Origin of the sequence: Stenotrophomonas sp. TWI377 (assembly GCF_039674525.1) — a bacterium.
Taxonomy (GTDB): domain Bacteria; phylum Pseudomonadota; class Gammaproteobacteria; order Xanthomonadales; family Xanthomonadaceae; genus Stenotrophomonas.
The window spans coordinates 1-230,686 of record NZ_JBDJNT010000001.1; the positions used below are offsets into that span (position 1 = coordinate 1).

At 66.9% G+C, this 230,686-nt stretch carries 186 protein-coding genes and 3 pseudogenes (1 of these 189 cut by a window edge); 71 read left to right on the forward strand and 118 right to left on the reverse strand.

What is annotated here, in order from left to right; all coding sequences use genetic code 11:
- Nucleotides 1-82: 82 nt before the first annotated feature.
- Nucleotides 83-1,507, reverse strand: a complete 1,425-nt coding sequence (locus ABE546_RS00005) for an amino acid permease (RefSeq protein ID WP_313211775.1) — start codon at nt 1,505-1,507, stop codon at nt 83-85.
- A 69-nt stretch (nt 1,508-1,576) separates the two neighbouring features.
- Entirely contained in the window at nt 1,577-3,055 is a 1,479-nt protein-coding gene (locus tag ABE546_RS00010) for an amino acid permease (protein ID WP_346462689.1), read from the reverse strand.
- Nucleotides 3,056-3,240: 185 nt separating this feature from the next.
- Here ABE546_RS00010 and ABE546_RS00015 point away from each other — a divergent pair, with 185 nt between their 5' ends.
- Complete coding sequence (locus ABE546_RS00015) at nt 3,241-3,825, forward strand: NUDIX hydrolase (RefSeq protein ID WP_313212847.1); 585 nt, start codon at nt 3,241-3,243, stop codon at nt 3,823-3,825.
- A 126-nt stretch (nt 3,826-3,951) separates the two neighbouring features.
- Here ABE546_RS00015 and serA read toward each other — a convergent pair whose 3' ends face one another.
- Nucleotides 3,952-5,193, reverse strand: a complete 1,242-nt coding sequence (gene serA / locus ABE546_RS00020) for a phosphoglycerate dehydrogenase (RefSeq protein ID WP_346462194.1) — start codon at nt 5,191-5,193, stop codon at nt 3,952-3,954.
- Nucleotides 5,194-5,398: 205 nt separating this feature from the next.
- On the opposite strand from serA, the gene ABE546_RS00025 reads away from it, so the two are divergent.
- From ABE546_RS00025 to ABE546_RS00035, 3 genes are all read left to right on the forward strand, one after another.
- The gene (locus ABE546_RS00025) at nt 5,399-6,787 is read left to right on the forward strand and encodes an FAD-binding oxidoreductase (RefSeq protein WP_313218197.1); all 1,389 of its coding nucleotides are present in this window, start codon (nt 5,399-5,401) and stop codon (nt 6,785-6,787) included.
- 61 nt (nt 6,788-6,848) lie between these two features.
- Nucleotides 6,849-7,145, forward strand: a complete 297-nt coding sequence (locus ABE546_RS00030; RefSeq protein WP_272713931.1) for a DUF2388 domain-containing protein — start codon at nt 6,849-6,851, stop codon at nt 7,143-7,145.
- Entirely contained in the window at nt 7,145-8,962 is a 1,818-nt protein-coding gene (locus ABE546_RS00035) for a DUF4105 domain-containing protein (protein ID WP_346462195.1), read from the forward strand. Before ABE546_RS00030 ends, ABE546_RS00035 begins: the two co-directional genes overlap by 1 nt.
- Here the strand turns inward: ABE546_RS00035 and ABE546_RS00040 are convergent.
- Together ABE546_RS00040 and ABE546_RS00045 are read right to left on the reverse strand one after the other, a co-directional pair.
- Nucleotides 8,940-10,007 carry an ATP-binding protein gene (locus tag ABE546_RS00040; RefSeq protein WP_313212837.1) on the reverse strand — a complete coding sequence of 356 codons (1,068 nt, stop codon included), beginning with the start codon at nt 10,005-10,007 and terminating at the stop codon, nt 8,940-8,942. The two genes, ABE546_RS00035 and ABE546_RS00040, sit on opposite strands and share 23 nt — an antisense overlap.
- Complete coding sequence (locus ABE546_RS00045) at nt 10,007-10,756, reverse strand: response regulator (protein ID WP_313212835.1); 750 nt, start codon at nt 10,754-10,756, stop codon at nt 10,007-10,009. The genes ABE546_RS00040 and ABE546_RS00045 overlap by 1 nt, the downstream gene beginning before the upstream one ends.
- 222 nt (nt 10,757-10,978) lie before the next feature.
- Between ABE546_RS00045 and ABE546_RS00050 the strand changes: the two genes are divergently transcribed.
- Together ABE546_RS00050 and ABE546_RS00055 are read left to right on the forward strand one after the other, a co-directional pair.
- Nucleotides 10,979-11,374, forward strand: coding sequence for a nuclear transport factor 2 family protein (locus tag ABE546_RS00050; RefSeq protein WP_346462196.1), 396 nt, complete (start codon nt 10,979-10,981; stop codon nt 11,372-11,374).
- Nucleotides 11,375-11,477: 103 nt separating this feature from the next.
- A complete protein-coding gene (locus tag ABE546_RS00055) occupies nt 11,478-12,221 on the forward strand; it encodes an MliC family protein (protein ID WP_346462197.1) in 744 nt (247 codons plus the stop codon).
- 60 nt (nt 12,222-12,281) lie between these two features.
- Here ABE546_RS00055 and ABE546_RS00060 read toward each other — a convergent pair whose 3' ends face one another.
- From ABE546_RS00060 to ABE546_RS00090, 7 genes are all read right to left on the reverse strand, one after another.
- Nucleotides 12,282-12,743 carry a hypothetical protein gene (locus ABE546_RS00060; RefSeq protein WP_346462198.1) on the reverse strand — a complete coding sequence of 154 codons (462 nt, stop codon included), beginning with the start codon at nt 12,741-12,743 and terminating at the stop codon, nt 12,282-12,284.
- On the reverse strand, nt 12,733-13,299 hold the full coding sequence (gene yeiP, locus ABE546_RS00065) for an elongation factor P-like protein YeiP (RefSeq protein ID WP_121036675.1): 567 nt from the start codon (nt 13,297-13,299) through the stop codon (nt 12,733-12,735). The genes ABE546_RS00060 and yeiP overlap by 11 nt, the downstream gene beginning before the upstream one ends.
- A gap of 68 nt (nt 13,300-13,367) precedes the next feature.
- Entirely contained in the window at nt 13,368-14,138 is a 771-nt protein-coding gene (locus ABE546_RS00070; protein WP_102788428.1) for an SDR family NAD(P)-dependent oxidoreductase, read from the reverse strand.
- A 52-nt stretch (nt 14,139-14,190) separates the two neighbouring features.
- The gene (locus ABE546_RS00075) at nt 14,191-16,779 is read right to left on the reverse strand and encodes an EAL domain-containing protein (protein WP_346462199.1); all 2,589 of its coding nucleotides are present in this window, start codon (nt 16,777-16,779) and stop codon (nt 14,191-14,193) included.
- Nucleotides 16,776-17,669 (reverse strand): hydroxymethylglutaryl-CoA lyase, encoded by an 894-nt coding sequence (locus ABE546_RS00080; RefSeq protein WP_313212825.1) that lies wholly within the window; start codon nt 17,667-17,669, stop codon nt 16,776-16,778. The genes ABE546_RS00075 and ABE546_RS00080 overlap by 4 nt, the downstream gene beginning before the upstream one ends.
- Nucleotides 17,670-17,837: 168 nt before the next feature.
- Nucleotides 17,838-18,224, reverse strand: coding sequence for a VOC family protein (locus ABE546_RS00085; protein WP_346462200.1), 387 nt, complete (start codon nt 18,222-18,224; stop codon nt 17,838-17,840).
- Nucleotides 18,225-18,235: 11 nt separating this feature from the next.
- Nucleotides 18,236-19,024 carry an enoyl-CoA hydratase-related protein gene (locus tag ABE546_RS00090; RefSeq protein ID WP_313218210.1) on the reverse strand — a complete coding sequence of 263 codons (789 nt, stop codon included), beginning with the start codon at nt 19,022-19,024 and terminating at the stop codon, nt 18,236-18,238.
- 114 nt (nt 19,025-19,138) lie between these two features.
- On the opposite strand from ABE546_RS00090, the gene ABE546_RS00095 reads away from it, so the two are divergent.
- The 3 genes from ABE546_RS00095 to ABE546_RS00105 are packed head-to-tail and all read left to right on the forward strand — an operon-like array spanning nt 19,139 to nt 21,506.
- Entirely contained in the window at nt 19,139-19,396 is a 258-nt protein-coding gene (locus ABE546_RS00095; protein ID WP_313212722.1) for a FeoA family protein, read from the forward strand.
- Nucleotides 19,393-21,252, forward strand: a complete 1,860-nt coding sequence (locus tag ABE546_RS00100; protein WP_313212721.1) for a ferrous iron transporter B — start codon at nt 19,393-19,395, stop codon at nt 21,250-21,252. Before ABE546_RS00095 ends, ABE546_RS00100 begins: the two co-directional genes overlap by 4 nt.
- Nucleotides 21,252-21,506 carry a DUF6587 family protein gene (locus ABE546_RS00105; RefSeq protein WP_346462201.1) on the forward strand — a complete coding sequence of 85 codons (255 nt, stop codon included), beginning with the start codon at nt 21,252-21,254 and terminating at the stop codon, nt 21,504-21,506. Before ABE546_RS00100 ends, ABE546_RS00105 begins: the two co-directional genes overlap by 1 nt.
- A gap of 45 nt (nt 21,507-21,551) precedes the next feature.
- On the opposite strand, the gene ABE546_RS00110 is transcribed toward ABE546_RS00105, so the two are convergent.
- On the reverse strand, nt 21,552-22,133 hold the full coding sequence (locus tag ABE546_RS00110) for an NAD(P)H-dependent oxidoreductase (RefSeq protein ID WP_346462202.1): 582 nt from the start codon (nt 22,131-22,133) through the stop codon (nt 21,552-21,554).
- A 54-nt stretch (nt 22,134-22,187) separates the two neighbouring features.
- Nucleotides 22,188-22,589 carry a MerR family transcriptional regulator gene (locus ABE546_RS00115; RefSeq protein WP_313212718.1) on the reverse strand — a complete coding sequence of 134 codons (402 nt, stop codon included), beginning with the start codon at nt 22,587-22,589 and terminating at the stop codon, nt 22,188-22,190.
- Between the two features lie 192 nt (nt 22,590-22,781).
- Between ABE546_RS00115 and dapB the strand changes: the two genes are divergently transcribed.
- The 8 genes from dapB to ABE546_RS00155 all read left to right on the forward strand — a co-directional run bounded on the left by dapB (nt 22,782) and on the right by ABE546_RS00155 (nt 32,598).
- Entirely contained in the window at nt 22,782-23,519 is a 738-nt protein-coding gene (dapB, locus tag ABE546_RS00120; protein ID WP_313218216.1) for a 4-hydroxy-tetrahydrodipicolinate reductase, read from the forward strand.
- 241 nt (nt 23,520-23,760) lie between these two features.
- A complete protein-coding gene (carA, locus tag ABE546_RS00125) occupies nt 23,761-24,891 on the forward strand; it encodes a glutamine-hydrolyzing carbamoyl-phosphate synthase small subunit (RefSeq protein ID WP_313212716.1) in 1,131 nt (376 codons plus the stop codon).
- Nucleotides 24,891-25,445 carry a hypothetical protein gene (locus ABE546_RS00130; RefSeq protein ID WP_346462690.1) on the forward strand — a complete coding sequence of 185 codons (555 nt, stop codon included), beginning with the start codon at nt 24,891-24,893 and terminating at the stop codon, nt 25,443-25,445. The genes carA and ABE546_RS00130 overlap by 1 nt, the downstream gene beginning before the upstream one ends.
- Before the next feature lie 54 nt (nt 25,446-25,499).
- The gene (gene carB / locus ABE546_RS00135; protein ID WP_313218218.1) at nt 25,500-28,742 is read left to right on the forward strand and encodes a carbamoyl-phosphate synthase large subunit; all 3,243 of its coding nucleotides are present in this window, start codon (nt 25,500-25,502) and stop codon (nt 28,740-28,742) included.
- An 8-nt stretch (nt 28,743-28,750) separates the two neighbouring features.
- Complete coding sequence (gene greA, locus ABE546_RS00140; protein ID WP_026069738.1) at nt 28,751-29,215, forward strand: transcription elongation factor GreA; 465 nt, start codon at nt 28,751-28,753, stop codon at nt 29,213-29,215.
- Nucleotides 29,216-29,220: 5 nt separating this feature from the next.
- Nucleotides 29,221-30,141 (forward strand): phosphoglycerate mutase, encoded by a 921-nt coding sequence (locus ABE546_RS00145; protein ID WP_346462203.1) that lies wholly within the window; start codon nt 29,221-29,223, stop codon nt 30,139-30,141.
- Nucleotides 30,142-30,296: 155 nt separating this feature from the next.
- Entirely contained in the window at nt 30,297-31,961 is a 1,665-nt protein-coding gene (gene recJ / locus ABE546_RS00150) for a single-stranded-DNA-specific exonuclease RecJ (protein WP_346462691.1), read from the forward strand.
- Nucleotides 31,954-32,598 (forward strand): hypothetical protein, encoded by a 645-nt coding sequence (locus ABE546_RS00155; protein ID WP_346462204.1) that lies wholly within the window; start codon nt 31,954-31,956, stop codon nt 32,596-32,598. The genes recJ and ABE546_RS00155 overlap by 8 nt, the downstream gene beginning before the upstream one ends.
- A 39-nt stretch (nt 32,599-32,637) precedes the next feature.
- On the opposite strand, the gene ABE546_RS00160 is transcribed toward ABE546_RS00155, so the two are convergent.
- Entirely contained in the window at nt 32,638-33,687 is a 1,050-nt protein-coding gene (locus ABE546_RS00160; protein ID WP_346462205.1) for a DUF1176 domain-containing protein, read from the reverse strand.
- Nucleotides 33,688-33,835: 148 nt separating this feature from the next.
- Here ABE546_RS00160 and ABE546_RS00165 point away from each other — a divergent pair, with 148 nt between their 5' ends.
- A complete protein-coding gene (locus ABE546_RS00165; protein ID WP_346462206.1) occupies nt 33,836-36,715 on the forward strand; it encodes a VIT domain-containing protein in 2,880 nt (959 codons plus the stop codon).
- On the opposite strand, the gene ABE546_RS00170 is transcribed toward ABE546_RS00165, so the two are convergent.
- Nucleotides 36,654-37,667, reverse strand: coding sequence for a phosphatase PAP2 family protein (locus tag ABE546_RS00170; RefSeq protein WP_346462207.1), 1,014 nt, complete (start codon nt 37,665-37,667; stop codon nt 36,654-36,656). The genes ABE546_RS00165 and ABE546_RS00170 overlap by 62 nt on opposite strands.
- Nucleotides 37,668-37,857: 190 nt before the next feature.
- Between ABE546_RS00170 and ABE546_RS00175 the strand changes: the two genes are divergently transcribed.
- Nucleotides 37,858-38,727, forward strand: coding sequence for a LytTR family DNA-binding domain-containing protein (locus tag ABE546_RS00175; protein ID WP_346462208.1), 870 nt, complete (start codon nt 37,858-37,860; stop codon nt 38,725-38,727).
- Nucleotides 38,728-38,777: 50 nt separating this feature from the next.
- Here the strand turns inward: ABE546_RS00175 and ABE546_RS00180 are convergent, their stop codons facing one another.
- Complete coding sequence (locus ABE546_RS00180; RefSeq protein ID WP_313212485.1) at nt 38,778-39,527, reverse strand: M48 family metallopeptidase; 750 nt, start codon at nt 39,525-39,527, stop codon at nt 38,778-38,780.
- A gap of 204 nt (nt 39,528-39,731) precedes the next feature.
- Here ABE546_RS00180 and prfB point away from each other — a divergent pair.
- The 4 genes from prfB to ABE546_RS00200 all read left to right on the forward strand — a co-directional run bounded on the left by prfB (nt 39,732) and on the right by ABE546_RS00200 (nt 46,020).
- Nucleotides 39,732-40,857 (forward strand): peptide chain release factor 2 gene (gene prfB / locus ABE546_RS00185; protein ID WP_346462210.1). Its coding sequence is split into 2 segments (ribosomal slippage): nt 39,732-39,806 and nt 39,808-40,857, totalling 1,125 coding nucleotides; the frame shifts between segments, so codons are not numbered across the junction.
- Nucleotides 40,858-40,985: 128 nt separating this feature from the next.
- Nucleotides 40,986-42,503 carry a lysine--tRNA ligase gene (gene lysS, locus ABE546_RS00190; RefSeq protein WP_313218228.1) on the forward strand — a complete coding sequence of 506 codons (1,518 nt, stop codon included), beginning with the start codon at nt 40,986-40,988 and terminating at the stop codon, nt 42,501-42,503.
- Nucleotides 42,504-42,704: 201 nt separating this feature from the next.
- Entirely contained in the window at nt 42,705-43,844 is a 1,140-nt protein-coding gene (locus ABE546_RS00195) for a two-component system response regulator (RefSeq protein WP_313218230.1), read from the forward strand.
- 1 nt (nt 43,845) lies between these two features.
- Nucleotides 43,846-46,020: an ATP-binding protein gene (locus tag ABE546_RS00200; RefSeq protein ID WP_313212482.1), complete on the forward strand. Its 2,175-nt coding sequence runs from the start codon at nt 43,846-43,848 to the stop codon at nt 46,018-46,020.
- Between the two features lie 50 nt (nt 46,021-46,070).
- Here ABE546_RS00200 and ABE546_RS00205 read toward each other — a convergent pair whose 3' ends face one another.
- The 6 genes from ABE546_RS00205 to bamE form a co-directional block, all read right to left on the reverse strand.
- Nucleotides 46,071-46,940 (reverse strand): crotonase/enoyl-CoA hydratase family protein, encoded by an 870-nt coding sequence (locus ABE546_RS00205; RefSeq protein ID WP_313212481.1) that lies wholly within the window; start codon nt 46,938-46,940, stop codon nt 46,071-46,073.
- Nucleotides 46,941-47,098: 158 nt separating this feature from the next.
- Nucleotides 47,099-48,775 carry a long-chain fatty acid--CoA ligase gene (locus ABE546_RS00210; protein WP_121036701.1) on the reverse strand — a complete coding sequence of 559 codons (1,677 nt, stop codon included), beginning with the start codon at nt 48,773-48,775 and terminating at the stop codon, nt 47,099-47,101.
- Nucleotides 48,776-48,974: 199 nt separating this feature from the next.
- Nucleotides 48,975-49,640 carry a hypothetical protein gene (locus ABE546_RS00215; protein ID WP_346462211.1) on the reverse strand — a complete coding sequence of 222 codons (666 nt, stop codon included), beginning with the start codon at nt 49,638-49,640 and terminating at the stop codon, nt 48,975-48,977.
- Nucleotides 49,640-50,011: a type II toxin-antitoxin system prevent-host-death family antitoxin gene (locus tag ABE546_RS00220; protein ID WP_346462212.1), complete on the reverse strand. Its 372-nt coding sequence runs from the start codon at nt 50,009-50,011 to the stop codon at nt 49,640-49,642. The genes ABE546_RS00215 and ABE546_RS00220 overlap by 1 nt, the downstream gene beginning before the upstream one ends.
- A gap of 232 nt (nt 50,012-50,243) precedes the next feature.
- Nucleotides 50,244-53,000: an aconitate hydratase AcnA gene (gene acnA / locus ABE546_RS00225; protein WP_346462214.1), complete on the reverse strand. Its 2,757-nt coding sequence runs from the start codon at nt 52,998-53,000 to the stop codon at nt 50,244-50,246.
- 247 nt (nt 53,001-53,247) lie between these two features.
- The gene (gene bamE, locus ABE546_RS00230) at nt 53,248-53,625 is read right to left on the reverse strand and encodes an outer membrane protein assembly factor BamE (protein WP_346462216.1); all 378 of its coding nucleotides are present in this window, start codon (nt 53,623-53,625) and stop codon (nt 53,248-53,250) included.
- A 200-nt stretch (nt 53,626-53,825) separates the two neighbouring features.
- On the opposite strand from bamE, the gene ABE546_RS00235 reads away from it, so the two are divergent.
- Genes ABE546_RS00235 through acnB form a run of 3 tightly spaced genes read left to right on the forward strand, consistent with a single transcriptional unit; the run spans nt 53,826 to nt 57,091 of the window.
- Nucleotides 53,826-54,050, forward strand: coding sequence for an AbrB/MazE/SpoVT family DNA-binding domain-containing protein (locus ABE546_RS00235; protein WP_123729167.1), 225 nt, complete (start codon nt 53,826-53,828; stop codon nt 54,048-54,050).
- A 7-nt stretch (nt 54,051-54,057) separates the two neighbouring features.
- On the forward strand, nt 54,058-54,456 hold the full coding sequence (locus tag ABE546_RS00240) for a type II toxin-antitoxin system VapC family toxin (protein WP_313212487.1): 399 nt from the start codon (nt 54,058-54,060) through the stop codon (nt 54,454-54,456).
- A gap of 49 nt (nt 54,457-54,505) precedes the next feature.
- Nucleotides 54,506-57,091 (forward strand): bifunctional aconitate hydratase 2/2-methylisocitrate dehydratase, encoded by a 2,586-nt coding sequence (acnB, locus tag ABE546_RS00245; RefSeq protein ID WP_313212475.1) that lies wholly within the window; start codon nt 54,506-54,508, stop codon nt 57,089-57,091.
- Nucleotides 57,092-57,194: 103 nt separating this feature from the next.
- Here acnB and ABE546_RS00250 read toward each other — a convergent pair whose 3' ends face one another.
- Nucleotides 57,195-58,448, reverse strand: coding sequence for a LysR family transcriptional regulator (locus ABE546_RS00250; protein ID WP_346462217.1), 1,254 nt, complete (start codon nt 58,446-58,448; stop codon nt 57,195-57,197).
- A 101-nt stretch (nt 58,449-58,549) separates the two neighbouring features.
- Between ABE546_RS00250 and ABE546_RS00255 the strand changes: the two genes are divergently transcribed.
- The 6 genes from ABE546_RS00255 (at nt 58,550) to ABE546_RS00280 (ending at nt 64,930) form a co-directional block, all read left to right on the forward strand.
- Nucleotides 58,550-59,221 (forward strand): 4-carboxy-4-hydroxy-2-oxoadipate aldolase/oxaloacetate decarboxylase, encoded by a 672-nt coding sequence (locus tag ABE546_RS00255; protein ID WP_313212473.1) that lies wholly within the window; start codon nt 58,550-58,552, stop codon nt 59,219-59,221.
- The gene (locus ABE546_RS00260; protein ID WP_313212472.1) at nt 59,214-60,269 is read left to right on the forward strand and encodes a 4-oxalomesaconate tautomerase; all 1,056 of its coding nucleotides are present in this window, start codon (nt 59,214-59,216) and stop codon (nt 60,267-60,269) included. Before ABE546_RS00255 ends, ABE546_RS00260 begins: the two co-directional genes overlap by 8 nt.
- Before the next feature lie 42 nt (nt 60,270-60,311).
- Complete coding sequence (gene dctA, locus ABE546_RS00265; RefSeq protein ID WP_313218241.1) at nt 60,312-61,625, forward strand: C4-dicarboxylate transporter DctA; 1,314 nt, start codon at nt 60,312-60,314, stop codon at nt 61,623-61,625.
- Nucleotides 61,626-61,701: 76 nt separating this feature from the next.
- A complete protein-coding gene (locus ABE546_RS00270; protein WP_346462218.1) occupies nt 61,702-62,997 on the forward strand; it encodes a carbohydrate porin in 1,296 nt (431 codons plus the stop codon).
- Between the two features lie 23 nt (nt 62,998-63,020).
- The gene (locus ABE546_RS00275; RefSeq protein ID WP_313212469.1) at nt 63,021-64,043 is read left to right on the forward strand and encodes an amidohydrolase family protein; all 1,023 of its coding nucleotides are present in this window, start codon (nt 63,021-63,023) and stop codon (nt 64,041-64,043) included.
- Between the two features lie 11 nt (nt 64,044-64,054).
- Nucleotides 64,055-64,930, forward strand: a complete 876-nt coding sequence (locus tag ABE546_RS00280) for an amidohydrolase family protein (RefSeq protein ID WP_346462219.1) — start codon at nt 64,055-64,057, stop codon at nt 64,928-64,930.
- Between the two features lie 21 nt (nt 64,931-64,951).
- On the opposite strand, the gene ABE546_RS00285 is transcribed toward ABE546_RS00280, so the two are convergent.
- The 65 genes and pseudogenes from ABE546_RS00285 to ABE546_RS00605 all read right to left on the reverse strand — a co-directional run bounded on the left by ABE546_RS00285 (nt 64,952) and on the right by ABE546_RS00605 (nt 139,492).
- Nucleotides 64,952-66,022, reverse strand: coding sequence for a chemotaxis response regulator protein-glutamate methylesterase (locus tag ABE546_RS00285; protein WP_346462221.1), 1,071 nt, complete (start codon nt 66,020-66,022; stop codon nt 64,952-64,954).
- Entirely contained in the window at nt 66,019-66,615 is a 597-nt protein-coding gene (cheD, locus tag ABE546_RS00290) for a chemoreceptor glutamine deamidase CheD (protein WP_121036713.1), read from the reverse strand. The genes ABE546_RS00285 and cheD overlap by 4 nt, the downstream gene beginning before the upstream one ends.
- On the reverse strand, nt 66,612-67,472 hold the full coding sequence (locus ABE546_RS00295; RefSeq protein ID WP_346462222.1) for a CheR family methyltransferase: 861 nt from the start codon (nt 67,470-67,472) through the stop codon (nt 66,612-66,614). Before ABE546_RS00295 ends, cheD begins: the two co-directional genes overlap by 4 nt.
- A gap of 53 nt (nt 67,473-67,525) precedes the next feature.
- The gene (locus ABE546_RS00300) at nt 67,526-69,799 is read right to left on the reverse strand and encodes a methyl-accepting chemotaxis protein (RefSeq protein ID WP_346462224.1); all 2,274 of its coding nucleotides are present in this window, start codon (nt 69,797-69,799) and stop codon (nt 67,526-67,528) included.
- 180 nt (nt 69,800-69,979) lie between these two features.
- The gene (locus ABE546_RS00305; protein WP_313211888.1) at nt 69,980-72,340 is read right to left on the reverse strand and encodes a methyl-accepting chemotaxis protein; all 2,361 of its coding nucleotides are present in this window, start codon (nt 72,338-72,340) and stop codon (nt 69,980-69,982) included.
- A 96-nt stretch (nt 72,341-72,436) separates the two neighbouring features.
- Nucleotides 72,437-72,820: a hypothetical protein gene (locus ABE546_RS00310; protein ID WP_088435034.1), complete on the reverse strand. Its 384-nt coding sequence runs from the start codon at nt 72,818-72,820 to the stop codon at nt 72,437-72,439.
- 173 nt (nt 72,821-72,993) lie between these two features.
- Nucleotides 72,994-73,485 (reverse strand): chemotaxis protein CheW, encoded by a 492-nt coding sequence (locus ABE546_RS00315; protein ID WP_346462226.1) that lies wholly within the window; start codon nt 73,483-73,485, stop codon nt 72,994-72,996.
- Nucleotides 73,486-73,644: 159 nt separating this feature from the next.
- Nucleotides 73,645-74,424 (reverse strand): flagellar regulator YcgR PilZN domain-containing protein, encoded by a 780-nt coding sequence (locus ABE546_RS00320; protein ID WP_346462227.1) that lies wholly within the window; start codon nt 74,422-74,424, stop codon nt 73,645-73,647.
- 183 nt (nt 74,425-74,607) lie between these two features.
- The gene (locus tag ABE546_RS00325; RefSeq protein WP_346462228.1) at nt 74,608-76,851 is read right to left on the reverse strand and encodes a methyl-accepting chemotaxis protein; all 2,244 of its coding nucleotides are present in this window, start codon (nt 76,849-76,851) and stop codon (nt 74,608-74,610) included.
- Nucleotides 76,852-77,237: 386 nt separating this feature from the next.
- A complete protein-coding gene (locus ABE546_RS00330; RefSeq protein WP_313211879.1) occupies nt 77,238-79,214 on the reverse strand; it encodes a chemotaxis protein CheA in 1,977 nt (658 codons plus the stop codon).
- A gap of 45 nt (nt 79,215-79,259) precedes the next feature.
- The gene (locus tag ABE546_RS00335) at nt 79,260-79,625 is read right to left on the reverse strand and encodes a response regulator (protein ID WP_088435039.1); all 366 of its coding nucleotides are present in this window, start codon (nt 79,623-79,625) and stop codon (nt 79,260-79,262) included.
- Nucleotides 79,622-79,930 carry an STAS domain-containing protein gene (locus tag ABE546_RS00340; RefSeq protein WP_313211878.1) on the reverse strand — a complete coding sequence of 103 codons (309 nt, stop codon included), beginning with the start codon at nt 79,928-79,930 and terminating at the stop codon, nt 79,622-79,624. The genes ABE546_RS00335 and ABE546_RS00340 overlap by 4 nt, the downstream gene beginning before the upstream one ends.
- Nucleotides 79,931-80,000: 70 nt before the next feature.
- The gene (locus ABE546_RS00345; protein ID WP_346462230.1) at nt 80,001-81,158 is read right to left on the reverse strand and encodes a chemotaxis protein CheW; all 1,158 of its coding nucleotides are present in this window, start codon (nt 81,156-81,158) and stop codon (nt 80,001-80,003) included.
- On the reverse strand, nt 81,155-81,937 hold the full coding sequence (locus ABE546_RS00350) for a ParA family protein (RefSeq protein WP_313211876.1): 783 nt from the start codon (nt 81,935-81,937) through the stop codon (nt 81,155-81,157). Before ABE546_RS00350 ends, ABE546_RS00345 begins: the two co-directional genes overlap by 4 nt.
- Before the next feature lie 161 nt (nt 81,938-82,098).
- Nucleotides 82,099-82,944 (reverse strand): annotated as a pseudogene (gene motD / locus ABE546_RS00355) (flagellar motor protein MotD); the annotation flags it as partial.
- A 1-nt stretch (nt 82,945) separates the two neighbouring features.
- Complete coding sequence (locus ABE546_RS00360; RefSeq protein ID WP_346462232.1) at nt 82,946-83,686, reverse strand: flagellar motor protein; 741 nt, start codon at nt 83,684-83,686, stop codon at nt 82,946-82,948.
- Nucleotides 83,687-83,799: 113 nt separating this feature from the next.
- Entirely contained in the window at nt 83,800-85,623 is a 1,824-nt protein-coding gene (locus tag ABE546_RS00365; protein WP_313211875.1) for a chemotaxis protein CheA, read from the reverse strand.
- A 5-nt stretch (nt 85,624-85,628) separates the two neighbouring features.
- Nucleotides 85,629-86,243 carry a protein phosphatase CheZ gene (locus ABE546_RS00370; protein WP_346462234.1) on the reverse strand — a complete coding sequence of 205 codons (615 nt, stop codon included), beginning with the start codon at nt 86,241-86,243 and terminating at the stop codon, nt 85,629-85,631.
- A complete protein-coding gene (gene cheY, locus ABE546_RS00375; protein WP_019182908.1) occupies nt 86,243-86,635 on the reverse strand; it encodes a chemotaxis response regulator CheY in 393 nt (130 codons plus the stop codon). Before cheY ends, ABE546_RS00370 begins: the two co-directional genes overlap by 1 nt.
- 16 nt (nt 86,636-86,651) lie before the next feature.
- Nucleotides 86,652-87,398 (reverse strand): RNA polymerase sigma factor FliA, encoded by a 747-nt coding sequence (locus tag ABE546_RS00380; RefSeq protein ID WP_019182907.1) that lies wholly within the window; start codon nt 87,396-87,398, stop codon nt 86,652-86,654.
- Entirely contained in the window at nt 87,395-88,282 is an 888-nt protein-coding gene (locus ABE546_RS00385; protein WP_019182906.1) for a MinD/ParA family protein, read from the reverse strand. Before ABE546_RS00385 ends, ABE546_RS00380 begins: the two co-directional genes overlap by 4 nt.
- The gene (gene flhF / locus ABE546_RS00390) at nt 88,269-89,999 is read right to left on the reverse strand and encodes a flagellar biosynthesis protein FlhF (RefSeq protein WP_346462236.1); all 1,731 of its coding nucleotides are present in this window, start codon (nt 89,997-89,999) and stop codon (nt 88,269-88,271) included. The genes ABE546_RS00385 and flhF overlap by 14 nt, the downstream gene beginning before the upstream one ends.
- Nucleotides 90,000-90,148: 149 nt before the next feature.
- Complete coding sequence (flhA, locus tag ABE546_RS00395; protein WP_346462692.1) at nt 90,149-92,236, reverse strand: flagellar biosynthesis protein FlhA; 2,088 nt, start codon at nt 92,234-92,236, stop codon at nt 90,149-90,151.
- A gap of 17 nt (nt 92,237-92,253) precedes the next feature.
- Nucleotides 92,254-93,384: a flagellar biosynthesis protein FlhB gene (gene flhB, locus ABE546_RS00400; protein WP_346462237.1), complete on the reverse strand. Its 1,131-nt coding sequence runs from the start codon at nt 93,382-93,384 to the stop codon at nt 92,254-92,256.
- 54 nt (nt 93,385-93,438) lie between these two features.
- Nucleotides 93,439-94,800: a hypothetical protein gene (locus ABE546_RS00405; RefSeq protein WP_346462239.1), complete on the reverse strand. Its 1,362-nt coding sequence runs from the start codon at nt 94,798-94,800 to the stop codon at nt 93,439-93,441.
- On the reverse strand, nt 94,797-101,099 hold the full coding sequence (locus ABE546_RS00410; protein WP_346462240.1) for an AAA domain-containing protein: 6,303 nt from the start codon (nt 101,097-101,099) through the stop codon (nt 94,797-94,799). Before ABE546_RS00410 ends, ABE546_RS00405 begins: the two co-directional genes overlap by 4 nt.
- 4 nt (nt 101,100-101,103) lie before the next feature.
- The gene (locus ABE546_RS00415; RefSeq protein ID WP_080341543.1) at nt 101,104-101,763 is read right to left on the reverse strand and encodes a 4Fe-4S single cluster domain-containing protein; all 660 of its coding nucleotides are present in this window, start codon (nt 101,761-101,763) and stop codon (nt 101,104-101,106) included.
- On the reverse strand, nt 101,760-103,592 hold the full coding sequence (locus ABE546_RS00420; RefSeq protein WP_346462242.1) for an AAA family ATPase: 1,833 nt from the start codon (nt 103,590-103,592) through the stop codon (nt 101,760-101,762). Before ABE546_RS00420 ends, ABE546_RS00415 begins: the two co-directional genes overlap by 4 nt.
- A gap of 70 nt (nt 103,593-103,662) precedes the next feature.
- Complete coding sequence (locus ABE546_RS00425; protein ID WP_346462243.1) at nt 103,663-105,807, reverse strand: EAL domain-containing protein; 2,145 nt, start codon at nt 105,805-105,807, stop codon at nt 103,663-103,665.
- A gap of 179 nt (nt 105,808-105,986) precedes the next feature.
- Nucleotides 105,987-106,778, reverse strand: a complete 792-nt coding sequence (fliR, locus tag ABE546_RS00430) for a flagellar biosynthetic protein FliR (protein ID WP_346462244.1) — start codon at nt 106,776-106,778, stop codon at nt 105,987-105,989.
- A gap of 10 nt (nt 106,779-106,788) precedes the next feature.
- A complete protein-coding gene (locus tag ABE546_RS00435; RefSeq protein WP_019184809.1) occupies nt 106,789-107,058 on the reverse strand; it encodes a flagellar biosynthetic protein FliQ in 270 nt (89 codons plus the stop codon).
- Nucleotides 107,059-107,097: 39 nt separating this feature from the next.
- Nucleotides 107,098-107,880, reverse strand: coding sequence for a flagellar type III secretion system pore protein FliP (gene fliP, locus ABE546_RS00440; protein WP_121036736.1), 783 nt, complete (start codon nt 107,878-107,880; stop codon nt 107,098-107,100).
- Nucleotides 107,881-107,882: 2 nt separating this feature from the next.
- Complete coding sequence (gene fliO / locus ABE546_RS00445) at nt 107,883-108,284, reverse strand: flagellar biosynthetic protein FliO (protein WP_313211870.1); 402 nt, start codon at nt 108,282-108,284, stop codon at nt 107,883-107,885.
- Nucleotides 108,281-108,619 carry a flagellar motor switch protein FliN gene (gene fliN / locus ABE546_RS00450; protein WP_121036738.1) on the reverse strand — a complete coding sequence of 113 codons (339 nt, stop codon included), beginning with the start codon at nt 108,617-108,619 and terminating at the stop codon, nt 108,281-108,283. The genes fliO and fliN overlap by 4 nt, the downstream gene beginning before the upstream one ends.
- Nucleotides 108,616-109,623: a flagellar motor switch protein FliM gene (fliM, locus tag ABE546_RS00455; protein ID WP_313211869.1), complete on the reverse strand. Its 1,008-nt coding sequence runs from the start codon at nt 109,621-109,623 to the stop codon at nt 108,616-108,618. Before fliM ends, fliN begins: the two co-directional genes overlap by 4 nt.
- An 8-nt stretch (nt 109,624-109,631) precedes the next feature.
- On the reverse strand, nt 109,632-110,150 hold the full coding sequence (locus ABE546_RS00460; RefSeq protein ID WP_313211868.1) for a flagellar basal body-associated FliL family protein: 519 nt from the start codon (nt 110,148-110,150) through the stop codon (nt 109,632-109,634).
- Between the two features lie 114 nt (nt 110,151-110,264).
- A complete protein-coding gene (locus ABE546_RS00465) occupies nt 110,265-111,416 on the reverse strand; it encodes a flagellar hook-length control protein FliK (RefSeq protein ID WP_346462693.1) in 1,152 nt (383 codons plus the stop codon).
- Nucleotides 111,416-111,874: a flagellar export protein FliJ gene (gene fliJ, locus ABE546_RS00470; RefSeq protein ID WP_070471607.1), complete on the reverse strand. Its 459-nt coding sequence runs from the start codon at nt 111,872-111,874 to the stop codon at nt 111,416-111,418. Before fliJ ends, ABE546_RS00465 begins: the two co-directional genes overlap by 1 nt.
- 3 nt (nt 111,875-111,877) lie before the next feature.
- Complete coding sequence (locus ABE546_RS00475; protein WP_313218264.1) at nt 111,878-113,257, reverse strand: FliI/YscN family ATPase; 1,380 nt, start codon at nt 113,255-113,257, stop codon at nt 111,878-111,880.
- Nucleotides 113,254-113,889: a FliH/SctL family protein gene (locus ABE546_RS00480; RefSeq protein WP_088435059.1), complete on the reverse strand. Its 636-nt coding sequence runs from the start codon at nt 113,887-113,889 to the stop codon at nt 113,254-113,256. The genes ABE546_RS00475 and ABE546_RS00480 overlap by 4 nt, the downstream gene beginning before the upstream one ends.
- A complete protein-coding gene (gene fliG, locus ABE546_RS00485; RefSeq protein WP_026070041.1) occupies nt 113,886-114,872 on the reverse strand; it encodes a flagellar motor switch protein FliG in 987 nt (328 codons plus the stop codon). Before fliG ends, ABE546_RS00480 begins: the two co-directional genes overlap by 4 nt.
- A gap of 13 nt (nt 114,873-114,885) precedes the next feature.
- Nucleotides 114,886-116,526, reverse strand: coding sequence for a flagellar basal-body MS-ring/collar protein FliF (fliF, locus tag ABE546_RS00490; RefSeq protein ID WP_313218265.1), 1,641 nt, complete (start codon nt 116,524-116,526; stop codon nt 114,886-114,888).
- A 12-nt stretch (nt 116,527-116,538) separates the two neighbouring features.
- On the reverse strand, nt 116,539-116,901 hold the full coding sequence (gene fliE / locus ABE546_RS00495) for a flagellar hook-basal body complex protein FliE (protein ID WP_313211863.1): 363 nt from the start codon (nt 116,899-116,901) through the stop codon (nt 116,539-116,541).
- Between the two features lie 310 nt (nt 116,902-117,211).
- The gene (locus tag ABE546_RS00500; RefSeq protein WP_313211862.1) at nt 117,212-118,708 is read right to left on the reverse strand and encodes a sigma-54 dependent transcriptional regulator; all 1,497 of its coding nucleotides are present in this window, start codon (nt 118,706-118,708) and stop codon (nt 117,212-117,214) included.
- Nucleotides 118,705-119,082: a response regulator transcription factor gene (locus tag ABE546_RS00505; RefSeq protein ID WP_026070040.1), complete on the reverse strand. Its 378-nt coding sequence runs from the start codon at nt 119,080-119,082 to the stop codon at nt 118,705-118,707. The genes ABE546_RS00500 and ABE546_RS00505 overlap by 4 nt, the downstream gene beginning before the upstream one ends.
- 14 nt (nt 119,083-119,096) lie before the next feature.
- Nucleotides 119,097-120,509, reverse strand: coding sequence for an RNA polymerase factor sigma-54 (gene rpoN, locus ABE546_RS00510; protein WP_346462246.1), 1,413 nt, complete (start codon nt 120,507-120,509; stop codon nt 119,097-119,099).
- A gap of 263 nt (nt 120,510-120,772) precedes the next feature.
- Nucleotides 120,773-121,405: a response regulator transcription factor gene (locus ABE546_RS00515; protein ID WP_026070039.1), complete on the reverse strand. Its 633-nt coding sequence runs from the start codon at nt 121,403-121,405 to the stop codon at nt 120,773-120,775.
- 87 nt (nt 121,406-121,492) lie between these two features.
- Nucleotides 121,493-122,074: a PilZ domain-containing protein gene (locus tag ABE546_RS00520; RefSeq protein ID WP_346462248.1), complete on the reverse strand. Its 582-nt coding sequence runs from the start codon at nt 122,072-122,074 to the stop codon at nt 121,493-121,495.
- Complete coding sequence (locus tag ABE546_RS00525; RefSeq protein WP_346462249.1) at nt 122,071-122,367, reverse strand: hypothetical protein; 297 nt, start codon at nt 122,365-122,367, stop codon at nt 122,071-122,073. Before ABE546_RS00525 ends, ABE546_RS00520 begins: the two co-directional genes overlap by 4 nt.
- Nucleotides 122,364-122,780, reverse strand: coding sequence for a flagellar export chaperone FliS (fliS, locus tag ABE546_RS00530; RefSeq protein WP_121036752.1), 417 nt, complete (start codon nt 122,778-122,780; stop codon nt 122,364-122,366). The genes ABE546_RS00525 and fliS overlap by 4 nt, the downstream gene beginning before the upstream one ends.
- A gap of 128 nt (nt 122,781-122,908) precedes the next feature.
- Nucleotides 122,909-124,291, reverse strand: a complete 1,383-nt coding sequence (gene fliD / locus ABE546_RS00535; RefSeq protein WP_346462251.1) for a flagellar filament capping protein FliD — start codon at nt 124,289-124,291, stop codon at nt 122,909-122,911.
- Between the two features lie 453 nt (nt 124,292-124,744).
- Nucleotides 124,745-126,004, reverse strand: a complete 1,260-nt coding sequence (locus ABE546_RS00540) for a flagellin (protein ID WP_346462253.1) — start codon at nt 126,002-126,004, stop codon at nt 124,745-124,747.
- Nucleotides 126,005-126,076: 72 nt separating this feature from the next.
- Complete coding sequence (locus ABE546_RS00545; protein ID WP_346462255.1) at nt 126,077-127,324, reverse strand: flagellin; 1,248 nt, start codon at nt 127,322-127,324, stop codon at nt 126,077-126,079.
- Nucleotides 127,325-127,693: 369 nt separating this feature from the next.
- Nucleotides 127,694-128,896: a flagellar hook-associated protein FlgL gene (gene flgL, locus ABE546_RS00550; RefSeq protein WP_346462257.1), complete on the reverse strand. Its 1,203-nt coding sequence runs from the start codon at nt 128,894-128,896 to the stop codon at nt 127,694-127,696.
- Entirely contained in the window at nt 128,893-130,773 is a 1,881-nt protein-coding gene (gene flgK, locus ABE546_RS00555; RefSeq protein ID WP_346462259.1) for a flagellar hook-associated protein FlgK, read from the reverse strand. The genes flgL and flgK overlap by 4 nt, the downstream gene beginning before the upstream one ends.
- A gap of 8 nt (nt 130,774-130,781) precedes the next feature.
- On the reverse strand, nt 130,782-131,996 hold the full coding sequence (gene flgJ / locus ABE546_RS00560; RefSeq protein WP_346462261.1) for a flagellar assembly peptidoglycan hydrolase FlgJ: 1,215 nt from the start codon (nt 131,994-131,996) through the stop codon (nt 130,782-130,784).
- Between the two features lies 1 nt (nt 131,997).
- Nucleotides 131,998-133,113 (reverse strand): flagellar basal body P-ring protein FlgI, encoded by a 1,116-nt coding sequence (locus tag ABE546_RS00565; RefSeq protein ID WP_346462694.1) that lies wholly within the window; start codon nt 133,111-133,113, stop codon nt 131,998-132,000.
- A 106-nt stretch (nt 133,114-133,219) separates the two neighbouring features.
- Entirely contained in the window at nt 133,220-133,912 is a 693-nt protein-coding gene (gene flgH, locus ABE546_RS00570; protein WP_346462263.1) for a flagellar basal body L-ring protein FlgH, read from the reverse strand.
- A 22-nt stretch (nt 133,913-133,934) separates the two neighbouring features.
- Nucleotides 133,935-134,720, reverse strand: coding sequence for a flagellar basal-body rod protein FlgG (gene flgG, locus ABE546_RS00575; RefSeq protein ID WP_346462265.1), 786 nt, complete (start codon nt 134,718-134,720; stop codon nt 133,935-133,937).
- A 105-nt stretch (nt 134,721-134,825) separates the two neighbouring features.
- Nucleotides 134,826-135,581 (reverse strand): flagellar basal body rod protein FlgF, encoded by a 756-nt coding sequence (locus ABE546_RS00580; RefSeq protein WP_019184779.1) that lies wholly within the window; start codon nt 135,579-135,581, stop codon nt 134,826-134,828.
- A 32-nt stretch (nt 135,582-135,613) separates the two neighbouring features.
- The gene (gene flgE, locus ABE546_RS00585; RefSeq protein ID WP_070471591.1) at nt 135,614-136,837 is read right to left on the reverse strand and encodes a flagellar hook protein FlgE; all 1,224 of its coding nucleotides are present in this window, start codon (nt 136,835-136,837) and stop codon (nt 135,614-135,616) included.
- A 31-nt stretch (nt 136,838-136,868) separates the two neighbouring features.
- Nucleotides 136,869-137,555, reverse strand: coding sequence for a flagellar hook capping FlgD N-terminal domain-containing protein (locus ABE546_RS00590; protein ID WP_346462267.1), 687 nt, complete (start codon nt 137,553-137,555; stop codon nt 136,869-136,871).
- A gap of 26 nt (nt 137,556-137,581) precedes the next feature.
- Entirely contained in the window at nt 137,582-137,989 is a 408-nt protein-coding gene (gene flgC, locus ABE546_RS00595; RefSeq protein WP_019184776.1) for a flagellar basal body rod protein FlgC, read from the reverse strand.
- Nucleotides 137,990-137,992: 3 nt separating this feature from the next.
- Nucleotides 137,993-138,388: a flagellar basal body rod protein FlgB gene (flgB, locus tag ABE546_RS00600; protein ID WP_152150781.1), complete on the reverse strand. Its 396-nt coding sequence runs from the start codon at nt 138,386-138,388 to the stop codon at nt 137,993-137,995.
- Between the two features lie 159 nt (nt 138,389-138,547).
- A complete protein-coding gene (locus tag ABE546_RS00605; RefSeq protein WP_346462269.1) occupies nt 138,548-139,492 on the reverse strand; it encodes a chemotaxis protein in 945 nt (314 codons plus the stop codon).
- 105 nt (nt 139,493-139,597) lie between these two features.
- Here ABE546_RS00605 and flgA point away from each other — a divergent pair, with 105 nt between their 5' ends.
- From flgA to ABE546_RS00625, 4 genes are all read left to right on the forward strand, one after another.
- Nucleotides 139,598-140,245, forward strand: coding sequence for a flagellar basal body P-ring formation chaperone FlgA (gene flgA, locus ABE546_RS00610; RefSeq protein WP_346462271.1), 648 nt, complete (start codon nt 139,598-139,600; stop codon nt 140,243-140,245).
- A 109-nt stretch (nt 140,246-140,354) separates the two neighbouring features.
- Complete coding sequence (gene flgM / locus ABE546_RS00615; protein ID WP_313212294.1) at nt 140,355-140,657, forward strand: flagellar biosynthesis anti-sigma factor FlgM; 303 nt, start codon at nt 140,355-140,357, stop codon at nt 140,655-140,657.
- 2 nt (nt 140,658-140,659) lie between these two features.
- Nucleotides 140,660-140,992, forward strand: coding sequence for a hypothetical protein (locus ABE546_RS00620; RefSeq protein WP_026070037.1), 333 nt, complete (start codon nt 140,660-140,662; stop codon nt 140,990-140,992).
- 84 nt (nt 140,993-141,076) lie between these two features.
- Nucleotides 141,077-142,300 (forward strand): ATP-binding protein, encoded by a 1,224-nt coding sequence (locus ABE546_RS00625; protein WP_313212295.1) that lies wholly within the window; start codon nt 141,077-141,079, stop codon nt 142,298-142,300.
- A gap of 208 nt (nt 142,301-142,508) precedes the next feature.
- On the opposite strand, the gene ABE546_RS00630 is transcribed toward ABE546_RS00625, so the two are convergent.
- Both ABE546_RS00630 and ABE546_RS00635 read right to left on the reverse strand, forming a co-directional pair.
- Nucleotides 142,509-144,266 (reverse strand): EAL domain-containing protein, encoded by a 1,758-nt coding sequence (locus tag ABE546_RS00630; RefSeq protein WP_346462273.1) that lies wholly within the window; start codon nt 144,264-144,266, stop codon nt 142,509-142,511.
- Nucleotides 144,267-144,269: 3 nt separating this feature from the next.
- On the reverse strand, nt 144,270-146,375 hold the full coding sequence (locus ABE546_RS00635; protein WP_346462275.1) for a PAS domain S-box protein: 2,106 nt from the start codon (nt 146,373-146,375) through the stop codon (nt 144,270-144,272).
- A gap of 150 nt (nt 146,376-146,525) precedes the next feature.
- Between ABE546_RS00635 and ABE546_RS00640 the strand changes: the two genes are divergently transcribed.
- Complete coding sequence (locus tag ABE546_RS00640; RefSeq protein WP_346462276.1) at nt 146,526-149,312, forward strand: EAL domain-containing protein; 2,787 nt, start codon at nt 146,526-146,528, stop codon at nt 149,310-149,312.
- Between the two features lie 367 nt (nt 149,313-149,679).
- On the opposite strand, the gene ABE546_RS00645 is transcribed toward ABE546_RS00640, so the two are convergent.
- From ABE546_RS00645 to ABE546_RS00670, 6 genes are all read right to left on the reverse strand, one after another.
- On the reverse strand, nt 149,680-149,976 hold the full coding sequence (locus ABE546_RS00645; RefSeq protein WP_313212299.1) for a hypothetical protein: 297 nt from the start codon (nt 149,974-149,976) through the stop codon (nt 149,680-149,682).
- Between the two features lie 99 nt (nt 149,977-150,075).
- A complete protein-coding gene (locus ABE546_RS00650) occupies nt 150,076-151,266 on the reverse strand; it encodes a methyl-accepting chemotaxis protein (protein ID WP_121036770.1) in 1,191 nt (396 codons plus the stop codon).
- A gap of 146 nt (nt 151,267-151,412) precedes the next feature.
- Complete coding sequence (gene hflD / locus ABE546_RS00655) at nt 151,413-152,027, reverse strand: high frequency lysogenization protein HflD (protein ID WP_152150794.1); 615 nt, start codon at nt 152,025-152,027, stop codon at nt 151,413-151,415.
- Complete coding sequence (mnmA, locus tag ABE546_RS00660) at nt 152,024-153,163, reverse strand: tRNA 2-thiouridine(34) synthase MnmA (RefSeq protein WP_346462278.1); 1,140 nt, start codon at nt 153,161-153,163, stop codon at nt 152,024-152,026. Before mnmA ends, hflD begins: the two co-directional genes overlap by 4 nt.
- Nucleotides 153,160-153,621 (reverse strand): NUDIX hydrolase, encoded by a 462-nt coding sequence (locus ABE546_RS00665; RefSeq protein WP_313212301.1) that lies wholly within the window; start codon nt 153,619-153,621, stop codon nt 153,160-153,162. The genes mnmA and ABE546_RS00665 overlap by 4 nt, the downstream gene beginning before the upstream one ends.
- 1 nt (nt 153,622) lies before the next feature.
- Entirely contained in the window at nt 153,623-154,087 is a 465-nt protein-coding gene (locus tag ABE546_RS00670; protein ID WP_313212302.1) for a YbjN domain-containing protein, read from the reverse strand.
- Nucleotides 154,088-154,181: 94 nt separating this feature from the next.
- Between ABE546_RS00670 and clpS the strand changes: the two genes are divergently transcribed.
- Both clpS and clpA read left to right on the forward strand, forming a co-directional pair.
- Nucleotides 154,182-154,514, forward strand: a complete 333-nt coding sequence (gene clpS, locus ABE546_RS00675; protein WP_121036775.1) for an ATP-dependent Clp protease adapter ClpS — start codon at nt 154,182-154,184, stop codon at nt 154,512-154,514.
- 373 nt (nt 154,515-154,887) lie between these two features.
- The gene (gene clpA / locus ABE546_RS00680) at nt 154,888-157,167 is read left to right on the forward strand and encodes an ATP-dependent Clp protease ATP-binding subunit ClpA (protein WP_313212303.1); all 2,280 of its coding nucleotides are present in this window, start codon (nt 154,888-154,890) and stop codon (nt 157,165-157,167) included.
- 81 nt (nt 157,168-157,248) lie between these two features.
- Here clpA and ABE546_RS00685 read toward each other — a convergent pair whose 3' ends face one another.
- The 4 genes from ABE546_RS00685 to ABE546_RS00700 form a co-directional block, all read right to left on the reverse strand.
- The gene (locus tag ABE546_RS00685; RefSeq protein ID WP_070471582.1) at nt 157,249-157,611 is read right to left on the reverse strand and encodes a hypothetical protein; all 363 of its coding nucleotides are present in this window, start codon (nt 157,609-157,611) and stop codon (nt 157,249-157,251) included.
- Nucleotides 157,612-157,826: 215 nt separating this feature from the next.
- Entirely contained in the window at nt 157,827-158,045 is a 219-nt protein-coding gene (gene infA, locus ABE546_RS00690; RefSeq protein WP_005409596.1) for a translation initiation factor IF-1, read from the reverse strand.
- 86 nt (nt 158,046-158,131) lie between these two features.
- On the reverse strand, nt 158,132-158,881 hold the full coding sequence (aat, locus tag ABE546_RS00695; RefSeq protein WP_346462280.1) for a leucyl/phenylalanyl-tRNA--protein transferase: 750 nt from the start codon (nt 158,879-158,881) through the stop codon (nt 158,132-158,134).
- Entirely contained in the window at nt 158,878-160,005 is a 1,128-nt protein-coding gene (locus tag ABE546_RS00700; RefSeq protein WP_346462695.1) for a GNAT family N-acetyltransferase, read from the reverse strand. Before ABE546_RS00700 ends, aat begins: the two co-directional genes overlap by 4 nt.
- Before the next feature lie 400 nt (nt 160,006-160,405).
- Between ABE546_RS00700 and ABE546_RS00705 the strand changes: the two genes are divergently transcribed.
- Complete coding sequence (locus ABE546_RS00705) at nt 160,406-160,687, forward strand: hypothetical protein (protein WP_346462282.1); 282 nt, start codon at nt 160,406-160,408, stop codon at nt 160,685-160,687.
- Nucleotides 160,688-160,822: 135 nt separating this feature from the next.
- On the opposite strand, the gene trxB is transcribed toward ABE546_RS00705, so the two are convergent.
- A complete protein-coding gene (trxB, locus tag ABE546_RS00710) occupies nt 160,823-161,785 on the reverse strand; it encodes a thioredoxin-disulfide reductase (RefSeq protein ID WP_121036780.1) in 963 nt (320 codons plus the stop codon).
- 255 nt (nt 161,786-162,040) lie between these two features.
- Between trxB and ABE546_RS00715 the strand changes: the two genes are divergently transcribed.
- The 6 genes and pseudogenes from ABE546_RS00715 to ABE546_RS00740 all read left to right on the forward strand — a co-directional run bounded on the left by ABE546_RS00715 (nt 162,041) and on the right by ABE546_RS00740 (nt 169,380).
- On the forward strand, nt 162,041-164,398 hold the full coding sequence (locus ABE546_RS00715) for a DNA translocase FtsK (protein ID WP_121036781.1): 2,358 nt from the start codon (nt 162,041-162,043) through the stop codon (nt 164,396-164,398).
- 78 nt (nt 164,399-164,476) lie between these two features.
- Nucleotides 164,477-166,445 (forward strand): annotated as a pseudogene (locus ABE546_RS00720) (DUF3857 domain-containing protein).
- A gap of 107 nt (nt 166,446-166,552) precedes the next feature.
- Nucleotides 166,553-167,191, forward strand: a complete 639-nt coding sequence (gene lolA, locus ABE546_RS00725; protein WP_070471577.1) for an outer membrane lipoprotein chaperone LolA — start codon at nt 166,553-166,555, stop codon at nt 167,189-167,191.
- Nucleotides 167,192-167,312: 121 nt separating this feature from the next.
- Nucleotides 167,313-168,614: a replication-associated recombination protein A gene (locus ABE546_RS00730; RefSeq protein WP_313211037.1), complete on the forward strand. Its 1,302-nt coding sequence runs from the start codon at nt 167,313-167,315 to the stop codon at nt 168,612-168,614.
- The gene (gene crcB / locus ABE546_RS00735; RefSeq protein WP_313211036.1) at nt 168,614-169,012 is read left to right on the forward strand and encodes a fluoride efflux transporter CrcB; all 399 of its coding nucleotides are present in this window, start codon (nt 168,614-168,616) and stop codon (nt 169,010-169,012) included. The genes ABE546_RS00730 and crcB overlap by 1 nt, the downstream gene beginning before the upstream one ends.
- 95 nt (nt 169,013-169,107) lie before the next feature.
- Nucleotides 169,108-169,380 carry a hypothetical protein gene (locus tag ABE546_RS00740; protein WP_019184750.1) on the forward strand — a complete coding sequence of 91 codons (273 nt, stop codon included), beginning with the start codon at nt 169,108-169,110 and terminating at the stop codon, nt 169,378-169,380.
- Here ABE546_RS00740 and ABE546_RS00745 read toward each other — a convergent pair.
- Together ABE546_RS00745 and ABE546_RS00750 are read right to left on the reverse strand one after the other, a co-directional pair.
- Nucleotides 169,373-170,266, reverse strand: a complete 894-nt coding sequence (locus tag ABE546_RS00745) for a LysR substrate-binding domain-containing protein (RefSeq protein WP_313218297.1) — start codon at nt 170,264-170,266, stop codon at nt 169,373-169,375. The two genes, ABE546_RS00740 and ABE546_RS00745, sit on opposite strands and share 8 nt — an antisense overlap.
- A gap of 51 nt (nt 170,267-170,317) precedes the next feature.
- A complete protein-coding gene (locus tag ABE546_RS00750) occupies nt 170,318-171,355 on the reverse strand; it encodes a WYL domain-containing protein (RefSeq protein ID WP_346462284.1) in 1,038 nt (345 codons plus the stop codon).
- Nucleotides 171,356-171,427: 72 nt separating this feature from the next.
- On the opposite strand from ABE546_RS00750, the gene ABE546_RS00755 reads away from it, so the two are divergent.
- The gene (locus ABE546_RS00755) at nt 171,428-172,033 is read left to right on the forward strand and encodes a glutathione S-transferase family protein (RefSeq protein WP_346462285.1); all 606 of its coding nucleotides are present in this window, start codon (nt 171,428-171,430) and stop codon (nt 172,031-172,033) included.
- Between the two features lie 113 nt (nt 172,034-172,146).
- Nucleotides 172,147-173,592 carry an amidohydrolase family protein gene (locus ABE546_RS00760; RefSeq protein ID WP_346462287.1) on the forward strand — a complete coding sequence of 482 codons (1,446 nt, stop codon included), beginning with the start codon at nt 172,147-172,149 and terminating at the stop codon, nt 173,590-173,592.
- A gap of 170 nt (nt 173,593-173,762) precedes the next feature.
- Here ABE546_RS00760 and ABE546_RS00765 read toward each other — a convergent pair whose 3' ends face one another.
- Nucleotides 173,763-174,368, reverse strand: a complete 606-nt coding sequence (locus ABE546_RS00765; protein WP_346462289.1) for an NAD(P)H-dependent oxidoreductase — start codon at nt 174,366-174,368, stop codon at nt 173,763-173,765.
- A gap of 119 nt (nt 174,369-174,487) precedes the next feature.
- On the opposite strand from ABE546_RS00765, the gene ABE546_RS00770 reads away from it, so the two are divergent.
- The 7 genes from ABE546_RS00770 (at nt 174,488) to ABE546_RS00800 (ending at nt 181,409) form a co-directional block, all read left to right on the forward strand.
- The gene (locus tag ABE546_RS00770; RefSeq protein ID WP_313218302.1) at nt 174,488-175,048 is read left to right on the forward strand and encodes a TetR/AcrR family transcriptional regulator; all 561 of its coding nucleotides are present in this window, start codon (nt 174,488-174,490) and stop codon (nt 175,046-175,048) included.
- Nucleotides 175,049-175,075: 27 nt separating this feature from the next.
- Nucleotides 175,076-175,891, forward strand: a complete 816-nt coding sequence (locus tag ABE546_RS00775; protein WP_346462291.1) for a hypothetical protein — start codon at nt 175,076-175,078, stop codon at nt 175,889-175,891.
- Nucleotides 175,892-175,973: 82 nt separating this feature from the next.
- Nucleotides 175,974-176,981 (forward strand): alpha/beta hydrolase-fold protein, encoded by a 1,008-nt coding sequence (locus ABE546_RS00780; protein ID WP_346462293.1) that lies wholly within the window; start codon nt 175,974-175,976, stop codon nt 176,979-176,981.
- A gap of 122 nt (nt 176,982-177,103) precedes the next feature.
- Nucleotides 177,104-178,486, forward strand: a complete 1,383-nt coding sequence (locus ABE546_RS00785) for an ATP-binding protein (protein WP_313218306.1) — start codon at nt 177,104-177,106, stop codon at nt 178,484-178,486.
- Nucleotides 178,487-178,555: 69 nt separating this feature from the next.
- On the forward strand, nt 178,556-179,590 hold the full coding sequence (locus tag ABE546_RS00790; protein WP_313211026.1) for an ABC transporter substrate-binding protein: 1,035 nt from the start codon (nt 178,556-178,558) through the stop codon (nt 179,588-179,590).
- A 20-nt stretch (nt 179,591-179,610) separates the two neighbouring features.
- On the forward strand, nt 179,611-180,645 hold the full coding sequence (locus ABE546_RS00795; protein ID WP_313219192.1) for an iron ABC transporter permease: 1,035 nt from the start codon (nt 179,611-179,613) through the stop codon (nt 180,643-180,645).
- Nucleotides 180,642-181,409: a heme ABC transporter ATP-binding protein gene (locus ABE546_RS00800; RefSeq protein ID WP_313211025.1), complete on the forward strand. Its 768-nt coding sequence runs from the start codon at nt 180,642-180,644 to the stop codon at nt 181,407-181,409. The genes ABE546_RS00795 and ABE546_RS00800 overlap by 4 nt, the downstream gene beginning before the upstream one ends.
- Before the next feature lie 30 nt (nt 181,410-181,439).
- On the opposite strand, the gene ABE546_RS00805 is transcribed toward ABE546_RS00800, so the two are convergent.
- Nucleotides 181,440-183,638, reverse strand: coding sequence for a TonB-dependent siderophore receptor (locus ABE546_RS00805; protein WP_346462294.1), 2,199 nt, complete (start codon nt 183,636-183,638; stop codon nt 181,440-181,442).
- 567 nt (nt 183,639-184,205) lie between these two features.
- Between ABE546_RS00805 and fusA the strand changes: the two genes are divergently transcribed.
- From fusA to ABE546_RS00825, 4 genes are all read left to right on the forward strand, one after another.
- The gene (fusA, locus tag ABE546_RS00810) at nt 184,206-186,248 is read left to right on the forward strand and encodes an elongation factor G (RefSeq protein ID WP_346462296.1); all 2,043 of its coding nucleotides are present in this window, start codon (nt 184,206-184,208) and stop codon (nt 186,246-186,248) included.
- Between the two features lie 165 nt (nt 186,249-186,413).
- Nucleotides 186,414-187,340, forward strand: a complete 927-nt coding sequence (locus tag ABE546_RS00815; RefSeq protein ID WP_346462298.1) for a M14 family metallocarboxypeptidase — start codon at nt 186,414-186,416, stop codon at nt 187,338-187,340.
- A 110-nt stretch (nt 187,341-187,450) separates the two neighbouring features.
- On the forward strand, nt 187,451-188,008 hold the full coding sequence (locus ABE546_RS00820; RefSeq protein WP_346462299.1) for an ECF-type sigma factor: 558 nt from the start codon (nt 187,451-187,453) through the stop codon (nt 188,006-188,008).
- A 33-nt stretch (nt 188,009-188,041) separates the two neighbouring features.
- Entirely contained in the window at nt 188,042-190,795 is a 2,754-nt protein-coding gene (locus tag ABE546_RS00825; protein ID WP_346462301.1) for a serine/threonine-protein kinase, read from the forward strand.
- A gap of 13 nt (nt 190,796-190,808) precedes the next feature.
- Here the strand turns inward: ABE546_RS00825 and ABE546_RS00830 are convergent, their stop codons facing one another.
- Nucleotides 190,809-192,362: a thioredoxin family protein gene (locus ABE546_RS00830; RefSeq protein WP_346462303.1), complete on the reverse strand. Its 1,554-nt coding sequence runs from the start codon at nt 192,360-192,362 to the stop codon at nt 190,809-190,811.
- Nucleotides 192,363-192,668: 306 nt separating this feature from the next.
- On the opposite strand from ABE546_RS00830, the gene ABE546_RS00835 reads away from it, so the two are divergent.
- The gene (locus tag ABE546_RS00835; RefSeq protein WP_346462305.1) at nt 192,669-195,662 is read left to right on the forward strand and encodes a TonB-dependent receptor; all 2,994 of its coding nucleotides are present in this window, start codon (nt 192,669-192,671) and stop codon (nt 195,660-195,662) included.
- A 125-nt stretch (nt 195,663-195,787) separates the two neighbouring features.
- Entirely contained in the window at nt 195,788-196,438 is a 651-nt protein-coding gene (locus ABE546_RS00840; RefSeq protein WP_346462307.1) for a hypothetical protein, read from the forward strand.
- A 6-nt stretch (nt 196,439-196,444) separates the two neighbouring features.
- Here the strand turns inward: ABE546_RS00840 and ABE546_RS00845 are convergent, their stop codons facing one another.
- On the reverse strand, nt 196,445-197,842 hold the full coding sequence (locus ABE546_RS00845) for a sensor histidine kinase (RefSeq protein WP_346462309.1): 1,398 nt from the start codon (nt 197,840-197,842) through the stop codon (nt 196,445-196,447).
- Nucleotides 197,835-198,509 (reverse strand): response regulator, encoded by a 675-nt coding sequence (locus ABE546_RS00850; protein WP_152153215.1) that lies wholly within the window; start codon nt 198,507-198,509, stop codon nt 197,835-197,837. The genes ABE546_RS00845 and ABE546_RS00850 overlap by 8 nt, the downstream gene beginning before the upstream one ends.
- Nucleotides 198,510-198,571: 62 nt before the next feature.
- Here ABE546_RS00850 and ABE546_RS00855 point away from each other — a divergent pair, with 62 nt between their 5' ends.
- The 4 genes from ABE546_RS00855 to ABE546_RS00870 all read left to right on the forward strand — a co-directional run bounded on the left by ABE546_RS00855 (nt 198,572) and on the right by ABE546_RS00870 (nt 204,469).
- Entirely contained in the window at nt 198,572-199,831 is a 1,260-nt protein-coding gene (locus tag ABE546_RS00855) for a TolC family protein (protein WP_346462311.1), read from the forward strand.
- The gene (locus ABE546_RS00860) at nt 199,828-201,006 is read left to right on the forward strand and encodes an efflux RND transporter periplasmic adaptor subunit (RefSeq protein ID WP_346462313.1); all 1,179 of its coding nucleotides are present in this window, start codon (nt 199,828-199,830) and stop codon (nt 201,004-201,006) included. Before ABE546_RS00855 ends, ABE546_RS00860 begins: the two co-directional genes overlap by 4 nt.
- Nucleotides 201,003-204,107, forward strand: coding sequence for a CusA/CzcA family heavy metal efflux RND transporter (locus tag ABE546_RS00865; protein ID WP_346462315.1), 3,105 nt, complete (start codon nt 201,003-201,005; stop codon nt 204,105-204,107). Before ABE546_RS00860 ends, ABE546_RS00865 begins: the two co-directional genes overlap by 4 nt.
- A gap of 74 nt (nt 204,108-204,181) precedes the next feature.
- Nucleotides 204,182-204,469 carry a hypothetical protein gene (locus ABE546_RS00870; protein ID WP_313218331.1) on the forward strand — a complete coding sequence of 96 codons (288 nt, stop codon included), beginning with the start codon at nt 204,182-204,184 and terminating at the stop codon, nt 204,467-204,469.
- A gap of 8 nt (nt 204,470-204,477) precedes the next feature.
- Here ABE546_RS00870 and ABE546_RS00875 read toward each other — a convergent pair whose 3' ends face one another.
- Nucleotides 204,478-204,738 (reverse strand): hypothetical protein, encoded by a 261-nt coding sequence (locus tag ABE546_RS00875; protein WP_313218333.1) that lies wholly within the window; start codon nt 204,736-204,738, stop codon nt 204,478-204,480.
- Nucleotides 204,735-213,446 carry a glucoamylase family protein gene (locus ABE546_RS00880; protein ID WP_346462316.1) on the reverse strand — a complete coding sequence of 2,904 codons (8,712 nt, stop codon included), beginning with the start codon at nt 213,444-213,446 and terminating at the stop codon, nt 204,735-204,737. The genes ABE546_RS00875 and ABE546_RS00880 overlap by 4 nt, the downstream gene beginning before the upstream one ends.
- 415 nt (nt 213,447-213,861) lie before the next feature.
- On the opposite strand from ABE546_RS00880, the gene ABE546_RS00885 reads away from it, so the two are divergent.
- Nucleotides 213,862-214,485: a hypothetical protein gene (locus ABE546_RS00885; RefSeq protein ID WP_346462318.1), complete on the forward strand. Its 624-nt coding sequence runs from the start codon at nt 213,862-213,864 to the stop codon at nt 214,483-214,485.
- A gap of 1,759 nt (nt 214,486-216,244) precedes the next feature.
- Nucleotides 216,245-218,632 (forward strand): annotated as a pseudogene (locus tag ABE546_RS00890) (autotransporter outer membrane beta-barrel domain-containing protein).
- A gap of 195 nt (nt 218,633-218,827) precedes the next feature.
- On the opposite strand, the gene ABE546_RS00895 reads toward ABE546_RS00890, so the two are convergent.
- Complete coding sequence (locus ABE546_RS00895) at nt 218,828-219,475, reverse strand: hypothetical protein (RefSeq protein ID WP_346462320.1); 648 nt, start codon at nt 219,473-219,475, stop codon at nt 218,828-218,830.
- An 863-nt stretch (nt 219,476-220,338) separates the two neighbouring features.
- Between ABE546_RS00895 and ABE546_RS00900 the strand changes: the two genes are divergently transcribed.
- A complete protein-coding gene (locus ABE546_RS00900) occupies nt 220,339-220,491 on the forward strand; it encodes a hypothetical protein (protein WP_346462322.1) in 153 nt (50 codons plus the stop codon).
- A 193-nt stretch (nt 220,492-220,684) separates the two neighbouring features.
- Here the strand turns inward: ABE546_RS00900 and ABE546_RS00905 are convergent, their stop codons facing one another.
- The 4 genes from ABE546_RS00905 to ABE546_RS00920 all read right to left on the reverse strand — a co-directional run bounded on the left by ABE546_RS00905 (nt 220,685) and on the right by ABE546_RS00920 (nt 223,360).
- On the reverse strand, nt 220,685-221,242 hold the full coding sequence (locus tag ABE546_RS00905) for an isochorismatase family cysteine hydrolase (RefSeq protein WP_282261716.1): 558 nt from the start codon (nt 221,240-221,242) through the stop codon (nt 220,685-220,687).
- A gap of 15 nt (nt 221,243-221,257) precedes the next feature.
- Nucleotides 221,258-221,896, reverse strand: coding sequence for a DUF6766 family protein (locus tag ABE546_RS00910; protein ID WP_346462324.1), 639 nt, complete (start codon nt 221,894-221,896; stop codon nt 221,258-221,260).
- A 459-nt stretch (nt 221,897-222,355) separates the two neighbouring features.
- Nucleotides 222,356-222,853 (reverse strand): ferritin-like domain-containing protein, encoded by a 498-nt coding sequence (locus ABE546_RS00915; RefSeq protein WP_346462326.1) that lies wholly within the window; start codon nt 222,851-222,853, stop codon nt 222,356-222,358.
- A gap of 84 nt (nt 222,854-222,937) precedes the next feature.
- Nucleotides 222,938-223,360 (reverse strand): low affinity iron permease family protein, encoded by a 423-nt coding sequence (locus ABE546_RS00920; RefSeq protein ID WP_282261711.1) that lies wholly within the window; start codon nt 223,358-223,360, stop codon nt 222,938-222,940.
- A 1,159-nt stretch (nt 223,361-224,519) separates the two neighbouring features.
- Between ABE546_RS00920 and ABE546_RS00925 the strand changes: the two genes are divergently transcribed.
- Genes ABE546_RS00925 through ABE546_RS00935 form a run of 3 tightly spaced genes read left to right on the forward strand, consistent with a single transcriptional unit; the run spans nt 224,520 to nt 228,157 of the window.
- Nucleotides 224,520-224,696: a DUF3606 domain-containing protein gene (locus ABE546_RS00925; protein WP_282261709.1), complete on the forward strand. Its 177-nt coding sequence runs from the start codon at nt 224,520-224,522 to the stop codon at nt 224,694-224,696.
- Nucleotides 224,697-224,708: 12 nt separating this feature from the next.
- Nucleotides 224,709-227,306, forward strand: coding sequence for a DNA ligase D (gene ligD, locus ABE546_RS00930; RefSeq protein ID WP_282261707.1), 2,598 nt, complete (start codon nt 224,709-224,711; stop codon nt 227,304-227,306).
- A gap of 41 nt (nt 227,307-227,347) precedes the next feature.
- On the forward strand, nt 227,348-228,157 hold the full coding sequence (locus ABE546_RS00935; RefSeq protein WP_346462328.1) for an OBAP family protein: 810 nt from the start codon (nt 227,348-227,350) through the stop codon (nt 228,155-228,157).
- A gap of 538 nt (nt 228,158-228,695) precedes the next feature.
- Here ABE546_RS00935 and ABE546_RS00940 read toward each other — a convergent pair.
- Nucleotides 228,696-230,519, reverse strand: coding sequence for a glycoside hydrolase family 15 protein (locus ABE546_RS00940; RefSeq protein WP_346462330.1), 1,824 nt, complete (start codon nt 230,517-230,519; stop codon nt 228,696-228,698).
- A protein-coding gene (locus ABE546_RS00945) for an SDR family oxidoreductase (RefSeq protein WP_313218349.1) crosses the window boundary here: on the reverse strand, nt 230,516-230,686 show its 3' end. Its footprint extends 729 nt past the window's final position; the window shows 171 of its 900 coding nt (coding positions 730-900); its start codon lies off the right edge, out of view; its stop codon occupies nt 230,516-230,518. The genes ABE546_RS00940 and ABE546_RS00945 overlap by 4 nt, the downstream gene beginning before the upstream one ends.

Below are 230,686 nucleotides of genomic sequence, written 5' to 3' on the forward strand. Positions count from 1 at the left end.
GGGGGGGGCGGGGGCTGGCCGGGCGGGGGGCCGGCACCTGTGTGCTGCCGGGGGGTAAGGGGGCGCCCCCCCGGGCCCGCCACTACTTGCGCAGGCGGCTATGGCGATACCCATAACTGAAGTAGATCGCGAAACCGCCCAGCGTCCAGAAGCCCATGAGCATCCAGTTGTGCGCCGTCATCGCCGTCAGCAGCGCGATGCAGCTGAGCACGCCCAGGCTGCAGATCAGCCACGCCATCGGCATCCGGAACGGACGCGGCAGGTCCGGCTGGGTGCGGCGCAGGATCAGTACGCCCGCGCAGACCGCCGCGAACGCGATCAGCGTGCCCATCGAGGTCAGTTCACCGAGGACATCGAGCGGGAACACCGCCGCCAGCAGCGCGATGCCGATGCCGGTGATCACGGTGTTGATGTGGGGGGTGCGGTACTTGGGATGGATCTTGGTGAACAGCGGCGGCAGCAGCCCATCGCGGCCCATGATCATGAAGATGCGCGGCTGCGCGATCACCATCACCAGCACCACCGAGGACAGCCCGATCAGCGCGCCGATTTCCACGACCACGCGCAGCCAGCCCAGCTGCGGATGCGCCGCCACGGCGGTCACCACCGGCTCATCGGTCCCCAGCAGCTGGTACGGCACCAGTCCGGTCATCACTGCGGCCATGGCGATGTACAGCACGGTGCAGATCACCAGCGAGAGCATCATGCCGATCGGCATGTCGCGCTGCGGCTTGTGCGATTCCTGCGCGGCCACCGAGACCGCCTCGAAACCGATGTAGGCGAAGAACACCATCGCCGCACCGCGCAGCACGCCATCGAAGCCGTACTTGCCCGGGCCTTCGTTCTCCGGAATGAACGGGGTCCAGTTGGCCGGATCCACGTACTTCCAACCCACCACGATCACCAGCAGGATCAGCGCGGTCTTGAGCACCACCATCGCCATGTTCATGGCCGAGGATTTGCTGATGCCCACGTAGCACAGCCAGGTCAGCAGCAGTACCAGCACGGCGGCCGGGATGTTGGCGATGGCGCCGGTCGGGCGCAGCTGGCCATCCAGTGGCGCGCTGACCAGCGCGGCCGGGAGATGGATGTCGAAATGGCTGAGCAGACTCAGGAAATAGCCGGTCCAGCTGACCGCCACGGCGGAGGCGGAGACGCCATATTCGAGCACCAGCATCCAGCCGATGAACCAGGCCGAGAGCTCGCCGAAGGTGGCATAGGTATAGGTGTAGGCACTGCCGGAGACCGGCACCATCGCCGCGAATTCGGCGTAGGCCATCGCGCAGAACGCGCAGCAGATCGCGGCCAGCACGAACGACAGCATGATCGCCGGGCCGGCGTGGTTGGCCGCGGCCTGGCCGGTGATCACGAAGATGCCGCCGCCGATCACCGCACCGATGCCCAGCGCGGTCAGGCCCCAGGGGCCGAGGGTACGGCGCAGGCTCAGGCCGTTGGCGTCTTCATGGGCGGCGTGCGGATGCTTGGTGGCCCACAGTTGCTTGAACATGGTTTGGTTTTTCTTCTCAGGCGCGACGTATCAAACGACCGGGCCGGCACTGGGCCGGCCCGGCAGCACTCAGGCGTTCTTCTTGTTCAGCTTGCTGTGGCGGATGCCGTAGCCGAAGTAGATCAGGGTTCCCAGCAAGGTCCAGCCAACAAACAGGTGCCAATGCTCACGGAATGCCATGCCGAACAGCGTCAGGCATGCCAGCGCTCCCAGCGGGCAGATCAACCAGACAGCCGGCACGCGGAAGGGCCGCTCCAGTTCCGGGCGGGTATAGCGCAGTACCAGCACGCCCACGCAGACGGTGGCGAACGCGAGCAGCGTACCCATCGACACGAGTTCACCGAGGACATTGAGGGGCATCAGGCCGGCCAGCGCCGCTGCGATGACACCGACAATGATGGTGGCCACATACGGGGTCTTGAACCGGGCATGCACCTTGCCGAACAGCCTGGGCAGCAGCCCGTCGCGCGAAATCGTGTAGGCGATGCGGGTCTGGCCCATCATCATCACCAGCACCACGGAGGACAGGCCCGCGATGGCGCCCACTTCGACGAAGGTCTTCAGCCACGACAGCTGGGGATGGGCTTCCAGAGCGGTCACCACCGGCTTGGCGGTACCGAGCTGGGTGTAGGGCACCAAGCCAGTGAGTACAAGGCAGACGATCACGTAGATGATGGTGCAGATGGCCAGCGAACCGAGCAGGCCGATCGGCATGTTGCGCTGTGGATCCTTGGTTTCACCCGCGGCGGTGGACACCGCATCGAACCCGATGAACGCGAAGAAGACGATGGAACCCGCCCGAAGGACGCCGCTCCAGCCGAATTCACCGAACGTGCCCGTGTTTTCCGGAACGAACGGGGTCCAGTTGGCGGGATCGATGTACGCCACGCCGACGCCGATGAACAGGCAGATCACCGCGACCTTGATCGCGACGATGATTGCGTTGATGAACGTGGACTGGGTGATGCCGACGTAGAGCAGGCCGGTGACGGCCGCCACGATCAGAACGGCGGGGAGGTTGAACAGCTTGCCCGAGGAGACGAATTGCCCTGCCTCCCAAGCCACAGGAGCCGACGCTAACGCGTCCGGGAAGGGCAGGTGCAGGGTCGTTGTGATGAAGCTGATCAAGTATGCCGACCAGGCCACCGCGACAGATGCCGAAGCGAACAGATACTCCAGTACCAGGCACCAGCCGATGAACCAGGCCATGCCTTCGCCCAACGTGGCGTAGGAGTAGGAGTAGGCGCTCCCGGAGACCGGCATCATTGCCGCGAACTCCGCATAGCACAGACCGGCAAGGGCACAAGCGAGTCCGGCCGCAATGAAGGACAGGGTGACAGCAGGGCCGGCATGGAAGGCGGCCGCTTGGCCGGTCATGACGAAGATACCCGCACCGATCACCGCGCCAATACCCAGCAGGATCAGGTGTTTCGCTGTGAGGGTCCGCCTCAGTGTGGGCTCGCCGTCCAGGCTGCCTTCGATGGGCTCGCCGGCATCGACGTGCGGTGCCGGTGCGACCGGTTTGACCCTCAACAGAGACTTCAGCATGCAGTGCTTCCCTAAATGAACAAAGGTGAGGCGCGCGGTACATTGCCGCACGCCCTGATGGCGACTGGGCGCCCCAGCGGTGCGGGGCCCGCTGTACCTTAGCCAAAGCTGAAGCCGCTGTACAAGCACAATTGCAGCATGGCCGAGCGATAATCGGCCAAATCCGCACGATGCCTGCACCTGCCATGTCGCTGAACCCCGAATCCGTTGCCATTCCTGACGCCGCCCTGCGCAGTCAGCTTGATGCTTACGCTCGCCGGCACCCCGAGCACGCGGCATTGGCTGACGAATTCAGCACATTGCTGGATGATCCTGAAAACCCGTTCCTGCGCGAGCGCCTGGCCGGGCACTTCACCGGCAGCGCGTGGCTGGTGAGCGCCGACGGGCAGCGCGTGCTACTGACCCACCACCGCAAACTGGATCGCTGGCTGCAGTTGGGCGGCCACGCCGATGGCGAGCGCGATCTGGCCCAGGTGGCGCTGAAGGAGGCCGAGGAGGAATCCGGGCTGACCGCGCTGGTGCTGGAGGATGGCGAGTTGTTCGACATCGACAAGCACTGGATTCCCGAACGCAAGGACGTCCCGGGACATTGGCACTACGACGCCCGCTACGTCGTGCGGGCGCTGGGCAGTGAGCAGTTCGCGATCAGCGAGGAATCGCTGGCGTTGGCCTGGCGCGAGATCCGTGACGTGGCCAACGCGGCGATCGAGACCCCCGATGGGGATGACTCCCTCCCGCGCATGGCCAAGCGCTGGCTGGCGCGGCGATAGCGCATTCGCGCTTCCGCCCCGCGCCGTTGGCGCGCCCCCCTTGACTCAAGGGGGGCTCCACACCAGATGTATGGCGCCGTGGAGCCGCACCATCAACTGATGACGCACGTTGTCAGCGAAGCTGAATCAGTACAGCACGCGGGTGCGCAACGTGCCGGGGATGGCCGCCAGTTCGTCGCGCACCGCGCCGGCCTGGGCTTCGCTGGCGGTGATGTCGATCACCACGTAGCCGACCTTGGGGTCGGTACGCAGGAACTGGCCGTCGATGTTGACGTTGTGGCGCGAGAAGATCTCGTTGACCTTGGAGAGCACGCCCGGCACGTTCTGGTGGATGTGCAGCAGGCGCAGGCTCTCGGCGTGCTCGGGCAGGGTCACTTCCGGGAAGTTGACCGCCGACAGGGTGCTGCCGTTGTCGCTGTAGCGCACCAGTTTGGCCGCCACTTCCACGCCGATGTTGTCCTGCGCTTCCAGCGTGCTGCCGCCCACGTGGGGGGTCAGGATCACGTTGTCGTGGGCGGTGAGCGGGGAGACGAACGCATCGCCGTTGCCCTTGGGCTCGACCGGGAACACGTCCAGCGCCGCACCGCCCAGGTGGCCCGAGCGCAGCGCTGCATCCAGCGCGTCGATGTCGACCACGGTGCCGCGCGCGGCGTTGATCAGGTGCGCGCCGGGGCGCATCCGGGCCAGTTCATCGGCGCCGATCATCCATTGGGTGGCGGGTGTCTCGGGCACATGCACGGTGACGATGTCCGCACGTGCAAGCAGGTCGTCCAGGCTGATCGCCGCACGGGCATTGCCCAGCGACAGCTTGGTTTCCACGTCGTGGAAGATCACCTGCATGCCCATCGCCTCGGCCATCACGCCGACCTGGGTGCCGATGTGGCCATACCCGATGATGCCCAGCGTCTTGCCGCGCACCTCATGGCTGCCGGCGGCCGACTTGGACCAGCCGCCGCGATGGCATTCGGCGTTCTTCTGCGGGATGCCGCGGGTCAGCATGATCGCCTCGGCGATCACCAGCTCGGCCACGCTGCGGGTATTGGAGTAGGGCGCGTTGAACACCGGGATGCCGGCCAGTTCCGCTGCCTCCAGGTCCACCTGGTTGGTGCCGATGCAGAAGCAGCCGACCGCCATCAGGCGCTTGGCGTTGGCCAGCACGTCCGCGCTGAGCTGCGTGCGCGAGCGGATGCCCACGATATGCGCCTCTGAGATGCGCGCCTTCAGTTCATCTTCCGGCAGCGCCTTGCTGTGCAGTTCGATCTGCGAATAGCCGGCCGCGGTGAACACGTCGATCGCGGTCTGGCTGACCCCCTCGAGCAACAGTACGCGGATATCCTGCTTCGGGAACGAGGTCTTTTTCGGCGACATGGGCGGCGTGCGACGTGTGGCGGCGGGAGCCCTCAACTATGCCAGAAGCCGGCCGCGATGGTGCGGTGCGCCAATCGACGTTCAAACGGTTTCAGATGCACCTATTTGGGCGAGGCCGACGCGCCGCGAGAACAGCGCCCGCTACTGGACGCGGCCCGGAGGGGCTGGCAGGCTTGCGGGCTCCCCCGGCACCACCAGACGCCCCATGACCGATCCGCGCCTCGATTCGCTATTGCTCGCTTGCCCCGGGCTGCGCCTGAAGACCGATCCAGCCGATCTGGAGCACTACGGCCGCGATTGGACCCGGCGCTGGACCCCGGCACCGTTGGCGATCGCCTTGCCGGGCACGGTGGAGGAGGTGCAGGCGATCCTGCGCTGGGCGAGCGCCCAGGGCGTGGCCGTGGTGCCCTCCGGTGGCCGCACCGGCCTCTCCGGTGGCGCGGTGGCAGCGCACGGCGAGCTGGTGCTCAGCCTGGAGCGGATGAACAAGCCGCTGGCCTTCGATGCGGTCGACCGCACGCTGACCGTCCAGGCGGGCATGGCGCTGGAGGCGGTGCACAACGCGGCGCTCGAGCATGGCCTGATCTACCCGGTGGATTTCGCCGCGCGTGGTTCGTGCTCGATCGGCGGCAACATCGCCACCAATGCCGGTGGCATCCGCGTGATCCGCTACGGCAATACCCGCGAGTGGATCGCCGGCCTGAAGGTGGTGACGATGGCCGGTGAGCTGGTCGAGCTCAACAAGGGCCTGATCAAGAATTCCAGCGGCTATGACTTCCGCCAGCTGCTGATCGGCTCGGAAGGCACGCTCGGCGTGATCGTCGAAGCCACCTTGAAGCTCACCGATCCGCCGCCGGCCAGCAACGTGATGCTGCTGGCGCTGCCCTCGTTCGAGGTGTTGATGCAGGTATTCGCCGCCTTCCGCGAGCGGCTGCAGCTGCAGGCCTTCGAATTCTTCACCGACCGGGCGCTCGAGCACGTGCTGGCGCATGGCGCGCAGGCACCGTTCGACGAGGTCCATCCGTATTACGTGGTGACCGAATTCGCGGCCGGCGACGAGGCGCAGGAAGCCGCCGCGATGGCTGCCTTCGAAGACTGCATGGAGCACGGCTGGGTCAGCGATGGCGTGGTCAGCCAGAGCGATGCCCAGGCCGCGCAGCTGTGGCGCCTGCGCGAGGGCATCACCGAAGCGGTGGCGCGCTACAAGCCCTACAAGAACGATGTCTCGGTGCGGATTTCGGCGATGCCAGCCTTCCTCGCCGAAACCCAGGCGCTGATCGGGCAGGCGTACCCGCAGTTCGAAGTGGTCTGGTTCGGCCATATCGGCGACGGCAACCTGCATATCAACGTGCTCAAGCCGGACGAGACCGCCGACGCCGAGTTCCTGACCCAGTGCGAGCACGTCACCAAGCTGCTGGCCGGTGTGCTGGCCCGCTTTGACGGCAGCATCTCGGCTGAACACGGAATCGGGCTGGTCAAGAAGGGCTACCTGGACAGCACGCGCAGCGCGCCGGAAATCGCCCTGATGAAGGCGGTCAAACGTGCGTTTGATCCCCAAGCGCTGCTGAATCCCGGCAAGGTCTTTGACCTCTGAGACAAGACAGGATTTCACGCAGCCTATACGCTCTGTGTTTTCCACCGCGAACGACACTCCGATGATGCGTCCGATCCTGCTTGTTGCCGTGCTCGCCCTGCCGTTGTCGGCGATGGCCTCCAGTTTTGCCGGCAGCTCTGCCGGCTCCGCGTCCGGTGCGTCCTCGGCCGGTTCGTCCAGCTCGGGCGATGACAAGATCGTGCTTGATGCGCGCGATGATGCTGCCGCCTTCGTGGCCAGCGACGGTGCGATCCGTGGCGCCCGTCTGGAAGCGGCGCTGCTGCACCTGCGCGAGCAGGGTGTCGCGCAGCAGCAGGCCAGTGACATGGCGCTGGCCAGGACCCTGCTGGCCCGCTGATGCAGCCCTCTGGTCAGGTCCGCCGCTGGCGCTGGGCGGTCCTGATCGCGTGGCTTGCCGCGCCCTTCGCACAGGCGGCCCTGCAGCTGGAGCTGCAGCCGCAGGGATTGAACGCAGCGCAGATCGTGGCCGCCGAGCGTGTCCTGAAGCAGGTGCACACGCGCCTGCCGGCGGCGTGGCAGGCACGTTTCCAGCACCCGGTGCAGGTGCGCTGGTCGGACACGCTGCCCGCGCACGTGCATGGCCGGGCCCGCAACGGCACGATCACCCTGCAGCGCGCGTTGCTGGGCGCCGTGCAGGACGATCAACCGCTGCCACGCCCGCTCGAAGCCGCGCTGATCCATGAATTGACCCATGTGCTGGACCGTTCGCCGCAGGGTGGCTGGTCGCGCGATGCACGTCTTCGCGATCTGGCCGGCTGGCAGAGACGCCCGTGGAAGCTGGGTCGCACGGCGAACGCCTTCCGCGAGCGCAGTCCGGACGATTACGAACGCACGCGACCGGCCGAGTTCCTGGCGGTCAACGCCGAGCACCTCCTGCTCGATCCGGATTACGCCTGCCGCCGGCCGGCCGTCGCTGCGTGGTTTGCCGCGAACCTCGGGCCGAGCGACCAGGCCGTGGGATGCGACAGCCGCCTGCCGTTGATGCAGGCCGAAGAGGAGGTCGGCGCGGCGACGCTGCTCGAGCTGGATCCGGCCCGGATCTACGCGGTGGACTACCTGCTTGCCGAAGGCAATGACCAGCTGATGAGCCGCTGGGGCCACAGCATGCTGCGCCTGGTGATCTGCGCGCCGGGCCGGCCGCGTGGGCCGGCCTGCCGGATGGATCTGTCCCATCACCGCGTGCTGTCCTACCGTGCCTTCGTCGGCGATGTACAGATCTCCAGTTGGCGGGGGTTGACCGGCGCCTATCCTTCGCGCCTGTTCGTGCTGCCACTCAACCAGGTCATCAACGAATACACCCAGGTGGAACTGCGGGGGCTCTCCTCAGTGCCGTTGGCACTGGATCCGCCGGACATCGCCAGCCTGCTGGAGCGTGTCGCGCAGGTGCACTGGAGCTATGACGGGCGCTATCTGTTCGTCAGCAACAACTGCGCGGTGGAGACCGGCAAGCTGCTGCAGGAAGGCGTGCCACGGCTGGCGTCGCCGGGGTTGAACCGGCTCACGCCGCGCGGGCTGCTGACCCGCCTGGCGCGCCAGGGCGTGGCGGACGCCAGCGTGCTGGCCGATCGCGGGCAGGCGATGCGACAGGGCTACTACTTTGCCTCCGCCGAGGATCATTACCAGCAGTTGTTCGATGCGGCGCGCCAGCAGCTGCCGCTGGGCACGACATCGGTCGGCGAGTGGTTGCGGCAGCCGGCCAGCGAGCGTGCACGCTGGGTAGAGCAGGGTGATCTGCGCGCCACCGCCGCCCTGCTGTTGCTGGAACAGGCCGCCCTGCGTCGCGAAGAGCTGCGCGCACGCGACGTGTTGAAACGGCTGCTGGGCGATCCGGCCAGGGACGATGCGGCGGCGCGCGACGCGCTGCGCGCGTTGCTGGAGGACACCGGCCAGCTGATCAGCCCGGCGGCACTGGTGACGGGGGCCGGCTACGGGCTGCCTTCGGCGGACGAGCGGGTGCAGGCCAGCGAGGCGGCGGCGCGGCTCAGCGCACAGGGGGTGCCGGCCTGGCAGGCGTTGCAGCTGCAGCTCAAACACCGCCTGCCGCAGGCACAGCAACGCGAACTGGCCACGATCGACCACAATCTGGCCCGGCTGGGTGTGCGGATGCGCGAACTGGCCCGGCAGGACGGTGTTACTGCCGGGGCAGCTCGATGACGAAGCGCGCTCCGCCCAAGGTGCTGGCGCCGCAGGCGACGTGGCCGCCATGCGCATCGGCGATTGCCTTGACCACCGCCAGCCCCAGCCCGCTGCCACCCCGCTGACGCGAGCGCGAGCCGTCGCCGCGTAGGAAGGGATCGAAGATCTGCTCGCGCAGCGCCGCATCGATGCCGGGGCCTTCATCGTCGATGGCGATCTGCACATGGGTGGCGGTGTCGTGCACGGCAATGCGGACCCGGCCGGGCGTTGCATAGCGGCGCGCATTTTCCAACAGCGCCATCAGTGCCTGGCGTACCCGGGTCGGGTCGCAATGCGCGGGATGCTCCTCGCGGGAGGTCTCCAGTTCCAGCACGAAGCCGCTGCTGCGGAAACCCGGATCCACCAGGCTCATCACCGAGTGCACTTCCTGCACTACGTCATTGCGGGCACGGCGGACATCCAGGCGCGCGCTGTCGGCCAGGCTGAGCACGCGCAGGTCCTCGATCAGCCGCGACAGCCCCTCGACCTGCGCCAGCAGGCTGCGGAACTGGCCTTCGTCCGGCGCAAACACGCCTTCGGCCAGGCCCTGCAGCCGACCGCGCAGGATGGTGACCGGCGTGCGCAGTTCATGCGCGATCGCCGCGTGCCACATCACCCGGTCGGCCTCGATGTTCTGCAGCCGCCGCGCCATCGCGTTGAAGTCGTCCACCAGCAGCGCGACTTCGCCGAGCGAGCGGTCACTCACTGCCGCACGTGCGCCGAGATCGCCATCGGCCAGCCGGCCAATGCTGTCCACCACCGCGTTGAGCGGGGTCAGGATACGCTGGGACAGACGCACGGACGCGGCGACCGCCAGCGTCAACCCGATCAGGGTCACGCCGACCATCCAGACCAGTTCCGGGCCACTGGGCACCCAGCTGACCGGCTCGTCCACGCCGCCGGGATAGAAGGCCACCAGCACCGCGTACAGCAGGTAGGAGCTGAGGATCACCATCACGATGACCGCCAGCACCATCATCGACATCGACAGCACGATGTGCCGGCTCAGGCCCGAGCGGCGCATCAGTGGTCCGCCGCCAGCCGGTAGCCGACGCCGCGGACGCTGGCCGGGACATTGGCCAGGCCCACATCATCGAGTTTGCGGCGCAGCTTGCTGACGTGGCTGTCCACGGTGCGCTCCAGTGCTTCGCTTTCCGGCAGGCACTCGTGCATCAGTTCGCTGCGGCTGAAGATGCGCATCGGTGCCAGCGCCATGCAGTGCAGCAGCTTGTATTCGGTCAGGGTGAGCAGGAGCTCGTGACTGTAGCCATCGCCTTCGACATGCACCGTGTGGTGTTCCGGATCGATCACCAGGCTGCCCACGCGCAGGATCTCCGGCGCGCTCTGGCGCGGCGCATTCAAGGTCCGCCGCAGTACCGCACGCACCCGTGCGGCCACTTCCGCCGGGTTGAACGGTTTGACCACGTAGTCGTCCGCGCCCATCCGCAGGGCGGTGAGCTTGTCCAGGTCCTGGTCCAGCGCGGTCAGCATGATCACCGGCGTATCGCCGCGCTGGCGCAGGGTGTTGAGCACGGTCCAGCCGTCCATGCCCGGCATCTGCACGTCAAGCAGGACCAGGTCCGGCCGTGCGCTGCGGTGCAGGGCCAGGGCGTTCAGGCCATCCTGCGCGCGCAGCGTGCGCAGGCCCTCGCGGGCCAGGTAGGCCGCGACGATATCGGCGATCTCGGGTTCGTCCTCGACGATCAGGACCAGGGCGTTGAGCGAATGATCCCAGCGCGCGGTGGGGGCGCCGGGTGAATCGGAGGCGGGCATGCAGGGCAGGGCCGTAAGGTGCTTGAGCTCCATCGTATCTCCACACTTCCTCCATCGAAACCCCACCGAGGCCGCGCAGACTGCCGCCATCGTGATTTCGGCCGGTATCCCGGCAGCTGTGCTGCAGATGAAGAGCAAGAACAGGCATGCCGCCCCGCTGGCGGTGATCCAGGCGCTGCGCGCGCACAGCGAAGTGCCGCAGCGACGATGGCAGGTGCGCACATGAGCGCGGTACTGCAACCGGCACACGTCGAGGCGGCCGAGGCACGGCTGTGGGATGCGCTGATCCAGTGGCAGCCGCAGCAGCTGAGCGCACTGCTGTCACCGGCACTGTTCCTGACCGACCTCGACGGCCAGCGTCAGGATGCCTCCCCGTTGCTGGCGGGCTGGAACGCGCGGCGCATCCGCATCGCCGCGATCGAGCGGCAGCAGACCGAGCAGCTGGCCTGCGGCGCGATGGTGCTGGTCACCGGCGTGCTGCGCATCCACCTCGATGGCGAGCACGGCAGGCAGCTGCATGCGATGCGCCTGCTGCGGGTCTGGGCGCGCTGCACGGGCGCGCCGGGCGTCCATCTGCTCTCGCTGTGCATGCTGCCGGCGGCGCCGCGTCCGCACTGAACCGCGTGTTCAGCGATGCCTGCGAGGTCAGCATCGCTTCACCTGTTCCCACGGCGCGGCAGGTACGATCAAGTGTTGTCGACGTTATCGCAAGGAGTACCTCATGCGCGCATCTCCCTGGTTGTTGAGCCTGGCCATTACCGGCGCACTCGCCGCCTGCCAACCGGCCAGCCAGAGCAGCCCCGCCGCCAATGGCAGCGAAGCGCCGCCCCCGAGCGATGCCTCCACCACCGATGAGCGCAGCTATGCGTTCCGCTGTGGCGAGCATGAAGTGCATGCCACTTACCGCGGACAGGATTCGGCGACGGTGGTGGTCGATGACCGCACCTTCGCGATGTCCTCGCAGCCGGCGGCGTCGGGCGCGAAGTATGGCGATGGGCAGGGCAACGAATTCTGGACCAAGGGCACCGCCGACGGGATCCTGATCCTGAAGGGCGAGCCGGACCGTACCTGCACCGGCACCGGCGAACAGGGCGGCGAAGCACCGCCGGCCAATGCGACCACCAATGCGGCTGCGCAGGCCGATGCCGCAGGCGGATTCCGCGCGACCGGCAATGAGCCCGGCTGGCTGGCCCAGGTCGGGGCGGGTGCCACGCCGGCGCTGCACATCGAGATGGACTACGGCGAGCGCACGCTCGAGATTGCCAGCCCCACGCAGGGCCGTGACGGTTGGTCCGGTACCGCCGCCGATGGCACCCCGGTCAAGCTGACCTTCCAGCGTACGGTGTGCCAGGACGACATGAGCGGCCAGGCCTTCGGTGCCACGGCCATGCTCACGGTCGGCGCGCGCCAGTACCACGGCTGTGGTGATTTTGCCGGCGCGCCATCGTTGGCGGCCAAGCCCTGATCCAGCAAGCTCGGATCCCGTTGAAGGCACCGGATGCGCGCATGCGCGTCCGGTGAATCATCACATGCCGCGCGGGCAGGGGTTGGGCAGCGCCCGGCTGTCGGCATCCAGGATCAGCTCATTGCGGGTGCCCAGCAGCATCAGCTCGGTGTGCACCAGGCAGTTGTCGGCATGACGGTGCAGGAGCTGATTGAAGAGCCTGGCACGGTCGTCGCAGCTCTCGTGGATCGCGTACGCCAACTCGCGCGCACGGTCTTCGTCGTACGCTTCTTCGCCAGCGAAGTGCTGGCAGGCGCTTTCCCGCGCCAGGAAGGCCTGCACATCGCCGGGCATCGCGCAGTACATGCGGATGTCCTCGGCCACGAACACCTCCGCTGGCACGTCGCAACGCGCCCCGCTGGCGGTATCAGCCAACGTGGCAGGTGCGCGCGGGGTACCCGATGTCTCACGCTCCACTGCCCGCGGCGAGCACGCCGCGAGCAGCAGGAACAGGACGATCAGTGCGGACCGTTTAGTCGGCACGGCCGGCGAATTCACCGGTGGTGGTGTTGACCAGCACACGTTCGCCGTTGGCGATGTACTCCGGCACCATGATTTCGATGCCGGTGCTGAGCTTGGCCGGTTTCGGGCGCTTGGTGGCGGTGCCGCCCTTGAGCTCCGGCGGCGTCTCGACCACTTCCAGCACCACGCTGGTCGGCAACTGCACGCCCACCGGGGTTTCGTCGATCACCTGCACGTAGATGCCGGTCAGGCCATCGGTGATGTAGCCGGCGTCATCGCCGAGCACATCCGCATCGACCATGTACGGGGTGTAGTCCTCGTCATCCAGGAAGACGAAGGCGTCGCCATCCATGTACGAGTAGGTCGCCTGGCGGCGCAGCAGCTCGACTTCCGGCAGGTTGTCGTCGGCATCGAAGCTGGAATCGAGCTTGTTGCCGCCCGGCACGCTGTACATGATGAAACGGAAGCGGACATTGCCGCCGCGGCCCTGCGGGGAGCTGCGTTCGATGTCGCGGATCTGGTAGACGCCGTTGTTGAATTCGACGACGTTGCCTTTCTTGATGTCGCTGGCTTTCATGGGAATGAAGGTCGGTTCGTGGAGGTGGCGGGTGCCGGAACCGGGCACCCAGCGGGTTGCGTGCTCGCTTACTTCGGCGCCAGACGCACGGCGCCGTCAAGGCGGATGGTCTCGCCGTTGAGATAGGTGTTGCCCAGGATATAGGCGACCAGGCCGGCGAAATCTTCCGGCTTGCCCAGGCGCGGCGGGAACGGGATGGAGGCGGCCAGCGATTCCTGCACGGCCGGCGGCATGCCATCGACCATCGGGGTCCAGAAGATGCCCGGGGCGATGGTCATCACGCGGATGCCGAACCGCGACAGTTCGCGGGCCATCGGCAGCGTCATGCTGACCACGCCGCCCTTGGAGGCGGCATAGGCGGCCTGGCCGATCTGGCCTTCATAGGCCGCCACGCTGGCGGTGTTGATGATCACGCCGCGCTCGCCATCCTCGCCCGGGGTGTTGTGCTGCATGCGGTTGGCGGCGGCCTTGGCGACGTTGAAGCTGCCGACCAGGTTGACCATCACCGTGCCCTGGAAGTTGGCCAGCGGCATCGGCGCTTCCTTGCCAAGCACGCGGCCCGCGCCCAGGATGCCGGCGCAGTTGATCGCGGTGTTCAGCCCGCCCAGGAAGTCGCAGGCGGCATCGATCTGCGCGGCCACGGCGGCTTCGTCGCTGACATTGGTGCTGTAGTAGCGCGCGTTGGACTCGCCAAGCGCGGCCACGGCGGCCGCGCCCTTGTCGTCATTGAGATCGAACAGGGCCACCTTGGCGCCGTGGGCGACCAGGTGCTGGGCCACGGACAGGCCAAGGCCGGAAACACCGCCGGTGATGACGGCGCGGACAGAAGACAGCTGCATTGCACGATCCCGCTGGTTCAAGAACCGCCGATTCTAGCGGAAGCGGCCGCCATCACCGTTGTGCACTGCCCACGGCGACCTTGGCACGCAGCGCCAGCCGCCGGGCGAACTCGTCCGCCGCCAGCCCCGGCGCGAACAGGAAGCCCTGGCCGACCGAGACCCCCAGCGTGGTCAGGAACTGGCGCTGGGCCTCCGATTCGATGCCCTCGGCGACCAGCCCGAGGCCCAGGCTGCGCGCGATGCCGCAGACGGCCTCGCAGACCGCTACGTCCGAACGGTTGGTCGGCACGCCCTCCACGAACAGCTGGCTCAGCTTGAGGCCATGGATCGGCAGCCGGCGCAGATAGTTCAGCGCGCTGTAGCCTTCGCCGAAGTCGTCGATGGTCAACAGCACGCCCATCTCGCGCAGCTGCGCGAAGGTACGCAGGGTATCCGGGGCATCTTCGATCAAGACCCGCTCGGTGAACTCCAGCTCCAGTGCGCTGCCGGGCAGGTGGAATTCGTCCAGTACGGCGCGCACGTTCCGGGCCAGATCCTCGCCAACGAACTGCCGGTAGGACACATTGACCGCCACCCGCACGATGCCCAGCCCGTCGTCCTGCCACTGGCGCACCTGTCGGCAGGCCTCGCGCAGCACCCACAGGCCGATCCGGACGATGTCGCCGGTACTCTCGGCATGGCCGATGAAGATGTCCGGGCGCAGTTCGCCCAGCTGCGTGTTGCGCCAACGAATCAGCGCCTCGGCGGCGATCAGCTGGCCGCTGTGCAGGTTGACCTGCGGCTGGTAGACCAGGTGGAACTCGTCGTCGTCCAGCGCCCGGTGCAGCCGGCTCTCGATCTGCAGCCGATCATGCTGGCGCTGCGCCAGCGCGGGCGAGAACACCTGCCAGCCATTGCGGGTGCGCCGTTTGCAGTCGTACATGGCGATGTCCGCGTTCTGGATCAACTGCTGCGGGCGCAGCCCATCCTGCGGCGCACGCGCGATGCCGATGCTGGTGGTCACCGGGAATTCGTCGGCACCGAAGCGGAACGGGGTGCTGAACGCACGGGTGATCGCATCGGCCAGCCGTTCGGGCTGATCGGCCTGGTCGCGGGTATCGCAGACCACCAGGAACTCATCGCCGCCGAACCGGGCCAGCAGCCCCTCGGTACCGATCGCGGTGGCGATGCGGCGGGTGGCATCGATCAGCAGCTCATCGCCGGCGTTGTGGCCGAGCAGGTCGTTGACGATCTTGAAGCGGTCCAGATCGATGTACAGCACGGCCACCCGGCAATGGGTGGGGTTGGCCATGCGTGTGGCCAGGTCATTGAGCACCGCATCGCGGTTCATGATGCCGGTGAGCGGATCGGTGCGCGCCTGGATGCGCAGCGTCTCTTCGGCCTGCTTGCGCGCGGTGATGTCCTGCACGGTGCCAGCGATGCGGGCGGCATCGACATCACCGGCCTCGGCTTCGCCGATCATGCGCACCCAGAACGAGTGGCCGTCGCTGCGCTGGCCCTGCAGCTCCAGTTCGAAGGACACCTGCCGGTCGATCACCTCCAGCAGCGCCTGCTGCAGCAGCGCGCGATCATCCAGGCGCAGGCACTCCAGCAGCTCGGCCATGTCGTGCATCGGCAGGTTCTGGCCAAGGATGCGGGTCGCTTCGTCGGTGAGGTACAGGCGCTGCAGGCCGCGGTCCCACTCCCAGCCGCCGATGTGCGCCAGCGACTGCGCGCGGTCGAACAGGGTGTTGTTGCGCTTGAGCTCGGTGATGTCGCTGAACAGCCCGAACACGTGGTCCGGCGCATCGCGCCCGTTGCCGTACACCGGCACGTTGGTGGTGGAGATCCAGATCATCCGGCCGCGCGGGCGGTGGTAGAGGCCGACGATGGTGCTGCGCACGATGCGCCCGGTCTGCAGCGAGACACTGGCGGGCCATTGGTCGCGGGTGAGCGGGTGGCCGTGCTCGTCCACGCTGATCCAGTCCTCCGGCGCCAGCATCGCCTGCAGGCTGCCGCCATTGCCGGCGGTGCCCAGAATGCGGTGCGCGGCCGGGTTGGCCGAGACCACCCGCAACTGGCGGTCAAACAGGATCACGCCCTTGTCGATGGATTCCATCAGCAGCCGGTAACGCGATTCGGCCTGCCAGCGGCTGCTGAGGTCGCGCGCCACCGCCACGATGCAGTGCTCGCCCTGGTGCTCGAAGCCGGCCGAATGCACCTCCACCGGGAAGCGGCTGCCATCGCCGCGCATGTTGGTGACTTCGATGACGTAGGTCTCGCCCCGATGCAGGGCTTCCCAGACCGGGTCCAGGTGGTCGCCGGGCAGGTCCGGGTTCAACAGTTCGATCGGCTGGCCGACGATCTCCTCGCGGGGGCGCCCATAGGCACGCACGCCCGCCTTGTTGAGGTCCAGTACCACGCCGCGTTCGCTGAGGATACTGACCGGGTCGGGGACGGCATCGAACAAGGCGGCATAGCGACGCACGGCCAGCTGCCGCTCGTCCATCGCTTCCTGCAGGGCCTGCTGGACCTCCTTCAGCAGGCCGCGCAGGTCGCCCGGCGAGTGGGCCAGGGCGCGTTCCAGGGCAGCCAGCGCGTGGACGTGGGGGGTGAGGTGATCACCCACCGCAGCGTCCTTGCGCGGGCCGCCACTTTTCATGTCGCCGCCAGCGCCCTGCCGGTCTTGCTGCCGGTCTCGCGCCCCAGCCGTGCGGCCAGCCAGCGCCCGGTGGCGGCCAGCGCCGGCAGATCGATGCCGGTGCGCATGCCGATGCCATGCAGCATGTAGACCACGTCTTCGCTGGCGACGTTGCCGCTGGCGCCCTTGGCATACGGGCAGCCACCCGCGCCGGACACCGCCGAATCGACCACGCGCACGCCTTCTTCCAGGCAGGCATCGATGTTGGCCAGCGCCTGGCCATAGGTGTCATGGAAGTGCACGGCCAGCGCGGCCATCGGCAGTTCGCTGGCGACCGCGTTGAGCATCGCGCGTGCCTTGCGCGGCGTGCCGACGCCGATGGTGTCGCCGAGCGAGATTTCGTAACAGCCCATGTCATGCAGCGCGCGCGCGACACGGACCACCTCGCTCACCGCGACCTCGCCCTGGTAGGGGCAGCCGAGCACGGTGGACACATAGCCACGCACCTTGACCCCGTCGGCTTTGGCCCGCGCCAGGATGGGCGCGAAGCGCGCCAGCGACTCGTCGATGCCGGCATTGGTGTTGGTGCGGTTGAAGGTTTCCGAGGCAGCAGTGAACACCGCCACCTCCTGCACGCCCACCGCGCGTGCGCGGTCGTAACCCTGTTCGTTGGGCACCAGCACCGGGTAGTCGATGCCCGGGCGGCGCTCGATGCCGGTGTAGACCTCGGCGGCGTCGGCCAGTTGCGGCACCCAGCGCGGGCTGACGAAGCTGGTCGCCTCGATGGTGCGCAGGCCGGTCAGCGAGAGCTGGCGGATCAGTTCGATCTTGTCGGCGGTGGCCACCGGCTGGGCTTCGTTCTGCAGCCCGTCACGCGGGCCGACCTCGACGATGCGGACGAAGTCATCCATGTGCCAGCCCTCCGCGAACGGAGCGACGGACGACCAGCAGGGGGCGGGGCGGGGTAGAGATCACGGAGATTCCTGTCAGACGAAAGGCGGCCCACGTTCCCCGGCGGGCCACGAAAGGGGGATACGCGGGATGGGCGACAAAGCGGCCATCCCGCCGGCGATGGGCGGTCAGCCCGGGAGGTGGCAGACCGCTTCGATGTTGTTGCCATCCGGGTCAAGCACGAACGCCCCGTAATAGTGGGGGTGGTAATGCTCGCGGATGCCCGGGGCACCGTTGTCCGTGCCGCCGGCTGACAGTGCGGCGCGGTGGAAAGCGTCCACATCGGCCCGGCTGCCCGCGCTGAAGGCGACGTGCACGCCGCCATGGGCGCCCGGGGCGTTGCCGATCCAGAAGTCCGGCTTGCCGCTGCGGCCAAAGCCGGCATGGTCATGATCGCCGGTCTGCGCGGCCGAGACCTGCATCACCACCGAGATGCCCAGCGGGGCCAGGGCCTGCTGGAAGAACGACAGGCTGCGCGCGAAATCGCCGCAGCGGATGCCAACGTGGTCGAGCATGGTACGTCTCCTCAGTCCTGGGTGACCCAGTGCGGGGCACGCTTGTCCAGGAAGGCGCCGAGGCCTTCCTGACCTTCGGCCGAGACCCGCAGGCGGGCGATCAGGGCCGCGTTGTCGCGGTCGGTGGCGTCGCGGTCGCGGCCCAGTGCGACCCGTCGGACCAGCGCCTTGGCAGACGAAGCGGCCACCGGACCGGCCTTGTCGAGCAGGCCGAGCTGGCGCTGGACGGCCTCGTCGATCCGTTCAGGCTCGATCAGCTGGTGGACCAGGCCGATGCGCAGGGCGGTCTCGGCGTCGAAATGCTCGCCGGTGGCGAACCACCGCCGAGACTGGCGTGGGCCGATCGCGTCGATGACATAGGGCGAGATCACGGCGGGCAGCAGGCCCAGGCGGCTCTCGGTCAGGCCGAAGCGGGCGCTGGTGCTGGCGATGGCGATATCGCAGCAGGCCACCAGGCCGACCCCGCCACCGAAGGCGGCGCCCTGGACACGGGCGATGGTCGGCTTGGGCAGCTCATCCAGGGTCCGCATCAGGCGGGCCAGGGCGAGGGAGTCCTGGCGGTTGTCCTCCTCGCTGGCGGCGGCCATGCCACGCATCCACTGCATGTCCGCGCCCGCCGAGAACGAGGCGCCTTCGCCGGCCAGCACCACCGCCCGGACGTGGTCGTCGCGGCCGGCGGCCTCCAGGGCGGCCGTCAGCTGGGCGATCAACGAGGCGTCGAAAGCGTTGTGCAGGGCCGGGCGGTTCAGCCACAGGGTCAGCACCGAGGCGCTGCGTTCAATCCGTAGTGCATCACTCATGGGTCGGCTTGCTCCAGTACATGTACAGATCATAGCGGGCCATCGGTCACGGGCAATGGCGCGGCGCGTCGATGGTAGAATTGATAACCATTCCTATCATCGAGAAGGCGCTCCGTGACGTTGTCCGATCTGGCGCTGTACAGCTCCGCCGTGGTGGAGTCCGTGCAGGAAACACACGCAAACGATGCGATCGCCCGCCGACTGAAGGAGCTTGGCTTCGTCAAAGGGGAAGAGGTGCGTCTGGTCGCCCGTGGTCCAGTCGGCGCCGAGCCGCTGCTGGTGCAGGTAGGGTTCACGCGCTTCGCGCTGCGCCGCAGTGAAGCCGCCCGCATCGTGGTGACCGCGCTGCAGGCCCAGCAGGCCCGCGCATGAGTACCGCCAGCAACGCCCTGCGCATCGCCCTGGTCGGGAACCCGAACAGCGGCAAGACCGCGCTGTTCAACCAGCTCACCGGCAGCCGCCAGAAAGTGGCCAACTACACCGGCGTCACCGTTGAGCGCAAGGAAGGCCGCCTGCGTGCACCGTCCGGGCGCGAGTTCGCCGTGCTCGATCTGCCGGGCGCCTACAGCCTGCAGCCGGCCAGCCTGGACGAAGCCATCACCCGTGATCTGTGCCGGGGCTTCTACCCGGGCGAGGCCGCGCCGGACGTGCTGCTGTGCGTGATCGATGCGACCAACCTGCGCCTGCACCTGCGCTTCGCGCTGGAGCTGCGTGAGCTGGGCAAGCCGATGATCGTGGCGCTGAACATGGTCGACGCGGCGCAGCGCCGCGGCATCAAGATCGACGTGCAGGCGCTGGAACAGGCCCTGGGCGTGCCCGTGGTGGAGACCGTGGCCGTGCGCCGCAACGGCGCGGCCCAGCTGGTCGAGCGCCTGGATGCGATGGTGCCGCACCTGCAGGCCCCGGTGGTGGTGCCTGCCGCCGAGGCCGATTACCACGCCCAGGTGCGCGACATCCTGGCCGCTTCGGTGAGCATGCCGACACGTACGGCGAAGATCGACGACGCGCTGGATCGCTGGCTGCTGCATCCGGTGTTCGGTCTGCTGACCCTGGCCGTGGTGATGTTCCTGATCTTCCAGGCGGTGTATGCCTGGGCGACGCCGGTCATGGACCTGATCGAGGCCGGTACGGCGGCACTGGGCGGCTGGATCGGTGGCGCGCTGCCGGAAGGCCCGCTCAACAGCCTGCTTACCGACGGCATCATTGCCGGCGTGGGGGGCGTGATCGTGTTCCTGCCGCAGATCCTGATCCTGTTCGCCTTCATCCTGGCGTTGGAAGAATCCGGTTACCTGCCGCGCGCGGCTTTCCTGCTGGATCGCATGATGGCCGCGGCCGGTCTGTCCGGGCGCTCGTTCATCCCGTTGCTGTCCAGCTTCGCCTGCGCGGTGCCGGGCATCATGTCCACCCGCAGCATCCAGGACCCGCGCGACCGGCTCGCCACGATCCTGGTGGCCCCGCTGATGACCTGTTCGGCGCGCCTGCCGGTGTATGCGCTGCTGATCGGCGCGTTCATCCCGCAGAAGCAGATCTGGGGCGTCTTCAACCAGCAGGGCCTGGTCCTGTTCGGCCTGTACGCGGCCGGCATCCTCAGCGCGCTGCTGATGTCCTGGACGATGAAGAAGTGGCGCCGCGACAAGAGCGAGCATCCGTTGATGCTGGAACTGCCGTCCTACCGCATCCCGCACCCGCGCGATCTGGCGGTCGGGCTGTACGAGCGCGGCATGATCTTCCTCAAGCGTGTGGGCGGCATCATTCTGGCGCTGACCATCCTGCTGTGGGTACTGCTGTCGTTCCCGGGGGCGCCGGAGAACGCGACCATGCCGGCGATCGACTACAGCTTCGCCGGTCAGATCGGCCATGCCATGGCGGTGTTTTTCGCGCCGCTGGGCTTCAACTGGCAGATCTGCATCGCATTGATCCCGGGCCTGGCCGCGCGTGAAGTGGCGGTGGCCTCGCTGGCCACGGTGTACGCGCTGTCCGCCGCCGATGACGATGCCGCCAGCCAGGCGCTGACCCCGCTGATCAGCGACGGCTGGTCGCTGGCCACCGCGCTGTCGCTGCTGGTCTGGTACATCTACGCCCCGATGTGCATCTCCACGCTGGCCACGATCAAGCGTGAGACCAACTCGTGGAAGCAGATGGGCTTTGCCACGTTCTACCTGTTCGCGGCCGCCTACATCGCCTCGCTGATCACCTATCAGGTGACCGTGGCACTGGGCGGCGGCTGATGGAGACCGGCCTGCTGCTGCAGTACATCGTGATCGCGCTGGCCGTGCTGGTCAGCGCGTGGGTGGTGATGAAGAAGCAGTTCCCGGGTACCGTGCGCAAGGCACGCGGGGCGATCGCGCTGGGGCTGGTGAAACCGCACCGCGCCGCCTGGTTGCAGGCGCTGGGCCGCAGGATCGCGCCACCTGCCACGGGTGGCGGTGGTGCGTGTGGCGGCTGCGACAGTTGTGGGCCGACGCCGCCGAAGCAGCACTGAGGGGCGGGATCCACGCCTTGCGTGGATTCCCCTGCAGGAACACAGTCAGCGGCCCTGGTTGCCCAGTCGCTCCACCTGCCGCAACCAGGCCTCACGCTGCGCCAGCGTGGTGCTGCGCACCGGGCCAAATCCGCTGATCCTGACCGGCTTGATCCCGCAGAATTCCAGGATCGTGCGGCGGATCTGCTGATATCCCGGCATGCGGTACACCCAGCGGTAGTACCAGGGCGGGGTGTCCAGGGTAGTGATCACCCGCGCGCTGCGCCCACTGAGCAACCGGTCCCACCACACCGAATCCTGGCGATAGCGGAACGCGACGCCAGGCAGGAAGGCACGGTCAAAGAAGCCCTTCAACAGTGCCGGCATGCCGCCCCACCAGGTCGGGTAGACCAGCACCAGGTGGTTGCACTGGGCAATGGCGGCCATGATCTCCTGCAGGTCCGGCTCCAGCGGCTGGATCTGCCGGTAGCCATGGCGCAGGACAGGATCGAAATCGGCCTCGCCCAGGGCGAACAGGTGGACGCAGTGCCCGGCCGCCTGCGCGGCGTCCCGGTAGCGCTCGGCGATTGTGCCGCACAGGCTGTCACGGTCGGGGTGGCCAAGCAGGATGACGATGGAGCGGGACATGGGCGAACTCGCAGGAGGGGAGCGCAAGCCTGCGGTCTGCCCCATGGGGCAGAGTCAAGCGGCCCGGCAGTCGCCAGCAGCCATGCAGCTTTCCAGTGCGCCGGTATCCCCGTGGACGACGAGTTCGGCCACCTCATCGCGTAGAACGGTGAGTGCCTGGTCAAGCTGGTGGAGGCGCTCCATGTCTGCGCGTACCGCCAGTTGGCGCGTGACCAGCAGTGTCTGTACGCGTGGCCAATCGATGCCGCCATCGGCACGACGCAGGCAGGCCACGTCGGCAAGGCGGAACCCCAGCGTCAGCGCCTGGCGGATCAGCTGGACCAGGTGGAGATCCTGTTCGCTGTAGTCGCGGTAGCGATTGACCCGCGGGATCGGCGCCAGCAGGCCCCGTGCTTCATACAGGCGGATGGCCTTCTGGCTCGCGCCGCTGCGTCGGGCGATGTCGGAGATGCGCATGGATCAATCCCGCATCAGCCCGCCATGCACCGTCAGGTGATGACCGAGGTCGGGTGCGCTGCGGGTGACGGGAAGGCGCTGTTTCAAACGCTGCATGGAGAGGCTGCCAGAGACGGACCGGTCGGCCAGCGTAGCAAGCCGTGGGTGGTTTTCCTCTTGTACATCGTCGCTGCCACCCGCTAGCCTGCATGCATGACTACCACTCCCCTACGTTTGCTCATCCACGGTGCCTCCGGCCGCATGGGCCAGGCGCTGCTCCGCCTTGCCGCTGACAATCCCGCCCTGCAGGTGGTGGCCGCGGTGAACCGCCGCTCGCCGGCCCAGCGCGTGGTCGAGGGCGTGCCGCATTTCGCCAGCAGCGAGCTGGCTGGTGCCCCCCAGTTCGACGTCGCCATCGATTTCAGCCTGCCCGAGGGCTTCGATCCGGTGCTGGCGCTGTGCGTGGAGCGCGGTGCGGGCTTCGTGTCCGGCACCACCGGCATCAGTGAGGCGCAGCGCCAGGCACTGATCCAGGCGGCCGGCCGGATTCCACTGGTCTGGGCCTCCAACTTCAGCCTGGGCGTGGCGGTGCTGGACGAGCTGGTCGAGCGGGCTGCCGCTGCACTGGCTGGCTGGGACTGCGACATCGTCGAATCCCATCACACCCAGAAGAAGGACGCGCCCTCCGGCACGGCCCTGACCCTGGGCGCGGCGGCGGAGAAGGGCGGGGCGCACCCCCACTACGCCAGCCTGCGCGCCGGCGACATCGTGGGTGAGCATCTGGTCCAGTTCACCGGGCTGGGCGAGCGCATCGAGCTGACCCACCGTGCCACCAATCGGGACATTTTTGCCCGTGGGGCCCTGTTTGCGGCCCGCCAGCTGCCGGGCCGCGCGCCGGGCAGCTACCGGGTCCGGGATCTGCTGGATGGGGCCACGCCGCCCGCCGTCTGAATTGGGGGCCTCCGGGCAGGATGGGCGCGCGCCTGAACCGGCGCTGCGCCCTCCGTCGGCCTGAACAGGGCAATTGCACGCGGATACTGGCGTCGCACCCGGCTTGCCTTTACAATTCCCGCTCGCCGAATCACGACAGCCGGACCGGTCCAGAACCGCAGTCCGCGCTTTTTTGCAGCCGCTTTTTCGTGAAGCGCAGGCGTGACTTCGGCGACCCCTCGGTAGCCAAAGTGAGATTTCCGTGACCCAAGCCGCAATCCTCGTCCTCGAAGACGGCACCGTATTCGAGGGCGAATCCGTAGGCGCGCCCGGCCTGTCCGTTGGTGAGGTGGTGTTCAACACCGCCATGACCGGCTATCAGGAAGTGTTGACCGATCCTTCCTACGCCCGGCAGATGGTCACGCTGACCTACCCGCATATCGGCAACACCGGCATGACCGACCAGGACGATGAAGCGGCCAAGGTGTGGTCGGCCGGCCTGATCGTGCGCGATGTGCCGCGCCGCCCGAGCAACTGGCGCAGCCAGGTGTCGCTGCAGGATTGGCTGATCCAGCGCGGCGTGGTTGCCATCTCCGGTATCGATACCCGCAAGCTGACGCGCATCCTGCGCGAGCGCGGCGCCCAGAACGGTGCGCTGATGGCCGGCGAAGGCCTGAGCGTGGACACCGCGCTGGAAGCGGCACGCAAGTTCCCCGGCCTCAAGGGCATGGATCTGGCCAAAGTCGTCAGCACCGACAAGCGCTACACCTGGACCGAGGGCCAGCTGGATCTGGACAGCAATGCCTTCGTCAACGCCGCACCGCGTTTCAAGGTGGTGGCCTATGACTTCGGCGCCAAGCTGAACATCCTGCGCATGCTGGCCGAGCGCGGCTGCGAGCTGACGGTGGTGCCGGCGCAGACCCCGGCCGCCGAAGTGCTGGCGATGCATCCGGATGGCGTGTTCCTGTCCAACGGTCCGGGCGATCCGGAACCGTGCGATTACGCGATCGCCGCGATCAAGACCTTCCTCGAGAAGAAAGTGCCGGTCTTCGGCATCTGCCTGGGCCACCAGCTGCTGGCGCTGGCCTCCGGCGCGAAGACGGTCAAGATGGGCCATGGCCACCACGGCGCCAACCACCCGGTCCAGGATCTGGATGGCGGCCGCGTGATGATCACCTCGCAGAACCATGGCTTCGCGGTCGATGAGGCGTCGCTGCCGGCCAACCTGCGCGTGACCCACCGTTCGCTGTTCGATGGCACCAACCAGGGTATCGCCCGCACCGACGTGCCGGCGTTCTCGTTCCAGGGCCATCCGGAAGCCTCGCCGGGCCCGCACGACGTCGGCCCGCTGTTCGATCGCTTCGTGACCCTGATGGCCGAGGCCAAGGCGTGATGCGCAGCCCCGCGCTGCTGCTGTCGCTGTTGTGCCTCACCGGTGTGGCCCAGGCCGCGCCGGCCACGGATGCCGAGGTGCGGGCGGTGGTCCAGTCGCTGGGCCTGGGCACGCTGGGCACGGACATGGCCAAACTGATGGTCGAGAACGTGCCGGCGCTCAATGCGCTGCCCGAGACCGATCGCCAGTGCGCGTATGCGCCGATCAAGGGCCTGCTCGACGCGCAGTTCCGTCGCTCGGTGATCAGCGGCCTCGGCAACGACGGCGACCAGGTGATCGCGGAGTGGTCGCGCTTCCTGGGGACCCCGGGCGGCAAGAGCCTCGCCTCGGCCTTCGCCGGTGCCAATCCATCGACGATTGCCGCCAAGGCCAACGCCGACCTGAGTGAAAAGGAACGCGCCGACGTGGCGGCGTTTCTGACCAGCCCGGCCTACACCCGCTTCATCGCCACGCTCGACATCGAATCGGAGCTGCCCGACGACATCGGCGTGCAGCTGGCGAAAGGACTGCAGGACCAGTGCCGGATCGCGCTGAACCCCGACGATATTTCCTGATCGACAGCGTGCGATCACCCCCATCTGCCTCGCTGTCCAGACTTAGAGAAGACAATGCCCAAGCGCACTGACCTTAAAACCATCCTCATCATCGGTGCAGGCCCGATCGTCATCGGCCAGGCCTGTGAGTTCGACTACTCTGGCGCGCAGGCCTGCAAGGCACTGCGCGACGAGGGTTACCGCGTGGTGCTGGTCAACAGCAATCCGGCCACCATCATGACCGACCCGGAGATGGCCGACGCCGTCTACATCGAGCCGATCAACTGGCAGACGGTCGAGAAGATCATCGCCAAGGAAAAGCCCGACGCGCTGCTGCCGACCATGGGCGGCCAGACCGCGCTGAACTGCGCGCTGGACCTGGCCGACAACGGCGTGCTGGAGAAGTACAACGTCGAGCTGATCGGCGCCAAGCGCGATGCGATCCGCATGGCCGAAGACCGCGAGCTGTTCCGCGTGGCCATGGGTGAGATCGGCCTGGAGTGCCCGTCCGCTGCGGTCGCGCACACGCTGGAAGAAGCGATCGACATCCAGACCCGCGTCGGCTACCCGACCATCATCCGTCCCAGCTTCACCCTGGGCGGCAGCGGTGGCGGCATCGCCTACAACCGCGAAGAGCTGGTCGACATCGTCACCCGCGGCCTGGAACTGTCGCCGACCACCGAAGTGCTGGTGGAAGAGTCGGTGCTGGGCTGGAAGGAATTCGAGATGGAGGTGGTGCGCGACACCGCCGACAACTGCATCATCGTCTGCTCGATCGAGAACCTGGACCCGATGGGCGTGCACACCGGTGACTCGATCACCGTGGCCCCGGCCCAGACCCTGACCGACAAGGAATACCAGCGCCTGCGCGATGCTTCCATCGCCGTGCTGCGCAAGATCGGCGTGGATACCGGCGGTTCGAACGTGCAGTTCGGCATCAGCCCGACCACCGGCCGTGTGGTCGTGATCGAAATGAACCCGCGCGTGTCGCGTTCCTCGGCGCTGGCCTCCAAGGCCACCGGCTTCCCGATCGCCAAGGTCGCGGCCAAGCTGGCCGTGGGTTACACCCTGGACGAATTGAAGAATGAGATCACCGGCGGCCTGACCCCGGCCTCGTTCGAGCCGTCGATCGATTACGTCGTCACCAAGATCCCGCGCTTCGCCTTCGAGAAGTTCCCGGCGGCCGATGCGCGCCTGACCACCCAGATGAAGTCGGTGGGCGAGGTGATGGCGATGGGCCGCACCTTCCAGGAGTCGCTGCAGAAGGCGCTGCGTGGTCTCGAAACCGGCAAGATCGGCCTGGACCCGACCGGTCTGGACCTGTCCAACGAAGACGACATCACCACCATCAAGCGCGAGCTCAAGGCCCCGGGCCCGGAGCGCCTGTTCTTCGTGGGTGATGCGTTCCGCGCCGGTTTCAGCGTGGAAGAGGTGTTCGCGCTCTCGCACATCGACCCGTGGTTCCTGGACCAGATCGAAGAGATCATCCAGGCCGAAGCCGAGGTGGCCGCCGACGGCATCGACGCGCTGGATGCGGCACGTCTGCGCAAGCTCAAGCGCGCCGGTTTCTCCGATGCCCGCCTGGCCGAATTGACCGGCACCAACGAAGCGGCCGTGCGCGCGCTGCGTCGTGCCCACAAGGTGCGCCCGGTGTACAAGCGCGTGGATTCCTGCGCCGCCGAGTTCGCCACCAGCACCGCGTACCTGTACTCGACCTATGAGGACGAGTGCGAAGCGGCGCCGAGCAACCGCGACAAGATCATGATCCTGGGCGGCGGTCCGAACCGCATCGGCCAGGGCATCGAGTTCGACTACTGCTGCGTGCACGCCGCGCTGGCGCTGCGCGAGGATGGTTATGAAACCATCATGGTCAACTGCAACCCGGAAACCGTGTCCACCGATTACGACACCTCCGACCGCCTGTACTTTGAGCCGCTGACGCTGGAAGACGTGCTGGAGATCGTCGAGCTGGAACAGCCCAAGGGCGTGATCGTCCAGTACGGTGGCCAGACCCCGCTGAAGCTTGCGCGCGCGCTGGAAGCCAACGGTGTGCCGGTGATCGGCACCTCGCCGGACTCCATCGATCTGGCGGAAGACCGCGAGCGCTTCCAGCAGCTGGTCGACAAGCTCGGCCTGAAGCAGCCGCCGAACCGCATCGCCCGCAACGACCAGGAAGCCCTGCTGCTGGCGCGCGAGATCGGCTACCCGCTGGTGGTGCGCCCGAGCTACGTGCTGGGCGGCCGCGCGATGGAAATCGTCTACGGCGAATCCGACCTGGCCCGCTACGTGCGTGACGCGGTGAAGGTCTCCAACGATTCGCCCGTGCTGCTGGACCGCTTCCTGGACAACGCGGTGGAAGTGGACGTGGACATCATTGCCGACAAGGACGGCAACGTGCTGATCGGCGGCGTGATGGAGCACATCGAAGAAGCCGGCGTGCATTCGGGCGATTCGTCCTGCTCGCTGCCGCCGTACTCGCTGTCGGCCGAGACCCAGGCCGAGCTGCGTCGCCAGGTGGTGGAGCTGGCCAAGGCCCTGAACGTGGTCGGCCTGATGAACACCCAGTTCGCGATCCAGGCTGGCGAGAACGGCGAAGACATCGTCTACCTGCTGGAAGTGAACCCGCGTGCCTCGCGCACCGTGCCGTTCGTCTCCAAGGCCACCGGCATGCCGCTGGCCAAGATCGCCGCGCGCTGCATGGCCGGCAAGACGCTGGCCGAGCAGGGCGCGACCAAGGAAATCGTGCCGGGCTACTACTCGGTCAAGGAAGCGATCTTCCCGTTCGCCAAGTTCCAGGGCGTCGATCCGATCCTCGGGCCGGAGATGCGCTCCACCGGTGAGGTGATGGGCGTGGGCCGCAGCTTCAGCGCCGCCTTCGCGCGTGCGCAGGAAGCCGGTGGCATCAAGGCACCGCCGCTGGGCAAGGCCTTCGTTTCGGTCCGTGACCCGGACAAGAAGCGCGTGCTGCCGGTCGCCAAGGCACTGCTCGAGCGCGGCTACACCCTGGTGGCCACCCGTGGCACCGGCGCGTGGCTGCAGGAGCACGGCATGGCCTGCGAGATCGTCAACAAGGTGGTCGAAGGCCGTCCGCACATCGTCGATTCGATCAAGAACGGCGAGATCGTCTACATCGTCAACACGACCGAAGGTCGCGCGGCGATCAATGACTCCTTCTCGATCCGTCGCGAAGCGCTGCAGCATCGCGTGACCTATTCGACCACCATCGCCGGCGCCATGGCGCTGGTGCAATCACTGGAATTCCGCGGTACCGGCCCCGTCTGGTCGCTGCAGGAACTGCACAAGGAGTTGAACGCATGAGAGCACCGATCACCCTGAAGGGCGCGCAGCGTCTGCGCGAAGAGCTTGACCACCTGAAGTCGGTCAAGCGCCCGAAGGTCATCGCGGCAATCGCCGAGGCACGCGAGCACGGCGATCTCAAGGAGAACGCCGAGTATCACGCCGCGCGCGAGGAGCAGGGCTTCATCGAAGGCCGCATCAAGCAGCTGGAAGGTGAGCTGTCGCATGCCGAGATCATCGACATCACCAAGCTCAACGCCGGCAGCAAGGTGGTGTTCGGCGCCACCGTCGAGCTGTCGGACGTGGAAAGCGATGAAGAAAAGCGCTACCAGATCGTGGGTGACCTGGAAGCGGACATCAAGCTGGGCCTGATCGCGATCTCCTCGCCGCTGGCCCGTGCCTTGATCGGCAAGCTGGAAGGCGATGCGGTCACCATCGACGCACCGGCCGGCCAGCGCGAGTACGAAATCGTCAGCGTCCAGTACCTGGACTGACGGCGATGGCCACGGCGACGTTGTTGCTGCCGGCACGCAGCCGGTTTCCGGCGGCGCCGTTGCCCGATGACGTCGCCAAGGCGCTGGGGCGTGCGCAGCGCCGCAGCGCCGAGGCAGGCGAACGCGCCCAGCTGCGTCGGCATTTCCAGACGCAGCCGGACGCGTGGTCTGCCGCCGCCCTGACCCGCCAGCTGGATGTCGGCGATGCCGACGGGGCGGTGTGGCTGCGGGCCGATCCGGCCAACGTGGTGCCGGACATGCACGGTGCTCGCCTGATGGGGCACGGGGATACCCTGCGTCCCGATCTGGCCGATGTCATGCACCTGCTTCCGGCGTTGCAGCCGTTGTTTGCCGGGTTCGGTTTCGTGCTGGATGCCCCGGTGCCGTCACGCTGGTACCTGCGCCTGCCGCTAGGCACCACGCTGCCCGCGTTCGCCGAGCCTGATGAAGTGCTTGGCGATGATCTGTTTGCCCATCTGCCTGAAGGCGATGCGGGCCGCCGTTGGCGCGCCCTGTTGACCGAAGCGCAGGTGGTGTTGCACCAGCACGAGTGGAACCAGCAGCGCGTGGCCGACGGCAAACGTGCGATCAACTCGTTGTGGTTCTGGGGCGGCGGTGAGCTGCCGGAGCGCGTGACCACCGCGCATGCCCAGGTCCGCAGCCGCGATGCGCTGCTGCAGGCGCTGGCCAAGGCCGCGGGTCTGCAGGCCGATGGCGAGCAGACCGTGGATGCCCTGGTGGACCTGCGTCAGCTGCGTTCGCTGGAACAGTTGGGCAATGAGGCGATCCGCCCGTTGCTGGCGGCGATTGCTCGCGGGGAATTGAAGCGGCTGGTGCTGGATTTCGAGGACGGCGCCCGCGTGGAGATCGACAAGACCCAGCGCTGGCGGTTCTGGAAGAAGCCGGTGCAGTTGCACGACCTCTGAGTGCGACGATCGGCAGCCGGCCAGCGGCCGGCTCTACCCATGGCAGGGCGGTATCATGGTCACGCACGTCATCGATCGAGCCCGTTTTGACCCAGTCTGAAGCACCCCGTATCCAGCGCCGTCCTGCCGCCGCCGTCGGCGAGTGGCCGTCCTCCATGTTGCCGCTGCTGCAGCGCCTGTACGCCGCGCGCGGGGTGACCGATGCCGCGCAGGCCCAGCCGAAGCTGGCCCAGCTGCATGCGCCGGATCTGCTGGGCAGCATGCAGGCCGCGGTAGCGCTGCTGGCCGATGCGATCGCCACCAACGAACGCATCCTGATCGTCGGCGATTTCGACTGCGATGGCGCCACCGCCTGTGCGGTCGGGGTGCGCGGCCTGCGCATGCTCGGCGCGCGCGATGTGGTGCACGCGGTGCCCAACCGCATGCTGCATGGCTATGGGCTGTCGCCATCGCTGGTGGCCGAGCTGGCCCCGCTCAATCCGGGTCTGCTGGTCACGGTCGACCATGGCATCGCCTGCCACGCTGGCGTCAATGCGGCCAAGGCACTCGGCTGGAAGGTGCTGGTCACCGACCACCATCTGCCGGGCGAACATCTGCCGCCGGCCGATGCCATCGTCGACCCCAACATCAGCGGCGATGCCTTCCCGAGCAAGGCACTGGCCGGCGTCGGGGTGATCTTCTATGTATTGATGGCCCTGCGCCGCCACCTGCGCGAGCAGGGCGCGTTTGCCACGACGCCGGAACCGGATCTGCTGACCCTGCTGGACCTGGTCGCGGTCGGAACCGTCGCCGATCTGGTCGCGCTGGATGACAACAACCGCGCCCTGGTCTCGGCCGGCCTGCGCCGGCTGCGCAACGGGCAGGGCTGCGTGGGGCTGCAGGCGTTGATCGAGGCCAGCGGGCGTGACGCGTCGCGGCTGACCGGCAGTGACATCGGTTTCGCGCTCGGCCCACGTTTGAACGCGGCCGGCCGGCTGGAAGACATGGCGCTGGGCATCGAGCTGTTGCTCACCGAAGACCGTGCCCACGCGCGTGAGATCGCCACGACGCTGGAATCGATCAACACCGAGCGCCGCGCCGTCCAGCAGCTGATGACCGACGACGCCGAACTGGCGGTGTCGCGGGCGGTGCTCAGTGCCGAGGGCGTGCGCCCGGTCGCCGCCTGCCTGTTCGATGCCGAATGGCATCCCGGCGTGGTCGGGCTGGTGGCTTCCAAGATGAAGGATCGCCTGCACCGGCCGGTGATCGCGTTCGCACCTTCAGAGCCCGGCGGCGACTCGCTGCGTGGCTCGGCGCGCTCGATCCCCGGCTTCCATATCCGTGACGCGCTGGCCTTGGTCAACGCGGCGCACCCAGGCCTGATCGATAAATTCGGTGGCCACGCCATGGCCGCCGGCCTCAGTCTGCCGCACGCGCAGTTGGCCGCGTTCGAGCAGGCCTTCGTGGAGGTGGTGGAGCGCACGCTCGATCCGCTGTCGCTGCAGCAGCTGCTGCTGACCGATGGCGAGCTGTTGCCGCAGGAACTGGATTTCGCCCATGCCGAGGTGCTGCGCCTGGCCGGGCCGTGGGGGCAGGGCTTCCCCGAGCCACTGTTCGATGGTCACTTCCAGGTGGCGCGCTGGCAGGTGCTCAAAGAGAAGCACCTCAAGCTGAGCCTGCGCGTGCCGGGCCGCCCCGAGCCGGTCAGCGCCATCCACTTCAGCGGCTGGACGGGCAATGCGCCGGCCAACCACGTCCATATCGCCTACCGGCTGGTCAGCGATGACTACCGGGGCGGTGGCGCGATCCAGCTGATCGTGGAGCACTGCGCGGATGCCTGACCTGAGCCGCACCGCGCAGACCCACATGCGCCTGTCGCCTACCGAACGCTTCGATCTGCAGAGTCGCATCGTGCTGCAGGGTGACGAGACCGCACGCACCGAACTCTCCGCCCGCGAGGGCTTCGAATTCCCGGACCTGGAAGGCTCGCGCCAAAGTGTGGCGTGGCTGCTGCGGCAGGAACTGGCCGCACGGATCGAGGGCGGAGACGGCGCGTCCACCGGTCCGATCACCGTCGACGATGCGGTTGCCGCGGTGATGGCGCGGCTACGCCGGACCCGCTGCGTGGCCACGGCCTACCAGCCCTCGGACGACCCGGATGACTACCGGGATGCCGACGATCAGACCGGTACGCTGGCCTACACCTGCCACCTGCCCGATGCCGCCGCGTTGCGTCCCGCGCATGCAGCGCTGCGCGCGGCCCAGGACGGCCCGGATCGGCATCAGGCCGCGCAACGTCTGCTTGTCGCTTACGTCGAACACCTCTCCAGCGCACCGGACAGGCCTGTGCACGCACATCACGCCGTAGTCTCGCGCCCGTACTCGGCCGACCACGCCGTGATGCAGAGCATGGCGGTCATGGAGACGATCCTGCCCGCGCTGTTCCCGTTCGACGGCTGGGAAGACGGCGACGACTGAGCATCGCCGGGCCAACGGTGATCGCGTCGATCGAGTGGTTCATTCCTGCACCTTGGTCACCAGTGTCGGCATCTCCCAGGCGCCGCCAGCGGCGACCAGGCGGCACAGCCCGGTGCTGCTCTCTTCCGTCTTGACGAACTGCGTGCCGGTCCAGCCCCAGGTGGTGGAGTACCAGCAATCGCCAAGGCCACGGCCTTTGTGCGCCTCCTGGATGGTGTGCACCTCATCACCGACCGCTGCCGTGGTGACCAGCCGCGGCTGGTACGGCGCGCGGTCGTTGATCACCCAGTAGCCGTCACCGGTGTTGTACGCGCCGCGCCAGCAGCTCAGCGAGACCAGCAGTTTGTCGGCACTGAGCCGCTGCACCGTCAGCGCTTCGGGTTCCTCGCCGGGCGACACGCTGCCGCTGGGTCCCAGCGCTTCGCAATCGTCGGCTGAAGTCACTGCTGCGAGGGCGGCACGCAGCGCCGGCGATGCGGCCAGCGCGGTATCCGCCGGGCGGGTGGCCACCGGCTTGCCCAGCTGCACGACCGGCACCGGCAGTGCGGGCGGCACCGAGGATTCGGCGAGCGTGCCCTTGCGCATCAACGCGCCGGGTGTGCCAAGGCGACCCTGGAACGCATCCATCTTCAACAGCACGGCCGAGGCGCCCTGATCAGAGACCGTCCAGCGCGCGCCATCGTCGCCGATCAGCTCGATGCGGCTGTTGCGTGTCAGTGAGGCGAGCAGGGCAGCGAGCTGCTTGGCGGAAAAAGTAGCGGTGCCATCGGCGGCATCGAACTGCATCGGGCCCAGCGAAGTGCCGTTGATCTGCAGGCTGAGCCGCTGGGTGGCGGTGTTGTCGTCGTACTGGCCCAGCATCAGTTCGGCCTGCACCGGCTGGTCCGGCCCGCCGGCACGGGTGAGCAGGATCGAGACCGGGTCGCCGCCATTGTCATCGGCCTGGTAACCGGCGGCGCGACAGGTACGGGTGTTGTCGCAGGCCAGCGTCCAGTCGTGGTGGGTGAACGTCACGCCCTCGACGGGCGCGGCGGCGTAACCGGGCAGGGCGAGCCCCATCAACAGCGGGGCGGTCAACAACAGGCGCATGCGGCAACCTTGGTCCATCAATCCGTGGAGGGCGATCTTGGCCCAGCGCGGATGAGGCGTCCATGACCGGAACAGGCGATTGCCGCCGCTCAACCCCGTTCTCGTGCGCCGTGCGTTCAATGAGGTGTCATCGGATCAGGAGCGTCACATGGGACTCGCACTGCGCAGTATCGGTCTGCTTGCGCTGCTGTGCTGGCAGCTGCCCAGCGCCCACGCACAGGCGCGGCGTTTCCCGCCGCCACGGCCGCCGATCCTGCAGGTCGCTGGCGCCGAGGTGCCGGTGCGGCTGACCGAGGCCCGTATCGACAGCCGTGTCATGGCGGGGCTGGGTGAAACCACGATCGAGCTGACCTTCCACAATCCCAATGCGCGGGTGCTCGAAGGGCAGTTGGCGTTCCCGCTGGCTGGGGGCCAACAGGTGGCCGGGTTCGCACTGGATATCGATGGTGAGCTGCGCGACGCGGTGCCAGTCCCCAAGGCGCAGGGTCGCCAGGTGTTCGAGGCGATCGAGCGCCGCCAGGTTGACCCAGGGCTGCTGGAACAGACCGCCGGCAATCAGTTCCGGCTGCGGCTCTATCCCATCCCGGCGCGTGGTGAGCGTCGCGTCCGCCTGGTGCTGCGCGACAGCCTGCCGACCGTCCCGCAGGGCCTGCAGTGGTCACTGCCCGTGTTCTTCGCACGGCAGGCGGAGCGGGTAACGGTCCGGCTGGAGGCCAGCGGGACCGGCCAGCCGGTCGCCGTGGGCGTCAATCCCCTCGGGTTCACGTTGAAGACCGGCGCCTATGCGGCGCAGTGGCAAGGGCGGGGCGCGGATCTGCCGGCACACCTGCAGTGGAGCCTTCCGCTCGCGCGCAGCACTGACGTGGTCACTGGCCTGCATGAGGGGCAGCGCTATCTGCTGGCCAGCGTGCCGGTTCGGACCTCCACCGCTGCGCGTGTCCTGCCTCGGCGCATCGGCCTGCTCTGGGATGCATCGGGCTCGGCCGGCACACGCAACGGTGCAGCTGAACGCGCTGTGCTGGATCGCTACTTCCAGGCCCTCGGCACCGGCCAGGTCCAGTTGACCGTGCTGCGTGACCGCTGCGAAACGCCGCGGGAGTTCACCATCAACAAGGGCGATTGGTCAGCACTGCGCGAGTACCTGCGGGCGCTGCCCAACGATGGCGCCAGTGCACTGGGCGACTGGACGCCGAACCCTGCCATCGGCGAGTACCTGCTGGTCAGCGATGGCCTGGCCAACTACGGCAGTCAGACGCTGCCCACGCTGTCGCCCGATCAACGCCTGTATGCGCTGAGCAGCGCCGGTGCGAAGACCGACACACCGCGCCTGCGCGCCTGGACCAGCGCCCATCATGGCCAGCTGCTGCAGGTGAGCAGCGAGGCGGAGGTGCCAGGCGTGATGCCGCTGCTGCTCCAGCAGCCGGTCGAGGTTGCCGAGGTGCGGGCACGTGGCGTGGAGGACGTGAACGTGGATGCCTCCAGCGCAACGCAGGGTTGGATCCGCGTCACCGGCCGCGTGCTGCGTCCCGATGCGACGGTGCTGCTGTCTCTTCGCGGTGGCGGCAGCGATCCGCAGCCGATCACCCTCAGCGTCGCGAACGCACGTGGGGTGGAAGGCGGCCTGGTCGCCCACGCATGGGCGAATGCCCGGTTGGCCGCACTGGCGGCGGACCCGGCCGGGGCGCAGGCATCCAAGGCGTTGTCGCAGCAGTTCGGAGTGGTGACCGCCGATACCTCGCTGCTGGTTCTTGAAACGCTGGAGGACTACCTGCGTTACGGTATCCGTCCGCCTGCACCCTTGCGTGCGGCCTACGACCAGCGCCATGCAGTGACGGTGGCGGACCTGGCAAGCGAGCGGAAACGCCGCCGGGATGGCATCGCCCGCCAGTTCGCCGAACGCGAGCAGTGGTGGAATACCCGCTGGCCCAAGGATGCGCCACCGCGGCCCAAGCAGGAATCCCGATCCGTCGCCGCGCCAGTCGCCATGGCGATGGCCGCGCCACCGCCGGCACCTGCGGCGCCGATGGCGCTGGACCGTGTCGAGCTGACCGCCTCGGCGGTTGCCGATGAGGCAGAGGCCACTAGTGAACGTCGCGCCAAGTCGGCACCGAAGGCCAACAACGGGCAGATCACCCTGACCCTGGCACCGTGGGCACCGGATTCGGCCTATGCACGCCGCCTGCGCGATGCCACGCCGGCGCAGCTGTATCCGCTGTATCTGCAGGAGCGCGAACAGCACGCTGGCAGCAGCGCCTTCTATCTGGACGTGGCCGATCTGCTGCTGGCCAGCGGACAGCGTGACCTGGCCCTGCGCGTGCTCTCCAACCTGGCTGAGATGCAGCTGGAAAACCGCCACGTGCTGCGCGTACTCGGTTATCGCCTGATGCAGGCCAAGGCGCCGGCACTGGCCGTGCCGGTGTTCCGCCAAGTGCTGGCGATGGGCGAGGAGGAGCCGCAGAGTTTCCGTGACCTGGGCCTGGCGCTCGAAGCGGCCGGGCAGTACCAGGCGGCGGTGGCATCGCTGTATGAAGTGGTGGTGCGCCCGTGGGATGGCCGCTTCGACGGCATCTCGCTGATCGCGCTGGATGAACTGACCCGACTGATCGCACGCGAGCGCGTCGACGCCTCGGCCATCGATCCGCGCCTGCGCCGTGCGATGCCGCTGGACCTGCGCGTGGTGCTGAGCTGGGACAGCGACAACAGCGACATGGACCTGTGGGTCACCGATCCCAATGGCGAGCGCGCCTACTACGGCAACCGGCTGACCTACCAGGGCGGGCAGATGTCGCAGGACTTCACCGGCGGCTATGGCCCGGAGCAGTTCTCGTTGCGTGATGCCAAGCCGGGCACCTACAAGATCGAAGCGAACTACTTCGGGAGCCGCGAGCAATTGGTTACTGGCGCGACCACGTTGATGCTGCGCCTGAGCACCAAATGGGGCAGCCGCGACCAGCACGACCAGCAGGTCACGCTGCGGTTGAAGGACCGGGCAGAGACGGTGCTGGTGGGGGAGTTCGAGGTGAAGTGAGCGGCCAATACCCCGCCAAGGCGATGCCGCCGATGAAGATCGCCGCGTTGCCGATGGCGTTCAACACTACCTCCACCACCGCCGTGTCCGGCAGTGCCAGTGCAGTGGCAACCGCCTCCAGCACCGGGCTGATGACGAGATACAGCCCGATCACGGCGAGTACCCGCCCGATCCGCTGCCACGGCGTCTGCGGATCCACCGGCCAGCCGCGCCAGTGCAGGAAGGCGAAGACCAGCAGCAGCCCCAGATACCGCCCCGCGCTGTCTGGCGGGACGAACTGGGTCGTCAGCGCCGCTGCCGTCACGCCGACGCCGAGGGTGGCGAGGATGAGGTGGCGGGTTCGATTGCGGCGCGCGGGCGCTGGCAGGCACTGCCAGGCAAGCCAGCCCAAGGCCATCCCGACCAGCCAGCCGCCCAGCACATCGGACACGAAATGCCGCCCCAGGTACATCCGAGACAGCGCCATCAGTAACGGCCAGCCGATCAGCAGCGCGATTCGCCAGCCAGCACTGCGGATACCGAAGCACAGCACGAGAGCCGTCATCGCCGCTGTGGCTACGCCCACATGCCCGCTGATGAACCCATAGTCCGGATCCGGCTGCGCACGCAACGCTGCAATGGCTTCATCGGTCGGCAGCGACCAGAACGATCCGGCAGCACCATCGGCCACCATCGCATGGCCAGGGCGGCCCTTGTCCAGCACGTGGATGTCGACATCGCTGGGGCGGGGCAGGGCAGCACCCTGCTTGATCGCGTGCGTGGCCATCGACATCAGCAGTACCGCCATCATGATGCCCAACCCCGCGCGCAGACGTATCCCGAAGCTGCAGACCACGATCAACAGCACGTACGCCCACTCGTAGCCCAGCGTGCTGACGACGCGCATCAGCGGCAACATCCACGCCGCATCGAAGAACGACTGCAGCCACACATGCCAATGGGTCTGGAACATCCGTATTCCTCAGTGCCGGGCCACCGCCCGCGGGACCGGCAACGATACCGGCTGCCGGCGCAGTCCGAACAGTGGGCGCAACCAGCCGACGCCGCGCCAAGTGACGAATGGCGGTCGCCAGGGGACGGGTGGGGCGCACTACCATGGCCTGATGAGTCAGGCTGACGACCCTTTGCAAATGGACGATTCAATGGCGAACGGACGTGCCGCGCGATGGCGGCCGGGTGCGCGGATGCTGGTGTGGTCGGTGATCCTGCTGACTACCGCGGTGGCCAATGCGCTGGTGGAAGTGATGGATGCGGGCCGCCGTGGCGAAGACCTGGGCCTGTGGCAGCCGATGATCTGGGAGTTGAGCAGCGTCGCGATGATCCTGCTGACGTTGCCGGTCCTGTGGTGGGGCTGCCAGCGTTGGCCGCTGCACGCCGATACCTGGAAGCGACGGCTGCCGCTGTATCTGCTGGCCAGCGTGGCGTGGTCGGTGGTGCATGTGACCGGGATGATGGGGCTGCGCCATCTCGCCTATGCCGCGCTCGGCTTCCACTACCAGGACGATGCCACCTGGCCGGTACGCCTGATGTACGAGTACCTCAAGGATGTCCGTGCCTTCTTCAGCTTCGTGGCGATCGAGCACTTCTTCAGTTGGTTCGGGCGACGCCGGCAGGGCGAAGCGCATCTGCTGGCCGCGCCGGACGATGCGCCCCCGGTGGACGCGGTGGAGCGTCCGGAGCGGTTCCTGGTGCGCAAGCTGGGCCGCGACTTCCTGGTCGCCACCGGTGATATCGAGTACGCCCAGGCGGCGGGCAACTACGTCAATCTGCGGGTGCGCGGGCACGATTACCCGCTGCGCAGCACCATGGCGGCACTGGAAGAACGGTTGGATCCGGCCTTGTTCGTGCGTGCCCACCGCAGCTGGCTGGTGAACGTGCGGCACCTGGTCTCGATCGAGCCGCTGGAGGGGGGTGAGGCCCTGCTGCACATGGACGATGGCGGCCGGGTGCCGTGCAGCCGCCGGCAGCTGCCCTCATTCCGGCAGGCGCTGGCCGTGCAGGCACCGGCCTGACCTTGCCTGGCTGACCGGCACCCGGGCGGACCCGGGTGCCGGCAGGGCACTCAGCGCTTGCTGTCTTTCTTGATCATCGCGTCGATGCGCCCGGCGCGGGCTTCCGAGCCCGGGTGCGAGGACATCAGGCCGCCATCGCTGGACAGCTTGCGGAACATGCTGGCCAATGCGGCCGGGTCGTACTGGTGGCGCTTCATGAAGCGGTAGCCGTACTCGTCGGCAGCGCTCTCTTCCTTCTGCGAGAACTGCGCGTTGACGAAGCCTTCAGCCAGTTCGCCGAGCTGGCCCTGGGTCAGGGTGGCGACATTGGCATTGCCCGAGGCGGCCAGCGTGTCACGACCGGCCGAGGCCAGCAGCGCGGTGCGCATCTTGGTCTTGGAATGGCCCAGCTTGACGTGGCCGATCTCGTGACCGATCACGCCGCGCACTTCATCGTCCGAGGCCATGTCCATCAGGCCGGAGTACACGCGAACGCAGCCGTTGGCCATGGCCCAGGCGTTGACGTCTTCGGTCAGGTAGACCTTGAAGCTCAGGCTCATGCCGTCTTCATTGGCCAGGCCCTGGGTGATCTTGGCCAGACGCTGGGCATACGGGTTGTTGGCCGGGGCCACCTTGTTCTGCTGGTCCATGTAGACGCAGGCTTCGTCGGCGGCCTTGGCCACGTCCTGGTCGGACAGGGTCAACGCCTGGCCGGCCTTCAGGCCGGTGCTGGCCAGCTGCTTGAGGTCCAGGGCCGAGGCGGTGGTGGAAGCGGTCAGGCAGGCGAGAGCCAGCAGCAGGGCGGAGGATGACGTCCTCATCGGGGTAGTGCTCCATGTAGTGCGTTGGGGGACGCCGCGGGCAGGGGGCCGCGCAGCGGGGCGGAAGTCTACCGTCTGCCCGGGCGCCCGTGTTCAGCGATGTCGTTTTCCTGGCCGGAACAGGGCGATTCCCACCCCGGCCACCGCCGGAAAGCCCCGGATAGGCTATGATGGACAGTCTTTTCGCACGCATTAATCGCCGACATGATCGAGCTCAATCCTGTCCGCCAGCGCATCACCGATCTCACCGATCGCGTGCTCTCGCTCAGGGGGTATCTTTGACTACGACGCCAAGAAAGAGCGTCTGGAAGAAGTAACCCGGGAACTGGAAAACCCGGATATCTGGAACAACGCCGAGTACGCCCAGAATCTTGGCCGCGAACGCGCCAATCTGGACAAGACCGTCGGCGGCATCGCCACGATCCTCGACGGCCTGGCCGAGTCGGGCGAACTGCTGGAACTGGCCGAAAGCGAACAGGACGAAGAAACCGCCCTGGCCGTGGTCAGCGACCTGGACAAGTACCAGAAGCACGTGGAGCAGCTGGAGTTCCAGCGCATGTTCTCCGGGCAGATGGATACCGCGGCGGCCTTCGTCGACATCCAGGCCGGTGCCGGTGGTACCGAAGCCCAGGACTGGGCCGAGATCCTGCTGCGCATGTACCTGCGCTGGTGCGAATCGCGCGGCTGGAAGACCGAGCTGATGGAAGTGTCCGGTGGCGACGTCGCCGGCATCAAGTCGGCCACCCTGCGCGTGGAAGGCGATTACGCCTACGGCTGGTTGAAGACCGAAACCGGCGTGCACCGCCTGGTGCGCAAGTCGCCGTTCGATTCGGACAACCGCCGCCATACCAGCTTCACCTCGGTGTTCGTGTCGCCGGAAGTCGATGACAACATCGAAATCGACATCAACCCGGCCGACCTGCGCACGGACGTGTACCGGTCCTCCGGTGCCGGTGGTCAGCACGTCAACAAGACCGAATCGGCGGTGCGTATCACGCACATCCCGACCAACACGGTCGTGGCCTGCCAGACCGGCCGCAGCCAGCACCAGAACCGCGACAACGCGATGAAGATGCTGGCCGCCAAGCTGTACGAGCTGGAAATCCAGAAGCGCAACGCCGAGCGTGACGCGGTGGAAGCCACCAAGTCCGACATCGGCTGGGGCAGCCAGATCCGCAACTACGTGCTCGACCAGAGCCGTATCAAGGACCTGCGCACCGGCATCGAACGCTCCGATACGCAGAAGGTGCTGGATGGCGACCTCGACGAATTCGTCGAAGCCAGCCTGAAGTCCGGCCTGGCCGTGGGTGCCAAACGCACCGACGCCTGACCGTCGGGGCCGCCACGCGCGGCCCCGATCCGTTGTGCCCGGGCCGCGCCCGGTTTCGCAATCCGCCCCGACCATCGGCATGATGGCGGGGACCGCACCTCCCCCCCCGACATACATAGACCCACGCCATGAACGATCAGACCGCCGCGCCGCAGCCCCCCGTCGACGAGAACAGCCTCATCGCCGAGCGCCGCGCGAAACTGACCGCCCTGCGCGGGCAGGGCATTGCCTACCCGAACGATTTCCGCCGCGAGCATTTCGCCGGCACCCTGCAGGCCGAGTTCGCCGACGCCGAACAGTGGACCGCCGAAGCACTGGAAGCCAGTGACCGCCAGGTCAAGATGGCCGGCCGCCTGATGGCCAAGCGCGTGATGGGCAAGGCCAGCTTCGCCCAGATCCAGGACGAGTCCGGCCGCATCCAGCTGTTCCTGCAGGGCAGCACCCTGGGCGATGCCTACACGGCGTTCAAGGGCTGGGACGTGGGCGACATCATCGGCGTGGAAGGCGGGCTCACCCGCACCAAGACCGGCGAGCTGTCGGTCAAGGCCACCAGCATCCGCCTGCTGACCAAGTCGCTGCGCCCGCTGCCGGACAAGTGGCACGGCCTGGCCGACGTGGAGCAGCGCTACCGCCAGCGCTATGTGGACCTGATCGTGACCCCGGAGTCGCGCGAGGTGTTCATCAAGCGCTCGCGGATCATCCGCGCCATGCGCGCCTGGCTGGACAGCCGCGACTTCCTGGAAGTCGAAACGCCGATGATGCATTACATCCCCGGCGGCGCCACGGCCAAGCCGTTCACCACCCACCACAACGCGCTGGACCTGGATCTGTACCTGCGCGTGGCCCCGGAGCTGTACCTCAAGCGCCTGGTCGTGGGTGGGCTGGAGCGCGTGTACGAAATCAACCGCAACTTCCGCAATGAAGGCGTGAGTACCCGCCACAACCCGGAATTCACCATGATGGAGCTGTACGAGGCCTACGCCACGTACACCGAAGTGATGGACCTGACCGAAGGCGTGATCCGTGACGTGGCCAGCAAGGTGCTGGGCACCACCACGGTGGAGTGGGACGGCGCCACGATCGATCTGGCCCCGGCCTTCCGCCGCTGGCGCATGGATGAAGCCGTGCGCCACCACAACCCGGAAATCAGTGCGGCCGACTGTACCGACCGCGATGCGCTGGTCGCCCATTGCGAGCGCCTGAAGATCCGCATCAAGCCGTCCTACGGCTGGGGCAAGCTGCTGCTGGAGATCTTCGAAGCCACCGTCGAGCACACCCTGATCCAGCCGACCTTCATCACCGACCACCCGGTCGAGGTGTCCCCGCTGGCCCGGGCCAACGATGACCAGCCGGGCTATACCGACCGCTTCGAGCTGTTCATCAACGGCAAGGAGCTGGCCAACGGGTTCTCCGAGCTGAACGATCCGGAAGACCAGGCCGCCCGTTTCCAGGCCCAGGTCACGGCGAAGGAGGGCGGTGATGACGAAGCCATGCATTACGACGCCGATTACATCCGCGCGCTGGAGTACGGCATGGCGCCGACCGGCGGCCTGGGCATCGGCATCGACCGCCTGGTGATGCTGCTGACCGGCAGCAGCTCGATCCGTGACGTGCTGCTGTTCCCGTATATGCGTCCCGAAAACTGAGACCTGGGTCCGGACGTGCTTGGGGCACGTCCGGATGGGGGTTCCGCTCCCGTGGCCGCGCGAGTATGGTTTCTGCGTGGCCTTAGCAAGGTGCTATGGCGTGATGGCCACGGACCATGACGGGTTGCAGCGGGTGCTTACATTGGCATCACACTGTGACGACGATCATGAACTGGGGTGTTCATGACGGGAGGCGGACCCATGCAAGGTGCCAGTGTGCTGAGCGGCGGAGTATCCTCTCCGCAGCATGTTCCAGTGTGGTCAAGGAAGAAGGCAGAAGCAGCCTTGAATATTGTCATCGTTGACGACCAGACGTCCGCGCGAACCATGCTGCGCCATGTCATCGAAGACATCGCGCCGGAACTGTCCGTGCACGACTTCGGCGATCCACTGACGGCGCTCGCCTGGTGCGAGTCGCATGCCGTGGATCTGCTGCTGCTCGATTACCGCATGCCGGAGATGGATGGGCTGGAGTTCGCCCGCCGGTTCCGCCGCCTGCCCAAACACCGCGACATCCCCGTGATCCTGATCACCGTGGTCGGCGATGAGCCGATCCGTCAGGCCGCGCTGGAAGCGGGGGTGATCGATTTCCTGGTCAAGCCGATCCGCCCGCGCGAACTGCGCGCGCGCTGCTACAACCTGTTGCAGCTGCGCCAGCAGTCGGAGAACGTGAAGCAGCGCGCGCTCTCGCTGGAGCAGCGGCTGCTGGCCAGCATGCATGAGGTGGAAGAGCGCGAGCGTGAGACGCTTTCGCGCCTGGCGCGTGCGATCGAGTTCCGTGATGCCGGCACCAGCGCCTACCTGGAGCGCATGGCGCACGTGGCGGGCCTGATCGCCGAGCAGCTCGGGCTGCCGGAGGAAGAGGTCAAGCTGATCGAGATGGCCGCGCCCCTGCACGACATGGGCAAGATCGCCATTCCCGATGCCGTGCTGCTCAAGCAGGGCAAGCTGAGCGAAGAGGAGCAGGCGATCATGCGCCGGCACCCGCGCATCGGCTATGAACTGTTGAGTGGCAGCCAGAACCGTTTCATCCAGGTCGGTGCGCTGATCGCGCTGCGCCACCACGAGCGCTACGACGGCAGCGGCTACCCGGATGGGCTGGTCGGCGATGCCATTCCGCTGGAAGCGCGGATCGTGGCGGTGGCCGATGTGTTCGATGCCCTGATCTCACCCCGTCCGTACAAGGAAGCATGGACCATGGAAGCCACGCTGGCTTATCTGTACGCCCAGCGTGGCCGGTTGTTCGACCCGCGTTGCGTTGATGCCCTGCTGCGCGGCCGCCTCCAGCTTGATGAGATCTGCGCACAGCACTCCACTGCGTCATCCCGCCCGGGGATGTGATATGCGTCGTCTGTACCCGCGGCTGAAGCAACGTCTGGCGCAGCGCCCGGATACCGAGCACGGCCAGGCGATCGTGCGCATCGTGCTGATCACCCTGATCCTGCTGTACGTACTGATGCCGGGGCCGCGGCACGATCTGCCGCCGGCGCAGTACCACGGCGTGCTGGCGATCGTGCTGACCGGCCTGACGCTGTCGCTGGGGCTGTTCGGCTGGCTGCTGTGGCGGCCGGGGCGCTCGGACCCGCGCCGGGTGGCCGGCATGCTGGCCGATTACGGGCTGATTGCCGCCGGGATGGTGCAGATGGGCGAGCCGCTGGCCTGGGTCTACATCGTGGTGATGTGGGTGACGGTCGGCAACGGCATGCGCTATGGCAACAACTATCTCTATGTGGCCGTGGCGATGGCCATGGTCAGCTTCGGCAGCACCGCGCTGCTGACGCCGTACTGGGAACGCAATGCCCGGCTGGCGTTCGGGCTGTGGCTGGGCCTGGCCGCGGTGCCGCTGTATTTCTCCACGCTGCTGCGCCAGTTGACCCGGGCGATGGCCGAAGCGCGCCGTGCGAGCGAGGCCAAGAGCCGCTTCCTGGCCAACATGAGTCATGAATTCCGCACGCCGCTCAACGGGCTGTCGGGCATGACCGAGTTGCTGGCCACGACCAAGCTCGATGAAGAGCAGCGCGAGTGCGTCAATACCATCCAGGCCTCCTCGCGCAGTCTGCTGGCGCTGGTGGAAGAGGTGCTGGACATCTCCGCGATCGAAGCGGGCAAGCTGCGCGTGACCGCCGAAGACTTCGCCCTGACCGATGTCATCCAGGCGATCGGGCTGATCCTGCTGCCACAGGCCAAGGCCAAGCGGCTGGATTACCGGGTCAAGGTGGCCGACACCGTGCCGCCGTTGCTGCGCGGCGATCTGGGTCACCTGCGCCAGATCCTGCTCAACATCGCCGGCAACGCGGTCAAGTTCACCGACCATGGCCGGGTCGAGATCCGCGTCGCCGTGCTCAATGCCGAATCCGATGGCGGGGTGCGCCTGCGCTTTGACATCCTCGATACCGGCATCGGCGTCGCGCCGGAAATGCGCCCACGTCTGTTCGAAGCCTTCGAGCAGGCCGATGTCAGCATGGCCCGCCGGCACGAAGGCACCGGCCTGGGTACGACCATCGCCAAAGGCCTCGTCGAGGCAATGGGCGGTGACATCGGCTATGAAGAGAATCCGCCGCAGGGCAGTCATTTCTGGTTCGAGCTGCCGTTTGCGCCGCCGCGCGTGCCGTTGGGCACGGTCACCCCGGCCCTGGTCGGCGACGGGCTGCCGGACCGCAACGGCAATGTCATCGCCTTCGCCGATCCGTTCCTGCGCCACCGCGCGCGCGTGCGCAGCATGCACATCCTGGTCGCCGATGATCACGAGGCCAACCGGATGGTACTGCAGCGCCTGCTGCAGAAAGCCGGTCACAAGGTGCTGTGCGTCAACGGCGGCGAAGCGGTGCTGGATGCGATGGCCGAGAGCGATTTCGATGCCGCCATCGTCGATCTGCACATGCCCGGCATGAGTGGCCTGGACATGCTCAAGGAGCTGCGCGTGATGCAGGCCGGGGGCGGTCCGCGCACGCCGGTGCTGGTGCTCAGCGCCGATGTCACCCCAGAGGCGATCCAGCGCTGTACCCAGGCCGGTGCGCATACTTTCCTGGCCAAGCCAGTGGTGGCCGTGCGGCTGCTGGACGTGCTGGCCGACATCGCCTCCAACGGTCAGCTCAAGGCGAGCGCGCCGATCGTGCGCACCGCCACCGTGCTCGATGGGGTGCTCGATCCAGGCGTGCTGGACGAGTTGGCCTCGCTCGGCATGGGCGATGGCTTCGAACGCGAGTTCATCCGCCAATGCCTGGCCGATGCCGAGCAATGCGTCGGCGTCGCACTGGCCGACGGCGAGCGCGCCGACTGGGTGCATTTCCGTGAGCAGGCGCATGCGATCAAGGGCGTGGCCAGTAATCTGGGCCTGGTCCGCGTGGCGAACCGTGCGGGCGACCTGATGCGCATGGCCGATTGGCAGCTCAAGAGCGAATGGCGGCAGCGCGTGACCCTGCTGCAGGCGGGCATCAAGGAAGGCCGGCAGGCACTGGATGCGCGTGCGCAGCGCAAGGCGCAGGGGCAGGCCGACGACGGCGGCGACATGCGCTGAAAAAAAGCCCGGCGGCAGCCGGGCTTGAACAACACAGGGGAGGGGAGGACTCAGGCCACGTCGAGGGTGGCGCGGCGGGTCTGGGCCTTGATCAGGCGGTCCATGGTGCGCAGCGACTTGTCGCCCAGGGCGAGTGCGGAATCGACCCACACCTTGGTGATCTCCAGCAGTTCGTCATAGCGCACGGCCTGGGCCAGGTTGCGCGCGGCATTCATCGCCAGATACGAATGCGGAATGCGCTGGTGCTGGCGGATCAGATCTTCCACGGCCTTGACGCCGTGGCCCTTGGGCACCAGCACGTCGACCACGCCCATGGCATGCATCTCTTCGGAGGAGTACACGCGGCCGTCGAGGATGATCTTCTCGGCCAGCTGCGGTGCCACGCGCTTGCACAGGAACGAGTACGCGCCCATGCCCGGGAACAGGCCGAACAGCACCTCCGGCAGGCCCATGCCGCAGCCTTCTTCGGCCACGATGGTGTGGCAGGCCAGCGCCATCTCCAGGCCGCCGCCGAGCGCGTCGCCCTGGATCAGCGCGATCGAGCGCACGTCGCCACCGAAGCCGGTGTGCAGGTGGTGCACGCCTTCCACGCAGCGCTGTGCGTAGGTCAGCAGGCGGTCGCGGTTGCCCTCGCGGATCAGGCGGGTGAACAGGTCCAGATCGCCGCCCAGGTTGTAGGCGTTCGCATCGGAGGCGAGCACGAAATGCCGCAGCTTGCCGCTGTTGCGCTCGGCCGGGGTGCGGGTGATGGCGCTCATGAAATTCCACATTTCATCGAGCATGTCCTTCCGGCAGCACGGGCGGATGCCGCTGGCGGCATCGGCGTGCATGTACAGCCAATGGGCATCGTCGTTACCCGTGGTTTCGGTGCGGATGGTGGCGTAGCGGTGGTTGACGGGCAGCTTTTCAATGGTGCTCATGGCGATTTCCTCGGAGGCTGGCCCGCTGGGAGGACGGTGGGCGGCGGGCCTGACGGGTCCACACGCCGCGATCCTACACCCCCGGCATCTCACGCAATGCAAAAGGCCCCCGCCGTTGCCGGCAGGGGCCCTGTGAAGATGCAGCCGTTGGGGAACCGTTACGGCGCGGGTGTATCGCGCAGTTCGCGGCGCAGGATCTTGCCGACGTTGGTCTTCGGCAGCTCCTTGCGGAACTCCACGATGCGCGGATGCTTGTAACCGGTCAGGTTGGCACGCGCATGCTCCTTGACCATCTCGGCGGTGAGGTTGGGGTCCTTCTTGACGATGACCACCTTGACCACTTCGCCGGACTTCTCGTCGGGCACGCCGACCGCGGCGACTTCGAGCACGCCGGGCATCATCGCGATGACGTCTTCAACCTCGTTGGGATACACGTTGAAGCCGGACACCAGGATCATGTCCTTCTTGCGATCCACGATGTAGAAGAAGCCCTGCTCATCCATGCGCGCCATGTCGCCGGTGTGCAGCCAGCCCTCGGCATCGACCGCCTGTGCGGTGTCCTCCGGGCGCTGCCAGTAGCCCTTCATCACCTGCGGGCCCTTGATGCACAGCTCGCCCACTTCGCCGGCGGCCAGCGTCTTGCCGGCGTCATCCTTCACGCAGGCATCGGTGGACGGGATCGGCAGGCCGATCGCGCCGTTGTACTCGGCCAGGCTGAGCGGATTGATGCAGGCGGCCGGCGAGGTCTCGGTCAGGCCGTAGGCCTCGACCAGGGTCACGCCGGTGACCTTCTTCCAGCGCTCGGCGACGGCGCGCTGCACCGCCATGCCGCCACCCAGGGTGACCTTCAGCGAGGAGAAATCGATCTCGTCGAAGCCGGGGGTGTTGAGCAGGCCGTTGAACAGCGTGTTGACGCCGGTGATCGCGGTGAAACGGGTTGCCTTCAGCTCCTTGACGAAGCCCTTCATGTCGCGCGGGTTGGTGATCAGGTAATTGCAGCCACCGAACTTCATGAAGACCAGGCCGTTCGCCGTCAACGCGAAGATGTGGTACAGCGGCAGGGCGGTGATGATCACCTCCTTGCCCATCTCGATCCCCGAGGCGGAGATCCAGGCCGAGGCCTGCTGCATGTTGGCGACCAGGTTGCGGTTGGTCAGCATCGCGCCCTTGGCCACGCCGGTGGTGCCGCCGGTGTACTGCAGGAAGGCGACGTCGTCGTGATCGATCTCGACCTTGGGCAGGGTGTGGCGGCTGCCCAGCTTGAGCGCCTGGTTGAAGCGGATCGCACCGCGCAGGCTGTAGTTGGGCACCATCTTCTTGATGTACTTCAGCACGAAGTTCACCACGATGCCCTTGGCGCCGAGCATGTCGCCCAGGCCGGTGGTCACCACCTGCTTGATCGGGGTATCGGCGATGACCTGCTGCACGGTGTCGCAGAAGTTGTCGACCACCACCAGCACGGCCGCGCCGGAATCCACCAGCTGATGCTTGAGCTCGCGGGCGGTGTACAGCGGATTGACGTTGACCACGGTCAGGCCGGCACGCAGCACGCCGAAGGTCGCGATCGGGTACTGCAGGCAGTTGGGCATCATCAGGGCAACGCGGTCGCCCTTCTTGAGCTGCAGCTCACCGAGCAGGTAGGCGGCGAACTGTTCGACCAGTGCGTCCGTTTCCCCGTAGGTCAGAACCTTGCCGAAACTGGAGTAGGCGGGGCGGTCGCGGAACTTGGCCACCGAGGTGTCGAAGACGGCCGAGACCGAATGGAACTCGTTGACGTCGATCTCGGCGGGTACGCCTTTGGGATAACTCTGCAGCCAGGGTCGTTCCAGACTCATATTCCCCCTCCAGGAAACGTGGATGATGTGATGCGATGACGGAGAGTATCCGTCGTTTCATGCCTCGGCAGCATACCGTCCCGAATGGGAAACGCGAAGGGCCGGTGAAGAAAGGTGGACGCGGGGCAGCGGGGCAGGGTCGCGCCGACGATGGATGACGTTTGCAGCCGCATGTGTTCGCTCATCCGCCTATGCTCGCTCATCGCGGCGGCTCGCCAGCGCAGGCGTCGTGACACTGCAGTGCAGCTTCCAGCACCGGCACGGCCCAGTCGGGTGCCTGCCGCAATTGAGCGGCGTCATCGGCGGCGGGCCAGGTCAAACGGCCACCGTCCATCTGCAGCACAGGCTGCGGGTCGGCAACGGGCTGGCCAGGACCGGCCTCTGCACTGTTGTCGTACACCTGCAGCTGTGCCAGTGCTGGCAACAGGGTGATCAGGTTCTGCAGCGCCAACGGATAGCGGCGGTGGATGTCCGCATCGCTGATGGGGTGGCCACCGGCCGCAACGCATGCGCGCACCCGTGCGATGTGCTGCTCGGGAGAGGCCAGGCCGCAGTACCAGACCAGTACGTCATGCGTGGCGCATGCCTCGGCCAGGGTCGCGGCGATGGATTGTCCGCCCAGGGTGGTTTCGAAGGCGTGGTTGCGACGTTCGGCGATCGCGGCCTGCAATCGGGAGAAGCCTTCCTGCCACGCCTGACCATTGGCCTCGCGCTGGCTCATGCCCAGTCCGCGGCACAGCTGCCGGGCCCAGTCGTCCGGATCGAACCAGTCCAGCCCGGCCTCGCGGAGCAGGTGACCCCCGATGGAACTCTTGCCTGCGCCGTTGACCCCTGCCAGGACGAACAGGAAGGGGCGCGCCGCCATCAGTACCCGCTGCCTGCGACTACCTTGCCCTTGAGCCCTGCCGGCTTGCGCAGCAGCGCGCGCGCGTTGGTGCCCGCCGCAGCACTGTCCAGCACGGCAAGGCGATCATCGAAGCGCTGCCGCAGGTGCTGGAGGGCCGGGGTCTGCTCGCGCAGGGAGGCCAGATCACGCTGCAGCGATAGCACTTCGGCCTGCATGGCCTGGTATTGCTCGGCGGAGAGGATGACGGCCTGGGGCTCGTTGTGATTGGTCACCAGCACGGCCTGTTGTTCGCGGACGTCCTGCATGACCTTTCGCCAGTGCTCCTTCACCGTCGAGGCGGTGGTGCGGGTCAGCTCGGTGATCGGGTCGAACTTGAGCGCGTGCCGCATGCCGGTGGCTCCGTGACGGATGCCTCCAGCCTAGCTCATTGCATACGAAATGGGATAAATATGTGATTTATGAAATTTATGAAAAAGAAGATGGGGCGTTGGGACGCCTGTCCGGGGCACGCCCAAGACGCAGATTCGCGAGGATCCGGAAAGCAGCAAGGGGGCGTTGCGCCCCCTTGCTGTCAGGTCATCCCCTGGATGGAGACGGCGTACTTCGCCAAGTGGCTGACGCTTACTTCTTCCCCGCCAGCTGGCGCAGCACGTACTGCAGCAGGCCGCCGTGCTTGAAGTACTCCACTTCCTTCGGGGTCAGCAGCATCACATGGACCTCGAAGGTCTTCTTCGTGCCATCGGCCCGGGTCGCGGTGAGGGTGGCCGATTTGCTGGCGCCATCCTCCAGGCCGGTGATGTCGACCACCTCCGAGCCATCCAGGCCCAGGCTCTGTGCGTTCTCGCCGTTCTTGAACTGCAGCGGCAGCACGCCCATGCCAACCAGGTTGGAGCGGTGGATGCGCTCGAAACTCTCGGCGATCACCGCCTTGACGCCCAGCAGGTTGGTGCCCTTGGCCGCCCAGTCGCGGGAGGAGCCGGTGCCGTATTCCTTGCCGGCGAACACCACCAGCGGGACGCCCTCGGCCTTGTACTTGACGGCCGCGTCGTAGATCGCCAGCTTCTGCGGCTCGCCGCCGTCCTTCGGGAAGTACAGCGTGTTGCCGCCTTCTTCGCCGCCGAACATCAGGTTCTTGATCCGGATGTTGGCGAAGGTGCCGCGCACCATGACGTCATCGTTGCCGCGGCGACTGCCGTAGCTGTTGAAGTCAGCCGGCTGCACGCCACGCTCCTGCAGGAAGCGGCCCGCCGGGGAATCCTTCTTGATGTTGCCGGCCGGGGAGATGTGATCGGTGGTGATCGAGTCGCCGAACAGGCCCATCACACGCGCGCCATGCACATCCTCGATGTGGCCGACGTCCATCGTCATGCCGTCGAAGTAGGGCGGGTTCTTGATGTAGGTCGAGTTGCCATCCCACTCGTACAGATCGCCATCGGGCGACTGGATGGTGTTCCAGCGGGTGTCGCCCTTGAACACGTCGGCATAGTTCTTCTTGAACATCTCCGGCCCGATGGTCGCAGCGATCACGTCGCCGATTTCCTTGTTGCTCGGCCAGATATCGCGCAGATACACCGGCTGGCCATCGCTGCCCGTGCCCAGCGGCTCGGTGGTCAGGTCGATATCGGTGGTGCCGGCGATGGCGTAGGCGACGACCAGCGGCGGGCTGGCCAGGTAGTTCATTTTGACTTCCGGGTGCACGCGACCTTCGAAGTTGCGGTTGCCCGACAACACCGAGGCCACCACCAGGTCACCAGCGGCGATGCCCGCACTGACTTCGGTCGGCAGCGGGCCGGAGTTGCCGATGCAGGTGGTGCAGCCATAGCCGACCACGTAGAACCCGATCTTTTCCAGCTCGGTAAGCACACCGGCTTTTTCCAGGTAATCGGTGACCACGCGCGAGCCCGGGCCGAGCGAGGTCTTCACCCACGGCTTGCGGTCCAGCCCCTTGGCGGCCGCGTTGCGGGCGAGCAGGCCGGCACCGATCATCACCGCCGGGTTGGAGGTGTTGGTGCACGAGGTGATCGCGGCGATCACCACCGCGCCATCCTTCAGGCGGAATCTGTGACCCTCCAGCTCGACATCGCTGTAGCCCTTGGCCAGCTGTTCGTTGCCGACCGCCGCACCGCCGCCTTCGTTGACGAACTTGGAGACGTCATCGTTGCGCTTGTCGCGGTTGGTGGTCAGGCCGACCAGGTTCTCGCGGTAGTTCTGCTTGACGTCTTCCAGCAGCACGCGGTCCTGCGGGCGCTTGGGGCCGGCCAGCGACGGCTTGACCTCGCCCATGTCCAGTTCCAGCGTGGCGCTGTAGCTGGCGTGCGCGGTGTTGGCGTCGTGCCACAGGCCCTGGGCCTTGGCATAGGCTTCGACGAGATCGATCTGTGCTTCGCTGCGGCCGGACAGGCGCAGGTAGGTCAATGATTCTTCGTCGATCGGGAAGATGCCGCAGGTGGCGCCATATTCCGGTGCCATGTTGCCGATCGTGGCACGGTCGGCCAGCGGCAGGTGCTGCAGGCCCTCACCGAAGAACTCCACGAACTTGCCGACCACGCCGTGCTTGCGCAGCATCTGGGTGACGGTCAGCACCAGATCGGTGGCGGTGGCGCCTTCGGGCATGCGGCCGGTCAGCTTGAAGCCGACTACCTGCGGGATCAGCATCGAGGACGGCTGGCCGAGCATCGCGGCCTCGGCTTCGATACCGCCCACGCCCCAGCCGAGCACGCCGATGCCATTGATCATGGTGGTGTGGCTGTCGGTACCGAACACGGTGTCCGGGTACGCCACCGCCTTGCCATCCTTGTCCGCAGTCATGACGACGCGGGCCAGGTTTTCCAGGTTCACCTGGTGGACGATGCCGGTGTTGGGCGGCACCACCTTGAAATCATCGAAGGCCTTCTGGCCCCAGCGCAGGAAGCCATAGCGTTCCTGATTGCGCTGGAATTCGATCTTGCCGTTGAGATCCAGCGCGTCGGGCGTGCCGAACACATCGACCTGCACCGAGTGATCGATCACCAGCTCGGACGGAATCTGCGGATTGATCTGCTCCGGTCGACCGCCGAGCTTGACCACCGCATCGCGCATCGCGGCCAGATCGACGACGCAGGGCACGCCGGTGAAATCCTGCAGCACCACGCGCGCGGGCATGAAGGCGATCTCGATGTCGGGCTCGGCCTTGGGGTCCCACTGGGCCACGGCCTGGATGTGGTCCTTGCCGACGGTGACGCCACCATCCTCGTGCCGGAGCAGATTCTCCAGCAGGATCTTCATCGAATAGGGCAGGTGGGAAATGTCGAACGTCTGTCCGAGCTTGGGCAGGCTGAAGTAGTCGTAGGTGGTGCCGCCGACGTCCAGCTGGCTGCGGGTGGAGAACGAATCGCTCATTGCAGATGACTCCTTTGCTGATGGCTTGCAACGGCTGCGCCGGAACGCGCGCCTGCTTGCGGCTGCCGTCGGGCTCGCTGCGCCCGCCGATCCCTCGCAGTATGCGACAGCGGCCGGGGCGTGCCAGCCCTTGGGCTCAGGACGCAAGGTTACACAGGCATGTGTAGTGCCGATGTCATCGCCTGCATCCCGAATGCAGACGGGGCGCCATGAGCGCCCCGTCTGGAAGTAGCTCGGCCGCGGCCGCTTACTTGCCGTTGGCGGCGTCGATCAGGGGGTTGCCGGTCTTGCCCACCGCATTGGTCTTGGACTTGGCGGACAACACGCCGGTCTTGCCGAACTCGAACACGGTGGCTTCCTGGATGTTCTTGCCGAACGACTTGATCTTGACGAAGTCGTAGTACCAGACCTGTGTGTCGCCGAGCTGTTCGCGGCGGCTGGGGGCGCCGAAGGCGCCACGCACATCATCCTGGGTGGTTTTGCCCACTTCGGCGGCATCCAGTTGCTGCTGGGTGATCTCGGTGCCGGTGGTGTAGGCGCCAAACGGGTTGGCATGCGCCGATGGGGCAGCCAGGGCCAGCGGGGCGGCAATCAGCAGGGCAAAAGCGAGGGTGGTGGCGCGCATCGTGGGATGTCCTTGTCTATCGATGGGGGTGCGGGTCGCCAGGAGGGCGGCAAGCGTCCGGGTCCAGGCGGCAGCGGTTGCTGCTCGTTCAGTCTAGCCTTCTTGCCGGGCCCGGGACGCCCGAAAGGCGGGCGCCGCCTGGATTTGCCCCTGAACGTCAAAGTACGTACAATTTATACATACTTTTCGAGGCGTACCCCATGGAAGCTACTGTTGCTGAACGCGGACAGATCACGCTGCCCAAGGCCGTGCGTGACGCCCTGGGGCTGACCAAGGGCACCCAGTTGACCGTGGAGCTGGAAGGCGGCCGCATCATCCTGCGCAAGAGCGTGGACGATGCGATCTCCCGCGCCCGCGGCAAATTCGCACTGGATGGCTTCGAGTCGTCCGAGGCCGCCGTGAAGGCTGTCCGTGACGAAGACTGAGCCCGCGATGATCGCCGTCGATTCGCCGGTGCTGATCGAACTGCTCAGCAACGGCCCGCAGGCCGATGCCGTCGAGGCCTGCCTGCGCCAGAGCCTGGTCGGCGGGCGCGTGGTGGTCTGCGGCGCGACCTTGGCCGAGCTGTGCGCCTCGCTGCGCGGCGGCGCCGAAGTGCTCGAAGCGCTGGAGGAAATGGGTGTCCATTTCAACGCGCTGGAGGCCAAATCGGCCCTGCGCGCCGGCGAGATGCAGCGCCGCCACCGGCAGCGTGGCCAAGGCCGGCGCAGCCTGGACGACTTCATGGTGGGGGCCCATGCACTGCTGCAGTGCGATGGCCTGATCACCTGGAACGACACGTTTTACCGCGACTACTTCAAGGGCCTGAAGCTGATCGTGCCGCAAGCCTGAGCCCATTCTTTAAACCGCATTCTTTCAAAAGAATCACCCGGGAGTTGTCATGTTGGAAGCCTACCGCCACCACGTAGCCGAGCGCGCCGCGCTTGGCATCCCGCCGCTGCCGCTGAGCGCCCAGCAGACGGCCGACGTCATCGAACTGCTGAAGAACCCGCCCGCCGGCGAAGCAGAGTTCCTGCTGGACCTGCTGACCCACCGCGTGCCGGCCGGCGTCGATGACGCTGCCAAGGTCAAGGCCTCGTACCTGGCCGCGATCGCCCTGGGCAGCGAAGTCAATCCGCTGATCACGCGCGAGCGCGCCACCGAACTGCTGGGCACCATGCTCGGCGGTTACAACGTCGCCCCGCTGGTCCAGCTGCTGGACGACGCTGCCGTCGGTGCGATCGCCGCCGATGCGCTGAAAAACACCCTGCTGGTGTTCGATGCCTTCCACGACGTACAGGAAAAGGCCAAGGCCGGCAATGCCAACGCCCAGGGCGTGCTGCAGAGCTGGGCCGATGCGGAGTGGTTCACCAGCCGTCCGCAGGTGCCCGAAAGCCTGACCATCACCGTGCTCAAGGTGACCGGCGAAACCAACACCGATGACCTGTCGCCGGCCCCGGATGCCACCACCCGCCCGGACATCCCGCTGCACGCCCTGGCGATGCTGAAGAACAAGCGTGATGGCATCGAGCCGGAAGAAGACGGCAAGCGCGGCCCGGTCACGTTCATCGAATCGCTGAAGGACAAGGGTCACCTGGTCGCCTACGTGGGCGACGTGGTCGGCACCGGTTCCAGCCGCAAGTCGGCCACCAACTCGGTGCTGTGGTTCACCGGTGAAGATATTCCGTTCATCCCGAACAAGCGCTTCGGTGGCGTGTGCCTGGGTTCGAAGATCGCCCCGATCTTCTACAACACCATGGAAGACGCCGGCGCGCTGCCGATCGAACTCGACGTGTCGCAGATGAACATGGGCGATGTGATCGAGCTGCGTCCGTACGACGGCAAGGCCCTGAAGGACGGCGCGGTCATTGCCGAGTTCAAGGTCAAGTCCGATGTGCTGTTCGACGAAGTGCGCGCCGGTGGCCGCATTCCGCTGATCATCGGCCGCGGCCTGACCGCCAAGGCGCGTGAAGCGCTGGGCCTGGCCCCGACCGATCTGTTCCGCCTGCCGATGGACCCGCCGGATACCGGCAAGGGCTTCTCGCTGGCGCAGAAGATGGTCGGCCGCGCCTGTGGCCTGCCGGAAGGCCAGGGCATGCGCCCGGGCACCTACTGCGAACCGAAGATGACCTCGGTGGGCTCGCAGGACACCACCGGTCCGATGACCCGTGACGAACTGAAGGACCTGGCCTGCCTGGGCTTCTCGGCCGACCTGGTGATGCAGTCGTTCTGCCACACCGCCGCGTACCCGAAGCCGGTGGACGTCAAGACCCACCACACCCTGCCGGAGTTCATCTCCACCCGTGGCGGCATCTCGCTGCGCCCGGGCGACGGCGTGATCCACAGCTGGCTCAACCGCATGCTGCTGCCCGACACCGTCGGCACCGGTGGCGATTCGCACACCCGTTTCCCGGTGGGCATTTCGTTCCCGGCCGGCTCGGGCCTGGTCGCCTTTGCGGCGGCCACCGGCGTGATGCCGCTGGACATGCCCGAATCGGTGCTGGTGCGCTTCAAGGGCACGATGCAGCCGGGCGTGACCCTGCGTGACCTGGTCAACGCGATCCCGCTGTATGCGATCAAGTCCGGTCTGCTGACCGTGGCCAAGGCCGGCAAGAAGAACATCTTCTCCGGTCGCATCCTCGAGATCGAAGGTCTGCCGGAGCTGAAGGTCGAACAGGCGTTCGAACTGTCCGATGCCTCGGCCGAACGTTCGGCCGCCGGTTGCTCGGTGCACCTGAACAAGGAGCCGATCATCGAGTACCTCACCAGCAACATCACGCTGCTGAAGTGGATGATCGCCGAGGGTTACCAGGACGCCCGTTCGCTGGCGCGCCGCATCGAGAAGATGGAGGCCTGGCTGGCCAACCCGGAGCTGCTGGCCCCGGATGCCGACGCAGAGTACGCCGCCGTCATCGAGATCGACCTGGCCGACATCCACGAGCCGATCGTGGCCTGCCCGAACGATCCGGATGACGTCAAGACGCTGTCGGACGTGGCCGGCGCGGCCATCGATGAAGTCTTCATCGGTTCGTGCATGACCAACATCGGTCACTTCCGTGCGGCGGCCAAGCTGCTGGAAGGCAAGCGCGACATCCCGACCAAGCTGTGGGTGGCCCCGCCGACCAAGATGGATGCGTCGGAGCTGACCAAGGAAGGCCATTACGGCACCTTCGGCACCGCCGGCGCACGCATGGAAATGCCGGGCTGCTCGCTGTGCATGGGCAACCAGGCACAGGTGCGTGAGGGTGCGACGGTGTTCTCGACCTCGACCCGCAACTTCCCGAACCGTCTGGGCCGCAACTCCAACGTGTACCTGGGGTCGGCCGAACTGGCCGCGATCTGTTCGCGTCTGGGTCGCATCCCGACCAAGGAAGAGTACATGGCCGACATCGGTGTGCTGGATGCCAGCAGCAAGGACATCTACCGCTACATGAACTTCGACCAGATCGAGGATTATCAGGAAGTCGCCGGTACGGTGGCTGCCTGATCCGGTGCCGGGCGCTGCCCGGCCTCGGTAGCCATCGACCGTGGGTCGATGGATGAACACAAGAACCCCCGGTGAACGCCGGGGGTTTTTTCATGCGCGACGCTCAGGGTGTCGGAAACCGGAACGGCCAGGCCTCGTCGCCTGCATCGTTGCGTTCGGTACAGACCTGCCGGAACGTCTCCACGAACGCCTGCTGCAGCCGGGTAGGGTGCCAGTCAGCGCGGGTGGTCAGGCCGATACGGCGGCGCAGGTCATCGCCGGCCCGGCCGATCTCGCAGAGCAGGCCGGCCCGACGTTCGAACACGAACTGATCGCGCGACATCAGCGTGAGCCAGTCGTCTTCGAGCAGCAGGCCGCGGGTGATCAACACCGAACCACACTCGATGCGCAGCCGCGGGGGTTCGTGGCCATGCTGGCGGAACATCCGCTCCCAGCGCGCCCGGACCGGGGCCCCCGTCGCGGCGATCACCCAGGGGTAGTCGAGCAGCTGTGGAAAGTGGATCCCTTGGGTGGCAGCCAGTGGATGTCCGCTGCGCGCGACAATGACCGGGTCGTCGTCGAACAGTCCTTCCTGCGCGATGTCGCGTACCGGCAGCTTGTCGCGCATCGCGCCGATCAACAGGTCCAGGCTGCCTTCGCGCAGGTCACCGAGCAGCTCGGCGTAGGGGCCTTCGATCACGTTCACCGTCGCCCCCGGATGCGCGCGCGCAAAGCGGGCAAGCACCTGGGGCAACAGGATGGCCCGGGCCAACGGCATGACGCCGAGCGCGACCCGGCCGCCCTGTTGCGAGCGGAGTGAGGCAAGTTCATCGACGCCGGCGCTCAGCTCGGACAGCGCCAGGCGGACCAGACGGAGCATGCGTGTGGCCGCGGGAGTCGGCTGCACGGTTTTCCCGCGGCGCACCATCAACGGTGTCTCAATCACCTCGGCGAGCTCGTGCACCGCGCGATAGATGGCCGGTTGGGACACGCCCGCGCGGCTCGCCGCGAGCGTGAAGCTGCCGGCGGTATCCACTGCGGCCAAGGCGCGCAGCTGGCCCAAGGTGACCCGCCGCTCCACAGCGGGCATCGCCGGCAGGCGCTGGGCCCGGCGGGCCCCGCGGACACCGTGCGCGATGTAGGCAAGCGCGCGTTCGATCCGCGGCACCAGCAGCCCGGCCGCCTCGGTCGGCGACATGCCGCCGGGCTGGCGATCGAACAGCGGCGCGTCCAACTGTTTCTCCAGCCGCGCGATGGCCTGCGTCAACGCCGGCTGGGACAGATTCACGTGCGGTGCGGCCGCGCTGATGCCGCCGTGGTGGTAGACCGCGGCGAGGGCATGCAGATGCTTGAGGTTCAGGTCCAGAGGTGTGCTCATGGATCAACTATAACCAAACCCAATGGCTGTTTCGAAAAACGATCTTGAGGGGTTGGGCGGCGCAAGGACAGACTGCGCCATCGTCAACGAAGGATGGATGGATGTCCCGGGTAGTCTCTTCTATCGAACGCGCCGATGCGGCGGTGATCCAGGTGCTTGCGCAGGCCGGTGTTGCCACCGCGCATGAAGCGCAGGGCCGCAGCGGTCTGCTGCATCCGCGGCTGCGCCCGATCTATGGCGGTGGGCGCATCGCCGGTAGCGCGATCACCGTGTCGGTGCCGCCGGGCGACAACTGGATGATGCACGTGGCCATCGAGCAGCTCCGCGAGGGCGACGTGCTGGTGGTGGCGCCGACCAGCGACTGCACCGACGGCTACTTCGGCGATCTGCTGGCGACCTCGGCCCAGGTGCGTGGCTGCCGCGGGCTGGTGATCGATGCCGGCGTACGCGACGTGCGTGACCTCACCGCGATGGGCTTCCCGGTCTGGAGCCGCGCGATCCACGCGCAGGGCACGGTCAAGGAAACGCTGGGGTCGGTCAATGTGCCGGTGGTCTGTGGCGGGGCACTGGTCCGGCCGGGCGATGTGGTGATCGCCGACGACGACGGGGTCTGCATCGTGCCGCGTGCGGATGCGGCGCATGTGGCCCGCGAGGCACAGGCCCGCGAGGCCCGTGAAGCGGACAAGCGCGAACGGTTGGCCAAGGGCGAGCTGGGCCTGGACATCTACCAGATGCGCGAGCGCCTGGCGGCCAAGGGCCTGCGCTATGAGTAAGGCCGTGCGCGCGATGTGGATGCGCGGCGGCACCTCCAAGGGCGGGTTCTTTCTCGCTTCGGAGCTGCCGGCCGAGCCGGCCACGCGCGATGCCTTCCTGCTACGTGCGTTCGGCTCGCCCGATCCGCGCCAGATCGATGGCATGGGCGGCGCTGATCCGCTGACCTCCAAGGTCGCGGTCGTGGCGCCCTCCCGCCATGCGGATGCCGACGTGGACTATCTGTTCCTGCAGGTGTTCGTGGACCAGGCCGTGGTCAGCGATGCGCAGAACTGCGGCAACATGCTGGCCGCCGTCGGCCCGTTCGCCATCGAGCGTGGATTGGTTGCAGCCACGGGCGAGCAGACCGACGTACGCATCTTCATGTGCAACACCGGCACGCTCGCCTCGGCGACCGTGCAGACGCCGCAGGGCACGGTGGCGTATGACGGCCAGGCACGCATCGACGGCGTGCCCGGCAGCGCCGCCCCGGTTCCATTGGCGTTCGCCGACATCGCCGGCTCCAGCTGTGGCGCGCTGCTGCCGACCGGCCATGCTGTCGATGTCATCGACGGGGTGGAGACCACCCTGATCGACAACGGCATGCCGTGCGTCGTGCTGCGCGCCTCCGATGTGGGCATCACCGGCCATGAGGACCGCGCCACGCTGGACGCTGATGAGGCGCTCAAGGCCACGTTGGAGGCGATCCGCCTGCAGGCCGGCCCGCTGATGCGGTTGGGTGATGTCAGTGCCCAGTCCGTCCCCAAGATGATGCTGGTGGCGGCGCCTCGCGCAGGCGGGGCGATCAGCGTCCGTTCGTTCATTCCGCATCGCTGCCACGCCTCCATCGGGGTGCTTGGGGCAGTGACGGTCGCCACGGCCTGTCTGCTGCCAGATTCCCCCGCGCATGCCCTCGCGGCGCTGCCCGGCGGCCCGCATCAGACGCTGGAGATCGAGCACCCCAGTGGAAGCACCGCTGCCGTGCTGGATCTGGACGCGGCCGGGCAGGTGACCCGCGCCGCGGTACTGCGCACCGCGCGAAAGCTCTTCGACGGCGTGCTGTTCGACTGAATACGCACGACGTCCTTATTCTTGTGACCTGGGAGGGTTGATATGACCGTTGTAGAGAAGCGGCCGAGCCGCTTCGGCATTGTGGGCCAGCTCTGGTTCCAGGTGCTGGCAGGTACCGTGATCGGCGTGCTGTTGGGGTGGCTGCAGCCGGACATCGGCTCGGCGATGAAGCCCTTCGGCGACGCGTTCATCAAGCTGATCCGGATGATGATCGGTCCGATCATCTTCGTCACGGTGGTGCATGGCATCGCCGGCATGCGCGACATGCGCAGCGTGGGCCGCCTGGCCCTGAAATCGCTGATCTACTTCGAAGTCATCACGATCCTGGCGCTGATCGTGGGCCTGGTGGTGGTGGATGTCTGGAAGCCGGGCGCGGGGATGAACATCGACCCGGCCACCATCGACATGGCCAGCATCCAGGGCTACGTGCACAGCGCGCATGACCAGTCGATCGTGTCCTACATCATGGCGATCATCCCCAACACGCTGGTGAGCGCCTTCACCGAAGCGCACGTGCTGCAGGTGCTCTTCGTGGCGGTGCTGTTCGGTGTGGCGCTGGCCTCGATCGGCGAGCGCGGCGCGCCGGTGATGAAGGTGATCGAGTCCACCTCGGGCGCGCTGTTCAAGATCATCGGCTACATCATGTACTTCGCCCCGATCGGCGCCTTCGGTGCAATCGCCTTCACCGTTGGCCAGTTCGGTGCGGGCTCGCTGCTGTCGCTGGGCGAGCTGATCATCGAGTTCTTCGTGGTCTGTGGGCTGTTCACCGTGCTGGTGCTGGGCAGCGTGTGCTGGTGGACCGGTGCCAGCTTGTGGCGGCTGCTGGGCTACCTGCGCGATGAGATCGTCATCGTCGCGGCGACCACCTCCACCGAAACCGTCCTGCCGCGCCTGATCGAAAAAATGAAGAAGCTGGGCTGCGAGGAAGGTGTGGTGGGTTTCGTGATCCCGGCCGGCTACTCGTTCAACCTCGACGGCACCTGCCTGTACCTGACCACCGTCGCGCTGTTCCTGGCCCAGGCGACCAACACCGAGCTGACCGTCTGGCACCAGCTGGGCCTGATCGCGGTGCTGCTGCTGACCTCCAAGGGAGCGGCCGGTGTGGCCGGCGCGGCATTCGTGGTGCTGGCAGCGACGCTGGGCACCACCGGCACGATCCCGGTGGCGAGCATCGCGTTGATCCTGGGCATCCACCGGATCCTGGCAGAGGGCCTGACCTTCGTGAACCTGATCGGCAATGCGATCGCGGTGCTGGTCATCGCCAAGTGGGAAGGCAAGCTCGACGAGAAGGTGCTGGCCGAGCAGATCGGCACTCGGCGGCTGAGACGCCGCGTGCTGACTGCCGCCACCGTCTGATCCTGCCGCCGCGGCGCTGCCGCGGCCTCCCGACATCCATCCGTTGCGCGGCTGCGGCCGCGCACAGGAGGCGCTTGTGTCCCGTTTTCCCCGCAACACCCTTTGCCTGCTGGTGGCTGCCAGCCTGGCGGCGCCGGCGTTCGCCGCGTCCGCTTCACCCAAGGGCAGTCTGCCCGATGGCGTCGATCTCACGTTGGACCTGGTCGGCAACGTCGCCTCCAATCCGGTCGGTGGTGTCGAGCAGGGCACCCAAGGCTCGTACTGGGTGATGGCCCAGTCCAGGTTTGATCTGGACACGCTGTGGGGTATCCACAACACCGACGTCGATGCGCAGTGGGCCTGGTTCGCCGGCCGCAACCTGGCGCGCGAGAAAATCGGCAATTCGATCAGTGCCCAGCAGACCTGGCGGCCGGTGGCCGGCGGGCGCCTGACCCGGCTGACCCTGCGCCACCGCTTCGACAACGGCCTGAGCATCATTGCCGGTCGTGCCCCGGTGAACAGCTACTTCAACAGCTCCGCGCTCAACTGCGTGTTCATGAGCAACGCGATGTGCCTGACCCCGTATGGGGCGATCACCGATCTGGGCATCACTGCCTACCCGAACGCGTCCTGGGCCGGGATCGTGCGCTACGACGTGAATGACCGCTGGTATGCGCAGGCCGGTGCCTTCGACTACAACAACGCCTTGAACAAGGCCGGCAAGAACGGCCTGGACTTCTCGGTGGGCGAGGGTACCGGGACCATCACCGCGTATGAAGTCGGCTACCAGACCAGCTTCGCCAATGACCGTCTGCCGCGGACCTTTCGGCTGGGCATGTACCGCAACAGCGATGGTGGCAAGAGCTCCTACTACGATGCCAACGGCACCTCCGCAGCGCTGACCGGCAGGCCGACCGCGGTGCAGGACGGTGCGCGGTCGGGCGCGTATGCCATGGCCGATCAGACGGTCTGGCGGGGTACAGGCAAGCGCAACCTCGCGCTGTTTGCGCGCGCGTACGTGAACACGGGCAACGAAGCGCCGGTCGACACCTTCGTCTCGGCCGGCTTCGTCAAGACCGGCACCTTCGCCGGCCGCGAGCAGGACACGTTGGCGATGTTTGTCTCCAACACCCACTTCAGTGACGAACAGATCGACTTCCTGCGCGACCGGCGTACCCGCAATGGCGGCAACGGTGCGCCGCATGCGGACGAGATCATCGCCGAGCTCAGCTATGGCTGGGCCGTGCACAAGGGCATCCGCCTGATGCCCAACCTGCAGTACGTCATCAACCCCGATCCCCTCTACGCGCCTACCCGTACCACCGACATTCCCGATGCGCTGATTGTCGGGCTGCGCATGGACATCCACTTCGCCCAGCTGTTCGGCTGGTGATTGATCCCCCACGAGGCCCCTGCATGATCATCGATTGCCACGGTCATTACACGACCGCCCCCGCCAGCCACGACGCCTTCCGCAAACAGCAGATCGCGCATTACCACGACCCCTCGCTGCCGGCGCCGGTCTACCCGGAGATCAGCGATGCGGAGTTGCGCGAGAGCGTGGAGGCCAACCAGTTGCGCCTGCTGCGCGAGCGTGGTGCCGACATGACCATCTTCTCCCCGCGTGCCAGCACCATGGCCCATCACATCGGCGACGAACGGGTCAGCGCGGAATGGACACGCCGCTGCAACGACCTGATCGCCCGCGTGGTGGCGCTGTATCCGGAGACCTTCATCGGCGTGTGCCAGCTGCCGCAGTCGCCGGGCGTGCCGATCGCCCATTCGATCGCCGAGCTGGAGCGCTGCGTCAACGAGCTCGGCTTCGTGGGCTGCAACCTCAACCCGGACCCGTCCGGCGGCCACTGGACCGGCCTGCCGCTCACCGACAAGGCCTGGTATCCGTTCTTCGAGAAGATGGTGGAACTGGACGTTCCGGCGATGGTGCATGTCTCGGGCAGCTGCAACGCCAACTTCCATGCCACCGGCGCGCACTACCTCAACGCCGATACCACCGCGTTCATGCAGTTCCTGCAGGGCGACCTGTTCCGTGACTTCCCTGCGTTGCGTTTCATCATTCCGCACGGCGGCGGTGCGGTTCCCTATCACTGGGGGCGTTTCCGTGGCCTGGCCGACATGCTGGGCAAGCCGCCGCTGAACGAGCACGTCATGAAGAACGTGTTCTTCGATACCTGCGTCTATCATCAACCGGGCATTGATCTTCTTTTCAAGGTCATCGACATCGACAACATCCTGTTCGGTTCGGAAATGGTCGGCGCGGTCCGCGGCATCGATCCGGAAACGGGGCAGTTCTTCGACGACACGCTGCGGTATGTGAACGCGCTGGGCCTGTCCGAGAGCGATCGCCGTAAGGTGTGCGAAGGCAACGCGCGGCGGGTCTATCCGCGTCTGGATGCGCAGCTGAAGGCGAGGGGCCTGTGATGAGTGATTTCGTGAAAGACGCCGATTGGCTGGATTTCTGCCCCACACCGAGCGTGCCGCGCTTCGTGCCGCCCATGGGCGCCGTGGACGCGCATTGCCATGTCTTCGGGCCGGGCGACCGCTTCCCCTACGCACCCGAGCGCAAGTACACCCCATGCGACGCCGGCAAGGAACAGCTGTTCGCGCTGCGTGACCTGCTGGGATTCGAGCGCAGCGTGATCGTCCAGGCCACCTGCCATGGCGCCGACAACAGTGCCCTGGTCGATGCCCTGCGCAGTGCGGGCGGCCGCGCCCGTGGCGTGGCGACCGTGCGTGACAGCGTGACCGATGCTGAACTGCGTGAGCTGCACGCGGCGGGCGTGCGCGGGGTCCGCTTCAATTTCGTGAAGCGGCTGGTCGATCCCAAGCCGGATGCGTACTACCGCGCGATCATCGAGCGCATTGCGCCGCTGGGCTGGCACGTGGTGGTCTACTTCGAGGCGGCCGATCTGGCCGAGCGCTGGGACTTTTTCACCTCACTGCCGACCACCGTGGTGGTGGACCACATGGGCCGACCGGACGTGACCCAGCCCGTGGAAGGTCCGGCGTTCCAGCAGTTCGTGCGGCTGATGGATGAGCACGCCAATGTGTGGAGCAAGGTCAGCTGCCCGGAGCGCCTCTCGCGCAGTGGGCCGCCGCATTACGACGACGTGGTGCCGTTCGCGCGCCACCTGGTGGAGAGATTCCCGGACCGGGTCTTGTGGGGGACGGACTGGCCGCACCCCAATCTGACCTCGCACATGCCCGACGACGGTACGCTGGTGGACGTCATTCCGCGTATCGCAGTGACCGCGGATCTGCAGCGCAGGCTGCTGGTGGACAACCCGATGCGGCTGTACTGGGCGTAGGTGTCGACCGGCCCGCCGCCGCTAGCTGCGGGCCAACGCCATCAACCGCTCCGCAATCCGCTCCAGCGGCACCATTTCCTCGGCCGCGCCGATCCTCACCGCGCTGCCCGGCATGCCCCAGACCACGCTGGTGGCTTCATCCTGCACCAGGGTCGGGGCACCGGCGTTGCGAAGATCCAGCAAGCCGCGCGCACCATCGTCGCCCATACCGGTCAGGATCGCGCCGATGGCATTGGCGCCCGCGCTTTCGGCCACCGAGCGGAACAGCACGTCCACCGCCGGCTTGTGCCGGTTGATCGGCGGACCGTCGTCGATCCGGCACCGCCAGCGCGCACCGTCCCGGATCACGCGCAGGTGCTTGCCACCGGGCGGCAGGTAGGCATGGCCGGGCAGGACCGCTTCGCCGTCGGTGGCTTCGCGCACCGACATTGCCGAATGGCGGTCCAGGCGCTCGGCGAACGGGGTGCTGAACTGCGCCGGCAGGTGCTGGGTCATCACCACGGCCGGGGCATCGGCCGGCAGGCCTTCGAGCACCACGCGCAGGGCTTCGGTGCCCCCGGCGGAGGCGCCGATGGCGATCAGGCGGTCGGTGGTGCGGAACTGGATGGAGCGCGGTGTCGCCACCGGCGCCACGGCACCCAGGGTGATCCGCGGGGGATTGGGCCGGGACAGCGGGCGCACGCGCGAGCGCGCGGCCATCTTGACCTTGGCGATGATCTCGTCGGCGTAGCCCTGCAGGCCACGGGCGACATCCAGCTTCGGCTTGGAGACAAAGTCCACCGCGCCCAGCGCCAGCGCCTGCAGGGTGGTGTCGGCACCGCGCTCGGTGAGCGAGGAGATCATCACCACCGGCAGCGGATGCAGGCGCATCAGGTTTTCCAGGAAGGCCAGGCCATCCATCCGTGGCATTTCCACGTCCAGCGTGATCACGTCCGGCGCCAGGCGCTTGATCTTCTCGCGCGCCAGCAGGGGATCGGCAGCGGTGCCGACGACCTCGATGCCGGGATCGCTGGCGAGGATCTCGCTCAGCATCTGGCGGACGACCGCCGAGTCGTCGACGATCAGGACTTTGCAGGGCACGCCGTGGGTCATTCGAACAGCTCCACGCCACCGGTGACCGGGGCCTTGGACAGGCGGGCGCGCACGGCCGATTCGGTCGCGGCCACTTCAGCTTCATGGGCGTGCGGCAGGCGCTGCACCACCACGCGGCCGGTATCGGCGAAGAACCACACCTTGCGTGGATGGATGCCGCACAGGTCCTCGGCGATGATCGGAATGTGCTCGGCCTGCAGGTACTGGCGCACGAACTCGGCGTTGCGGGTGCCAACCGGGTTGCTGGTGAAGCCCTTGAGCACGTTGGCCCCGCCGAACACCTTGGCCTCCAGCCGCTTGCGGTGCGCGCCGCGCTTGAGCAGATCGTTGATCAGCAGTTCCATCGCGTAGCTGCCGTAGCGCGCGGGCGCGCCATCACCGACGTTGCCTTCGGGCAGCAGGAAATGGTTCATGCCACCGATCTTGAGCACCGGATCGCGCAGGCAGGCGGCCACGCAGGAGCCCAGCGTGGTGGTCAGTGCGGTGTTGTCATCCACGGCGAGGTACTGGGTCGGCAGCAGCTTGGCGGCGGTCACCTGGAAGCGGCTGTCGAAATAGCGCATCACCTCGTCGTTACGGATCGGCAGACTCATACCGGTGCTCCCGGCGCGCGCTTGTACAGCGTGCGGCCGCAGGGTTGGATCAGGTCGGCGGCGTGCAAGTAGTTCTCCGAGTGGCCGGTATAGAGCAGGCCGTCATCGCCCATGTGCTGGATGAGACGCGAGAGGATCCCGCGCTGGGTCGGTTTGTCGAAATAGATCATCACGTTGCGGCACAACAGGGCATCGAACGGGCCACCGACGTCGTAACGGCTGGCGAGCAGGTTGAGCGGACGGTAGTCGATGAGGTCACGCAGGGCTGGATTGACCCGGCAATGCCCTTCGTTGGGGCCGGTACCGCGCTGGAAGTAGCGCTTGCGGATCGCCGGATCCAGTCCGGCGACCCGGTCGATCGCGTACACGCCGCGGCTGGCGGTGGCCAGCACCTGGGTGTCCACGTCGGTCGCCAGGATGCGCACCGGCGGTTTGAGCGTGCCGAAGGTCTCGCAGGCCGTGATCGCCATCGAGTAGGGTTCTTCGCCGGTCGAGGCCGCGCACGACCACAGCTGCAGCGTGCCATGGCCGGCGCGAAGGCGCAGTTCCTCGGCGAGCTTCTCGAAGTGGTGAGGTTCGCGGAAGAACGCGGTGAGGTTGGTGGTCAGGGCGTTGGTGAACGCCTGCCATTCGTCACCGCCGTGGGCTTCGAGCTGGTCCAGGTAGTCGCTGAAGCTGCGCATGCCGAGCGCACGCAGCCGCCGCGACAGCCGTCCATAGACCATGTCGCGCTTGGCCGGGGCCAGCGAGATGCCGACGCGCTGGTAGATCAGCTCGCAGACGCGGCGGAAGTCACGGTCGGCGAACTCGAATTCGCGAGCGTTCGGTGAAGCGGCGTTGGCGGGGGGCGTGGACACGGGCGGACTCGCAGGGGAAGGGGATGCGGCGACCGGGTGATCGCCGCGGGCACTCAGAACTCTTGCCAGTTGCCGTCATCGGCCGGCGTGCTGCGCGCGGGACGCATCGGCGTGGCGGCACGCGGGGCCGCCGGCGTTGGGCGGCTGGCGGGACGCACCGGCGGCATCCCGGCAACCGCGCGGGCGGTGACCGCGCTGACGGCCTGCGCGACCTGGTCGTCCAGGCGGAAGATGGCCACGGCATGGGCCAGCTGGGTGGCCTGTTCTTCCATCGCGCGGGCGGCAGCCGTGGCTTCTTCCACCAGGGCGGCGTTCTGCTGGGTGGTCTCGTCCATCTGCACCACGGTCTGGTTGACCTGGTCGATGCCGGCGGACTGCTCCTGCGAGGCCGCCGAGATCTCGGCCATGATGTCGGTCACGCGCTGCACCGAGGCGACGATCTCGCCCATGGTCGCGCCGGCCTGGTTGACCAGCTGCGAGCCTTCGGCGACCTTGCCGACCGAGTCGTCGATCAGGCCCTTGATCTCCTTGGCCGCGCCCGCCGAGCGCTGGGCCAGGGTGCGCACTTCGGAGGCGACCACGGCAAAACCACGTCCCTGTTCCCCGGCACGTGCCGCCTCCACCGCGGCGTTCAGCGCCAGGATGTTGGTCTGGAAGGCGATGCCGTCGATGACCGAGATGATCTCGGCAATCTTCTTCGAGGAGGTCTGGATCGCGGCCATGGTGGTGACCACTTCGCCGACGACATGGCCGCCCTGGGTGGCCACGGTGTGGGCGCCGATCGCCAGCTGGTTGGCCTGGCGCGCGTGCTCGGCGTTCTGGCGCACGGTGGAGGTCAGTTCCTCCATCGAGGCCGCGGTCTCTTCCAGGTTGGCAGCCTGCTGCTCGGTACGGCGCGAGAGATCGCTGTTGCCGGTGGCGATTTCGCCGGCGGCGAGGTTGATGCTGCCGGCGGCCTCCTGGATCTGGCCGACGATCTGGGTCAGCTGCGCGACGGTGGCGTTGGCATCGTCGCGCATGGTGGCGAACACGCCCTGGAAGTCACCGTGCATGCGCGCGGTCAGATCACCCTCGGCGATCGCCGAGAGCAGCTGGGAGAGCTTGCCCAGGTTGTCATCGCTGACCTGCATCATCGCGTTGAGGTGGCCGATCATCCGGCGGAAATCGTGATCGAAGCGGGCGGTGTCGCCACGCTGGCTGAAATCGCCGGCGGCGGCCGCCGCGGCCAGGCGCTGGATCTCGCCGTTGATGTTGCCCAGGTTCTGCTTGACCGCATCCACGGTGGCGGTGATGGCGGCCTTCTCGCCGGGGTAGCGCGCGATGTCCGCGCTGAGGTCGCCCTGCGCGTAGCGCTGCACCACCGCCAGCACCGCATCCATGGTCTGCACGTGTGCGCCGACCAGGGTATTGGTTTCATGCACCATCAGGCCGTACTCACCGGGGAAGGCGGTTTCGTCCATGCGGTAGCCGGTGCTGCCGGCATCGTGGCGGCGGGCCATCTCGCGCTGGCCGCTGATCACCGCATGCAGCTGTTCCTGCATGCGCGCCATGCTTTCCAGCAGGCGGCCGGGCTCGTCGTGCGCCTGCTCGCCGATGCGGCTGTCCAGCTTGCCGCGGGCGATGCTCTCGGCCACGTGGGTGGCCTGGCGCAGGGGCAGGGTGATGCGGTTGCCGATCAGCCAGCTCAGCCCCAGCACGATCAGCACCACGCCGCCGCCGGTAGCGGCCATGATGGCGGTGAACACCAATGCCTGCCGCTGCACGTCATCCATGTACACGCCGCTGGTGATGACCCACTGCCACGGGGCGTACATGCCGGCGTAGGTGACCTTCTCGATCAGGGCGTCATTGCCGGGCTTGGTGGTCTTGTAATACGTGTAGCCGCCGCCGGTCCTGGCCATGTCGACCTGCTGCAGATAGATCGGCACGCCGTCCTTGGAGGTGTAGTCCTTCTGCACCTTGCCCACGCGGTCACGCGCAAAGGGGTGCATCAACAGGGTGTAGTCGGTGCCGAGCACGTTGTAGTACGCGCTGTCACTGTCGGCACGCATCACGTCCAGCGCCTGCAACGCCGCTGCCTTGGCAGCCTCTTCGGTCAGCTCGCCGGAACTGGCCAGTCGGGTGTAGTGCGCCAGGATGCCGTAGCTGAGTTCAACCTGGGTCTTCAGCGCTTCCTTGCGGGTTTCGGCAAGGTCCAGGTACTGCATGCGGGCAGCAATGATCGCCAGCGCGATCACGCCGACGGCGATGAGTGCGGTCAGCAGGTTGAGCTTGCGCCTGACGGACAGGTTGGAGAAGGACTGGTTCCAGCGGCTGAGTAGATTCATGGGCAGGGGTCTTTGATCGACAGACATGTCGCGGCAATGCTGTTATCGGCCGCAGGTCGCCACGATTGAGTCCGCTCGACTGAGCGTATTCAGGTTGCGGGCGGCGCCGCAGTGGAACGCGCAGAAAAAAGGCCCCGATGCGCATGCATCGGGGCCTTTCCGCGTGGTGCGTGGCGGGGCTTAGAACTCCTGCCAGTCGCCGTCGGCCAGTTCGGTGGCCACCGGGCGCGAGGCCGGGCGACGCACTGCCGCCTGCGCCAGCGGCGCGCGGGCGGCACGCGGCGGTGCGACCACGGCCGGGGCGGGCGCGATGTCCTGCTCATCGAGCTTGAAGATCGACACGGCATCGGTCAGATGGCCGGCCTGCTCTTCCATGGCACGGGCGGCGGCGGTGGCTTCTTCCACCAGCGCGGCGTTCTGCTGGGTGGTCTCGTCCATCTGTACCACGGTCTGGTTGACCTGCTCGATGCCGGCGGACTGCTCCTGCGAGGCGGCGGAGATCTCGGCCATGATGTCGGTCACGCGCTGCACCGAGGCCACGATCTCGCCCATGGTGGCGCCCGCCTTCTGCACCAGCGCCGAGCCATCATTGACCTTGCCGACGGAGTCGTCGATCAGGCCCTTGATCTCCTTGGCCGCGCCGGCAGAACGCTGGGCCAGGGTGCGTACTTCGGAGGCCACGACCGCGAAGCCACGACCCTGTTCACCGGCACGCGCCGCTTCGACGGCCGCGTTCAACGCGAGGATGTTGGTCTGGAAGGCGATGCCGTCGATGACCGAGATGATCTCGGCGATCTTCTTGGACGAGGTCTGGATCGCGCTCATGGTCGTGACGACCTGGCCGACCACATCACCCCCCTGCGAGGCGACGGTGTGCGCGCCGATGGCGAGCTGGTTGGCCTGGCGGGCATGCTCGGCGTTCTGGCGAACGGTGGAGGTCAGTTCCTCCATCGAGGCCGCGGTTTCTTCCAGGTTGGCGGCCTGCTGTTCGGTACGGCGCGACAGGTCGCTGTTGCCGGTGGCGATCTCGCTGGCGGCCGAGTTGATCTGCTGGCTGGAGTGCTTGATCCGGGTGACGATGCCGCTGAGCTGCTCGGCGGTGGCGTTGGCGTCGTCGCGCATCCGGGCGAACACGCCCTGGAAGTCGCCGTGCATGCGCACGGTCAGGTCGCCCTGGGACAGCGCGGCGAGCAGGTTGGAAACCTGTTCGATGCTGGCCGAGTTGGCATCCAGCAGGCCGTTGAGCTGCTGGGCCAGCTGCAGGAAGAAGCCTTCCTTGCCATCGCTGTCGATGCGGCCGGAGAGATCGCCGGCCGCGGCCTGGGCGATCACGCGGGCCACTTCGGCTTCCACCAGGGCTTCCGGGGTGCGGTCGCGCCATTCGATGACGTGGCCGACGGTCTCACCCTGTTCGTTGGCGATCGAGGAGATGACCTGGGCGAACTGGGCCTCGCCGAACTGCATCGGGCGGCGGCTGACGCCGTGCTGCTGCAGCTGGGCCAGGGTCTTGGGATCCATTTCGCTGCCGTGCTCCAGCGCGGCGGCCGACTTGCCGATCAGCGAGGCGGCGGCGTCGAAGTCCGGCAGGTCCTTGCGAATGTCGGCTTCGTACTGGCTCAGGGTCTGCTGCAGGGCGCGGTTGCTGTACACGATGGTGTGCTGCGCATCGGTCAGGTAGACGCCGGTGGAGCTGTAATCCAGCGCGGTACGGATGCGCAGGTTCTCGCGGGCAATGGCCTGGTCGGTTTCGGTACGCTCGCGCAGATCACGCTGCATGCGCTGCATGGCCTGCAGCAGATCGCCGACTTCATCCTTGCGGCTGACATCGATATGGCCGTCCAGCTTGCCGCTGGCGACATCGTTGGCGACCGAGACGGCGCCGCGCATGCTGCCCACCAGCGAACGGGCAAACAGATACACCAGCACCAGGCCCAGGGCGGCGCCGCCGAGCAGGGTGATGACGGTCAGCATGGCCGAGGCGGCGTAGGTGGATTCGGCTTCTTCGCGCGAGGCGCGCGAGAGACGGTTGTCCTCGGCGATCAGGGCTTCGAGCGCGGCCGAGGCCTTGCGATGCTTGGCGCGGGTTTCACCAACGAAGGTGTCCACGGCATCGTCGGGCAGGTCCAGCTCGAGCATTTCGGTGACGGCGTCGTAGGACGCCAGCGAGTCGGTCCAATCCTTGGCGAAGGTGTCAAACAGCTTCTTCTGCTGGGGATTGTCGATCAGCGCGGGGTATTTTTTGATCGAGGCATCGATCTGGGTGCGAAGCTCCGCCGCGCGGGACTTGGCTTCGGCCTTGACGTCATCACTGGCGCGGATGAGGCCCTGGTAAGCGGAGTTGCGGTACTCGCCGACCATGCCACGCAGTTCGCCGGCCATGCGGATGCTGTCCATCCGGGGGCCAGCCAGTTCAGTGGTGACGTTGTTGAGTGAGTGCAGGCCACGATAGGCCACGATGCCCTGCAGCAGCATCACCAGCAGGAGGACGCCGAAAGTCAGCATCAACTTGGGCATCAGTTTGAGGTTGTTGATCCACGGCATGGCAGGTGCGGTCTCCAGTGGCAAACGCGTCCGGCCGTCGGGGCCGGTTGCAGCGACCACGCCGGCCTGGGCCGGCGTGGCAGGGCGTACGGGCAATTACTTGATGTTGGCGAGCTTGAGGCCGGCCGGCGAGCTGACTTCGATTTCAGCGCGCGATGCATCGCGTGCGATCTTGCCGATCACGCAGACGGTCTTGCCTTCCAGCGATTCCAGCGGGAAGCTGAACTTGTCGCGGTTGGCGCCGGCGATGCGGGCCGAGAAGGTATGGCGCGGGAACGCGCCGCCCATGTACAGGAAGGTCGGCTGACCTTCAGAGCCTTCGGCGTAGCGGGCCTTCTCGACCTTGCCGCAGACCATGCCGTCCTTGCCGACCGAGCGCGGGGCCATTTCCGGCGGAATCATTTCACCGGACTGGGCGAATGCAGTAGAGGCGGAAGAGGCGATCACGGCGACCGAGAACAGGGCAAGCAGGGACTTCATCGGGAAAATTCTCCGGGGATATGGGCAAGGTGGCCCGGCCATGGGCGATCCAGTGCAGCCGGGTTCTGAAACCAGCTATCGGCCGGTCAGCGGGGAACTGAAGCAATTTTTTCGACGGTGGCCGCTGCCGGTGGCGACAGCGGCGTGACGGCCGTTTTTCTGTGACGGATGTCTCAGGCGGCGACGTCGTCGATGACCGGGGCCTGGCCCATGTCGGCGCTGTCGAGCAGGGTTTCGATATCCAGCAGGATCAGCATGCGATCGTCCTGGGTGCCGATGCCGGAGATGAACCGGGTATCGACGGCGGCGCCGAACTCGGGCGTCGGGCGGATCTGGTCGGCAGCCAACGGGATGACGTCGGAGACGCTGTCAACGACGATGCCGACGACGCGGTCTTCGACGTTGAGGACGATCATGACGGTGAAGGCGTCGTAGGTGGCATTTTCCAGGCGCAGTTTGAGGCGCAGGTCGATGACGGGGACGATGGTGCCGCGCAGGTTGATGACGCCTTTGATGTAATCCGGGGCATCGGGCACGCGGGTGACGGAGTCGTAGCCGCGGATTTCCTGGACTTTGAGGATGTCCACGCCGTAGTGCTCGGCGCCGAGGGTGAAGCTGAGGTACTCGCCGCCGTCGCTGGCGGCGTTGCTGTTCTTGTCGTTCATCGAGGGGTCCTGGGTCGGGCGTGGCGGTCGAAAAACCGGGGGTCACGCTGGATATCGGCCTGCCCGGGGGCGACTTTAGCTTCCACCCACCCAAACCCTGCCTTCAGTCGGGACCATGAGCCGCAGGGATGCGGCGACGCCATGCCGTTGAAGCAGCGATCAACTCTCCCCGTTCTTCCGCGCACTCCGCTGCCGGTCGATACGGAAGATGTAGCGCTGGATCGCGCTGTCGCCGCCGCGCGGGAGGTCGTCGAAGCGCATGCCGATCCGCTTCATCTCCGCCCCGTTGGGCAGTTTGAGCGCCAACTGGTTGCAGACGATCAGCGAGACGTGCAGCGGGCTGCCGTCGGGGAGGTCGAGCCGGGCGGCGTAGCGTTTCTGCAGGGAGAACACGTTGCAGTCCACCGGCACCGTGACGGCCAGGCCACCGCCGCTGATGTCGACCACGCGCAGCTGGAGCGCTTCGCTGCGGTCTTCGTTGACCGGGAACTGCAGTTGGGGGGAATCGGTGATCGGCGTTTCCAGCCGGTACAGTTCACGACGCTGCAGGTGCACCAGTTCCTGCGGGAACGGCACGCGGAAGGCGACATGGCCTTCGTTGCGCACGCGCTCCAGCCCGTCCAGGCGGAACCGGACCATCACCCGGTCCAGCTGGGCGAAGCAGAGCAGGTGGCCGGCTTCTTCGGCGGCGCGGTTGGAGGGCTCGGACGGGCTGCCGTCGAGCAGCAGCCAGTCGTCGTCTTCGTCCAGCTCCAGGACGGCCGTGGGGAAGGACTGGTCACGGCCGCCGAGATGGGCGTTGATCAACGAACGCTGGTCGATCAGCGCCTGCAGCAACTGCCGGATCTGGCGGGGGTTGCGGACCAGGTACCTGTCATCCGTGGCATCGTCGTGGATGCCATGGGGGCGGTCGTGTGCGTCGAGGCTGCCTTCGGACATGGAATCTGCTGGGTTGGGCGGGTGCCGGCAGGCGTAGATGCCGGGGCTCTGTCCGTTTATCGGCAGTAGTTCACATTTATGTAGGGGCAATTGCAGCGCGGCGATCCGCGATGGCCCTGCCGAAACGACGACACCCCGCCGGAGCGGGGTGTCGAAGGGCGCGTGATCACGTGGCAGGCGCGATCAGAACTCCTGCCACTCGGTGTCGTTGGCCAGGGCCGGTTCGCGGGGGCTGACCCGGCGCGGTGCGGCAACGACGCTGCGCGGCTTGGCCGCTGCGACGGCTCGTGGCGCGGCCGGTGCATGGACCACGGTGGCCGGTGCCGCGTGCGCGTGGCTGTCCAGCTTGAACAGTGCGACAGCGTCGGTCAGGTGACCGGCCTGTTCTTCCATGGCACGGGCGGCGGCAGTGGCTTCTTCCACCAGCGCGGCGTTCTGCTGGGTGGTCTCATCCATCTGCACTACGGTCTGGTTGACCTGCTCGATGCCGGCCGACTGTTCCTGCGAGGCCGCGGAAATCTCGGCCATGATGTCGGTCACGCGCTGCACCGAGGCCACGATTTCGCCCATGGTCGCGCCGGCCTGGTTGACCAGCTGCGAGCCTTCGGCAACCTTGCCGACCGATTCGTCGATCAGGCCCTTGATCTCCTTGGCCGCGCCGGCCGAGCGCTGGGCCAGGGTGCGCACTTCAGAGGCGACGACCGCGAAGCCGCGACCCTGCTCGCCGGCGCGGGCGGCTTCCACCGCGGCGTTCAGCGCCAGGATGTTGGTCTGGAAAGCGATGCCGTCGATCACGGTGATGATGTCGGCGATGCGGCGCGAGGATGCGTCGATCTCGTGCATGGTGCTGACCACGCGGCCCACCACATCACCGCCCTGCGAGGCGACCGAGTGGGCGCCGATGGCCAGCTGGTTGGCCTGGCGGGCGTGTTCGGCGTTCTGGCGCACGGTGGAGGTCAGTTCCTCCATCGAGGCGGCGGTCTCTTCCAGATTGGCGGCCTGCTGCTCGGTACGACGCGACAGATCGTTGTTGCCCGAAGCGATTTCGCCGGCGGCGGTGCTGATGCTGGAGGACGCCTGCTGGATGCGGCCGACGATCTGGGTCAGCTGGGCGACGGTGGTGTTGGCATCGTCGCGCATCGAGGCGAACACCCCGTGGAACTCGCCCTGCATGCGCGCGGTGAGATCGCCGTTGGCGATGGACTGCAGCAGGTGCGAGAGCTGGGACAGATTGCCGTCGGCGACCTGCATCATCGTGTTGAGGTGCTCGATCATGACCCGGAAGTCGTGGTCGAAGCGTGTCGCATCGCCACGCTGGGTGAAGTCACCGGCGGCGGCGGCCTGGGCCAGCGACTGGATCTGCGTGTTGATCGCCAGCAGGCTCGCCTTGGCCGCATCCATCGATTCGTGCAGGATTGCGCGGGTGCCGGGCAGGCGGCGGGCGTTCGGCGAGAGATCGCCGGCGGCGTACTGGTTCAGGACGTTGATCGCGTCTTTGATCGAATCCAGGTGCTCGAAGATCACCGTGTTGATGCCGACGGCCAGCTGGCCATACACGCCCGGGAAATCTTCCGGAATGCGGTGGCTGATGTCCGGACCGGCGTGCATTTCCACCATCTGCTGGGTCTGCTCGGAGAAGCGGCGCAGCATCACGGTCATGTCGCGGGTGGCGGTCAGCATCTTGCCGGCTTCATCCTTGCTGGTGGCCTGGATGTTGACCGACAGATCGCCACGGGCGACCGACTGGATGGCGTGCACGGCCTGGCCAAGCGGGCGGGTGATGGCGCGCGAGATCACGACGCCCATCACGGCAGCCAGCAGCGACAGCAGCACGATGCAGCCGATGATCGCGTAGACGCTGTTCTGGTGCGTGGCGTTGGCGCTTTCGATGCGGCTGGCCATCACGCCGTTGCTGAACTCGCCCAGGTCCTTGAGTGCGGCGAACAGCGCGCGGCGTGCCGGGCGCGACTGTTCATCGGAGATCTGCTGGGCAGTGACGCCGTCGCCGGCGGCGATGGCGTCCTTGATCTGGCCGTTGGCCTTGAAGTAGTCGGCAGTGCGGGCGGCCACCACGTCGTACAACTGACGTTCCTTGTCGCCGGCCGGCAGCAGCGCGTAGGCGGCCAGCTCGGCGTTGACGATCTTGCCGGTGTCGGCCATGCGCTTGTCGTAGTCGGCGACCGACTCCGGCTTGTCCAGCACGGTCAGCTGGGCCATTTCGTAAGTGCGGAACTCGCCGAGCTGCGCGCGCACTTCGCCCAGGTGCTGGACCGAGGGAATGTCGTTGGTGCTCATCGCGCGCAGCTGGGCGTTGGCCTCGCCCAGGCGGACCAGGGCGAAGCTGCCCAGGGCCAGCGTCATCAACGTGGTGAGCGTGAAGCCTACCGCCAGCTTGCGGGCGATGGGCAGGTCGTGGAACCACTTCATGATTGAAACTCCGGGCAGGGCAGTGACGCACAGCCGTGGGGTGCTGGGCGGAATCAGCGGGATGGGAGAGAGTGGAGCGGAGGAGCGCGACGGTTGCCGTGGTCGCTACTTCGGATAGCGGCGCTGATCGACCGCAACTTGATAGTGCCGCGTCACATTTTTTTCACATTCGCCATCACGGCGCGATGGGCGGCGATGCTTGCTGTTGCAAGGGGTCGAGCGGTTTCTTCCGTACGCACGCGGACGGTGGGAGGGGGTGCTCGCCGCCTTGCGCGCTGACGGAGTTCACAGTTCGATGCGCCCTGATCAACACCCACGCACGCCCACGAAACAACGCCGCCGCTCCGGGGGAGCGGCGGCGTGGGGGACAGCATGATGGAGCCGCGTTATGCGGCCTGTGGCACCTTGAGCGAACGCACCAGGCCGCCGATGTCCACGATGAGGGCAACCCGGCCGTCGCCGAGAATGGTCGCACCGGAAACCCCGCTGATACGGCGGTAATTGTTCTCGATGTTCTTGACCACGACCTGCTGCTGGCCGACCAGTTCGTCCACTTCCAGCGCGATCTTCTGGCCATCGCCTTCAACGACCACCACCAGCGGATCGTCCATGGCACGGCCACCGTAGCCGTAGTACTCGCTGAGCGAGAGGATCGGCAGATACTCGCCGCGCACCCGCAGCACCCGGCCTTCGCCAGCCATGGTGCGCACATCGTCGGCCTGCGGCTGCAGGGCTTCGAGCACATAGGCCAGGGGCAGGATCAACGTTTCGCCGGCGACCGAAACGGTCATGCCATCCAGGATCGCCAACGTCAGCGGCAGGCGGATCAGCACGCGGGTGCCGTTGCCGGCCTGGCTTTCCAGCTGTACTTCGCCACCCAGCGCCTGGATGTTGCGGCGGACCACATCCATGCCGACGCCACGACCGGACAGATCCGTGACGGCATCGGCGGTGGAGAAGCCGGGCTGGAAGATGAGATCCCAGACCTGCGCGTCGGTGGGGTTGTCCGGCACGCTCAGGCCGCGTTCGAGCGCCTTGGACAGGATCTTGTCGCGGTTCAGGCCGCGGCCGTCATCGCTGACTTCGATCACGATGTGGCCGCCCTGGTGCGAGGCCGCCAAGGTGATCGTACCGGTTTCGTCCTTGCCCGCCTCGCGACGCACGTCCGGCATTTCCAGGCCATGGTCGATGGAGTTGCGGACCAGGTGCACGAGCGGATCGGCGATCTTCTCGATCAGGCCCTTGTCCAGTTCGGTGCCTTCGCCGATGGTGCGCAGGCGCACGTGCTTGCCCAGGCGCGAGGACAGATCGCGGACCAGGCGCGGGAAGCGGCGGAACACCGCGTCCACCGGCAGCATGCGCACGCCGATGACCGCTTCCTGCAGATCGCGGGTATTGCGTTCCAGCAGATCCAGGCCGGTCAGCAGCTGCTCGGCCTGCGCCGGATCCAGCGCGTGCGAGACCTGCTTGAGCATGGCCTGGGTGATGACCAGTTCGCCGACCAGATTGATCAGCGCATCGACTTTGTCCACGCTGACGCGGATCGAGGTCTCGGCTTCATGAGCGGCGGCGGCGGGCGGTGCGGCCGCCGCCGGTGCCGCAGGGGCGACGACGGCGGGTTTGGCCTCGACCGGCGCGCTGGTGGCCAGGCTCGGCGGTGCGGCCGGACGGATGTCCAGTTCGCAGTCGTCCACGACCCAGGCGAAGGTATCTTCGATCTTGCTGCGCGGTACCTTGCCGACCAGGCCGAGGTCCCATGCCAGGTGAGCTTCGAGCGGATCAAGCTGGTCGAAACCGGGCAGGCGATCCAGACGTGCGGCGACCTGCAGCGAGCCCAGGTGCTCGAGCTCGCGGATGATGCGCAGTGGGTCGTTGCCGCTCATGAACAGCGATGGCGCCGGCACGAAACCGATCTGCCACGCCTCCGGGGTGTCATCGACCTTGGCGGCCGCGACCGGTGCCGCCGCGGCGGCGTGGCCGGACAGCACCGCTTCCAGGCGCGCCTTGACCTCGGCGACCGCCTGCGGATCTGCAGCCTGGCCGTGTTCGGCTTCGCGCAGCAGCGCGCGCAGCACGTCCACCGACGCCAGCATCGCATCAACCGCGGCCGGCTCCAGCGCCCGCTTGCCGGCGCGCAGTTCGTCCAGCAGCGTTTCCAGCACGTGGGTCAGCGCGGCGATCGCATCGAAGCCGAAGGTGCCGGCGCCGCCCTTGATCGAGTGCGCGGCGCGGAACACCGAGTTGATGATCTCCGGGTCCTGCTGCCCCGATTCGAGCGCTAGCAGGCCAGCTTCCATCGCATCCAGCCCCTCGCGGCTTTCTTCGAAGAAGGTGGCGTGGAAACGTTGCAGATCCATGCTCATGGTGCGGGGTGTCCAGTTGCGAGGGGAGGGAAGGGTGAAGCGGGATCAGCCCAGGACTTTCTGGACGGTGGCGACCAGCTGTTCCGGGTTGAACGGCTTGACCAGCCAGCCGGTCGCGCCGGCGGCCTTGCCTTCGGACTTCTTGTCCGCGGCCGATTCGGTGGTCAGCATCAGCATCGGGGTGAACTTGTAGTCCGGCAGCTGGCGCAGCTCACGGATCAGCGCGATGCCATCCATGTTGGGCATGTTGACGTCGGTGACCACCGCGTTGAAGCGTTGGCCCTTGGCACGACCGAGGGCGACCGCGCCGTCTTCGGCTTCCTCGACGGAAAAGCCGGCCGAGGTGAGGGCGAAAGAGACCATCTGGCGCATCGACGCCGAATCGTCCACCACCAAGATACGTGCGCTCATGCAGCGTTCTCCACAGATTTCAGGTTGTCATGGGGTGCATCCAGGCCGAGGGCCTGGGTGACGCCGAGCAGGCGCGCGGCATCACGGAAGGTTGCGGTGCAACCGTGGAATCCGGTGGGATGCCCGGCCTTGCGGCGGGCCTCGACGAATGCGCACAGCACCTGCACCGAGGCGGTATGGATACGGCCGACCTGGCTGGCATCCAGCATCAGATCGCCGGCCTGATCCACCAGGGGGGCCAAACGTGTTTTCAGCTCGGTGCTGGTCTCGATACCGAGATCATCACCCAGGGCCACAGTGCTCATCATTGCTCCGGACAAACGGTTCCGAGGTCTATAACGGCATTAACCCGGGAAGCTTTAGCCGTTGCGGCGGTCAGTTCAGCAGCTGGGTTGCATCCAGCAGGATCATCGGCTGGGCGCCGCCGCGGGCCACGCCGCGGAAGAGGTCGTTGGAGATCTGGCAGATGCGGGCGGTATCGGGGGGTTCGATCTGCGAATCGGTGAGGTTGGCGACATCCTCCACGGCCGAAACGCGCAGCCCCATCGTCTCGCCGTTCTCTTCCAGCACCACGATGCGGGTATTGGCGTCGTTGCCGGCCGCGCTGCTGCCCAGGTGGATCCCCAGGTCCATCACCGGCACCACCTGGCCGCGCAGGTTCATGATGCCCAGCATTGCCGGCGAGGTGCCGCGCAGCGGCAGCAACGGCACCGGCAGGACCACTTCCTGGACCTTGAGCAGCTCCAGTGCGTAGGCCTGGGCGCCGCAGCGCAGGCGCAGCCAGCGCGAGGTGCGCTCGCTGGCGCGGCGGCTCTCGCGCGGGCTGGAGGCCGGGTCGCGTGCCTGGCGTTGTAGTTCCTCCCAGCTGCCAGGGCGACTCTGCGCCAGTGAGGGGGTACCGGCGCGGACGCTGGTAGCGGCCGGCATCGGCGGCATCGGCGTCATGGAAGGCATCGGCCGGGCGATCGGTGCGCGGGCGGTTGGCAGCGCGGCGACCGGTGCCGGGGCGGGCGCCACCGCCGGCGAGGGTGCCGTCGCAGGCGCGTCGGTGCCTGCATCCACGGAATCGGTTTCGTAGACGACCTCGGCTGGCAGGTCGTCCCAGCTTGGGCGGGATTCGTCCACGGGCGCGGGCATCGCGCCGCTGAGGAGGGGGTCGTTGCGCAGCTCATCGAGCAGGTCGTCGAAGCCTGGCGCAGGCGCCGCGAGGGCAGCCTGCACAGGCGCGGCGTCCAGCGCCTGCACCTCCGTGGGGAGCGTCATCGCGCCGCTCAGCAGCGGATCGTTGCGCAGTTCATCCAGCAGGTCGTCGAAGCCTGGCGCGACGGCACTCGCTTCAGCCGCCGGGGCTAGTTCGGCGACGCCCGCGTTGCCGGTGGCAGACTCGGCTTGGACTGCTTCGACTGCTTCGACTGCGGCGAGCGCATCAACCACCTCGACCCCCGCGACGGACACCGGCGCCTCGGCCGGCGCCGGCATCGCGTCGCCGAGCAGCTGCTCCAGGTAGTCGTCGAGGACCCCCGCGGTGTTCATGCCGCGCGCTCCATCTGCTGCGCGTCGTCGGCCAGGATCCATTCCAGGGCGCGGCGATAGGCGGCCAGGCCACGCCCGGGGTAATCCTCCGATTGCGGCGGCACGGTGAGGCTGGCGGCGTTGCAGATGCGGGTGTCGACCGGGATCGCGTCTTCCCAGACGCGGTGGCCGTGCTTGTCCTGCATCAGCTTGACGGTTTCGTTGCCGGCGCGGGTGCGGCGGTCGAACAGGGTCGGCAGAATCGACATCGGCAGCGGGCGGCGGCGCGAGCGCTCGACCATTTCGCCGGTGCGGACCATGCCATCCAGGCCGTGCAGGGCCAGCGGCTCGGCCTGGGTCGGGATGATCAGGCGGTCGGCCGCAGCCAGTGCGTTGATCATCAACAGGCCCAGGGTGGGGGCGCAATCGAGCAGGATGTAATCGTGCTGGCCCTGATGGCGGCCCAACGCATTCTGCAGGGCCAGGCCGAGGCCGGGCTGGTTAGCGCTGCGGCGCTCCAGCGTGGCCAGCGCGGCCTGCGCGCAGACGTAGTCCAGGCCCGGGATGTCGCTGCGGTGGGCGAGGGTGGAGAGCTCGGCCGGTGGCGCGGCGAACAGTTCCAGCACGCCCTGCGGCGGCGGATCCAGCGGCACGCCGAAGGCGCGGGTCAGCGACGAATGCGGATCCAGATCGATCAACAGTACGCGGTGGCCCTGCGTGGCCAGACCGCGGCCGAGCGCAAGCGTCGTGGTGGTCTTGCCCACGCCGCCCTTCTGATTGGCAACAGCCCAGATACGCATGCGGTTCACTCCTTCATTGCGGGCGGAACGGCGGCGCCAACGCGGCTGCCGGCCGGCACCGGTGGCAACTGCACCGGTGCGATGGGGGTAACAGGGGTGCCGGCGGCGGTTGCCTGGGTGGCATCGGCCGCCTCGGCATCGGCGCTGAGCCGGTCGGTGATCGGATCGATGGTCTGCGCGGTGTCGGCCAGGATGATCACCATCACCCGCCGGTTGCGGTTGCGGCCTTCGGCGCTGGCATTGTCTTCGCGGGGGCGGAACTGGCCGTAGCCGACCATCGCCAGCCGTGCCGGCTGCAGGCCCTGATCAGCGAACAGATGCACCACGCTGGCCGCACGCCCGGCCGACAGCTCCCAGTTGGAGGGGAACAGCGAGGTGGCGATCGGGATGTTGTCGGTGTGGCCTTCCACGCGCACGCCATTGGGCGCATCGCGCAGCACTTCGGCCAGTTTGGAGAGGGTGTCGCGCGCGTGCACATCCAGCGTGGCCGAGCCGGTCGGGAACAGGATGTCGCTGTTGATCTCCACTTCGATCCACAGCTCGGTGCGGCGCACGGTGATCATGCCGCGGTCGATCAGCGGCGCCAGCGTGGCGGTGAGCTTGTCGGCGATGCCGTTGAGCTGGCGCTCGGCTCGCTGCAGCTGTGCCTGGTTGCGGATCGAGACCGGCATGCGCATCTGCGAGGCCATCGCCGGCAGCAGGGTCGGGTCGTTGCTGGGGGCGGGGGCGGAGGGGCCGATCTTGGTCCCGGCCCTGATCACCGAGGGGCTGTCCCAGCCGCCGCCCTGGACCTGCTGGTTGCCGACCTGCACCGGGTTGATGGTGCGCGGCGCGCCACCAAAGGCGGTGGTCAGCGCGTCAGCCATGATCCGGTACTTGCCCTCGTTGAGCGAGGAGATGGCGTACATCACCACGAAGAAGGCGAGCAGCAGCGTCATGAGGTCGGCGTAAGGGATCGCCCAGGCCTCATGGTTGGCATGTTCTTCGTGGTGCTTGCGGCGGGCCATGTCAGTGCAGGAACCCGGACAGGTTGGTTTCGATGTTGCGCGGGTTCTCACCCTGGGCGATCGAGATCAGGCCCTCGATGATCATCTCGCGGTCGCGGCTGTTGTGGTGGATCACGCTCTTGAGCTTGGCCGAGACCGGCAGGAACAGCAGGTTGGCCGAGGCGATGCCGTAGATGGTGGCGGTGAAGGCCGCTGCGATGCCGTGGCCGAGCTTGCTCGGATCGGCAAGATTCTTCATCACCGCGATCAGGCCGAGCACCGCGCCGATGATGCCCAGCGTCGGCGCATAGATGCCCATGCCCTCGAACACCTTGGAGGCGGCCAGGTCCTGGCTCTCCTGGCTGCTCAGCTCGATCTCCATCATGTGCCGGATGGTTTCCGGCTCCACGCCGTCCACCAGCAACTGCAGCCCCTTGCGCAGGAACGGATCGTCCTGGGCGTCGACCTGCGCTTCCAGACCGAGCAGGCCCTGGCGGCGTGCGATGTTGCTCCACTCCACGATCTGCTGGATCAGGTGGCGGCGGTCGCTGATCGGCGGCAGGATCACCCACTTCACGATCTTGAAGGCGTGCTTGAACACGGCCGGCGAGGTGTGCAGCAGGATCGAGGCGATGGTGCCGACGATGACGATCACGAAGGCGGCCGGCGACCACAGCGACGCCAGACCAGCCCCCTTGAGGATGCTGCCGCCGACCAGTGAGGCCAACGCGAGGAAAAGTCCAATGAGGCTGAGTCTGTCCATGGGTCCGTTATCGGCTTGTGTGAATGGGACTTGAGATGCCGAAGGAATCCGGTGGGGCGGCGGTCACAGTTTTTGGGGGTAAAGCAGCCGACCAACGGTCGGCTCTACCGGCGTCAGCGGAGGCCGTCTACGTCGAGGATCAGCGACATGCGGCCGTCGCCGATCAGGGTGGCACCGGCGTAGCCGCGCAGGCCGCGCAGGGCCTTGGGCAGCGGCTTGATCACCACTTCCTCGCGGCCGCGGACCTGGTCGACCACGAGGCCGAAGCGGGCTTCACCGGCCTGCAGCACCACGATGGTCAGCAGCGAGGACGGCATCGGCTCCACATCCAGCCAGTGACGCAGATCCACCAGGGCCAGCGTGTGCGATTTGCGGTCCAGCACGGCGCGGCCGTCGAACCAGCCCAGGGACGTGTTGGGGGCGTGCAGCACCTCCATCACGCGGGCCAGGGGCAGGGCGTAGACGTCTTCGCCGGCCTGCACCAGCAGGGTTGGCAGGATCGCCAGGGTCAGCGGCACGCGGATCATGAAGCGGCTGCCGCGGCCCAGCTCGGACTGGATCTGGATCTGGCCGCTGAGCTCGCGGATGCGGGACTGGACCACGTCCATGCCCACGCCGCGGCCGGAGATGTCGGTGACCTGCTGCTTGGTCGAGAAGCCGGGCAGGAACACCAGGTGCAGGCATTCCTCGCTGCTCAGGCGGGCGGCGGCCTCCGGATCGATCAAGCCCTTCTCGCGTGCTTTCTGACGCAGGCGTTCCGGGTCGATACCCGCGCCGTCGTCCTGCACTTCGATGCTGACGTAGTCGCCTTCCTGCTGGGCCGACAGGCGCACGTGGCCACTGCGTGGCTTGCCCTGGGCCTCGCGCAGGTCCGGCATTTCCACGCCGTGGTCGATCGCGTTGCGGACCAGATGGACCAGCGGATCGGCCAGCGCTTCGACCAGGTTGCGGTCCAGCTCGGTTTCCGCGCCGATCAGCTCAAGCTCGACCTCCTTCTTCAGCGACCGCGCGACATCGCGTGCCACCTTGGGGAAGCGCGAGAACACCTTGCCGACCGGCTGCATGCGGGTGCGCATGACCGCCGACTGCAGGCGCGCGGTGGCGATGTCCAGCGTGGAGACCGCGCGGTCCAGTTCTTCATCGTGCAGGCGCGCACGCAGGGTCTTGAGCCGGTTGCGCGAGAGCACCAGCTCGCCGATCAGGTTGACGATCGCATCCAGGCGTTTGGTGTCCACGCGCACGGTGTGTTCGGCTTCGGCGAGCGGCTTGGCCGGGGCCGGCTTGGCGCTCGGCGCGGCCGGCGCAGCCACGGCGCGCGGTGCAGCCACCGGCGCGGCGGCAACGGCCTTGGCACCAGGAACGGCGCCACCGTGCAGCTGGTCCAGCAGGGCTTCGAACTCGTCCTCGCCGATCAGGCCGTCATCTTTTTTCGGGGCCGCGATGGCGGTCGGTGCGGCGCCGCCGTGCAACTGGTCAAGCAGCGCCTCGAACTCATCATCGGTGATCATCTCGCCGCCGCTGCTGGCCGTGGCGGTGGCCGCAGGCGCCGGCGAGGCCGGCCCGTTGACGTCGAACTGGGCGATCAGCTCCGGCGGGGCATAGCCCGGCTCGGTCCCGGCCGAGACCGAATCCAGCATCGACTGCAGGTAATCCAGCGATTGCTGGGCTGCATCGAAGTGGTGGGCCTGCAGCGTGGCCTGGCCCGAGCGGGCCATGCCAAGGGTTTCCTCGGCGGCGTGGCACAGCTCGACCATCGCCTGGATGCCGAGGAAGCCGGCACCGCCCTTGAGCGTGTGGAAGCCACGGAACACGGCGTTGAGCTGGTCGGCATCCTGGGGCGCCTGCTCCAGCGACACCAGCTGTTCGCCGAGGCGATCCAGGATTTCCTGGGCCTCGAGGATGAAGTCGGCAGCGATATCGTCTGGCACAGCACTCATGGTCGTTACAGTCCCAGGTCCGAGAGCAGGTCGTCGGCGTCGTTCTGTGACACCGCGTGGCGATCCAGGCCATTCACGGCCGGGCCGGCCAGGCCGTTGGTGTCGCGCTTCTTGTCGTCTTCCTGCGGGGGCAGGCCCAGCGCACCGAAGCCCTCATGCACGCGACGCACGATCCCGACCACGCGGCGGATGATCTGCCCGGTCAGGTCCTGGTAGCTCTGCGTCAGCGCGATTTCGGTGAGGTTGTGGCGGATCCGGTCCAGCTGCTGGCCCTGGTCGGGCGTCAGCCCATTGGCGCGCAGCTGTTCGGTGAGCGAGCGACATTCCTCGGCCAGGTCCAGGGTGCGGTGGGTGGCCTGTTCGGTCATCGCCACCACGTGGTCCAGGCGCGCGCAGGCGTCATCCAGTTCGCCGGCTTCGCTGGGCAGGCTGGGCAGCTCGCCCAGGGCCTGGCCGAGTTCGCGGGCCAGGCGGTTCAGGCCGGCCATCATCGGCTGCGTGCGCAGCGCGGCGAGGGCGTCGATTTCCCGGCGCCAGCAGGCTTCGTCGCCAGTTTCCAGCGCGGCCAGGGCATCCTGCAGGCGCTGCACCAACGCGGATTTGTCGCTCAGGGTCTCCATCAGGCGCTCGCTGCCAGGCGTTCGAAGATCTTGCCGAGCTTCTCTTCCAGCGTCTGCGCGGTGAAGGGCTTGATGATGTAGCCGTTCACGCCGGCCTGGGCCGCTTCGATGATCTGCTCGCGCTTGGCTTCGGCGGTCACCATCAGCACCGGCAGGGTCTTGAGCTTGGCATCGGCACGCACGGCCTTGAGCAGGTCGATGCCGGTCATCACCGGCATGTTCCAGTCGGTGACCACGAAATCGAACGGCTGGCTCTGCAACATAGCCAGCGCGGCATGCCCGTCCTCGGCTTCGGCCGTATTGGTGAAGCCCAGATCGCCCAGCAGGTTCTTGACGATACGACGCATGGTCGAAAAGTCGTCGACGATCAGGATACGCATGTTCTTGTTCAAAGCACTTTCCTCGATTTCAATGGTTCTCGAGGCCGGCGTCTGCCGCCTCGAAGATCTTCAGCCGGCCCCGCAGGCGCAGCACGGCCTGGCCATGGATCTGGCACACGCGCGATTCGCTCACACCCAGTACGGCGCCGATCTCTTTCAGGTTCAGTTCCTGCTCGTAGTACAGCGACAGGACCAGCTGTTCGCGCTCGGGCAGCAGGCCGATCGCGTTGCCCAGCTCGCGCCCGAACTCGCCGCGTTCCAGCACCTGCTGCGGGGTCGGGCCGCCCTGGGCGACGGTGTCCAGCTCGCCCTGGTCTTCGATCCGCGATTCCAAGCTCAGCACCTGGCCGCGCGAGGCGTCTTCCATCAGCCGCAGGTAATCCGGCAGCGGCATGTCCATCGCGGCCGCCACTTCGGTGGCGCTGGCGGCGCGGCCGGTGCTCTGCTCGAGGCGACGGATGGTGGCGGCGGCATCCCGGGCACGGCGGTGGACCGAGCGCGGCACCCAGTCGCCCCGGCGGATCTCGTCGATCATCGAACCGCGGATACGGATCGAGGCGTAGGTTTCGAACGAGGCGCCCTGGTCGGCGTCGTAGCTGCGCGAGGCCTCGATCAGGCCCATCATGCCGGCCTGGATCAGGTCGTCCACTTCCACGCTCGCCGGCAGGCGCGCGGCAAGATGGTGGGCGATCCGCCGGACGAGGTCCGAGTGCTGGGCAATGCACTCGTTGGCCGCGGTCCGCTGGACCTCTTTGTATTGTGCTGCGCCCTTCATACCGTCACCCCGCGTTGCTTGAGGATGCGTTCCAGGAAGAACTCGACCCCGCCACGCGGCTCGGTCGGGGCCTGCCAGCGGGCGGTGCGGCGCGCGATCTCGGTCAGCGCCAGGGCGGCCGGGCTGGACGGGTAGGCCTTCACCACCGGCTGCTGGCGCTGCACCGACAGGCGCAGCCAGTCATCCTGCGGCACGCAGCCCAGGTAGTTCAGCGAGACATCGGCGAGGAACTTCTCGCACACGCGGCTCAGCTTTTCGTACAGCACGCGGCCTTCGTTCGGGTCGCGGACCATGTTGGCCACCACCTGGATGCGGTCCACGCCGCGCTCGCGCGAGAGCACCTTGATCAGCGCGTAGGCGTCGGTGATCGACGCCGGCTCATCGCAGACCACCACCACGGTGTCCTGTGCGGCCTGGCAGAAGGTCAGCACGCCATCGGTGATGCCGGCGGCGGTATCCACGATCATGATGTCCAGCTCGCGCTCGAGCTCGGAGAACACGTTGACCAGGCCGACGTGCTCGGCCGGCTGCAGCTCGGCCATGTGGCGACGGCCGGAGGCGGCCGGGACCACCAGCACGCCGCCGGGGCCTTCCATGATCACTTCTTCCAGCGTGCAGCGCCCGGCGACCAGGTCGGCCAGGGTCACCTTCGGCTGCAGGCCCAGGATCACGTCGATGTTGGCCAGGCCGAGGTCGGCGTCCAGCAGCAGCGTGCGTTTGCCCATGTCTGCCAGCGCCACGGCCAGATTGGCCGAAACGTTCGTTTTGCCCACGCCGCCCTTGCCGCCGGTGACGGCGATGGTGCGGACCGGGCCCAGCGGCTGGCTTCGGGTAGCCGACAACGGGAAGGTCTTGGTCAGCTTGGCGTACTCACGCGACGGCATGGTTCAACTCCGGGTTGCAGGGCATATCGGCCGCGCGGCGCAAATCTTCAAGGCGAAGTACAAGATTGGCCGCACTGGCACGGTGCAGGTCTTCAGGAACGTCCTGGCCATCGGTGACCCAGGTGATCGGCAGGCGGTGGTCCACGGCCACCGACAGGGCGCTGCCGAAGCGGCCGGTCTCGTCGAGCTTGCTCAGCACCACGCCCTGCGGGTTGGCGGCGCTGAAGCGGCGGACCACCTCGTCCATGTCGCCGAAGCTGGTGTTGGCCGGCAGCACCAGCAGGGTGCGGATCTGCTGGGCCGCGCGCAGCCACTGCAGCTGGGCGGCCAGGGCGCGGTCACGCGGGCCCAGGCCCGCGGTGTCGATCAGGACCAGCTTGTAGTCCTTCAGGCGCTCCAGCAGTTGGTTCAGATCGCTGCCGCTGCTGGCTTCATGGACCGCGATGCCGAGCTGCCGGCCGAAGCCGTACAGCTGCTCGCGGGCGCCGATGCGGCCGGTATCGGTGGTGACCAGGGCGACATCGCGGGCCGCATGCGCCTCGGCAAAGCGCGAGGCCAGCTTGGCGATGGTGGTGGTCTTGCCGGCGCCGGTGGGGCCGACCAGGGCGATCACGCCGCCGGCTTCGAGCGGGTCGACCGGGGCGATCGGCAGCTTTTTGGAGAGCAGGCCGAGCATCAGCCCGCGGCCACGGTGGGCTTCGGTGTCCAGCGGAATCTGCATCGCCACGTCGCGGCTGATGCCGGCATCGAAGCCGTACTCGTCCATCAGGTCCAGTGCCGCAGCGCGGACCGGCGAGCCGCGCAGGCGCTCATCGGTGAAGCGGTTCATCTCGCGCTCGATGACATGGCGCATGCCGGCCACTTCGTGACGCAGCTGGCGGATCTCTTCGTCATCACGCTGCACCACCACCAGTTCGGCGGCCGGCTGGGGCTGGGCCTGCGCCGGTTCGGCGACAACGGCGGGCGCCGGGTTTTCGGCACGCGCTTGGGCGGCCGTGTCCTGCGCTGCCACGACGCTCTCGACCGCGGGCAGGGCCGGCGGCACGGTGACGCTGACCGGCAGCGGCGGCATCGCCACGGCCGCGGCCGGCACGTGCATCTGGAAGTGCGGTTCGTCGTCCATCGGCGGGTCGATGACGAAGCGCGCGCGGTTGATCGGCGGGTTCACGGCCGCCACGGTGGGCTCGGCGACAGGCGGCTCAGGCTGCAGCAGCGCTGGCGACGCGGCCGCGGCCTGCTCGACATTGAACGGCGCGAAGATCTGCTCCGGCAGCGACGGTTCGTTGACGGCCGGGCCGACGCTGGCACGGGCCAGGGTGGCGGCGAAGCCACTGCTGCCCGGCGGCGGCACGATCTCGTTGGCGGTATCCAGGGTGCGACCGGTGGCGCCGACGGCGGCGCGGGCCAGCGCGGCGACGGCCGAGGTGGTCGCGGCCACCGGCTCGGGCGCGGCGACCGGGGCCCTGCGGCGGGTCACGGCGGCGATCACGGCATCGGCGGCGCTGCGCGGGCGCGGCACCGGCGGTGGGGCCACGTCCTTGCGGGCCGCTTCCAGCGCACGCTGCACGGCGCTTTCGTCATAGTTGGCCGCCGCCACGATTTCGACACCTTCCTCGATCCGGCGGTTGGACAGGATCACTGCGTCCGGTCCGTGTTCCTTGCGCACCAGGTTCATGGCCGAGCGCATATCGGAGGCGACGAAGCGTTTGATTTTCATGCTGTGGTACCGGGACTGGGGCGGCGGAGTCGTGGAAGGGAAACGCTGGTTGTCGGTGGTCTGCACGGTCAGGGAGTCCCTTTATTTCCTGCTGCGGTGAAATCGAATGAGGTGTCTGTTTTCTGTCGCGGTACCGTCGGGCGCCCGGCTCAACTGATCGTGCCGACCAGCTTCAACCGTTTGTCCTCGGGCACCTCGCTGTAGGCGAGTACGGACAGCGAGGGGACGCTGTGGCGTACCAGCCGTGCCAGCGCCGCACGTACCGGGCCAGGTACCAGCACGACCGCGGGCTCGTTCTTCGCTTCCTGCTTGCCGACACATTCGGCCAGGCTTTGATGCAGTCGCTCGGCGAGTCCGGGTTCCAGCGCGGCGCCGTTGCCCTGCGTGGACTCCTGCAAGACCCGTTCCAGTTGCGGGTTGAGGGTGAACACCGGCAGCTCCGGCGACATTCCGGCGATCTCCTGCACGATGAAACGGCCCAGCGCGTTGCGCACGGCAGCGGTGAGCACGGCCGGGTCCTGGCTGGTCGGCGCGCTTTCCACCAGCGATTCGACGATCTTGCGCAGCTGGCGGATCGGGATGCGCTCGATCAGCAGGTTCTGCAATACCCGCACCACGGCCGACAGCGGCAGCGACTTGGGCGTCAGATCTTCGACGAGCTTGGGAGCGCTCTTGGCCAGGTTGGCCAGCAGCTGCTGCACTTCCTCGTGGCCGAGCAGCTCCGGGGCGTGCTCCCGAATCAGGTGCGACAGATGGGTGGCGACCACGGTGGCCGGGTCGACCACGGTGTAGCCCATCGATTCGGCATTGGCGCGCTGGTGCGGCTGGATCCAGGTGGCATCCAGGCCGAAGGCGGGGTCCTTGCCGGCAATGCCTTCCAGCGTGCCCAGCGCACTGCCCGGGTCCAGCGCGAGTTCGCGGTCGGGATGGATCTCTGCGGTGGCCACCGGCACCCCGTGGATCAGCAGGCGGTACGCGGTCGCCGGCAGTTCCAGGTTGTCGCGGATATGGACGGAGGGAATCAGGAAGCCGATGTCGTGGGTGAGCTTGCGGCGCACCCCCTTGATCCGCGCCATCAGCTCGCCGCCCTGGTTCTTGTCCACCAACGGGATCAACCGGTAGCCGACTTCTAGGCCGAGCGGATCGACCGGGCGCAGTTCATCCCAGGTCAGCTCGGCGGTGGGCGAGGGCGAGGGCGCGGCGCCGGGCAGGCCGAGGGTATCGGGACGGTTGGCGGCGGGAGATTCGGCGGCGCGGGCTTCGGCCGTGCTCTTCTTCCAGGCCTTCCACGCGATGAAGAAGAGGATCGCGGCCAGCGTCAAGAAGGCGACGTTGGGCATGCCCGGCACCAGGCCGACCACCGCCAGAATCGCGGCGGCGATGGTCAGCGCACGGTACTGGCCGAACACCTGGCCCATCATGGCCTGGGCCATGTCCTGCGAGCGCGAGGCGCGGGTGACCAGCATGGCGACCGCCGAGGACACCAGCAGCGCCGGGAGCTGGGCGACCAGGCCGTCACCGATGGAGAGCAGGGTGTAGGTCGCGGCGGCATCCCCAAACGGCATGCCGTGCTGGAGCACGCCGACCGCCAGGCCACCGACCAGGTTGATGAACAGGATCAGGATGCCGGCGATCGCATCGCCGCGGATGAACTTGCTGGCACCGTCCATCGCGCCGTAGAAGTCGGCTTCCTCGCGGACCTCCTCACGACGGGCCTTGGCCTCTTCACGCGTCAGCAAACCGGCGTTGAGATCGGCGTCGATCGCCATCTGCTTGCCGGGCATGGCATCGAGGATGAAGCGTGCGGTCACTTCGGAGACGCGCCCGGCACCCTTGGTGATCACCACGAAGTTGATGATGGTCAGGATCGCGAACACCACGATGCCGACCGCGTAGTTGCCGCCGATCACGAACTCACCGAACGAGGCGATCACCTTGCCGGCCGCTTCGTGGCCGTTCTGGCCGTTGAGCAGGATCACGCGGGTGGAGGCCACGTTCAATGCCAGCCGCAGCATCGTGGTGACCAGCAGCACGATCGGGAAGATGGTGAAATCCAGCGGGCGCTTCACGTAGACCACCGCCAGCAGCACCATCAGCGAGATGGCGATGTTGAAGGTGAACAGTGCATCGAGCACCGGCGGCGCCAGCGGCACCACCACCATGGCCAGCAGGGCCAGCACGATCAGCGGGGCCCCCAGGCCGTGGCGGATCATGTCCAGCGCGCGGCGCACGTTCATCCCGGCAGGTTGCGCGCTCATGGGCGGCCTCCCTTGCCGAATTCATCGATATCGATGCTCGGTGCCGCCGGCATCGGGCCGGTCCCCCAGCTGCGCAGCTGGTAGACGTAGGAGAGCACCTGGGCCACGGCCGAATACAGTCTCACGGGAATTTCCTTTCCAAGTTGACCTTCCCGATACAAGGCGCGTGCCAAAGGCGGGGCGGAGACGATGGCGACCTTGTTGCCGTCGGCCACTTCACGGATGCGCAGGGCGGTTTCATCCACGCCCAGGGCGACCACGGTGGGCGCCCCCATCTTTCCGCCGTCGTACTTCAGGGCGACCGCGTAATGGGTGGGATTGACCACCACGACATCGGCGGTGGGCACCGCCTCCATCATCCGGCGGTTGGACATCTGCTGCTGCAGCTGGCGGATGCGGCCCTTGACCTCGGGGCTGCCTTCGCTTTCCTTCATTTCCCGGCGCAGCTCTTCACGGGTCATCTTCAGCTTGCGCATCCAGTTCCAGCGCTGGTACGGCGCATCGATGGCGGCCAGCAGCATCATCGCGCCGCCGGTGGCGAGCATGAGCTTCAGGGTGAAGCCCAGGCCGTGGATCATCGCGGCCTCCAGTGGCTGGTTGAGCAGGTCGCGCAGCGGGCGGATGCCGTGCCACACCACCAGCCCGGCGGCGGTGCCGACAAAGGCGATGCGCAGCAGGGACTTGGTGAACTCGGCAATCGCTTCCGGGCCATACAGGCGCTTCATGCCGGCCATCGGGCTGAGCCGCTTGAAATCGGGCATCAGCGATTTGTTCGACCAGCGCAGCCCGCCCATCGCCACCGGCGACAGGAAGCAGGCCAGCAGACAGATCACGAGCAGCGGCCACATGGCCACCAGCAAGCGCAGCATCAATTCGCCGAAGTGCCCGAACAACGCCTGGGGATGCAGGCGCAGCCCCGGCTCGGGGCTCAGCGCGACCTGCATCCAGGTCTTGGCGTTGCGGGCGATGGTGCCGGAGAAGGCCATCAGCGCCAGCACACCGGCACCGAACACAGCCGCCGTCGCCAGCTCACGCGAACGCGGGATGTTGCCCTGTTCCTGGGCATCGCGCAGGCGTTTTTCGGTAGGTTGCTCGGTCTTTTCGCCGGCTTGTTCGTTCTCGGACATGGGCTGCACGACACGGGGGAATACCCGGGGTCGTGCAAGAACCGTTCCGTGACGTCAGATCGAGCCGCTGCGCGCGTGCGACACCTGCACCTGTCCGGACGGCGTCGCGGTGGCGATGGCCTCCTTCAAGGGCACCTCACCCACGCCCAGCGCCCGTTCGACCACCAGCTCGGTGCCTTGACCGTGCAACAGCGCCTGCAGCCGTCCGAACTCGCCGCACCACAGGGTTTCGATGTCGCGGTCGCGACTGCGGTCGCGGTCGGCCGCCAGCGCCACGGCCCGAACCTGCAGACGCCCACCGTCGGCCTGGCCGCCCACTTCAACGCCATAGCCGGGGGTGGCGGCTTTCTTGAGCACCACCGCGCCGCTGTCCTGCCATGCGGTGGCCATGCCTTCGCGCACCTCATAGCCGAGGCTGGCCAGACCGTCGAGTACGGCCTGGCGCCGGGAAACTGCCGCCAGCGCCTGCTGGTGGCTGGCCAGGGCGGTGTCGCACTGCTGGGCCAGCGCGGTCAGCAGCGGCAGCGCGGTGTCGGTACTGCACGCGCCCACCTGGGCCAGCAACGGCGCAGGGTCAACCGGGTCCAGTGCCGCCAGCCTGCTGGCCACATCCTGCAGCCGCTCCAGCTGCACGCGGCGCTGGGCGAACGCGGCCGAGGCGGCGGCCAGTTCCAGAACCAGGCTGTCCAGCAGCAGGTTGCGCCGCTGCGGAGCGGTTTCCTGCTCGGCGTGGTGCAGCGCCTCCAGGTAGGGCGCGGCGACTGCCGGGCCTTGCAGTACCTGCAGTTCGGCGATGTAGCGGTCCACGCGCAGCAGGCGCGCCTCGCGTCCGGGGTCGGCGGGCTGCCCGGCGGCCCAGTCGGCCAGCGTGGGGGTGGGCGCCGAGGTCTGCAATGCAGTGGCCAACGCGCGCTGGTCCTCGCTCAGTGTTGCCTGCTCCTCCGGGGGCGAAAGGAGGGCGAAGGCACGGGCCAGCACCGCCTCCGCGTCAGCACCGGGATGACCGTCGGCCAGTGCCCGTAGCGCCTGCAGCAGGCCCGCGTCTGCATCGACGGGTCGATCCTGCAGCGTTTTGAGCACGGCCGCCGCGTTGTCGCGCTGCCGCCGCTGCTGCTGGCGGCCTGCCGCAGCGCGGTCCACGGCGCGCGCCTCGCGGTCGCGGGTGTCGGCCTGCAGGAAGGCGATTTCGGCCTCGATCAGTTGCGCATACCGCGTGTTGTCGTTGTCTGCCAGCAGTGCCTGCAGCGCCTGGCGGCGTGCCATGACGGCGGCCACGGCCGAGGCGTCACGCTCGCCGACCTGCTCGCACTGCGCCTGCCAGCGCGCAACCGCCTGGTCCAGCCGGTGCAGCATCGCCTCGCGCAGGGCCAGCAGTTCTTCGGCAGTCACGATGCGGACGACTTTGGGACCACTCATGGCAGGGTTTCCGGTTGCGCGGGGACAGGCGGGGTCGGCACCGGGGCGGGGGCCATGGCCGCCTCGATGGCAACGCGCAGGCGTGCCCGTTCGGCCTCGCCGTCGTGGTACCAGGCATGCGAGGACACCCGGTGGATGCCGCCGATGGCGCGACGCAGGACCGAGGGTCGCCAGATTTCACGGGCGCGGGCATGCGCCAGCAGCGGGTGGCTGGGCGCGTCGCACTCGATGCCGATGGCGAAGTTGCCGGTGTCGGGGTGTTCGATGGCGAAGTCCAGCCCGAATGCATCGCCTTCGCTGGCGGCGGCCGCATTCCATCCCAGCGACTGCAGGTAGGCACCGACGATCTGCGTGAACTCGTCGGCGGGCGCCGCGTGGGTGCGGTTGGCCACGCTGCGGTCGGTCTGCAGGCGATCCAACAGCCGTGCGCTGCCGTCGAACTCGCCGGCACACAGGGCCCGGGCGTACTCCAGGTAACCCTGCAGGTAGTCGCGCGGGCTGGCCGGGGCACGCTGGGTGTTGAACAGGTCGGAGATGTCGGCGATCGGCATGGAGGTGATCATCACCACCCGTTGCCGGGCGCGGGTGACGGCCACGTTGAGGCGGCGCTCGCCGCCGGTCTGGCCGAGCACGCCGAAGTTGCGCCGGAAGGTGCCCTGCGCGTTGCGGCCGAAGGTGGAGGAAAACACGATGATGTCGCGCTCGTCGCCCTGCACGTTCTCCACGTTCTTGACGAAGACCGCCATGTCCTCGCCGTCTTCGCTGCGCTCGCGTTCCTCGGCGAATGCGGCGCGGAAGGCGGCATCCTGCCCGGCGCGCTGCTCCAGGTGTTCCTCGATCAACTCGGCCTGCTTGCGGTTGAAGGTGACCACGCCCACCGAGGGGCGCATGGCATAGGGCTGTTGCCACACCTGGGCCAGGTACTCCACCACCCGCGCCGCCTCGGCAGGGTTGCTCTGGTGCTGGTACACGCCGTCGACCTGGATCAGCTCCAGGGGCTTGATCCGCGCGATGCTGCTGCGCGGATGGCGTACCGGCACGTTGAGGCGGTTGCCGTAGAAGGCCGCATTGGAGAAGCCGATCAGTTCGCGGTACGCCGAGCGGTAGTGGATCTGCAGCGTGGTGCTGGGCAGGGCATTGCGGGCCAGCTGCAGCAGGTCCGGGCAATCCTTGATTTCGCGCCGGTTCCAGGTTTCCTCGAAGGCGTCGCGCTGCTCGGCATCGACCTCGGCATCGGGCTCGTCGCCATCGAAGACCTCTGCTTCATCGCTTTCCACCCGGCTGGAGAAGAAGGCGGTGGGCGGCATCTGCTTCTCATCACCGCTGACGACCGTGACCCGGCCACGGAACAGCGTGGGCAGGGCGAACTCGACCGGCATCTGCGAGGCCTCGTCGTAGATCACCGTGTCGAACAGCCCCGCCTGCAGTGGCAGCACGCGGCTGGCCACGTCCGGGTTCATCAGCCAGACCGGGCGCAGGTGCATCAGGCCCAGTTCGCTGCCCAGCTCGATGAACTCGCGCAGGCGGCGCGAACGGCGCCCGGTCAGCCGGGTGACGTCTTCCCACTGCTTGCGGTTGCCTAACTGCTCCAGGTCGATGTGGGTGCCCAGCATCTGGCGGTTGAGCCGCCGCATCTGCTGGTCGGCAGCTGCCAGGCTGGCGACCTTGGCCTGGGTTTCATCCTGGCCGAACTGCAGCGCCGGGTTCGCCTGCTCCATGCGGTGCTTCCAGCCCAGCCGTGCTTCGCGATGCAACAGGCAGCGCACGGCCGGCTCCAGCGCGTCGCTGGAAAGAGTATCCAGCTGCGGTTGCAGCTGGCGCAGCAGTGCCAGCAGCTCCAGGTCTGCACCCGACAGCTGCCCGGCGCGACCGCGGAAGGCCTGATAGGCGGGCAGATGGGGCAGGGCATCGTGCAGGTGCTGCAGCACCTGGGCGTTGCTGTGGTTGTGGGCGATGGCGGCGGCCAATGCATCGACCAGCGCCTGCTCCAGCCAGTCGGCCAGCAGTGCGAGCTGCTGCGCGCTGGCATGGCGGGCGGCATGCCGGGCGAGCGAGGCATCCAGGTCCTGCAGCAGTGCGTCCAGGTGCGCGCGGTCGCCCGCCAGCGCCGCGTCGTCGGCCTGCTGGGGGCGCGGCGACTGCGCCAGCGCCTGCGCCAGTGCCTGTACATCCAGCAATTGGCGCGCGCTGGCGCGTGCCATCGGGCCCAGCGCGATGCCGGTCTGTTGGCCAACCGGGTCCAGCGCCAGCTGCTGGTGCAGGCCGGCCAGTTCGGTGCGCAGCGGGCGCAGGCGCGCTTCCAGCGTCGCGCCGGCCAGCAGTGCTGCGGTGCCCGCTTCCCCCATCGCATGGGACTGCGCCTGCAGGACGCGGTTCACCCGTCGCCGGCGCAGCAGGTGCAGCGGGTTGATGCGCGCCAGCAGGCCGCGCGCGCCCAGCACGCGCGCGGCATCGCGCTGCAGCTGCGCAAGCGTGCGCTCGTCGACGCTGGCGAGCACCGGTGACAGCGTGCTGGAGTAGGCCTCAAGGTCGAGCGCCGCCACGGCCTTCTCGATCTGCTGCAGCCGGTCGAGCGCGATGTCACCCTGGCTTGGCTGCCCCGCGCGTGCGGTGCGGAACAGCGGCAGCCAGCGTGCCAGTCGGCTCCGTTGTGCGTCATCCAGGCCGAGCAGGGTCGCCACGTGCGCCGACTTCCACGCCTGGTGCGGCGCGGGATCGTCCAGCTCGAAGGTGGCCGGGTGCGCCAGCAGGATCGCCTGCCGGTGCTGTTCGGCCGCGGTGAACGTCTGCAGGGCGGCAACGAACGCGGCGAGGGTGTCCGCGTCGGCCGCGAAGGGGCGCAGCTGCGCCAGCGGGCTGCCCTCGTAACGGGCCGGCAGCCACAACCGGATCAAGGGCGCGCAGGCTTCTTCGCGCTGCACCAGGGTGGGCAGGTCCAGTGCCAGCAGGCGTTGGCGCAGGGCGGGCAGGACCAGCGGGGGCGTGCCGGCGTCCAGCGCGATCAGTTCGCCGAGCAGGCGCCGGTAGCTCAGCCCGGTGGCGTCGTCGATCTGGTGCAGGCTGTGCTGGTGGCGATCCAGTTCGCCTTCCAGTGCCTCGATCCGCGCGGCCACCTGCTGGCGCTGCTGCTGCCAGGCCGTTTGCGTGGCGCCGGCGGTAAACAGGGCGTCGAGCTGCTCGCGGATGCTGCGGATGACCGGTTCGCGGTCGCGGTTGACGTCGTTGAGCATGACCACGCGCTGGCCCAGCCCTTCGGCGACCAGGCGCTTGTGCACCACCTCCAACGCCGCATGCTTCTGGCAGACGATCAGCAGGCTGCGTTGCCGGCCGATCGCGTCGGCCACCATGTTGACGATGGTCTGGCTCTTGCCGGTGCCAGGCGGGCCTTCGATCAACAGGCCCGGTCCCTGCCGTGCCTGCAGCACTGCCGCTTCCTGCGAGGGATCGCTGGCCACGGTGAAGTAGCGCTGCAGCTCCGGCGTGGCAGGCGAGGCCGTGCCGTCGGTGTCGGTCGGCGGTGCCAGCCGCAACGCGGTTTCGAGGCCGGTGCCGGACGGCGACAGAACCTTGAGCTGGCGCAGGTCTTCGCCGATGGCCTGGCCCATGAACGTGACATGGAACAGTACCGCGGCGCACTCCAGTTCGTCCTGGTAGGGCGCCACCTCCACGCTGCTCGGGGGCAGGCCGACCAGGCTGCGCGAGCGGATCGTGGCCAGCATCCCGAAGGCATCCATCACATCGGCGGCCCGGATCGCCGAGCGTCCCAGCAGTTCGTCGGCGGTGCTGCGCCAGCGCTTGCAGGTCTCGGCACCCAGCACGCTTTCAAGCGCAGGGTTGAGCCGTACTTCCTCGCGTTCGCCATCGAAGGCCAGCCCGACCTGGCCGCGCGTGCCCGGCTCCAGCAGCAGCGTGGCCGGCCACAGCAGCAGCGGAATGATGCGGGTGCGCGAGGTGCCGCGCGGATCGCGGCTGAGCAGGAACGGAAAGCCCAGATACAGCCCATCGATGCCGGTGTCGCGCTTGTACAGCGCGCTCTGTCGTGCCAGGGCCATCAGGCGGGGCTCCAGCAGCGGGTTGCGCTGGAACGATTCGGGGTCCAGCTGCACGGCGCGCGCGTTGCGCTGCAACAGGTGATCGAGCAGCGCGGCGGCGGGGCGCCGGGCGCTGTCCACGTCGTGCATGTCCACGCGTGCGGTGGTCTTGCCGATGCTCATGCGCACCAGCGGGCCACGCATCACCGCCGTGACCACTTTCTTTTCGAAGAAGTCCAGGATCTGCGACACGTACTGCTGCTTCTGCGGCTGCAGCCAGCGGCTGGCGGGCACGGCCAGCACCACCAGGGCGCGCGCCAGCGGCATGCGCCGTTCCAGCCGGAACTGCTCGGCCCAGCCATCCACCACGGGCAGGCCGGAGCGGGCGAAGCCCAGGATGCGCGCGTCCACGCTGCGATACAGCTCGGTACGCGGGTGCTGTAGCAGGGCCGCGGCTGCGTCGCTGTCGAAGGCGTCGAGACCGGCGCTTGCGGCGAGTGTGGCCGCCTCGGCAAGGATGGCCTCGGCACTGCGGAACTGGCCGATTTCCGCGCTCAGCAACACGATCAGGTCTTCTTCGGCCACCACCCGGCGCTCGGCCAGCGACAGCAGCCCGGGATGCGCGGTGTCAGGCAGCAGGCGCTGGCGTTCCTGCCATTGCGAGGCCAGCTTGGCCCGCGAGGTGGACAGCAGGTAGACGCGCAGGGATTCCTCGACCAGGGCGATGTGCTGGTGCAGCGCGCGCTGGCGTACGCTTTCCTCGCGCCGCTTGAGCCTGCACAGCCAGTTGTCGGTCTGCAGGTGTTCCAGCAGGTCCGGCACCGAACCGCTGATCAGCCGGTAGCCCTCCAACGGGTGCTCAAGCAACCAGCCGGGCGTGACGATGTCGCCCCGATGGATCAACGGCATTTCCGGGTTGAGCACCTTCAACGCCAGCATCAGCCGGAAATCGTCCTCGATGCCTTCGTGGCGGGCAATCTGGCGCAGCCCGGCGATGCCGGTGGCAGGCAGGCCGACCTGCTCGGCCCAGGTGATGATCGCCCCGCGCAGCAGGTGGTCCAGCGCCTGGTCCCAGCCATCGGCCTGGGCGGCGGCCAGCGCGAATACGGCCGGGCGATGATAGCGGCGCGTGCCGAGCGGGAGGCTGGCGCCATCGCCCTCGTCGTGCGCGTGCTGCGCCGCCGGCGGCGCCGGCACGGCGATGCCGGCCAACCAGTCGGCCACCTGCGGCCATTGCCAGCGCTGGTGGCGGTCGCGGGCCAGCAGCCCACGCAGCAGCAGCGCCAGCTCCGGGTCCAGCGTTTCCGGAATCGGGACACCATTGGCCAGCACGTGGATCAGGAAGGCATTGGGATGGATGCCCTCGAAGCAGGCGCCCTCGGTGAGCTGTTCGAGCAGGATCATCCCCAGGCTCCACCAGTCCGACGCGGCAGCCACGCCACCGGCGATCGCCTCGGGCGCCATGTAGCGGCTGATCTCCAGGGGCGAGACGATGTCCAGGTCGAACTCGGACAACCGGGCCGAACCGAATCCGCTGATCACCAGGTCCAGTGGCGCGCGCGCTCGCACCAGCAGGCTGGCCGGGCGCAGGTCGCGGTGGCGCAGCCCCGCTTCGTTGAACGCATGCAGCGCCTGGCCCAGTTCGCTGACGATATGCCGGACCGCATCGCGGTCGCCGATCACGCTGCCCAGTTCGGCCAGGGTGCCACCGGTGAGCATTTCCACCACTTCAAAGGCGCGGTCATCCCAGCGCCCGGTGGCGATGATCTCCGGTACGTGCGCGCGCGGCAGGCGGCGGATCACATCATAGATGGCCGGGTCGGGCTCGGCACCGGGGCGGTACAGGGTCAGCACGGCCTGCACCGCCGTGGTGGTGTGTTCGGTTTGGTAGCGGTCACGCACGCCGTCGGTGCTGCTGATCTGGCGCAGCAGCCGCCAGCCATCGATGACCGTTTCGCTGCTGTCGGCCACCGGAGGCGGCAGGTCCGCCGCCGCCGTCCCATCGGTCGCGCTGGCGCCGCAGTGCAGGCACATCAGGTCGCCGGGGGTCATCGGGTGGCCGTTGTCGCAGACCACCTCCGCGGCAACGGCGCCGACCGTCGATGCCTGCACCGCTGCCTGGGTGACCACGCTCTGCGGCCGCCAGCCATCGGGATGGATCGGCTCGCCGGCCAGATCCCAGCCGCACGCGTGCGCATCGACATGGCCTTCGCAGAACATCTCGGCCAGCGCGCGTTCGGTGTGGCAATTGGGGCAAAAACGAATCATGGAGTTACTCGACTGGACGACGCGATGAAGTGTGTGCGCTGGTCTGTACCTGGTGGCCCTGCGCGCGCAGCAGCTCGCGCAGGCGCAGCAGGTCGCCGCGGCGGGGGATGCCGGCCATCCAGACGGTGCCGGTGGCATCGAACATCAGGTCAAGTGCCTTGTCGGCCGGCGTGCTGGCCCGCTCCAGGCCGGCCAGGCGCGACCGACCCAGCGCGGTAAGCAGGGTGAGGCGCTGGTTGTCGCTACCCCGAAGCGCCAGCGACTGGTCCGCCTGTTCGAGGTAGGGGTCGCTGATCACCGCATCGATCAGGTCGCGCGCCTGGTCCAGCATGGGCTGCAGCGTTTCCAACGGGTGGCCGCTGTACACCAGGATGTCCGCGGCGGTGCGTTGGCGCAGCCCCACCAGCATCTGCAGCAGGGCGTCGAACTGGTCGAACGGCTCGCCGCCGGAAATGGTGACGCCGTCGGCCTGGTCCAGCCACGGGGCCACCTGCTCGAGCAGGGAGGCCACGTCGACGACAGTGCGCCCCGGCCCCCAGGTGTCGGCTGAAATGCAGCCGCTGCAACGGATGCTGCAGCCCTGGAACCAGATGCCCAGGCGTTGCCCCGGCCCCAGCGTGGTCACCGGGAAATGCACGCGTGACAGCTGCAGGGGACGGTTCAACCGCGTTCCAGGTGGAGTACGTTGGCATCCACCGCAACGATGGTGAACTGCTGGCCGGGCTGCGCGTCCTGGTCGAACAGGGCACGCGCCAGCGGATTGAGCAGGTGCGCCTCGAGCTGGTTGCGGATGCCGCGCCCGCCGTTGGAGAGGTCCTTCAGGCATAGCGCGCGCAGCGCGTCGCGGGCCGGCGCGGCCAGGGTCACGCGCAGGTGCTGGGCCTGCAGGTCGGCCAGGGTCGCGTCGACCATCTGGTCGAAGATCTGCACGGCGACCTCCTCGCGTATGAAATCGAACACGATGATGTTCTCGCCGATCCGGTTGAGTATCTCCGGCCGGTTCAGGACCAGCTTGAAGTGCCGGTCGATTTCGTCGTGCACTTTGCTCTGCACCTGCTCGAAAGGCTCGCCGGGCAACACGTTGCCCACGCGCTCGCCATGCTCGCCCTGACGGTAGATGCCGAGATTGGAGGTGAACACGATCAGCGCCTCGGAGAAGTAGACGCGGTCGCCACGCCCGGACGTGAGCACGCCGTCATCGAGGATCTGCAGGAACTTGTCCAGGATGCGCGGATGGGCCTTCTCGATCTCATCGAAGAGGACCACGCTGAACGGCTTCTCGCGGATGGCGTTGGTCAGTTCGCCGCCCACATCGTAGCCCACGTAGCCGGGCGGAGCGCCGATCAGTCGCTGGTCGGCATGCTCGGCGCTGAACTCGGACATGTCGAACCGGATGTAGGCGCTTTCGTCACCAAACAGCAGGCTGGTGACGGTCTTGGCCAGCTCGGTCTTGCCCACGCCGGTCGGGCCGGCCAGGAACGCCACGCCGCGCGGCCGGTTGCCCTTGCGGCTGGCACCCACGCCGGTCATGGCGCGCTTGACGATGTCCAGCATGTGGGTCACCGCATGGTGCTGGCCCTTGACCCGTTGATGGACGAACGCGTCGCCCATGCGGATGCGCTGCCGGTCAATGCGCAGCCAGGGGTCTTCGGTGACCCCGACCTTGTAGCGGCGCACGGCGTCGCCGATCTGGTCCACCGCCACCCCTTCGACCCGGGCCAGCTGCGCGATGGCACTGAGGTCCAGCAACAGCAGCCCCTCGGTGCTCTGCACGAATGCATCCACCGCCTGCGCGGTGGCCTCGGCACTGGCGTCCGGGGCACCGGCCAGACCCTTGAGCAGCGCCGGGGCCAGTGCGCGCCGGGTGAGCTGGTCCGGCTTGGCCACCGGAATGTGGCGGATGCGCGGGTTGCCGACCAGCAGCCAGTCGGGCAGGTCACCTTCCTTCTCCACTACCCAGAGCACCGTGTTGAAGAACGGCTTGCGCTGCACGCTGCCCGGTCGGCTGCGTGCCTGGTGGGAGAGCACCAGGGCCTGGGTGAACAGCTGGTGTTCGGCGGCGCTGAGGGCGTCGCTGCGCACTGCCAAGCGCGAGGCGAAATCGATGATCACTGCCACCGGCTCGCCTTGGCGCACGACCAGCCGCTGGAGCGTGGCACTGAGCAGGTCGATACCGGCGGGCGCGGCGCCGTCCACCGGGGTCAGCCCCAGCGATTGCAGCAGGGCGATGCCGCTGGCGGGATCGGTGCCGGGGCGTTCCAGGGCGCGGAAGCCGGCCAACGGATCCCAGCCCAGCACCTGCGCATAGCCCTGGTCGAGCAGGGTGTTGCACAGGGTCTGATTGAAGCTCTGCGCGGTGACCGTGCCCGGTGCCACTTCGGCGGCCTGCAGGTCGCGGATGTTCCCGGAAAGCACGAACTGGCTCTTCAAGGGAAGGAAACGAACAAGATCGCGCTGCCAGCGCGGACCTTCAAACACATTCTTCCCTGACATCCTGCTGCCTGCTGTTCCCATGGTAGGGGGCAGGGTATTGCGCGCAGCCGCCAATTTCCAGCGCGTGCGGCTAGCCTGTTGCCGCGCCTGGCCGTGCCTGCGCCTTCCATCCGGCGGCGATCTCCACCCGCGGGCGCGGGTGGTCATGCAGCTGCATGAACCGCTCCGGGTCCACCGGGCGTCCCAGCAGGTAACCCTGCAGGTAGTCGCAGCCCAGCCGTTCCAGGTAGGCGCGTTGCCCGGCGGTCTCGACGCCTTCGGCCACGATGTCCATGTCCAGCGCGTGCCCCAGCGCCACGATCGCCGAGACGATCACCACGTCTTCGGAGCTGTTCTCCAGGTCGCGTACGAAGGCGTGGTCGATCTTGATCTCGGTCGCCGGCAGGCGCTTGAGGTAGAGCAGGCTGGAGTAGCCGGTACCGAAATCGTCGATGGAGATGCCCACGCCCAGCGCCGCCATCGCCAGCAGCAGCGTCAGGCTCGCCTCGGTGTCGCGCATGACCGTGTTTTCCGTGATTTCCAGGATCAGCCGGCGTGGTTCGATCCGGTGGGTCTGCAGCGCCTCGCGCACTTCCCGCAGCAGGTTGGGCGAGGCGAACTGGATCGGGGAGAGGTTCACCGAGACCGTCCAGCCGTCATGCCCGGCGTCGTGCCACACACGCAGCTGGCGGCAGGCTTCGTCCAGCGCCCACCGGCCGATCTCGTTGATCACGCCGCTGCGCTCGGCCAGGCGGATGAAGCGGTCTGGTGGAATCAGCCCCTGCTGGGGATGGCGCCAGCGGATCAGGGCTTCAGCGCCACTGACCGACTGCCCGGCCACGCGGGTCTTGGGTTGATAGTGCAGGAACAGCTGCTCGGTGCCGATCGCGCGGCGCAGGTCGGCCAACAGCTGGAACTGCTGTTCGGCGCTATCGTTCATCCACTCGGCGAACAGCACGTAGGCATTGCGCCCGGCCTCCTTGGCCTGGTACATCGCGGCATCGGCGAAGGCCATCAGCTGCCGCTCGCTGGCGGCGTGGTCCGGACAGATCGCGATGCCGACGCTGGCCGTCACCTGCAGGTCGTGGCGCGGCAGCAACGGCTCGCGGCCGACGGTCTGGATGATGCGGCTGGCCAGTGTCGCCACGTCTTCGTCGTTCTCGATCGGCACCACCAGCACGAATTCATCGCCGCCCAGCCGCGCCAGCATGTCCGCCGGGCGCAGCAGCTTGCGGGTGCGGTCCGCCACGGCGACCAGCAGGGCGTCGCCGGTCTGGTGGCCGTAGGCATCGTTGACCTGCTTGAAGCCGTCCAGGTCCATGAACATCACCGCAAACCGGCTGCCGCGCTGCTCTGCTTCGGCCAGGGATTGCTCGATCCGCTGCTGCAGCAGGCGGCGATTCGGCAGGCGGGTGAGCGGGTCGTGCAGGGCCGCCTGGGTCAGCTCGGCGTAGGCATCGTCAAGCGAACTGCTCAGGTCGGTGTTGCGCAGACGCAGCAGCTGGGCCTCCATGCGCTGGTCCAGCCAGGACACGATCAGCACCACCGCCAGGATCGCGATGGTCAGGGCCAGCACCACCAGTGCCAGCCACTGCGCCTGCAGGCCCTCTCCGCCGGCGGCACCGCAGATGCTGCCCGCGGGGAAGCGGGCGGCGGCCATCCCGGTGTAGTGCATGCCCACGATCGCCGTGCCCAGCACCAGTGCCGGCGCGGCGCGGTCGCGCAGGCGCCGATGGCTGCTGCGCAGGCGGAAGGCGATGAACAACGCGGTCCAGGAGGCGACGACGGCGATGAGCAACGACAGGGCCACCCAGCCGGGGTGGTAGTCGATGCCGGGCTGCATGTGCAGCGCGGCCATGCCCAGGTAGTGCATCGCGGCGATGCCGCTGCCCATCAGCAGTGCGCCAAGGGCGAGGCGGCCGTGCGGCAGGGTCGGTTGCGAGACCAGCCACAGCGCGAAGATGGACGAGGCCATCGCAGCCAGCAGCGAAACCGTGGTCAGGCCGAGCGCATAGCCGAGTGGGATGGGCAGGCGGAAGGCCAGCATCCCGATGAAATGCATCGACCAGATGCCCAGCCCCATCGCGCAGCCGCCGCCGATCAGCCACAACCAGGTGGTACGGCGCGTGGCCGCGGTGGTGACGCGGCTGGCCATGTCCAGCGCAGTGAACGAGGCCAGCACGGCAACCAGGAATGACACGACCACCAACCACGGGGTGTAACTGCCGATCAGCATGGATGACGCTCTCCTTGGTCAACGCCTGAGCGATACGACAGAACGCGCCGCCATCAGCGCAGAGCGCGGGTGAAGATTTCGTCGTCAGCCAAGACTAACGCCACGCACCGGGGGGATCGCAAGTGGCAGGCGTGCAGGGCGATACGGTGGCCACGCGGTTGTCCCGCACGTGTCCCGGGTCAGCGGCTGACGCTGTCGGCGGCATCGAACGCCGCGTCGAACAGGCGTTGCACGGGCGGGCCCATCTCACCGGCCAGCACGGTCAGCAGGAACAGCCCCAACAGCAGCGCGACCGGCAGGCCGAGCTGGATCGGGTTCAACGCGGGCGCCGCACGGGCCAGTACGCCGAAGGCCAGGTTGATCGCCAGCATCGCCACGGTCAGCGGCAGCGCCAGCGTGAGCGCGCCGCGGAACACCTGCAGCAGGAACGTCGGCGCGATGCTCAGGAATGCCTGGGGGTCGGGCAGCGAGGTGCCGATCGGCAGGGCCTTGTAGCTGTCCATCAGCAATGAGATCAGGGCCAGGTGACCATTGGCGGTAAAGAAGAGCAGGCCGAACAGCAGATAGAACCACTGCCCGATCACGCCGGAACTGCCGCCACGCAGCGGGTCGCTCATCTGCGCGAAGGCCAGGCCGGTACCCTGCGCGACCAGCTCGCCGGCCATCGCGCCGGCTTCGAAGACCAGCCTCAGCAGGAAGCCGATCGATACCCCGATCGCCAGTTCGCGGGCAATGGTCAGCACCGTGGCCGCATCGAAGCCGGTCCATTCCGGCACCGGCGGCAGCATCGGCGACAGCGCGATCGCCAATGCGCCGGCAAGCAGCACGCGGATCCGTGACGGCACCGCGCGTGTACCGATCAGCGGCATGGCCATCAGCATCGCGCCGATCCGCAGCATGGTCCACAGGATCGTGCCGATCATGCCGAAGGCCTGCAGGCCATCGGCGGCCATCTGGGTCGCGGAATCCACGGCGGCTGCCTCAGCCGATCAGATGGGGAATGCGCTGGAACAGCAGCGTGGTGTACTCGACCAGGTGGCCGATCAGCAGGCTGCCCAGCGCGAACAACACCACGGTCAACGCCGCGGCCTTGGCGACGAAGGCGATGGTGGGTTCGTTGAGCTGGGTCGCGGCCTGGACCACGCCGACCACCACGCCGACGATCAGCACGGTGAGCAGCAGCGGGCCGGCAACCCACAACACGGTGATCAGGCCACCACGCAGTTCGGTCAGGGCAAGTTCGGGCGTCATGTCAGTCTCGGGTCCGTTTCGATCAACAGGGTGGGGCGGTCAGACCGCATTGAAGCTGGCGGCCAACGTGCCCACCACCAGAACCCAGCCATCCACCAGCACGAACAACAGGATCTTGAACGGGGCGGAGACCAGCATCGGCGAGAGCATCATCATGCCCATCGACATCAATACGCTGGCCACGACCAGATCGATGATCACGAAGGGAATGAAGATCAGGAAGCCGATTTCGAAGGCGGTCTTGAGCTCGCTGGTAACGAACGAGGCGACCAGGATCGGGAACGGGATGGCATCCGGGCTGTCGTAGGTGCCGTGGCCGGCCATGCCGGCAAAGGTCATCAGATCGGTCTCGCGGATCTGCGCCAGCATGAAGGCGCGCAGCGGCTGGGTGGTCAGGGTCCAGGCCGTCTGGAAATCGATCTCGCCGTTGAGGTAGGGCGCCATGCCGCTGCCCCACGCCTTCTGCCACACCGGCAGCATCACCATCGCGGTGAGGAACAGCGCCAGGCCGAGCAGCACCTGGTTGGACGGGGTCTGGCCGGTGCCGAGCGCCTGGCGCAGCAGGCCCAGCACGATGATGATGCGGGTGAAGGCGGTCAGCACCAGCAGCATCGACGGGATCAGGGTGATCGCCGTCATCAACAGCAACGTCTGCAAAGGCAGGCTGACCGGCTGCCCGCCGATCTTGCCGACATTCACATCCGGCAGTGCCGGCACACCCGGCACGCCGGGCGCGGCCCAGGCCAGGGCCGGCAGCGCGCACAGCAGAGCGGTCAGCAACAGCGGCAGGTAACGGGTCCAGGAAGTACGGGGGCCACGCATGGTCAGGGTTCCTTGCGCAGCCGCTGTTGCAGCAGCTGGGCGAAATTCGGGAGGTGTTTGAAATCGGGAAGGCGCGCCGGCGTCGGGGCCGGCAGGGGGTCGGGCAGCTGATGCAGCGTGTTGATGCCGCCGGCAGTGACGCCCAGCAGCAGCTGGGTGCCATTGACCTCGACCACCACCACGCGCTCCTTCGCGCCGACGGTCAGGCTGGCGACCACGCGCAGCCCCTCGGCCGGGCGGAAGCCGCTGCCGGGCATGCGCTTGAGCAACCAGCCCAGCCCGACGATCAACGCCAGCACGCCGAGCAGTGCCAGCACCGCACCGAACATGCCCGGTGCAGCGGCGGCATGCTGGCCGACCTTGACGGTCGAGGCGCCGGCCGCGATCAGCAGCCCGGCACTCAACGCAGTCTCCGGATCCGTTCGCTCGGGCTGACCACGTCGGTCAGGCGCACGCCGAAGCGGTCGTTGATCACCACCACCTCGCCATGGGCGATCAGGGTGCCGTTGACGAACACGTCCAGCGATTCGCCGGCACCGCGCTCCAGTTCCACCACCGAGCCCTGGTTGAGCTGCAGCAGGTTGCGGATCGGCAGGCGGGCGCGGCCCACTTCCAGCGACAGCGTCACCGGCACATCCAGGATCACATCCAGGTTGAGCTCGTCGCCGACCGTGGTGTCATCGGACTGCAGCTGGGTGAACTGTGCCGGTGCCGGCGCGTTGGATTCGATATCGTTCATTGCGGGTCTTCCTGCAGTACGGGAACGCGTGGGCGGATGCCCGGGGGATGGGTGGCGGTGATCTTCACCGCGTTGAAACCGTTGGCGACGCCGAACTCGCCGGTGAACACCGGCACGTTTTCCACGCACACCGGCACCTGCTTGGGCAGCTCGATCGGCAGCACATCGCCGATCTTCAGCTTGGTCAGGTCGCGCAGGCTCATGCGCTTGGTGGCCAGTACGCTGGAGAGCGTGACCTCGGCGATGTTGAGCTGCTCGCGCAGCATCACGCCCCAGCTGGCATCGCGGTCGTTGCGGTCGCTCTGGATGCCCGCGTCAAGCAGCTCGCGGATGGGCTCGAGCATCGAGTAGGGCAGGGTGACGTGGATGTCGCCGCCACCGCCGTCAAGCTCGACATGCAGGCGGCAGACCACCACGTACTCGCGCGGCGTCACGATGTTGGCGAAGTGCGGATTGATCTCGGAGTTGATGTACTCCAGCTCCACATCCATCACCGGCGCCCAGGCTTCCTGCAGATCAGCGAAGGTCTGCTTGAGCAGCAAGTGGATCACGCGCATCTCGGTGGCGGTGAACTCGCGCCCTTCGATACGGGTCGGGTAGCGCCCATCACCGCCGAAGAAGTTGTCCACGATCGCGAACACCAGCGTCGGCTCGAACACGATCAGCCCGGTCCCGCGCAGCGGCTTGAAGCGGATGAGGTTGAGGTTGGTCGGCACGTACAGCGAGTGCATGTAGTCATTGAACTTGATCAGCTCGATGCCACGCACGGAGAGTTCGGCCGAGCGGCGGATCAGGTTGAACAGGCCGATGCGCCACAGGCGCGCGAAGCGCTCGTTGACCATTTCCAGGGTCGGCATGCGGCCGCGGATGATGCGGTCCTGACTGGCGAAATCGTACGAGCGCGCCTCGCCGGGCGTGGGCGCATCGAGGTCGGTCTCAACCGCACCGGAGTCCACGCCATGCAGCAGGGCATCGATCTCGTCCTGGGAAAGCAGGTCATTCATGGTCGCCCTTACTGGGTCACGAAACTGGTGAACAGCAATTCGTCGGCACCGGGCTTGCCGGTCTCGGCCTTGAGCAGCTTCTGCACTTCAGCCAGTGAACTGGCCTGCAGGCGCTCTTTGCCGGCGCGGTCGGCGATGTCGCTCGGCTCGACCTGGGAGAACAGCATCAGCAGCTTGGCGCGGATGGCCGGCGCATGCAGCTTGATCGCCTCCATCGCGGCCGGGTCGCGGCTCATCAGCTGCACTTCGACCTGCAGGTAGCGCGGGCCGTCGAAGCTGCTGTTGAGGTTGACCACGAACGGCGGCTCAAGGCCGAAGTACTGCGCCGGGGCAGGCACCGCGGATTTGCTGGCGGCCGGCTTGGCGGCCTTGTCATCATGCTTGGACTGGGTGAAGTACCAGACCCCGCCACCGGCGGCGCCAGCGGCGAGCACCGCGACCAGGGCGGTGACCAGGAGCGGACTGCGCGGCTTGGCGGTCTTGTCCTTCTCGGCGGATTTCTTGGTTTTATCGGCGGCTGCGGCCACGAGGGGAAGCTCCAGAGGATTGCTTCCTGCCTACATGCAAAGGCCGTGCCTGAATGCTGAAGACGACGTGTCGGCTTTCTGGCGGCGCGGTGGAGCCCGCGCCGCCGCGTGCGATCACGCGTAGGCGTCGACCAGGCCGCGCTGGCGGATCAACTGCGAGGGCGACAGCGTGGTGTCGGCCAGCGCCGGTTCTCCGTCCTCGCCATTCATTCCGCCGCGGCCATCGCCTCGTCCGCCATCGGGCGCGGTCTGCTGGTGGCCTACATCGGCGTTGCCAAGCTGGAAGCCCTGCTCGCCAAGCAGGTCGCGCAGGCGCGGCAGGCTGCTTTCCAGTGCATGGCGCACGTCGGCGTGGGCGCTGGTGAAGCTCGCATGGACCTTGTCGCCGTCCAGTTGCAGGCGCACCTCGATCGGACCGAGGTCGTTCGGGGTGATCTTGATGTGGGCGTGGCCGATCTTCTGGTCCGCCAGCCAACCGACGCGCGCGCCGACGGCATCGTCGAACTCCTCACCCCCCAGATGCGGGGTGGCGGTAGGCGAGCCGGTGAACAGGCTGGCCACCGTCGGCTTGGCCTCGGTCATGCCCTGCAGTGCATGCAGCAGCGGGCTGGCGGGGGCGTCGGGGCCGTCGTTGGTGGCCGCGGTCAAGGCGTCCGTGAAGGTTTTGAGCAGCAAGGCATCGTCGGCCGGCGCAGCCTCGGCAGCCAAGGCGGGCAGGGCGATGCTGCCGTCGGTGGATGGCGCGGCAGCCAGCACCGGCGGGGTCGCGTTGGCGTCCGGGGCTGCGGTGGCCACGGCCGGCAGGGCCGCATTGGCGCCCGCGGCGGCGCCGGTCGCCACGGGTGTGACGGGCGTGGGCGCCGGTACCGGCAGGCCGTTCAATGCCAGCCCGGCCAGCCCCAGCGGGGGCCATGCGGCCTCGGTGTCGTCGGCCGGTTCGGCGGCCGGCTTCTCCGCCGTGGCCGGTGCCGTGGCAGCGGTATCGGGGGGGGCGACCGTGTCGTCTGCCTTCCTGGCGCAGGGCCTGGCGGGGCGTGTCGCGGCGTCCTTGTCCTGGCTGGCGGTGCCGGTCGTGGCGCTCTTGCCTGCGTCGCGGCTGCTGCCGGCGTTGCGCGGCGTGTCGTTGCGGGGCGCCTCGCGACCTGGCTTGAGCAGCGCGTCAAAGTCCCGACGGTCGGTGCCGCGGGTGCTGTCCGCGCGGGGGCTGGACGAGGTGCCGCCCGCATTCTGCGCGGAGGCGGCGCCGCCGAGCAGGCCGGAAGGCATCACGGGCTGCCTCCGTTCTCGCCTTCTTCGCGCTGCGCCTGGCGCGAACGGCGGGCGCCGAGATCGTCCATCTCGCGCTGGTCGCGGCGGTCGGTGACCACCTTTTCCTGCGCGCGGTAGCTGGCGGCGAGCTGTTCCAGCACCTGCTTGTCACGGCTGGCCAGCAACAGGCGGGCGCGCTCGGCGTCCACCTTCTCGCGGTTGTTGTCCACGGTCTGGCGCTGCTGGGCGACCGCACTGTCCAGGCGATCCAGAAAGGCGCGGCGGTTCATCAGCTGGGCCGGGCTGGTGGCCGACATCTGGGCACCGGCGTATTCCTCGGCGTAACGGCGCAGCTCATCCAGGCGCGACACATGCGTGTCGAGCGCACGCTGGCGCTCGGCCAGGTCGCGGGCGACCTCGTCTTCGTGGTCCTGGGCTCGTTTCAGCAAGGGGTCGAAGCGCTTGGATTGGATCATGGCTTAACTCTCTGGTTCCACCAGCCGCTTGAGGGCGGCCTGACTGTGCGGCAGGTCGGCGGCTTTGCCGACGTCCTGGCCGAGGAATTCAACAATGTCCGACCAGCGCTCCAGCGCTTCGTCGGTCGCCGGATCGTTGCCGCGCTGATACGCGCCGATCGCGATCAGGTCGCGGTTGGACGAATACGCCGAGACCAGCCGCTTGAGCTTGCGGATGCGCAGGCGCCACGGTTCGTCGGCAATTTCCGTGACCACGCGGCTGACCGAGGACTCCACGTCGATGGCGGGGTACAGGCCGCTGTCGGCGACGCGGCGCGAGAGCAGGATGTGGCCGTCAAGAATCGCGCGTGCGGCATCGGCGATCGGATCCTGCGGATCATCGCCTTCGGTCAGCACGGTGTAGAACGCGGTGATCGAGCCGCGGCCCTTGGCGCCATTGCCCGCGCGTTCAACCAGTGCGGGCAGCTTGGCGAATACGGAGGGCGGATAGCCGCGGGTGGTCGGCGGCTCACCGACCGACAGGCCGATCTCGCGCTGGGCCTGGGCGAAGCGGGTCAGCGAGTCCATGAGCAACAGCACGTTCAACCCCTGGTCGCGGAACCACTCGGCGATCGCGGTGGCGCGGTAGGCACCGTGCAGGCGGGCCAGCGGCGGGCGGTCGGCCGGGGCCGCCACCACCACGGCGCGGCGCAGGCCTTCTTCGCCCAGCGTGCTTTCCACGAAATCGCGGACCTCGCGGCCACGTTCGCCGATCAGGCCCACCACGATGACATCGGCGGCGGTGTAGCGGGTCATCATGCCCAGCAGGGTCGATTTACCGACACCGGAGCCTGCGAACAGGCCGACACGCTGGCCGCGACCGATCGGCAACAAGGCGTTGATCGCGCGTACGCCCACGTCCAGCGGCTGGGTGATCGGCTCACGCGAGAGCGGGTTGATCGAGACGCCGGCCATGCCGACGGTGCCTTCGGCGCGGATCGGGCCCTTGCCATCCAGCGGCACGCCGTCGCTGTCGATCACGCGGCCGAGCAGGCCTTCGCCCACTTCCACGCCACCGCGGCCGAGCGAGGGCACGACCCGCGCATTGGGCAGCAGGCCGTGCAGTTCGGCGCTGGGCATCAGGTAGGTGCGTTCACCGGCGAAGCCGACCACTTCGGCATCGACCCAGCCACCGTCGGCCACCTCGACCTTGCAGCTGGCGCCCATCGGCGCTTCACAGCCGACTGCTTCCAGCGTCAGGCCAACCGCGCGGCGCAGCACGCCTTCGCGGATCAGGCCGCGGCCATGCGCGGTATCCGGGCGGATGTTGTCCAGTCGCGACGCCAACCGCAGGTTGCGCGCGGCGGTCCACTCGGCGGGTGGGGGCAGGGTATCGGTGTTCATGGGGTGGTTCCGGCTTTGCGGATGACCGCATCCAGGGCGCCGCGCAGGCGTGCATCCAGCGTGCCGTCGATGCGCACGGCCTCGGCATGCACGCGCAGGTCGCCGCGGCTCAGGCTCAGATCCGGCGTCAGGCGCTGGTTCGGGGCCAGGTTGAGCACCGGCGCCAGCGCAGCGATGTCGTCTGGATGCAGGCGGACCTCCACATCGCGGCTCGCGCCACCAACGGCATCCACCGCTTCATTGACCAGCTGCGCCAGCAGTTCCGGTTCGGCCTCGTAGGCACGCCCGACCAGGTTGCCGGCCACCCGCACTGCCAGCTCGCCGAGTGCGGCGACCACTTCGTTCTCCAGCCGCACCAGTGGCCGGCTGAAGTTATCCAGGATGCCTTCGATCTGCGCGATCAGCCGGCGCACTTCCGCCTGGCCCTGGGCCAGCCCTTCGGCGTGCCCCTGATCGAAACCGTCTTTCTCGGCGCTGTCCTGGATCGCCTGGATTTCTTCCAGGGTCGGCAGCTGCAGCAGCGGTTCCGGCTCGTGCTCCGGATCCGGTTCGGTGAGCTCGAACTGCTCTTCCGGCGGCGGCTCGGGCACCGCCAGCAGGTCCGGGGCAAGCCAGCGCACGGCGTTGTTCACAGCATGGCCTCCGCGTTGCCGCCAATGGTGACGGTGCCTTCATCGGCCATCCGCTTGACGATCGCCAGGATCTCGCGCTGCGCCACTTCCACATCGGACAGGCGCACCGGGCCGCGGGCTTCCATGTCTTCGAGCAGGATTTCAGCGGCACGCTGGGACATGTTGCGGGTGATCTTGTCGCGTACCTTGATGTCGGCGCCGCGCAGGGCCAGGCCGAGGCGCTCGCCGCTGACTTCGCGCAGCACCAGCTGCAGTTCGCGGTCGTCCAGGTCGACCAGATCGTCGAACACGAACATCAGGTCCTGGATGCGGCCGCTCAGCGGGGCATCGATGCGGGCGATCTCGCCGAGGATCGCCTGATCCTGGCCGCTGTCCATGAAGTTCAGAATGTTGGCCGCACACTGCACGCCGCCCACGTTGGACGACTTCAGGTTCTGGTTGCCGGCGAACTGGCGCTCCATGATCTCGTTGAGTTCATTGAGCGCGTTCGGCGGAATGCCATCCAGCGTGGCGATGCGCAGCAGTACGTCCACGCGGGTGCGTTCGGGCAGCAGCTTGAGCGCGTCGGCGGCCTGGTCGGTTTCCAGGTGGGCCATCACGATGGCGATGATCTGCGGGTGCTCGTTGCGGACCAGGTCTGCGACGGCACGCGGATCCATCCACTTCAGCGCGTCCAGGCCGGTGGTGTTGCGCCCCAGCAGGATGCGGTCGATCAGGCTGCCGGCTTTTTCGGTGCCCAGCGCCTGCACCAGCATGTTGCGGATGTAGTCGTCCGAGCCCACGCCGAGCGAGGTCTTGGAGCCCAGCTCGCTGCCGAACTGGTCCATGACCCGCTCGACCTGCTCGCGGGTGATGTCGGTCATGGTCGCCATCGCGATGCCGATCTTCTGGACTTCCTTGGGCTCCATGTGGCGCAGCACTTCGGCCGCGTCCAGTTCACCCAGCGAGAGCAGCAGGACGGCAGCGCGCTGAACGCCGGTCAGCGGGGGAGGTGCATCAATCATTGGCCACCCAGCCCTTGACCACCTGGGCCACGCGCTTGGAATCGGTCTTTACAGCTTCACGCGCCATGCGCAGTCGTTCCTCGTAAGAGTCCACCGGCAGCGCCAGCGGTTCATGTCCGGCCGCGTGCAGGCGCTCGCTGCCGATCGCCGGCAGCCCTTCGCCATCGTCGACCAGCTGCACATCGGCACGGTGGGGTTCCAGCTCGTCATCCTTGGGCTTGGTCTGGCCGGTGATCGAGCGCAGCGCCGGGCGCAGCACACCGAATACCAGGGCCAGCACCACGATCGCGCCGAGCAGCAGACGCAAGGCGTCCTGCACCTGGGGCAGCTCCCACCACTTCGGCCCTTCGACCGGCGTCACTTCGCGCACGAACGGGGCATTCATCACCGAGACCGTGTCGCCTCGTTCGGCATCGAAGCCGACCGCCTGCTTGACCAGCGCTTCGACGCGCGTCAGCTCGGCCGCCGAGAGGGCCTGGTCGGCCATCTTGCCGTTGGCACCGGCGCGCGGCACGTTGTCCACCAGCACCGCCACCGAGACGCGCTTGATGCGACCGGCCGGCTGGCGGGTGTGCTGCAGGGTGCGGTCCAGCTCGTAGTTGCGGGTCGCGTTCTTGGAGGTTTCCGTCGGCGCCTGCGCCGTGGCCGGTGCGGCGGCCGGGCCGGGCGGGGTATTGCTGGCAGCCCCGGGCACGCCCTGCGGGCCGGGCACGTTGCTGCTGTTTTCGCTCATCTGCTCACTGCGCAGCTTCTGCGGCTCGCCGTTGTAGAGCTCGCGGGCTTCTTCGATCACCGAAAAATCCATGTCCACGCTGACTTCCGGGTTGACCCGGCCGGGGCCGGTCATCGGCTCGAGCAGCTCGCGAATGCGCTGATTGAACGAGGTTTCCTGGCGGCGCACCTGCTCGAACTGCGCGGCATTCATGGCCGCTTCGCTGTTCGGATCGGAGACGCTGAGCATGCGCCCGCTCTGGTCCACCACAGTGACGCGCTCGGGCGCCAGGTCCGGGATGCTGGCGGCGACCATGTGCACGATCGCATCGATCTGGCCGCGTTCAAGCTGCTGGCCACCGCGCAGCTCCAGCACCACCGAGGCACTGGCCACGTCACGCTGGCGGGTGAAGGCGCTGGGCTTGGGGATGGCCAGGTGCACGCGCGAATCACGGACCGGGCGCAGCGTGTTGATGGTGCGCGAGAGCTCGGTTTCCAGCGAGTGCTGGTAGCGGGCGTTTTCCATGAACTGGCTGACGCCGAAGCCCGGGTCACGCTCCATCAGTTCGAAGCCCAGACGGCCGCTGTCGGTCAGGCCGGAGCCGGCCAGCTTCAGGCGGGCATCGTGCAGGTTCTTTTCCGGCACGGTGATGCCGCCGGTGGCGGGATCCAGCTGGAAGGGAATCTGCGCCGCGCGCAGCAGGTCGGTGGCCTCGGCCGTGGCCTTCTGGTCCAGCCCGGTGTAGAGCGGCACCATGCCCGGCTTCTGCGACCAGAAGAACACGAACAGCCCTGCCGCCACGGCCACGGCGATCATCGCCATCAGGCCGAGCCGACGGGTGATCTGCAGGCTTTGCAGCCGGTCGAACCACTGCCCAGCCTTTTCGGTGTTCAGCGATTCTTTGGAGAGCGACAGGGCCATGCGTTTCTATCCTTACAGCGGCATGTTCATCACGTCCTGATAAGCCTGGACGAGACGGTTACGGACTTCCACGGTGGCGCGGAAGGCGATCTGGGACTGCTGCGAGGCGACCATCACTTTGGCCAGGTCCGCACCGGGTTCACCCAGTTCGAAGGATTTGGCCAAGGCGCCGGATTTCTGCTGCGCATCGTTGACGCCGGCGATGGCGCCGCGCAGCGTTTCGGTAAAGCTCGGGCCCTGGATCTCCTGGGGGGACACCAGACCCTGGATGGCATTGCTGCGCGGCAGCTCCGTCAGCGGACTGACGGCGGGCTGCCCTATCTGGGTCTGGAAGGTGCGGATCTGAGAAAGGATCGAGGTGACGGAGTGCGACATCTGGAACGTTCCGAAGCAGGGGTGGGTTACACGGGAATACGTTGCAAGTGCCGTGCCGAAACGGATGAGTGGTTCAGTTTTGTAAGGGGGGCGCGGGTTTGCGTATTCAGCAGCGCCTGCAGGCGCGGCCGTGATCTTCGTCAGGCGCCGGGGAGTGGCCGAGCGGCGGTGTGACGCGGTGGCGTGCCGGAGAGTCGACGCCGGAAAACCGGCGGAGGGTGCTCTGAGCCTTCGAGGCGGAGACCATTTGACAGATCCACAAAAAAGCCCGGGACAGGCCCGGGCTTCTGGTTTCCACGTGTTGATCGGCTCAGCCAGCCAGTTCGGTCTGGTCGCGCTCGATGCCGTACTTGCGCAGTTTTTCCACCAGGGTGGTGCGGCGCAGGCCGAGCAGCTGGGCGGCGTGGGCGACGACGCCCTGGGTGCGTTCCAGCGCTTCGTTGATCAGGTTCAACTCGATGTTGGCCATGTGGTTGCGCAGGTCCAGGCCGTCGTCGGGCAGGGCCGGGGCGCGGCTGACGGGGCCGTTGCCGTTGTCCAGGGCCGGGGTGCTCTGGGCGCCCGGGGTGTGGAAGGAGAAGCTGCGCAGGTCCAGGCGTTCGTCGGCCACGGCGGCTGGCGCCGCTACGGCCACCGGCGCGGCGGCGGCGAAGTCACCGCGATAACGGGCCGGCAGGTCCTGCACGCGCACGTTGCCACTGGGGTGCAGCACGGCAAGGCGCTCGACCAGGTTGGTCAGCTCGCGCACGTTGCCGGGCCACTCGTACGCGGCCAGGGCCTGCAGCGCTTCGCCGGTGAAACGCACTTCACCACGCCCGGTACGGGCCAGCTGGCCGGCGATGGTGGTGACCAGCGCGGGCAGGTCTTCGCTGCGCTCGCGCAGGGCCGGCACATCGATCGGGAACACGTTGAGGCGATAGAACAGATCCTCGCGGAACTTGCCGTCGGCGATGCGCGATTCCAGATCGCGGTGGGTCGCGGCGATCACGCGCACGTTGCAGCGGATGGTCTGATTGCCACCGACGCGCTCGAAGCTGCGCTCCTGCAGCACGCGCAGCAGCTTGACCTGCATCGGCAGGCTCATGTCGCCGATTTCATCCAGCAGCAGGGTGCCACCCTCGGCCATTTCAAAGCGGCCCTTGCGGGCGCTCAGTGCGCCGGTGAAGGCGCCTTTTTCGTGACCGAACAATTCGCTTTCCAGCAGGTCGGCCGGAATGGCGCCGCAGTTGATCGCCACGAACGGGCCATCGCGGCGGGGCGAGCGCTGGTGGATCGAGCGCGAGACCACTTCCTTGCCAGTGCCCGATTCGCCCAGCACCAGCACGGTGGTGTCGAACGCGGCGACCTGCTCGATCATCCGGCGCAGCTGGGTGACGGCCGCGCCATCGCCGGTCGGGCCCTGGTCCTGCACGGCGCCGGCCTGGTGCTCGGCATCCAGGCGCTTGAGGCTGGCACGGCGCAGCAGGCCTTCCATCTGCGCGTGGCGCAGCGGCGCTTCCAATGGCCACACATTGGCCTCGTGCAGGCCGAACTGCTGGGCGAATGCGGTGGTGTCGCCGTCGATCAGCATCACCGGCGGGGGCAGGGCACCCTTGCCCAGCCAGGCGAACAGCGCATCGCTGCGGTCGGAATTGTCCAGCCCGCCGATGATCGCGGCCATCCAGTCGTTGGGGCGGTGGCGGGTAATGTCGAAATCGTTGGCGTCGGCCACCCAGCGCGGGTTGAAGTCCATGAACTCCAGCAGGGCGACGGTGCGCTCGGCGCGCACGGCGTCGTTGTCCAGTACCAGGATGCGGGATTCGCTCATGATCCGTTCCCCTTCAGGCCTTCCAGGATCGGCATCACTTCCTGGATGTAGGACAGCTTGCTGACGAAGTTGTCGGCCCCGGCGCGCAGGGCATGCTCGCGGTGTTCGGCGTCATCGAAGTGGCTGGCGATGACGATGTAGGGCGCGTCATCCTGCGATTTGATCAGGCGGGTGGCCTGCAGGCCGCCCATCTCCGGCATGGCCAGGTCCATCAGCACCACCTTCGGGCGCAGCGACTCGGAGCGTTCGATCGCTTCCAGGCCATTGGCGGCGCTGCCGATCACATCGAGCCAGTCGACCTTGCGGAAGTGGCGCATGGCGGCGTTGATGAAACCTTCGTGGTCGTCGACCAGCAGGACGGTGAGCTTGTTCATGTCTTCCATTTCCTTCAGCCCACCCGGGCCAGGAGGTGCGGGGTGCTGGCATGGCTGCGGCGGCGTTCGCGCGCCGGGGCGATGTCCAGTTGTTCGCGGTATTTTGCAACGGTACGGCGGGCGATGTTCACCCCTTGGCGCGAGAGCAGGCCGGCGATCGCTTCGTCGGCCAGCGGCCGGGCGGCCGGTTCGGACTCGATCAGGCGGCGCACCATCGCTTTCACGGCCTGGCCGGAGACACTGGCACCTTCCAGGCGCACCGCGAAGAAGTGCTTCAGTTCCAGGGTGCCGCGCGGGGTCTGCAGGTACTTGCCGGTGGTGATGCGCGAGACGGTGGACTCGTGCATGCCGATTTCGTCGGCTACTTCCTTCAGCGTGAGCGGTGCCATCGCTTCTTCGCCACGGGTCAGGAAGCCGGCCTGACGCTCGATGATCACTCGCGCGGTGCGCAGCAGCGTGTCGTAGCGCATCGACAGACCGCGGGTCAGCCAGCGGGCCTCCTGCATCATGTCGCGCAGCGGCTGTGCGGCGTCGCTGGTCTCGGCCAGCGCCTGCTCGTACTGCGGGTTGATGCTGAGGCGGCGGCTGGTGGCCGGGTTGAGCGCGACGCGCCACTGGCCATCGGCGTGCCAGGCGACCACGTCCGGGATCACCACCCCGTTGCTGTCCGGCAGCAGGCTCTCACCCGGACGCGGCTGCAGCGAGAGGATCAGGCGGACGGCTTCATGGATGTCGGCGACTTCGGCATCCAGCTGCTTGGCCAGCGCCGGGTAGTCGTGGGCGGCCAGCGCGGCCAGGCCGTCGTCGAGCACACGCTGGGCGAGGTGGCGGGCCGGTACACGGCCGGGCAGGCAACGCAGCTGCACGCTCAGGCATTCGTGCAGGTCCTGGGCGGCCAGGCCGACCGGATCGCCGTGCAGGATCTGCTGGCGCACCGCTTCCACGCCGGCCGCATCCACATCGCAGCGCGCACTGGCCAGCAGGGTCAGCTGGGCGAGCGGGGCATCCAAATAGCCGGCGTCGTCGCAGTGCTCCAGCCAGAAACCGGCCACGGCCAGCTCGCGGGCATCCATTTCCATCGCCAGGCGCTGCAGGGCGCGCAGCTGCGGATCGGACGACTCACCGGCCGCCACGCGCTGCATGCGGTCATCGTCGCCGTCCTGCCAGCCGGCACCGGGCACGTCCCACAGGGAGGATTCCGGCAGTTCGTCGAAGGCAGCCACGTCCTGGGTGGTGCTGACCGGATCGGTGTCGGCAGCGACCGGTTCCGGCGCCTCTTCCAGTTCCAGCAGCGGGTTGGTCTCCAGCGCGCGGCGGATCTCCAGTTCCAGCTGCATGCCGTCCAGCTGCAGCAGACGGATGGACTGCAGGAGCTGAGGGGTGAGGTGAAGCTGCTGACCCATCTGGGTCGACATGGAGGCTTTCAAGGTGGTTCCCCGTTCGCACCGACTCCCCGGTGCGTTATGGAACACATCTTGCTTGTGTTCCCGTACACCGGGAATCAGGGGGTTCCTGAGTCGGGTCGTCAAATGCCTGACAGTGTGTAGGGGATATCCCGACATCGGCGCGGTATTTTGACGTGCGTTGGCGCGCAGTCCTTGTCTTTCCGTGCCCAGCCTGCCGGCCGGGCTTCAAAAATCCGTCACCCTGCGTGGCGGGGAAGCCGTGTGTGCCGGAGAACCGGCGCTGATCACTCCAGCTCGTGCTGGTGCCGGGCAGCGAGCAGCACCAGGTCATTGGCGCGGCGGCAGCCCAGCGATTCCATCATCCGGGCGCGATGGGTTTCCACCGTCTTGACGCTGATGCCCAGGTCCGCGGCGATTTCCTTGTTGCTCTCGCCCTTGCCGATACGGCGCAGGATCTCGCGCTGCCGTGGCGACAGGGCTGCGACTCCAACTGGTTTTTCCCTGCCCAGCATGGGGGCGAGCATCTTGGCCGAGATCTGCGGGCTCAGGAACACCTGGCCGGCATGCGCGGCGCGCAACGCCAGTTCCAGTTCCTGCGGCGCGGCATCCTTGACCACGAAGCCGACCGCGCCACGATCCAGCGCATCGCGAACGTGCACGGCATCGTCGTGCATGGTCATCATCACCACGCGCGAGCCGGGCGTCCGCAGGAGAATGTCGCTCAGGGCCTCCAGCCCGGTACGGCCGGGCAGGGACAGGTCCATCAGGACGACATCCGGGGAATGCTGCACGCTCAGCTGCAGCGCCTGCTCGGCGTTGCTGGCCTCGGCGATGACCTCGACGTCGGCAAAGCCCTGCAGCAGACGGCTGAGGCCGGCACGGACCAGGGTGTGATCATCGACGATGAGAACGCGCACAGGCTGCTTGGGGAGCGGGGAGGCCGTCACCTTAACGGAGTGAAGGCCTACCGCCAAGCCGAATGCGTCACAGTCGGGGCCGTACGGTCAACGCAGGCGACGTGCTTCTGCGATCTGGCGACGGTGCAGCCGGAACAGATGCCGCTCCAGGGCCATCTCCAGCGCATCGCTGAGCCCTTCGAAACGCAGCCACAGATAGTGCGCGCCGGAGCCATTGGCCGCTTCGGCCACGATCACCACGGGCAGGTCGATATGGTCGGGCAGCCAATCGCAGGGCTGCAGGCGGATCACGCCCATGCTGCCCGGCGCGGCGCCGCTGCGGCTGCCCTGTTCCAGGCGGATGCCACGGCGTGACCAGCGCAGGGGGCGCAGTGGCAGGTCCTGCGCACTCTGCCGGACCAGGCGGCCCAGCAGCACCATGACCAGATCGAGTTTGGCTTCCAGGCGCTGCACCTGCAGGGTGGCATCGCTGCGCTCGTCATGCCCGTCATCGCCGCGGGCATCCTCCACCAGCGCCACGCTGCGCAGCAGGGTCTCGGCCGTGCCGGGGCGGATCACCGCGCTGCCGATGCGGAACTCGGCCGGCAGCGCCACGTCGCAGCTCAGCGTCTCATCGAACAGCTCGCTTTCGGCCGGGTGATGGATGGCGCTGGTGCGAAGGTCGGTCATGTCAGGGATTCTGCGGTCAGGTACGCCTGCGCGGCGCGAAGGGACTGGTGGCCGTTGTGGATGTGCCGGCTGGCCTCTTCGCGCTGCCGCATCATGAACAGCATGATGCGCTGCTGGCGGGCCTGCAGCGAGGACAGGCCAGGAACATCGAAGCCGGCCGCGGGACCGGCCAGGTAGTCACGCTGGGCCGCGTCGAGCGCATCCAGCTGCAGACCCGCTTCGTCGAAGTTCTCGTCGTGCAGCGCGGTTTCCAGCGCATCCAGACGGGCGTTCAGCGCGCCAAGCGAGGTCACGGGGCGACCTGCGCGGTCTGGCGCTGCTGCTGCGGGATGGCATTCCAGGCCGCATCGATCTCGCCCAGCAGTTCAAGCGCTTCGGACAATGCGGCCGGATCGTTGTGCAGATTGGCCTCGGTCAACCGTTGCATCACGTAGTCATACAGCGAGGACAGGTTGCCGGCGATTTCGCCGCCGGCCTCATGGTCCAACGAGCCGTTGAGGTGGCCGACGATCGCGCAGACTTCGCCGATCGCCTTGCCTTTGCGTGCCTGGTCGCCGCGCTCCATGCAGGCCAGGGCGAGCCGAAGGCGTTCGCAGGCACCGGCCAGCAGCAACGCGACCAGCTTGTGCGGGTCGGCATCGGTAACCGAACTCTGCACGCCGACCTTGCGGTACTGCTCGGTGAATTGACGGTTGGAACCGTACATCAATCATGTCTCCTTCATGCGGGGCCGCGAAGTTCGCGACATCGTCGGCACCGGGTGGAGCCTGCTAGGTGTCCTGCCAGTGATATCGGCAGCGGGCCGGTTCAACTTGAGTCCGCTGCTGCGATCGATCAACCGCTGAGCTGCGAGAGCTGCGAGGTAAGGCTGGACATTGTCTGGCTCATCTTGCTCATCAGCGCATCGAGCGCGAGGAACTGCTTCTTGTAACGTTCGGATACGCCTTCCATGCGGACATCGAGCGCCTTGCGGCGCTTGTCGATGTCCGTCAGCGTATTGTTGATGCTCTTGGTGCGCGAGACGAAGGCGCCTTCCTTGCCGACGGTGGTATTGACGTAGCCATCCACCATCGCAAACAGCTTCGCCGCCGCGCCGTCATCACCGGTGAAGGCCTCGCGCACGGCACCGCCCTGATTGACCAGGGCCGCGTCGAACTTGGCGGTATCCAGCACCAGGCTGCCATCGGCATTGGGATAGGCGCGGGTCTGCAGGCCGATCTTCTTCGGGTCCAGGCCGGCGGCCGAGAGATCCTTGAGAATGCCGCCCATCATGCTGCGCAGCTGGCTGGAGGCGCCGCGCATCTGCGCATCGCCGGTCAGCGAAGAGGACTCCTTGTTCTCGATGTCGTACTTGGTCGCGGTGTTGATCGCCGCGATGGCGCCGTTGTAGGCGGTGACGAAGTCCTGCATCACCTTGCGCGCCGCGGCGACGTCGGTGGTGATGGTGACGGTGCTTTCGCCGGTCTTCTTGAGGTTCAGCGTCAGGCCCGGCACCACGTCGGTGACGGTGTTTTCGCTACTGGTGACCTCCACGCCGTCGATCAGCAGCCTGGCGTCCGCGGCGGGGGTCCGTTCGGACAGGCTGTTTGCCAGAGCGGCGAGCTTGGCATTGGAGGGGTCGGCGGTCAGCTTGATTGCATTGGCCGTACCGGACTTCTCCTGGGAAATCGACAGGAACTGGTTGTCGCCGGAGGAAATCAGCGTGGCCTGGACGCCCGAGGCGCGCCCCGCCTTCTCGATCTTGGTGCGGATCGAGCTGAGGGTGTCGTCTGCTTCGACATTGATGTTCAGCGTCTTCTGCTTGTCGCCCACGCCCACGGTGAGCGTCAGGGTTCCGGCGCCAAACGTATCCGTCTTCGGGAGCGAGGTGTCGGCAATCCACTTGTTGGCCGTGGCGAGTTCCTTCACGTCAATGGCGTGGGAACCGGCGGCCGCCGCATTGGTGCCGCTGACCGTCAATATCTCGTCTGTACCGGATTTGCTCGCCGAGAAAGTACGTGCGTCGAACGCCGTGTTGGCCTTCAGCGCCTTCAATGCCGTGTTCAGGGTATCGAACGCGGATTTGACCGTGCCGATCGCCGAGAGCTGCATCTTGGCCTTGGACTGCTGCAGGTTCAGTGCGTTGTCCGCCGGCTTGCGATCCGCCGCCACCAGGCTGCTGACCATGCCGGAAATGTCCAGCCCTGAACCGATGCCGCCGTAACCGAAGTCCGCCACGTTGTATCTCCTGTTTATAGCCGCTGCCGTGAAGTCGCAGGGCGATGCCATCAACGAAAGTAGCGGCCGTAGCCGCCAGGTCTTTAGAACCACGTTGATGCAGGAGTTGTGCCAGCCAGGGCGAGGGCGGGTTTGGCACGCCGGTTGCAGGTGTCCTGGGGCAGGGGCGGCGGTCCGCGTCTTTGCTGGGTAGCCTGCAAAAAACCCTCCTCCAATGCAGAGGAGGGGTCAGGCTACTGAAAAACGGGGGGAGACGAAGCCACCCGGGGTGCTCAGTCAAACAAACAGCGCTGATAACAGTTCTGCCGCAGGGGCGGGCCATGGCCACGAGGTGTGGCGACCGGGAGAGTGTCCGGCCCATGGTCATGGCCCGTTCCTGCGCGTGCTTTGCGATGCCCTCGGATTGCCCGCGCCGCCGGCTGGAGCCGACGGCGCGGACGATGCAGGCGTGGATCAGCGCAGCAGGCTGAGCACGTTCTGCGGCACCTGGTTGGCCTGGGCCAGCATGGCCGTACCGGCCTGCTGCAGGATCTGGGTGCGGGTCAGTTCTGCGGTTTCCTTGGCGAAGTCGGTATCGCGGATGCGGCTACGCGAGGCCGACAGATTCTCCGTAGAGGTCTGCAGGTTGGCAACGACCGAGGTGAAACGGTTCTGGATCGCACCCAGGTCGGCGCGGCTGCTGTTGATCGACTCCAGGGCCTTGTCGACGATATCCAGCGCCTGCTGCGCGCCGGCTGCGGTGGTGATGGACAGATCCTTCAGAGTGGAGCCCTTGGCGTCCTCGGCAATGGTGCCGCCGGTGTCAGCTGCGGCAGCCAGGCCCAGCAATTCTGCGGTTGCGGTAGTCGCCTCGTAACCTTCGGGAACCGTGGCGGCGTCTATATCGGCAGAGATAGCGGTAGCGAACTGTTGGCCGGCCTTGACGGAGGTCAAGGTGATGGCGCCGTCCTTGCCCAGTTCAGCGTAGACCCCGGTCTCACCGATCTTGCCGTTGATGGCGGAGACGGTAGCGGCTGCAATGGACTCGCCCTTCTTGACACTGATGTCGCCGATATCGAACGTCTTGGCCTCGTCAGCATCCAGCTCAACGCCTTCAGCCGCGACCTTGATCTGCAGGCCCTGGTAAGTAGTGTTTGCAGCAGGCTCCGAAGCAGTGTCGGCCAGAGCGGTGCCGACGAGGGCTTCAGCAAAGGTTGCCGAGCCAAGAGAATCCGTCTTCGCATTCACGATCTTGTCGATAGCGATGCCCTGACTTGCATTGGCGCCAACCTGGAACAGCTGGCTGTTGAACGAGCCGTCCAGCAGCTTGGTGCCGTTGAAGTCGGACTGCTTGGCAACTCGATCGATTTCCGAGACCAGCTGGGTGACTTCGGCCTGAAGGGCCTTGCGATCACTGGCGGAATTGGTGGCGTTTGAGGACTGCACCGACAACTCACGGATACGCTGCAGATTGTTGCCGATCTCAGACAGCGAGCCTTCGGCAGTCTGGGCGAGCGAGATGCCGTCATTGGCGTTGCGGATGGCGACGTCAATGCCGCGGATCTGCGTGCCGAAACGCTCCGAGATGGCGAGGCCGGCGGCGTCGTCCTTCGCGCTGTTGATGCGCGAGCCCGAGGACAGGCGCTGAATGGTGGTGGCCAGCGAAGCGCCGCTGCTGCTCAGGTTGCGCTGAGCGTTGAGCGACATCGTGTTGGTGTTGATGACTTGTGCCATGAGGAGAGGTCCTTGAGCAGTTGCACGTGAGTTGGGTTAGGCGCCCCCGACGTGCTTCAGGGGCGACTCATGTCAGCGCTGCAGCAGGCTGAGCACGTTCTGGGGTACTTGGTTCGCCTGGGCCAGCATGGCCGTACCGGCCTGCTGCAGGATCTGGGTGCGGGTCAGTTCGGCAGTTTCCTTCGCGAAATCCGTATCACGGATCCGGCTTCGCGAGGCCGACAGGTTTTCCGTCGAGGTCTGCAGATTGGCAACGACCGAGGTGAAGCGGTTCTGGATGGCACCGAGGTCGGCACGGACGCTGTTCACGGATTCAAGAGCCTTATCTACGATTTCCAGCGCCTGCTGAGCGCCTGCAGCGGTAGTAATCGAGATGTCCTGCAGAGTGGTGATCTTGCCGTCGGTGGGAATGGTGCCGCCCGTGCCTGCAAGACCGAGTACTGCATCCGTAGCAGCTTCAACGGTATAGCCGTCTGGTGCCGTGCCCGCTTCACCATCAGCATCAATCTTGAACTGCTGACCAGCTTTGACCGAACTCAGGATGATGCCGCCGTCCTTTCCGATCTCGGCATAGATGCCGGTTTCGCCGATCTTGCCATTGATGGCCGACACGGTCGCAGCAGCGATTGACTCGCCAGCCTTGACGTTGATGTCTCCAATATCGAAAGTCCGTGCCTCGGCGTCATCCAAATCAACGCCATCGCCCGCCACCTGAATCTGCAGGCCTTGGTAGGTAGTGTTTGCTGCCGCCTTCGCGTCGTCATCGCCCAGTACCGTAGCCTTCAGGGCGTCCGCGAAAAGGGCCGAACCCAGCGAGTTGGCCCGGGCATCGACTACGCTGCTGATAGCGATCGATTGGCCCGCGTTGGCGCCGACCTGGAACAGCTGGCTGGTGAAACTACCGTCCAGCAACTTGGTGCCGTTGAAGTCCGCCTGCTTGGCAACGCGGTCGATTTCGCTGACCAGCTGGGTCACTTCAGCCTGCAGTGCCTTTCGGTCGCTGGCAGAATTGGTCGCGTTGGAGGCCTGTACCGCCAGTTCGCGGATGCGCTGCAGGTTGTTGCCCACTTCGCTCAGAGAGCCCTCGGCTACCTGCGCAAGGGAAATCCCGTCGTTGGCGTTGCGGATTGCGACGTCCAGACCGCGGATCTGGGTGCCGAAGCGCTCGGAAATCGCCAAGCCGGCGGCGTCGTCTTTTGCGCTGTTGATGCGCAGGCCCGACGACAGGCGCTGGATGGTGGTAGCGAGCGAGTTGCCGCTGGTGCTCAGGTTGCGCTGAGCGTTAAGCGACATCGTATTGGTGTTGATTACCTGTGCCATGGGTCGTCTCCCTTATTGGAATCCCGGTGGTGAATGGAACGAAGCGCCGCCGTTTTTTTGTTTTTGGCTGTGTGCTTCGCTGTTGCCAAATCAATAACGGCGCTTTGTCAACAACCTTTAGGCGGAGATTCAAATGGATTTGCCGGGGCGGGGCAGGTGGCTGGATTTCACGGCGCCAGGCCGGTGGGCCGCCGCAGGCCTGGAAATTCCGTGCAGCTCTACCAGGCATGGCCGCACGCGCAGACGGGTGCCGTGAGCGTCGCGGCACTACCGGAGGATGCCGGGCAGTCGGCGCGCCGCCCCAGAACGAAAAAGGCCGCGATGCTCAAAGCATCGCGGCCTTCAGGCCGACCAGGTTGTAAGGGGGGCTCAGCGGATAATGTTGAACAGCGACATCGACTGCATCTGCGAGAACAGGGTCTGAGCCGCCTGCAGGGCGGTCTTCTCCAGCTGGTACTGGCTCAGCGCGTCGGCATAGTCCAGGTCGCGCATCTGCGAGAGGGTGGTCTTGAGCGTGACCACGTTCGATTCCCGCATGTCCGAGGCGTTGTCTAGGGCCTTGAGCTGGGCGCCACCGGCGGCGCGGGAGTCGATCATCCGCTCCGAGGCGCGGGCCACGTCGCGCAGGCCGCTCTGCAGCAGGTTCTGCTGGGCCGCCTGCTGGGCAGGGGTGCCGGTATCCATCTTCAGTGCGCCGATCAGTGAATCCAGGGTGCCGAAGATGTCGCGGCTGGACGCGGGGCTGACCTCGAAGGTATCGCCCGCGGCAGGCGCTCCCTCGATGTGAAGGCGCACCCCTTTGACCACCAGGTCGTCGCCGGTCTTGAGCGTGCCGCTGGACACCACGGTGCCGCCGGCATCGAGCAGGTCGTAGCTGTCGGTGCCGGTGAAGCGCACGCTGAAGCCTTCCCCGTTCCAGCTACCGTCGCTGTCGCGGGTGATGTTGGTCAGCACGGCGCTGCCGGTGTTGCCGGCGGCGGCCTTTCCGTCCACATGCCCGTCGCCAGTGACAATGCGCATGAAGATCTCGCTGCCGGGCAGGGCGTCCTTCACGTATGTATCCGGACCCACTTCCACTTCGCGCTGGTTCTGGTCGCCGTTGTAGACAATGCGGCCGTCGACCTGGCTGAAGGGCGGGCTGCCATCGTCCGTACCACCGAACAGATAGCGGCCGGTACCGTCGGTACTGTTGGCCACCGCGAGCAGATTGCCGCGGATCGCCTCGATTTCCGTGACCATCGACTCCTTGTCGGCGGCGGCCAGGCCCGGATTGTTGGCATAGATGGTCAATTCGGTGATGCGACCCATCATGTCGCCGACCTGGGCCAAGGCGTTTTCCTGCAGGCCGAGGCGGTTTTGCACGTTACCCGCGTTGAGCTGCATGCGGTCCAGCGATGCCAGGGTACGGTCCAGGCCGACCGCCGTACCGGCCGAGACCGGGTCGTCCTTGGCCGACACGATCTTGCTGCCGGTGGCGATCTGGCGCTCGAGGTGATTCATCTTTGCCTGCGAAGCGAGCATCAGGGACACCGACTGATTGAACATCATGCCGGTGGAAATGCGGTTGTTCATCGCGAGACGGCTCCGAGGATGGTCTGGAACATGGTGTCGGCGGTGGAGATCAGCTGCGAGGCGGCCTGGTAGGCCTGCTGCAGGCGGAGCATGTCCGAGGCCTCTTCATCCAGGTTCACGCCGGAAATCGAGTCGCGCGCCGCCTGGGCCTGGTCGGTGATCACCTGCTGTGCCATCAGGGAATACTCGGCCGAGCGCGCAGCCGCGCCGACCTGGGTAGTCAGTCCACCCAGTGCGCCACTCAGGGTGATCGTGCCGTCATTGAAGGTCTTGGCCTGCTCGACCTTGGCCAGCAGCAGCGCATTGCTGTTGTCCGAAGAACCGGCCGGGGTCGGCCCGATGTTGAAGGTATCCCCCTGCTTGGGTGCGCCGTCCAGCACGAAGCTCCAGCCGTTGGCGGTGATGGTCTGCCCGGCGGTGTAGGTGTTCGGGCCGACGCCATCGATGGTGTATTCGGTGGCACTGGTGAACACGATCGCCGCAGGATTGCGCAGCGCCGGGTTGCCGGCATCGGTCACCTTGACCCCGGTGAGCTTGCCGGTGCCGGTGTTGGCCATCGCGGCGCTGCCCTTGATCGGCGCGGCGGCGGCGATGCGCGAGGTGTCGGTGATCGCCACTTCCATGCTGCCGGCCACGCCTGCGGTGGGCTGCAGCAGGAAGCGGTCGTCCTTGGCCGGCGTGCCGCTCATGACCAGGCTGACGCCATTGAGCACCAGCGGGTCGGTTGGGGTGCCGGTGCCGGTCATCGGGATCGCGGCGCCGGTGTCGGCACGGGTGGCCTGCCACTGGGTGCCATCGAACTTCATCACGATGTTCTGGCCATCCAGCTTGGACAGATCGCCGAAGCTGGCGCTCATGCTGGCCGTGCCGGTGTTGCTGCTGTTGGCGGTGATGCGTGGGTTGCCGATGGTGAAGAAGTCGCCGCCCATGTTGCCGTACAGATCCGCGCCCTGGCGGTGGACGTCGTTGAAGCTGCTGGCCATGCCGATCGCCAGCTTGCCCAGCTCGGCCTGGGCCGGGGTCAGGACGGTATCGCGGAACTCCAGCAGGCCACCGATCTGGCCACCGAGTGTCTTGCCATTGATGGTGATCTTCTGGCCTTGGCTTTCCAGCGCCAGCTGCAGGCGCTCGGGCTGGTACGGATCGGTGACGGTGGTGACCTTGGAGGCGGTGGTGCCGACCACCAGGGCCTGGCCGCCGGCGGTGTAGACATTCATGATGCCGCCGTCCTGCATCACCGCGTTGCCGCCGGTGTAGCCGACCAGGTTGGCGATCAGCTGGTCCCGGCGATCGAGCAGGTCCGGGGCGGCCGTGGCCGCGTTGCTGCCGATGGAGCCATTGAGCTGGGCGATCTCCTGGGCCAACCGGTTGATCTCGGTGGCGCCGGCGATCAGGCCATTGTTGACCTCGCCATTGAGGTTGTTGAGCTGGGTATTGAGCTGCTGGAAGCGGTTGGCCAGGGTCTTGCCGCTGTCCAGCACGTTCTGCCGGTCGGCGCTGCCCGAGGCGTTGGACGAGAGTCCGCTGACCGAATCGAAGAAATTCGACCAGACCCCGGCGACGTTGGTGGAGGCGTCGGAGAACATGGCATCGACCCGGTCGGCCATTGTGGACAACTGCTTCAGGCGCGCCAGCTCACCGCTGCCATCGAGCAGGCGCGAGATGGCCAGCTGGTCCGCCACGCGGCGGACATCGGTGATGCGGGTGCCATTGCCGACGTCGCCATACCCGTAGTTCTGCGGGTTGGCGGTGGCGAAGTCCACCTTCTGCCGGCTGTAGCCGGGCGTTTTGATGTTGGCGACGTTGTGGCTGGTGGTCGCCAGGGCCCGCTGGAAAGCGAGCAGGGCGCTGGTGCCGGTGGAGAGTACGCTGGACATGGGTTACCTCAACGACGGATGACACCCAGCCCGGTCGGGCTGGCGGTGCTGGCAAAAGTGCGGCCCAGGCGCTCGCCGGCATCGCTCACCGCCGCGACGGCGCGCTCGATGGTCGGGCCGCCGGCGATCGCGGCGATCTTGGCCGCGTAGGTCGGGTCGGTGGCGTAGCCGGCGCGCTGCAGCCCCTGCGCAAAGCTGCGCACGTTACTGCCGGCCTGGAGGGCGTTCTGGTAGCGCGGGCTGGTCTTGAGCAGGCGCACGTAGTCGGCGAAGCTCTCGCCCACCGAGTTGTAGGCGCGGAAGCTCGCCGTCTCGTTGCGGCGCACACCGTTGACGTACTCGTGGGTGCCGCTGGTGGCGCGCTCACCCTGCCAGCCATTGGCCTTGATCCCGAACAGGTTGTGCGAGCTGTCACCGCCACTGCGGCGGACCAGCTTGCGGCCCCAGCCGGTTTCCAGCGCGGCCTGGGCGACCAGCGCCTTGGCATCCACGCCCAGTTCGCGCGCGGCCTGCTGCGCATGGCCCCAGATGCTGGCCACGAAGCCTTCCGGCGTGTGCGGGCCGAGCTCGGCGGCGGCTGTGTTGGCCGCCAGGGTATCGGCGGCGCTCGGGCCGGTGGCCGTAGTGCGGTTGACGCCGGTCCAGCGGTCATCGGCCATGGCCCAGTCGGCGCTGGCTGGATCGGTCACAGTGGTCGCCGCATAGGGATCGCTGCGGCCGATCGCCTCGTGCATCTGGCTGCTTTCACGGCCGGCAATCAGGTCCAGCGCGCGTTCCATCGGCTGCAGCACCGCGGACGGTGCATCGCCGTTCAACTGCTGCAGCAGGTCGACCTCGCGTGGCGCGGACGGCGCGGTGCTGGCCGGCAACGGCATGCCGGCGGCCGGTGCATTGAGTTGATAGGCACGCAGGGCCGCGGCCGGGTTGAGCGTGGTATCGACCGGCTTGGCCGTCTCGCCCTCGGCGCCGCCCAGCTGGCGCGCGATCATGCTCGACAGCCCCAAGCCGCGGCCGCGGGTCATCGCATCGGCGATCTTCTGGTCGTACATCTCGCGGAACATGGTGTTTTCGCCGGGGAACAGCGAATCGCCGAAGCTCGCCTCGCGCATGCTCTTGATCAGCATCTGCGCGAACTGGCCTTCCAGCTGGCGGGCAACCTTGTCGACCTTGGCCGGGCTGTTGGGCTGGGCGGGATTGAGTTCCAGGGCCGGTTGGATGCGCATGTCAGATCACCTCGAGTTCGGCACTGAGCGCGCCGGCCTGCTTGAGGGCTTCCAGGATGGCGATCAGATCGCCCGGGGCCGCGCCCACGGCATTCACCGCGTGCACGATTTCATCCAGGGTGGTGCCGCCGTTGAACTTGAACATGCGGCTGCCATCGTTGGTCGCGGTGATGGTCGACTGCGGCGTCACCACGGTCTGGCCGCCACTGAACGCGCCCGGCTGGCTGACGTTGGCGTTCTCGTTGATGGTCACGGTCAGCGAGCCATGGGAGATCGCCGCAGCGCCCACGCGCACCTGCGCGCCGATCACCACCGTACCGGTACGCGAATTGACCACCACCTTGGCCGGCGCACTGCCGGGGGTCAGTTCCAGGTTTTCGATACGCGCCAGCAGGCCGATGCGCGCGCCCGGATCGGACGGCGCGTTGACCGCCACGGTGACGCCATCGATCGCGCGGGCGGCGCCTTCACCGAAGGCGGTGTTCAGTGCCGCCACCATCCGCGAGACCGTGGTGAAGTCGTTCTTGTGCAGGTTCAGGGTGATGTCGCCACCGCCGCTGAACACATCCGGCAGCGCACGCTCGACGGTGGCGCCATTGGGAATGCGGCCGACGCTGGGCACGTTGACCGACACGCGCGAGCCATCCTTGCCCTGCGCACCGAAGCCGCCGACGATCAGGTTGCCCTGGGCGATGGCGTAGACCTGCCCATCGGCACCGCGCAGCGGCGCCATCAGCAGCGAGCCGCCGCGCAGCGAGACCGCGTTGCCCACCGAGGAAACGGTGATGTCGATCGGCTGGCCGGGCTTGGCGAACGGCGGCAGCTCGGCATGGATGGCCACGGCCGCCACGTTCTTCAACTGCGGGTTGACGTTGGCCGGTACGTTGACGCCCAGCTCGCCCAACAGGTTCTTCAGGCTCTGCACGGTGAAGGGCGCCTGGCTGGTGCGGTCGCCGCTGCCATCCAGGCCGACCACCAGGCCGTAGCCGACCAGCGCGTTGCCACGCACGCCGCCGACCTGGGCCAGGTCCTTGATGCGCTCGGCGGAGGCGGGCGCGACCAGCGCGAACACGGCCAGCAGCGCCAGCACGGCACGCGTCGCGCCGTGCGACACCATGCTTTGCGTCACCATGTAGAGCGACGCCGCGCGTCGCTGCTTCGCCACATGGGGGTACGCCATGCGTCGCTGCCCGAACAGGGAAAGGAAGAAAGTCATGTCAGGCTCAGTACGGCGCCAGCGCCGAGTTGAAGAAGCGGCTCAACCAGCCCATCGCGTTGGATTGGGCGATCGCGCCGCGGCCGCCGTAGACGATGCGGGCATCGGCAACACGGCTGGAGGGAATGGTGTTGTCCGGGAAGATGTCTGCCGCGCGCACGATGCCCTGCACCTGCACCAGCTCATCGCCCCGGTTCAAGCGCAGGTTCTTGGCGCCCTGCACGACCAGGTTGCCGTTGGGCAGGCGCTGGATCACCGTGACGGTCACGCTGCCCTGCAGGCGGTTGCTCTGCGCGCTGGTGCCTTTACCGGTGAAGTCGCGCGAGCCGGCGGCGCTGGCACTGAGGATGTCCTTGCCGCCCAGCGTCACCGGGGCACCGAAGATCGTCGGCGTGCCGATGCTCAGCTCCGACTCTTTCGAGGTGGAGGTGTTGGCGGTGGTCTGCGCGGTGGTGTTCTCGGTCAGGGTGATCGTGAGCAGGTCACCGACATCGCGGGCGCGACGGTCCGAGTACAGCTGCAGGCCCGGGCCGGCGGCGTAGATCGCACCGGCCGTGGCCTGGGCCGAGGGGGGCATGATCGGTTCCACCGGCGCCATGGCCGGGTAGGGGCGGACATCGCCGGCGATCACGCAGCCACCGAGGGTGGCGATGAGGAAGGCGGCGGCGAGCAGGCGAAGGATAGGGGCAAGACGCGACATGGCAGGTTCCCGGGTCGACCGATCAGACGTTCTGGTTGAGGTAGCCGAGCATCGCGTCGGTGGTGGAGATCGCCTTGGCGTTCATTTCGTAGGCGCGCTGGGTTTCGATCATCGAGACCAGCTCTTCCACCACGTTGACGTTGCTGCCTTCCAGCGCACCCTGCACCACGGTGCCCAGGCCGTTGAGGCCGGGATTGCCGTTCTGCGCCGGGCCGGAGGCGGTGGTTTCCAGGAACAGGTTTTCACCGCGGGCCTGCAGGCCGGCCGGGTTGACGAAGTCGGTCAGGGTCAGTGCGCCGATTTCCACCGAGGCGGCGGCGTCGGCCATCTTCACGCTGATCGTGCCGTCGGTGCCGATGGTCAGCGACTGCGCGCCTTCGGGAATCTGGATGCCCGGCTGCACCGGGTAGCCGCTGTTGGTGACCAGCTCGCCATCCTGGTTGCGCTGGAACGAGCCGTCGCGGGTATAGGCCGAGGAACCGTCCGGCATCTGCACTTCAAAGAACCCGCGGCCGTTGACCATCACATCCAGTGCGCGGCCGGTCTGCTGCTGGCTGCCCTGCTCGAAGTTCTTGGCGGTGGCCACCACGCGCACGCCGGTGCCGATCTGCAGGCCGGTAGGCAGCTGCGTCTGCGCCGAGGACGCACCGCCCGGCTGACGGACCTGCTGGTACAGCAGGTCTTCGAAACTGGCACGGTCCTGCTTGAAACCGGTGGTGTTGGTGTTGGCGAGGTTGTTGGAAACCACCGACATGCGCGTCTGCTGCGCATCCAGTCCGGTCTTGGCGATCCACAATGCCTGGTTCATGGCGTCATTCCTGTGTTGTAGCGGGTGGCCGCGTGGTGCGGCCCTTGCGAAGGGCAATGCATGGCGCGTGCCAGAACGGCGCCGGGATTACGTCACGGCGCGCGGTCAACCGCCCAGGCGCAGCAGGCTGTTGGCGCTGCGTGCGTTGTCATCGCCGTGCTTGATGACCTTCACCTGCATTTCGTACTGGCGCTGCAGCTGGATCATCTGCACCAGCGCACCGGCCGCATCGACGTTGCTGCCTTCCAGCTGGCCGCTTTCCAGCGACTTGCCCTGGGCCTGCACGAAGGGCTGCTGCGGGTCGTTGTTGCGCATCAGCCCATCCAGGCCGCGTTCCAGCCGTGCGTCGTCGGCCTGCACCACGCGGATGCGGCCGATGTTGGCCATCGTCTGCGGGCCTTCGCCCAGCGGGATGATCGAGATCGTGCCGTCGTTGCCGATGTCCATCGCCTGGTGCGGCGGGATCGCGATCGGGTTGCCGTTCTCATCCAGCACCGGATGGCCGCCGGCGGTCACCAGCTGGCCATTGGGCGTGATCGACAGCGCCGCACCCCGGGTATACGCCTCGCCGCCATTGGCGCCCGGTGCCTGCACGGCCAGCCAGTTGCCGGCCTGCAGGGACAGATCCAGCGGGTTGCCGGTGATCTGCTGGGCGCCCATGCGCCGGTTGAAGCCGGCATCCACGTGCAGGGCATCCACGCGCGAGGCATAGCCGGTCCCCTTGATCGGGAAGGCCTCGGTGTTGGCGAGCGCCTCCTTGAAGCCGGGGGTATCGGTGTTGGCCAGATTGTGCGACAGCGTGCCCTGCGCCTGCAGGGAGGCGCGTGCACCGGTCATCGCGACGTAGAGTGCCTTGTCCATCGGTGTAGTCCCGTGTTGCGGTCAGTGGCTCATCAACGCAGGTTGATGATGGTCTGGGTGATCTGGTCCTGCGTGGAGACCATCTGCGAGTTGGCCTGGAAGTTGCGCTGGGCGGTGATCATGTTGACCAGCTGCTCGGTCAGGTCGACCGTGGAGGCTTCCAGCGAACCGGCCTGGATCTTGCCCAGGTTGGAGCTGTCCGGCGCACCGGTGCGGGGCGTGCCCGAGGCGAAGCTTTCCGTCCACAGGTTGTTGCCCTTGGCTTCCAGGCCCTGTGCGTTGTTGAAGGTGGTCAGGGCGACCTGGCCCAGCGCCTTGTCATCGCCATTGGAGTAGCGGGCGTAGACGATGCCCTCTTCGGAGACGGTGATCTCGTTGAGCTTGCCTGCCGCATAGCCGTCCTGCTGGGTGTTGCGCAGCGCGAACTTCTCGCCGTACTGGGTCGAGCCGCTCAGGTTCAGCGACATCGACAGCACGCCGGCGCCGGTGGTCGGGGTGAACGGATCCATGACGATCTGGCCGTTGGCCGGGCTGGTCAACGCACCGCTGTCGGAGAACTGCAGCGTGGTCGGGGTCCCAGCGGCCTTGCCGTCCACGTAGTTGTAAACCTGCCACTCGTTCGGGTTTTCGGTCTTCACGAAGTAGGAGGTCTGGGTGTGGCTCACGCCCAGCGAGTCGTACACGGTGATGCCGCCGGTGGAGTGGTTGTAGCTGTTGGAGTCGGTCGGGTCGAAGGCGGCGACCGTCGGCTGCTTGGCGTTGGCCGGCAGGGTGAAGCTCACATCGACCTTGCCGGTCTGCCGCGGCGGGCTGTCGGTGGTCATCAGCTGCAGGTCGGTCAGGCGGCCGGCATCGAAGTTGGTGCCGTCCGCATTCGGGGCGAACACCTGCAGGCGCGCACCCTGCGGGTTGGTCACGTAACCGGCCTGGTCGGTCTGGAAATTGCCGGCGCGCGAGTACACGCGCTCACCGTTCATGGTCAGGGTGAAGAAACCTTCGCCGGAAATGGCCATGTCCAGGCTGCGCCCGGTCTGTTCGTTGTTGCCCTGCGAGAACTGCTGGGCCACGTTGGTCACCCGCACGCCGGAACCGACCGCGTTCTTTGACAGGCCATAACTGGTGGCCGAGAACAGATCGGCGAACTCCGCGCGCGACTGTTTGAAGCCGGTGGTGTTGACGTTGGCGATGTTGTTCGCGGTGACGTTCAGATCGGCATTGGCTGCGTTGATGCCGGACAACGAGACGTTGAAGCCCATGGGATGCTCCTGTGGATGCGGGTGAGGCGGCTCAGCTGATGCGGAGCACGTAGTCGATCGGGGCCGTGCCCAGACCCTTGAGGTTGAGGTACAGGCCGTCCGTGCCGACCGTGACGCTCTCCACCGGGGCCTGCACGTAGGTGTTGAGCTTGGTCTTGGTGCCGGCGGTATCGGTGTGCGAGGCGGCGATGGTGTAGGTGCCTTCGGCCATGCGGTTGCCGTTGGCATCCTTGCCGTCCCAATCGAAGGTGACTTCGCCGGAGGCCTTGGCTTCCACGCTGATCTGGTTGACCTTGACGCCGTTGGCGTCGGTGATGTCCACCGTCACGAAGCCCGCACCGGGCGCGGCGACCATGCCGGTCACATCGCCATCCTTCTCCAGGGCCAGCTTTTCCGATGGCACCAGCACTTCGTGGCCGACCAGGGCCGCGCCGCGCAGGATCTGGTCGCTGGACATCGAATCCTGGAAGCCCTTGACCGTGTTGTTGAGGTCGGTGATGCCCTGGACCTGCGACAGCTGCGCCATCTGCGCGACCATCTGGGTGTTGTCCATCGGCTTGAGCGGATCCTGGTGCCGAAGCTGCTCGGTCATCAGGCGCATGAAATCGGCCTGGTCCAGGGTGCTCTTCTTCTTGCTGGTATCGCTGTTGGGCGCGTTCAGGCCCAGTGCGCTGTAGATGTCGCTGCTGTTCTGGCCGACGCCGGTGGTGCTGCTCATGGGAGGGGATTCCTGCGGTTAGAGGGTCAGCGACCCATGGTCAGCGTGGCCAGCGCCAGTTCCTTGGCGGTGGTCAGCATTTCCACGCCCGCCTGGTAATTGCGCGAGGTGGAGATCAGGTTGACCATCTGCGCGACCGGGTCCACGTCCGGCTGGTAGATGTAGCCATCGGCATCGGCCAGCGGGTGGCCCGGCTCGTAGCGCTGGATCGGCGCGGCGTTGCTCTGGCTGATCTCCTTGACCTGCACCGTGGTGATGTTCGGATCGTTGCGGCTGGTGACCGACTGGAAGATCGGCTCCAGCGGCTTGTAGACCGCATCGGCCGAGCCGGCGACGGTGTCGGCATTGGAGAGGTTGGAGGCGATGGTGCTCATGCGCACGGACTGCGCCTGCAGCGCGGAACCGGCGATGTCGAAGATGGGCAGATTGCTCATGGCTTACTGCCCCGTGATCGCGGTGAGCATGGAGCGCACCTTGGATTCGACGAAGCTCAGCGAGGCGCGGTACTCCAGCGCGGCGCGGCCGTAGGCGGCGCGTTCGGCATCCGGGTCGACGGTGTTGCCGTCGATGCTCGGCTGCACGCCTTCCTTGGCGATCTGGAACGGGTTCAACCCGCCGCCGATCTCATAGTGCTTTTCACTGGTGGTCTTCAGCAGACCGTTGCCATCCAGGCCCTGGGCATTGCGCAGGGCGGCATCGAAGTCCAGGTCCTGGGCCTTGTACCCGGGGGTGTCGGCATTGCTCAGGTTGCTGGCGATCAGCTTCATCCGCTGCTCGCGCAACGGCATGGCCTGGGCGTGGACACCCAGATAGTTCGAAATCAGATTGGGCATGACGCACTCCCACGGGACGATGCCTGGGGCAGTGCAAGCGGCGTGCCAGAGGGGGCGGCGGGCCGCTCCCCGGCGGCGTGTTCACGCCGGGGTGGATCCACGCCGGGCGTGGATGTCGCCTAGCGGCCGGGGGTCATTCCGGCCGCGGTGGGCGGCGTGTCATGCCGCCATCGCCACCTTGCGCAGGCGGTCCAGCAGGAAGTCCGCCAGCTCATGCGGGGAGTACTTGGCCACGAACGCGTTCGCGCCGACCCGTTCCACCATCGCGTTGTTGAACACGCCCGACAGGGAGGTGTGCAGCAGCACGTACAGGCCGGCCAGGCCCGGGTGACGCCGGATTTCCGTCGTCAGGGTGTAGCCGTCCATCGCCGGCATCTCGATATCGGAGATCACCATGGCGTAGCGCTCGGCCGGGTTCTCGCCCGAAGCATGGATCTGTAGGAGGTGATCCAGGGCCTGCTTGCCGTCCGAGAGCAGGGTCGCCCCGACCCCCAGCTGGTCCAGCACGCTGCGGATCTGCTGGCGGGCCACGCGCGAGTCGTCCACCACCAGCACCTGCATCGGCGGGGCATCGGGCGGCAGGGCCATGGAGGGATCCAGCACCGCCTCACCGCGGATCTCAGCGATGTCGGCCAGCACGCTTTCCACGTCGATCACCTGGATCAGCTCGCCCTGGAAACGGGTCACGGCGGTCAGGTAGCTCGACTCGGCGCCCAGTTCGGGCGGCGGGTGGATGTCTTCGACGGCAATGTTGACGATGCGTTCCACACCGCTGACCAGGAAGCCCTGGATGGAGCGGTTGAACTCGGTCACCACCAGGTAGCCGGGCGCCTTGTCGGCATCGGGATCACGCTCGGGGTGGCCGATCGCCAGGCCCAGGTCCAGCACCGGCACCGAGCGGCCACGCACATCGGCCACGCCGGCGAACTGGCTGGGCAGCCCCGGCACCTGGAACAGGCCGGGACGGCGCAGGACTTCCTGCACCTTGAAGACATTCACGCCAAAAAGCTGACGGCCACCCAGCCGGAACAGCAGTAGGGCCAGACGATTGTGGCCGGCCAGGCGCGTACGCTGGTCGATGCGGTTGAGCAGGTCATGGGACATGGCCTTGGTATCGGCGGCACCGCCGATGACTTGAGCGCGGCATGCGCAGGGGTTCGGCACGGCCCTTGCATCGTGCTGCCCATGTTCCTTGCCCGTGGAGTGCCCATGCGTTCTTTTGTCCTTGCCGTGCTGCTGCTGGTGGCGCCCGCCTGGGCCGCCGGTGGGTGGCAACCCGTGGACAGCATCCGCCAGGCGGCGCTGGGCACCCTGCCGGCCGGCAGTGAAGGTGACACCACGCTGGACTCGGCACTGCGCCTGCCGGCCTGCGGCCAGCCGCTGGCGGCCCAGCCGACCGGCAGCAGCACCGTGGAGGTCAGCTGCCCCGATGCGGGTGGCTGGCGCCTGTTCGTGCCCGTGAAAGTGCGTCGCAACCAGACCGTACTGATCCTCAACCGTGGCGTGGCCGCTGGAGAAACCCTGGCGGCCGCCGATATCACCACTGGCCAGCGTGATGCGGCCCGGATCGCCGGCGCCGCGTTGGCCGATCCGGCCGCGGCGGTCGGTCGCGTGGCACGCAGGACCCTCAGTGCGGGCAGCCTGCTGTCGGCCAATGACCTGGTCGCGCAGCGGCTGGTGCGGCGGGGCGACAGCGTCGCGCTGGTGTCGCGGCGGGGCGGGGTGGAGGTCCGGGTGGCCGGACGCGCCATGGCCGATGCCGGCGAAAACGAGCGGGTCTCGGTCGAGAACCTGTCGTCCCGCAAGATCGTGCAGGGCACCGTCGCGGCCAGCGGTGACGTTTTAGTGACGCGCTGAACACGATTGTGAATACGCGCCACTTTTCCGGCAAAACCTGCAATATTCCCCTAAAGATGGCGTCCGCCCGGCCGTTATCCCTTGTGAACCGCATTCCCAGGACAACTCCATGAGCCAGAAAATCGACGGCAACCTCCCGGCCACCGCCCATCTGCGCAGCGTCGCCCCGGGTAACAAGCCGAGCGTCAGCACCGATGCCCCGGCCCGGCCGGTGGAAGCCGCTGACAGCCTGCGCCTGACCGGCGAAGCCACCAGCCTGCAGACCCTGCAGCGTGAATTGTCCACGGCGCCGGCGATCGATGCCGGGCGTGTGCAGGCGGTGCGCGATGCGCTGCAGAACGGCAGCTACAAGATCAATCCTGACGCGATCGCTTCGCGCATGCTTGAGCTGGACCAGCAGCTGCAGGGATGAAGCTGGCGATGAGCGAGCCGCTGCAACGCCTCAGCGATGCCCTGGACGTCGAACGCCAGGCATTGGTCGAGCATGACGTGCACGCGCTGATCCGTGCGACCGGCGCCAAACTGGAAGCGCTTCGGGCGCTCGAGGCCGCGCTGCCGGTCGGCCAGGCCGAACGCGTGCAGGAACTGGCCGAGCGCAACCACGCCAACGGTGTGCTGCTGTCGCGCCGCCGCCGCGAGGTCAACTGGGCCCTGCGCCAGCTCGGCCGCAGTGAAGAATCCTCGGCGTATGACGCCAAGGGCCAGTCGCACATCCTGCATACCCGGCGGCCCCTCGCGGTCGCCTGATCTCCCCGTCTGGCGGCCCCCGGCTGCCGATGTGAACGTCACCGCGTATATTGAGCGCCTGTTTCCAGCCGCCTCGATGTGACCGTGACCGTAACTTCCGCCCTTGTCACCGCCCCGTTGCCCCCGCATCCGGTCCTGCTTGCCCTGTTTGAACGGATCAAGGAGGGCGTGCTGCTGTTCCGCGAGGATGGCAGCGTGGCGCTGGCCAATGCCGCCGTCAGCGAGATCCTCGGCCAGGCCGAGCGCGATGCCGCCCTGACCCCGGCGCAATGGCTGCGCCAGCTGCTGCCACCGGATGCGCTGGAACAGGCGCGCCTCAACGGCCACTGGAACGGCAGCCTGCCGGTCGACGAGCGCATGGTCATCGCCCACGTCTACCATCATGACGATGGCGGCCAGCGGCACTATCTGGCCCTGTTCCGCCGCATCGAAGGCCAGGAGGATTACGAGCGCGAGCTGCAGCAGCGCCATGCCGAACTGCGCCAGGCCTACCTGCGCCTCAACGGCACCCAGGAAAAGCTGCTGCAGTCGGAGAAGATGGCCTCGATCGGCCAGCTCGCCGCCGGTGTGGCGCACGAGATCAACAACCCGATCGGTTATGTGCACTCCAACCTCGGCAGCCTGCAGGAATACCTGCGCAGCCTGTTCACCGTGATCGAAGCCTATGAGCGGGCCCTGCGTGCGCCGGACCCGAAGGCGCTGATCCCGGAAATCGATGACATCCGCCAACGCTTCGACATCGATTTCATCAGCCGCGATCTTCCGCAGCTGATGGCCGAATCACGCGAGGGCATCGAGCGGGTGACCCGGATCGTGCGCGATCTGAAGGACTTCTCGTATTCCGGCCGGGATGAGTCGTGGAAGCTGGTGGACCTGCATGCGGGCCTGGAATCCACGATCAACATCATCTGGAACGAGCTCAAGTACAAGGTGACCCTGCACCGCGAGTTCGGCCAGCTGCCGCTGGTGGAGTGCCTGCCGTCGGAGTTGAACCAGGTGTACATGAACCTGCTGCTCAACGCCGGCCACGCCATTGCCGACCGCGGCACGATCCATGTGCGCACCGGGGTGGAGGGCGACACGGTCTGGGTGGAATTCGAAGACACCGGCGGCGGCATCTCGCCGGACCTGCGCCAGCGCATCTTCGATCCGTTTTTCACCACCAAGCCGGTCGGCAGCGGCACCGGGTTGGGTCTGTCGATCTCCTACAGCATCATCAACAAGCACCATGGCCGCATCGATCTGGAGAGCACGCCGGGCGTGGGCTCCAAGTTCCGGCTGGTGCTGCCGATCAAACAGCCGCGCTGATCCGACAACCGTCGCGCCGGCCGCTGGCCCGCATTGCGCGGGCTTTCAGGTATCGCGTTCGGTTGGGCAAGAGCAGCCGACCAACGGTCGGCTCTACCAGGATCTCCGGCGCGTGCAACGTAGAGCCGACCGTTGGTCGGCTGCCGCCTCAATCCGCCTCAATCCGTCTAAATCCGTCTAAATCCGTCTCAATCCGCCTCAATCCGACTCACTCCGCGTCAACCGCCGGCAGCGCTGGCGCCGGTGCCGTGTTCGCCCTGCGCTGTTCCTCGTGGGTGCGGAATGCCTGGTGGATGTGCTTGCGCAGCTCATCGTCGTTCCACGGCTTGGTCAGGAACCGGTAGATGGCGCCACGGTTGATCGCGTCGGTCACGGTGTTGAGGTCGGTGTAACCGGACAGCACCAGGCGGATCGTATCCGGGTAGAGCATCTTCACCCGGCCCAGGAACTCGGTGCCGCTCATGTCGCTCATGCGCTGATCGGACAGGATCACCTGCACGTCGTTGATGGCCAGCAGATCAAAGGCATCGCGCACGTTGCCGGCAGCGAGAATGCGGTAACCGTCGCGACGGAACAGGCGCACCAGCGAGCGCAGCACGTTCTCTTCGTCATCCAGCAGCAGCAGCGTGCGGTCCGGACGGGTTTCTGCGAAGGCCTCCGGACGCAGGTAACGGCGGCGCAGGGTCATGCCGGCGGCATCGGCCGACATCGGCTCGCCGAACAGATAGCCCTGGAACACATCGCAGTCGTTGCGGCGCAGGAAGCCGAGCTGGGCCTGGGATTCCACGCCGTTGGCGATCACGGTCATGCCCAGCTGGTGGCCCATGGCGATGATCGCGCGGGCAATCGCGGCTTCGCGGTTGCCGGCCGGCGCGCTCTTGATGAAGCTGCGGTCGATCTTGAGCTTGTCCACCGGATACCGGACCAGCGCGCTGAGGCTGGAATCACCGGTGCCGAAGTTGTCCAGGCTCAGGCTGATGCCTTCGTTGCGCAGGTTGACCAGGGTTTCGTGCACGAAGTTGACATTGTTGGTCAGCGCGCTTTCGTTGATCTCCAGCGTCAGCATCTGCGCCGGGACGCCAGCGGCCTGCATCAGCGACATGACCTCGGCGAAGAAGTTCGGGCGCAGCAACTGCAGGGTGGATACGTTCACTGCGATGGTGAAGTCATCGAAGCCCTGGTCGCGCCACAGCTTGGCCTGTTTGAGCGCGCCTTCCAGCACCCAGGTGCCGATCTGCACGATGATGCCCAGGCGCTCGGCGGTGCGCATGAAGCGCTCCGGCACCAGCATGCCCAGCGTGGGCGATTGCCAGCGCAGCAGTGCTTCCATGCCGACCACGTGGCCGTCGCGGGCGCTGACCAGCGGCTGGTAACGCAGTTTGAGTTCGCCATTGGGGATGGCGTCGACAATCTGGCGCGCGATGATGCTCTCGCTATGTGCGCTGGACGGCGTATCCACCGCGTGGATGCGCACCGCATTGCCGCCTTCGCGGGCGGCCTGGTGCAGCGCATCTTCGGCGTGGTCGAGCAGGCGCGACACGCCGGTGCCGTGCTCCGGGCACAGGCTCACGCCCAGCTTGCCGGTCATGAACAACGTGTACGGCAGCACCGACAGCGGCAGCTCAAGCTGCTGGCGGATTTCCTCGGCCAGGTCCTCGGGCAGCGGCATGTCCGCAGTGCGCGGCACGGCCAGCAGGAATTCATCGCTGCCGTGGCGCCACAGCTTGCCGCGCCCGCGCAGGTGGTGCAGCAGGCGTTGTGCGACCAGCACCAGGGCCTGATCGCCCACCTCCGCGCTCATGTTCTCGTTGACCGAAGCGAAGTGGTCGATATCCACGTGCATCAGCATCAGCGGCGTGCCGCCAGAGGCAGCCTCGGTCACCATGGCCTGCAGCTCGGGGTTGCCCGCGCCCAGGCGGGGCGGTGCATCCTCGATGCTGACCAGGGGCAGGGAAGGGTTCCACATGGGTCAGTGTTCCAGAGCGTCGTGAGCCGTCGCGCCGGCGGCGCGGTACGGCAGGTAAAGGTCGATCAGGGTACCGGCGCCGTGCGCCGATTCGATGCGTAATGTGCCACCCACGCTCTGCGCGCGCTCGCGCATCACGATCAGGCCCAGCCCGCGCGGGCCGTCCGGGTCGAAGCCCTCACCATCATCGCGGACCTGCAGGTGCAGGCCGTGGTCGTCCACATCGCGCAGGTGCAGGTTGACCTGGCTGGCGCGGGCGTGGCGCAGCACGTTGGTGAGGCTCTCCTGTGCGATGCGGAAGCACGCCTGTTCGATGTCGCCGGCCGGGCGTCGGGGCAGGGACTGGATGTCCGGCAGCAGTTCGATCGCCGCCGAGCGGAACAGCACGCCGGCCTGCCAGCGCAGTGCCGCTTCCAGCCCCAGCGCATCCAGCTGCGGTGGGCGCAGCAGGGTGGAAATGTCGCGCAGCTTGCCGACGGTCGCATCGGCCAGCTGGATGATCTGGGCAAGGTCTTCATCGCGGCGGGCGGCGTCCTGCTCGTCCTGGGCGGCGTAGGCAGACAGTTTCATCGCGGTGATCGCTTGGCCGATGTCGTCGTGCAGATCGCGCGAGATCGCCCGGCGCTCGTCCTCCTGCAGCGAGAACAGTCGCCCGGCCATCGCCTGCAACTCACGGTTGCTGGTTTCCAGCGCCTCGCGGATGCGCTCGGGCTCGCTGAGGTCGCGCACGATCAGCAGCTTGCAGTTGCGCCCGCCGTAGCGCACATCGCCGACCGCCAGGCCGGCCTGGAAGGCCTGGCCGTTGAAGCGGCGCATGCCGATCACTTCGCCAGCCCCGGCGCTCTGCAGGGGCAACTGGGCGAACAACTGCGCCCGCACGCGGGGCAGGTCGTCGTCGGTGACGAGGGCGGCCAGCGGTTCGCCGAGCAGGGTGTGGTGTCCGTAGCCGAATTGGGTGGCCGCGCAGGCATTGGCGTACAGCACGTGCTCCTCGGACAGGATCACCACGCCATCAGGCAGTACCCGCACCAGCTCGCGGAATTGTTCTTCGCGCTCACGCAGCAGGCGCCGCGACTGCTCGCGCTCGGTGACATCCTGCAAGGTGCCCAGCACGCGCGGGCGGCCGGCGTCGTCCTGGCCGCTCTCGGCGCGCAGGTGCACCATCAGGGCGCGCCCGTCCATCGCCAGCAACGGCAGTAGTACATCGATCTGCACGGGCTCACCGGAGCTCATCTCCTGCAACAGTTGTTCGCTGAGCGCCGCCGTGGCCGGATCGGCCGGCACCAGCAGCTCATCGAACCGGTGCCAGCGCCGGGCGTCGGGCGCGCGCCGCCCGAGCAGGCGATACACCTGATTGGCGTACCGGCCCAGGCCAGTGGCCGGATCGATCTCCCATGCGCCGATGCGCGCCATCTCGTGCGCTTCTTCCACCCGGGCCAGCGCCTGGTCGCGGCGCAACAACGCCTGGTCTTCGCGGGTGCGGTCGATCGCGATCAACAGACGCGCGCGACGGCCGCCGTAATCGATGAAATTGCTGCGCATCTCCATCCGCCGGGTGCTGCCGTCACTCAGGCGCAGGTCGGCGGTGATCACGCACAGTTGCTCGGGATTGGCGCGGATGTGGTCCAGCTTGGCCTCGAGCATGGCCTCGTGCCCGGGCGGCCACAGCGCGGTGATCGGCATCGCGGTGAAGGCCTCGCGGCTGAAGCCGAAGAAGCTGGCCGCGGCCGGGTTGACGTCCAGGATCGCCAGCGACGCCAGGTCGTAGACCAGGATCGGCCCGGGATTGCCTTCGAACATCTGCCGGTGGCGCGTTTCCGAACTCTCCAGCCGCGCGTGGGTGTGCAGCACGTGCTGGGCCAGCGGGCGCAGCAGCAGATAGATCAGTGCCGCGCTGGCGACCACGAAGAATGTGCCCTTGATGGTCTGCCACTGTGCGGCCGTCTGCAGATCCCCGGCCACCAGCTTGACCGCCGCGTCGCTGCTCAGGATCCACACCAGGGCCAGCACCAGGTAGGCCACGACCACGCGCCAGCGGTCGCGGCGCAGATCGCGTGCCAGCGGGGTCTCGGCAGCGGGTTCGGAAGGGCCTGGCAGGCGGGTCGACATGGGGCAGGGCGGGGCCAATCGGACAAGGCGAGTGTCATCTTACCTGCCCCGGGCGAGGATGCAGGGCACCAGGGAACTCAATAAACCGCAATCTCCGCCGTTAACGATTGCGTTCCCCGGTTGTCGGGTGCGTTATCGGAGTTACAGGGCGTGGACCAAGGGATTATCGCGAGTCTGCTGCAGCACCCATTGGCCTCGGCGCTGGTGATCCTCGACCGTGCCGGTCGCCCGATCGCCGCCAACCCGGCCGCGCGCGAGCATGGCCTGTCGGCAACGGTCGCCGCCTACGGGGAGGTGCTGGAAGACCTGCGCCTGCTCGCCGCCGACGGTGGGCTGGTGCCCTGCCAGCTTCCCGGCGGGCCCGGTGGTCGCTTCGATGGCTGGATGCGCGCCGTGCACGATCCGGATGGGCACCTGCTGGCCTTCACCCTGAGCGTGCCCGAGCCGGTCGCCGCCTACGCGGGCAGCCGCTGGGAAGTGGCTCTGGATCATGCCGGGCACGGGCTGTGGGATTGGGATCTGCCCAGTGACAGTGTGCGCCGCTCACGGCGCTGGGACGGCCAGCCCATCGAGGATTCCCACAGTCATGCCGACGGTGTCAGCGCGCTGCTGGAGAACGTCCACCCGGACGATCAGCCCGCGGTGCGCCTGGCGATGGATGCCCACCTGCGCGGCGAGAGCGATGCCTATACCACCCAGTTCCGTGCCCGCCATCCCAACGGGGAGTGGCGCTGGGTGCTGGATCGCGGCCGCGTGGTCACCCGCACGGCCGACGGCCAGCCGCTGCGGATGGTCGGTACCCACACCGACATCCAGGCCCAGAAGCAGATGGAAGCCCAGCTGCGCGAGCAGCAGGTGCACCTGCGCGAAGCCCAGCGGATCGCCAGCATGGGCAGTTGGTCGTGGGATCCGGAGGCGCGCCAGTTCTGGTGGTCGCCCGAGTTCCGGGCGTTGCTGGAGACCGGTGACGCACCGCTGCACGGCCGCCGCCACTGGCTGCGCCAGCTGGAGCCGCACTCCCGCGGCCGGCTGCGTGGCGCCTGGCGCCGGATGTGGCGCGATGGCGCGGCCACCACCCTGGAGCTGGAGCTGATTCGTGACAACGGCGGTGCGCTGCACCTGCGCGTGTGGATGCAGCCGTTGATCGGTCCGGACGGGCGGATCCAGCGCCTGCTCGGGCAGGTCCAGAACATCACCGAGCAACACCAGACCGATGCGCTGATCCGCTGGCGCACCGAGCTGCTCAACCGCGTTTCCGCGCTGGGTCGCATCGGCGGCTGCGAGATCGAGGTGGGCACCCGCCACATGCAGTGGACCGAGGAGTGCTATCGCATCCACGGCCTGCGCAAGGAGGCGATCAGCCTGGACCAGGCACTGAGCCTGTACACCCAGGACTCGCGCGACGCGTTCGAGGCAGCCCTGTTGCGGATCGCCGAGGGCGGGCTGCCCGAGCAGCTGGACCTGTGTTTCTACCGGCAGTCCGGGCTGCGCATCTGGGTGCAGGTGCTGATCGAGCTGGACCGCCGCGATGGCCTGCCGACCCGCTTCGTGGTGCTGTTCCGTGACATCACCCGCGAGCGCGAAGCCAACGAGCGCATCGAGCTTCTGGCGCATTACGATCTGCTCACCGGCCTGCCCAACCGCATGCTGCTGCGCGAGCAGACCGCAGACGCCATCGAGGAAGCCCGCGACCGCGGCAGCCCGCTGGCGATGCTGTTCATCGATCTGGATGGCTTCAAGACCATCAACGACACCTTCGGCCACGCCACCGGCGATGCGCTGCTCAAGGCGGCCGCCTCGCGCCTGCACCAGAGCCTGCGCAACAACGACCTGTTCGGGCGCTTCAGCGGGGACGAGTTCATCGTGGTGCTGCGCGACCTGGCCGCGCCGGAAGACGCGGGCCACGTCGCGCGCAAGCTGATCGCCTCACTGGCCGAGCCGCTGCACCGCGGCGAGAGCACGTTGAAGGTCGGCGCCAGCGTCGGCATCGCGATGCTCGACGACAGCCGCCAGGATTTCGAATCACTGCTGCGCGCCGCCGATGCGGCGATGTACGCGGCCAAGGAAGCCGGGCGCAACACCTACCAGTATTACAGCCAGGACGCGCTGGCCAAGATCCAGCGCAAGCTGGAGATCGAGCACGCGCTGCTTGGCGCGATCGAACGCGAAGAGTTCACCCTGGCCTACCAGCCCCTGATGCATGCCGAGAACGACCAGCCCCCGGCGATCGAGGCGCTGCTGCGCTGGCATCGCCCCGGCATCGGCTACTGCAGCCCGGCCGAGTTCATCCCGATAGCCGAGAAGTGCGGCGAGATCGTGCGCATCGGCGACTGGGTGCTGGCCGAAGCCTGCCGCCAGGCCGCCGCGTGGGACGCTGCCGGCCTGCAGTTCGACCGCGTGGCGGTGAACGTTTCGGCCGTGCAGCTGCGCGACCGCGGCTTTGCCGAGCGCGTGATCGACATCTGCCACGCCCACGGCTGGCCACCGCAGCGCCTGGAGCTGGAGCTGACCGAGTCCGCCCTGATCCGTGACACCGAGGTGCTGCGGCACTGCTTCGATGTGCTGGAGCGGCACGGCGTGCCGCTGGCCGTCGACGATTTCGGCACCGGTTTCTCGAACCTGCATTATCTCAATCGCTTCCCGGTCGGACGCCTCAAGATCGACCGCAGCTTCGTGCAGGGCATGCTGCACGATGCCGGCACCGCCGAAGTCACCCAGGCGATCGTGCATCTGGGCCATGCGCTGGGCATGAAGGTCGTGGCCGAAGGGGTGGAGACCGAGCAGGAAGAGGCGATGCTGCGCCGCCAGGGCTGTGATGAGATCCAGGGCTACCTGTACTCGCGCCCGCTGGCCCCGCGCGATCTGGCGCAGTGGTTGAAGCTGGGTACCCAGACGCCGCCACGCGAGAGTTATGCAGCGGTGACGCAAAGCGTTTGAGGGCGGCGTCGTCGCCCTGTGCGGGGCTGCCCGCCTGACCTGACTCTGAGAATCAGGCGGTTGCCAACGGCGTCGCCAGCCTGACTGGTGCAGCGCCCTGGCGAGATGCGGGAGGACTTCCTTTGCAGTCGATACTCGCCACCAGCGACTCTCACAACAGGATGGGCAGGCAGCAATGGCCGAGCGTGCGTTTACGTTCGGCTGTGTAGCATTCGATCCGGTAGTAGTCGCGCATCGGCAGGCTCACGCCAGGCAAGGCGGGAGGATATCCATGTTGAATGCCTTTCGCGGGTCCGCGACGGAGCAATTGTGCTCCGGTAACTGCATCGATACAGACTGATCGGGAGACGTGGCGGATGCCGCGCCGTCAGCGCGCAGCTGCACCCAGATCATCACCGCTCAAGCCCAGATCCCAGGCCAGGCCGGCGAGGGCAGGATCGATCGCGGGTGGCAGTGCGGCAATGGCGGGCGAGGGGCGCTTGGCCAGCTGCGCCAGTTCCTGCTGGGCAAGCTGCTCCAGCCGGGCGATCAGGGCGCGGCCCTGCAGTGGCGCAGCCGCAGCGGCAGGTGCGGCTGCGAGAGTGACGGCGTCACTGCCCGGCACCGCCGGCTCCAGCTCGGCGGGGACAACAGAGGCAACCGACAGCAGGGACGCGTTCAACATCAGGTAATCATCTGCAGCCAAGGCGGGTAGTGCAAGCACAACGGCCCCGGGGTAAACCGGGGCCGCAGGGTGTGCCGGGAAGGGCACGGTAACGCTGGATCAGAACAACTCGACCGCGCCGGCGGCCATGCTCTGCTGGGCGACGGCCTTGTGCGGCGGGCGCTCCCACTCGGTGCGCATGTCGCGCAGGCGGGTGCCGGTGCGCTGCAGGGCGGTCACGACTTCTTCGTCGAACACGCCGCCACTGCGATGCAGCAGTTCCTGCAAGGCCACCGCCTCGCGGTTGATCGCGGTCAGGCGATCCAGGTGGGTATGTACGCCGCCCAGGGCCTGGGTGGCGATGTCCTCGAACTGCAGGGCACGCACGGCTTCGGCGACGCTGCTGTCGATGGCGCGGCCGCACTCGGAGATCTCACGCATGCCGTCACCCAGCGATGCATTGATCTGCGCCACGTTGTCCAGCATCTGCGCCGCTTCATGGCGCGCTTCGCGGGAGCGGTCCATATCGCGGGAGGCCATGTGCGAGACGGTCTCGCGCACCTTGGCGATGGCGTCCTTGGAGCTGTGGGCCAGCTTGCGGATCTGCTCGTTGAAGGTGGTGGAGCGCTCGGACAGGTTGCGGACTTCGTCGGCGACCACCGCGAAACCGCGGCCGGCTTCACCAGCACGCGCGGCCTCGATGGCGGCGTTCAGGGCCAGCAGGTTGGTCTGGTCGGCAATCGACTTGACGTCTTCCAGCAGCGCGAAAATGCCATCCAGGTGCTGCGCCATCTGGTCGATGTGCTGCACGGTGGTGCTGCTCTGGCCGCTGACCTGCTCCAGCGCCTCGACCAGCTGCTCCATGCGATGGCTGGCGTGCTGGGCGAAACGGGCCACGTCGACGCCGGCACCACCTTCGTCACCGGCGCGGTCGACGATACGGGCCAGGGCCTGGCTCTGCTGGCGCGACTTGCGGTTCATGGCATCGAAGCTGCTGCCCAGGCCACCGACCGCATGTCGGATCAGATCGCGGGCACGTTCGACCTCGCCACGCGAGCCTTCGATTTCGTTGCCGACAAACGAGCGCAGCTCGGTCAGCAACTGGTCCTGCTCGCGCAGGATGCGGGCCTGCTCAGGCGAACGCTGGGTCTGGGCGCGGGCGCTCCACCAGGCAAACCCGAGCCAGCTGAGCGTCATCGTGCTCAGGATCGCCCAACGCAGGGCGGCTGGCCACTCGAAGCCGATGGCAAAGGGAAGCAGAAGGGTCAGGACCAGGGGGGCGGCCAGACGGATGAAGAGGCGTGAGTACATGGACGTTCTCGGGGAGGTGCACGGATGCTGTATCGGCCGTACCCCGGTTTGCTTTAGCCGTCCGCATGATTTTTCCGCCCGTCGCCCTCGACCCAAGGGGCACGAGGCTGGGCCGCCGATCCCGCCGGCGGCCCCTTCGCCGCGGCTCAGCGCAGCTGGCGCGCGACCGCTTCGAGCATCGTTTTGCGGGAGAACAGGAAGTCCCAGTACTGGCCGCCGGTCTGGCGCCACAGCACTGCCGAGCGGACCGCCGCCAACAGCAGGGCGCGGATCTCGGCGACCACGCCGGCCTGGCCGAGGTAGTGCGGATTGCCCTGGACCATCACGCGCGGCTTGAGGTTGCTGATGGTGTCTGCGTACAGGCCGCCCAGCGCAGCGAGCACGTCCGGGTGGGCGCTGTCGCCGAGCTCGCTGGCCTGGGCCTGGGCGCGCTCGATGCCGGTGCTGACCTTGGCCACGATCTCGTTCTCGCGCACGAACCGGCGCTCCAGCTGCAGCACGGACAAGGCCAGGCGAGGCAGGTGCTCATCCTGGCCCTGGCTGCTCAGGTAGTTGTGCAGCAGGCGCAGGCCCGGGGCGACATTGCTGGCGCTGCCGTAGATCTCCTGCGGGCTGGCCGCGTCAATGCGGAACACGCTTTCCACCGCGGTGCGGACCACGGCGGCTTCGGAGTGGCCGGTTTCGGCGATGCGGCGGACCTGCTGCAGGGCCTGGGCGATGCCGGCCAGAGCAAGAACGCGGTCGTCGACGGAAAAACTCATGCAGCAGATACCTCGAAAGGAGAAGGGGTGGCGCGAAGGCGCTGTTCCAGGGGGGCATCGGTGGCGGCGATGACGGCGCCGCCAAGGCAGACCTCATCGTCATACAACACCAGCGATTGACCGGGGGTGACGGCACGCTGCGGCCGGGCGAAGCGCACCTCCAGGGTGCCGTCATCGCGCACAGACACCGTGCAGGGTTCATCGGGCTGGCGGTACCGGGTCTGGGCAGTGCACGCGAACCGGCGCGCGGGCGGGGCGCCGGCGATCCAGTGGGCGGCCTCGGAGTGCAGCCGGGTGGACTGCAGCCACGGGCTCTCGCGGTCCTGGTCCACGTACAGCACGTTGCTGGCGACGTCCTTGCCGACCACATACCACGGCGCCGCCGGCCGGCCTCGCACGCCGCCGATGTTCAGGCCCTCGCGCTGGCCGAGCGTGAAATAGAACACGCCGGGATGTTCGGCGATCAGGGCGCCATCGGGATCGCGGATCTCGCCTGTTTTCGCCGGCAGATAGCGGCCGAGGAACTCGCGGAAGTCGCGTTCGCCGATGAAGCAGATCCCGGTGGAATCCTTCTTGGCGTGGGTGGGCAGGCGCGCGTCCCGGGCAATCCGGCGCAGGTCGTTCTTCTGCAGATCGCCGATCGGGAACAGCGTGGCGGCCAGCTGTTCCTGGCCCAGCTGGTGCAGGAAGTAGCTCTGATCCTTGCTGCGGTCGGCACCACGCAGCAGTGCCCAGCGGCCGCCGACCTGCGCGACACGGGCGTAATGCCCGGTCGCGATGCGCTCGGCGCCGAGCTCACGCGCGGCATCGAGGAAATGCTTGAACTTCACTTCGCGGTTGCACAGCACGTCCGGATTGGGCGTGCGGCCGGCGGCGTACTCGGCCAGGAAGTGTCCGAACACCCCTTGCCAGTACTCGCTGGAGAAATCGCGGAAGTGGAACGGGATGCCGAGCAGGCCGCACACGGCCACGGCATCGCGGCGGTCATCTTCGGCGCGGCAATCGCCGCTGCCGTCATCGGCCCAGTTCTGCATGAACAGCCCGGCCACCGGCTCGCCCTGCTGGACCAGCCGCCAGGCCGCGACGGAGGAGTCCACGCCGCCGGACACACCGACCATGATGCGCGGGGTGCTCATGCAGCCTCCTTGACGATGGAGAGCGGGTGGCGCTGGCCCGCCAGGTAATCTTCGACCACCTGCCAGACCAGTGGGCTGCGCAGGCGGTCGGGATCGGCCTTCAGCTCGGCCGGGGTCAGCCAGAGCGCGCGCAGGATGCCGTCGTCCAGCGGCCGGTCGGGATCGTGCGACACCGGTTCGGCCGCGTAGGCAAAGCGCAGGAACGGCGTGCCATCCGGGGCGGTCCACTGGTAGGTACCGATGAAGGCGCTCAAGCGCACCGTCCAGCCGGTCTCTTCCAGCGTTTCACGCACGGCAGCCGCCGCCAGCGATTCGTCCGGCTCCAGGTGCCCAGCGGGCTGGTTCAGCACCTGGCGCCCGTCGATCGCCTCCTCGACCAGCAACAGACGCCCATCACGCACCACCACGGTGGCCACGGTGACATGGGGCGTCCAGCGCGGTTCCTGCACGGCATTCACTTCAGTATTCGTCCTGCTCGGTCAGTTCGAGCTCCATGGCGTCCGCAGTGCGGATGGCCGCATCGATGGCGTCGCTGAGTTGTTCCGGGGTGGCAGTGGCATCGACCTTGACCACGAACATCGCCAGCTGGTCCTGCTTCACCCAGGCACCCATCTTGGCATCCTGCGAGTCTTCCAGCAGGCGGTTGGCGACGGCAGCGGGGAACTGCTTGCCCGGCGAATTGTAGGCCGGCGACCAGATCTCACGGATCTTGTGCTTGCCGAACTCCTCGACGGTGGAGCGCACGAAGGCCAGCTGGCTGCGGCCATCATCCATGTCGAAGACCATCTTGTAGTCGCCGTCCTCGTCCACCTCGTAGGTGTACTTCAGCGTGTCCAGGGCACGCCCGACCGCCTTGTCCGGCTCGGCCGCATGGGCGCCGGTGGCAGTCACGGCCAGCAGCAGTGCGGCAGCAATCCTTTTCATGAAATCCCTGTGAAGGTCTGGTTGGAGAGTGCAGATTGTGAAGGGCGGCGGGGGGCAACGTCCAATCCGGGGGCTGGAGCCCTATAATGTGGGGATGCCCCGCGAGACTTCCCACGAAACTCATCACGACCATGGCGTGCTGCTTGAGCCTGCACGCCCTGAGGTCGCGCCACCGCCGATGTACCAGGTGATGCTGTTGAACGACGACTACACCCCGATGGATTTCGTGGTGACGGTCCTGCAGCACTTCTTCTCGATGGATCTGGACCAGGCCACCCAGGTGATGCTTCACGTGCACACCCGCGGTCGCGGCGTGTGCGGGGTATTCACCCGCGAGGTCGCCGAATCCAAGGTCGCCCAGGTCAATGAGTTCTCGCGCATGAACCAGCATCCGCTGTTGTGCACGATGGAAAAGGCCAGCGGCTGACGTTCTGGCGGGCCTGCACTGCGTGTGCCCGCGATCCGCACTGTTCCACCAACACTGACATCCGGCCTCAGCGGCCGGCGTGTCCCTGCGCCGTGCCTGCTACGAAGCCCGCTCTGGCGGTCCGACGATGGCGCGCGCGCCAGTCCCTCCCGCCGCCACCCGCGGGCCGCTGCAGCAGCGTTGGCTGGCCGTGACATTGCCATCACGGCCAAGCTGCCATTTCGTGGCCGGAAGATCGTGCATGATGGAGGCTCGTCGAATGGACGGAGCGGTCAGGCAAGTGCTAACGCCGTCTGAACGCACTGATCCGCTAGGGTGATGGAAATCGTGAAGGTTGGCCGCATATTGTTCCTAACTGCCGCCGGAGTTAATCATGTTCAGTAAAGACCTCGAACACACCATCGGACAGTGCTACAAGCGCGCCCGTGAGGCCCGGCATGAATTCATGACGGTGGAACACCTGCTGCTGGCACTGCTCGACAACCCGTCCGCCCAGGCCGTCCTCAAGGCCTGCGGCGCGGATGCCGACCGCCTGCGCCAGGAGCTGGAACAGGCCATCGAGGCCTCGGTCTCGCGCCTGGCCGAAGATGATGGGCGCGATACCCAGCCGACGCTGGGCTTCCAGCGCGTGCTGCAGCGCGCGGTGTACCACGTGCAGTCCTCGGGCAAGAAGGAAGTCACCGGCGCCAACGTGCTGGTGGCGATCTTCGGCGAGAAGGACTCGCACGCCGTGTACTACCTCAACCAGCAGGACGTCACCCGGCTGGATATCGTCAACTACCTCTCCCATGGCATCGCCAAGCTGGGCGAGGAGGGCGAAGTGCCGCCCGCCGCCGATGGCGAGGGCCGCACCGAGGGTGCCGAGGGCGAAGGCAAGGGCGATGCCCTGGCCGAGTTCGCCAGCAACCTCAACGACCAGGCCCGCAACGGCAAGATCGACCCGCTGGTCGGCCGTGCCGATGAAATCGAGCGCACCATCCAGGTCCTGTGCCGTCGCCGCAAGAACAACCCGCTGTACGTGGGCGAGGCGGGCGTGGGCAAGACGGCGATCGCCGAAGGCCTGGCCAAGCGCATCGTGGAAGGGTCGGTGCCGGATGTGCTCGCCGATGCGGTGATCTATTCGCTGGACCTCGGCGCGCTGGTGGCCGGGACCAAGTACCGCGGCGACTTCGAAAAGCGTCTGAAGGGGGTGCTGACCGCGATGAAGAAGCTGCCCAATGCGGTGCTGTTCATCGATGAGATCCACACCATCATCGGTGCCGGGTCCGCGTCGGGCGGCACCATGGATGCCTCCAACCTGATCAAGCCGGCCCTGGCCTCGGGCGAGCTGCGCTGCATCGGCTCGACCACCTTCCAGGAATACCGCGGCATCTTCGAGAAGGATCGGGCCCTGGCCCGCCGTTTCCAGAAGATCGACATCGTCGAGCCGACGGTGGGTGAAACCTACGAGATCCTGCAGGGCCTCAAGCCCAAGTACGAAGCGCACCACGGCGTGACCTACGCCGATGACGCGCTGCAGGCTGCGGTGGATCTGTCGGTCAAGCACATCAACGACCGCCTGCTGCCGGACAAGGCGATCGATGTGATCGACGAAGCCGGTGCCCGCCAGCGCCTGCTGCCGGACGGTGAGCGCAAGGAACTGATCGACATCGAGGAGATCGAGACCATCGTCGCCAAGATGGCCCGCATCCCGGCCAAGCAGGTCAGCGCGACCGACAAGGACGTGCTCCAGCATCTGGAGCGCAACCTGAAGATGGTGATCTTCGGCCAGGACCCGGCCATCGAGACACTGTCCTCGGCGATCAAGCTGGCCCGCTCGGGCCTGGCCAATCCGGAAAAGCCGATCGGCAACTTCCTGTTCTCCGGCCCGACCGGCGTGGGCAAGACCGAGGTGACCAAGCAGCTCGCGCTGCAGCTGGGCATCGAGCTGGTCCGCTTCGACATGAGCGAGTACATGGAGTCGCATTCGATCAGCCGCCTGATCGGTGCCCCTCCGGGCTATGTCGGCTTCGACCAGGGAGGCCTGCTGACCGAGAAGATCGTCAAGACCCCGCACTGCGTGCTGCTGCTGGACGAGGTGGAAAAAGCCCACCCGGACATCTTCAACATCCTGCTGCAGGTCATGGACCGCGGTGTGCTGACCGACACCAATGGCCGTGAGGCGAACTTCAAGAACGTGGTGCTGGTGATGACCACCAATGCCGGCGCGGCCCAGGCCTCGCGGCGTTCGATCGGCTTCACCCGCCAGGACCATGCCACCGACGCGATGGAGGTCATCCGCAAGAGCTTCACGCCGGAGTTCCGCAACCGTCTGGATGCGATCGTGCAGTTCCAGGCGCTGGGCTTCGAGCACATCCTGCGCGTGGTGGACAAGTTCCTGATCGAGCTGGAAATGCTGCTGCAGGAAAAGCACGTCAGCCTGTCGGCCACCCCGACCGCGCGCGACTGGCTGGCCCACCATGGCTTCGATCCGCTGATGGGTGCCCGCCCGATGGCGCGCGTGATCCAGGACAAGATCAAGCGTCCGCTGGCCGACGAGCTGCTGTTCGGCAAGCTGGTCAACGGTGGCAAGGTCAGCATCGACGTCCGCGACGACCAGCTGTTTGTCGAGACCGAGGCCGAGCCGGAGCGTCTGTTGCCGGCCACGGTGTAATCGGGTCGCAGGTGTTGTCGAGATGAATGCAAAAGCCCCCGAAAGGGGCTTTTGTTTAGGCGGGCGTGGGCGCTTGGCCGATCACTGGCGCGCGCGCGCCTTACGTGTGAATTCCTCGGCGGTGATCGGATCAACGGCACTGATCGCGCAGCTCTGTCCATTGGTGCGCAGCTTGCTGGCCCCTGCGCCGCAGAGTTGGCCCTCCCGGCCGGGCGTGACAAAGGCGAGCTTCGGCGACATCGCGGCGCTGCTGCAGGAGCGTTCGAAACGCACCAGGTAATGCTGGTCGCCATTGCGCAGCAGCACGTCGCGGTCAGCCCCGTTGCGTACCAGCTGTTGATCCGCAGAGAGCGTGATGCAGTCGCCGGGGGCTGTGGGTTCGGCGGCCTGGGCCGACGCGGCGGCCAGACAGGTGATCAGGAGCAGGGGAGACAGGTACTTCATGGCGGGGGCCATCGGGTCATGATCCGGATTGGATCGACCGCCAGCGTGGACCGTTGCGTGCCAGGGCGAATCTGCATCAAGGCATCCTGACCGACGTCAGGGTGCACTGGGTCAGGGTGTCGCTTGGCAGGGTAAGGCCGCTGCCGGCGGAATGCCGCCCACGCGAAAAGGCCAGCACCTGGCTGGCCTTCTGGCGGGAACAACCCCCGGACCGCTTATTTCATGCGGTAGGTGATGCGACCCTTGGTCAGGTCGTACGGGGTCATTTCGACCTTGACGCGGTCGCCCGTCAGGATGCGGATGTAGTTCTTGCGCATGCGGCCGGAGATGTGGGCGATGATTTCATGCCCATTTTCCAGTCGTACGCGGAAAGTGGTGTTCGGCAGCGTCTCGCTGACGGTGCCTTCGAACTCGATGGAGTCGTCTTTCGACATGTAGTCCTGTGCAGTTCTGTAACCGGCCGAGCTGGCCTGAAGAGCGGGCATTTTACGCGCGTCGGGCGTTTGATGCAAAGTTTTGGTTAAGGCCGGTCCGGATCAGCGATTTCGGCGGCGGCCAGTGTGCCGAACAAATCCACCCAATCGCCTGCGGCGGCTGGCTGTTGGACCTGTTCACGGATCAGTGCGAGGAAGCGCTGCCGGGGCCAGTGCTCAGCGCCCATGCGCAGCAGGTGGTCATTTTCGACCTGCGCATCGATCAGCGGCCACCCCCAGCTGGCCAGCCGATGGGCCAACCCGGCCAGGGCGACCTTGGAGCCGCCCGAGACCGCACTGAACATGCTCTCCCCAAAGAACATCCGCCCGATCGCCACCCCGTAGATGCCGCCGACCAGGGCATTGCCATCGAACACCTCCACCGAGTGCGCGAAGCCGAGCCGGTGCAGGTCGACGTAGGCGTCGCGCATGTCGCGCGTGATCCAGGTGCCGTCCTGGCCTGGGCGCGGGCTGGCCGCACAGGCATTGATCACCTGCTCGAAACAGGTGTCGGCCCGCAGCGTCCAGGTGCTCTGCCGGAGCGAGCGGCGAAAGCGGCTGGACAGGTGCACGCCGTCGGTACGGAACACCATGCGCGGGTCCGGCGACCACCACAGCAGCGGCTGGCCTTCGGAGAACCACGGAAAGATACCGCCGGCATAGGCATTGAGCAGCCGCACCGGCGAGAGGTCGCCGCCGAGCGCCAGCAGGCCATCCGGATCGCGCAGCGCGGTCTCCGCGGGCGGGAAGGGAGCGTCCGGCGCATCGTCCAGGCGCCAGGGCAGCCGGCGGGTCATGCCAGGTCGGCCTTGAACGGACTGTGCGACGCCAGTACACGTGCGTAGTGGGCGACCTCGGCGCGCTCCTGTGCGCACCACGCAACCAGTGCCTCGGCAAAGGCGGGCTCGGCGATCCAGTGCCGGCTGCGCACCCGGTGCGGCAGGAAGCCGCGCGCCAGCTTGTGCTCACCTTGGGCGCCGGGCTCGAAGCGGGCCAGTCCTTCGCGCAGGCAGTAGGCGATGCCCTGGTAGTAGCAGGTCTCGAAATGCAGGCCGGGCAGGGTGGCGCCGCCCCAGTAGCGCCCATAGAGCGTGTCCGCGCCACGCAGGCAAAGCGCACCGGCGACCGGCTCGCCATCGAGCACGGCCAGGAACATCACCAGCGCGCGCGGCATCGTGCGGGCGAGATGCTGCAGGAACGGCAGCGTCAGCGCGGGCGAGTTGCCGTACTCGGCGAAGGTCTGCAGGTAGAAACCGTGCATGGCGCGCAGATCGGCCTCGGTCGCCTCATCGCCATGCACGATGCGATACGTGACGCCGCTGCGCGCGAGCCTGGCGCGTTCCTGGCGGATGTTCTTGCGGTGCTTGTGGTCCATCGCGCCGAGGAAGTCGTCGAAGGTCTGCCAGCCACCGGGGTTGTGCCACTGGAACTGGATGTCTTCGCGCAGCAGCCAGTCCGGGCTGAAGGCGGGGTCTTCCTCGGCGGGGTGGAAGTTGATGTGGGCCGAGGACCAGCCCAGGCGTGCCACTTCGCCCGCCAGCGATGCCAGCAGCGCGCCACGATCCTCCGCTGTGCCGGCAAGTAGACGCGGGCCGGTCACGGGCGAATACGGCACCGCGCCCAGCCACTTGGGGAAGTAGTCCAGCCCGTGCTGGGCGTACGCGTGCGCCCAGGCGTGATCGAACACGAACTCGCCGTGCGAGTTGTCCTTGAGATAACCCGGGATCGCCGCGACCAGGGTGCCCCCGTCCCACAGGGTGAAGTGGCGCGGCCGCCAGCCCCATTCGGGACGCAGGCAACCGTGTTCTTCAAGGCCGGCGAGGAAGGCGTGCGACAGGAACGGGTTGCGGCCGTCGTGCAGGGCGTCCCAGGCGGCGGCGGGGACATCGGACAGGCGATGCAGGAAACGTGGATCGGGCATGGGCAGAGGATAGAGCAGGTTGACGAAAAGCGCGCTGGGAGAGGTGGTGCCGATGAAGCGATCGAGCGTCATCAATCCTGCGTCTGGCACCTCGCCCATGTTGCGACGACGCTCAAGGTCGGACATCCACAGGTCATCGCAAGCTGGCGGTGCGCTCATCAAGAGTGCATTCATTAGGGGATTGGCGATGAAGAAGGATCGACTGCGTGGCAGGACGGCGGCCATGTACTTGCTTGTGGCAGCTTGGGGGCTGGCGATAGCGTCGCCTGTGGGTGCGTCCCCGCCCGGCATGGAGAGTGATCGGGAGCTTGATGCGATGTTGTCAGGACGCGCTCAGCGGTCTGTAGATGCCTTGGTGGCCCAGGGAAAGGCGCCTCCAGGGATTCAAATTGAGGCGAGGATGGACCTGGTGACGCGCATGGTCATTGTCGATGTGGTGAGGGGGTATGTGCCTGCCAGCCCAGGTGCGGAGATGGAAGATTTTGAAGGCGGCATTACCAATGATCTGTTGGAGCTTGCCCGGACGGTGTCGCCTGCATCGGGCGCTCTGTTCCGGTACGGTGGGAAAGACCTTTACCACCTCTTTCCCTCTGAGCAGCCAGTACCGCCAAAGTCGACGTTCCAGCGGGGCGCCTCCGATGCAGTGGCGGTTTCAGCGGGACCCAGGCAATGGAAACCTTGAGGGCTGCCGCACAGTCCGTGGCACTCAGTGCCATCCGTTCAGCGGAAGCAGGCAATTCAACGGTGCGGCGGGTTGCATAAAAAAAGGGCGGAGATCACGTCTCCGCCCTTGTCGCTGCGCGATACGGGCGACAGATCAGCTCGCCTGACCCTTCGCATCCAGATAACGCTCGGCATCCAGCGCGGCCATGCAGCCGAAGCCGGCCGAGGTGATCGCCTGACGGTAGTGCTGGTCGGCCACGTCGCCGGCGGCGAACACGCCTTCCACCGAGGTCTGGGTGGCGTTGCCGCCCAGACCCGAGCGGATGTCCAGGTAGCCGTTGTTCATGGTCAGCTGGCCATCGAACAGGCTGGTGTTGGGGTGGTGGCCGATCGCCACGAAGAAGCCATGGGCCTCGATGTCACGGGTGCTGCCGTCCAGCGTGGACTTGACGCGCACACCGGTCACGCCGGCCTCGTTGCCCAGCACTTCGTCCACCTGGTGGTGCCACACGGTTTCGATCTTGCCGGCGGCGACCTTGGCGAACAGCTTGTCCTGCATGATCTTTTCCGCCTTGAGGGTGTCGCGGCGGTGGACCAGGTAGACCTTGCGGGCGATGTTGGACAGGTACAGGGCCTCTTCCACGGCGGTGTTGCCGCCGCCGACCACGACCACGTCCTGGTCACGGTAGAAGAAGCCGTCGCAGGTGGCGCAGGCGGACACGCCGCGGCCCTTGAAGGCCTCTTCGCTGGGGATGCCCAGGTACTTGGCGGTGGCGCCGGTGGCGATGATCAGGGCGTCGCAGGTGTACTCGGCGCTGTCGCCGATCAGCTTGAACGGGCGCTGGGAGACATCAGCGGTGTGGATGTGGTCGAAGATGACCTCGGTCTCGAAGCGCTCGGCATGCGCCTGCATGCGGGTCATCAGGTCCGGGCCCATCAGGCCGTGTGCATCTCCAGGCCAGTTGTCCACCTCGGTGGTGGTCATCAGCTGGCCGCCCTGCTGCAGGCCGGTGATCACGACGGGCTTGAGGTTGGCGCGCGCGGCGTAGACGGCGGCGGTCCAGCCGGCCGGGCCGGAACCAAGGATCAACAGGCGGGAGTGCTTGGAGTTGCTCATGTAAGCTCGCAATAGAAGGTAGGGCGGGACACTGGCAGGGTGATTGCGCGGCGTCCGAGCGAAGTCATAGAGTGGCGGCAGGGGCGGGGCGATTCAAGGCGCGCAGTGGAACGCGGCGACCCGCCAGGCACGACGCCCATTCCGGTGCCGGAGTTTTGACGCTGGCCGTGCCGGCCAGCGGCCGGCACCTACCGGGGTGGGATCCAGTCGTTTATTATCAAGCACTAACAGTGCATTCCCAAGGTGTGGTCTAAGGTGGCGAAACAGGTCCCGGAACGAGCCAAGGCGTCCGACAGCAAGGCAGCGCCGCGCAAACCGGCCGGCGAGGACAATCCGCGCCGACAGCGCCTGTGGCGCGACCTGGGGTTGATCGCGGTCGCCCCGGCATTGCTGTATCTGGTCGCCAGTCTGTTCACCTACTCGGCCACCGACCCTGGCTGGTCGCATACCGGCAGCGTGGTCGCGCCGGTCCACAACATGGGCGGTCGCGCCGGTGCCTGGATCGCCGATGTCCTGCTGCAGCTGTTCGGCTACATGGCCTTCGTGCTGCCGATCGTGCTGGGCGCACTGGCCTGGATCGCGATGTTCGGCCTGAAGCGGGAAGCCAAGGGCGAGCATGACCTGGATCCGGCGCTGCGCCTGGTCGGCCTGGTCGGTTTCCTGATCGCCGGCACCGGCTTCCTGCATCTGCGCCTGTTCGTGGCCGATGTGGCCCATGCCGGCGGCATCCTCGGCAAGCTGGTGGGCAGCTCGCTCAGCGTCGGTTTCGGCGCATTGGGCGCCAACCTGTTCGTGCTGGTGCTGCTGCTGGCCTCGATCACCCTGGCCACGGGCATCTCCTGGTTCGTGGTGATGGAGAAGATCGGCAACTGGGTACTGGCGCTGCCGCCGCTGTTCAACAAGAAGAAAGAGCAGGCCACCGAGTGGCAGCAGACCCGCGCGATGCGCGAGGAGCGCCAGGAAGTGCGCAAGGTCGACGCCGAGGTCCGCGCCAAGCGCGAACCGGTCAAGATCGAGCCGCGCCCGGAGCCGGTGCTGGAGAAGAGCGACCGCGCCAAGCGCGAGACCCAGATTCCCATGTTCCGCGGGGTCAATGGCGATGGTTCGGACGTGCCGCCGCTGGCACTGCTGGACGATCCCAAGCCGCAGCCCAAGGGCTACGACGAGGGCACGCTGGAAACGCTGTCGCGCCAGATCGAGTTCAAGCTCAAGGACTTCCGTATCGATGCGCAGGTGGTGGGTGCCTATCCCGGCCCGGTCATCACCCGCTTCGAAATCGAGCCGGCCCCGGGCATCAAGGTCAGCCAGATCAGTTCGCTGGACAAGGACATCGCGCGCGGGCTGTCGGTCAAATCCGTGCGCGTGGTCGATGTGATTCCGGGCAAGTCGGTGGTGGGTCTGGAGATCCCCAACGTCACCCGCGAGATGATCTATCTCTCCGAGCTGCTGCGCTCCAAGGAATACGACAAGTCCGCCAGCGTGCTGACCCTGGCGCTGGGCAAGGACATCGCCGGCCGCCCGACCGTGGCCGATCTGGCGCGCATGCCGCATCTGCTGGTGGCCGGCACCACCGGCTCGGGCAAGTCCGTGGCGGTCAACGCGATGGTGCTGAGCCTGCTGTACAAGGCCTCGCCGAAAGACCTGCGGATGCTGATGATCGACCCGAAGATGCTCGAGCTGAGCGTCTACCAGGGCATCCCGCATCTGCTGGCGCCGGTGGTCACCGACATGAAGGAGGCCGCCAACGGCCTGCGCTGGTGCGTGGCCGAAATGGAGCGGCGCTACAAGCTGATGAGCGCGGTGGGCGTACGCAACCTGGCCGGCTTCAACAAGAAGGTCAAGGATGCCCAGGACGCCGGGCAGCCGATGATGGACCCGCTGTTCAAGCCCAATCCGGAACTCGGCGAGGCCCCGCGCCCGCTGGAGACGCTGCCCTTCATCGTCATCTTCATCGACGAATTCGCCGACATGATGATGATCGTCGGCAAGAAGGTGGAAGAACTGATCGCGCGCTTGGCGCAGAAGGCGCGTGCGGCCGGCATCCATCTGATCCTGGCCACCCAGCGCCCCTCGGTGGACGTGATCACCGGCTTGATCAAGGCCAACATCCCGACCCGTATCGGCTTCCAGGTCAGCTCGAAGATCGATTCGCGCACCATTCTCGATCAGTCCGGCGCGGAAACGCTGCTCGGCCATGGCGACATGCTGTACCTGCCGCCGGGTACCGCGTTGCCGGATCGCGTGCACGGTGCGTTCGTCTCCGATGAGGAAGTGCACCGCGTGGTCGAACATCTCAAGGCCAGCGGCCCGACCGACTACATCACCGGCGTGCTGGACGAAGTGCAGATGATGGGCGATGGCGTCGTGGTCGGCCCCGGTGGCCTGCCCGAGGCGGGCGGCGGTGGCGGCGATGAGTCCGATCCGCTGTACGACGAGGCCCTGCGCATCGTCACCGAAACCCGCCGTGCCTCCATCTCCGGCGTGCAGCGTCGCCTGAAGATCGGCTACAACCGTGCTGCGCGCCTGATTGAAGCGATGGAGGCGGCTGGCGTGGTCAGCCCGCCCGAGCACAATGGCGACCGCAGCGTGCTGGCGCCGCCCCCGCCCAAGTAACGCCGGGCGCGGCCTGGCTGCATGGAACCCGGGCGCTGCCCGGGTGTTGCCGAGCACAAGGAACCTGCAATGAAGCCGATGATCTGGACGATGCTGGGCGCCATGACGCTTGCGCCGGCAGTGGCGTGGGCCGATGCCCAGCCCGTGCCGGCACCCGCGGCACGCGCGACACCCGTTGCACCGACCACCCCGGGCGGGCAGGGCGGCCCGGCCGCGGGCGCTGAAGCGCAGGCCAGCAACAACTTCAGTTTCGTACGCTATCGTGCCGACTACGTGGTGCGCCCCGATGCGGGCAATACGCAGACCGAAGAGTACGACATCCTGCTCAAGACCAAATCGGCGGTCGAGCAGTTCAGCCAGGTGCGGCTGAGCTACAGCGAGAAGATGGAGACGCTGGAGGTGCTGCAGGCCTACACCCTGACGGCGGACGGCCAGCGCCGCGACGTGCCGGCCGACCGCATCTATACCCAGGAAAGCTATTCCAGCGCGGCCGCGGCGATGTACGCCGACCGCAAGGTGCGCGTGATGGTCTTCCCGAATCTGGCGCCCGGTACCCGCGTGGTCTACCAGACCCGGCGCACCCAGAACACGCCGTATTTCCCGGGCTACTTCGGCCTGTGGGAAACCTTCAGCGTGTTCACCCAGTACGACGATGCCCGCGTGACCCTGAGTGCGCCTGCCGATCTGCCCATGCAGGTGGAACAGCGTGGCGTGCAGGGCAGCCAGGCGCCGCGTGTGCGCAATGGCATGGCACGCTGGGAATGGACGTACCGGCGCACGGATCCACTGAAGGCGCAGAACTGGTCCGCCGCCGCGTGGGAGTACAGCCCCACCATCATGGCCAGTACGTATCGTGACTGGTCGCAGGTGGCGCAGGCCTATCAGCTCAAAGGTGGCGAGGCCGCCGCGGTCACGCCGCAGATCCAGGCGCTGGCCGACGAGCTCACCCGTGGCATCACCGACCGCCGCGAGCAGGCCGCCGTGCTGTACGGCTGGGTGGCGCAGAACATCCGCTACGTGGCGGTGTACCTGGGCAACGGCGGGCTGGAGCCCAACCCGGCGCAGAGCATCCTCGACAGCCACTACGGCGACTGCAAAGACCATGTCGTGATCCTGGAGGCGTTATTGGCTGCGCGGGGCATCCAGAGTACGCCGGTGCTGATCGGTGCCGGCGGTGGGCCGACGCTGCCGGCGATTCCGCTGCTGGGCCGTTTCGACCACGCCATCACCTACATCCCCGAGTTCGACCTGTACCTGGACTCGACCGCGCCCTATGCGCGTGTTGGCCAGTTGCCCGAGGGCGATCTCGGTGCGCCGGTGCTGCATACCAGCCAGGCCGTGCTGGCGCGCACCCCGGCCAACGATGCCTCGCGCAACGGCACCGGGATCGAGGCGGCGTTCCGGTTCGATGCGGCGGGCAATCTGTCTGGCCAGACCGTGCTGCACCCCAGCGGCGTGACCGAAATTGGCATGCGCGGCGCCTTCGCGCGGCTCAACGCGCAGAACCGGTGCCGAAGAATCGATGATGGCCGCGTCCGGCTTCGACGGCAGTGGCGCACTGACACTGCTGGGCGACCCGCAGGACCTGACCCGGCCGTTCAACTTCCGCTATGACTTCCAGGCCAGCGACTACGTCGATTTCGGCGCGGTCGGCGGGATGGGGGTGCCTGACGCACCGGGGAGCCAATCGTTCCGCGACCTGTACGCCAGCACATCGGCGCCGGACAATGCCACGCCGTTCTACTGCAACGACAGTCTGCGCGATGAGCGCTACCAGCTGACCTTCCCGGCCAACGTGCCGATCGTGGCGATTCCGCGCAGCCAGCACTTCGCCAACGCGGCCGGTGAGTATCAGGTGGAGTGGACGCGCGAGGGACAGGTGATCACCGCGCGCCATCGACTGCACCAGCGCGCCGTGGGCGGGGCCGATGCGCTGTGCCTGCCGCAGGACTATGCCGCCTTCCGCGAGCTGTACCAGCAGGTCCGGCGCGGGTTCCGTGGGCAGGTGGTGTACGGGGATCTGAAGACGGTGCAGGCTGGCCCGTGAGGGCACTGGATGGATCTGGTTTCCAGCGCATAATGTGTCCCTGATCGCCCATTCAGGATTGAATGGGCACACTGCCTCCCATCCTTCCTATTCGCCTGGATACCCGCATGCACACCACTTTCCGCCGCTCCCTGCTTGCTGCCACCCTGGTTGTCGCCAGTGTCGGTTCGGCGTCGGCCTGGGCGGGCGCCCGTGATGAGCTCAACCGCTTCACCCAGGGTCTGAAGGGCCTGGACGGGCAGTTCAGCCAGCAGGTGTTCGACAGCAAGGGCAAGGTCAAGGAAACCACCAGCGGCCGCGTTGCGTTGTCTGCGCCGCGCCTGTTCCGCTGGGAGTACATCAAGCCGCACGAACAGTTGATCGTGGCCGATGGCAAGAAGGTCTGGGTGTATGAGCCGGACCTGGAGCAGGCCAGCGTGCGCCCGCAGGGCCAGGAAGAGCAGAACAGCCCGCTGACCGCCCTGATCAATCCGGCGCTGCTGGACAAGCAGTACGACGTCAGCGAAGAGGCGGCCGTGCGTGATGGCCTGCAGTGGCTGGCGCTGAGCCCGAAGCGTGATACCGATACCGCTTTCCAGTACGCCGCACTGGGCTTCAATGGCCAGGGCCTGGCCCGCATGGAAGTCGTGGATGCGGTTGGCCAGCGCACGGTGATCAGCTTCACTGGCTGGAAGCGCAACCCGAGCTTCGCCTCGGGCACCTTCAGCTTCACCCCGGCCAAGGGTGTGGACGTCATCGGCGAATGACGGTGTAGTGCCGGTCGCTGGCCGGCATGCCCGCTGCAATCTGCCGCGATACACTAGACACGTGGCCAGAAACCGAACGACTTTCAATGGGCCCGATCTGCTGACCGTGGATCGGGACAACATGCGTCCGCTCGCCGAGCGGATGCGCCCGCAGACGCTGGACGAGATGGTGGGCCAGAAGCGCCTGCTCGCACCGGGCAGCGCGCTGCGCCGGGCGGTCGAGTCCGGCCATGTGCACTCGATGATCCTGTGGGGCCCGCCAGGCTGCGGCAAGACCACGCTGTCGCTGCTGCTGGCGCATTACGCCGATGCCGAGTTCCGCGCGATCTCCGCCGTGCTGTCCGGCCTGCCGGAGGTGCGCCAGGTGCTGGCCGAGGCCGCGCAGCGCTTCGCCGAGGGGCGCCGCACGGTGCTGTTCGTGGACGAGGTGCACCGCTTCAACAAGGCCCAGCAGGATGCGTTCCTGCCGCACATCGAGCGCGGCACGATCGTGTTCGTGGGCGCCACGACCGAAAACCCCTCGTTCGAACTGAACTCGGCGCTGCTGTCGCGCTGCCGCGTGCACGTCCTGGAGTCGGTGTCGCCAAGTGACATCGTCGAGGCGCTGGAACGTGCGCTGCAGGACACCGAGCGCGGCCTGGGCGCGGAGCATCTGCAGGTGGCACCCGAGGCGTTGCTGGAGATCGCAACCGCAGCCGATGGTGACGTCCGCCGTGGGCTGACGCTGTTGGAGATCGCGGCCGAACTGGCCAGCGGCGACGGCGGGCGGATCAGTCCGGAGATGCTGGTGCAGGTGCTGGCCGATCGCACCCGTCGTTTCGACAAGGGCGGCGAGCAGTTCTACGACCAGATCTCGGCGCTGCACAAATCCGTGCGCAGCTCCAACCCCGATGCCGCGCTGTACTGGCTGACCCGCATGCTCGATGGCGGCTGCGATCCGTCGTACCTGGCAAGGCGCCTGACCCGGATGGCGATCGAGGACATCGGCCTGGCCGATCCGCGCGCGCAGTCGATGGCGTTGGAGGCGTGGGATATCTATGAACGCCTGGGCAGCCCGGAGGGCGAGCTCGCCTTCGCGCAACTCGTGCTTTATCTGGCCAGTACCGCCAAATCAAACGCCGGCTACGCCGCCTTCAACAAGGCCAAGCAGGAAGTGCGCGAGACCGGTACCCAGGAGGTTCCGCTGCACCTGCGCAACGCGCCGACCAAGCTGATGAAGGAGCTGGGCTACGGCAAGACCTATCAGTACGATCACGACGCGGACGGCGGGATTGCGCTGGATCAGACCGGCTTCCCCGATGCGATGGGTGAGCGCGTGTATTACGAACCGGTGCCGCGCGGGCTGGAGATCAAGCTGAAAGAGAAGCTGGACCGCCTGCGTGCGGCGCGGGCACAGGCGCGGGCAGAGAAAGGCGCTGATTGATGGAAGGCCTGGGCCTGTGGTGGCAGCAGCTTGGGCTGGTGATGGCCGGTGGCGCACTGGGCGCGGCGCTGCGTTTCATGATCGGCGATGCGATGCTGCGCCAGTTCGGGACTGGCTTCCCGTGGGGCACGCTGACGGTGAACCTGGTCGGCGCGTTCGTGGCGGGTTACGTGATGATCTGGCTGCAGAGTCGGGGCACGGCCGCAGTGTACTGGCGCGCCTTTCTGATCGTGGGGATCGTGGGCGGGCTGACCACGTTCTCCTCGATGATGCTCGAGTCGCTGGTGTTCACCCGTACCGATCGCAGCCTGATGGTGCCGCTGTACCTCGGGGTGAGCCTGGTCGGCGGGATGCTGCTGGTGTGGGCGGGCGCGCGCGTGGCAGAGGCGTGGCGCTGACGCTTGCGTCGCAAATGCAGAAATCCACGGAAAACGCTGGATTAAAGTGATGTCTCACGATATCGTGCGCGCCCCCGTTTGCATCCTCGTCCGTCATGCGCGATGAACAAGACCCCGGAACACTGGAACTGACGCTGCCGCGCAAGCGCGGCCGTCCGCCCACGTTCGGCTACGCGATGACCGATGCGCAGCGTGCGGCACGCTACCGTGCGCGCCGCGCCGGCCAGGCCGGTCACGCCGATGTGCGCAACTGCAGCGACATGGTGCTGCTGGACAAGATCCGTGCCTCGATCACCAGCAAGGACCCGGAGCTGACCGGTTTCCTGGTGCACGTGCTCTGGCAGCGCTACCCGCTGCAGCTCAAGTAGGCGCGCCCGCCCGCTCCTGGTTGAGCAGCTTGGCCAGGCGCAGTGCCAGCGCCTTGACCAGCGGGTCGGCGGTGGCGCGATGGAGCAGGGCGATCTCGAACGTATCGATCGGCGGCAGGCCCTGTTCGGCGCCGAGCACGGTGTGATCGCGACTCAGGGCGCGTGCCGGCAGCAGGCTGATGCCCATGCCATCGGCTACCGCGCCCTGGATGCCACTCAGGCTGGAGCTGGTGAAGCTGATCCGCCAGCGGCGGCCGAGTGCTTCGATGGCATCGATGATGTCGTCGCGATACAGCCCGCGCGGCGGGAAGGTGACCAATGGCACCGGATCCAGGCCGATGCAGCCATTGCGGGCACTGTCGATCCAGACCATGGTCTCCGGCCAGCAGGCAACGGCGGCGCGGCTGTTGCGGCGCTGCTTGACCAGGATCAGATCCAGTTCGCCGTGATCGTAGCCATTGGCCAGGTCGCGGCTGAGGCCGCTGGTGACTTCGAGCTTGACCTGGGGGTGCTCGCGGTTGAAGGCGCCCAGCAGCTGGGTGGTCGCGGCGCTGACGAAGTCCTCCGGCACGCCCAAGCGCACCGTGACGGCCACCGTGGTGCCGGCCAGCGCTTCCAGCAGCTGATCGTTGAGCGCCAGCAGCTGACGCGCGTGGCCCAGGACGAGCTGCCCGGCATCGGTGGGGTGCACGTCGCGGTTGCCGCGCACCAGCAGTGGATGGCCCGCCATCTCCTCCAGCCGGCGGATCTTCTGGCTGATGGTGGATTGGGTGGAGTGCAGGCGTGCGGCGGCGGTGGTGAAGCTGGCGCAATCGGCCACCATCACCATCGCGCGCAGCAGATCAAGATCGAACAGGGTGCGATTCGGTTTTTCACTGGCGGTCATGCTGCCATTGTGGAGCGCAATGGCAGCGGCCGCCATGGCAATGCAGGGCGGCTAATCGCCCGTGGGCATCGGCTCGGCATCGGCAGGGCGCTGCGTCAGGCTGCGGGCCACCCGTTCGGCGGTCTGGCGAAGTCGCTCGATGAGCGCTGGTGGTCCCAATACCTCGAACTCCAGGTCCATGGCCAGCAGCCAATAGATCACCGAGCCAAGCGGGTTGGCGCCGCAGCGCAGCAGGCAACGCCCCGCATCCACGACCTCCAGTACGCCAGCCGATACGGGAATCTGCTGACGCAGGGCAGCCAAGGGCGCGTGCAGGATGATCCGCGCCTCGTCGGGGTACTGCCCGAGCGACAGTGCCTGGGCGACCCACTGGCGCAGATCGCCTTCGCCGGGCCCGGCGCGCGGCGCGAAATGCGCGCCCACCACGGGCGTGCTGGTGATGCGATCGATGCGGAAGGTGCGCCAGTCGTCGCGTGCAGGATCCCAGGCGACCAGATACCAACGCCGGTCCGTGTGCACCACGCCTTGGGGCTCCACCTGACGTGAGCTTGGCTGGCCATCGCGGTCGATGTACTCGAAGGCCAGTTGCAGCTGGTCGCGGCAGGCGGCAGCCAGAGTGGTCAGCCGGCCGGCATCGACCAGCGGGCCAATCTGGTCCGTCGGCAGGATCGCCGAGCGCAGCGCGTCCAACCGGGGGCGCAGGCGCGGGGGCATGGCCTGCTCAAGTTTGACCAGCGCGGTGATCGCGGTCTGCTCGATGCCGCTGATCGTGCCGGTCACGGCCGTCCGCAATGCGATCGCTGCTGCGAGGGCTTCCTCATCGTCCAGCAGCAGCGGAGGCAGGGCGCGGCCCGGCCGGAAGGCATACCCGCCGGCGACACCGGTGCTGGCGTGGATCGGATAGCCGAGCTGGCGCAGCCGGTCGATATCCCGGCGCAGGGTGCGCGGGTGGATGTCCATGCGTTCGGCCAATGCGCTGCCGCTCCAGTGGGTGCGGGATTGCAGCAGCGACAGCAGGATCAGCAGGCGGGCGGAGGCGGTCAGCATCGAGAAAGCGTAGCAGCCATTGCGGGCGGGTTCTGTCCGCAAGGGTGGCTAGCCTTGAGGCCACGGTGCAGGACCACTTCGGTCGCACCCCTGACCACACTCAAGGAGTTCCAGATGTCCCTCGTCTTCTATTGGCACCCGATGTCCAGCGCCACCCCGATCGCCTGCGCCCTGGCCGAACTGGCCGTCCCTCATGAGCGGGTCAGGATCGACATCCGCGCCGGCGAGCAGCGCACGGCCGACTACCTGGCCATCAATCCCAACGGCAAGGTGCCGTGCCTGGTGGTGGATGGCACGCCGATGTTCGAAGCCCTGGCGATCCACCTGTGGCTGGGCGAGCACTTCGGCGTGGCCAAGGGTCTGTGGCCGCACGACGGTACGCCGGCGCGCCTGGAGGCGATGTCCTGGTGCACCTGGGCGTATGTCACCTATGGCGCGGTGATCGGTCGCGCGTGGCTGGCCACCTCGGACGATGCGCTGCGCGATGCCGACCATGCCGCCGCCGCAATCCGCACCGCCACCGCGCTGCTGGACCTGCTGCAGGCGCGCCTGTCGCAGCAGCCTTGGATGGTCGGTGAGGCCTACTCGCTGGTGGATCTGGTGGTTGGCCAGGTGGTCGGCTATGGCACGTATCTGGGCGCTGCGGTGGAGGCGCACCCGGCGGTGGCGGCCTGGCTGCAACAGGTGCAGGCGCGGCCGGCGATGCAGGGCGCGGTCTGAGCGGGGCACTGTGTATCGGGAATGTGCATGACGCGCATTCCAAAATTTAACTGGTGAATGGACCGGGCCCGACCGTAAGGTGGCCCGGTTCTCCATTTTCCGGTGCACTGCCCATGTCCCTGCGTCTTGCCCTTCCCGTGCTGCTTGCACTGGCCCCTTCCGCGTTCGCGGCCGAGCAGGCCGACCTTATGATCCGGCATGCGACCGTGGTCGATGTGGAGCATGCCTCCACCGTGCCGGACCAGACCGTCGTGGTACGCGGCCAGGACATCGTGGCGATGGGCAGCGATCGTGCGATGCGCAAGGCGTGGAAGGCCCGCGAGGAGGTCAACGGCAAGGGGCGCTATCTGATTCCGGGCCTGTGGGACATGCACGTGCACTTCGGGGGCGGCCCGGATCTGATCGAAGAGAACAAGGCGCTGCTGCCGCTGTACATCGCCCATGGCATCACCACCATCCGTGATGCGTCCGGCGATCTGCCCGAGCAGGTGCTGCAGTGGCGCGGCGAGATCGCCAGCGGCCAGTTGGCCGGCCCGCAGCTGTTCACCTCGGGTGCCAAGATCGAAGGCATCAAGCCGGTCTGGAAAGGCACCATCGAAGCCGGTTCGCAGGCGGATCTGGATGCGGCGTTCGTGCGCCTCAAGCGCGACCGCGTCGATTTCGTCAAGATCACCGACAGCACGCTGACGCCTGAGTTGTTCCTGGCCGCGGTACGTGGCGCGCGCGCCAACGGGTTGCGTGCGTCCGGGCATATCCCGATGGCACTGACCGTCCAGCAGGCCGTCGATGCCGGCATCAGCTCCATCGAGCATCTGGACTATGCCTACAAGGCCGGCGTCAAGGATGAGGCCGCCATTGCGGCGGACTTCGCGGCCAAGCGCATCGATCGCGCGCAGGCCAACGCACGATTGGATGCGGGCTTCGACCGTGACACCGCCATGGCCGCCTATCGCGGTTTCGCAGCGAAGGGGGTGTTCGTGACGCCGACCCTCAATGGCGGGCGCATCCTGGACTTCCTGGACCAGGACGACCATCGCGACGATCCCTATCTGGCCTACATCGGCCCAAAGCTGCAGGCCACCTACGCCTGGCGCGTCGAGCGTGCGGCCAAGGCCACGCCGACACAGATCCAGGCGCGGCATCAGGAGTACCACCAGGTCGCCGCGGTGCTGCCGATGCTGCAGCAGGCCGGGGTCACGATCATGGCCGGCACCGATGCGGGCTTCCTCAACTCGTTCAACTACCCGGGCATCGGCCTGCATGACGAACTGTCACTGTTCGTCAAGGAAGGGCTGACCCCAGCGCAGGCACTCTCGGCGGCCACGCGCGCGGGCCCGGCCTGGTTCGGCACGCTGGATCGTTACGGTGCGGTCGCGCCGGGCAAGGCGGCCGATCTGGTGTTGCTGGAGCGTAATCCGCTGGAGGACATCGAGGCCACACGCAGCATCCAGTACGTGGTGCTGCGTGGCCAAGGCTATGACCGCAAGGCGCTGGATGCGCTGCTGGCCCAGGCCAGGGCGAAGGTCGCGGCCTGGAAGGCGGAAGAAACGAAGGAGTAATGGAGGCGGGCGCGCTCACCGGCGTGGTGGGCGCGCTCCGGCCTGGACAATGCGCCGGGCTGCGGCAATGTCAGCGAGGTGCAGTTGACGGTGCGGCCGTCGGCAAAGCGCGCGGTCGCGCTGCCATCGGCGAGCGTGGTCTGCTGCACCTGCCGTTGCACCGGATCGGCTCAGTGCGCTGCCGCGCCGGGCGTGATGGCAATGCGCTGCCCCAGCGCATGCGCCGTCTGCAGATGGGTCTGTGCATCGCCCGCATCTGTTTCCAGCAGCAGCGTGGAGGACAGCACCGGCGCGCCGCAGTAGTCGAAGATGCCGGTGTCGATCTGGGTCTTCATCGCCTCGGTATAGCCGCGCTTGTGCCACGTGCGCTCATCGGCGCCACCCAGGCCGACCAGGTGGACAGGCAGGTGCCCGAGTTTCTTGAGTACGCCCTGGCCGCTGCTGTCGTCGTAGGCCCAGCCACCGGTAAAGACCCGGTCGATCCAGCCCTTCATCAGCGCCGGCATGCTCCACCAGTAGACCGGAAACACAAGGACCAGCGCGTCAGCCCGGTCCAGGCGGGCCTGTTCGGCCAGAACATCGGCGGGAAAGGGCGCCTGACGATGATGGCCCTTCAGGTCGTCCTGGGTGAAGCGGGGATCGAAGCCCTCTGCAGTCAGGTCGGCCAGTTCGATTGTCGCGTCGGCGGTTTCGGCGATGCCGTCGGCAATGCGGCGGGCGACGGCGTGGGTCAGCCCGTCGGGGTCGGGATGGGAGGTGACGATCAAGGTGTGCATGGGATTCCAGAAAGAGGCGGAGGCTGTATACTTTTGGTAAGTTGCGACTCGTAAGTTACGATTGGTATATAGCAATGTCAAGTCCGCACGATCCTGCCTCTGCCACCCCTCGTCGCCGGATGAGCCGCGACGACCGCCTGCGCCAGTTGCTGGAGGTGGCCTGGCGTCTGATTCGCGAGGAGGGTACTGACGCACTGACGTTGGGGCGCCTTGCCGAGCAGGCCGGGGTGACCAAGCCGGTGGTGTATGACCATTTCGGCACCCGCGCCGGACTGTTGGCGGCGCTGTACCAGGATTTCGATGCGCGCCAGGGCGTGGTGATGGACGCGCGGTTTGCCGACAGCGGTTCGACGCTTGCGGAGAAGGCGCAGGTCATCGCCGATGCCTACGTGGCCTGTGTGATGAAGCAGGGGCGTGAGATTCCCGGCGTGATCGCCGCGCTGGCCGGCTCGCCCGAGCTGGCGCGCATCAAGCGCGAGTACGACGCGGTGTTTCTCGAGCAGTGCCGCGCGCTGCTCTCACCGTTTGCACCGGCCGGCGCGCTGCCCTTGGCAGGCCTATGGGGCATGCTCGGCGCGGCCGAAGGGCTCTCGTATGCGGCGACGACGGGCGACATCACCCCTGAGCAGGCCGTGCGCGAACTGGCGGCGACGATCGCCGCGATGGTTGCGCGCGGCTGAGCGTTCTACCGTCTGTTTGGCAGTGTCATGCGCGGCGCCGCCGAGGATCGGGCGCGTATGATGTCCCGCCTTGTTGGACTGGATGCCATGCGCGTTTTCCTGCCTGTTCTTGTACTTGCTGCCGCGATCGGTGCGACGTTGCCTGCGACCGCTGCGACGGATTCGTTGAATGCGCGCCTGGAGGCGGCCTCGAGTGTGCAGGTCAACCAGGTGCCGGTGAGCGGCGCATCACTGATCGGGCGTGTGCAGCAGTTCCGCAACGGCGACAGCCTGATCAGCCTCGGCGACGGTGAGGGTCAGCCGGTCGTGCTGACCCTGTGCAAGGGCAAAGCACATCTGAATCTCGAGGCGAGCTGGCCGGGCGCGCCCGCAGCGAAGACCCAGGAGGAGAAGCAGATGCGCGCATACGGCATGTACATGGCGGTGATGGGCGGGATGGCGATGGTGCAGGGGATCACGGGTGATGCCCTGGCGCTGCCGGCCGAAGGACAGACATCGACAGCGCAACGCGAGACGTCCTGGGCCTATGGCAAGGAGCTGTACGCGGTAGCGGTGACTCATGTGGCCGGCGGCGAGATCCGGATCAAGATGACCAAGACGGAGAACACCACCCGGACGCCGTCCTCCGGTCCGGATGACATCGTCAATACCGATGGTGACAAGGCAGCACGCCTGGCCGAACTGGACCCGGTAGGGACATCGCGCGAACTGGTGATCGCTGCGGCGCCCATGGCGGAGGGCGTGCCGGACGCGATGTCGTTGCAGGGCTGGATGTCCGCCAGTGGCAAGGGCGGCGCGACGGTAGGTGCGGCGCGCAAGGCCTCGGGCGATTGCGCGCGCTGAACCGGGTGGCGCAACGTCAGTGATACCCATTCTCATTTGAGTTACACTGGCGCGATAGCACCGTCCCTCGCTCCGGGTAGTCATGATTGTTTCGTCGTCGCTGATCTCTTCCGTATCGCCGTGGTTGCGCACGCTGGGCGTAGCGACCGCCATCGGCATGGCGGCGTTGTCGCCCGCTTCGGCGCAGCAGCGCAATCCCGAGCAGAAGGTCGGTGAGACGGTGCTGGATCAGCCGGCGCAGAGCTATCGCTTTGAACACTTCGTGCTCGACAGCCCCGACAAGGCCCGCCGCTGGCGGGTGAATGTCGGTGTGCCGGCCAAGGCCTCGGCCACGCCGGCACCGGTGCTGTACATGCTCGATGGCAACGCCGCGGCGATGGTGCTCGACCAGGCGATGCTTGCCGATCTGGCTGCGCATGCCGCGCCGGTGCTGGTGTTCATCGGCTACGACAACGATCTGCGCATCGATTCCCCGGCGCGCACGCGCGACTACACGGCGTGGATCGATACCGCCGACGACGAGAACGGCACGTCGCAGTCCAGCGGTGGCGGTGCGTATGCGTTCCTGGATCTGATCGAGCGCCGGATCAAGCCGGAAGTGCAGCGCCGTGCCCGCATCGATCTGCAGCAGCAGTCGCTGTGGGGCCATTCGCTGGGCGGCCTGTTCGTGGTCAGCACGCTGTATACCCGGCCGGCCGCGTTCCAGCATTACGTGTCGGCCAGCCCGTCACTGTGGTGGAGCCAGGGCGCCCCGCTGGGCGACATGGAGCGCCAGTTCATCGCCAACGCCCAGGGCCAGCCGGCCCAGGTCACGGTGATGCTGGGTGGCGACGAGCGCACCGGCAACCGGGGCGTGCGTGACATGACCAATCCGCGCGTGGTCGCGCATCTGCGCCGCATTGGTGGCGCCACGCCCGATGCAGCGCAGCAGCTGGCCGCCCGCCTGGCCAAGGTGCCGGGCCTGACCGTGCAGTACCGCGAGTTCCCCGGCCTTGGCCATGGGCCGATGCTGCCGGCATCGCTCAAGGCGACGCTGAGCCAGTTGTATGGCATCACCGATCGCAGCGGCACACCCGCGCCGGCCCCCTGATTTTTTCGTTACCCAGGCAGTTCCGTGGCCCTGTGCCACCGCCGCAACGGACCGCGGCCACGCCAAGGCAAGCACTGTGACAACGCGCCAACCGGCGCGCCCCCAACAGAAGGAGTCTGCTGATGTACACCCTGAAAACCCTCCCGCGCGTCGCCACCCTGGCCCTCGCGCTGTCGCTGGCCAGCCCGACCGTGTTCGCCCAGCCGGTGTTCGATGCGCCGGCCAACGGCTTCCGTGGTGAAGTCGTCAGCCGCGGCCAGAACGTGGTGCCGGGCAGCGATGCCGAAGTGATCGGCCGCCAGTTCGTGCCGGGCCAGCAGGTCACCCTGCTGCGCGGTGAGACGGTACTCAATGCCACGCCGTACGTGGTCGATGCCGAGGGCAACTTCAAGGGCAACGTCGCGATTCCGGCCGATGCCGTGCCCGGTCAGCAGCCGGTGATCGTACGCGCCAGCCAGCCGTCCGCGGCCACGGTGCTGTCGCTGCGCGTCTCGCCGAACCTGCCGCTGAGCGGCCAGCAGAACTTCAGCCAGACCTCGGCCAAGCTGGTCCAGGGCCTGTACCAGTCCGCGTACAGCGCGGCCAGCAACGCGGTGTTCGTCACCGCTGCCGTCGGTCGCCCGCCGGTCACCCAGTCGCAGCTGCTCAAGCTGGACCCGAAGACCCTCAAGGTCACGGCCAGGATCACCCCGGCTGAAGTGCCCGGCGGCAAGGGCGGTGCAGTGTTCGCGGTGTACGGCGTGGGCGTGGATGATGCCAACGGCAACGTGTGGGTCACCAATACCCGCCAGGACACCGTGGCCGTGTATCGCCAGAAGGACCTGTCGCTGGTGCGCCAGTTCGATGTGGGTGCGGTGCCGCATGCCCGCGACATCGTGGTCGACGGGCGTCATGGCAAGGTGTTCGCCTCGGCCGCCGGCGAAGATCATCTCTCGGTATTCGATGCCCGCACCCTGCAGCCGCTGGAGTCGATCACCCTGGCCTCGGGCGTGGACGACAAGAAGTTCGTCCCGATGAGCCTGGTGCTGGATGAAGCGGCCGGCAAGCTGTTCACCGTCAGCATCGGCACGCCGGAAGCGGCGGTGATCGACACCACCACCGGCAAGGTGGAGAAGGTGATCGATCTGGGCAACGCGATCAGCGCCTCCGGCGTGGCCTATGACGCCTCGGCCGGTCGCCTGTACGTGGCCTCGCAGGGCACCGACAACCTGCTGATCGTCGATGTCGCCAGCGGCAAGGTGCTGCACGACGTGCCGGTCGGCGCGGGTGCGCTGAACGTGGCCTTCGAGCCGGTGTCCAAGCTGGCCTATGTGACCAACCGCGGTGCCGGTACGGTGACGGTGGTCGATGGCAACGGCAAGGTGGTGGGCAACCTGGATGGCGGCACCTTCCCGAACCATGTGCGTGAAGATGGCAAGGGCAACGTGTTTGCCGTCAACAAGTCGCGTGATGCCCAGGATCCCAAGGGCGACCGCATCACCCGCATCAGCACCCGCGCGAACTGAGTTTCGCGCAGTGCGTTGCACTGGCGGCGGGGCGATCAGCCCCGCCGTTCTGATGAAAGAGGAACTGCCATGAAGTCGATTGTTGTCCGCCGCAGCCTGCTGGCGTTGTCCCTGGTCGCCGTGATTGCCGGGTGCTCGAAAGAGCCTGCCGCGCCGGCTGCCGATACCGCCGCCGCATCGGCCGCGCAGCCCGCCGAAGCGCTGCCGGCGGGCTGGCAGCGTGTGGTGGGTGTGGACGTACCCGACATTGAAGGCGCCACGCAGCAGTTGCCGGCACAGGTCACCTCCGATGACGGTGTGGCCACCACGGTGACCGATACCTCCAGGATCATTGCCGGTGGCGATGACATCATCGCCGTGCTCGAAGCGCTCGGTCTGGACGAGCAGGTGTACGCCGCGCCGCTGCGCTCGGCCACTGAATCCGGCCGCAAGGCCCCCAAACAATTTCTGTTCAACCGCACCACCGGTGTGGAGGGCGTGTTGAGCCTGCAGGGCACCCTGTTCCTGGGCAACAGCCTGCGCCGTCATTCCGATCTGGCCGCCAAGCTGCGCGGTGCAGGCGAAGCGGCGGTGATCGTCGACGATCTGCAGCCGGCCGCGGACAAGGTGCGCAAGGTCGCCGCCGCCGTCGGCATGGCCGAGCAGGGTGAAGCACTGGCCACGAAAGTGCAGTCGCAGCTGGATGCGGCCAAGGCCAGTGGTGCCGCGTTGGCATGGCACCCACGCGTGATCCACGTGTCCGCGACCGGTGCCGGCGGCGCGCCGACGGTGGCGGGCTCGGACAGTGCCTCGGGCAAGCTGATCACGCTCGCCGGTGGCATCAACATCGGCGACGAAGCCGGTGTGGCCAATTATTCCGCGCTGAGCAACGAAGGCGTGGTGGCTGCGGCGCCCGATGTGATTCTGGTGACCGAGAACGATCTGGCCCTGTTCGGTGGCCAGGCCGGGCTGTGGCGCGCCTATCCAACGCTCCGGCAGACGCCGGCCGGTGCGGCCAACCGCGTGTGGGTGATGCCGGATGTGGAGTTGAAGTCCGCCAGCGTCGCCTCAGGCAGTGGCGCGGTGGCGCTGGCCGCGGCATTTGCAACCGTGCCACGCCCGTGAGTGCTTGAGGCATGGCGGTGTTGAGTCCTGCGCGCCGGCGCGGCGCGACCGTGTTGATCTGGGCTGCGGTGGGGTTGCTGATCGCAGTCATCGCCTCGTTCGCGGTGGGCCCGTTGCGGCTGCCGCCGATGGAGGTGCTGCAGGCGATCGGCGTGAAGCTGGGGCTGGCCGATCCGGCCAGCGTCAGTACCCGCGATCTGGCAGTGGTCTGGCAGCTGCGCATTCCGCGTGCCTTGCTGGGCGCGATGGTGGGCGCCGCACTGGCGATGGCCGGCGCGAGCCTGCAGGGGTTGTTCGGTAATCCCTTGGCCGACCCCGGCATTGTCGGCGTGACCCAGGGCGCTGCCTTGGGTGCGGTCTCGGCGATCGTGCTCGGTGCCGGCGCCTTCGGTGCGTGGACGCTGCCGCTGGCGGCGTTCGCCGGTGCCGGTGGCGCGATCACATTGACGTATCTGTTGGCGCGGCCGGGGCAGGGCACCGGCACGGCGACATTGCTGCTGGTCGGCATTGCGATCGCGGCGTTCTGCTCGGCGATGATCGGGTTCCTGACCTACATCGCCAGCGAGAGCGAGCTGCAATCGCTGGTGTTCTGGCAGATGGGTTCGTTGGCCCAGGCCGACTGGATGGATGTGGTCGCGGTGGCGCCCGTGTTCGTGCTGGGCACGATCGCGCTGCTGCGTCTGGCCACGCCCTTGGACATGCTCGCGCTCGGTGAGCGCCAGGCCCAGCATCTCGGGCTGGATGTGAAGCGCACGCGGCTCAAGTTGATTGCCTTCAGCGCGCTCCTGGTCGGTGCCGCCGTTGCCTTCGCCGGCTCGATCGGTTTCGTCGGCCTGGTCGTGCCGCACGTCGTGCGCCTGCTGGTCGGCCCCGGCCATCGCTGGCTGCTGCCGGTCTCGGGCGTTGCCGGTGCGCTGTTGATCGTGGTCGCCGATACCGCCGCACGCACGCTGGATCCGCCGTCGGAGATTCCGCTGGGCCTGTTCTCGGCCGCGCTGGGTGCGCCGTTCTTCCTGTGGCTGGTGATGCGTCAGCGCCACCGGAGCGGCGCATGAGCGCGCTGCTGCAGTTGCAGTCGGTGCAGTTGAGCCGCGGCGCACGACGCATTCTGGATGACATCACGCTGGATTTCGTGCCGGGCACGGTCACCGCGCTGGTCGGGCCGAACGGCGCGGGCAAGTCGACGTTGCTGGCGGTGGCCGCGGGCGATCTGGAGGCGGATCAGGGCAGGGTGCTGCTGCGTGGGCAGGCGCTGCCGGACTGGAAAGCCAAGCCGCTGGCACGCGAGCGCGCGGTCATGCCGCAGGAGCACGCGGTGCGGTTCGCCTTCCGTGTGCATGAAGTGGTGGCGATGGGGCGGCTGCCGCATCCGCCGGATCCGGTCAAAGACGCCGCCTGCATCGCCGATGCGCTGGCGCGGGCGGACCTGCATGCGTTGATCGAGCGGGAAGTGGAGCATCTGTCCGGTGGCGAGGCCGCGCGCACGACCTTTGCCCGCGTCCTGACCCAGGACACCCCGTTGCTGCTGCTGGATGAGCCGACGGCCGCCCTGGATCTGCGTCATCAGGAGCGCACCCTGCGCGCGGTGCGCGAACTGGCCGATGCCGGCGCCTGTGTGATCGTGGTGCTGCATGATCTGAATCTGGCCGCCGCGTATGCGGACCGGATCGTGTTGCTGGAGCAGGGCCGCGTGGCGGCCGATGGCACGCCGACCGAGGTCCTGACGCGGGAACACATCGAGCGTGTCTACCAGCAGCCGGTGCTGGTGTTGCGGCATCCGCAGCGCGATGTCCCGTTGGTGGTGGTGACCGACGCGTAGCGCCGGGCGTTACCCCGGCGCCGCCACCCTTTACCAGCCGAAGCGCGCCGTCGCCATCACGGTGCGGCCGCTGCCGTAGTAGCACGACGACACGCCGGTGCAGGTGGATACGAAACGCTTGTCGGCCAGGTTGCTGGCGTTCAAGGCCAGCTGCACGCGGGTGCTGCCGAACTGCCCGAGGTCGTATCGGATCGCAGCATCGAACAAGGTGTACGACGGGATCAGATACAGGTTGGCGCTGTCGCCGTAGCTCTTGCCGTTGTAGCGCGCCCCGGCGGCCAGGCTCAGGCCCTGCAGGGCGCCGCCCTGGACGGTGTAATCCGCCCAGAACGAGGCGCTGTAGTCGGGCACCATGATCAGTTCCTTGCCCTTGTACTGATCGCTGCGGGTCATCTCAGAGTCCATCCAGGTGGCTGCGCCGATCAGGCTGAAGCCCTGCGTGGGAGTGACGCGGCCTTCCAGCTCAACGCCGCGGATGCGGCCCTCGCCATCCTGGATCGAACACCGTGCGTTGCCGGTGTTGCCGCAGCTCATGTGGCTCAGGTCGGGATCCTGGGTGACCAGGTTTTCCTGGCGCAGGTCGTAGGCAGCGAGCGTGATCAGGCCGTCGATGCTGGCCGGCTGGTATTTGACGCCGGCCTCCCACTGCTTGCCATAGACCGGATCGAACGCGCGCCGATCAAAACTCTGCAGCGCGCTCGCGGTGGAGGGCTGGAAGGATTCTGCGTAGCTGACATAGGGCGTGAAGCCGCTGTCGAACACATACAGCAGGCCGGCATTGCCTGAGAACGCCTCGCTCTTGATCACGCTGCGCGGCTGCAGCACCGTCGCACCCGTCACCAGGTTGCGGGTGGTGCTGGAGGAATCATCCTTGGTCCAGTCATACCGGCCGCCGAGGGTCAGGCGCCATCGGCCAAGCGCCAGCTGGTCCTGCAGGTACAGCCCGCTCTGGCGGTTGATGCCTTCGGTGGGGCTCAGCGAGGTGACGCGCGGCGTATACCCGCTGTAGACCGGGTTGAAGATGTCGATCGGTGCCGGGTTGCTCATCGCACCGCGCACGCCTTCCCAATCGGCCTTCTGCCAATCCCAGCCCAGCAGCAGGGTGTGGTCGACCGCGCCGGTGGCGAAGCGTGCCTGCAGCCGCGTGTCCAGGGTATCGCCATCGGAATCGCCGGTGCCGTAGGTGGCGCGGCGCTTCTGGGTACGGCCATCGGCGTTGAGCGCACCATCGGTGACCACGCCGCGGTACAGCGAATCCACATGCGTGCGTCGCGCGCTCTGGCTCAGGGTGAGGTGATCATTGAACTGGTGCTCGAACAGCCATCCTGCGGTCCACATCGTGCGGTCGAACGTGTTCCAGCTCGGCTCGCCGATGAAGGTGGTGTTCTTCATGTGGCCATACGGCGTGGCGTTGAGCGTGCCGGCCATCGGCAGGAACTGGTAGGTCGAACCGCCGTCATCCTTCTGGTACAGGCCGAGCAGGGTGATGCGGGTGCGCTCGGCCATCTGCCAGGTGTAGCTGGGCGCCAGGAACCAGTGCTTCTGTGCGGTGTGCTTGATCTGGGTGTCGCCGTCGCGATACAGGCCGACCAGGCGGAACAGGTGGTCGTTGTCGGCCGTGCCGGCGCCGACGTCGAACGCCGCGTTGTACTGCCCATTGGCATCCACACCCACGCGCAGCTGCTGCTCCTGATCCGGCGTCGGCGTCTTGCTCACCTGGTTGACCATGCCGCCCGGGGCGACCTGGCCGTACATCACCGCCGACGGGCCCTTGAGCACTTCTACCCGCTCCAGGTTCCAGCTGTCGAACATGCTGCGGTTCCACTGCGTGCCCTGCGGCGCGCGCATGCCGTCCAGGGTGACGTTGTTCGCCCAGCTGCCGGCATCGAAGCCACGGATGCGGAAGTCATCCACGCGGTTGTCGATGCCCGAGCTCTCCAGGCTGACACCGGCGACATAGCGCATCGCATCGTTGAGCGACTGCACACCGCGCGCATCCAGTTCCGCCCGCTCGATCACCGATACCGATTGCGTGGTCTCGGCCAGCGTGGTGTTGGTTTTGGTCGCGCCGCTGATGCTGTTGGCAGCGCGGTAGGCATTGACGCGCACCACGTCCAGATCGGTGGCGGTCTGGGCGTAGGCGGCGGGGACCAATGCGGTGGCCAGGCAGGCGAGGGCCAGCAGGTTGGGGCGCAACCGGCGCGGAGGCAGGGGCAGGGAGCAGGGCATGGGCAACAACTCGAGAACGCGGAGGAAGGGGGCGCTGGCGTGCCGTCTCGTGGTCGTACGGCGTCAGTCTTGCGGGGGTCGCCGTAGGCGACGCATGGGCCACCATTTTAAGGATTCCCGGTATATACGCAATTGCGACCCATTCGCATATCTGCGACCGGCTCGATTTGATTGTGCCAATTTAAGGTTGCATGTTCGCCATTGATGCTCAGTGTTGCGCTGGTGGTTCGAATAAAGACTTGTAGCCGGCCATCAGAGGTCTACAATGCCGGCTACACCCCAGGTGACCCACATGACTTCGATGCCGCTTCTGACGTTTTTTACCCTGACCCGCGATGTCGCGGCACGGGCGCGTCTGCCAATCGGAGTGCGAGGCTGCTGACCGGAACACCGGTCACCCTGGACCCCACGCAGAGCGCCCACCGGGCGCTCTTTTCGTTTCCACGTAGCAGAACTGTCTGAAGGAGAACGTGCCATGCACCAGATCGCCGAGCCCCAAACCTGGCCGCACGCCCGTTAGCCAACGGCGGCGTACGGCTCCCCGATGTTGGCAGCGAGACCTATCCCATGAACACCCATACCCAGACCCTTACCCTCCGGCGCAACCTCGGCATCATTGCCCACATCGACGCCGGCAAAACCACCCTCACCGAGCGGCTGTTGTGGAAAACCGGCGAGATCCATCGCGTCGGTGAGGTGCATGACGGCGCGGCGACCACCGATTTCTCGGCGATCGAGCGCGAGCGTGGCATCACCATCGGCGCGGCCGCCGTGCAGGCCCATTGGGCACCGCGCGACCAGCCGATCCATCACCTGACCCTGATCGACACCCCCGGCCACATCGATTTCGCGATCGAAGTGGAACGGTCCCTGCGCGTGCTTGATGGCGCGGTCGCGGTGTTCTCCGCGGTGGACGGGGTGCAGCCCCAGTCCGAATCGGTCTGGCGCCAGGCGCGTCGCCACGGTGTGCCGCTGATTGCCTTCGCCAACAAGATGGACCGCACCGGGGCGTCCTTCGAACGCGTGCTGACCCAGCTGCGCGAGAAACTGCGTGCCACGCCGTGGGCGCTCGGCGTGCCGATCGGGACGGAAAGCCAGTTCAACGGCTGGGTGGACCTGGTCGACCGCAGCACCGTGCATTGGGATGACAAGGGCGCTGCCTTGCGTCATGCCTGGACGACCGATGAGGCTGCCCAGTGGATGCCGCAGCGCGAGGCGCTGATCGAGGCCGTGGCCGATGCCGACGACGTGCTGGCCCAGGCGTGGCTGGAAGGCGCGCCAATCGACAACGCACAGCTGCGCGCGGCGATCCGTCGCGGCACCCTGGCCGGTGCGGGCGTCCCGGTGCTGGCCGGCGCCGCGTTCAAGAGCAAGGGCGTTGAGACGCTGCTGGATGCGGTGGTCGACTATCTGCCCTCGCCATTGGATCGCCCGGCGGTGGTGGCCACCGAGAACGGCAACGACGTGCTGCTGCCACCGGACCCGGATGGCCCGCTTGCGGCGCTGCTGTTCAAGATCACGCACCAGAACCACGGTGCGCTGAGCTTCGTGCGGGTGTACTCGGGCACGCTGAAGGTGGGTGATGCACTGGCCAGTTCACAGCATCCGCAGGGGCGGCGTGTCAGTCGCCTGGTGCGGGTGCAGGCCGACCAGACCCACGACATCAAGCAGGCCGTGGCCGGTGACATCGTCGCGGTGCTGGGCTGGAAGGATGCGGTCAGTGGTGAAACGCTGAGTGCGCCCTCGCGCCCGCTGCTGCTCGATACGATCCAGGCGCAGCATGCGGTGCTGGCATGGCGGTTGACGGCGGAGAAGGCCTCGGACCTGATCCGCGTCAGCCAAGGGTTGGCCAGCCTGGCGCAGGAGGATCCGTCGTTCCGTGTCGACACCGATGCGGACAGCGGTGAAACCCTGATCTGGGGCATGGGCGAGCTGCATCTGGAGGTGATGGTCGAGCGTCTGCGCACGGAGTGGGGCGTCGCCATCCGCACCGGCGAGCCGCGCGTGGCCTACCAGGAAACCCCGAAGCGCGCGGTACAGCGGGTGGAGGGCAAGGTCGCCAAGCAGACCGGCGGCCAGGGCCAGTTCGCCCAGGTGCTGATCGATGTGACGCCGCGCGAGGATGGCGAGGTGACCTTCGTCGACCGCACCGTCGGCGGTGCGATCCCGCGCGGGTTCGTCAACGCGGTGGAGAAGGGCGTTCGCGCGGCATTGGGCGAAGGCCCGCTGGGCCATCCGGTGGTCGGTATCGAGGTGACGCTGGTCGATGGCCAGACCCACGTCAAGGATTCCTCGGACATGGCCTTCCACCGCGCCGGCAGTGAGGCGGTGAAAGCCGCGCTGGCCGAGGCGGGCACGCAGCTGCTGGAGCCGGTGATGGAAATCGCCATCCACGCGCCGTCGGCGAACGTCGGCGATGTGGTGGGCGACCTCAACCGCCGCAGCGGGCGGGTGGCCTCGATCGAGGACCAGGATGGGCAGGCGGAAGTGCTCGGCTATGCACCGCTGGCGCGACTGGGTGGCTACACCACCTCGCTGCGTTCGCTGACCCAAGGGCGCGCGTCCAGCGACATGCGCTTGAATGGGTATGAGGCGGCGCAGACGGCCTGACCGTCGATGTGGAACGAGAAGAGGGCCGGGCAACCGGTCCTCTTTTTCCGTGTCAGCGTTGGTAGTCCGCACAGCGCCGGATGCCCGCCCGCAGCTAGAATGTCTGCCGCAATGTCGCACGCAGCCAACGGCCGCAGCGACCGGATTTTTCCTTGGAGTACGGCCATGAGCAACACGCATTTTTATCCGATCGGCACCCCCGGCCAGCCGTGGGGCGATGCCGAACGGGCCCAGTGGCGCGCCAATCAGCAGCGCCAGCGCAGCTACCACGACGATGTGGTGGCCGCGCTCGAGCGCCTGGGCGAGCGTTTCGATGTGGTGCAGTACGGCCAGCTGGACTACGCGCCGGATCATTACCCGCTGTTTGCGGTGGTCAGCCATGCGTGGGATCCGGCACTGCCGACCGCGCTGGTGACCGGCGGCGTGCATGGCTATGAAACCAGCGGCGTGCATGGCGCGCTGCAGTTCCTGGATCAGCATGCCGAGGCGTATGCGGGCCGTATCAATCTGATCGTCGCGCCCTGCGTCAGCCCGTGGGGCTATGAGCGCATCCAGCGCTGGAATCCCGATGCGATCGATCCCAACCGCAGCTTCCGCGATGAGGGCCAGATCGAAGAAGCGGCCTCGTTGATGCGCTGGATGGCCGCGCGTGGCGATGATCTGCTGGTGCACCTGGACCTGCATGAAACGACCGACAGCGATCTGCATGAGTTCGATCCGGCGCGTTGCGCCCGCGATGGCATCGCCCTGGTGCCGGACATCATTCCCGATGGCTTCTACGTGATCGGCAACAGCGAAGATCCGCAGCCGGCGTTCCAGCAGGCGTTGATCGCCGCGGTGGAGAAGATCACGCACATCGCCCCTGCCGACGCCAATGGCGAGCTGATCGGCATGCCGCTGCAGTCACCGGGCGTGGTCTGGGGCGAATCGCGTTCGATCGGCGCCTGCGCCGGGTTCACCGACGCGCTGTACGCCACCACCACCGAGGTGTACCCGAACAGCCCGCGGACCTCGCCGCAGGAATGCAACGATGCGCAGGTCGCGGCGGTATGCGCTGGCCTGGACTTCGCCCTGGCCCATCCGCGCGCCTGATCGCCCCCCGTTCCCGCCCCCCGCCGGCGCCAAGGCGCCCGTGCGCTATCATCGGCCATCAGGGACGGGGGCGTCTGGCCGGAGAGGCTGGCGTCTTGGGAGCGGGGATGATGAGTGGCGATGTCACGCAGTGGCTGCACCGGTGGCGGCGCGGGGATCCGCAGGCGCAGGCGCATCTGTTCGATCTGATCTATCCCGCGCTGCGCGAGATGGCAGCAGCCCGTATCGGCCAGCGCCATGCCGACGTGACCCTGCGGCCGACCGCGTTGATGCATGAAGCGCTGTTGCGGGTGATGGGCTCGGACGTGGAGTTCGTGGATCGCGCGCACTTCCTCGCGCTGGCGGCCTTGAAGATGCGCGCGGTGCTGGTGGATTTTGCGCGCAGTGGCGCGGCAGCCAAGCGCGGGGCCGGGGCGTGGAACCTGACCTTGTCGCATGCTGATCAGGACGTGCCCTATGCGCCGACCTGCGACTACGAGGTCCTGTCGCTGCACCAGGCGTTGAACCAGCTCGCCGGGCACGATGAGCGCGCCGCACGTGCGGTGGAATACATGTATTTCGGCGGGATGGACCGGCAGGAAATCGCGGTCGTGCTGGAGGTGTCGGTGCCGACGGTCGACCGCGATCTGCGCTTTGCGAAGGCTTGGCTCAATCAGCGCCTGGCCTGATCGGGGGCGTTATCGTGACAGGGGGATGGGGCAATGACGGATGACCGCTGGCAGCAGCTGCGCACGATGTTCGATGCGGCGTGCGAACTGCCGCCGACCGCGTGGCGCACCGAGCTGGGGCGGATGACCAACGATCCGGCCCTGCTGGATGAGGTGATCGAGCTGCTGGAAGCGCAGACCATGGCGCTGGACAGCGCGCAGCGCCCCCTGCGCGAGTTGATTGTCCAGCTTGCCGAGCCGGATGTGCAGGTGGGTGAACGGATCGGTCCTTGGCGGCTCACCCGGCGCGTGGCCAGTGGCGGCATGGGAGCGGTGTTCCTCGCCGAGCGCGCTGACGAGACCTACCAGCAACGGGTGGCGATCAAGTTGCTTCGCGGCTTGCCGACGACCGAGATCAGCCAGCGCCTGGCCGCCGAGCGGCAGATGCTGGCCGGGCTGGAGCACCCCAACATCGCCCGGTTGTACGACGGTGGCAGCACCCCTTCCGGCCAACCCTATCTGGTGATGGAGTACGTGGACGGCGAGCCACTGGACCACGCCTGCTGTGACCGTCCGCTCGATCTTTCCCAGCGCCTGCAGCTGTTCGTTCGGATCTGCCGTACGGTGCAGGCCGCGCACGCACGCCTGGTCGTGCACTGCGATCTCAAGCCCAGCAATATCCTGGTGCGCGCGGACAACGAGCCGGTGCTGCTGGATTTCGGCATCGCACGCTGGCTGGACAGCGCAGCCGAGTCCCGCGCCGACCGTTTCTACACGCCGGTCTACGCCAGCCCTGAACTGATTGCGGGCGAGCCGGTGGGTGTCACCACCGACGTGTACAGCCTCGGTGTGATCCTGGTCGAGATGCTGGCCGATCGCCGGCTTGGCCATGATGGGCAGCCGGCGGGTGCCGCGGTTCCGTTGCCCAGCCGCTGGGCGCGACCATCGTGCGCGTGGCGAAAGCACCTGGAGGGAGACCTCGATGCGATCGCGGCCAAGGCCAGCGCACGTGACCCGGCCCAGCGCTATGGCTCGGTGGAGGCGCTGGCGGATGACATCGAGCGCTGGCGGACGCATCACCCGGTGCGGGCGCGTGGCGGCCGAGCGGGCTACCGCACGCACCGGTGGCTGCGTCGGCACTGGCAGGCGGCCGGCGTGGCCGTCGCGGTGACGGCCATGGCGGGCGGCTTCGTCTGGCGATTGAGCGAATCCAGTGCGCGCGCTCAGGAAGAAGCGGCGATCGCCGAGCAGGTCAGCGAGTTCCTGGTCGCCGCCTTCGATGCCGCCGATCCGCGCGAGCGCGGTGCACGCGGCACCGAAGATGTCAGTGCACGCGCAGTGCTCGATGCCAGCGCGGCGCAGGTCGATGCGGAGCTGGCCGATTCGCCGGCGTTGCGGGCGCGCCTGCAGAGCGTGCTGGGGCGCGCGTACCAGAACATCGGCCTGCCCAAGCAGGCCGAGACGCTGCTGCGCAGCGCGGCTGAAGGCCTGGCATCGCCGTCGGTCGATCGCGCGCGCCTGGCGGCGCAGACCTACAGCGATCTGTCGGTGGAGATGAGCAACGGCAAGCGGGGCGAAGAAGGTCTGAAGTACGCCGAACGTGCGCTGCAGCTGCTTGATCGCGAAGACGATGCACGCACGCGCGCACATGTGCTGAACTCGCTGGGCCTGGCCTACAGCCAGCTGGAGCGCTATCCCGAGAGCGAGGCGGCGTTCCAGCAGTCGCTGGCAATGCGCAGCACCGTCCGCGAGCCGGGCACGGAAGGCGGCACCGCCACGGTGATGCAGAACATGGGGCTGATGTACCGCAACCGCGGTGAGCTGGACAAGTCCGAGCAGCTGCTGCGCGACTCGCTGGAGATCAAACGGCGCCGCAGTGAGACCAGTGCCGATTATCAGCACGGACTGCACGCACTGGCCATGACCCTGCAGGAAGGCGGCAAGCCGAACGAGGCTGCACCGCTGCTGCTGCAGTCGCGCGATCTCAGCCTGCAGCTGTATGGACAGGACAGTTCCCGCACGGCCCTGGCGTACTGCGAGTTGGCCTTGCTGCACATGGATCTCGGTCGTTACACGGAGAGTGCGGAGGGCTTTGATACCTGTCTGCGCATCAGTGCGCTCACCAGTGGCGAAGACAGCATCGACCACGCGATCAACCTCAACAACTACGCCAACCTGGAAGAAGCCCGCGGCGATATGGGCAAGGCGGAGCAGCTCTACCGGCGCTCGCTTGCGATCCGCCGCCAGGTCCTGGGGCCGGACAAGCCTTCCAGCCTGCGGGCAGAGATGAACCTGGCGCGGCTGCTGATGCGCAGCGGTCGTGCCGACCAGGCCGGCCCGCTGATCCAGCGCGTGTTGCCGATCTGGCAGCGGATCAGCCCGGCCGACGCGCCGGATCTGCGCATTTCGCACCTGGGCGAGATCGAGTGGATGATCCACCGCGGGCAATCGGCGCAGGCAGAGCAGGCGCTGCAGGCGATGGCGCCGATCGTACCGTCGATGTCGCCGCCGTTGCAGCTGCGCTACCAGCAGATGCAGGCCGAAGCGGCGCTGCGTGCCGGGCAGGCCGCCTTGGCGGCGACCCGCTGGCGCGCGGTGCTGGAGGGCAATGTTGCGTTGTTCGGGGCAGAAGCGCCGTCCGTGGCACGCTACCGCGTACCGCTGGCCGAGGCGCTGCAGGCCAACGGCGAGCGGGAGGCTGCGCGCCGGCAGATCGCGCAGGCCAAGCCACTGCTGGAGGCAGAGCTGGTGCCCGGCGCACCCTATCTGCAGCGACTGCATGCGCTGGAGGAGCGCCTCAAGGGTTAGGCGACGCCCCGCATCAGCTTTTCAGCCACCCCTGGCAGCCTGCACTGCCGTCGTCCGAGGTGGCCGCCTTTGCGCACGTTGCGGTCATCCGCGCCTGCAGCCGGGTGAGGCTCTCCGCGCCGTGATGCTCGCGGCTCCACGCCTGCAATGCGGTACCGAGCCGTTCGAAGCGCTGGCGGGTGCGCTGGTGGTAGCCGGCCGGCTGCACGGCGAGATCGGCGATCACCTCGCCCGTGGCGGTCTCGATCGCCGCCGCATCATCCGGGCTCAGGCGCAGCAGGCCCTCCACGTACAGCACGCCCCACTGCACGCGGGTGGCCGGCCCCTGTGCGCCCTGGTAGGCCTTGTGCAGCCAGGCGATGGCCGAAGCCTTGTCGCCGCGTTCTTCGGCAAGGTCGGCCAATTCAGGCATGTAGTAGTACGGCGTCTCACTCCGATCAAGCTCGGCGAGCAGCAGTTTCTCTGCCGCAGCGTCGTCGTCGATCTGGCGCAGCACGTACACCGCGGTGCTGATCGTCGCTTGGCGCTCGTGCAGCGTGGTCGCGGCCGCATCGGCGGCGGCGACGCGTTGCGCCGCCTTTGTCTTCAGCGCGGCCGGAATGGGCTGGTCGGGGTGCTGCTCGCGCTGCAGGGCGAGTTCGGTGATCACCGTGCCCAGCCGCGCATCGGCCTTGTCGCCGAGTGCGTGGTCGGCGGCATCCAGCGCCTTGAGCAGCTGCACTCCCAGCTGCTGCGCCTGTTCCGGCGTGGCACTGGCCAGCGCCACCAGGGCAGGGCCTTGGTAGCCCAGCAGGTCACGATTGGCCCGGACCTCCGCGGGTGCTGCAAGAACGGCATCGAGCAGGGTGCGGGTGCGGGTGCGTTGCGCCGGTGTGGGTGTCTTGTCCGGCTTGCCGGCGCCGAGCGCCAGTAACGCGAACCGCCGCTGCAGCGCAGGCTCGGGCGCCGCCGTGGCCAGTTGCTGCAGCAATGACGCTGCATCACGTTCACCGGCGAGGCGATTGGCATCCACTTCCCAGCCGTAATCGCCGAGCACGCGCCAGTCGTCGGCGCTGACATCCCCGGGTGTGCTCAGGGCGTGCTGCAGCACCTCGCTGACGGCCGTGCGGCGGCCGGCGGCCAGGGTAAGTGCGCGGGTCAGCGCTTCACTGTCGTTGCCACCGGCCAGGCGGGTGAGCTCGTTGCGCTCGGGGTCGAGCACGATCAGCGTCGGGTAGCCGCGCACGCCGAAGCGCTCGCCCCAGGCCTGCGCGCCTTCTTCGTCGCCATCCAGATAGACGGGCACGTACTGCCGGGTCAGCGCGATGAAGGCCGGATCCTTGAACAGCGTGGCCTTGAGCTGGTTGCAGGGCGGGCACCACACCGCGCCCCAGTACAGCAGCACCGGTTTGCCGCTGTCGCGCGCCTCGGCGAAGGCGTCGTCCACGTCGCCGTGGCGCCAGGCAATTTCCGCAGGCGCCTGCCCGGTCGCAGCAGGCGTGGCGGTGGCAGCGGGGGAGGGGGCCGGGGTGCAGGCAGGTAGCAGGGTGACCACACCCAGCAGACCAAGGGACAGAGCAAGGCGCATTGAGGAATCCAGAAGGGGAGGCAGGGCAGGAGGCGTGCCTGATTGTAGGAAGCGTGGGCAGCTCCGGCCGCATCCCCTTGATTCGGATTGCTCATGACGGCAGGCCTTGCCGTGATAAGGCGCGTGCAGCCAGCCTGCGCGCTTCGCCTGCGTAGCGTTGCCATGCCGCTCGCGCGGTGACGAATGTCATGGTTTGGTCGCACGCGATATCGCCATCGGCGAACACGACATAACGCCTGCGCATTTCTGCATTGGGGCAGGAGCGGGATTAATGAAATCGTTTCCCCCACTACCGATTGCCCCACGATGACAATAGCTCGTTCTTCCCTGCGCCCGCACCTGCTGGCAGTGGCGGTGTTGCTCGCCACCGCATCTCCCTTGGTACATGCACAGTCCACCACCGGCGCGATCGCCGGTCAGGCGCCTCCATCGGCGCAGCGCATGTTCGTTCGCAGCGACACCGGTCTTACCCGTGAAGTGACGGTGGACGCGCGCGGTCGTTACACCATCCCCCAGCTGCCGCTTGGTCGTTACTCGGTGGAGGCGCGTGATGCCGACGGCAACGTGCTGCAGACCCGGCAGAACGTCGCGCTCACCGTCGGCACCAGCACCGAGGTCTCCTTCGCCGAGGTCACCCGGCTGGATGGCGTCCAGGTCAGCGCCGACCGCGCCGCGGCGGCCATCGATGTCAGCAGCGTGGATTCGCGCACCGTGATCACGGCCGAGCAGCTGCAACGGCTGCCGCTGGGCCGCTCGGCCGAGGCCATTGCCCAGCTCGCGCCCGGCGTGATCGGCAACAGCGGCAACGGCACGTATGCCGGCCCGACCGGCGCCCAGCTGGTGAGCTTCGGCGGTTCGTCTGCCGCAGAGAACGCGTACTACATCAACGGCTTCAACAGCACCGACCCACTGCGCGGCCTGGGCGGCCTGACATTGCCCTACGGCAGCATCGACCAGCAGGAAATCTATACCGGCGGCTACAGCGCCAAGTACGGCCGGTCCGATGGCGGCGTGATCAATGCGGTCGGCAAGCGCGGCACCAACGCGTGGCACTTCGGTGGCCAGGCGACCTGGGAACCGGCGTCAGCGCGTTCGGACAAAGATGACGTGCGGTATCCGGGTGACGGTGCGCTGTATGCGCCGGAGAGCAAGGACCGCGAGTGGGTCAGCACGCAGAGCATCTACGCTGGGGGCCCGCTGATCGAAGACCGGCTGTTCTTCTTTGGCTCCTACGAGCTGGAGCGCCGCGAGGGCACCGACGTCAAGAATGTCGAGGCCACCAATGCGTATTCCAATTACGAGTACGAGCGCCCGCGCTGGTACGCCAAGGTGGATTGGAACATCACCGACAACCACCTGCTCGAAGTGACCGGCGCCTCCAGTCGCAACGTCTTCCGGGGCGACATCTTCGCCTACGACTACGACACGCTCACCCGTGGCGCCCAGCGCGGCAAGGAAGACACCACCAAGACCGGTGGCGACCTGTGGACGGCCAAGTACACCGGGTACCTCACCGATCGGCTCACTGTCAGCGCGCAGTACGGCGAAATGCGCACGGATGACTACATCGGCAACCCGGCCTACGACGGCAGCCTGACGTACCTCAACAGCCCCACGCTGCAGAACCCGGCCCTGACCGGTGGTGTGCCGATCACCAATGCGCAGACCACCTCGCTGCTGGTCAACCCGGACCGGGGCAACCGCAGCAACAACCTGCGGCTGGATGCCAACTACGTGTGGGGCGACCACAGCATCACCGTCGGCATCGACAACCAGAACGCCCGTGCCTTGAACCGTGGCTCGGTCGCCTCGGCCGATGGCTACTACTGGATCTACGGGCAGTCCAACCCGAACGTGCCGATCAACACCGGCCTGGGCGTGCCGGCCACCGGCGGCATCCGCAATGGCGAAGACGGCTACTACGTGCGGCAGTACATCTACAGTGCGCTGGCCTCGGTGCGTGCGTCGCAGCGGGCGCAGTACATCGAAGACAACTGGCAGGTGACCGATCGCCTGCTGCTCAACCTCGGCCTGCGCCTGGATCAGTTCACCAACTTCAATCGCGATGGCGATGCCTACATCAAGCAGACCAGCGGTCAGTGGGCGCCACGTCTTGGCTTCAGCTGGGACGTCGATGGCGATGGGCGGTTCAAGGTGTTCGGCAACGTGGGGCGCTACTACCTCGCACTGCCGCTGAACCCGGCCTTCAATGCGGCGGGTGCGACGCTTGCCACCTCGACGTACTACACCTACGGCGGCATCGACAGCAACGGCTACCCGACCGACCTCACCCAGTTCTCCGGCGCGGTGTCGGCCAACAACAACTACGGCCTGCTGCCGGATGCGAAGACGGTGGCCACCTCCGGCATCGAGCCGTCCTACCAGGACGAGTTCATCCTCGGCTTCAGCAAGGCACTGGGCCAGAACTGGGTGTACGGGGCCAAGGCGACCTACCGCGTGCTGCGCAGCGGCGTGGACGACTACTGCGATATCGATGCGGTGCTCGGCAAGGCCAGCAGCCTGGGCTACAACGTGACCAAGGACAGCAACCCGGTCAGCTGCTGGCTGATCAACCCCGGGCGCGCCAACACCTTCAATCTGGTCGACACCGGCGGCAATTACGTGACCGTCCCGCTGAGCAACGCGGAAATGGGCTTCCCGCAGTTCAAGCGTAACTACTACGCGGTGAACCTCTCGCTGGAGCATCCGTTTGATGGCCGCTGGTATGCCCGCGGCGACTACACCTGGTCGCGCAGCTACGGCACCACCGAAGGGCAGCTGCTCTCCGGCATCGGCCAGACCGCCGTGTCCACTACCCAGGCATGGGATTACGCCCAGCTGATGGAGCACACCAACGGACCGCAGAGCAACGATCACACCCATCAGTTCAAGCTGCACGGCTATTACCAGCTGACGCCGGAGTGGCTGCTCTCGGCCAATCTCAAGGTGCTCTCCGGCTCGCCGTTCAGTGCGCTGGGCTCGTATGGGCCGGACTACGAAGACCCTTCCGGCTATGGCATCGCGTATCACTTCTACAACGGGCAGCCGGCGCCTCCGGGCAGCCAGGGGCGCCTGCCGTGGCTGAAGCAGCTGGACCTGGGGGTGTCCTACCGCCCCGCGGTGGCCGAGGGGCGGCTGGGCTTCAATCTGGATGTCTTCAACGTGTTCAACAGTCAGGTGGCGCTGTGGAAGTCGCCGTACTCCGAGCTGGATCCGGGCCAGCCCGATCCGCTGTATGGCGCAGCGACCATCCGGCAGGCGCCGCGATCGCTGCGGGTCAGCGTGAGCTATGACTACTGAGCGGTGCCTCGCGAGCGGCGGTATGGCATGACGTTCACGGATCGCGAGGCAGTCTGGGGCCATTGTCAGGGGAGCCCCTTATGCAAAAGCAGATCCGGAACAACGCAGGGTGGATGGCGGTCGGTTTGACGGCCCTTCTGTGTGCCTGTTCGCCGCAGGGCGAAGGCGGTGCCACAGCCGTGGTGCAGCCCAGCGGTGCGGACCCGGGGGCGGCGAAGGCCGCTGATCCGGGTCCCGCCGCGGCCACGGCCGGGCGCCCCTCACCGGTGTATCAGGACGCGGCGCCCGGCATAGCGGTTGGCCCGGTCGTCGGTACCCGGGTCGCCCGCGATTTCCAGCGCGATTACCTGGCGTCCTCGACCTGGAAGCTGTTCGCGCCGCCGGACAGCGTGGGCATGCCGTTGGTGGCGCTGGTGCTGGAAGGCTCGGATCGGGTCACTGCCGGGGAGTTGCGGATCGGACGCAGCGACAACGCCGCATCGGTCCGCACCTGCCTGGATACGCCAGCAGAAGCGACCGGTCCTGCCGCCTCGGCACCGGTGGATATCGGCGGCGTCCCGTTCACGCACTTCACCGTGGGCGATGCGGCGATGAGCCACTACGTGTCGGCCGAGAGCTATCGTGCGGTTCACCAGGGCAGCTGCTATGCGATCGACCTGGTCGTGGCTGGCACGCGCGCGGAGGTCTACGATCCGCCACGCACGCCGCCGTTTACGCAGCAGGAGGCCGCGACACGGCTGGCCGACGCACTCACGGCGGTGTACTGGGTGCCGTGAAGGCGGTCATCCGCGTTGCTCAGGGAAGGCGAGCATGACCTTGGCGCCGCCCAGTGGCGACGTGCCGATGGACAGCGTGGCGCCGTGCCTGCCGGCAATCTCGGCGACGATCGCCAGGCCCAGCCCGCAACCATCGCCGCTGGCGTCTCCCCGCCAGAAGCGTTCGGTGACGCGGCCGCGCAGCGTGGGATCGATGCCGGGGCCGTTGTCATTGACGCTGATACGGATCTCGCCCTGGATCGTTTCCACGCTCACCGTGATCACGCCTTCAAGCGCGCCGTAACGCATCGCGTTGTCGACCAGGTTGCTGATCGCTTCGCGCAACAACTGCGGTTCTCCGATCAGCATCACACCGGCATCCGGCCCTTCGTATCCCAGGTCGACGCCTGCGATCACGGCGCCATCCATGAGGCGCTCCAGTGCTTCGCGCGCCAGCTCGGCAATGTCCACCGGCCGCATCGCCAGCATCGCGCCGGCGCTGTCTTCGGAACGGCTCAAGATGAGCAGTTGATGGGTGAGGTGGCGCAGGCGCGTCAGCCCCCGCAGCAGGCCTGCCAGTGCGTCCCGCTGTGCGGCCGGATCCTGTTCGCGCAGCGCGCTCTCCAGCTCGATCTGCAGCCCGGCCAGCGGTGTGCGCAACTGGTGTGCCGCGTTGCTGATGAAGCGCTGCTGGGCATCCTGCATCGCCGAAAGCCGGCTCACGAGCTGGTTGAAGGCATCCACGGCGGGCCACAGCTCGCGCGGCGCGGCGTCCTGTGGGTCCAGCGGCATCAACGCATCAAGCGGAGCACTGGCCAGCCGCCGTGCGGCACCGTTGGTATGCCGCGCTGCGGCGCCGGTACCTGACCAGGCCAGCCACGCGGCAAGCAGCAGGATCGTGCCCTGCAGCGGAATGCTCGCCAGCAGCAGGCGATGCTCCAATCGAAGGCGTTTGGTACGGGTCTCGGCCACGCGGATCACAATCGGGGTGGCCGAACCCGGCGGAGTCATCGCGACCTGCACGACGCGCACGTCGCGGCCATCGATCAGCGCGTCATAGTAGCTGCGCGCCGGGCTGTCATCGGCGTCCTCGGCCAGCGCGGCGGTGGCCCTCGGCAGCGCGCCGGTACCGTAGAGTCGCGTGCCATCGGCGCGGGTCACGTCGCCATATATCCGATCCACCGTGTCCCAGGTGAACATGCGCGAGACGGCGGGGGAAATCTCCATGTGGACGGTCTCGCCGCGCACCTCGATCAACTGTGCCAGCGACATCGCCGAATCCAGCAGCCAGCGGTCGTACACCTGTTCGGCGTAGTGCCGCGCCAACACGAACGAGCCGACCGCACTGGCCAGCAGCAGCACCAGCAGTGGCAGCCACAGGCGCCGCAGCAGGACGCCGCGCAGGCTGTACGGTGCCTCAGCCATCACTGGCCTCCAGGCGGTAGCCAAGACCACGGAGCATACGGATGCCGACTTTGGCATCGGCCAGTTGCAGCTTGCGGCGCAGGCGGCTGATGTGGACTTCGATCACCGACAGGCTGGCCTCGTGATCCCAGCTGTAGACCGCATCGAACAGGCGCTGCTTGGCCACGATGCGCCCCGGCTGCTGCAGCAGGATCTCCATCAGGGCCAGCTCGCGTGCAGTAAGTTCCAGCGGTTGATCGCCAACACGCAGTTCGCGGGTGCCGGTATCCAGGCGCAGGGCGCCCAGCTGGCGCAGGGCAGGGGCCGTGGACTGGCGACGGGCGAGCGCACGCAGGCGCGCTTCGAGTTCGCCGAGGGCGAAGGGCTTGGCGAGGTAGTCATCGCCGCCACTATCCAACCCGCGGATACGGTCCTCCACGCCATCGCGTGCGGTGAGAATCAGTACGGGGACGGAAAAGCCCTCCTGCCGTAACCGAGCCAGCAGATCCAATCCATCGATGTCGGGCAAGGAAAGATCCAGCACCACCAGGTCGTAGCTGACGCTGGCCAGCGCCGACGGCGCGGCCAGGCCACGGGCGAGATGATCGCAGGCATGACCGGCGCGGGTGAGTGCGCGCACCAGGCCATCGGCCAGCGCGGCATCGTCTTCAATCAGCAGAATGCGCATTGCAAGGTTGACGCAAGGTTCGGGAAAGTTTGACGAAAGCGCTGCACCTTACCGTGTCGGCAATGAATACCACCACCCGCTGTGCCGCCCTGATGGCCGCACTTCTGATTGCGCCGGGCACCGCTTCGGCACTGACGCTGGCCCAGGCGGAACAGGCCATGGCAGCGCATAACCCGGATCTGCTCGCGGCAGCGATCGCGCTGCGCGGCACGCAGGGCGATGCCGTGAGTGCATCGCGACGCCCCAGCCCGGAGCTGAGCGTGGGCACCTCCAAGATCAGCCGGCAGGAGGGCATCGGCCCGGGCCGATGGAAAGACAAGCGCGTGGATTCCACCCTCGGCCTGGGTTGGACCTGGGAGCGTGGTGGCAAGCGCGGTTGGCGCATGCGTCAGGCCGACGCCTTGGTCGAGGCGGCCAACCTCAGCCTGCTCGACGGGCGACGCCAACAGCAGGTGGCGCTCACCGAGGCGTACTTCGGGTTGAAGGCTGCGCAGGAACTGCAACGCATCGCGGCGGAGGACCGCCGTGCGTCGGCGGAGAGCCTGGCTGCAGCGGACAAGCAGGTGGCGACCGGCGCCCTGGCCCCGATCGAGCGCGCACGGTTGGCGGTGGATGACCTCAAGGTGGCCGATGCCACCCGTGAGGCCGAGCGTGGCCTTCGCGAGGCACGCCATGTGCTTGCGCTGCTGTTGGGCAACGACATCGATGCTGCGCTCAGCGCCGACGATGCGTGGCCGCGCGCGGGCGCGACCGCGACACCCGCGACACCCGCACCGACCGCGTTGGAGGAGCGCGTTGATCTGCGTGCCGCCGAGGCGCGGGTGATCGCGGCGGACGCAGCACGTGCACTGGCCCGCAGTGAACGCCGGCGTGATGTGCAGTTCGGCCTCGAAGCCGAGCGCGAGCCAGCCGATATCGGCGGGGTGACCTGGGGCGTCTCGATGAGCGTGCCGCTGGGCGGTGCCAAGCGCTGGCGGGGCGAGCAGCAGCGAGCGGAGGCGGACTACGACGCCGCTGTCCTGGAACGGCAGCAGTTGCGGCGCGCAGCGACCGCCGAACTGGATCAGTTGCAGCACGCACTGGCCGCCGCCGCACAGCGCCGCACCGAGTACGAACAGCTGCAGGGACCGGCGGCAAGGCAGAGCCTGGACGGCCTGGAACTGGCCTATCGCCGAGGTGCCGCCACGTTGACGGATCTGCTGGACGCAAGGCGCAGCTGGCGCGAGTTCGAATCCGATCTGATCGATGCGCGGTTGGCGCATGCCTCCGCCCTGGCGCGCTGGAATGCCGCCGTTACTGCTTCCGAAGGACACCCCCGATGATGTATTCCCGCACCGCCGGCTCGGCCCGGCTGCTTTCGTTGCTCGTGGCCGCCTTGCTGGCCGGTGGCTGCGCGCGCGATGCCGGACCTGTGGCCGTGCCGGCCCCGACGGTCGACGGCGCCACCATCCGCTTCGCTGCCGACAGCCCGCAACTGAAGGTGTTGCGAAGCGAAGCCGTGACCGATGGCTCGGCCTCGGTCCTGCAGCTGCCGGCGCGCATCACCTGGGATGACACGCGTTCCAGCCAGCTGCGCTCACCGCTGCCGGGCCAGGTGGCGCGTATCGAGGCGGCGCCCGGCGAGAAGATCAAGGCGGGTCAGGTGCTGGCGTGGGTGACCTCGCCTGAGTTCGGGCAGGTGCAGGCCGAGGGCGCCCGTGGCGCCGCCGAGCTTCGCCAGGCACGCAACGAACTGGCCCGCGTGCGCGAACTGCATGAGGCCGGCGTCGCCTCGGGGCGCGAACTGGACGAAGCCGAATCCGCACTGGCGGCCAACGAGGCCGAGCATGCCCGCCTGCGGGCGCTGACCCGCGGTTTCGGCAGCAGCCGCAGCATCGACCAGCGCATGCCGCTGCGTTCGCCCATAGACGGCATCCTGGTCGAGCGCCGGATGAGCCCGGGCATGAACGTGTCGCCGGATGCCGAGCTGCCGTTGGCGGTGGTGAGCGATCCGGACCGCCTATGGTTGATCGTCGATGTTCCCGAGGCGCTTGCGGGTCGCCTCAAGCCCGGGATGGCCGTGAGCCTCACGCCCGGCCAAGGCGAGGCAGCGCACGCCGTACTCGGCCATGTGGATGACTACATCGACACCGAGCGCCACGTGGTGCAGGCGCGTGCCGAGCTGGACAACCGTGAGCGACGCTTCAAAGCGGGTCAGTACGTACGGGCTGCGATCACGGTGCCGATGGACGGGGGCGTATCGCTGCCGGAGGGGGCGGTGCTGCTGCTCGGGCGCGAGCAGGTGGTGTTCGTCGACGAGGGCAAGGGCCGGTTCGCGCGGCGATCCGTGCAGGCCGAGGGGTTGGGCCAAGGGCGCTTGTGGGTGGGCCAGGGGCTGGCCGCTGGCGCGCGCGTGGTCGTGGACGGTGGTCTGCTGCTGCAGCAGGTGCTCGATCAGAACGTTGGCAGCGCTGACGCACCCGCCGGTGGTGCGGCGGCCGCCAAGGCTGCCCCATGATCGATCGTCTGATTGCGTACTGCCTGCGTCAGCCGTTGATGGTGATGCTGGCGCTGCTGATCTTCATCGGCGCCTCGTTCGCCGCGTTCCGCGAGTTGCCGGTAGAAGCGTTCCCGGACGTCTCCGATACCCAGGTCACCGTGGTGACGCTGCACCCGGGGCGCGCGGCCGAAGAGGTTGAGCGCGAAGTCACGATGCCGCTGGAGGTGGCGCTGTCCGGCATCCCGCACTCGGTACGCGTGTTCTCGCACACCCAGTTCGGGCTGTCGATGATCATCCTGACCTTCGACGACGGTGCCGACGACTATTTCGCGCGCGCCCAGGTGATGGAGCGCCTGCAGGGCGTGGATCTGCCCGACGGCGTGCAGCCGGAGATGGAGGCGATGAGTTCGGCGGTGGGCGAAATCTACCGCTATGTGCTCCACGCACCACACATGAGCTCCACCGAACTGCGCACCGTGCAGGAATGGGTCATGGAGCGGCGCCTGCGTACCGTGCCGGGCGTGGCCGACGTGGTCAGTTTTGGCGGCTATGCGCGGACCTTCCAGGTGGAGCCGGACCTGGGCAAGCTGCGTGACCGCGGGATCAGCCTGGAGGGATTTGCCGAGGCGCTGGAGCGGGGCAGTGCGAACGCCGGCGGCGGCTATGTGGAGCGTGGGCAGCAGCAGTATCTGATCCGCGGGGTTGGGCTGATGCGTTCGCCGGCCGACATCGGCACCGTTGTCGTGGGAGAGCGGCAAGGCACCCCCGTGCTGGTGCGCGACCTGGCCCGCATCGTCGATACCGGCCTGCCGCGACAGGGCCTGGTTGGCCAGGATGACAACGACGACGCCGTGTTCGGCATGGTGCTGATGCGCAAGGGCGAGAACCCGTCCCTGGTGCTGGATGCCTTGCATGCGCGCGTGGCCGAGATCAAGTCCGATCACCTGCCGGATGGCGTCACGCTTGAACCGTTCTACGACCGCTCCTGGCTGGTCTCGACCACCCTGAAGACCGTCTTCCGCAACCTGGTGGAGGGTGCGGTGCTGGTGTTCCTGGTGCTGTGGCTGTTCCTCTACAACGCCCGTGCGGCGTTGATCGTGGCAGCGATGATGCCGCTGGCCTTGCTGTCGACCTTCCTCGGCCTGCACCTGTGGGGCGTGCCGGCCAATCTGCTCTCACTGGGCGCGATGGACTTCGGCATCATCATCGATGGTGCGGTGATCGTGACCGAGCATATCGTCTCGCGCATGTCGAAGATGCCGCCCGGCAGCACCCGGCGCGAGCGCATGGCGACGGTGTTGTCGGCTGCGTCGGAGGTGGGGCGGCCGACCTTCTTCTCGATGCTGATCATCATTGCCGCGCACATCCCGATCTTCACCCTGCAGCGCCAGGAAGGCCGGATGTTCGCCCCCATGGCCTATTCGGTGACGTCGGCGCTGATCGGCGCACTGATCCTTGCCCTGACCGTGGTGCCGCTGCTGTGCTTCTGGTGGCTGCGGCGCGAGCGGCTGAAGGGCGAGAACCCGGTGATGAACCGGCTGGTCGGCTGGTACCGCCCGTGGCTGGAGGGGGCGATGGCGCGGCCCCGTGCGGTGGTGCTTGCGGCAGTGGCCATGCTGGTGGTGACGCTGGCATTGGGCACGCGGTTGGGCTCGGAATTCCTGCCCGAACTGGACGAAGGCTCGATCTGGCTGACCGCCACACTCGACCCCAGCACCAGCCTGGCCGAGGCGCAGGCCCAGTCCCGGCGCATCCGTGACCTGGTGCGGACGTTGCCCGAGGTTTCGACGGTGGTGGCCAAGCTCGGTCGCCCCGAGGATGGCTCCGATGCCAAGGGCGCCAACCAGATCGAAGCGCTGGTGGCGCTCAAGCCCGAATCCGAATGGACCCGGAAGATCGACAAGCGCGAGCTGGTGGCGCAGATGCAGCGCATGCTGGAAGCGCGCATTCCCGGCCCCGAGTTCTCGATCTCCCAGCCGGTGCGCGACAACATCCTGGAAAGCATTTCCCAAATCAAGGGCCAGGTGGTGATCAAGGTCAGCGGCGAAGATCTGGACGTGCTGACCGGCCAGGCCCAGGCGATCCTGGCGCAAGTCAGAGGCGTGGAGGGCGTGGAGAGTGCTTTCATCGACCGCGACGGCAGCCTGCCGCAGCTGCGCATCGATATCGATCGTGATCGCGCAGCGCGCTACGGCCTCAACGTGCAGGATATCGATGCCGTGATCGAGACCGCCATCGGCGGCCGCGAGGTCGGCCAGCTGTGGGAGGGCGAGCGCCAGTTCCCGATCAGCCTGCGCCTGTCCGATGCCGACCGCGATCTGCAGCGCCTGCGCACCGTGCCGGTGGGTACGGCCTCAGGCCAGACGGTGACACTGGGAGATGTGGCGGACTTCAACATGGCCAGCGGTGCGATCAACATCTCGCGTGAGAACGCCCAGCGCGTCAAAGCCGTGAGCATCTTCATCGCCGGGCGCGATATGGGCAGCGTCGTTGCCGATATGCGCAAGCAGGTGGATGCCACCATCCAATTGCCAGAAGGCTATCGCATCGACTGGTCCGGCGAGTTCGAGAATCAGCAGCGCGCCATGGCCCGCCTGGGCTGGGTGGTACCGCTGTCGGTGCTGATCATCTTCGTGCTGCTGTTTGATGCCTTCAAGGACGTCACCAGCGCCGCGCTGATCCTGGCCAACGTTCCGCTGGCGATGATCGGCGGCATCCTGGCGTTGCTGCTGACCGGGATTCCGCTGTCGGTGTCGGCGGCGATCGGCTTCATTGCCTTGTTTGGGCAAGCGGTGCTCAACGGCGTGATCATGTTGACGCGATTCGGCCAGCTGCGCGAGCAGGGCATGGCGCTCTACGACGCCGTGGTGCAGGGCGCACTGCAGCGCCTGCGGACGGTGCTGATGACGGCGCTGTTGGCGATGTTCGGCTTGCTGCCGATGGCGACGTCGCATGCGATTGGGGCTGAGACCCAGAAGCCGCTGGCGGTGGTGGTGATTGGCGGGCTGTTGTCGGCGATGTTGCTGACCTTGCTGGTGCTGCCGACGCTGTACTACTGGGTGCATCGTCGACGGGAGCAGCGGCGGGGTGGGGCGGCGATGGAGGCCGAAGCGGTGTAGGTGACGTCGACTTCGCCTACTGGCGACGCCTTGTCGGTCAACTCCGGGCGTTCCCGAGCGAGCAGTGTGAGGACATGCTGCGATTCTCGAGTGGCCTGCGCCAGCGCATGGATGAGCGCATGGGGTTTGCGTTTGGAGGTATTCAGCGTCTCGGCATCTTCCCGGTCCTGGTTGCGCTCTATCTACAGTTCCGCAACTGGACGTGGGGAGACTGGGCTACAGCGTTCGATGTGAATCCAGTTGCGGGCCTGATCATCTGGATGATGGTGCTGCTGTATGCAGCTGGCTGGATGCTGATCGGGCTCCGAACCCGGCTGGATACGTACGTCAGCCTGCTTGAGGCGGCACTGCAGAAGCGGTGACGGAGCCATCACTCTCCTGGCTTCCCCGGCGGCACGCTGTCACCCCGTTCGTGCCACGCCGGAAGCTCCAGCGCATGCTCTTTGAGCATCGCCTGGATGCACGCGCACGCTTGATCTCTCTCCGCGTGTGCGCATTGATCCAGAATCTCTCCAGCGAGCATTTCGAACTGCGGCCAGAACTGCGCTGGATGGCGCACCTGCGCCACCCAGTGGTCCAGCTTGTCGGCCAGCGCATCAAGCTGCACCTGTATGTCGGGACGAACGCTCATCCCGGAGGTGCACCCAGATCAAGCGCGACACGGTAGTAATGGCCGTCGTCGCGGAGCAGGACGGTCAGGTCCGGCTGCAGGACGTCATCCACATGCAGCGTCGGCTGACCCTGCGCAGTGCGGGTCACCACGAACTCGTACAGGCTGCGCCCGAAGCGGTAGCTCAGTTCGAAGGACGGCCAATGATCGGGCAGGCAAGGTTCAAGCGAAAGACGATCACCGTCGCGACGGATGCCGAGCAGGGATTCCACCAGCAGGCGATACATCCAACCGGCCGACCCGGTGTACCACGTCCAGCCGCCTCGCCCGACGTGCGGCGACACGGCATAGACATCGGCGGCCAACACATAGGGTTCGACGCGGTAGGTCTGGACCGCCTCGGCGTCCAGTGTGTGGTTGAGGGGGTTGATCATGCCGGCCAGCTCCCAGGCACGCACTGCATCGCCCTGCTGTGCGAATGCCATCGCCGCCCACACCGCCGCGTGGGTGTACTGGCCGCCATTCTCGCGCACGCCCGGTACGTAACCCCGAATGTAGCCGGGGTCCTCCGTGGTCTGGTCGAAGGGCGGGTCGAGGAGCTGGATCAGTTTGGCGTCCTTTCGCACCAGATGCGTGTACAGCGAATCCAGTGCTTGGCTGGCACGCTCAGGCGCGGCCACGCCTGACAGCACCGACCAGCTCTGGGAGATCGAATCGATGCGGCACTCCTGATTCTGTGACGAGCCCAACATGGCGCCGTTGTCGAACCAGGCACGGCGATACCACGCGCCGTCCCAGGCATGCTGTTCCAGGTTCTGACGCAGGCGTTGGGCCTGTTCTTCGCACCATTGCGCACGGGCGGCATCGCCGCGCGCGTTGGCCAGCCCGACGAACCGGCGAAGCGTGTCATGCAGGAAGAACCCGAGCCACACACTTTCACCGCGCTGCTGGTCGCCGACGCGGTTCATGCCATCGTTCCAATCGCCGCTGCCCATCAACGGAAGCCCGCGTTCGCCGAGCAACCGGCACCCGCGTTCCAGCGCGACCACGCAGTGTGCATAGAGTGTGCCGCGCTGTGCCGAAAGGGTGGGCATGTCGTAGTAACCTTCCTCCTCCGGCGTCACCGCGCGACCCTCGATGTAGCCAACCACTTCGTCCAGCACGCTGGCGTCGCCCGTGACCTCCAGGTAGCGGCATGCGCCCTGGGGCAGCCACAGATAGTCGTCCGAGCAGCGGGTGCGCACGCCGCGACCTTGCGGCGGGTGCCACCAGTGCATCACATCGCCTTCGGTGAACTGGTGTGCCGCGCAGAGCAGCAGGTGTTCGCGGGTCAGGTCCGGGCGCGCGTGTATGAGGGCGAGCGCGTCCTGCAACTGGTCACGGAAGCCGAACGCGCCGCCGGACTGATAGTAGCCACTGCGTGCCAGGTAGCGGCAGCCCAGGGTCTGGTAGACCAGCCAGCCATTGGCCAGTGCGTCGAATGCCGGGTCCGGCGTGCGGACCTGCACCGTGGCCAGTACGTTGCGCCAGTGGATGCGCACGGCGTCCAGCGCATCGATGGCTTCCTGGTTGCCCTGGCGGCTTCGTGCCAACGCCAGCGTTTCCTCGCGGTCGCGCCCCGCGCCAAGGCGGAACGTGGTTTCACTGCGGTCACCCGGCGCCAGCTCCAGCGGCACCTGGATCGCCGCGCAGGGATCCATGCCCGCACCGGACCGTGCATCCAGACGCTCGCGACGCAACGCCGCAGGTGCGTGCAATCCGCCGTTGCGGCCGATGAACTCCAGGCGGTCACAGGTCCAGCCGCAGCCCTCGGCATCGGTGTCGAAGAAGGCCATCCGGCCGCCGAACTCGGTGCTGTAGCTGTTGCGCGCCAGCAGCGCCCCGGTCTGCGGGTCGCGTTCGGTGACCACGTGCATGCGCGACTTCGGGCGCAGGTCACCCATGACCCACTCCACGTAGCCGATGGCCGACAGCCGCCGCGGCCGTCCCGACAGGTTGTGCAAGCGCAGGACCGAGAACTTCAGCGGCGCGGTGACATCGACGAAGACCCACAACTCGCTGGCGATGCCGTCTTCGATATGCTCGTAGACCGTGTAGCCGAAGCCGTGGCGGGTACGGTACGCACCGGTGCCCCGGCATGGCAGCGGCATTGGCGACCAGACACGGCCGGTGTCCTCATCGCGCACGTAGAAGGCTTCGCCGCCGGTATCCGACACCGGATCATTGAGCCAGGGCGTCAAGCGGAATTCGTGTGCGTTTTCGAACCAGGTATAGCCCGGTGCGCTCTCGCTGACGACCGTGCCCAGACGGGCGTTCGCGATCACGTTGGCCCACGGGGCCGGGGTCGGGGCACCTTCGCGTACCACCACCACGTACTCGCGGCCATCCTCGCTGAAACTGCCGGTACCGTTGTCGAATCGGCCGGCGCCGCGGTACGGAAGGAACGGCCACGGGTCGTCCACCTCTTCGTCATGCTCAACGCCCGGGGGCAGGCCGGGTTCGGGCCCCGGGTCGGCGACGACGGGCAGCCCGGGCGTCTCTTCCATCGCCAGTGCCAGTTCCTGCTGCTCCGCCTGCGGCACCAGCGCCGGAATCCGCCGCACAGGCAGCGGCTGGCGCCCCACCTGCGCCGCCAGCGTGCCGTCCTCGTCGCTGAGCACCACCCGTGCCACCGCCTGCAGTAGAACGCGGTCCTCGTGGCTCATGTTCTGCACCGGCCGCACGAAAATGCCGCCGGGGCGATCGAGCAGGCCCGTCTCCGAACTGGCGGCCACCATCCCCAGGATCTGGTCCTGCAGTTCCTGCCGATAGCCGGCCTTGCTGTCGTTCCAGATGACCAGATCGGTGTTGAGTCCCTTCTGGCGCCAATACGCGTGCGCCTGCACGAGTTGCCTCACCAGTTCCACGTTCTCCGCGTCGGTGACCTTGAGCAGCACGATGGGCAGGTCGCCGGAGATGGCGTGGCCCCACAGCCCGGATTGCCCACGCTGGTTCTGCTGCAGGACCGCGTCGCCCGCGCGCAGCAGCGGATTGGCATACAGCACGTGGCTGGCCAGGCGCTCGTACAGCGAGGCCTCGGCCTGGCTGGCGTTGATCTGCCGGCGCACCACCTGGCTGTGTGTCCAGGACAGGTCGAAGACGCGGTCTGCCAGGCGGCGATCACGGTACTTGTCGACCATCGCCTCGCAACCGGTGCGGTCGGCACCGATGCCAAACACCATGTCCAGTTGCACGGTCTGCTCGGGCTCCAGCACCACCCGCACGCGGATGGCCACGATCGGGTCGAGCACCGAGCCGTCCGTGCCGGATAGGTCGATATCGGTGGTCAACGCCCGCGGCGTCCGCGGCGTGTTGCCACGGCCCAGGAAGCGCGCACGGTCGGTTTCGTAGGAGATCGACACGACCTCGGCGTCATGCACCGCGACCAGATGGAACATCCACGGTGGCACTTCGTCGTGCGAACGTGGCCGACGCGTGCAGAGCACGGCCTGCTTGGCGGCCAGGATCTCGCTCTGCACGAAAAGGTTGCTGAAGGCCGGATGCGCGTCGTCCGACGCTGCGGGCGCCAGCACCACTTCGGCGTAGGTGGTGATCTCCACCGTGCGCTGGCGACGGCCGCGGTTGGTCAGGCGCAGGCGCCTGAGCTCGATGTCATCCTCGGCGGAAATGGCGACCTGCAGGTGGCTCTCGCAGCCGCGGCGGGCACCGCGGAACTCTGCCTTGGCGTCGGAGAAGATCGCCTCGTAATGGTCCAGCGCCACGCAGGTGGGCTGGTAGGCGGCAGACCAGAACTCGCCGCTGTCCACGTCGCGCAGGTAGCAGAACGACCCCCAGGCATCGGTGGTGCCGTCTTCGCGCCAGCGGGTGAGCGACATGTCGCCGTGGCGGCTGTAGCCGCCGCCGGCGTGGGTCAGCATGCCGTGGTAGCGCCCGTTGGAAAGCAGCTGCACTTCCGGGCGCGGGCCCGCCGGGTCGCGCAGGACGCGCAGGGAGGTCTCGTGCTCGGCCATGGCCGAGTGCTCGCCCAGGGCTTCGACCTCATGCGGATGGAACACGCCGATGCGCGGAATACGTTCCTGCAGCAGCAGCAAGGTGGCCTGGAACTCGGTATCGGCAACGAAACGGCGCTGCATCGGCTGGTCGCGCAACAGGTAATCCAGCGACAGCAGGCCCATGCCCTGGTGGTGGGCCATGAACGAACGCAGCAGCACGTGGTCCTGCCCCGGGGGTACCCGGGCGGGGGTGTAGTCGATCGCTTCGTACATGCCAAAGCGCCCGGAGAACCCGAGACCTTCGAGTGCCTGGAGGTTCTGGCACGCCGCCTCCGGCGCCACCATCAGCGCCATCATGCTGGCATAGGGCGCGATCACTCGATCCTGGCCCAGGCCGCGTTTGAGACCCAACCCCGGCACGCCGAACGCACGGTACTGATAGTTCAGGCGGGCATCGACAGCATTGTAGCCCGACTCGGACACGCCCCATGGCAGGTTCAAGCTACGGCCGTAGACGATCTGCGCCTCGACCGCATGTCGCGCGGTCTGATCGAGCAGCGTATCCGGATAGCTGGGCATCACCAGCTGCGGCATGAGGTACTCGAACATCGAGCCACTCCATGACAACAGCGTCGGCGTGCCGTTGACCTCGGTGAGCATCCGCCCGAGCGCGAACCAGCTCTCCTGTGACAACTGGCCCTGGGCGATGGCGACGAAGGCGCACAGCCGTGCTTCGGACGCCAGCAGGTCGTAGAAGCTGTTGTCGAGGCGGTGGTCGTCGACGTTGTAGCCGATCGAGAGCAGGTTGCGGGTACGGTAGAACAGGAACCCGTACTCCATCAGCGAGAACTGCCCGGCGCGGTGTGCCAACGCCTGCAGCTGCTCGATGCGCGCGCGCGCGTCCGCACCGGCGGAACCGGGCAGGGCGGCCAGCTGGCGCAGGCTGGGTACCGGCGCCTCCACGTCCGCGCCGGCATCGGCAGGGAGGTCGGCGAGTGTCGCGTGGGCGGCATGGCATTCGGAAGCGAACAGGGCAGGCCAGTGCAGCGCACCTTCCTCGGGCGACTCCGGTGCCGGCCATTGCGCCAGCACGGCGTCGGCCAGACCGGCCAGCTCCTGCAACCGGGCGAGCAGCTGTGTCGTCCCACGGGGGTGGTCGGCACGCGCTGATGCCAGGCGCTGGCGAAGATGGTTGAGCGCCTCGCCCAGGAGTGCGTCAGCGGGGCGATGGCGCTGCCGTTCCTCTTCCAGCACACCGAGCGTATCGGCCAGGCCGTCGAAGGTATGTGGCGCCAGCACCGGCGCGTCCACCAGCGCGAGCAGGCCTTGGCGCAGCGTCAGCAGGTGGCCGGCCAGGTTGCCGCTGTCCACGGTGGAGACGTAGCGCGGCTGCAGCGGCGCCAGGGTTTCGGTGTCGTACCAGTTCAGGAAGTGGCCGCGATGGCGCGGCAGCTGGTCCAGCGTATCGAGGGTGAGGGCGGTACGTTCCGCGACCGCGCCCAGCTGGAGCCAGCCGAAATCCCACGCGGACAGATTGGCCAGCAGGGACAGGCCGATGTTGGTCGGCGAGGTGCGCCGCGCCACCACCAGCGTCGGGTGCTCCTGGATATTGTCCGGCGGCAGCCAGTGATCCTGCTCGCGCACCCACGCCTGGAAGAACGACCAGGTGCGCCGCGCCAGCCGGCCCAGGAATGCCCGCTGGGTCACGGACAGTTCGGCCACGCTTGCGGCCGGCGGCCGGCCCAGCCACGCCATCAACGCGGGCGCGAAGGTCCACGCCAACAGCAGGGGCAGGGCGACAGGCAGTGCCTGCGGAACCACGCTGGCCACGACCGCCGCCAGCGCAACCGCCAACACCGACGCCGGCGCCATCACCCGCCATTCCGCGCCGCGGTCGCTACCGAGGCGGCGCTCGACTTCGCTGGAGGGGTTCCATTGCAGCAGATGGCGGCGGGTGACGGTCATGCGCCAGAGCGTGCGCAGCACCGCGCCACCGGCCAGCAACGCTTCGTAGGGCAGACACGCGACCTGGGTGGCCGCGCGCAGCAACGACTGCAGCGTGCCGCGCCCGACCATGATGTAGTGCGCTTCCAGCGGCGTGTCGTCCGGAACGCTCAGCGCATCGCGCAGCATGCCGATCAGCGGCGGCGCGAACCACAGCGCCAGCACCCATGCCGTCCACGCAGCCGGGTTTTCGGCATACAGCCAACCCGCCACCAGCACGGCCAAGGCGGCGATCGGCACCAGGCTCCGGCGCAGGTTGTCCAGCAACTTGCCGCGCGACAGCAGGCTGAGCCGGTTGCGTTCCCATCCCGATCCCGGGCGCGGTGTCCACGGCATCAACCAGGGCAACAGCTGCCAGTCGCCGCGGATCCAGCGCGCACGGCGCTTGGCATCGGCGGCGTAGCGTTCGGGGTAGTCCTCGTACAGGCGCACATCGCTGACCAGGCCAGCACGGGCATAGCAGCCTTCCAGCAGGTCGTGGCTGAGGATGCGGTTCTCGGGCAGGCGGCCCTCGAGCGCATGCTCGAACGCTTCGACGTCATAGATGCCCTTGCCCACGAACGAGCCTTCGTCGAACAGGTCCTGGTAGACATCCGAGACCATGCGCGAGTACGGATCGATGCCGGGCTCGCTGCCGAACATCCGCGCAAACCGCGAGGTGCGGCGCGTGCCCAGACTGGTGCCGACGCTCGGCTGCAGGATGCCGTAGCCCTCCACCACGCGTTGCAGCGCCGGATCGAAACGCGGGCGGTTGAGCGGGTGCGCCAGGGTGGCGACGAAGGCGCGTGCGGCATCCCGCGGAAGCTGCGTGTCCGAATCCAGGGTGATGACGTAGCGGACGCCGACCAAGGCGGCCGTGTCACCGACGGTGCGCATGAATGCGGCTGCATCGCCTTGGCGGAGCAGGGCGTTGAGCGCTGCCAGCTTGCCGCGCTTGCGCTCGTGTCCCATCCACACCCCTTCGCCCGGGTTCCATTGCCTGGGGCGGTGCAGTAGGTAGAAGCGATCGCCGCGCTCGGCCGCGTAGCGACTGTTCAGTTCCTCGATGCGCTCCACGGCGTGCGCAAGCAGGGTGTCGTCCGTCGGCGTCTCGGCGGCCGCGGCGTCGAGGAAGTCCGTCAGCAGCACGAAGCGCAGCTGGGGATCGCGGTTGGCCAGGAAGCGGACCTCCAGCGCCTCGGTCAGCACATCGATGCCTTCGATACTGGACAGCATCGAGGGGACCGCGACCACGGTGGAGCAGGCGGCGGGGATACCTTCGCTGAAATCGAGCTTGGGCAGCGGCCTGGGCGTGACCAGTACCGTCGCCGTCCAGTTCACCAGGACGATGCCCAGCTCGCTGAACACCAGAAGCCCGAACAGCGCGGCCAGCCAGATGGGCACCGCGCCACTGCCCGATGCCAGCAGGCCGCCGGTGGCCACCACCGCCAGCAGGGCAATCGGCAGCAGGTACAGGGCAAGGGGCACGCGGTGCGCCAGTCGCCGGGCCTTGCGGTGCCGTGGCGCTGCCTCGGCCACTGCGTCGACGGTGGCCGAGGCGCCTTCGCCCACGAGCCAATAGCCCACGTGCGTACGTGGCCCATCGTGCGGCGCAGCCGCGCGTGCCAGATCCAGCGCGATGGTCGCAACGCGTTCTTCCGCAACGCGGCTACCGCGCGCGATCTTCTCTACGACGTGGCGATAGGCGTCGCGGGTGCCGAAATCCATCTGCGGATAGACGGCCATCGGGTCTTCCCGCAGCCGCTGCTCGACCACACTCATGTCTTCGACAAAGGTGCGCCAATCCATGGTGGAGAGGAAGCGCAGGCTGCCGATGCTGTTGCCGATGGAGACCTGGTCGGCCGCCTGCTGCTGGCCCTCGGCGGCGACCAGTTCGTCGATGCGCTGCCCGGCCGCGGCGGCCCACTGTTCCAGCCAGGCGATGGGCATGGCCCACGCGCCGCCGCGCCCCTGCAGCGAGCGGGTCAGCTCGGCGATGAAGGCACCGGTCAAGGGCGGCTCGGAGCGTGCCATGTCGGCCACCACGAGGACGACATCGGTCGGGGTGTCGGACGCCGCGCGATTGAGGTTGTCCGCCCATTGGGCAGCCAGGCCACGGTCCGTCCCGTCGCGCATCACCCGCGCAGCCATGCGCCGCAGATTCTCCAGCAGGGCCAGCCGCAGCATGATCGGAACGGCCCACAGTTCGCCCAGGCTCAGAGGCGCGAGCGACTGGTACGAGGCGATGAAACGGCCCAGCGTATCGCCGTCAATGCGGCCATCGCCATGCGCGATGGCCTGCATCGACAGCTCATACACCCGCGGCAACCCGGCCGAGGGGCCGGCGACCAGCGAAGGCAACTGCCGGCTGTAGCCGCGCGGCAGGTGGCGTCGCGCGGTCTGGATCTGTTCTTCGATCAGGTAGTAGTTGTCGAGCAGCCATTCCCCGGCCGGGGTCACCGGCCGCTGTTCGCGCACTACGTTGCTCAGCAGCGTGTTGGCATCTTCCAGGACACGCTCGTTGGCCTGCAGGCGATCGAGCAGGCGCTCTGCGCCAGGACGCATCCGCACCCGGTGTTGGCGCGCGAGTGCGCGGCCGTACACCTCCATCTGTTCAACGCTGTACAGCGCGGCACGCAGGGGGACCTCGGTGGCTTCGATGGCCGGGACCGAGGCCTGGCGCTCACGCCAGCGCCAACGGACAAGACGACGCAGGCGGAGCCAACGACCAAAAAGACGGCGAAAGTGGGGCATAGGTTACCGAGGGGGGGCAGGTCGCGTCCTTGCATAGTTGCATTCGGGGTGGCGTGGTAGTTGTGAAGGCCGGCTTGATTGCCGGACCGCCATAGCCGCGCGACAGGCGTTTGGCGCTCTCCACTTAGCGGCGCGTTGTGACTGGTTCTCGTCAGGGAGCCAGCGGGGGCGGCCATGGTGCTAGCCGCCCGGACGGTGGACCAGCAGGAGGAGGGCTGCCACGCTGTGTTTCAGGTCGCGCGCCTGATGGAATCCAGCCTCATTACGGGGCTGCCTTAGGCAGTTATCTGCCTGGGTGAGATCTAGATGTTGACCTGCCACACCTGGTCGGTGATCGTTCGAGTAACGCATCGATCATGGCCGGGGGAATATGGAGCATTTGATAGGTCTGGCTGGGGGTCAGCTCAAGATGGTTATGGGTTTGGCTATCTTGGTACTTGGGGGCTTTCGGTGGCTGATTGGCCGAAGAGATCTTCAGTTCGTCCGCCGACGCGAATTCCTTCAGCATTGGAAGAATCCGTGGGAACTCGACGCATTAAGTGTGGAGGTGCTTTCGCGCCAGTTGTTTGGCGCCTATCTGCCGGCAGCTGTGGTCAGAAGGGTCTGTGATCGATCAGGTGCTGAGGTTTGTCGGATGCTAGGTGATCTCGCCGACGTATGGAGCCTGGTTGAGTGGGATCAGAATGCCCAGCGGGTTGGTTGGAAGGCCAAGGCGGCAACGGCTACGAAGCGAGCGAAGTGGAATCTGGTCTTCTGGGCTATCTACTTCGTGTCGGCTTTCTCAGGAGCAACGATACTTTTTGCGCTTATAGCCGGTTCCAACAACGTAAGCATTTCGGCTTCTGTTGCCTCTTCCTTGTGGGGCATCATCCTGATGGCCGTATCGGGCGTTGCTCTATGGCGAACCGACGCTTGGGCAGCGGCAGCGAGGCTTGGTGATGGTTTCTTGGAAGATGTGAACAGAATGGCGGTAACTGACAGGGAAGAGTCTCACCTTGGTCCTCGTGAGCGACTGATGGCTGAGCGAAGCACGCATTGAGTGCTGCCGATTAAATTCCCAGGCTGCATGCCTATGCAGAACAATGGCATGTAATGGAATGCACCAACTTGGCACTGCGTTTCGAAGCTGATGTGAGCTGCGGATAGGCACGATTGACAAAGAGAGCGTCTTGCTTGCATTCATCGCGGCCGACGCCGTCTCATTTTTGCTCACGCCAAGCTGTTGAGCCAGGTAGTTGCCGAGCGGCTCAAGACGGCTCAGGATCAAGCGCTGATCGCTGCGCTGCGCTTCGCTTCGCTAAAGAGCGGCTCAGACTCTAGAGGCGCTAGGGAGCGGTGACTCATCCTATGATCGTCAATTGGTGGCGCGGCCTACCCGAGCGCAGTGAATAGATCGTCGGCATCTTCCCTGTTCAGCTACCAGTGACGCGAGCACGCTGATTAGGGGGCGTTATCAGGGGTAGGGCGGAGGTCCGCTTCTGGCCGGAAGCAGACATGCGGTCGCCGCAGGTGAGGGTTCTTTATCAGCGGTAGGGCGGTCGCGTTTAGTCTCTGAATGGCGTGCAGCAGCCGGTTGGCACCGTGGAAATCAGTAAACATACTGACGAGTAACCGGCAGTTGTGCGGATGCGCGTGGCAGCAGGCAAAAATAGACTCGATGCTCCCAAGTGGAGCTCGACATGTCATCTACGCCGATGGGTATGGCAAAGGGGACGGGGGATGTCCGGGGGCGCTCTCGAGAGGTGTTGCGGCTGACCGCGTTGGCATCCGCCTGCTTCATGAGCTACGCAACCTTTGCGGCCCCGCCTCCGGATCATGGGTTGGAACCCTTGCCCACGCTGTCGGGAACGTCGCTGCTGACCGCACCGTCGGAGGGGGCCGGGTGCCAAGGCATCCAGACCAACCCTCGCGTGGTATCACTGTGCGACGGCGCCACGCACGCGTTACCCGATGCAACGATCCCCGGGACGACCTGGGACGTGGTCCGGGTGGGGTATGGCACCACGGCCACATTCAACGGTTACAACATCGTGGCCGAGATACCGACCGGCGGCGCGGGCTTCTTCAGCCCCATCACCGTGTTCAGTGGGCCGGATGGCGCCTATGCGGTCGCAACCGGCACGTTCACCAACACCACGATCTACATGGCACCCCAATCCCTGGCCAACGCCATCGCGACCACGGGGGGCGTGCTCAACCTGGGGGCGGGGACGGTAGTGGGCCTCAATCCCGCCAACACCTACTCGCCGACCATGACCCTCGCAGCGCTGACGGCGTTCGGAGGCGGTGTGGTCAACGCCAACGGCACGGTGGTCAATCTGCCCACCACGTTGGCCACCGCGTTCCAGATCACGAACTCCGGACCTGGGGGCGGTCTGCCGGGTCAAAGTGCTCTGGGCCAGATCAATGCGTCGAACATGACCGTCACGTTGGGCGATGGAATCGCTGGCACCGGCCGGACCCGTGGAGCGTTGGTCGGGGGCGAGGCCGAGTTGAACCTGACCGACAGCACGATTACCGCAGGAAACTACTCGCTCGGCATCTACAACTACTTCGCCGGGTCCTACACAGGCGCCATAGCAGGCTCCCGATCAAATGTCCTCCGCAGCTCGATCACGCTCGGCAATGACAGCGTCGGGTGGTGGGGCAATGGCGCACTCGCACCGGCCCGCCTCACCGCCACCGACAGCCAGTTCAACGTCGGCACCGGAAGCTGGGGCCTCTTCATGGCCACGGGAGCTGTCGGGCGCCTTACGAACACGACGGTTTCAGCAGGCGCGAACAGCTTCGGTGCCCTGATGCATGACGGCACCAGCCTGACCATTGATGGAACCAGCGCTATCACCGCGACCGGAGCAGGGTCTGTCGGCATTCGGAACGACTCTGGAGCCGTGGTGTTTGGCCCGGGCACTCCGGGCATCACGGGCGGTGATCTCGGCTTGAACGGCATCGCCGCAAGCACCTTCGAACTTCAGTCCGGGAGCACGCTTCGTGTAGGCGTCGGACAAAACGCGGCGACGGCCATCCAGTTGGATGCAAGCACGTTCACTGGCGCCGCGGGTTCCTCGTTGACCGTCACAGCCGGCGGCGCAGCGGGTACCGGCATCTCCGTCACCAATGCTGCTGTCTTCAACCATGCGGGCACCATCGCCGTCTCCGGTCCCGGCACGGCTCTCTCGGCGAACGGCAGCGGCACGAGCGCAGTGCTGTCGGGTGGAGGGGCTGCCAGCGGTGGTGGGGCGGGCGCCCCGGTAATCCAGGTCAGCGATGCAGCAACCTTGGACGCGACCAACGTGGTGGTGAACTCTGCGGCTTCTGGTGCTGCCGTGCCTGCCCTGTTGCTCACGGGAGCAGATGCCTCAGTCCGGTTCGCCCGCGGGAGCCTGGGCAATGCCCAAGGCGGCACGGTGACCATAGACGGGACTGGGGCGTTGGTTGATCTAAGCGATACCCACGTCGGTGGCAGTGGGCAATGGCTGGACGTGGCCCCCGCTGTCGGCGGCTCCGCGGCGGCCGATGGCACCCTGACCATCGTCCGCTCCACGCTGACAGGCTCCGCTCAGACTGCCCTTGGCAGCACGTCCTCAGTCACGCTCATCGACAGCACGTGGTTCCTCACCGGCTCGTCGGTGCTGACCGACCTGGTCAACGACCCCAGCGTGATCGATTTCGCTCCCCCTGTCGGCCCACCCACATTGGCCAGCAGCCACAAGACGCTTACCGTGAACCGCTATGCCGGCGATGGGACGCTGGCGATGAACGCTTGGCTTGCTGCCGATGACTCGCCCTCTGATCGCCTGGTCATCCTCGATGGCACAGGGACGGGGCCGGGCACCATCCAGGTGCGAAGCACCGGCGGGGGAGGCGCGCTTACCGCCGCTGATGGCATTTTGTTGGTCCAGGCGGTCAACGCGACCACAGCCGCTGACACGTTCGCACTTTCGGCCCCGGTCGTGGCCGGGCCGTATGAGTATTTCCTTTACCGCGGAGGTGCCAGTGGCGTCGGCTCCGCCGACAACCAGAACAGCTGGTTCCTGCGGTCGACGATCGACTGCGCCGCCCCCGGTGCTCCGGTCCCGCCATGCCCGGCACCGCCAAACCCTCCGCCCGTTCCGCCGCCGACACCCCCTGTGCCACCGGTGCCACCGACGCCTGCATATCGGCAGGAGGTGTCGCTTGCCGCCGCCTTGCCGGTCATGTCCGCGCTGTATGGCCGGGCGCTGGTGGACACCCTGCACGAGCGCGTCGGCGACCAACACCTGCTCAGGCAGCGCACCGATCTGGACGAAGACCGGACCGGCTTGAATGGCGCATGGGTGAGAGTGCTGGCCCATGACGGCGAGCGGGAAGGCGGGAACCAGGGAATCTACGGAAACCGTGGCCCGGGCTTCGATTACCGATTCCAAGCGCTTCAGATCGGCTTGGACTTCTACCGCTCCATCGACTCGGAGGGCAACCGTCAGCACGCAGGTGGCTACCTGGCCTACGGTAAGGGCAAGGGAGACGTTCGCCACAACATCCTGGATCATGACTTCCACGCCGGCAGCGACGAGTTCGATGCCCGCACGATCGGCGCCTACTGGATCGGGTTCAACGCCCGCGGCGGCTACCTGGATGCCGTGGCCCAATACACGTCATATGACCTGCGCGCGCGATCGACACGGTTGCCCGACACCTTCACCAACGGCAATGGCACGGTTCTTTCGCTGGAGGGCGGGTGGCCCTTCGCCTTGGGTTCGGGTGACACCGCGGAAGATCTGACCGGTTGGAGAATCTAACCCCAGGCGCAGGTGATCTGGCAGCGCGTGGACGTCGACGACCTGGTCGATGACATCGCGCGCGTACGCTACAGCGACGGAGATTCCACGGTGGGCAGGTTGGGCATCCGGCTCAACCGCATCGGCAGTGGCCAGGGCCGCAACGGCGGCGCCCGGGCCAGCGATGCGTGGCTTCGCCTGAACGCGTGGCACGAGTTCAGCGGATCGCCCCGGACAGAGTTCTCCAGCGCGACGGGGTATGTGCCTTTTACGGCCGACCTCGGCGACAGCTGGGGCGAGGTCGGCCTGGGAGGTACGTGGAAGGTAAGTGATACCGGCTACCTGTTCGCGGACGTCGATTACACCTGGAGCTTCAACGGCGATGAGACATCCTGGAACAGCAAGGTGGGCATGCGTTGGAACTGGTGACGATGATGGGCAAGGCAGGACAGGAAAGGCGGGGCCAAGCCCAAGGCGCAGCGCCTGGTCGTCTGCCCGAATGGCGCAAGGGGTGATCGACGCCCAGCCAAGCCAGGATAGCGATGGACCGTTGCAAATCAACGCGCACAGTGCTTAGCAGCGTCGTTCGAATCGGCGTAAGTGCGTCAGTGGCTGCAATGCTGACTACGCTGTATCCAAGGACTTCAACTGGGCGGTCAACAGGCGAGTCAGGCTGCGGCGTGCAAAGTACCCCTGCAACTGTCGGGCCTTGATAGTTCTTGCTCTCAGGCGAGCCTGGCCACCCTCGCGATGCTGAATGCGATAGCAACGTGACGCCCCGCACAGCTCTGCTTGGCTCGCGGTGACCGTCACCACGGTCACTTCCAGGCTTGTGAAGGCAACCTCCGCGGCGATGTCGGGGTTCTCAGTGCTGGCGCGTTCGATCAAGGTCCGGAATCGCCCCAGGTCTCGTTCGCCGCCGCTGCTGAGCGCTCCGACATTGGTTGCACGGCGGACATCATCTTCGTCCCCGGGAACAGCTTGACTCCACCGCTCGGTGCGTTCGGGAATGACTGCTCGTACGACTTTGCCACTTGGCTCAATCAGGTCGATGACCACATCGAGCAAGTACACCGGTTCCAATCCGAGATTGGTCACGAAGCAGTGCGCATCCAGGTCCTTGCCCGCGCCCGAGGTGATCAGGATGGACGGTCGCTGCTGGCGTCGGTAACTGCAAAGGAAAAAACCCAGATAAACGACCCATATCAACGCTGTCACGCACGTCATGGCTGCGGTTATAAGGGGCGCGAAATGAAGCAGGTTCTGTAGCACGTTGAGGTTGATCCCATCGCTTCGATGCGTGTAAGCAGGCGGATGCCAATACTCGCGTTTGAGCCGCTTCCATCTTGTGAAGCGCTCAGCACCTGCGGTTAGGGCCTGCGAGCACGCGCAGCTGAATTGGCTCCGTTTCCTGCTCAGGGGCAACCTGCAGCGCATGACACTTCAGCCTCACCCGCGCTATGCAGAAGGACGCGCACCTTCAGGTAGGTGTCATCCATCTGGCCTCGAATTTTAACGTAGCCTTGGCACGGGCTGCGCATACTTTCCGTCCATTGTTCTGGAGGAGAACGGCAGTGGGCAACTCATCACAAATTTTGTCGACTCCGAAGGTCCTGAGGCTCGAGGTGATGCCGCTGGACTTCGGCGAAGCTGCGGTGGTGGTGGAGTGAAGTCTGAGCCGCCTAAGCGTTGGCTTAAGGCGCTCAAGCGCGAGATGTCCGACACGGAAGGGCTTGAGTCTGCCTCTGCCAAGTTCGACGGTTGCTTTGTCTACGTTCTGGGACTGGAACCGAGTATCGGAGGCGCTGCCCGCCGAGTCAGCCGTCTGCTTGCCGCAGTTCAAGAAAAGCTGGTGCAGGGCAGTGGCCATTCTCCGGAGACGGAGATGGCTACAGCACGCCTTCCGACCCCATCAAATGCTGGCCTGGCTGCCCGCGTGATCAGCGGTGCCTGAAGGAATAGATGCGACGCTGGGCCCGCGGCCTACTCGCGCGGACGGACTGCTGAGCAAATGAACTGTTTAACTACGTGGCGATTTCGTTCGAGGACTTGGGTAGGTTTCAACGGACGCATAACCCAAGCTCCGATAGCCTCATCGTCAGCATCAATGCCGATGCTGTCAATGGAGAACTGACATGGGCAACCAGAATCAGCAGGGTCAGCAGAACCAGCAGGACCAAAAGGGTCAGCAGGAGCGGGAAAACCAGAGTCAGCAGCAGCAACAACAGGATCAGGATCAGAAGCGGGAGCGCTCCGGCCAGCAGGGCAGCCAGGACGAAGAGGAATAAGCAGCTGCCAATCGCCCTGACCTGAATACCAGGATGGCCCGGCTCGATGTCGGGCCATCGTCATTGTTTGGGGCCATAACGCAAAAGAGCAGCCGCGCCTGCCTTCAGTGGAGGGCGCGCACGCCCGCGATCGCTATTCAATCTTTCGATGCCCTTCGTTCAAACCGCATGCATTCGGCGGGAATGAGTCATCCTAAGTCCCAAGGCGGCGCAGGTAGCTCGCAAGCTTAAGAACGGTTGCTGCCTTGGACTCTTCAAGCAATCGGAGTGCCGTGGTCTTTCGAGAGCCGATGCCGGCAACCGCTTCCTGCACCACGATCGTGTCGTATTCCCTGGCGTTGCCATCGAAACATGTGGCCGTGATACACGACTCCGCCGTCATTCCTGCAACGAGGAGCTCCCTTACGCCAAGCTTGGCAAGCAGCACGGCCAGTGGGGTGGCGAGAAAGGCGGAGTGCTTGGGTTTGAGCACGAAATAGTCACCGTGTTCCGGTTCCAGAATCTTCGCGATCGCCGATGACTCACCCTCGGTGGCCAAGCACAGCCTCACCAACTCCTTGAAATCCATCTGCCAGTTGGCGAAGTTGTCGTTGGCGTAGATGACCGGATGGCCGAGCGCCCGGAAGCGCTGGGCGAGCGTCGCGATGTGCCGAGCGGCTTCCAGCGCCTTCGGCTTCACCTGGCCGGCTTCTGGGAAGTCGAACAACGTAAACATGTCGATGATCAGGAGCGCTGGGCTGGGTGTATTCATAGCTGCTCTTGCCCCTCAATCGCCCGTTTGGCTGTGAGGCGCCGCCAGCGGTTTGGACTGCGGTGAGTCCTTCTGACGAAGGAATATGGTCAGGATAACCAAGGCAAGCACGGCCAAGAACTCACTCTGCCAGTTCTGGAAGGATTCGAACCAGAAGCTGCTGCTCCACAGGTGTTCCCAGCAGGTGGGAGCGGGCAATCCCTTCGCGAGCTGCTCATCGACCTCCGCACGCCAGCTGCCAGCAAGATGCAGCGAGAAGCTCAGCAGGAACAACGCCGTGAATGCGATCGCCAAGGAGTGACCGTAAAGCATTTTCCAGATCCCCCCTCTCCGAACGGCCCAAGGCATGGGACCCGGCTCAACTCGCTCTTGCTCCTGCGCATCATCCAGTGGGCGCGATTCGGCCGAACCCTTCTGGCGGAGGCTGACGGTCAGCAGGACATACATGCCCATCTGAAGGAACTCGCTTTCCCAGTTCTCGAAGGTTGCGCTGACGAAATGGCCGCTATGCAGGTATGCAAATAGGCTCAGTGCAGCACGGTGCGTTTCAGCGAGTTCCTCGTTGTGGGTCAAAAAGCCAGTCCATATCTGGCCTCCCAAGAAGACCAGGAGAAAAGCCAGAAGCACGATCGATAAACCGCTTCTCTTCCACATGCCCACACGGCCTACAGTTGAACGAACGTCTCGACAGTAGTCTTGCGACCAGCGAATTGCAGTGAAGGAGCGGCGATCTACGCCGCTCCCCGGTTCAGCCACTAAGTCCTGGCTTTTTGCCTAACGTGTTGCCTTGCCCAAAGTCGGGCTGAGTTTTTCCATCGCGCTCGCCCGCGCCTTCGGGCTCTCCCTCTCCCGCCTTACCGCCCTTTCCATGCCCACGCTGGTCGTAGCCAGCGTTCTCGGTGGCACGGTTGGCGGCGCCTTCATCCGCAGCAGGCGGCTTGGCAGGAACGAACGGCGAAATCGGGTCACTCGCGGGGAACGTCTCCTCCAAGGCCTCTTCGTGGTTCCTGTCCGTCCGGGTCTTCCGGTGATGTTCCTCAGCCGGTGTTTCGCTACGGGCCTTCTCCCCGGGCACAGGGAGATCTTTCTCGTCTCGGCTCATAACCATGCGCCTCAAGCGGCCTTCGCGGCCTTGGCGTTGCCACCCGACTTGGCCAGGATCGTCAGCTTCTCGTCGGTTGCCTTTTCTTCTTCCAATGTTTCCAGCAGGAGCGGGAGCGCGTCCTTGTAACCCAACTGCTTGGCGAGGGCCGCAATGGTGCCGTAGGAAGCGATTTCGTAGTGCTCGACCTTCTGGGCACCGCCAATAAGGGCGGCATCCCGCACCGGGCCTTCCTCGATACTGTCGATGGCTTCCTTACCCTCCTCAACCAACCCCTCCATGGCGGCGCACTTGATGCGTTTGAGGCGGATGCCCAGCAGCTCGACAACCTGGTCGATGCGTTCGATCTGACCTTGGGTCTCTTCCAGGTGGGTTTCGAAGGCGGCGGCCAGGTCCGGATTGGAGGCGGCGCGCGCGAGGCGCGGCAGCGCCTTGGTCAGCTGCTTCTCCGCGCTGTAAATGTCCGACAGTTCGTGAATGAACAGGTCTTCAGCGGTCTTGATCGCCATGATGGTTCTCCGGGTTGGTGGTGGGTGGAGCGCTGAAGCTAAGCGCCCTCTCGTTAGGTTGGTGCGCAAATCTGTGAAGGCCTGCTACACGCCCGCAACGTCTTCTTGCGCGCACGGCATGCACAGGTCTTTCTTCGCCTTGAGATGGGCCGCAGTCTTGGCCAACTGCTCATATCGAAGGCGGATTTCCTCCAGACGCTCCTGGTCCATCTCCTCCAGATTCAGCAACTCGTTGTTGGCGTTGCTGGTCACTCGGATCAGCTCATCCAGCTTGATGTGGATGGCGGCGGTGTCGGCATTCTGGGTGTGCTGAATCAGAAACACCATCAAGAAGGTCACGATCGTCGTTCCGGTATTGATGACCAACTGCCACGTGTCGTTGAACCTGAAGAACGGTCCGCTGCTCGCCCAGACAATAACCACACCCAAGGCCGCTACGAAGGCGCCCAACGATCCCGAGGCGCGCGAAGCAGAGCAGGCAATTTTGCTAAAAAACGGTTTCGACATGGTCCACTCATGCGTGTTGAGTGGAAGAGAACCTACGACCGCGAATGTCGAGGATTGGTGACTTTCAGCATCGTAGGAAACCCGAAGTGAACGCTTTCGAGGGGACGCTTACGGCAAAAGGGATGTGTGCGGGCCGTTGACAATGTCCTTTCGCCGTTTTCACGCATTTAGAACGAGGATTGCCGGCTCATGCCAGCGGAGGATCCGAGGATGATGGCCGACGCATTGAGGCGTTTGAGTGACTGGACTGCCCAGCCTGCGTTCCGAGAGTTGACCGTGCGGGAGGCTGCCCTGCACCTGCAAGAACTTGCACCCAGCTACCCAGATCCTTTCGATCAACCGGTGGAGATTTGTGTAAATGGGTGCCGGTGGTTTGCCGAGGAGGTCGAGGCAGTCGCGGACGCTATCCACAGGGCAGGACGGCGACCCCATCGCGCGAGGGAACTGCTCGGCGGTCCCGAATGGGGCATCTTGCGCAATGCGGCCGGCCTGTGGGCGGTGACCGGTCCAATGGCGGGGCGGAAGTCCCAGTACCGCGAGGGATCCGCGTTGGTCCAGGCTCGCGAGCCCGAGGCAGCAGTTGAAGCTTAGATCACTGCTGCGGTGGATCTGAGGACGCAGGGCCGCCGGCTGATCTTTGCGAAAATTCCATGAAACGAGCAGCCGAAATCGCCTGGCGGATCCCGCACGCAGGGCACTCCAGCACCGCCCCGCCACCCGGTATGTTCACGAGGCTCGGCGGGGCAGTAGCATTGGTGACGCGGTGGCAGGAAAGACATTCAGCCTGAACGTTAAGCACCATAGGTTCCTCATCCGAACCCGGCCGACTTGGCTGCACGTTGACTTCAAACAGATAGAACAGCCCAGTATTTGGCATGCCAGAGATTTCGCGTTTAGTGGCGCAAGCGGGGGAAGCCCGGGCCTAAGTATTGCTTTCATCATAAGTACCCAAGACCGCCGTAGCCAGAGCCCGGTGGAGTCCAAATGTGCTGGCCGACGATGAGGGCCAGAAACGCTTCGAGGTCCGAGGTCGCTAAGTCATCAGCGTAGGTGATGTGTCGGAGCTGAGCCTCATCTGTGAAGGGGCGCGCGATTCCCGTTCACGGCGGGCCTACGGTGGTGGGACTAGAAACAGTCTACTTGCCTGGGAGTAGATGCCATGACTGACGACAAGAAGAAGACCGGTTCCCCGGATCGCGACCGAATCAACGTCAATGAAGATTACGAGGTCCAGTATTGGACCAAGACATTGGGCGTTACGGCTGCCCAGCTAAGGGAAGCGGTCAAGGCCGTCGGCCCCACCTCGGCGGCGGTTCGTGAGCACCTGGGCAAGTGACGGGCGCGAGGCATGTCCCTCACCGAATATCGCCGCAAGCGCAGCTTTAGCAAGACCAAAGAGCCCGAACCCGGCAAGGCACTACCCGCCGGGCAGCGGGCCATCTTTGTCGTTCAGTTGCATCATGCCAGCCGTCGTCACTACGACTTCCGCCTCCAGCTTGGTGACGCGCTGAAGAGCTGGGCCGTGCCCAAAGGGCCAAGCTACGACCCGAAGGTCAAGCGGATGGCTGTTGAGGTGGAAGACCATCCCGTCGACTACGCCAGCTTCGAAGGCGAGATCCCCAAGGGCGAATATGGTGGGGGCCACGTCGCCCAGTTTGATCACGGGGTCTGGGCCACCGAAGGGGATCCCGAGGCCCAACTCGCCAAAGGACATCTGCGCTTCGAACTGTTCGGATCCAAGCTCAAAGGCGGATGGCACCTGGTCCGCTCCGGCAAGCCGGCGCGCCAACCGCAGTGGCTTCTCTTCAAGGAGGCCGATGCCTACGCCAGCCAGGTCGAGGCCGATGACCTGTTGGGGGATGTCGCCGCGCCCCCTGCCGCAGACCTCAAACGGGCCGGCAGCGGGAAGCCCGACAAGAAGCGGCTCAAGGCAATCCCCGTCGCAAAACCCGCTCGACGCGTGGATTGGGCCAAGAGGGCGTTGGCGCTGACCAGTGCTAAAAAGGCAGAGGCCCCCCAGGGTCCGTTCGAACCCCAGTTGGCCAAGCTGGGCGACTCGCCACCCAAGGGCGACCAGTGGGTTCACGAGATCAAATGGGACGGCTACCGGATCCTGGCCACGGTAGCGCAAGGCGAGGTTCGCTTGTGGTCGCGCAACGCGTTGGAATGGACCAACAAGATTCCCGAGATACGTGATGCCGTCGCTGCACTTGGTTTGAAATCCGCCGCCTTGGACGGGGAGTTGATCGCGGGGCGCGGGACGAAGGAAGACTTTAATCTGCTTCAAGCCACCCTATCTGGCGAGCGCCAGGGTGCGCTGTCGTATGCGCTCTTTGACCTTCTGCATATCAATGGCGTGGACATTGCGGATGCGCCGCTGCTGGAACGAAAGGAGCTGTTGGAGGACGTCTTGAAGGGAGCCTCATCCCATTTGGCCATGAGCTCGCACATCGCCGGCGATGGGGAGGCGGCCTATCGTTTGGCGGGTGAGCAGCATTTCGAGGGCATCATCTCCAAGCGCGCCGATCGCGGCTACCACGGCGGCCGAGGTGAGGATTGGAAGAAGACCAAGCAGTTGGCCAGCGACGAATTTGCTGTGGTCGGCTACACGGCACCCAAAGGAAGCCGCACTGGTTTCGGATCGTTGCTACTGGCCAAGCCCGACCCCGAGCATGGGTGGCTCTACGTGGGGCGCGTCGGCTCGGGGTTTTCGGACACCCTGATCGGGGAGCTGACGGCGCTGATCGGCATCGCCGGCGGGAAGAAGCCCACCGCACATGTCCCAACGACAGAGACGGACTTGCGGGCCGCCACCTGGTTTGCGCCCCGGTTTGTCGTCGAGGTCTTTTACCGAGGCATTGGCGGGCAACAATTGCTGCGCCAAGCGTCGCTGAAAGCGGTGCGGCCCGACAAAGACGTGGCCGATCTAAAGGACTCGGATTGGAGCAGCGATACCGGCGGCGGTGCTACATCTGCCAAGCCGAACAAACGTGGGAAGCAAGCCGTCACCAAACCCGAGCGCGGTGTCGCCGTCAAACCCACGAACAGCAAGGGCAGGGCGGGTGCAGGAGAGCGGGTTCCCCCAAAGCTCTCCAGCCCGTCCAAGGTGATCTTTCCCGACATCAAGGCCACCAAGCAGGAGGTGTGGGACTACTACAGCGCGGTTATGGACCATCTGCTGCCTGAGATCGTTGGCCGTCCACTGTCGATCATCCGCTGCCCAGCTGGCACCGGCCGGCCGTGCTTCTTCCAGAAACACCACACTGCGGGTCTGGAGTTGGTCACTTCGGTGAAGCTCAAGGAAGACAGTGGGATCAATGCCTACTACCTGGTGGTCGACGACGCCGCCAGTCTCTTGGAGCTTGTGCAGTTCAACGCCTTGGAGTTCCACCCTTGGGGCAGCCACGCCGATTCGCCCGACCGCGCCGATCGTGTGGTGTTCGATCTTGACCCGGGCCCAGACGTGCCGTTCTCCGAGGTCAAGAAAGCTGCAACCGACATAAGGAAGCTCCTTCAGCAGTTGGAGCTGGAGTCCTTCCTGCGCGTTTCCGGAGGCAAAGGCTTGCACGTGGTGGTGCCGTTGAATCCGGGATGCGATTGGGATTTGACCAAGCGGTTTGCTCATGGATTCGCAGACGCTTTGGCACAGTCCGAGCCGCAGCGATTCTTGGCGACGTCGACCAAAAGCCTGCGCAACAAACGCATCTTCGTCGACTACCTGCGCAACGGCCGAGGGGCTACCGCCGTGGCGTCCTATTCCTTGCGAGGCAGGCCCGGCGCGCCCGTGGCAATGCCCATCGCGTGGAGCGAGCTGTCGAAGCTCACCCGGGCCGATAGCTTCACCATGAAGGACGTGCCCGCCAAGCTCAAACGCAGGCGCAAGGATCCTTGGGAAGGTATCGAATCAATCCAACAGAACTTGGCACGGTGGGCACAGGACGACTGATCCCACTTACCAGCTGCCGTTGCTTTTCAGGAGGAATCACTATGCGTCGATCCATCGTTTGCGCCGCCGTCGCGCTTGTCCTGTCTGCGTGCGGCGGTGGGAACACAGAGTCCAGCGTCCAAGCGCCCGGGGCCGAAGAAAGCGCGAAGACCAAAGCGCTAGAGACCGGGGCGGCCGTGCTGCAGGACCGGCCTCCGGTCGACGCCATCAACGCCTATCTGGACGGGTTCCATTTCTACAACGGCCAGATGAAGGTCCAGATGGAAGCCCATCACTACTGCTCCATCCTCAACGAGGATGTCATCCAGTGCACGATCTACGACGGCAATATGAAAGACGCCAAGCTGATGGGGGTGGAATACATCATCAGTGAGAAGCTGTTTGCAGGCCTTCCTGAGCAGGAAAAAGCGCTGTGGCACAGCCATGTTCAAGAGGTGAAATCGGGTCAGCTCATTGCGCCGGGGATTCCCGAGGTGGCCGAGCATGCGCTGATGGAGAAGCTCATCCACACGTATGGCAAGACCTGGCACACATGGCACACAGACCTGGACAAGGACCTGCCCCGAGGCATGCCGCAGCTGATGATGGGGTTCACCGCAGACGGCCAAGCGGACCCGGCCATGGTCGCTGCCCGTGACGCCCGGCTCGGGGTCAGTAGTGAGGACAAGCGGAAGCGTCGTGCCGATATCGCCGCGCCCCCCATCGATGCAGGGGCGGATGCGTGGCAGAAGGGGAAGGTCATCCAGATCGAGGACCCGACCGGCGGGCATGTTCACGCAGGGAAAGATGAACCTGACGCGCCGTCCGACGGGGACAAGAACGCGACGTCCAAGGGCAGCTCAGAAATGTGAGGGCGGGCGTCGAGGTCAAGACCAAGACGTCCGTGGGCTGTTACCGAGTTTCGATGACCAGAGCCCGATGGAACACCGGCAGCACGGGGCTGAACGGTATTCTCGGTGCCAAAGGGTGCTGCGCCGAACGCTTGGAAGGCTCCCCAAAAGCCGAGAGCCGCGCGTTGCTGACGGCGTGATGCGAGCCACACTGGCCGCAGCGGAAAAGCGCGCCGCCCGGAAGCTCTATTAGGGAGCCACGGGAGGACGCGGTGGTCGTGCTGCAATGGCTGCATTCGACGGTAAGCGCCAGGATTCGCTCTACGTCGCCAGTAGAGGCATAGCTCGCTTCAAAGGAGCGAATGACAAAAGATGCTGAGGTGGGCATCGTTGCTCCTGAACAGGGGGGGCTGACCAGAGCATCTCCGGAAACCCGTGACGGGGTTGTCGTGAAGGGACGCAGCGTTGTTCCGTCAACGCTGCACCGCCCCTTGGGATAGGGATGCCGATGACGGGCTCGGACCCCTCAGACCGCATTTCGAGATGTCCGACGTCCGCCTTAGTCGCCATCTATCGCATAAGCGGCGTGCACCAAGGCTAAGTGACTCAGGCCCTGCGGCGTATTGCCCAGCCCTTCATCGGCTTGGGGATCCCACATCTCTGGCATAAGGCCCACGTCGTTCTGGACGCGGGCCAGCAACGATCCGAACAAGCGATCCGCTTCTTCTGCCTCCCCCAGCAGGCCGTAGGCTTCCACCATCCAAAACGCGCAACTGATGAAAGTGCCTTCGCAGTCCTGCATGCCGCTGTAGCGCCACAGCAGATTCCCGCTTTCATCCGACAGTTCGCACCGAATGGCCTCCCGAGTAGCGATGAAACGCTCCCGGCGCAGTTCGCCCAAGCCGAAGCGCGAAGCGAGCATCAGGCTCGCGTCCAGCCGGTCGCTGCCGGCATGCATCACGTAGCTCTGCTTTGCCTTATCCCAGCAGTGCTCGTCGATCCAGTCCAGGATGCGCTCTTTCTCGCGCTGCCAGCGCGGCAGACGGGCAGTGGTGATGTGGCCAGCCTCGGCGAGTTCGCAGGCTCGGCGGAGCGCCATCCAGCATTCCACCTTGGACATCGTGTAGTGCTGCGCGTCGCCCAGTTCCCAGAAGCCGCTGTCCTTGCGCATCCAGTTGTCGGCGCATTCGTCAGCCAGTTCGAACAAGAGCCGGGCAGTTGTGGGGTCGAGGATGTGGCCGGCTTCGATCATCCGGCTGGCCATTTCCAATACGTCGCCGTAGGCGCAGGTCTGCAACTGCTCAGAGGCCGCATTACCCACGCGCACTGGTTGGCTGTTGCGGTAGCCCGGCACATCGATACAGCGTTCCTCTTCGACCCGCTCGCCGCGAAGGGTGTAGCACGGCGCAAGCCCGGGACGGTGGCGACCGATGGTGGTCATCAGCCAGCTGAAGCCGGCCTTGGCGTCGGGCAGGGCACCCACGCGCAGGAAGGTCTTGATGACGTATGCGGCATCGCGAACCCAGGCGTAGCGGTAGTCCCAGTTCTTGTCGCCGCCGATGCGCTCGGGCAACGAAGCGCTCACCGCTGCGGCGATGGCCCCGGTGGGCGCGAACCAAAGGAATTTGAGCGCCAGCGCCGATCGGATGACTTCAGCGCGGCGGCTTGCGTCGCAGTGCAGGTCGTCCACCCACTGGCGCCACTCCCGATCGGAGCGGTCGATGCGGGTATCGATATCCACTAAAGGCGGAACTGGGAGCACTTCGTCCTGAGAGGCGAGCAGAGCGATGATCTCCTTGTCGCCGGTCCGAAGGGTCACGGTGCCGCGGAGTTCCCGGTCATCGCAATTGCCGATCTGCACGCGTTCGGAATAGCGCAGCATCGTCATCACGGGGCCGGCGTGATGCACGCATCCGTTTGGGGTATCGCTCATCCAGGGCGTGCAGGCCCCAGCCCGGGTGCCCGGCTGGTAGAGCAGATCGAAGGTGACCTCTCCCTCCAAGCCTTCCAGCCGGCGGCCCAGCTCGGACCAAGGCAGCCGCCCGGCCGGGCCGCTGTTGAGCGACTCGGTCACCCGGGCCAGGCCGGTGTCGGTGCGGACGTGCGTTTCCAACACGTTGCTGTTGTCGCGGTAGCGCCGCTGCACCTGCTGAACGTCGCGGGCTTGGAGCACAAAACGACCGCCGGCCGGGGCATCGAGCAGGCGGTCGAGCAAGGGCGGTGCGTCCATGCACGGGGCGCACCACCAGTCGATGCTGCCATCCGGCGCGATGAGCGCACTGGAGCGCCCATCGCCAATGGCGGCGTAGGAGTGGATGGGCGCATACCCGTCCGCGTCGCGCTCGGCAGGCACGCTATCGGCATCGCTGGAGCCAGCGGTCACGGCAGCAGCATGCCGCCGGTGGCGCCGATCACCTCGCCGGTGATGTAGCTCGACTCCTGGGTGGCCAGCAGGACGTAGGCCGACGCCATTTCCACCGGCTGGCCCGCACGCTTCAGCGGCGTCTGCGAGCCGAACTCCGGGATAGCCTCGGGCGGCTGTCCGCCTGC

What these genes read in the sequence shown, in the direction of transcription:
- ABE546_RS00580 (WP_019184779.1), bottom strand. Translation starts at nt 135,581, where the DNA reads ATGGACAAGGCACTCTACGTCGCGATGACCGGTGCACGCGCCTCCCTG.
- ABE546_RS00105 (WP_346462201.1), top strand. Translation starts at nt 21,252, where the DNA reads ATGGAGACCGGCCTGCTGCTGCAGTACATCGTGATCGCGCTGGCCGTG.
- ABE546_RS00685 (WP_070471582.1), bottom strand. Translation starts at nt 157,611, where the DNA reads ATGAAGTACCTGTCTCCCCTGCTCCTGATCACCTGTCTGGCCGCCGCG.
- ABE546_RS00085 (WP_346462200.1), bottom strand. Translation starts at nt 18,224, where the DNA reads ATGCTCGACCACGTTGGCATCCGCTGCGGCGATTTCGCGCGCAGCCTG.
- ABE546_RS00835 (WP_346462305.1), top strand. Translation starts at nt 192,669, where the DNA reads ATGACAATAGCTCGTTCTTCCCTGCGCCCGCACCTGCTGGCAGTGGCG.
- dapB (WP_313218216.1), top strand. Translation starts at nt 22,782, where the DNA reads ATGACTACCACTCCCCTACGTTTGCTCATCCACGGTGCCTCCGGCCGC.
- ABE546_RS00765 (WP_346462289.1), bottom strand. Translation starts at nt 174,368, where the DNA reads ATGCACACCTTGATCGTCACCTCCCATCCCGACCCCGACGGGCTGACC.
- ABE546_RS00305 (WP_313211888.1), bottom strand. Translation starts at nt 72,340, where the DNA reads ATGCCGTGGATCAACAACCTCAAACTGATGCCCAAGTTGATGCTGACT.
- ABE546_RS00195 (WP_313218230.1), top strand. Translation starts at nt 42,705, where the DNA reads ATGCAAGGTGCCAGTGTGCTGAGCGGCGGAGTATCCTCTCCGCAGCAT.
- ABE546_RS00365 (WP_313211875.1), bottom strand. Translation starts at nt 85,623, where the DNA reads ATGAGTGCTGTGCCAGACGATATCGCTGCCGACTTCATCCTCGAGGCC.
- ABE546_RS00320 (WP_346462227.1), bottom strand. Translation starts at nt 74,424, where the DNA reads ATGTCCGAAGGCAGCCTCGACGCACACGACCGCCCCCATGGCATCCAC.
- recJ (WP_346462691.1), top strand. Translation starts at nt 30,297, where the DNA reads ATGTTGCCGCTGCTGCAGCGCCTGTACGCCGCGCGCGGGGTGACCGAT.
- flgG (WP_346462265.1), bottom strand. Translation starts at nt 134,720, where the DNA reads ATGAACCAGGCATTGTGGATCGCCAAGACCGGACTGGATGCGCAGCAG.
- flgH (WP_346462263.1), bottom strand. Translation starts at nt 133,912, where the DNA reads ATGTCGCGTCTTGCCCCTATCCTTCGCCTGCTCGCCGCCGCCTTCCTC.
- ABE546_RS00565 (WP_346462694.1), bottom strand. Translation starts at nt 133,113, where the DNA reads ATGGTGTCGCACGGCGCGACGCGTGCCGTGCTGGCGCTGCTGGCCGTG.
- ABE546_RS00090 (WP_313218210.1), bottom strand. Translation starts at nt 19,024, where the DNA reads ATGAGTGATGCACTACGGATTGAACGCAGCGCCTCGGTGCTGACCCTG.
- ABE546_RS00630 (WP_346462273.1), bottom strand. Translation starts at nt 144,266, where the DNA reads ATGTGGAACCCTTCCCTGCCCCTGGTCAGCATCGAGGATGCACCGCCC.
- ABE546_RS00070 (WP_102788428.1), bottom strand. Translation starts at nt 14,138, where the DNA reads ATGCAGCTGTCTTCTGTCCGCGCCGTCATCACCGGCGGTGTTTCCGGC.
- ABE546_RS00180 (WP_313212485.1), bottom strand. Translation starts at nt 39,527, where the DNA reads ATGAGGACGTCATCCTCCGCCCTGCTGCTGGCTCTCGCCTGCCTGACC.
- serA (WP_346462194.1), bottom strand. Translation starts at nt 5,193, where the DNA reads ATGTCGCCGAAAAAGACCTCGTTCCCGAAGCAGGATATCCGCGTACTG.
- infA (WP_005409596.1), bottom strand. Translation starts at nt 158,045, where the DNA reads ATGTCGAAAGACGACTCCATCGAGTTCGAAGGCACCGTCAGCGAGACG.
- ABE546_RS00200 (WP_313212482.1), top strand. Translation starts at nt 43,846, where the DNA reads ATGCGTCGTCTGTACCCGCGGCTGAAGCAACGTCTGGCGCAGCGCCCG.
- flgA (WP_346462271.1), top strand. Translation starts at nt 139,598, where the DNA reads ATGCGTTCTTTTGTCCTTGCCGTGCTGCTGCTGGTGGCGCCCGCCTGG.
- ABE546_RS00220 (WP_346462212.1), bottom strand. Translation starts at nt 50,011, where the DNA reads ATGCGGCACGCGCTCAAGTTCGACCCGATCACCGAGCTGACCCGCACC.
- ABE546_RS00505 (WP_026070040.1), bottom strand. Translation starts at nt 119,082, where the DNA reads ATGAACAAGCTCACCGTCCTGCTGGTCGACGACCACGAAGGTTTCATC.
- ABE546_RS00745 (WP_313218297.1), bottom strand. Translation starts at nt 170,266, where the DNA reads ATGACCGCCAGTGAAAAACCGAATCGCACCCTGTTCGATCTTGATCTG.
- flgE (WP_070471591.1), bottom strand. Translation starts at nt 136,837, where the DNA reads ATGGGCTTCAACGTCTCGTTGTCCGGCATCAACGCAGCCAATGCCGAT.
- ABE546_RS00605 (WP_346462269.1), bottom strand. Translation starts at nt 139,492, where the DNA reads ATGTCCCATGACCTGCTCAACCGCATCGACCAGCGTACGCGCCTGGCC.
- acnA (WP_346462214.1), bottom strand. Translation starts at nt 53,000, where the DNA reads ATGAGCGATTCGTTCTCCACCCGCAGCCAGCTGGACGTCGGCGGCACC.
- ABE546_RS00815 (WP_346462298.1), top strand. Translation starts at nt 186,414, where the DNA reads ATGAGCAACACGCATTTTTATCCGATCGGCACCCCCGGCCAGCCGTGG.
- ABE546_RS00910 (WP_346462324.1), bottom strand. Translation starts at nt 221,896, where the DNA reads ATGTGGAAGAGAAGCGGTTTATCGATCGTGCTTCTGGCTTTTCTCCTG.
- ABE546_RS00755 (WP_346462285.1), top strand. Translation starts at nt 171,428, where the DNA reads ATGTCCCTCGTCTTCTATTGGCACCCGATGTCCAGCGCCACCCCGATC.
- bamE (WP_346462216.1), bottom strand. Translation starts at nt 53,625, where the DNA reads ATGCGCGCCACCACCCTCGCTTTTGCCCTGCTGATTGCCGCCCCGCTG.
- ABE546_RS00845 (WP_346462309.1), bottom strand. Translation starts at nt 197,842, where the DNA reads ATGGCTGAGGCACCGTACAGCCTGCGCGGCGTCCTGCTGCGGCGCCTG.
- ABE546_RS00160 (WP_346462205.1), bottom strand. Translation starts at nt 33,687, where the DNA reads ATGCGCCTGTTGTTGACCGCCCCGCTGTTGATGGGGCTCGCCCTGCCC.
- yeiP (WP_121036675.1), bottom strand. Translation starts at nt 13,299, where the DNA reads ATGAAAGCCAGCGACATCAAGAAAGGCAACGTCGTCGAATTCAACAAC.
- ABE546_RS00520 (WP_346462248.1), bottom strand. Translation starts at nt 122,074, where the DNA reads ATGACCGACCTTCGCACCAGCGCCATCCATCACCCGGCCGAAAGCGAG.
- ABE546_RS00935 (WP_346462328.1), top strand. Translation starts at nt 227,348, where the DNA reads ATGCGTCGATCCATCGTTTGCGCCGCCGTCGCGCTTGTCCTGTCTGCG.
- ABE546_RS00915 (WP_346462326.1), bottom strand. Translation starts at nt 222,853, where the DNA reads ATGGCGATCAAGACCGCTGAAGACCTGTTCATTCACGAACTGTCGGAC.
- ABE546_RS00310 (WP_088435034.1), bottom strand. Translation starts at nt 72,820, where the DNA reads ATGAAGTCCCTGCTTGCCCTGTTCTCGGTCGCCGTGATCGCCTCTTCC.
- ABE546_RS00860 (WP_346462313.1), top strand. Translation starts at nt 199,828, where the DNA reads ATGATGTATTCCCGCACCGCCGGCTCGGCCCGGCTGCTTTCGTTGCTC.
- flhF (WP_346462236.1), bottom strand. Translation starts at nt 89,999, where the DNA reads ATGAAAATCAAACGCTTCGTCGCCTCCGATATGCGCTCGGCCATGAAC.
- ABE546_RS00045 (WP_313212835.1), bottom strand. Translation starts at nt 10,756, where the DNA reads ATGCCCGCCTCCGATTCACCCGGCGCCCCCACCGCGCGCTGGGATCAT.
- ABE546_RS00050 (WP_346462196.1), top strand. Translation starts at nt 10,979, where the DNA reads ATGAGCGCGGTACTGCAACCGGCACACGTCGAGGCGGCCGAGGCACGG.
- ABE546_RS00805 (WP_346462294.1), bottom strand. Translation starts at nt 183,638, where the DNA reads ATGCCCTGCTCCCTGCCCCTGCCTCCGCGCCGGTTGCGCCCCAACCTG.
- ABE546_RS00100 (WP_313212721.1), top strand. Translation starts at nt 19,393, where the DNA reads ATGAGTACCGCCAGCAACGCCCTGCGCATCGCCCTGGTCGGGAACCCG.
- ABE546_RS00240 (WP_313212487.1), top strand. Translation starts at nt 54,058, where the DNA reads ATGATCGCCGTCGATTCGCCGGTGCTGATCGAACTGCTCAGCAACGGC.
- ABE546_RS00920 (WP_282261711.1), bottom strand. Translation starts at nt 223,360, where the DNA reads ATGTCGAAACCGTTTTTTAGCAAAATTGCCTGCTCTGCTTCGCGCGCC.
- ABE546_RS00880 (WP_346462316.1), bottom strand. Translation starts at nt 213,446, where the DNA reads ATGCCCCACTTTCGCCGTCTTTTTGGTCGTTGGCTCCGCCTGCGTCGT.
- lysS (WP_313218228.1), top strand. Translation starts at nt 40,986, where the DNA reads ATGAACGATCAGACCGCCGCGCCGCAGCCCCCCGTCGACGAGAACAGC.
- ABE546_RS00405 (WP_346462239.1), bottom strand. Translation starts at nt 94,800, where the DNA reads ATGAGTGGTCCCAAAGTCGTCCGCATCGTGACTGCCGAAGAACTGCTG.
- ABE546_RS00385 (WP_019182906.1), bottom strand. Translation starts at nt 88,282, where the DNA reads ATGCCGTCGCGTGAGTACGCCAAGCTGACCAAGACCTTCCCGTTGTCG.
- ABE546_RS00885 (WP_346462318.1), top strand. Translation starts at nt 213,862, where the DNA reads ATGGGTTTGGCTATCTTGGTACTTGGGGGCTTTCGGTGGCTGATTGGC.
- ABE546_RS00410 (WP_346462240.1), bottom strand. Translation starts at nt 101,099, where the DNA reads ATGATTCGTTTTTGCCCCAATTGCCACACCGAACGCGCGCTGGCCGAG.
- ABE546_RS00825 (WP_346462301.1), top strand. Translation starts at nt 188,042, where the DNA reads ATGACGGATGACCGCTGGCAGCAGCTGCGCACGATGTTCGATGCGGCG.
- fliJ (WP_070471607.1), bottom strand. Translation starts at nt 111,874, where the DNA reads ATGATCCAATCCAAGCGCTTCGACCCCTTGCTGAAACGAGCCCAGGAC.
- ABE546_RS00010 (WP_346462689.1), bottom strand. Translation starts at nt 3,055, where the DNA reads ATGCTGAAGTCTCTGTTGAGGGTCAAACCGGTCGCACCGGCACCGCAC.
- ABE546_RS00300 (WP_346462224.1), bottom strand. Translation starts at nt 69,799, where the DNA reads ATGAATCTACTCAGCCGCTGGAACCAGTCCTTCTCCAACCTGTCCGTC.
- ABE546_RS00350 (WP_313211876.1), bottom strand. Translation starts at nt 81,937, where the DNA reads ATGCGTATCTGGGCTGTTGCCAATCAGAAGGGCGGCGTGGGCAAGACC.
- ABE546_RS00255 (WP_313212473.1), top strand. Translation starts at nt 58,550, where the DNA reads ATGTCCCGGGTAGTCTCTTCTATCGAACGCGCCGATGCGGCGGTGATC.
- carB (WP_313218218.1), top strand. Translation starts at nt 25,500, where the DNA reads ATGCCCAAGCGCACTGACCTTAAAACCATCCTCATCATCGGTGCAGGC.
- ABE546_RS00705 (WP_346462282.1), top strand. Translation starts at nt 160,406, where the DNA reads ATGGACCTGGTGACGCGCATGGTCATTGTCGATGTGGTGAGGGGGTAT.
- mnmA (WP_346462278.1), bottom strand. Translation starts at nt 153,163, where the DNA reads ATGAGCACCCCGCGCATCATGGTCGGTGTGTCCGGCGGCGTGGACTCC.
- clpS (WP_121036775.1), top strand. Translation starts at nt 154,182, where the DNA reads ATGCCCCGCGAGACTTCCCACGAAACTCATCACGACCATGGCGTGCTG.
- ABE546_RS00005 (WP_313211775.1), bottom strand. Translation starts at nt 1,507, where the DNA reads ATGTTCAAGCAACTGTGGGCCACCAAGCATCCGCACGCCGCCCATGAA.
- fliP (WP_121036736.1), bottom strand. Translation starts at nt 107,880, where the DNA reads ATGCGTGGCCCCCGTACTTCCTGGACCCGTTACCTGCCGCTGTTGCTG.
- ABE546_RS00830 (WP_346462303.1), bottom strand. Translation starts at nt 192,362, where the DNA reads ATGCGCCTTGCTCTGTCCCTTGGTCTGCTGGGTGTGGTCACCCTGCTA.
- ligD (WP_282261707.1), top strand. Translation starts at nt 224,709, where the DNA reads ATGTCCCTCACCGAATATCGCCGCAAGCGCAGCTTTAGCAAGACCAAA.
- ABE546_RS00760 (WP_346462287.1), top strand. Translation starts at nt 172,147, where the DNA reads ATGTCCCTGCGTCTTGCCCTTCCCGTGCTGCTTGCACTGGCCCCTTCC.
- fusA (WP_346462296.1), top strand. Translation starts at nt 184,206, where the DNA reads ATGAACACCCATACCCAGACCCTTACCCTCCGGCGCAACCTCGGCATC.
- ABE546_RS00080 (WP_313212825.1), bottom strand. Translation starts at nt 17,669, where the DNA reads ATGGATGACTTCGTCCGCATCGTCGAGGTCGGCCCGCGTGACGGGCTG.
- ABE546_RS00650 (WP_121036770.1), bottom strand. Translation starts at nt 151,266, where the DNA reads ATGTACTCACGCCTCTTCATCCGTCTGGCCGCCCCCCTGGTCCTGACC.
- ABE546_RS00360 (WP_346462232.1), bottom strand. Translation starts at nt 83,686, where the DNA reads ATGGACAGACTCAGCCTCATTGGACTTTTCCTCGCGTTGGCCTCACTG.
- ABE546_RS00870 (WP_313218331.1), top strand. Translation starts at nt 204,182, where the DNA reads ATGCTGCGATTCTCGAGTGGCCTGCGCCAGCGCATGGATGAGCGCATG.
- ABE546_RS00165 (WP_346462206.1), top strand. Translation starts at nt 33,836, where the DNA reads ATGGGACTCGCACTGCGCAGTATCGGTCTGCTTGCGCTGCTGTGCTGG.
- ABE546_RS00540 (WP_346462253.1), bottom strand. Translation starts at nt 126,004, where the DNA reads ATGGCACAAGTCATCAACACCAACACGATGTCGCTCAACGCTCAGCGC.
- ABE546_RS00260 (WP_313212472.1), top strand. Translation starts at nt 59,214, where the DNA reads ATGAGTAAGGCCGTGCGCGCGATGTGGATGCGCGGCGGCACCTCCAAG.
- ABE546_RS00275 (WP_313212469.1), top strand. Translation starts at nt 63,021, where the DNA reads ATGATCATCGATTGCCACGGTCATTACACGACCGCCCCCGCCAGCCAC.
- ABE546_RS00730 (WP_313211037.1), top strand. Translation starts at nt 167,313, where the DNA reads ATGCGTCCGCTCGCCGAGCGGATGCGCCCGCAGACGCTGGACGAGATG.
- ABE546_RS00465 (WP_346462693.1), bottom strand. Translation starts at nt 111,416, where the DNA reads ATGCCTTCCGGCCTGCTCGGCGGCGCCGCCTCCGCGCAGAATGCGGGC.
- crcB (WP_313211036.1), top strand. Translation starts at nt 168,614, where the DNA reads ATGGAAGGCCTGGGCCTGTGGTGGCAGCAGCTTGGGCTGGTGATGGCC.
- fliF (WP_313218265.1), bottom strand. Translation starts at nt 116,526, where the DNA reads ATGGCCCTGTCGCTCTCCAAAGAATCGCTGAACACCGAAAAGGCTGGG.
- hflD (WP_152150794.1), bottom strand. Translation starts at nt 152,027, where the DNA reads ATGAGTTTTTCCGTCGACGACCGCGTTCTTGCTCTGGCCGGCATCGCC.
- ABE546_RS00425 (WP_346462243.1), bottom strand. Translation starts at nt 105,807, where the DNA reads ATGCTGATCGGCAGTTACACCCCGTGGTTGGTGGTCGTGTCATTCCTG.
- ABE546_RS00210 (WP_121036701.1), bottom strand. Translation starts at nt 48,775, where the DNA reads ATGAGTCTGGAACGACCCTGGCTGCAGAGTTATCCCAAAGGCGTACCC.
- ABE546_RS00635 (WP_346462275.1), bottom strand. Translation starts at nt 146,375, where the DNA reads ATGTCGACCCGCCTGCCAGGCCCTTCCGAACCCGCTGCCGAGACCCCG.
- ABE546_RS00420 (WP_346462242.1), bottom strand. Translation starts at nt 103,592, where the DNA reads ATGTCAGGGAAGAATGTGTTTGAAGGTCCGCGCTGGCAGCGCGATCTT.
- clpA (WP_313212303.1), top strand. Translation starts at nt 154,888, where the DNA reads ATGTTCAGTAAAGACCTCGAACACACCATCGGACAGTGCTACAAGCGC.
- ABE546_RS00170 (WP_346462207.1), bottom strand. Translation starts at nt 37,667, where the DNA reads ATGTTCCAGACCCATTGGCATGTGTGGCTGCAGTCGTTCTTCGATGCG.
- fliM (WP_313211869.1), bottom strand. Translation starts at nt 109,623, where the DNA reads ATGAATGACCTGCTTTCCCAGGACGAGATCGATGCCCTGCTGCATGGC.
- ABE546_RS00740 (WP_019184750.1), top strand. Translation starts at nt 169,108, where the DNA reads ATGCGCGATGAACAAGACCCCGGAACACTGGAACTGACGCTGCCGCGC.
- ABE546_RS00175 (WP_346462208.1), top strand. Translation starts at nt 37,858, where the DNA reads ATGGCGAACGGACGTGCCGCGCGATGGCGGCCGGGTGCGCGGATGCTG.
- ABE546_RS00335 (WP_088435039.1), bottom strand. Translation starts at nt 79,625, where the DNA reads ATGAGCGCACGTATCTTGGTGGTGGACGATTCGGCGTCGATGCGCCAG.
- ABE546_RS00785 (WP_313218306.1), top strand. Translation starts at nt 177,104, where the DNA reads ATGTACACCCTGAAAACCCTCCCGCGCGTCGCCACCCTGGCCCTCGCG.
- ABE546_RS00700 (WP_346462695.1), bottom strand. Translation starts at nt 160,005, where the DNA reads ATGCCCGATCCACGTTTCCTGCATCGCCTGTCCGATGTCCCCGCCGCC.
- ABE546_RS00380 (WP_019182907.1), bottom strand. Translation starts at nt 87,398, where the DNA reads ATGAAGGGCGCAGCACAATACAAAGAGGTCCAGCGGACCGCGGCCAAC.
- flgJ (WP_346462261.1), bottom strand. Translation starts at nt 131,996, where the DNA reads ATGCGCATCCAACCGGCCCTGGAACTCAATCCCGCCCAGCCCAACAGC.
- ABE546_RS00250 (WP_346462217.1), bottom strand. Translation starts at nt 58,448, where the DNA reads ATGAGCACACCTCTGGACCTGAACCTCAAGCATCTGCATGCCCTCGCC.
- ABE546_RS00770 (WP_313218302.1), top strand. Translation starts at nt 174,488, where the DNA reads ATGAGCCGCGACGACCGCCTGCGCCAGTTGCTGGAGGTGGCCTGGCGT.
- ABE546_RS00500 (WP_313211862.1), bottom strand. Translation starts at nt 118,708, where the DNA reads ATGAGCGAATCCCGCATCCTGGTACTGGACAACGACGCCGTGCGCGCC.
- ABE546_RS00015 (WP_313212847.1), top strand. Translation starts at nt 3,241, where the DNA reads ATGTCGCTGAACCCCGAATCCGTTGCCATTCCTGACGCCGCCCTGCGC.
- ABE546_RS00345 (WP_346462230.1), bottom strand. Translation starts at nt 81,158, where the DNA reads ATGAACACCGCGGGGGTCCTCGACGACTACCTGGAGCAGCTGCTCGGC.
- ABE546_RS00215 (WP_346462211.1), bottom strand. Translation starts at nt 49,640, where the DNA reads ATGGCGGCGCGCCCCTTCCTGTTCGTCCTGGCAGGGGTCAACGGCGCA.
- ABE546_RS00775 (WP_346462291.1), top strand. Translation starts at nt 175,076, where the DNA reads ATGCGCGGCGCCGCCGAGGATCGGGCGCGTATGATGTCCCGCCTTGTT.
- ABE546_RS00040 (WP_313212837.1), bottom strand. Translation starts at nt 10,007, where the DNA reads ATGCGCCGCTCGGGCCTGAGCCGGCACATCGTGCTGTCGATGTCGATG.
- ABE546_RS00205 (WP_313212481.1), bottom strand. Translation starts at nt 46,940, where the DNA reads ATGAGCACCATTGAAAAGCTGCCCGTCAACCACCGCTACGCCACCATC.
- ABE546_RS00025 (WP_313218197.1), top strand. Translation starts at nt 5,399, where the DNA reads ATGACCGATCCGCGCCTCGATTCGCTATTGCTCGCTTGCCCCGGGCTG.
- ABE546_RS00780 (WP_346462293.1), top strand. Translation starts at nt 175,974, where the DNA reads ATGATTGTTTCGTCGTCGCTGATCTCTTCCGTATCGCCGTGGTTGCGC.
- ABE546_RS00130 (WP_346462690.1), top strand. Translation starts at nt 24,891, where the DNA reads ATGCGCAGCCCCGCGCTGCTGCTGTCGCTGTTGTGCCTCACCGGTGTG.
- ABE546_RS00030 (WP_272713931.1), top strand. Translation starts at nt 6,849, where the DNA reads ATGATGCGTCCGATCCTGCTTGTTGCCGTGCTCGCCCTGCCGTTGTCG.
- ABE546_RS00875 (WP_313218333.1), bottom strand. Translation starts at nt 204,738, where the DNA reads ATGAGCGTTCGTCCCGACATACAGGTGCAGCTTGATGCGCTGGCCGAC.
- flgK (WP_346462259.1), bottom strand. Translation starts at nt 130,773, where the DNA reads ATGTCCAGCGTACTCTCCACCGGCACCAGCGCCCTGCTCGCTTTCCAG.
- dctA (WP_313218241.1), top strand. Translation starts at nt 60,312, where the DNA reads ATGACCGTTGTAGAGAAGCGGCCGAGCCGCTTCGGCATTGTGGGCCAG.
- ABE546_RS00850 (WP_152153215.1), bottom strand. Translation starts at nt 198,509, where the DNA reads ATGCGCATTCTGCTGATTGAAGACGATGCCGCGCTGGCCGATGGCCTG.
- cheD (WP_121036713.1), bottom strand. Translation starts at nt 66,615, where the DNA reads ATGAGTCTGCCGATCCGTAACGACGAGGTGATGCGCTATTTCGACAGC.
- ABE546_RS00235 (WP_123729167.1), top strand. Translation starts at nt 53,826, where the DNA reads ATGGAAGCTACTGTTGCTGAACGCGGACAGATCACGCTGCCCAAGGCC.
- ABE546_RS00155 (WP_346462204.1), top strand. Translation starts at nt 31,954, where the DNA reads ATGCCTGACCTGAGCCGCACCGCGCAGACCCACATGCGCCTGTCGCCT.
- ABE546_RS00115 (WP_313212718.1), bottom strand. Translation starts at nt 22,589, where the DNA reads ATGCGCATCTCCGACATCGCCCGACGCAGCGGCGCGAGCCAGAAGGCC.
- flgL (WP_346462257.1), bottom strand. Translation starts at nt 128,896, where the DNA reads ATGAACAACCGCATTTCCACCGGCATGATGTTCAATCAGTCGGTGTCC.
- acnB (WP_313212475.1), top strand. Translation starts at nt 54,506, where the DNA reads ATGTTGGAAGCCTACCGCCACCACGTAGCCGAGCGCGCCGCGCTTGGC.
- ABE546_RS00670 (WP_313212302.1), bottom strand. Translation starts at nt 154,087, where the DNA reads ATGAAAAGGATTGCTGCCGCACTGCTGCTGGCCGTGACTGCCACCGGC.
- flgC (WP_019184776.1), bottom strand. Translation starts at nt 137,989, where the DNA reads ATGAGCAATCTGCCCATCTTCGACATCGCCGGTTCCGCGCTGCAGGCG.
- flgM (WP_313212294.1), top strand. Translation starts at nt 140,355, where the DNA reads ATGAGCCAGAAAATCGACGGCAACCTCCCGGCCACCGCCCATCTGCGC.
- ABE546_RS00145 (WP_346462203.1), top strand. Translation starts at nt 29,221, where the DNA reads ATGGCCACGGCGACGTTGTTGCTGCCGGCACGCAGCCGGTTTCCGGCG.
- aat (WP_346462280.1), bottom strand. Translation starts at nt 158,881, where the DNA reads ATGACCCGCCGGCTGCCCTGGCGCCTGGACGATGCGCCGGACGCTCCC.
- ABE546_RS00370 (WP_346462234.1), bottom strand. Translation starts at nt 86,243, where the DNA reads ATGGAGACCCTGAGCGACAAATCCGCGTTGGTGCAGCGCCTGCAGGAT.
- ABE546_RS00075 (WP_346462199.1), bottom strand. Translation starts at nt 16,779, where the DNA reads ATGAAAAGTGGCGGCCCGCGCAAGGACGCTGCGGTGGGTGATCACCTC.
- ABE546_RS00330 (WP_313211879.1), bottom strand. Translation starts at nt 79,214, where the DNA reads ATGAGCATGGATCTGCAACGTTTCCACGCCACCTTCTTCGAAGAAAGC.
- ABE546_RS00590 (WP_346462267.1), bottom strand. Translation starts at nt 137,555, where the DNA reads ATGAGCAGCACCACCGGCGTCGGCCAGAACAGCAGCGACATCTACAGC.
- ABE546_RS00435 (WP_019184809.1), bottom strand. Translation starts at nt 107,058, where the DNA reads ATGACGCCCGAACTTGCCCTGACCGAACTGCGTGGTGGCCTGATCACC.
- ABE546_RS00315 (WP_346462226.1), bottom strand. Translation starts at nt 73,485, where the DNA reads ATGAACGACAAGAACAGCAACGCCGCCAGCGACGGCGGCGAGTACCTC.
- ABE546_RS00855 (WP_346462311.1), top strand. Translation starts at nt 198,572, where the DNA reads ATGAATACCACCACCCGCTGTGCCGCCCTGATGGCCGCACTTCTGATT.
- fliE (WP_313211863.1), bottom strand. Translation starts at nt 116,901, where the DNA reads ATGTCGCACTCCGTCACCTCGATCCTTTCTCAGATCCGCACCTTCCAG.
- fliN (WP_121036738.1), bottom strand. Translation starts at nt 108,619, where the DNA reads ATGAACGATATCGAATCCAACGCGCCGGCACCGGCACAGTTCACCCAG.
- ABE546_RS00645 (WP_313212299.1), bottom strand. Translation starts at nt 149,976, where the DNA reads ATGTTGAACGCGTCCCTGCTGTCGGTTGCCTCTGTTGTCCCCGCCGAG.
- ABE546_RS00340 (WP_313211878.1), bottom strand. Translation starts at nt 79,930, where the DNA reads ATGAGCACTGTGGCCCTGGGTGATGATCTCGGTATCGAGACCAGCACC.
- trxB (WP_121036780.1), bottom strand. Translation starts at nt 161,785, where the DNA reads ATGAGCAACTCCAAGCACTCCCGCCTGTTGATCCTTGGTTCCGGCCCG.
- flgB (WP_152150781.1), bottom strand. Translation starts at nt 138,388, where the DNA reads ATGCCCAATCTGATTTCGAACTATCTGGGTGTCCACGCCCAGGCCATG.
- ABE546_RS00865 (WP_346462315.1), top strand. Translation starts at nt 201,003, where the DNA reads ATGATCGATCGTCTGATTGCGTACTGCCTGCGTCAGCCGTTGATGGTG.
- ABE546_RS00545 (WP_346462255.1), bottom strand. Translation starts at nt 127,324, where the DNA reads ATGGCACAGGTAATCAACACCAATACGATGTCGCTTAACGCTCAGCGC.
- ABE546_RS00790 (WP_313211026.1), top strand. Translation starts at nt 178,556, where the DNA reads ATGAAGTCGATTGTTGTCCGCCGCAGCCTGCTGGCGTTGTCCCTGGTC.
- ABE546_RS00325 (WP_346462228.1), bottom strand. Translation starts at nt 76,851, where the DNA reads ATGAAGTGGTTCCACGACCTGCCCATCGCCCGCAAGCTGGCGGTAGGC.
- ABE546_RS00800 (WP_313211025.1), top strand. Translation starts at nt 180,642, where the DNA reads ATGAGCGCGCTGCTGCAGTTGCAGTCGGTGCAGTTGAGCCGCGGCGCA.
- ABE546_RS00035 (WP_346462195.1), top strand. Translation starts at nt 7,145, where the DNA reads ATGCAGCCCTCTGGTCAGGTCCGCCGCTGGCGCTGGGCGGTCCTGATC.
- flhA (WP_346462692.1), bottom strand. Translation starts at nt 92,236, where the DNA reads ATGAACGTGCGCCGCGCGCTGGACATGATCCGCCACGGCCTGGGGGCC.
- ABE546_RS00110 (WP_346462202.1), bottom strand. Translation starts at nt 22,133, where the DNA reads ATGTCCCGCTCCATCGTCATCCTGCTTGGCCACCCCGACCGTGACAGC.
- ABE546_RS00925 (WP_282261709.1), top strand. Translation starts at nt 224,520, where the DNA reads ATGACTGACGACAAGAAGAAGACCGGTTCCCCGGATCGCGACCGAATC.
- ABE546_RS00900 (WP_346462322.1), top strand. Translation starts at nt 220,339, where the DNA reads ATGGGCAACCAGAATCAGCAGGGTCAGCAGAACCAGCAGGACCAAAAG.
- lolA (WP_070471577.1), top strand. Translation starts at nt 166,553, where the DNA reads ATGCACACCACTTTCCGCCGCTCCCTGCTTGCTGCCACCCTGGTTGTC.
- ABE546_RS00475 (WP_313218264.1), bottom strand. Translation starts at nt 113,257, where the DNA reads ATGAACACCGATACCCTGCCCCCACCCGCCGAGTGGACCGCCGCGCGC.
- flhB (WP_346462237.1), bottom strand. Translation starts at nt 93,384, where the DNA reads ATGTCCGAGAACGAACAAGCCGGCGAAAAGACCGAGCAACCTACCGAA.
- fliS (WP_121036752.1), bottom strand. Translation starts at nt 122,780, where the DNA reads ATGTACGGTTCCAACCGTCAATTCACCGAGCAGTACCGCAAGGTCGGC.
- ABE546_RS00055 (WP_346462197.1), top strand. Translation starts at nt 11,478, where the DNA reads ATGCGCGCATCTCCCTGGTTGTTGAGCCTGGCCATTACCGGCGCACTC.
- ABE546_RS00905 (WP_282261716.1), bottom strand. Translation starts at nt 221,242, where the DNA reads ATGAATACACCCAGCCCAGCGCTCCTGATCATCGACATGTTTACGTTG.
- ABE546_RS00285 (WP_346462221.1), bottom strand. Translation starts at nt 66,022, where the DNA reads ATGACCCACGGCGTGCCCTGCAAAGTCCTGATCGTCGACGACTCGGCG.
- ABE546_RS00820 (WP_346462299.1), top strand. Translation starts at nt 187,451, where the DNA reads ATGAGTGGCGATGTCACGCAGTGGCTGCACCGGTGGCGGCGCGGGGAT.